The organism is Alkalihalophilus pseudofirmus, assembly GCF_029094545.1.
Lineage (GTDB): Bacteria > Bacillota > Bacilli > Bacillales > Bacillaceae_D > Alkalihalophilus > Alkalihalophilus pseudofirmus.
In genome coordinates, this window is record NZ_CP117835.1 from 3,622,480 (window position 1) to 3,853,165 (window position 230,686).

At 40.9% G+C, this 230,686-nt stretch carries 204 protein-coding genes and 1 pseudogene (1 of these 205 cut by a window edge); 57 read left to right on the plus strand and 148 right to left on the minus strand.

From position 1 onward, the window contains the following. The 12 genes from pcp to PQ478_RS19120 form a co-directional block, all read right to left on the minus strand. Nucleotides 1-348, minus strand: partial view of a pyroglutamyl-peptidase I gene (pcp, locus tag PQ478_RS19065; RefSeq protein WP_289235194.1) — the 5' portion only. The gene continues 252 nt to the left of window position 1, outside the view; only the first 348 of its 600 coding nucleotides appear in the window; it begins with the start codon at nt 346-348; the stop codon falls past the left edge of the window. A 62-nt stretch (nt 349-410) separates the two neighbouring features. Continuing rightward, a complete protein-coding gene (locus PQ478_RS19070) occupies nt 411-863 on the minus strand; it encodes an Lrp/AsnC family transcriptional regulator (RefSeq protein ID WP_075682118.1) in 453 nt (150 codons plus the stop codon). Between the two features lie 97 nt (nt 864-960). Further along, a complete protein-coding gene (gene opp4C / locus PQ478_RS19075; protein WP_022629159.1) occupies nt 961-1,896 on the minus strand; it encodes an oligopeptide ABC transporter permease in 936 nt (311 codons plus the stop codon). A 14-nt stretch (nt 1,897-1,910) separates the two neighbouring features. Beyond that, entirely contained in the window at nt 1,911-2,858 is a 948-nt protein-coding gene (locus PQ478_RS19080; RefSeq protein WP_289235195.1) for an ABC transporter permease, read from the minus strand. 83 nt (nt 2,859-2,941) lie between these two features. Further along, nucleotides 2,942-4,618 (minus strand): peptide-binding protein, encoded by a 1,677-nt coding sequence (locus PQ478_RS19085; RefSeq protein WP_289235196.1) that lies wholly within the window; start codon nt 4,616-4,618, stop codon nt 2,942-2,944. A gap of 177 nt (nt 4,619-4,795) precedes the next feature. After that, entirely contained in the window at nt 4,796-5,812 is a 1,017-nt protein-coding gene (locus PQ478_RS19090; RefSeq protein WP_289235197.1) for an ABC transporter ATP-binding protein, read from the minus strand. Further along, nucleotides 5,793-6,800: an ABC transporter ATP-binding protein gene (locus tag PQ478_RS19095; protein ID WP_022629163.1), complete on the minus strand. Its 1,008-nt coding sequence runs from the start codon at nt 6,798-6,800 to the stop codon at nt 5,793-5,795. Before PQ478_RS19095 ends, PQ478_RS19090 begins: the two co-directional genes overlap by 20 nt. A 928-nt stretch (nt 6,801-7,728) precedes the next feature. Next, the gene (gene nikC, locus PQ478_RS19100) at nt 7,729-8,643 is read right to left on the minus strand and encodes a nickel transporter permease (RefSeq protein WP_022629165.1); all 915 of its coding nucleotides are present in this window, start codon (nt 8,641-8,643) and stop codon (nt 7,729-7,731) included. 12 nt (nt 8,644-8,655) lie between these two features. Further along, entirely contained in the window at nt 8,656-9,657 is a 1,002-nt protein-coding gene (locus tag PQ478_RS19105) for an ABC transporter permease (RefSeq protein WP_022629166.1), read from the minus strand. 70 nt (nt 9,658-9,727) lie between these two features. Continuing rightward, nucleotides 9,728-11,395, minus strand: coding sequence for an ABC transporter substrate-binding protein (locus tag PQ478_RS19110; RefSeq protein ID WP_289235198.1), 1,668 nt, complete (start codon nt 11,393-11,395; stop codon nt 9,728-9,730). 53 nt (nt 11,396-11,448) lie between these two features. Next, nucleotides 11,449-12,417, minus strand: a complete 969-nt coding sequence (locus PQ478_RS19115; protein WP_289235199.1) for an ABC transporter ATP-binding protein — start codon at nt 12,415-12,417, stop codon at nt 11,449-11,451. Continuing rightward, complete coding sequence (locus tag PQ478_RS19120; RefSeq protein ID WP_022629169.1) at nt 12,410-13,402, minus strand: ABC transporter ATP-binding protein; 993 nt, start codon at nt 13,400-13,402, stop codon at nt 12,410-12,412. Before PQ478_RS19120 ends, PQ478_RS19115 begins: the two co-directional genes overlap by 8 nt. 382 nt (nt 13,403-13,784) lie before the next feature. On the opposite strand from PQ478_RS19120, the gene PQ478_RS19125 reads away from it, so the two are divergent. Beyond that, complete coding sequence (locus PQ478_RS19125) at nt 13,785-14,801, plus strand: LCP family protein (protein ID WP_289235200.1); 1,017 nt, start codon at nt 13,785-13,787, stop codon at nt 14,799-14,801. 231 nt (nt 14,802-15,032) lie between these two features. On the opposite strand, the gene PQ478_RS19130 is transcribed toward PQ478_RS19125, so the two are convergent. The 5 genes from PQ478_RS19130 to PQ478_RS19150 form a co-directional block, all read right to left on the minus strand. After that, nucleotides 15,033-16,097 (minus strand): glycosyltransferase family 4 protein, encoded by a 1,065-nt coding sequence (locus PQ478_RS19130; protein ID WP_075682111.1) that lies wholly within the window; start codon nt 16,095-16,097, stop codon nt 15,033-15,035. Between the two features lie 269 nt (nt 16,098-16,366). Beyond that, entirely contained in the window at nt 16,367-17,425 is a 1,059-nt protein-coding gene (gene csaB, locus PQ478_RS19135; RefSeq protein WP_289235201.1) for a polysaccharide pyruvyl transferase CsaB, read from the minus strand. Beyond that, nucleotides 17,422-19,389, minus strand: a complete 1,968-nt coding sequence (locus PQ478_RS19140; RefSeq protein WP_289235202.1) for a DUF5693 family protein — start codon at nt 19,387-19,389, stop codon at nt 17,422-17,424. Before PQ478_RS19140 ends, csaB begins: the two co-directional genes overlap by 4 nt. A gap of 21 nt (nt 19,390-19,410) precedes the next feature. Beyond that, complete coding sequence (locus tag PQ478_RS19145) at nt 19,411-20,973, minus strand: putative polysaccharide biosynthesis protein (protein ID WP_289235203.1); 1,563 nt, start codon at nt 20,971-20,973, stop codon at nt 19,411-19,413. Continuing rightward, entirely contained in the window at nt 20,970-21,707 is a 738-nt protein-coding gene (locus PQ478_RS19150; RefSeq protein WP_289235204.1) for a WecB/TagA/CpsF family glycosyltransferase, read from the minus strand. The genes PQ478_RS19145 and PQ478_RS19150 overlap by 4 nt, the downstream gene beginning before the upstream one ends. Before the next feature lie 239 nt (nt 21,708-21,946). Here PQ478_RS19150 and secA2 point away from each other — a divergent pair, with 239 nt between their 5' ends. Further along, complete coding sequence (secA2, locus tag PQ478_RS19155; RefSeq protein ID WP_075682106.1) at nt 21,947-24,313, plus strand: accessory Sec system translocase SecA2; 2,367 nt, start codon at nt 21,947-21,949, stop codon at nt 24,311-24,313. Between the two features lie 6 nt (nt 24,314-24,319). Further along, nucleotides 24,320-25,228 (plus strand): accessory Sec system S-layer assembly protein, encoded by a 909-nt coding sequence (locus tag PQ478_RS19160; RefSeq protein WP_289235205.1) that lies wholly within the window; start codon nt 24,320-24,322, stop codon nt 25,226-25,228. A 312-nt stretch (nt 25,229-25,540) separates the two neighbouring features. Here PQ478_RS19160 and PQ478_RS19165 read toward each other — a convergent pair whose 3' ends face one another. The 3 genes from PQ478_RS19165 to PQ478_RS19175 form a co-directional block, all read right to left on the minus strand. Continuing rightward, nucleotides 25,541-27,265 (minus strand): N-acetylmuramoyl-L-alanine amidase, encoded by a 1,725-nt coding sequence (locus PQ478_RS19165; protein ID WP_289235206.1) that lies wholly within the window; start codon nt 27,263-27,265, stop codon nt 25,541-25,543. Between the two features lie 80 nt (nt 27,266-27,345). Beyond that, nucleotides 27,346-29,256, minus strand: coding sequence for an S-layer homology domain-containing protein (locus PQ478_RS19170; protein ID WP_289235207.1), 1,911 nt, complete (start codon nt 29,254-29,256; stop codon nt 27,346-27,348). Nucleotides 29,257-29,292: 36 nt separating this feature from the next. Beyond that, nucleotides 29,293-31,548, minus strand: a complete 2,256-nt coding sequence (locus PQ478_RS19175) for a phosphodiester glycosidase family protein (RefSeq protein ID WP_289235208.1) — start codon at nt 31,546-31,548, stop codon at nt 29,293-29,295. A 255-nt stretch (nt 31,549-31,803) separates the two neighbouring features. Here PQ478_RS19175 and PQ478_RS19180 point away from each other — a divergent pair, with 255 nt between their 5' ends. After that, nucleotides 31,804-32,463 (plus strand): S-layer homology domain-containing protein, encoded by a 660-nt coding sequence (locus PQ478_RS19180; RefSeq protein WP_289235209.1) that lies wholly within the window; start codon nt 31,804-31,806, stop codon nt 32,461-32,463. A gap of 44 nt (nt 32,464-32,507) precedes the next feature. On the opposite strand, the gene PQ478_RS19185 is transcribed toward PQ478_RS19180, so the two are convergent. The 13 genes from PQ478_RS19185 to PQ478_RS19245 form a co-directional block, all read right to left on the minus strand. Next, nucleotides 32,508-36,008: a S8 family peptidase gene (locus PQ478_RS19185; RefSeq protein ID WP_289235210.1), complete on the minus strand. Its 3,501-nt coding sequence runs from the start codon at nt 36,006-36,008 to the stop codon at nt 32,508-32,510. Between the two features lie 150 nt (nt 36,009-36,158). After that, nucleotides 36,159-37,226 (minus strand): S-layer homology domain-containing protein, encoded by a 1,068-nt coding sequence (locus PQ478_RS19190; RefSeq protein WP_289235211.1) that lies wholly within the window; start codon nt 37,224-37,226, stop codon nt 36,159-36,161. A gap of 166 nt (nt 37,227-37,392) precedes the next feature. Beyond that, the gene (locus PQ478_RS19195) at nt 37,393-38,433 is read right to left on the minus strand and encodes a hypothetical protein (RefSeq protein ID WP_289235212.1); all 1,041 of its coding nucleotides are present in this window, start codon (nt 38,431-38,433) and stop codon (nt 37,393-37,395) included. A 15-nt stretch (nt 38,434-38,448) separates the two neighbouring features. Beyond that, entirely contained in the window at nt 38,449-39,891 is a 1,443-nt protein-coding gene (locus PQ478_RS19200) for an MBOAT family O-acyltransferase (RefSeq protein WP_289235213.1), read from the minus strand. Nucleotides 39,892-40,027: 136 nt separating this feature from the next. Next, entirely contained in the window at nt 40,028-40,969 is a 942-nt protein-coding gene (locus PQ478_RS19205) for an agmatinase family protein (protein WP_289235214.1), read from the minus strand. A gap of 65 nt (nt 40,970-41,034) precedes the next feature. Beyond that, nucleotides 41,035-42,954 (minus strand): endonuclease MutS2, encoded by a 1,920-nt coding sequence (locus tag PQ478_RS19210; protein ID WP_289235215.1) that lies wholly within the window; start codon nt 42,952-42,954, stop codon nt 41,035-41,037. Between the two features lie 379 nt (nt 42,955-43,333). Next, on the minus strand, nt 43,334-43,513 hold the full coding sequence (locus tag PQ478_RS19215; RefSeq protein WP_411809989.1) for a PLDc N-terminal domain-containing protein: 180 nt from the start codon (nt 43,511-43,513) through the stop codon (nt 43,334-43,336). Between the two features lie 159 nt (nt 43,514-43,672). Then, a complete protein-coding gene (locus PQ478_RS19220; protein ID WP_289235216.1) occupies nt 43,673-45,655 on the minus strand; it encodes a methyl-accepting chemotaxis protein in 1,983 nt (660 codons plus the stop codon). Between the two features lie 282 nt (nt 45,656-45,937). Then, nucleotides 45,938-47,131 carry an ABC transporter permease gene (locus tag PQ478_RS19225; protein WP_289235217.1) on the minus strand — a complete coding sequence of 398 codons (1,194 nt, stop codon included), beginning with the start codon at nt 47,129-47,131 and terminating at the stop codon, nt 45,938-45,940. Nucleotides 47,132-47,136: 5 nt separating this feature from the next. After that, nucleotides 47,137-47,820, minus strand: coding sequence for an ABC transporter ATP-binding protein (locus PQ478_RS19230; RefSeq protein ID WP_289235218.1), 684 nt, complete (start codon nt 47,818-47,820; stop codon nt 47,137-47,139). After that, nucleotides 47,813-48,901: an efflux RND transporter periplasmic adaptor subunit gene (locus tag PQ478_RS19235; protein WP_289235219.1), complete on the minus strand. Its 1,089-nt coding sequence runs from the start codon at nt 48,899-48,901 to the stop codon at nt 47,813-47,815. The genes PQ478_RS19230 and PQ478_RS19235 overlap by 8 nt, the downstream gene beginning before the upstream one ends. Nucleotides 48,902-48,910: 9 nt before the next feature. Continuing rightward, entirely contained in the window at nt 48,911-49,588 is a 678-nt protein-coding gene (gene yknW, locus PQ478_RS19240) for a YknW family membrane protein (RefSeq protein WP_289235220.1), read from the minus strand. Between the two features lie 401 nt (nt 49,589-49,989). Beyond that, nucleotides 49,990-51,372, minus strand: coding sequence for a S8 family serine peptidase (locus PQ478_RS19245; RefSeq protein ID WP_289235221.1), 1,383 nt, complete (start codon nt 51,370-51,372; stop codon nt 49,990-49,992). 514 nt (nt 51,373-51,886) lie between these two features. Here PQ478_RS19245 and PQ478_RS19250 point away from each other — a divergent pair. Beyond that, entirely contained in the window at nt 51,887-52,525 is a 639-nt protein-coding gene (locus PQ478_RS19250; RefSeq protein ID WP_289235222.1) for a glycosyltransferase, read from the plus strand. A 322-nt stretch (nt 52,526-52,847) separates the two neighbouring features. Here PQ478_RS19250 and PQ478_RS19255 read toward each other — a convergent pair whose 3' ends face one another. Together PQ478_RS19255 and PQ478_RS19260 are read right to left on the minus strand one after the other, a co-directional pair. Further along, entirely contained in the window at nt 52,848-55,931 is a 3,084-nt protein-coding gene (locus PQ478_RS19255; RefSeq protein WP_289235223.1) for an efflux RND transporter permease subunit, read from the minus strand. 165 nt (nt 55,932-56,096) lie between these two features. Then, nucleotides 56,097-57,389 carry a stalk domain-containing protein gene (locus PQ478_RS19260; protein ID WP_289235224.1) on the minus strand — a complete coding sequence of 431 codons (1,293 nt, stop codon included), beginning with the start codon at nt 57,387-57,389 and terminating at the stop codon, nt 56,097-56,099. Between the two features lie 192 nt (nt 57,390-57,581). Between PQ478_RS19260 and PQ478_RS19265 the strand changes: the two genes are divergently transcribed. From PQ478_RS19265 to PQ478_RS19275, 3 genes are all read left to right on the plus strand, one after another. Further along, nucleotides 57,582-59,168, plus strand: coding sequence for a M14 family zinc carboxypeptidase (locus tag PQ478_RS19265; protein WP_289235225.1), 1,587 nt, complete (start codon nt 57,582-57,584; stop codon nt 59,166-59,168). A gap of 125 nt (nt 59,169-59,293) precedes the next feature. Then, nucleotides 59,294-60,928 carry a stalk domain-containing protein gene (locus tag PQ478_RS19270; RefSeq protein WP_289235226.1) on the plus strand — a complete coding sequence of 545 codons (1,635 nt, stop codon included), beginning with the start codon at nt 59,294-59,296 and terminating at the stop codon, nt 60,926-60,928. Between the two features lie 192 nt (nt 60,929-61,120). Further along, complete coding sequence (locus tag PQ478_RS19275) at nt 61,121-62,275, plus strand: acyltransferase (RefSeq protein ID WP_289235227.1); 1,155 nt, start codon at nt 61,121-61,123, stop codon at nt 62,273-62,275. Nucleotides 62,276-62,824: 549 nt separating this feature from the next. Here the strand turns inward: PQ478_RS19275 and PQ478_RS19280 are convergent. After that, nucleotides 62,825-64,036 carry an S-layer homology domain-containing protein gene (locus PQ478_RS19280; protein ID WP_289235228.1) on the minus strand — a complete coding sequence of 404 codons (1,212 nt, stop codon included), beginning with the start codon at nt 64,034-64,036 and terminating at the stop codon, nt 62,825-62,827. Between the two features lie 325 nt (nt 64,037-64,361). Between PQ478_RS19280 and PQ478_RS19285 the strand changes: the two genes are divergently transcribed. Further along, nucleotides 64,362-66,788 (plus strand): bifunctional 2',3'-cyclic-nucleotide 2'-phosphodiesterase/3'-nucleotidase, encoded by a 2,427-nt coding sequence (locus PQ478_RS19285; RefSeq protein ID WP_289235229.1) that lies wholly within the window; start codon nt 64,362-64,364, stop codon nt 66,786-66,788. A gap of 31 nt (nt 66,789-66,819) precedes the next feature. Here the strand turns inward: PQ478_RS19285 and PQ478_RS19290 are convergent, their stop codons facing one another. Both PQ478_RS19290 and galU read right to left on the minus strand, forming a co-directional pair. Beyond that, on the minus strand, nt 66,820-68,139 hold the full coding sequence (locus PQ478_RS19290) for a UDP-glucose dehydrogenase family protein (RefSeq protein ID WP_289235230.1): 1,320 nt from the start codon (nt 68,137-68,139) through the stop codon (nt 66,820-66,822). Then, nucleotides 68,136-69,020, minus strand: coding sequence for a UTP--glucose-1-phosphate uridylyltransferase GalU (galU, locus tag PQ478_RS19295; protein WP_289235231.1), 885 nt, complete (start codon nt 69,018-69,020; stop codon nt 68,136-68,138). Before galU ends, PQ478_RS19290 begins: the two co-directional genes overlap by 4 nt. Before the next feature lie 459 nt (nt 69,021-69,479). Here galU and PQ478_RS19300 point away from each other — a divergent pair, with 459 nt between their 5' ends. The 3 genes from PQ478_RS19300 to PQ478_RS19310 all read left to right on the plus strand — a co-directional run bounded on the left by PQ478_RS19300 (nt 69,480) and on the right by PQ478_RS19310 (nt 74,951). Then, complete coding sequence (locus PQ478_RS19300) at nt 69,480-71,555, plus strand: 5'-nucleotidase C-terminal domain-containing protein (protein WP_289235232.1); 2,076 nt, start codon at nt 69,480-69,482, stop codon at nt 71,553-71,555. A 339-nt stretch (nt 71,556-71,894) separates the two neighbouring features. Then, the gene (locus PQ478_RS19305) at nt 71,895-73,793 is read left to right on the plus strand and encodes a copper amine oxidase N-terminal domain-containing protein (RefSeq protein ID WP_289235233.1); all 1,899 of its coding nucleotides are present in this window, start codon (nt 71,895-71,897) and stop codon (nt 73,791-73,793) included. Nucleotides 73,794-73,907: 114 nt separating this feature from the next. Continuing rightward, nucleotides 73,908-74,951 (plus strand): S-layer homology domain-containing protein, encoded by a 1,044-nt coding sequence (locus PQ478_RS19310; protein WP_289235234.1) that lies wholly within the window; start codon nt 73,908-73,910, stop codon nt 74,949-74,951. A 372-nt stretch (nt 74,952-75,323) separates the two neighbouring features. On the opposite strand, the gene PQ478_RS19315 is transcribed toward PQ478_RS19310, so the two are convergent. The 4 genes from PQ478_RS19315 to PQ478_RS19330 form a co-directional block, all read right to left on the minus strand. Then, nucleotides 75,324-76,505 carry a C40 family peptidase gene (locus PQ478_RS19315; protein ID WP_289235235.1) on the minus strand — a complete coding sequence of 394 codons (1,182 nt, stop codon included), beginning with the start codon at nt 76,503-76,505 and terminating at the stop codon, nt 75,324-75,326. A 259-nt stretch (nt 76,506-76,764) separates the two neighbouring features. Further along, on the minus strand, nt 76,765-78,117 hold the full coding sequence (locus PQ478_RS19320) for a serine hydrolase domain-containing protein (RefSeq protein ID WP_289235236.1): 1,353 nt from the start codon (nt 78,115-78,117) through the stop codon (nt 76,765-76,767). Between the two features lie 190 nt (nt 78,118-78,307). Further along, nucleotides 78,308-79,516, minus strand: coding sequence for a copper amine oxidase N-terminal domain-containing protein (locus tag PQ478_RS19325; protein ID WP_289235237.1), 1,209 nt, complete (start codon nt 79,514-79,516; stop codon nt 78,308-78,310). Nucleotides 79,517-79,652: 136 nt separating this feature from the next. Further along, on the minus strand, nt 79,653-80,036 hold the full coding sequence (locus PQ478_RS19330) for a CotH kinase family protein (RefSeq protein WP_289235238.1): 384 nt from the start codon (nt 80,034-80,036) through the stop codon (nt 79,653-79,655). A gap of 360 nt (nt 80,037-80,396) precedes the next feature. On the opposite strand from PQ478_RS19330, the gene PQ478_RS19335 reads away from it, so the two are divergent. Continuing rightward, entirely contained in the window at nt 80,397-81,272 is an 876-nt protein-coding gene (locus tag PQ478_RS19335) for a copper amine oxidase N-terminal domain-containing protein (RefSeq protein ID WP_289235239.1), read from the plus strand. Between the two features lie 48 nt (nt 81,273-81,320). Here the strand turns inward: PQ478_RS19335 and PQ478_RS19340 are convergent, their stop codons facing one another. The 4 genes from PQ478_RS19340 to PQ478_RS19355 all read right to left on the minus strand — a co-directional run bounded on the left by PQ478_RS19340 (nt 81,321) and on the right by PQ478_RS19355 (nt 84,899). Beyond that, entirely contained in the window at nt 81,321-82,157 is an 837-nt protein-coding gene (locus tag PQ478_RS19340; protein WP_289235240.1) for a copper amine oxidase N-terminal domain-containing protein, read from the minus strand. A gap of 210 nt (nt 82,158-82,367) precedes the next feature. Next, on the minus strand, nt 82,368-83,255 hold the full coding sequence (locus PQ478_RS19345; protein WP_289235241.1) for a helix-turn-helix domain-containing protein: 888 nt from the start codon (nt 83,253-83,255) through the stop codon (nt 82,368-82,370). Between the two features lie 216 nt (nt 83,256-83,471). Next, the gene (locus PQ478_RS19350) at nt 83,472-83,816 is read right to left on the minus strand and encodes a 4'-phosphopantetheinyl transferase superfamily protein (protein WP_289235242.1); all 345 of its coding nucleotides are present in this window, start codon (nt 83,814-83,816) and stop codon (nt 83,472-83,474) included. Between the two features lie 201 nt (nt 83,817-84,017). Further along, nucleotides 84,018-84,899: a helix-turn-helix domain-containing protein gene (locus PQ478_RS19355; protein WP_289235243.1), complete on the minus strand. Its 882-nt coding sequence runs from the start codon at nt 84,897-84,899 to the stop codon at nt 84,018-84,020. A 187-nt stretch (nt 84,900-85,086) separates the two neighbouring features. Here PQ478_RS19355 and PQ478_RS19360 point away from each other — a divergent pair, with 187 nt between their 5' ends. Beyond that, nucleotides 85,087-85,203 (plus strand): lipoprotein, encoded by a 117-nt coding sequence (locus PQ478_RS19360; protein WP_289235244.1) that lies wholly within the window; start codon nt 85,087-85,089, stop codon nt 85,201-85,203. A 178-nt stretch (nt 85,204-85,381) separates the two neighbouring features. Here the strand turns inward: PQ478_RS19360 and PQ478_RS19365 are convergent, their stop codons facing one another. After that, complete coding sequence (locus tag PQ478_RS19365; RefSeq protein WP_289235245.1) at nt 85,382-85,873, minus strand: VanZ family protein; 492 nt, start codon at nt 85,871-85,873, stop codon at nt 85,382-85,384. A 308-nt stretch (nt 85,874-86,181) separates the two neighbouring features. Between PQ478_RS19365 and PQ478_RS19370 the strand changes: the two genes are divergently transcribed. Further along, entirely contained in the window at nt 86,182-86,676 is a 495-nt protein-coding gene (locus PQ478_RS19370) for a sigma-70 family RNA polymerase sigma factor (protein ID WP_289235246.1), read from the plus strand. Between the two features lie 166 nt (nt 86,677-86,842). Here the strand turns inward: PQ478_RS19370 and PQ478_RS19375 are convergent, their stop codons facing one another. The 6 genes from PQ478_RS19375 to PQ478_RS19400 all read right to left on the minus strand — a co-directional run bounded on the left by PQ478_RS19375 (nt 86,843) and on the right by PQ478_RS19400 (nt 90,759). Continuing rightward, entirely contained in the window at nt 86,843-87,052 is a 210-nt protein-coding gene (locus tag PQ478_RS19375; RefSeq protein WP_289235247.1) for a cation transporter, read from the minus strand. Between the two features lie 67 nt (nt 87,053-87,119). Then, a complete protein-coding gene (locus PQ478_RS19380) occupies nt 87,120-87,284 on the minus strand; it encodes a YwzD family small protein (protein WP_289235248.1) in 165 nt (54 codons plus the stop codon). Nucleotides 87,285-87,540: 256 nt separating this feature from the next. Next, entirely contained in the window at nt 87,541-88,242 is a 702-nt protein-coding gene (locus PQ478_RS19385) for a nuclease-related domain-containing protein (protein WP_289235249.1), read from the minus strand. 5 nt (nt 88,243-88,247) lie between these two features. After that, nucleotides 88,248-89,516, minus strand: a complete 1,269-nt coding sequence (locus PQ478_RS19390) for a restriction endonuclease (protein WP_289235250.1) — start codon at nt 89,514-89,516, stop codon at nt 88,248-88,250. Continuing rightward, on the minus strand, nt 89,509-89,667 hold the full coding sequence (locus PQ478_RS19395; RefSeq protein WP_289235251.1) for a YgiT-type zinc finger protein: 159 nt from the start codon (nt 89,665-89,667) through the stop codon (nt 89,509-89,511). The genes PQ478_RS19390 and PQ478_RS19395 overlap by 8 nt, the downstream gene beginning before the upstream one ends. 177 nt (nt 89,668-89,844) lie before the next feature. After that, nucleotides 89,845-90,759, minus strand: a complete 915-nt coding sequence (locus PQ478_RS19400) for a copper amine oxidase N-terminal domain-containing protein (protein ID WP_289235252.1) — start codon at nt 90,757-90,759, stop codon at nt 89,845-89,847. Nucleotides 90,760-90,942: 183 nt separating this feature from the next. Here PQ478_RS19400 and PQ478_RS19405 point away from each other — a divergent pair, with 183 nt between their 5' ends. Then, nucleotides 90,943-91,812 carry an SDR family oxidoreductase gene (locus PQ478_RS19405; RefSeq protein ID WP_289235253.1) on the plus strand — a complete coding sequence of 290 codons (870 nt, stop codon included), beginning with the start codon at nt 90,943-90,945 and terminating at the stop codon, nt 91,810-91,812. A gap of 575 nt (nt 91,813-92,387) precedes the next feature. Then, the gene (locus PQ478_RS19410; protein ID WP_289235254.1) at nt 92,388-92,708 is read left to right on the plus strand and encodes a hypothetical protein; all 321 of its coding nucleotides are present in this window, start codon (nt 92,388-92,390) and stop codon (nt 92,706-92,708) included. 45 nt (nt 92,709-92,753) lie between these two features. Here PQ478_RS19410 and rpsN read toward each other — a convergent pair whose 3' ends face one another. Then, a complete protein-coding gene (gene rpsN / locus PQ478_RS19415; protein WP_012960579.1) occupies nt 92,754-93,023 on the minus strand; it encodes a 30S ribosomal protein S14 in 270 nt (89 codons plus the stop codon). A 193-nt stretch (nt 93,024-93,216) separates the two neighbouring features. Here rpsN and PQ478_RS19420 point away from each other — a divergent pair, with 193 nt between their 5' ends. After that, nucleotides 93,217-93,579 carry a hypothetical protein gene (locus PQ478_RS19420; RefSeq protein ID WP_289235255.1) on the plus strand — a complete coding sequence of 121 codons (363 nt, stop codon included), beginning with the start codon at nt 93,217-93,219 and terminating at the stop codon, nt 93,577-93,579. A 132-nt stretch (nt 93,580-93,711) separates the two neighbouring features. Here PQ478_RS19420 and PQ478_RS19425 read toward each other — a convergent pair whose 3' ends face one another. The 7 genes from PQ478_RS19425 to PQ478_RS19455 form a co-directional block, all read right to left on the minus strand. Beyond that, nucleotides 93,712-94,050, minus strand: a complete 339-nt coding sequence (locus PQ478_RS19425) for a DUF3221 domain-containing protein (RefSeq protein WP_289235256.1) — start codon at nt 94,048-94,050, stop codon at nt 93,712-93,714. A 158-nt stretch (nt 94,051-94,208) separates the two neighbouring features. Then, complete coding sequence (locus PQ478_RS19430) at nt 94,209-94,559, minus strand: hypothetical protein (RefSeq protein WP_289235257.1); 351 nt, start codon at nt 94,557-94,559, stop codon at nt 94,209-94,211. A gap of 384 nt (nt 94,560-94,943) precedes the next feature. Continuing rightward, the gene (locus PQ478_RS19435; protein ID WP_289235258.1) at nt 94,944-95,414 is read right to left on the minus strand and encodes a hypothetical protein; all 471 of its coding nucleotides are present in this window, start codon (nt 95,412-95,414) and stop codon (nt 94,944-94,946) included. A gap of 449 nt (nt 95,415-95,863) precedes the next feature. Next, complete coding sequence (locus PQ478_RS19440) at nt 95,864-96,361, minus strand: hypothetical protein (protein ID WP_289235259.1); 498 nt, start codon at nt 96,359-96,361, stop codon at nt 95,864-95,866. A gap of 13 nt (nt 96,362-96,374) precedes the next feature. Further along, a complete protein-coding gene (locus PQ478_RS19445) occupies nt 96,375-96,899 on the minus strand; it encodes a hypothetical protein (protein WP_289235260.1) in 525 nt (174 codons plus the stop codon). A gap of 83 nt (nt 96,900-96,982) precedes the next feature. Next, nucleotides 96,983-97,546 (minus strand): hypothetical protein, encoded by a 564-nt coding sequence (locus tag PQ478_RS19450; protein WP_289235261.1) that lies wholly within the window; start codon nt 97,544-97,546, stop codon nt 96,983-96,985. A gap of 22 nt (nt 97,547-97,568) precedes the next feature. Then, the gene (locus tag PQ478_RS19455) at nt 97,569-98,303 is read right to left on the minus strand and encodes a copper amine oxidase N-terminal domain-containing protein (protein WP_289235262.1); all 735 of its coding nucleotides are present in this window, start codon (nt 98,301-98,303) and stop codon (nt 97,569-97,571) included. A 145-nt stretch (nt 98,304-98,448) separates the two neighbouring features. On the opposite strand from PQ478_RS19455, the gene PQ478_RS19460 reads away from it, so the two are divergent. Beyond that, the gene (locus PQ478_RS19460; RefSeq protein WP_289235263.1) at nt 98,449-98,751 is read left to right on the plus strand and encodes a hypothetical protein; all 303 of its coding nucleotides are present in this window, start codon (nt 98,449-98,451) and stop codon (nt 98,749-98,751) included. A 215-nt stretch (nt 98,752-98,966) separates the two neighbouring features. Here the strand turns inward: PQ478_RS19460 and PQ478_RS19465 are convergent, their stop codons facing one another. Then, the gene (locus tag PQ478_RS19465; protein WP_289235264.1) at nt 98,967-99,560 is read right to left on the minus strand and encodes a uracil-DNA glycosylase family protein; all 594 of its coding nucleotides are present in this window, start codon (nt 99,558-99,560) and stop codon (nt 98,967-98,969) included. 233 nt (nt 99,561-99,793) lie between these two features. Between PQ478_RS19465 and PQ478_RS19470 the strand changes: the two genes are divergently transcribed. After that, nucleotides 99,794-99,988 carry an aspartyl-phosphate phosphatase Spo0E family protein gene (locus PQ478_RS19470; RefSeq protein WP_289235265.1) on the plus strand — a complete coding sequence of 65 codons (195 nt, stop codon included), beginning with the start codon at nt 99,794-99,796 and terminating at the stop codon, nt 99,986-99,988. A gap of 101 nt (nt 99,989-100,089) precedes the next feature. Here the strand turns inward: PQ478_RS19470 and PQ478_RS19475 are convergent, their stop codons facing one another. Next, a complete protein-coding gene (locus tag PQ478_RS19475; protein WP_289235266.1) occupies nt 100,090-100,797 on the minus strand; it encodes a hypothetical protein in 708 nt (235 codons plus the stop codon). Nucleotides 100,798-100,927: 130 nt separating this feature from the next. Here PQ478_RS19475 and PQ478_RS19480 point away from each other — a divergent pair, with 130 nt between their 5' ends. Beyond that, complete coding sequence (locus tag PQ478_RS19480; RefSeq protein WP_289235267.1) at nt 100,928-101,143, plus strand: hypothetical protein; 216 nt, start codon at nt 100,928-100,930, stop codon at nt 101,141-101,143. Between the two features lie 281 nt (nt 101,144-101,424). Then, the gene (locus tag PQ478_RS19485) at nt 101,425-102,654 is read left to right on the plus strand and encodes a Fic family protein (protein WP_289235268.1); all 1,230 of its coding nucleotides are present in this window, start codon (nt 101,425-101,427) and stop codon (nt 102,652-102,654) included. 222 nt (nt 102,655-102,876) lie between these two features. Here PQ478_RS19485 and PQ478_RS19490 read toward each other — a convergent pair whose 3' ends face one another. Continuing rightward, entirely contained in the window at nt 102,877-104,274 is a 1,398-nt protein-coding gene (locus PQ478_RS19490) for an APC family permease (RefSeq protein WP_289235269.1), read from the minus strand. A 236-nt stretch (nt 104,275-104,510) separates the two neighbouring features. On the opposite strand from PQ478_RS19490, the gene PQ478_RS19495 reads away from it, so the two are divergent. Then, on the plus strand, nt 104,511-105,908 hold the full coding sequence (locus PQ478_RS19495; RefSeq protein ID WP_289235270.1) for a sigma-54 interaction domain-containing protein: 1,398 nt from the start codon (nt 104,511-104,513) through the stop codon (nt 105,906-105,908). Between the two features lie 82 nt (nt 105,909-105,990). Here the strand turns inward: PQ478_RS19495 and PQ478_RS19500 are convergent, their stop codons facing one another. From PQ478_RS19500 to PQ478_RS19530, 7 genes are all read right to left on the minus strand, one after another. Then, nucleotides 105,991-106,812 carry a MerR family transcriptional regulator gene (locus tag PQ478_RS19500; RefSeq protein ID WP_289235271.1) on the minus strand — a complete coding sequence of 274 codons (822 nt, stop codon included), beginning with the start codon at nt 106,810-106,812 and terminating at the stop codon, nt 105,991-105,993. Between the two features lie 18 nt (nt 106,813-106,830). Beyond that, nucleotides 106,831-108,174 (minus strand): MATE family efflux transporter, encoded by a 1,344-nt coding sequence (locus tag PQ478_RS19505; RefSeq protein ID WP_289235272.1) that lies wholly within the window; start codon nt 108,172-108,174, stop codon nt 106,831-106,833. 378 nt (nt 108,175-108,552) lie between these two features. Continuing rightward, a complete protein-coding gene (locus PQ478_RS19510) occupies nt 108,553-110,007 on the minus strand; it encodes a PTS mannitol transporter subunit IIBC (protein ID WP_289235273.1) in 1,455 nt (484 codons plus the stop codon). Between the two features lie 46 nt (nt 110,008-110,053). Then, nucleotides 110,054-110,491, minus strand: coding sequence for a PTS sugar transporter subunit IIA (locus PQ478_RS19515; protein ID WP_289235274.1), 438 nt, complete (start codon nt 110,489-110,491; stop codon nt 110,054-110,056). Then, a complete protein-coding gene (locus tag PQ478_RS19520) occupies nt 110,485-111,648 on the minus strand; it encodes a mannitol-1-phosphate 5-dehydrogenase (protein ID WP_289235275.1) in 1,164 nt (387 codons plus the stop codon). The genes PQ478_RS19515 and PQ478_RS19520 overlap by 7 nt, the downstream gene beginning before the upstream one ends. A gap of 31 nt (nt 111,649-111,679) precedes the next feature. Beyond that, nucleotides 111,680-112,240 carry a 6-phospho-3-hexuloisomerase gene (hxlB, locus tag PQ478_RS19525; protein WP_289235276.1) on the minus strand — a complete coding sequence of 187 codons (561 nt, stop codon included), beginning with the start codon at nt 112,238-112,240 and terminating at the stop codon, nt 111,680-111,682. After that, nucleotides 112,237-112,944 carry a ribulose-phosphate 3-epimerase gene (locus tag PQ478_RS19530; protein WP_289235277.1) on the minus strand — a complete coding sequence of 236 codons (708 nt, stop codon included), beginning with the start codon at nt 112,942-112,944 and terminating at the stop codon, nt 112,237-112,239. Before PQ478_RS19530 ends, hxlB (PQ478_RS19525) begins: the two co-directional genes overlap by 4 nt. A gap of 165 nt (nt 112,945-113,109) precedes the next feature. Between PQ478_RS19530 and PQ478_RS19535 the strand changes: the two genes are divergently transcribed. Then, nucleotides 113,110-113,859, plus strand: coding sequence for a DeoR/GlpR family DNA-binding transcription regulator (locus PQ478_RS19535; protein ID WP_289235278.1), 750 nt, complete (start codon nt 113,110-113,112; stop codon nt 113,857-113,859). A gap of 515 nt (nt 113,860-114,374) precedes the next feature. Here the strand turns inward: PQ478_RS19535 and PQ478_RS19540 are convergent. Continuing rightward, a complete protein-coding gene (locus PQ478_RS19540; RefSeq protein ID WP_289235279.1) occupies nt 114,375-115,061 on the minus strand; it encodes a coiled-coil domain-containing protein in 687 nt (228 codons plus the stop codon). 167 nt (nt 115,062-115,228) lie between these two features. On the opposite strand from PQ478_RS19540, the gene PQ478_RS19545 reads away from it, so the two are divergent. Continuing rightward, nucleotides 115,229-116,272: a hypothetical protein gene (locus tag PQ478_RS19545; protein ID WP_289235280.1), complete on the plus strand. Its 1,044-nt coding sequence runs from the start codon at nt 115,229-115,231 to the stop codon at nt 116,270-116,272. 36 nt (nt 116,273-116,308) lie between these two features. Here the strand turns inward: PQ478_RS19545 and PQ478_RS19550 are convergent, their stop codons facing one another. Beyond that, nucleotides 116,309-117,208: a stalk domain-containing protein gene (locus PQ478_RS19550; protein ID WP_289235281.1), complete on the minus strand. Its 900-nt coding sequence runs from the start codon at nt 117,206-117,208 to the stop codon at nt 116,309-116,311. A gap of 835 nt (nt 117,209-118,043) precedes the next feature. Here PQ478_RS19550 and PQ478_RS19555 point away from each other — a divergent pair. After that, nucleotides 118,044-119,099 (plus strand): metal-independent carbonic anhydrase family protein, encoded by a 1,056-nt coding sequence (locus tag PQ478_RS19555; RefSeq protein WP_289235282.1) that lies wholly within the window; start codon nt 118,044-118,046, stop codon nt 119,097-119,099. Nucleotides 119,100-119,295: 196 nt separating this feature from the next. On the opposite strand, the gene PQ478_RS19560 is transcribed toward PQ478_RS19555, so the two are convergent. Continuing rightward, nucleotides 119,296-119,526 carry a hypothetical protein gene (locus PQ478_RS19560; RefSeq protein WP_289235283.1) on the minus strand — a complete coding sequence of 77 codons (231 nt, stop codon included), beginning with the start codon at nt 119,524-119,526 and terminating at the stop codon, nt 119,296-119,298. A gap of 50 nt (nt 119,527-119,576) precedes the next feature. Beyond that, entirely contained in the window at nt 119,577-120,095 is a 519-nt protein-coding gene (locus PQ478_RS19565) for a hypothetical protein (protein WP_289235284.1), read from the minus strand. 483 nt (nt 120,096-120,578) lie between these two features. Between PQ478_RS19565 and PQ478_RS19570 the strand changes: the two genes are divergently transcribed. The 3 genes from PQ478_RS19570 (at nt 120,579) to PQ478_RS19580 (ending at nt 122,366) form a co-directional block, all read left to right on the plus strand. Further along, nucleotides 120,579-121,409, plus strand: coding sequence for a hypothetical protein (locus PQ478_RS19570; protein ID WP_289235285.1), 831 nt, complete (start codon nt 120,579-120,581; stop codon nt 121,407-121,409). A gap of 105 nt (nt 121,410-121,514) precedes the next feature. Continuing rightward, on the plus strand, nt 121,515-121,799 hold the full coding sequence (locus tag PQ478_RS19575) for a helix-turn-helix domain-containing protein (protein ID WP_289235286.1): 285 nt from the start codon (nt 121,515-121,517) through the stop codon (nt 121,797-121,799). A gap of 72 nt (nt 121,800-121,871) precedes the next feature. Beyond that, nucleotides 121,872-122,366 carry a competence protein ComK gene (locus PQ478_RS19580; protein WP_289235287.1) on the plus strand — a complete coding sequence of 165 codons (495 nt, stop codon included), beginning with the start codon at nt 121,872-121,874 and terminating at the stop codon, nt 122,364-122,366. Between the two features lie 255 nt (nt 122,367-122,621). Here the strand turns inward: PQ478_RS19580 and PQ478_RS19585 are convergent, their stop codons facing one another. From PQ478_RS19585 to PQ478_RS19630, 10 genes are all read right to left on the minus strand, one after another. Next, nucleotides 122,622-123,119, minus strand: coding sequence for a GNAT family N-acetyltransferase (locus tag PQ478_RS19585; protein WP_289235288.1), 498 nt, complete (start codon nt 123,117-123,119; stop codon nt 122,622-122,624). 16 nt (nt 123,120-123,135) lie between these two features. Further along, a complete protein-coding gene (locus tag PQ478_RS19590; RefSeq protein ID WP_289235289.1) occupies nt 123,136-124,356 on the minus strand; it encodes an MFS transporter in 1,221 nt (406 codons plus the stop codon). Beyond that, complete coding sequence (tsaA, locus tag PQ478_RS19595) at nt 124,353-124,829, minus strand: tRNA (N6-threonylcarbamoyladenosine(37)-N6)-methyltransferase TrmO (RefSeq protein ID WP_435521058.1); 477 nt, start codon at nt 124,827-124,829, stop codon at nt 124,353-124,355. Before tsaA ends, PQ478_RS19590 begins: the two co-directional genes overlap by 4 nt. 1 nt (nt 124,830) lies before the next feature. Next, on the minus strand, nt 124,831-125,187 hold the full coding sequence (locus tag PQ478_RS19600; RefSeq protein ID WP_289235290.1) for a hypothetical protein: 357 nt from the start codon (nt 125,185-125,187) through the stop codon (nt 124,831-124,833). A gap of 3 nt (nt 125,188-125,190) precedes the next feature. Then, on the minus strand, nt 125,191-125,952 hold the full coding sequence (locus PQ478_RS19605; protein WP_289235291.1) for a class I SAM-dependent methyltransferase: 762 nt from the start codon (nt 125,950-125,952) through the stop codon (nt 125,191-125,193). Next, nucleotides 125,927-126,472 carry a hypothetical protein gene (locus PQ478_RS19610; protein ID WP_289235292.1) on the minus strand — a complete coding sequence of 182 codons (546 nt, stop codon included), beginning with the start codon at nt 126,470-126,472 and terminating at the stop codon, nt 125,927-125,929. Before PQ478_RS19610 ends, PQ478_RS19605 begins: the two co-directional genes overlap by 26 nt. A gap of 153 nt (nt 126,473-126,625) precedes the next feature. Continuing rightward, nucleotides 126,626-128,062, minus strand: coding sequence for a radical SAM protein (locus tag PQ478_RS19615; RefSeq protein ID WP_289235293.1), 1,437 nt, complete (start codon nt 128,060-128,062; stop codon nt 126,626-126,628). Between the two features lie 11 nt (nt 128,063-128,073). Then, a complete protein-coding gene (locus PQ478_RS19620; protein WP_289235294.1) occupies nt 128,074-129,369 on the minus strand; it encodes a radical SAM/SPASM domain-containing protein in 1,296 nt (431 codons plus the stop codon). Nucleotides 129,370-129,428: 59 nt separating this feature from the next. Continuing rightward, nucleotides 129,429-129,551 carry a hypothetical protein gene (locus PQ478_RS19625; RefSeq protein ID WP_269799279.1) on the minus strand — a complete coding sequence of 41 codons (123 nt, stop codon included), beginning with the start codon at nt 129,549-129,551 and terminating at the stop codon, nt 129,429-129,431. Nucleotides 129,552-129,784: 233 nt separating this feature from the next. Then, the gene (locus PQ478_RS19630) at nt 129,785-129,919 is read right to left on the minus strand and encodes a hypothetical protein (protein ID WP_289235295.1); all 135 of its coding nucleotides are present in this window, start codon (nt 129,917-129,919) and stop codon (nt 129,785-129,787) included. Between the two features lie 102 nt (nt 129,920-130,021). Here PQ478_RS19630 and PQ478_RS19635 point away from each other — a divergent pair, with 102 nt between their 5' ends. Continuing rightward, nucleotides 130,022-131,305, plus strand: a complete 1,284-nt coding sequence (locus PQ478_RS19635; RefSeq protein WP_289235296.1) for a helix-turn-helix domain-containing protein — start codon at nt 130,022-130,024, stop codon at nt 131,303-131,305. A gap of 97 nt (nt 131,306-131,402) precedes the next feature. Here the strand turns inward: PQ478_RS19635 and PQ478_RS21950 are convergent. The 4 genes and pseudogenes from PQ478_RS21950 to PQ478_RS19650 form a co-directional block, all read right to left on the minus strand. Next, nucleotides 131,403-131,665, minus strand: a pseudogene (locus PQ478_RS21950) (hypothetical protein). Nucleotides 131,666-131,753: 88 nt separating this feature from the next. Further along, complete coding sequence (locus tag PQ478_RS19640; protein WP_289235297.1) at nt 131,754-132,248, minus strand: hypothetical protein; 495 nt, start codon at nt 132,246-132,248, stop codon at nt 131,754-131,756. A gap of 137 nt (nt 132,249-132,385) precedes the next feature. Further along, complete coding sequence (locus PQ478_RS19645) at nt 132,386-132,820, minus strand: SMI1/KNR4 family protein (RefSeq protein WP_289235298.1); 435 nt, start codon at nt 132,818-132,820, stop codon at nt 132,386-132,388. 15 nt (nt 132,821-132,835) lie between these two features. Further along, nucleotides 132,836-134,311, minus strand: coding sequence for a T7SS effector LXG polymorphic toxin (locus PQ478_RS19650; protein WP_289235299.1), 1,476 nt, complete (start codon nt 134,309-134,311; stop codon nt 132,836-132,838). Between the two features lie 213 nt (nt 134,312-134,524). Here PQ478_RS19650 and PQ478_RS19655 point away from each other — a divergent pair, with 213 nt between their 5' ends. Next, complete coding sequence (locus PQ478_RS19655; RefSeq protein WP_289235300.1) at nt 134,525-134,683, plus strand: hypothetical protein; 159 nt, start codon at nt 134,525-134,527, stop codon at nt 134,681-134,683. 629 nt (nt 134,684-135,312) lie between these two features. On the opposite strand, the gene PQ478_RS19660 is transcribed toward PQ478_RS19655, so the two are convergent. After that, nucleotides 135,313-136,212, minus strand: a complete 900-nt coding sequence (locus PQ478_RS19660; protein WP_289235301.1) for a helix-turn-helix domain-containing protein — start codon at nt 136,210-136,212, stop codon at nt 135,313-135,315. Between the two features lie 518 nt (nt 136,213-136,730). Here PQ478_RS19660 and PQ478_RS19665 point away from each other — a divergent pair. The 7 genes from PQ478_RS19665 (at nt 136,731) to PQ478_RS19695 (ending at nt 142,962) form a co-directional block, all read left to right on the plus strand. Next, the gene (locus tag PQ478_RS19665; protein ID WP_289235302.1) at nt 136,731-138,209 is read left to right on the plus strand and encodes a coproporphyrinogen-III oxidase family protein; all 1,479 of its coding nucleotides are present in this window, start codon (nt 136,731-136,733) and stop codon (nt 138,207-138,209) included. Nucleotides 138,210-138,281: 72 nt separating this feature from the next. Continuing rightward, on the plus strand, nt 138,282-138,671 hold the full coding sequence (locus PQ478_RS19670; protein WP_289235303.1) for a hypothetical protein: 390 nt from the start codon (nt 138,282-138,284) through the stop codon (nt 138,669-138,671). Continuing rightward, a complete protein-coding gene (locus PQ478_RS19675) occupies nt 138,672-139,883 on the plus strand; it encodes an MFS transporter (protein WP_289235304.1) in 1,212 nt (403 codons plus the stop codon). It abuts the gene before it with no gap. 511 nt (nt 139,884-140,394) lie between these two features. Continuing rightward, nucleotides 140,395-140,925, plus strand: coding sequence for an SdpA family antimicrobial peptide system protein (locus PQ478_RS19680; protein WP_289235305.1), 531 nt, complete (start codon nt 140,395-140,397; stop codon nt 140,923-140,925). Further along, nucleotides 140,910-141,869: a sporulation-delaying protein SdpB family protein gene (locus PQ478_RS19685; protein ID WP_289235306.1), complete on the plus strand. Its 960-nt coding sequence runs from the start codon at nt 140,910-140,912 to the stop codon at nt 141,867-141,869. Before PQ478_RS19680 ends, PQ478_RS19685 begins: the two co-directional genes overlap by 16 nt. Continuing rightward, entirely contained in the window at nt 141,856-142,464 is a 609-nt protein-coding gene (locus PQ478_RS19690; RefSeq protein ID WP_289235307.1) for a sporulation delaying protein family toxin, read from the plus strand. Before PQ478_RS19685 ends, PQ478_RS19690 begins: the two co-directional genes overlap by 14 nt. A gap of 84 nt (nt 142,465-142,548) precedes the next feature. Further along, on the plus strand, nt 142,549-142,962 hold the full coding sequence (locus tag PQ478_RS19695) for a PH domain-containing protein (protein WP_289235308.1): 414 nt from the start codon (nt 142,549-142,551) through the stop codon (nt 142,960-142,962). A gap of 319 nt (nt 142,963-143,281) precedes the next feature. Here the strand turns inward: PQ478_RS19695 and PQ478_RS19700 are convergent, their stop codons facing one another. Then, on the minus strand, nt 143,282-145,033 hold the full coding sequence (locus tag PQ478_RS19700; RefSeq protein WP_289235309.1) for a methyl-accepting chemotaxis protein: 1,752 nt from the start codon (nt 145,031-145,033) through the stop codon (nt 143,282-143,284). 414 nt (nt 145,034-145,447) lie between these two features. Here PQ478_RS19700 and PQ478_RS19705 point away from each other — a divergent pair, with 414 nt between their 5' ends. Next, nucleotides 145,448-146,299, plus strand: a complete 852-nt coding sequence (locus tag PQ478_RS19705) for a hypothetical protein (RefSeq protein ID WP_289235310.1) — start codon at nt 145,448-145,450, stop codon at nt 146,297-146,299. A gap of 620 nt (nt 146,300-146,919) precedes the next feature. Here PQ478_RS19705 and PQ478_RS19710 read toward each other — a convergent pair. The 7 genes from PQ478_RS19710 to PQ478_RS19740 form a co-directional block, all read right to left on the minus strand. Then, the gene (locus tag PQ478_RS19710; RefSeq protein WP_289235311.1) at nt 146,920-147,759 is read right to left on the minus strand and encodes a nuclease-related domain-containing protein; all 840 of its coding nucleotides are present in this window, start codon (nt 147,757-147,759) and stop codon (nt 146,920-146,922) included. Nucleotides 147,760-148,397: 638 nt separating this feature from the next. Beyond that, nucleotides 148,398-150,731, minus strand: coding sequence for a hypothetical protein (locus tag PQ478_RS19715; protein ID WP_289235312.1), 2,334 nt, complete (start codon nt 150,729-150,731; stop codon nt 148,398-148,400). Between the two features lie 127 nt (nt 150,732-150,858). Continuing rightward, nucleotides 150,859-151,701 carry a tyrosine-type recombinase/integrase gene (locus PQ478_RS19720; protein ID WP_289235313.1) on the minus strand — a complete coding sequence of 281 codons (843 nt, stop codon included), beginning with the start codon at nt 151,699-151,701 and terminating at the stop codon, nt 150,859-150,861. 7 nt (nt 151,702-151,708) lie between these two features. Continuing rightward, entirely contained in the window at nt 151,709-152,605 is an 897-nt protein-coding gene (locus PQ478_RS19725; RefSeq protein ID WP_289235314.1) for a tyrosine-type recombinase/integrase, read from the minus strand. 6 nt (nt 152,606-152,611) lie between these two features. Further along, entirely contained in the window at nt 152,612-153,448 is an 837-nt protein-coding gene (gene xerA, locus PQ478_RS19730) for a site-specific tyrosine recombinase/integron integrase (RefSeq protein ID WP_289235315.1), read from the minus strand. A 6-nt stretch (nt 153,449-153,454) separates the two neighbouring features. Next, entirely contained in the window at nt 153,455-154,348 is an 894-nt protein-coding gene (locus tag PQ478_RS19735; RefSeq protein WP_289235316.1) for a tyrosine-type recombinase/integrase, read from the minus strand. A gap of 769 nt (nt 154,349-155,117) precedes the next feature. Next, entirely contained in the window at nt 155,118-158,324 is a 3,207-nt protein-coding gene (locus PQ478_RS19740; protein WP_289235317.1) for an S-layer homology domain-containing protein, read from the minus strand. Nucleotides 158,325-159,042: 718 nt separating this feature from the next. Here PQ478_RS19740 and PQ478_RS19745 point away from each other — a divergent pair. Then, nucleotides 159,043-160,071, plus strand: coding sequence for a C40 family peptidase (locus PQ478_RS19745; RefSeq protein WP_289235318.1), 1,029 nt, complete (start codon nt 159,043-159,045; stop codon nt 160,069-160,071). Nucleotides 160,072-160,426: 355 nt separating this feature from the next. Here the strand turns inward: PQ478_RS19745 and PQ478_RS19750 are convergent, their stop codons facing one another. From PQ478_RS19750 to PQ478_RS19775, 6 genes are all read right to left on the minus strand, one after another. Further along, nucleotides 160,427-162,394 (minus strand): S8 family peptidase, encoded by a 1,968-nt coding sequence (locus PQ478_RS19750; protein ID WP_289235319.1) that lies wholly within the window; start codon nt 162,392-162,394, stop codon nt 160,427-160,429. Between the two features lie 140 nt (nt 162,395-162,534). Then, on the minus strand, nt 162,535-163,344 hold the full coding sequence (locus PQ478_RS19755; RefSeq protein ID WP_289235320.1) for a polysaccharide deacetylase family protein: 810 nt from the start codon (nt 163,342-163,344) through the stop codon (nt 162,535-162,537). Nucleotides 163,345-163,431: 87 nt separating this feature from the next. Continuing rightward, complete coding sequence (locus PQ478_RS19760) at nt 163,432-164,235, minus strand: hypothetical protein (protein WP_289235321.1); 804 nt, start codon at nt 164,233-164,235, stop codon at nt 163,432-163,434. A gap of 23 nt (nt 164,236-164,258) precedes the next feature. Further along, on the minus strand, nt 164,259-165,047 hold the full coding sequence (locus tag PQ478_RS19765; RefSeq protein WP_289235322.1) for a hypothetical protein: 789 nt from the start codon (nt 165,045-165,047) through the stop codon (nt 164,259-164,261). 182 nt (nt 165,048-165,229) lie between these two features. Continuing rightward, a complete protein-coding gene (locus PQ478_RS19770; protein WP_289235323.1) occupies nt 165,230-166,639 on the minus strand; it encodes an N-acetylmuramoyl-L-alanine amidase in 1,410 nt (469 codons plus the stop codon). A gap of 309 nt (nt 166,640-166,948) precedes the next feature. Beyond that, on the minus strand, nt 166,949-168,526 hold the full coding sequence (locus PQ478_RS19775) for a C40 family peptidase (protein WP_289235324.1): 1,578 nt from the start codon (nt 168,524-168,526) through the stop codon (nt 166,949-166,951). Nucleotides 168,527-168,843: 317 nt separating this feature from the next. On the opposite strand from PQ478_RS19775, the gene PQ478_RS19780 reads away from it, so the two are divergent. The 5 genes from PQ478_RS19780 (at nt 168,844) to PQ478_RS19800 (ending at nt 173,102) form a co-directional block, all read left to right on the plus strand. After that, the gene (locus tag PQ478_RS19780) at nt 168,844-169,320 is read left to right on the plus strand and encodes a hypothetical protein (RefSeq protein ID WP_289235325.1); all 477 of its coding nucleotides are present in this window, start codon (nt 168,844-168,846) and stop codon (nt 169,318-169,320) included. Between the two features lie 178 nt (nt 169,321-169,498). Continuing rightward, the gene (locus PQ478_RS19785; RefSeq protein WP_289235326.1) at nt 169,499-170,269 is read left to right on the plus strand and encodes a hypothetical protein; all 771 of its coding nucleotides are present in this window, start codon (nt 169,499-169,501) and stop codon (nt 170,267-170,269) included. A gap of 1 nt (nt 170,270) precedes the next feature. After that, nucleotides 170,271-171,503, plus strand: coding sequence for a glycosyltransferase family 2 protein (locus tag PQ478_RS19790; RefSeq protein WP_289235327.1), 1,233 nt, complete (start codon nt 170,271-170,273; stop codon nt 171,501-171,503). 2 nt (nt 171,504-171,505) lie between these two features. Further along, nucleotides 171,506-172,468 carry a hypothetical protein gene (locus tag PQ478_RS19795; protein ID WP_289235328.1) on the plus strand — a complete coding sequence of 321 codons (963 nt, stop codon included), beginning with the start codon at nt 171,506-171,508 and terminating at the stop codon, nt 172,466-172,468. A gap of 148 nt (nt 172,469-172,616) precedes the next feature. Further along, the gene (locus tag PQ478_RS19800; protein ID WP_289235329.1) at nt 172,617-173,102 is read left to right on the plus strand and encodes an STAS domain-containing protein; all 486 of its coding nucleotides are present in this window, start codon (nt 172,617-172,619) and stop codon (nt 173,100-173,102) included. Between the two features lie 80 nt (nt 173,103-173,182). Here PQ478_RS19800 and PQ478_RS19805 read toward each other — a convergent pair whose 3' ends face one another. The 3 genes from PQ478_RS19805 to ggt all read right to left on the minus strand — a co-directional run bounded on the left by PQ478_RS19805 (nt 173,183) and on the right by ggt (nt 176,222). Further along, nucleotides 173,183-173,320, minus strand: a complete 138-nt coding sequence (locus tag PQ478_RS19805; RefSeq protein WP_289235330.1) for a hypothetical protein — start codon at nt 173,318-173,320, stop codon at nt 173,183-173,185. A 440-nt stretch (nt 173,321-173,760) separates the two neighbouring features. Further along, nucleotides 173,761-174,591, minus strand: coding sequence for an SGNH/GDSL hydrolase family protein (locus PQ478_RS19810; protein ID WP_289235331.1), 831 nt, complete (start codon nt 174,589-174,591; stop codon nt 173,761-173,763). Nucleotides 174,592-174,623: 32 nt separating this feature from the next. Further along, nucleotides 174,624-176,222 (minus strand): gamma-glutamyltransferase, encoded by a 1,599-nt coding sequence (ggt, locus tag PQ478_RS19815; RefSeq protein ID WP_289235332.1) that lies wholly within the window; start codon nt 176,220-176,222, stop codon nt 174,624-174,626. 171 nt (nt 176,223-176,393) lie between these two features. On the opposite strand from ggt, the gene PQ478_RS19820 reads away from it, so the two are divergent. After that, nucleotides 176,394-177,842 carry a C40 family peptidase gene (locus PQ478_RS19820; RefSeq protein WP_289235333.1) on the plus strand — a complete coding sequence of 483 codons (1,449 nt, stop codon included), beginning with the start codon at nt 176,394-176,396 and terminating at the stop codon, nt 177,840-177,842. A 40-nt stretch (nt 177,843-177,882) separates the two neighbouring features. Here the strand turns inward: PQ478_RS19820 and PQ478_RS19825 are convergent, their stop codons facing one another. From PQ478_RS19825 to PQ478_RS19845, 5 genes are all read right to left on the minus strand, one after another. Next, nucleotides 177,883-179,043 (minus strand): CapA family protein, encoded by a 1,161-nt coding sequence (locus tag PQ478_RS19825; RefSeq protein ID WP_075681973.1) that lies wholly within the window; start codon nt 179,041-179,043, stop codon nt 177,883-177,885. Between the two features lie 12 nt (nt 179,044-179,055). Then, nucleotides 179,056-179,505, minus strand: a complete 450-nt coding sequence (pgsC, locus tag PQ478_RS19830; RefSeq protein WP_022629318.1) for a poly-gamma-glutamate biosynthesis protein PgsC — start codon at nt 179,503-179,505, stop codon at nt 179,056-179,058. A 16-nt stretch (nt 179,506-179,521) separates the two neighbouring features. Continuing rightward, on the minus strand, nt 179,522-180,712 hold the full coding sequence (pgsB, locus tag PQ478_RS19835; RefSeq protein WP_289235334.1) for a poly-gamma-glutamate synthase PgsB: 1,191 nt from the start codon (nt 180,710-180,712) through the stop codon (nt 179,522-179,524). Nucleotides 180,713-181,470: 758 nt separating this feature from the next. Then, complete coding sequence (locus PQ478_RS19840; RefSeq protein WP_289235335.1) at nt 181,471-184,146, minus strand: alpha-amylase family glycosyl hydrolase; 2,676 nt, start codon at nt 184,144-184,146, stop codon at nt 181,471-181,473. A 189-nt stretch (nt 184,147-184,335) separates the two neighbouring features. Then, nucleotides 184,336-185,037: a Crp/Fnr family transcriptional regulator gene (locus tag PQ478_RS19845; RefSeq protein WP_289235336.1), complete on the minus strand. Its 702-nt coding sequence runs from the start codon at nt 185,035-185,037 to the stop codon at nt 184,336-184,338. 133 nt (nt 185,038-185,170) lie between these two features. Here PQ478_RS19845 and hmpA point away from each other — a divergent pair, with 133 nt between their 5' ends. The 3 genes from hmpA (at nt 185,171) to PQ478_RS19860 (ending at nt 188,950) form a co-directional block, all read left to right on the plus strand. Further along, complete coding sequence (gene hmpA / locus PQ478_RS19850; protein WP_289235337.1) at nt 185,171-186,394, plus strand: NO-inducible flavohemoprotein; 1,224 nt, start codon at nt 185,171-185,173, stop codon at nt 186,392-186,394. 264 nt (nt 186,395-186,658) lie between these two features. Continuing rightward, the gene (locus PQ478_RS19855) at nt 186,659-188,170 is read left to right on the plus strand and encodes a zinc ribbon domain-containing protein (RefSeq protein ID WP_289235338.1); all 1,512 of its coding nucleotides are present in this window, start codon (nt 186,659-186,661) and stop codon (nt 188,168-188,170) included. 21 nt (nt 188,171-188,191) lie between these two features. Then, nucleotides 188,192-188,950 carry a zinc ribbon domain-containing protein gene (locus PQ478_RS19860; protein ID WP_289235339.1) on the plus strand — a complete coding sequence of 253 codons (759 nt, stop codon included), beginning with the start codon at nt 188,192-188,194 and terminating at the stop codon, nt 188,948-188,950. Nucleotides 188,951-189,279: 329 nt separating this feature from the next. Here the strand turns inward: PQ478_RS19860 and PQ478_RS19865 are convergent, their stop codons facing one another. The 14 genes from PQ478_RS19865 to PQ478_RS19930 form a co-directional block, all read right to left on the minus strand. Beyond that, the gene (locus PQ478_RS19865) at nt 189,280-190,278 is read right to left on the minus strand and encodes a nuclease-related domain-containing protein (RefSeq protein WP_289235340.1); all 999 of its coding nucleotides are present in this window, start codon (nt 190,276-190,278) and stop codon (nt 189,280-189,282) included. A 252-nt stretch (nt 190,279-190,530) separates the two neighbouring features. Continuing rightward, nucleotides 190,531-191,379: an SDR family oxidoreductase gene (locus tag PQ478_RS19870; protein WP_289235341.1), complete on the minus strand. Its 849-nt coding sequence runs from the start codon at nt 191,377-191,379 to the stop codon at nt 190,531-190,533. After that, nucleotides 191,363-192,472 (minus strand): mannonate dehydratase, encoded by a 1,110-nt coding sequence (uxuA, locus tag PQ478_RS19875; protein WP_289235342.1) that lies wholly within the window; start codon nt 192,470-192,472, stop codon nt 191,363-191,365. The genes PQ478_RS19870 and uxuA overlap by 17 nt, the downstream gene beginning before the upstream one ends. 19 nt (nt 192,473-192,491) lie before the next feature. Then, complete coding sequence (locus tag PQ478_RS19880; protein WP_354004542.1) at nt 192,492-193,124, minus strand: bifunctional 2-keto-4-hydroxyglutarate aldolase/2-keto-3-deoxy-6-phosphogluconate aldolase; 633 nt, start codon at nt 193,122-193,124, stop codon at nt 192,492-192,494. Between the two features lie 70 nt (nt 193,125-193,194). Further along, on the minus strand, nt 193,195-194,211 hold the full coding sequence (locus PQ478_RS19885) for a zinc-binding alcohol dehydrogenase family protein (RefSeq protein ID WP_289235343.1): 1,017 nt from the start codon (nt 194,209-194,211) through the stop codon (nt 193,195-193,197). 17 nt (nt 194,212-194,228) lie between these two features. Beyond that, nucleotides 194,229-195,503, minus strand: coding sequence for a TRAP transporter large permease (locus tag PQ478_RS19890; protein WP_022629329.1), 1,275 nt, complete (start codon nt 195,501-195,503; stop codon nt 194,229-194,231). Beyond that, nucleotides 195,500-195,976 carry a TRAP transporter small permease gene (locus tag PQ478_RS19895; protein ID WP_435521059.1) on the minus strand — a complete coding sequence of 159 codons (477 nt, stop codon included), beginning with the start codon at nt 195,974-195,976 and terminating at the stop codon, nt 195,500-195,502. The genes PQ478_RS19890 and PQ478_RS19895 overlap by 4 nt, the downstream gene beginning before the upstream one ends. A 67-nt stretch (nt 195,977-196,043) precedes the next feature. Further along, the gene (locus tag PQ478_RS19900; RefSeq protein ID WP_289235345.1) at nt 196,044-197,066 is read right to left on the minus strand and encodes a TRAP transporter substrate-binding protein; all 1,023 of its coding nucleotides are present in this window, start codon (nt 197,064-197,066) and stop codon (nt 196,044-196,046) included. A gap of 61 nt (nt 197,067-197,127) precedes the next feature. Beyond that, entirely contained in the window at nt 197,128-198,138 is a 1,011-nt protein-coding gene (gene allD / locus PQ478_RS19905) for an ureidoglycolate dehydrogenase (RefSeq protein ID WP_289235346.1), read from the minus strand. Nucleotides 198,139-198,153: 15 nt separating this feature from the next. Beyond that, on the minus strand, nt 198,154-198,702 hold the full coding sequence (gene hxlB / locus PQ478_RS19910) for a 6-phospho-3-hexuloisomerase (protein ID WP_289235347.1): 549 nt from the start codon (nt 198,700-198,702) through the stop codon (nt 198,154-198,156). Then, nucleotides 198,699-199,328, minus strand: a complete 630-nt coding sequence (gene hxlA, locus PQ478_RS19915; RefSeq protein WP_289235348.1) for a 3-hexulose-6-phosphate synthase — start codon at nt 199,326-199,328, stop codon at nt 198,699-198,701. The genes hxlB (PQ478_RS19910) and hxlA overlap by 4 nt, the downstream gene beginning before the upstream one ends. Nucleotides 199,329-199,337: 9 nt before the next feature. Next, nucleotides 199,338-200,294, minus strand: coding sequence for a sugar kinase (locus PQ478_RS19920; protein ID WP_289235349.1), 957 nt, complete (start codon nt 200,292-200,294; stop codon nt 199,338-199,340). 25 nt (nt 200,295-200,319) lie between these two features. After that, complete coding sequence (locus PQ478_RS19925; protein ID WP_075681945.1) at nt 200,320-201,321, minus strand: substrate-binding domain-containing protein; 1,002 nt, start codon at nt 201,319-201,321, stop codon at nt 200,320-200,322. 159 nt (nt 201,322-201,480) lie between these two features. Continuing rightward, on the minus strand, nt 201,481-201,906 hold the full coding sequence (locus PQ478_RS19930; RefSeq protein WP_289235350.1) for a hypothetical protein: 426 nt from the start codon (nt 201,904-201,906) through the stop codon (nt 201,481-201,483). Nucleotides 201,907-202,271: 365 nt separating this feature from the next. On the opposite strand from PQ478_RS19930, the gene PQ478_RS19935 reads away from it, so the two are divergent. The 6 genes from PQ478_RS19935 to PQ478_RS19960 all read left to right on the plus strand — a co-directional run bounded on the left by PQ478_RS19935 (nt 202,272) and on the right by PQ478_RS19960 (nt 208,505). Continuing rightward, on the plus strand, nt 202,272-204,053 hold the full coding sequence (locus PQ478_RS19935) for a zinc-ribbon domain-containing protein (protein WP_289235351.1): 1,782 nt from the start codon (nt 202,272-202,274) through the stop codon (nt 204,051-204,053). Nucleotides 204,054-204,062: 9 nt separating this feature from the next. After that, complete coding sequence (locus PQ478_RS19940; protein ID WP_289235352.1) at nt 204,063-205,262, plus strand: ABC transporter permease; 1,200 nt, start codon at nt 204,063-204,065, stop codon at nt 205,260-205,262. A gap of 2 nt (nt 205,263-205,264) precedes the next feature. Continuing rightward, nucleotides 205,265-206,428: an ABC transporter permease gene (locus PQ478_RS19945; protein ID WP_289235353.1), complete on the plus strand. Its 1,164-nt coding sequence runs from the start codon at nt 205,265-205,267 to the stop codon at nt 206,426-206,428. Then, nucleotides 206,416-207,165, plus strand: coding sequence for an ABC transporter ATP-binding protein (locus PQ478_RS19950; protein ID WP_289235354.1), 750 nt, complete (start codon nt 206,416-206,418; stop codon nt 207,163-207,165). The genes PQ478_RS19945 and PQ478_RS19950 overlap by 13 nt, the downstream gene beginning before the upstream one ends. A 76-nt stretch (nt 207,166-207,241) precedes the next feature. Next, complete coding sequence (locus tag PQ478_RS19955) at nt 207,242-208,162, plus strand: LCP family glycopolymer transferase (RefSeq protein WP_289237013.1); 921 nt, start codon at nt 207,242-207,244, stop codon at nt 208,160-208,162. Nucleotides 208,163-208,346: 184 nt separating this feature from the next. After that, the gene (locus PQ478_RS19960) at nt 208,347-208,505 is read left to right on the plus strand and encodes an aspartyl-phosphate phosphatase Spo0E family protein (RefSeq protein WP_081457703.1); all 159 of its coding nucleotides are present in this window, start codon (nt 208,347-208,349) and stop codon (nt 208,503-208,505) included. A gap of 56 nt (nt 208,506-208,561) precedes the next feature. Here PQ478_RS19960 and PQ478_RS19965 read toward each other — a convergent pair whose 3' ends face one another. The 15 genes from PQ478_RS19965 to spoIIQ all read right to left on the minus strand — a co-directional run bounded on the left by PQ478_RS19965 (nt 208,562) and on the right by spoIIQ (nt 221,805). Beyond that, complete coding sequence (locus tag PQ478_RS19965) at nt 208,562-208,816, minus strand: hypothetical protein (RefSeq protein ID WP_022629345.1); 255 nt, start codon at nt 208,814-208,816, stop codon at nt 208,562-208,564. 347 nt (nt 208,817-209,163) lie between these two features. Further along, nucleotides 209,164-209,598 (minus strand): 3-hydroxyacyl-ACP dehydratase FabZ, encoded by a 435-nt coding sequence (gene fabZ, locus PQ478_RS19970; protein WP_012960679.1) that lies wholly within the window; start codon nt 209,596-209,598, stop codon nt 209,164-209,166. A gap of 302 nt (nt 209,599-209,900) precedes the next feature. Then, on the minus strand, nt 209,901-210,875 hold the full coding sequence (locus tag PQ478_RS19975; protein ID WP_289235355.1) for a nuclease-related domain-containing protein: 975 nt from the start codon (nt 210,873-210,875) through the stop codon (nt 209,901-209,903). A 375-nt stretch (nt 210,876-211,250) separates the two neighbouring features. Then, nucleotides 211,251-211,568, minus strand: coding sequence for a DNA-directed RNA polymerase subunit beta (locus PQ478_RS19980; protein ID WP_075681929.1), 318 nt, complete (start codon nt 211,566-211,568; stop codon nt 211,251-211,253). A 35-nt stretch (nt 211,569-211,603) separates the two neighbouring features. Further along, nucleotides 211,604-212,446 (minus strand): flagellar hook-basal body protein, encoded by an 843-nt coding sequence (locus tag PQ478_RS19985; RefSeq protein WP_289235356.1) that lies wholly within the window; start codon nt 212,444-212,446, stop codon nt 211,604-211,606. A 28-nt stretch (nt 212,447-212,474) separates the two neighbouring features. Next, nucleotides 212,475-213,293, minus strand: a complete 819-nt coding sequence (locus PQ478_RS19990; RefSeq protein WP_289235357.1) for a flagellar hook-basal body protein — start codon at nt 213,291-213,293, stop codon at nt 212,475-212,477. A 99-nt stretch (nt 213,294-213,392) separates the two neighbouring features. Then, nucleotides 213,393-214,394 (minus strand): rod shape-determining protein, encoded by a 1,002-nt coding sequence (locus PQ478_RS19995; protein WP_289235358.1) that lies wholly within the window; start codon nt 214,392-214,394, stop codon nt 213,393-213,395. 111 nt (nt 214,395-214,505) lie between these two features. Then, nucleotides 214,506-214,793 carry a sporulation transcriptional regulator SpoIIID gene (gene spoIIID / locus PQ478_RS20000; RefSeq protein ID WP_012960686.1) on the minus strand — a complete coding sequence of 96 codons (288 nt, stop codon included), beginning with the start codon at nt 214,791-214,793 and terminating at the stop codon, nt 214,506-214,508. A gap of 441 nt (nt 214,794-215,234) precedes the next feature. Then, the gene (locus PQ478_RS20005; RefSeq protein ID WP_289235359.1) at nt 215,235-215,897 is read right to left on the minus strand and encodes a 3'-5' exonuclease; all 663 of its coding nucleotides are present in this window, start codon (nt 215,895-215,897) and stop codon (nt 215,235-215,237) included. A 34-nt stretch (nt 215,898-215,931) separates the two neighbouring features. Continuing rightward, on the minus strand, nt 215,932-217,860 hold the full coding sequence (locus PQ478_RS20010; RefSeq protein ID WP_289235360.1) for a DUF294 nucleotidyltransferase-like domain-containing protein: 1,929 nt from the start codon (nt 217,858-217,860) through the stop codon (nt 215,932-215,934). Next, nucleotides 217,841-219,502: a sodium:solute symporter family protein gene (locus PQ478_RS20015; RefSeq protein WP_289235361.1), complete on the minus strand. Its 1,662-nt coding sequence runs from the start codon at nt 219,500-219,502 to the stop codon at nt 217,841-217,843. The genes PQ478_RS20010 and PQ478_RS20015 overlap by 20 nt, the downstream gene beginning before the upstream one ends. A gap of 31 nt (nt 219,503-219,533) precedes the next feature. After that, entirely contained in the window at nt 219,534-219,836 is a 303-nt protein-coding gene (locus PQ478_RS20020; protein ID WP_075681917.1) for a DUF4212 domain-containing protein, read from the minus strand. 197 nt (nt 219,837-220,033) lie between these two features. Further along, entirely contained in the window at nt 220,034-220,324 is a 291-nt protein-coding gene (locus PQ478_RS20025; protein WP_289235362.1) for a hypothetical protein, read from the minus strand. A gap of 10 nt (nt 220,325-220,334) precedes the next feature. Continuing rightward, nucleotides 220,335-220,511, minus strand: coding sequence for a hypothetical protein (locus tag PQ478_RS20030; RefSeq protein WP_175585115.1), 177 nt, complete (start codon nt 220,509-220,511; stop codon nt 220,335-220,337). A gap of 388 nt (nt 220,512-220,899) precedes the next feature. After that, the gene (gene spoIIQ / locus PQ478_RS20035) at nt 220,900-221,805 is read right to left on the minus strand and encodes a stage II sporulation protein SpoIIQ (RefSeq protein ID WP_289235363.1); all 906 of its coding nucleotides are present in this window, start codon (nt 221,803-221,805) and stop codon (nt 220,900-220,902) included. Between the two features lie 186 nt (nt 221,806-221,991). Between spoIIQ and PQ478_RS20040 the strand changes: the two genes are divergently transcribed. Next, entirely contained in the window at nt 221,992-222,651 is a 660-nt protein-coding gene (locus PQ478_RS20040) for a hypothetical protein (protein WP_289235364.1), read from the plus strand. 23 nt (nt 222,652-222,674) lie between these two features. Here the strand turns inward: PQ478_RS20040 and spoIID are convergent, their stop codons facing one another. Next, nucleotides 222,675-223,697 (minus strand): stage II sporulation protein D, encoded by a 1,023-nt coding sequence (spoIID, locus tag PQ478_RS20045; protein ID WP_289235365.1) that lies wholly within the window; start codon nt 223,695-223,697, stop codon nt 222,675-222,677. 138 nt (nt 223,698-223,835) lie between these two features. Between spoIID and PQ478_RS20050 the strand changes: the two genes are divergently transcribed. Beyond that, the gene (locus PQ478_RS20050; RefSeq protein WP_289235366.1) at nt 223,836-224,300 is read left to right on the plus strand and encodes a hypothetical protein; all 465 of its coding nucleotides are present in this window, start codon (nt 223,836-223,838) and stop codon (nt 224,298-224,300) included. A gap of 462 nt (nt 224,301-224,762) precedes the next feature. Here PQ478_RS20050 and murA read toward each other — a convergent pair whose 3' ends face one another. The 6 genes from murA to PQ478_RS20080 form a co-directional block, all read right to left on the minus strand. Beyond that, a complete protein-coding gene (murA, locus tag PQ478_RS20055; protein WP_289235367.1) occupies nt 224,763-226,079 on the minus strand; it encodes a UDP-N-acetylglucosamine 1-carboxyvinyltransferase in 1,317 nt (438 codons plus the stop codon). A 44-nt stretch (nt 226,080-226,123) separates the two neighbouring features. Then, a complete protein-coding gene (locus PQ478_RS20060) occupies nt 226,124-226,894 on the minus strand; it encodes a YwmB family TATA-box binding protein (protein WP_075681905.1) in 771 nt (256 codons plus the stop codon). Nucleotides 226,895-226,992: 98 nt separating this feature from the next. Further along, on the minus strand, nt 226,993-227,226 hold the full coding sequence (locus tag PQ478_RS20065; RefSeq protein ID WP_012960699.1) for a DUF1146 family protein: 234 nt from the start codon (nt 227,224-227,226) through the stop codon (nt 226,993-226,995). A gap of 505 nt (nt 227,227-227,731) precedes the next feature. Further along, nucleotides 227,732-228,133 (minus strand): F0F1 ATP synthase subunit epsilon, encoded by a 402-nt coding sequence (locus PQ478_RS20070; RefSeq protein WP_075681903.1) that lies wholly within the window; start codon nt 228,131-228,133, stop codon nt 227,732-227,734. 100 nt (nt 228,134-228,233) lie between these two features. Next, complete coding sequence (gene atpD / locus PQ478_RS20075) at nt 228,234-229,646, minus strand: F0F1 ATP synthase subunit beta (RefSeq protein ID WP_289235368.1); 1,413 nt, start codon at nt 229,644-229,646, stop codon at nt 228,234-228,236. 68 nt (nt 229,647-229,714) lie between these two features. Next, nucleotides 229,715-230,584 (minus strand): F0F1 ATP synthase subunit gamma, encoded by an 870-nt coding sequence (locus PQ478_RS20080; RefSeq protein ID WP_289235369.1) that lies wholly within the window; start codon nt 230,582-230,584, stop codon nt 229,715-229,717. Nucleotides 230,585-230,686 lie beyond the last annotated feature (102 nt).

Below are 230,686 nucleotides of genomic sequence, written 5' to 3' on the forward strand. Positions count from 1 at the left end.
AGGCAGCGTCGAGAAATATGCTGCTGGACCGCCTTCGACAATTTCCTCATCTTGTTTTTTTACACCATCATTATCAACTTCGCCATCGTTGCAATTGATCGCTACTCGCTCTGGCGTAATGCGGTTGCGACCTGCGGCTAGACCGAGCATAATCACTGCATCCAGATTGGTTTCTTCTATCTTTTCTCGCACTTTGCCAGCTGCCTCACTAAATGTCACCGGCAATACTGCGACCTTCACTTCATATTCTCCAATGACTTCCCCATCAATAGCTGCTGCTATTTTGCGGGTTGGGTTGTCTTCATGATCTAAAAAGGGTTCAAATCCGGTTACTAGAATTTTCTTCATTTATCTTCTCTCCTAATTAAACAAATAAAAGAGGCAGAAACGAATGTCTCTCCCTCACAAAATCATTTTGTAATATAAGAAAATGAATCTTTATATTGCTTCAGCTCAATATTTACATCGGCTGAAATAATGCCTTCTATTTTCGCTAATTCCTTATTTACAAAGTGAACGAGATCATCATTATTTTTGAAATAGGCCTGCATAATCAAGTCATGCTGTCCGGAGAATGCACCGACAAAGCGGACTTCCGAGAAGCGGTTCAGCTCACGGGCTATGCTCTCTTGGTAACCGAGTTTGGTTGAGATGCCGATAATCACTTGGACGTTTAAGCCAATTTTATTTGGGTTCATATGGATAATGAATTCAAAGACATTATCTTTTAGCATCCGGTTAATCCTTGTACGGACGGTTCCTTCACTTACCTTTAATTCTTTTGCTATTTCGGTATAAGACTTCTTCCCGTCTTCTTGCAGAAAGCTTAGAATGGTGTAATCCATTTCATCGATCTTAGACATGTTCATCACTCATTTCATTTAAGTCTTACTCACGTTAATAAATGAGCAACAGGTTTAATAAAAGGACAGAGAATTGCTCTCTCTGTCCTTTCCGTTTTTATTTTTCAATTACTCGTGGGTCAAGCGCATCACGAAGGCCGTCCCCAATGAAGTTAAAGCATAATACGGTAATCAAGATTAACAGACCTGGGAATGTTGGGTACCACCAAGCGTTACGGAAAATCGTAATACTTTGAGAGTCCGTTAACATATTCCCCCACGAGGCATTTGGCGGCTGCACTCCTAAACCGAAGAAACTTAACGCTGATTCGGCAAGGATGAAACTACCTACAGCAAGAGTCGCTGCAACAATAACTGGACCAAGTGCATTCGGTAAAATTTGCGTGAAGATAATACGAGCATTAGACATCCCAATCGTACGAGATGCGAGAACGAACTCACGCTTCTTCAACGTTAAGAACTCTCCTCGTACCACACGCGCAGTTGACGTCCAGCTCAACAGCGCAAACACAAGAATAAGAATATTGATGCTTGGCTGCAAGATTGCAACAAGCGTAATCAATAAGAAGATATTCGGGAATGCAAGGATGACGTCTACTAAACGCATTAAGAACGCATCAATCAATCCGCCGAAATATCCAGCTACGGCACCAATAACCGAGCCAATCGCAACGGCTCCAAGCATGGATGCAAAACCAACATACAATGAAACTTGTCCACCGTAAAGCATACGGCTGAATAAGTCACGCCCTAAATGATCCGTTCCAAGCCAGAAGTCAGAGCTAGGCGGAGCCAGACGATTTCTTAAGTCTTGAAAAGCCGGATCATGCGGTGCAATATAAGGTGCTAATAGACATGCCAACGTAATAATTGTAAGCGTAATTAAGCCAAATACAGCGAGCTTATTTTGAAAAAATTTCGCGATAATAATAGATAGGAGTGAGCGACGTTCTCCAATTAACTGCTTGTCCTCAACCGGAGGCTTCCCTTCAGGTGTGTTCGGTTGAAATACTTGTTGTGCATTAGATTCCATGAAGTCTCCCCTCCTTAATACTCAATCCGCGGATCAAGGACTGCATATAAAATATCCGCAATTAAGTTACCGATTACTGTTAATAGTGCACCAAACATTGTGATAGCCATAATGACAGGATAATCACGCTGGAATGTCGCATCGATAAATAATTTACCGATTCCAGGCCAGCCAAATACTGATTCAACGATCGCAGAACCGCCGATCATTGTCGGAAGCATTAAACCAAACATTGTGATAACAGGAATTAATCCATTACGAAGTCCGTGTTTATAAATAACGCGGCGCTCTCTGAAACCTTTTGCACGAGCGGTACGTATATAATCTTGATTAACGACTTCAAGCATACTTGAACGTGTATAACGAGTGAGTCCCGCCATATCAGCTGTTGCAAGAACGAGTGCCGGAAGCAGTAAGTGTTTAAGACGGTCGATAATACTGAAATCTGCGCCAATGGTGGCAACACCGCCGACCGGTGTCCAGCCGAGCTGAACAGAAAATACCATAATTAACATAATTCCTAGCCAAAAGTTCGGGGTGGCAAGCCCAATAAACGACCCAAAGGTCACTCCATAATCCGTTAAAGAATACTGCCTAGTAGCTGAAATAACCCCAAATGGTATCGCTATTATGGCTGCTAAAAACAGCGAGGACGCCATTAGTAGCAAAGTATTTGGAAGACGATCTAAAATCATTTCCGTTACAGGCATCTTACGTGAATAGGACGTTCCAAAATCACCTTGAGCAACGTTTCCTAACCAACGTACATATTGCACAGGAATCGGATCATTTAACCCTAGTCGTTCAATCTGAGCCTCACGTACTTCTGGTGAAATTTCTGGATCAAGATTCATGATTGCAGGTTTACCTGGTGCAGCATACATAATTGCAAATGATATGATGGAAATACCAATTAGAATTGGGATCATCATGATCAGCCGTCTAATGATGTAACTAGTCATAATTTCATTCCTCACAATCCCTCAAGATAGTTTAATAGAGTAGGAAGGGGAGGGAAAATCCCCTTCCCCCACTACTTGAAGGCTTATTCTGTAATGTACCACTCGTTAACTTTGTACATGTTAACACGTGGGTGATGTGTGAAGCCTTCCACACGGTTGCTTAGAAGAACATGTTGCTCTGGGTAGTATAAGAACGTGTAAGGCTGGTCATTTGCGATCTCTTCATAGATTTCAGCGATGACAGCAGCACGCTCATCTTGGTCAATGATCTTTTTGTTTTGATCAGAAAGCTCATCAACACGGTCGTTTTTGTAAGAAATGTTGTTTAAGCCATTTTCAATTTCACGAGAATGCCAGATTGCAGTTGGATCTGGATCTGTTGCAAGACCCCAAGCAAGTACTACAGCGTCAAAGTCGTAGTTAGGAGGGTTGATTTGATCTAAGAACGCGCCCCACTCCATTTGACGAGCTTCAACTTCAATACCGATTTCACCAAGCATTTGTTGAACAATTACACCAATGTCACGACGAACAACGTTACCATCGTTAGAAAGGATTTCAAAAGAGAAACGCTCTCCATCTTTTTCAAGAACGCCGTCAGCACCAGGCTCCCAGCCAGCTTCAGCTAAAAGCTCTTTTGCACCTTCAGGATCATAGTTGAACTCAGGAGCAGACTCAGGGTATGCCCAGCTAAGCGGTGATGCAGGAACGTGTGCTACTTCACCTTTACCATCCATGATTTCATCAACGATAAGTTGACGATCAATTGCCATTGTTAAAGCTTGACGTACTTTAGGATCTTGGAATAACGGACGATCGTTGTTCCAGCCAATGTAGTCATAACGTAATGCTAGAGTCGAAGAAATACGACCGTGGTCATATGTTTCAGCTGTTGCATACTCAGTTGCAGGAAGAATCATGTAATCTGTGTCACCAGTTTCAAACATTAATAGCTCAGCATTAGAGTCAGAAGCTACACGGAACGTTAATTTATCAAGGTTTGGACGACCTTCAAAATACTCTTCGTGAGCAACTAGCTCGATGTATTGTCCATCTACATACTCAACGAATTCAAATGGACCTGCACCAATTGGAGCGTTACGGTTGTACTCCATGTGCTCTTCAAGATCTGCTACAGGAACATCTTCTAAGATGTGCTTTGGAAGGATTCCGTAACCAGAACGTGTGTCAAAACTTGCATCTACTTCAGAAAGAATGAATTTAACAGTGTACTCATCTACTACTTCAACACTCTCAAGAGTATCAAAGTCACCAGCACGAGGGCCTGTGTAATCAGGGTTGATGAAAATGTCATGAGTGAACTTTACATCTTCAGCTGTAAGCTCTTCGCCATCATGGAAAAGAACGCCTTCGTTTAGAGTGTAAGTGTACTCTAATCCATCTTCAGAAATCTCAGGAAGATCTGTTGCTACATAAGGAATGAGATTTAACTCTTCATCTGTTTGAAGAAGGCTTGCATGAACTAAATCAATAACATCAGCACTAGCTGAATCTTGCGAGTAAAGCGGGTTGAATGTTACCGGCTCACCCGATGTACTTAAAACGATACTTCCACCTTGTTGAGGCTCGCCGCTAGCAGCTTCCTCACCGTCACCATCTTCGCCTTCACCTTCTGCTGGATCTTCAACATCTGGATCTTCATCTGTTGATGCAGGCTCATCTGAACCGCCGCATGCTGCAAGTACAAGCATAAGCGCCATGACCATGCCTAACAGCACTAACAAACTTTTCTTTGTCATCGTCTTTCCCCCTAAACCTTTTAGTAAGTATTTTTTCTTGCAGTCTTGCTAACATCCTACTGCCGCATTTTTAAGCCTTAGTATGTAGGCAACACCTCCCTTAAAGATAAACTATTATGAATATTCAAGAGAGAATCATCTCTCGTCTTACCTATTTAAGTCTTACTAATTTAAATCTTACTTATATAAGTGGCAGGCTACGAAATGATCTTTTTTTACTTCTCTATAAGCCGGTGTCACTTGCTTACACTCATCCATTGCCATTGGACAGCGTGTATGGAACACACATCCTGTCGGCGGGTTAGATGGACTTGGGATTTCCCCTGTTAAAATGATGCGCTCACGTTTCACCTCTGTCGGATGCGAACGCGGTACCGCTGATAATAACGCCTGTGTGTAAGGATGAAGTGGATCAGCATATAAATCCTTCTTACTTGCTACTTCCATCATTTTCCCAAGGTACATTACACCTATTCGATCAGAAATATGTTTAACAACCCCTAGATCGTGGGCAATAAATAAGTAAGTGAGTCCAAACTCATCTTGAAGATCTTTAAATAGATTCAAAACTTGAGATTGAACGGATACATCAAGTGCTGATACCGGCTCATCACCAATAATCAATTTAGGATTTAATGTTAATGCTCTTGCAATCCCGATACGCTGACGCTGACCGCCTGAGAATTCATGCGGGTATCGGTTTGCATAAGCCGGGTTAAGCCCAACTTTTTCCATCAATTCTTCTACATATTCTTGGCGCGCTTTTCCTTTATACATCCCGTGAACATTTAATGGTTCACGCAGGATCGTTTGCACCGTTTTTCGCGGGTTAAGAGAGGAGAATGGATCCTGGAATACCATTTGGATATCCTTACGAAACGGATGCAGCTCTCTTTCTTTCATGTTGGAAATGTCTTTACCATCAAAAATGATCTGACCAGCTGTCGGCTCATATAAACGCATTAACGTTCGGCCCGTTGTGGACTTTCCGCAGCCAGACTCTCCTACAAGACCGAATGTTTCTCCTTTTCGAACGAAGAAGCTGATGTCATCTACTGCTTTGACATGACCGACGGTTCTTTGAAACATTCCTTTTTTGATTGGGAAATGTTTTTTCAGGCCATTTACTTCAAGCAATATTTCTTTCTCTTTAGCTGCGCCTGTATTTGGGCGGTCAGTTAGTTGTGTGCTCATTGTTGCTCGCTCCTTCCTCAAACAAGAAACATCTCACCTTACGTCCCGGCTCTACTTCACGAAGCTCAGGCTGCTCACCTACACAGCGCGCCATCGCATGCGGACATCGTGTTACAAAGCGGCATCCAGTGGGGAAGTTGTCCGGTGTAGGTACGTTTCCGGCAATTGATGTAAGACGATCTTTTTCATCATCAACATGCGGTACAGATTCCATTAATCCTTTCGTGTAAGGATGAAGCGGCTTATCAAATAGCGGAACAACATTCGCTTCTTCAACCACCTGACCGGCATACATTACGACAACTCGGTCGGCAAGCTCAGCTACCACACCCAAATCATGAGTAATAAGAATAATAGATGAGTTGAACTTATCACTTAATCCGCGCATTAAATCAAGAATCTGCGCTTGAACCGTTACATCAAGTGCTGTTGTTGGCTCATCGGCAATTAATAGTTTCGGATCACAGCTCATCGCCATCGCAATCATGACACGCTGCCTCATCCCGCCAGATAAACGGTGCGGATAATCACGAAGGATTTCATCTACGCGAGAGAATCCAACGAGCTGCAGCATTTCGCGCGCACGCTCATAGGCTTGTTTCTTCGAGAGCTTCTTGTGGTAGATGAGCGTTTCCATCAACTGATCTCCAACTGTAAATACAGGGTTTAATGAGGTCATCGGCTCTTGGAATATCATTCCGATATCATTACCACGAACCTTGTACATTTTGTCTTCCCCTTGTTTGAGAAGATCCTCACCATTAAATACAATTTCCCCGCCAACGGTTTTCCCGCCCGGAGAAGGCACAAGCCGCATAAGAGATAAAGTGGTCATACTCTTACCGGACCCTGATTCTCCCACTATCGCTAATGTTTCCCCTTGGTTCACTTCAAAGGACACATCATCTACAACAGGAAGCTCTTTTCCTTTTTTAAAGAAATAGGTTTTTAGATTTCTAACCTCTAGCAATGGCTTGTTTTCCACCATAACATCTACACCTCTTTATCCTAGAAGACTACATTCCAATTATGAATTAACGAGAAAGAACTTGAATCTATTTCCCAGGTAAGTAAGAACAAGAAAATTCAGAATTATCAAGAGAAATGAACACTCATTCATACCTGGCGTTAACTAAAACAATCGCTTGTCTGCCATTGTCTCAGCTGTCATTATCAATTTTTCTCATAGTTTTCTGCAAATTTAGTAAATTGGACTAACGTCATTATATGTCAATGTCACAAAGAAAGCAATATTCAATCTTTTTAAAATAATTTTTCTTTGTGATAAATTCTTACAGACTTCGTAATCAAAATGTAATGAAACATTGTCCTTATGCGATTTATCAGGCTTCCAATTCGAATTGTGTAAATAAAAAAGCCATTCCTTACGAATTTATAAATAAGCTTATAGACCCATAATTGGGAGAATTAAGCATAATATTATATTAATATAACGGTAAGCGTTTACATTTAATGGATGAAGAGGTGTGATGTCGGACGAGTGTATACCGCATAAATATATTTAGGTTACTGGGCAGGAGTGATGCAGGTGGTGATGGCTTCAGGTGCTCGGCCAAGGGCTTCTGTTGAGGCTAAAGCTGATTGCGTCGGTTGCAGCCTTTATTGCGTCCCTCTTCTCCCCTTATGCGCCGCTCTCTTCCATAATTGCGTCGCTCCCACCCACTATTGCGCCTCTCTCCTCTTATTGCGTCAGTCTTCGCCGCTATTTGATCGATTTCATGCTTATATGTAATATTTCCTGGCATGATTGCGCCGGTTGCTCTGGCCAAGCCGCTTTCAGTACCCAAAAATCTTCCGCAACCCGAAACAAAATACCGAGTTTCTTCTATATTATAACGCGTTACATAAATAAAGCTCCTCCGGCCTCATCGCCTAAAGGAGCTATACTATCTAATCTAGCTTTTCATTTTCGGATCGAGCGCATCACGCAGTCCGTCTCCGATCATATTAAATCCTAATACAACAAGCATTATCGAGAACCCTGGGAACAGCACTGTCCATGGGGCGGACTGGATGAATTGTCTTGAATCTGATAGCATCTTGCCCCATTCTGGCATGGGTGCTTGAGCTCCTAAGCCGAGGAATCCAAGTGCTGCTGCTTCGAGAATCGCTGTACCGAAGCCAAGCGTTGCTTGAACGATAATCGGTGCGAGACTGTTTGGCAGGATGTGATGGAAGATGATCCGGCCATTTTTCATCCCCTGCGCCTTGGCTGCCATAATAAACTCTTCTTCCCGCAAACTGATGACCTTTGACCGGACTAGCCGTCCAAAAATAGGCACGTTGACAATCGCAATCGCAATTAACGCATTTTGAAGTGACGGCCCTAAGATCGCAACAATGGCAATCGCTAATAGAATGCTTGGGAAAGCGAGCATAATATCGAAAATACGCGAGATCAGCATGTCAATCCAGCGGCCGTAGTAGCCAGCGATTAAGCCAAGCGTCGTCCCGAAAATCAGAGCCCCTGTTACTGCAAAGAAACCAACTTGGAGTGAAAGCCTTGCACCGTACACAATCCTTGTAAAAATATCCCGTCCGAAGTCATCCGTTCCAAACCAATGCTCCATAGATGGCCCTTGCAGACGGTTAGCTGGATTTGTTTCTGAATAGGAACTGCTCGTCAAAAGCGGAGCAAAAATAGCGATTAATATAAAGCTTGTAATAATGATCAACCCGACAATCGCAAGCTTATTTTTCTTCAATTGCTTAAATGCTTCCCTCCAAGGAGAAACCACTGTATATTGATCCTCTGGAGGGGGCGAATTAGGCTCTGGTGTCATCAATGGCTTAGCATGTTCTGTTTTCATCCGAGTCCCTCCTTAATATTTAATCCGTGGATCAATGTAGGAATACAGCAGATCGACAAATAAATTAATTAAAACGAATATGGTCGCAACAACGAGAATTCCAGATTGAATGACCGGATAGTCACGGTAATTGATTGCCTCAAAAATATAACGCCCGATTCCCGGCCAGCTGAAAATGGTCTCTGTTAAGATCGCTCCACCTAACAGGTTACCTGTTTGCAGACCAACGACCGTCAGTACAGGAATTAATGCATTTTTCAATGCATGCTTGTAAATAACTACACCTTGTCCTGAACCTTTTGCATTGACTGTTCGAATATAATCCGAGCGAAGCACTTCAAGCATACTCGAACGGGTCATTCTTGCAATAATTGCCATCGGAATCGTGCCAAGTGCAATTCCCGGAAGAATTAAATGTTTGATCGACTCCCATGTCTTATCAAATTGCCCGCTAATGATCGTATCGAATACGTAGAGTCCGGTCGTTGAAATAATCGGATCACGCGGATTATCTCGTCCGAAAGCCGGGAGCCACCCAAGCTCTTGAGCAAAGATCCACTGCTCCATCAACGCGAGCCAAAAGATTGGCATCGATACCCCGACGAGCGCAATGAACATACTCAAATAGTCAAACCAAGAATTTTGCTTCCACGCACTGACAATACCAGCGTTGACACCAATAATAATGGCAAAAATCATTGCAAAAATCGTCAACTCAATAGTGGCTGCTAAATATGGCCAAATTTCTTCTATGATCGGTTTATTTGTTCTAAGAGATGTTCCTAAATCACCTGTTGCCAAGTCTTTCATGTATAACCCGTATTGCACCCAGTACGGCTCATTTAATCCAAGACGCTCTTCAAGGTCAGCAATCGCTTGAGGAGAGGCTTGTTCACCAAGAATCGTTTGTGCGGGGTTTCCAGGTATTAAGTGAATGATTGAAAACGTCACGATTGTCATCCCGATTAAAACAGGAATCAACAATAATAAACGTCGCATCGCATAAGCCAGCATGATGTCACCTCGCTACTATTTAATCCTAAAAAAAAGGGGGAGTAGAGACGTCTCTACTCCCCTCTTGTGCTTAGTTCTCTAGTTCAACTTCATCTAATGTTTCACTTGTAGATGGGTGTGGTACATAGTTCTTCACGTTCGAGCTTCCCGCTAGTGTCGGGATCGAGTGAACAAGCGGAACCATTGGAGCATCTTCATGAATCAGCTCTTGTACTTGCTCGTAAAGCTCAGCACGCACATCAAAGTCCACTTCTGTTTTTGCTTGAACAAGCAGGTCATTCACTTCTTCATTGCTGTAGAATGAACGGTTACCACCAGGGATCGCATCACCGTGTAATAGGTTTGAGAAGAAGTAATCCGGGTCACCGTTTACACCAGACCAGCCAAGCATGAACACGTCATGTTTACCTTGCTCTGTTTCTTCAAGATACGTTGCCCACTCTTTTGTAACGATGTTTGCCGTAATGCCGACATCAGCTAAGTTTGCTTGGATCGCTTCTGCTGCACGCTGCGGATCTGGCATGTATGGACGAGCAACAGGCATTGTCCATAGATCAAATGTAAAGCCATCTTCAATTCCAGCTTCAGCTAAAAGTTCTTTTGCAAGCTCAGGATCATAGCTGTACTCATCAATTCCATCATTGTAGCCAAGGTATCCTGGCGGTATTGTATTTTTCGCTGTTTCTGCTAGACCGCCGTAAAGAATTGCAATTAAGCCATCTTTATCAATCGCATGGTTAAAGGCACGACGAACAACAGGATCATTAAACGGTTCTTTTTCTACATGGAAACCTAAGTATCCGATATTATTTGTTGCACGTTCGAACACTTGCAGGCTGTCATCGCCTTCAATTTGAGCGACATCATCAGGGTTTAGACCATCCATAATATCAATTTGACCAGAACGTAACGCTGTCAGACGAGCCGAGTTATCAGGAATCACCTGGAAAATAACGCGGTCAAGCTTCGGCAGTCCTTCTTTCCAATAGTCTTCGTTTTTCTCTAAAATAATTGAATCATCACGAGACCAGCTGACAAATTTAAATGGTCCTGTTCCTACAGGATTTTCATTGATTGCACTTCCATGCTCTTCAAATGCTTGAGGAGATGTAATCGCAAAGTAGCTCATCCCCATGTTTTGCAGGAATGATCCTAACGGTTGGTTTAATACAAACTCAATTTCATAATCACCAAGCACGTTGATTTCTTCAATCACGTGGCCTTCGTCACCTTTATAGCCGCCAAACTGCGTGCCATACACGCTGTATGTGTAGCCTTCATCAAGGAATGCATACTCATGCTCTGGGTCAGCCCAGCGCTCAAAGTTTAGTTTTACAGCTTCTGCATTAAAGTCTGTTCCATCGTGGAATGTCACGCCTTCTTCAAGGTGGAACACAAAACGCAGACCAGAATCATCTACTTCCCAGTCATGAGCAAGACCAGGTCCGATTTCAAATGAATCGCGGTCAAACTCGATCAATGTCTCGTAAATGTTCTTTGTAACACGAGACGATTCACCATCTGTTACACTTGCATAATCTAAGCTGACAGAATCTCCACCACGGGCAAATACTAATGTTTGATCTCCAGCAGGTTCAGCTGGCTCTGTTCCCTCTACTTCCTCTTCTGCCTCACCATCAGTAGACTCTGGCGCCGACGTATCATCACTGCTGCATGCAGCAAGGAATAATACGAACGCAAGCAAGAGCACCATCAAAAACGACAATCGATGTTTCATGCATCATTTCCCCCTGTCTCTTCTTTGTTTTCTCTATCATTCATGCAGCACTGCTAATTATAAAGGTGGCAGGCTACAAAATGATCATCTCCTACATCCTGCAGTGCAGGGCGTTCGGTTTTGCAAATGTCCATGCATTCCGGACACCGCGTGTGAAACGTGCAGCCACTCGGCGGATTAGACGGGCTTGGTACATCGCCCTCTAAAATCATCCGGTCCGCCTTCGCATCAGGGTCCGGCACAGGTACGGCTGAGAGCAGTGCTTTTGTATAAGGATGCTTCGGCTCCTCATAAAGCGCATTCTTCCCTGCCAGCTCAACCATCCGGCCAAGGTACATCACCCCGACGCGGTCACTTATATGCTTAACGACACTAAGGTCATGAGCAATAAACACATACGTTAACTTAAACTCATCCTTCAAATCTTCCATCAAATTAAGAATCTGCGACTGCACTGAAACATCCAGCGCTGATACCGGCTCATCACATATGACAAGCTTCGGGTTCACCGCCAGCGCTCTTGCAATTCCGATCCGTTGCCGCTGCCCTCCGCTGAATTGATGCGGATAGCGGTTCGCGTGATAGGAACTGAGTCCGACAACCTCAAGAAGCTCGGCTACTTTTTTACGCCGCTCTTCCTTTGTCCCAATCCCATGCACAAGAAGCGGCTCACTGATAATCCGCTCAATGTTATGACGTGGATTAAGCGATGCGTACGGGTCTTGGAAAATAATCTGCATGTCTCGTCTGAGCTTTCTCATCTCTTCATCCGAGAGCTTTGTGACATCTCGTCCTTCAAATTTCACTTCACCTTCCGTCGGCTCAATCAACCGTAAAATCGATTTACCTGTCGTTGACTTCCCGCAGCCAGACTCCCCGACAATCCCTAAAATCTCGCCTTCATAGACAGTGAAGCTGACATCATCAACTGCTTTGACCTCGCCTACCTTTTTGCTAAGGAAGCCTCCGTGCACATCAAAATATTTTTTCAATCCGTTTACTTCTAAAAGTGGTTTAGCCAACGTTCTCGCTCCCTTCTGTGTCATAAAGGAAGCAGCGCACCTGATGCCCGGCAGAATCCGTTAAGAGCTCAGGATCTTCTGAGATGCAGCGGCCAAACGCTGATTCACAACGAGCAGCAAAACGACAGCCTTGCCTGATGCTCCCAGGCTTTGGCACACTCCCCGGAATCGAATACAACCGCTGCTCTTTCTCATGAATCTTCGGCAGGGATTTAATCAATCCTTTTGTATAAGGATGCTTCGGCTCTTTTAGAATTGCACGAACCGTCCCTTCCTCCACCACTTTTCCTGCATACATCACAATCACTCGGTCACAGATTTCGGCAACGACACCCAGGTCATGGGTTATCATCATAATTGCTGTCCCTTGCTCCTTATTTAACTTCCTCATTAAATCAAGAATTTGCGCTTGGATCGTTACATCGAGGGCTGTTGTCGGTTCATCCGCAATCAGCACCTCCGGATCACAGCTCATCGCCATCGCAATCATGACACGCTGACGCATTCCGCCGGATAATTGATGCGGATACTCATCGACAATTTCATCGGCACGCGGAATCCCGACAATCTTCAGCATATCGACTGCTTTTGCTTTCGCTTCTTTTTTAGACAGCTTTTGATGGTTGCGGATCGCCTCCATCAATTGATTGCCGATTGTAAAGAGAGGATTTAATGATGTCATCGGTTCTTGGAAAATCATCGCGATCTCATTGCCGCGAATTTTTTTCATCCGACGTTTTGAAACGGCTGCGAGATTCTCTTCTTTAAACAAAATTTCACCGCCAACAATTTTACCAGGGGGGTTCGGCACAAGATTCATCACAGATAAGGACGTTACACTTTTCCCGCAGCCGGACTCTCCCACAATGCCGACGACTTCCCCTTTATGTATTTTCATGCTCACATCATCTACAGCCGGAATTTCACCATTGTCTGTAAAAAAATGCGTCCGCACATTTTTAAGCTCAAGAACAACTTCAGACATTTAAATGCCTCCTTCACACGTCCGTATAGAAATGTCATTTGACTTTATCGTAGAAAGATATTTATCGATAACATTATGTACACACCAAAAACACATACAAGAATAATAGATTTGTTAATTTTCAGAATTTTGCTGATATATTCTAAAATATATAATATTCTGAACATAATCAAGTACTTTTTTTCTAAATTAGGCTAATTTCGTTCGCTCATTTACGACAAAATACCTATATGATATGTGTTTCACACGCATACAAATAAACTCACTGCCATAATTTATTCATTTAATATGAATACTTTCGTACAAATTTTTCTTTACGCCCTAGCGATTATTCGCTATGATATGATAGATATGGACAAATTATTTAAAGTGAGGTATTGCCATGGCGCAATCGAGAGTGAGACGACGTAAAAGTCGTGTAAAAAGAACATTAAAGATCTTTGTATTTATAGGTCTTTTCTCCTTCTTACTAGCTGGAGCAGCCGTTACCTATTTTGCTTTTCAATTAGCAAATGCAACGACATCATCTGAAGTAGAGCTAGAACGAGGGGAGAAATCAGAGCTTCGAACTGAACCTGTAAATCCAAGTAAAGATAATATATCGATTTTATTTTTAGGATTAGATGACCGTGAAGGAAATTTAGAGGGACGCACAGATGCAATGCTGCTTGCTACCTTCAATAAAGAACTAGGATCCATCAAATTATTAAATATTCCTCGTGATTCACTTGTGGACATACCCGGCCGTAAAAACCGTGATAAAATTAATCACGCACACGCGTACGGCGGACTTGATACAACAATCGATACAGTTGAGCATTTATTTGATATCCCGGTTGATTATTATGTAACATTAAATTTTGTTGCCTTTGTTGAAATTGTTGATGCATTAGGCGGCGTTGAAGTTGAGGTTCCATTCACGTTTACAGAAATGGACAGCAATGATACGCACGGTGCCATTACATTAGAAGAAGGCACACAATTGTTAAACGGTGAAGAAGCTCTTGCTTTCTCGCGTATGAGAAAAAGTGATCCACGCGGAGACTTCGGCCGCGGCGAACGCCAGCAAGAAGTCATTAAAGCAGTTATTCGTAAGGGTGCATCTTTTTCTTCCATCTCAAGCTACAATGAAGTATTGCAAAGCATTGAAGATCATATCTCAACAAACTTAAGCTTTGGAAACATAGTCGCTCTTCACTCTTATGCAAGTGAGCTGAACAATATGGATTCGATCCACATTGAAGGAGACGACCGCCGAATTAATGGCGGGTACTACTTTGAACCGAGACAAGATTCTATTGATGAGTTATCAGCAACCTTTCGCGTTCACTTAGGTTTAGTTGAACCAGAAGAGCGTGATTATGACGAATTTGACTCTACGGAAGAAGAAACCGAATAATACAAGCGAAGGTTCATCCACCAATATGGTGAGATGAACCTTTTTTGATGTGGATTCTAGCAAATTATTAGGGAATTATAGCATATTCGTCGTTGATTTTAGCAAGCCCCAGCTTAATCCAGCGAAAACAGCTTTTATTTTAGCAAACGCTTCAAATAAATGGAACTTCACACTATTTGGCGCAAAAAAAAGCCTGAGTAATCATCTCGATCACTCAGACTGTAACGTTCATTATGAAATTCGTCTTGCACTATTTTTGTTCTGAATGCGACGAACTAAATTCATAACTGGACGGTACTCATCACTTACTAAGCCGACACGCTCTGCAATCAGCTCAATAACAACCAAGCTGATCGTAATAACTAGTAATGAGATCCATAGCGTTGACATTGTAAGAACAACGGCTGCTAAACCAAAGAATGCTGTCATAGCATAAATAACTAGTACGGTTTGTTTATGAGATAAACCGATACGAAGCAAACAGTGGTGTAAATGTGATTTATCTGGTGCTGATAATGGTTTCTTCTGTACCACACGACGCACGATCGCAAACAGTGTATCTGAAATGGGAACAGCTAAGATAATAACAGGAATCACCAGCGAGAATGCCGTAACATTTTTAAATCCTAATAATGAAATAACAGCAATCATATATCCTAAGAATAAGGCCCCTGTATCACCCATAAAGATTTTTGCCGGATTAAAGTTATGAACTAAAAATCCGAGCGTACTTCCTAAAAGAATCACACCAAGAGATGCGACAAACATATTGCCGTCTAAGATCGCAAGACCTGAAATGGTAATTAAAACAATTGATGAAACACCAGCAGCCAGACCGTCTAAGCCATCAATTAAGTTAATCGCATTCGTGATCCCGATAATCCATAAAAGCGTAATTGGAATCGCTAACCATCCTAAGTGCAATTCCCCGCCGAAAGGCAAGTTAATAAAATCTAAGCGAACTCCGTAAAATATAACGACACCTGCTGCTAACAACTGGCCAAACAATTTCCATTTAGCGGACAGCTCAATCATATCATCTAAAAATCCGGTTAAAATGATAATAAAACTTCCGATTAGAATCGGTATCATGTACGGACTAGCCGGCTGTAAGATGACAAAACCAATAAGAAATCCAATATATATTGCCAAACCACCTAACCTGGCCATCACTTTCTGATGGACTTTACGATGATTCGGTTGATCTGTAGCGCCAATCTTAATCGCAAATTGTTTTACGACCGGTGTAATTAAAACCGCGACGATAAAACATATCAATAATGTCCAAGCGATCATGGTTGAACCTCCTTGTTTATACGTTCTCCAAATATCTTGTTTTTATTTCATGCTTCTGCCTTATATATTCTGTTTTGACAAAATCTATAATACTCCTAATCTACTACCTAACGGATTATAGCACATTGTCCTAATCAAGAGAAGCGCTTTTGAAACAAAACAGTTTTCGTTACATAATTTCACAAACAAATGAGATGAAACGTTGGTATTTTTTAAGTTCTAATTAAAAAGACCAAGACATCAAATCGTCTTGGTCCTTTATATACCCTTTATCTAATGAAATCAACCACTAATTTAGCCGTATGACGCGCTTCTTCTTTTGCATGATCTGTGTATTGCTTCATTTTTTCTAAGGCTGAACTTAAATCTTCGAGCTGCTTATTCATTGCTTCAACAAGCTCAATTGCTTCCCATTTTTCATTGACATGGGCCGCTACAGGCTGCTTGCAAAGCGAGGCAAATGAATCAATTTTAGGATCATATGACAACGCAACAAACGGCGTATCTACCACTGCAGCAAAGATTAATGCATGAAGCCTCATTCCAACTAGAAGATCACAATCCTCAATCCATTGTATTTTCTCTTGGATCTCCCCGTCATGCGGCATAATCTCTGCCTCATGCCTCATCAGATCTGCCACATCCTTTGATGCGTTGTGATCATGTTCACCATGCATCGGGATGAAACGGATCATATAACCGCGGTCTGCCGCTTGATCAAGGGCTTTTGCGATCTCTTCTTTAAACGAGTAGTCACTTGGCCAATCACGCACCGACACAGCGATCCGCTTGATCTCACCTTCCGCTTGCCGACTGCCATTCGGACGCGTGATGCCAAGTACCGGATCTGGCACAAGCTTAATTTCTTTTGTGACACCAAACTGCTTAAGCAGCTCTTCTGACTCGTGATCTCGGACAGTGAGGAGCGAGCTCTTTGACACAGTGCTTTTAACAATCTTTTGATTAAACCCTTTTGAAACGGGCCCAATTCCTTGCGCATACACGAAAAATGGCTTTTTGTGCAGCTTCGCAAGCCACATAATTCCTGAGTAGTAAACCACGCTTCGATTCCCTGTCTTATCTTGAAGGAGGCTCCCTCCCCCGCTGATCACTCCGTCTGCGCGTTTTATGGCTGCAGAAACGTCTTTAAGCTTCCAGCGGTCCACCGCATCCACCTGGTACGTTTCTGCGGTTTTCTCAGGCTGGTTAGACAGCACGGTTAGTTTGATGTCAGGCTGTTGTTCACGAAGCGCTGAGATAATGGAGAACAGAATTGCCTCATCCCCCACATTATCAAAGCCATAATAACCAGATAACACTAGTCTCATCTATTCATCCACCTCTTTTCAACCTGAGGGTACACATAATCTGTGATAACTCGGAAAATCACAATATATAAGAGACCAAATCCAAGTCCAAATAACAAGCCGTACAAACTGCGCAGGCCAGATACTAACAGAGGTGTGTGCAGGTGCGTGAAGGTCCCTACAATTGAAGCGAAACCAAGCATTCCAATTGTTATAAAGATCGGCGCAAGCTTATTTTTCACCATCATCATGTACAAGCCTAGAATAAACAGCGGGAATCCGATTAAGAATTCGGTTGTTCTCGGTCTGACGTAAAGTAAGTTCTCCAGCCACTGTCTGAATTCAAGCTCATATGGAAGAGCTGTTGCAGCGTTCCCTGTACGTGTAACATAGAAAGCTAAAATGGCTCCTACAATCCCAATTACCATCAAGTGCCAGTAACGTACGGGCTCATTAAGCGTCTTTCTTATAAAGGTGTAGAAAAGCAAGAGTCCAACAATTGCCGCAGGAGCTGCTGATAATACCTTAACCCCTCTAAATTCATCCACTTTAACGAGGAATTCTGTACCGTATAACATTCCGACAACAAGCCATGCACCTATTAATGCAATACCTGCTGAGATCGCATAAGTTGCCAACAGATGCTTCCAATTTTTAATCGTCTTAAAATGAAGACCTGCATAAGCTGCAGCCGCAATTGCTGTAAGAAGCGCTAATGCCTTCAAAGCAATATCCATGTTCAGCACGACGCCTGCTGCCATAAGAGCGAGTCCGCCTAGTGCTGCTGGCCACGCTAGAATCGGCCATACCTGATAAGCTGTTAATGTGATAAGAGCGACCGCACCAAGGGTAACGAATAAAGTCACAATTGCGGATTGTGAAAGAGGAGCGTATGTGCTTGCTCCTGCGTTTCGTTCTTCCCCTAATTGCTTAGTAAATCCTTCAACCATCTCTAATGTATAGTCAAATCCTTCCTGCGCTTGTCCAGGGTGATCATAAGTTTGCACAGCACCTGTTGAAAGTCTTGCTAGCGGATTGACAAACAACATACGAATATTACGTTCTTTGTACCCTCTGACCCCTTTTTCTAATTCAACTTGATAGTCGGGTTCATTTCCTTTACCAAGGGTCATACTAAATAAACGAATAACATCATTTTCTTTGTCAGCTATGCGAAGCAGCGAGTTCATTCCGCGCTGATTCACAAAGTCAATGGTTACGATATCGAAGTTTAAGTCATTTAAAAATTCAGTAAATGTTTTTAATTGAGCAGGCTCGCCCGCCCCTACCACATCTTCGCCCGAGAATAACATTTTATTTGAACCATATTCTACGGCTAAACGTTCTAATTGTTCGTATAAATAATGATTTTCATGCTGTATCGTTCTAAATCGATTTGGAAGACGAGGAATAATATCCAGACCCGCATTATGAACAGTTTCAATTGCCTCAAAATCAAAGCTGATTGGCATAGAGGCCAAACTTACTTCATAAGGAAGAAATAAAATACGATCCTCACCGTACTCAAACTCTTCAACTTGGTACTGAGTAATAAAAATTTCATCTTCAAACATGAGCTGATAATGATTGTTGTAAACATCCTTAATTAATTCAATATAAGGACTTTCATCATCTAAAATCCTAATATACTGTCCATTATGTTCAGGGAGCTCATCTCTGGCTTCAGGATGTTGATGAACAATTTCAGGCTTGCTCATTCTCTCAAACAGCCCTTCATTTACTAAGTCCCAGATCGTCAGCGGCTCAAAGCTCATAGAGGAAACTCCGCTGTCTTTCAACTGTGCAAGTATCTCCCTATCAGACATCATTTCATTTAACATAACCGGCCATTGCTCGTATTGATCATAGGCCATGGTGATTTCGTACTCCAAATTATCTTGTTCTACACTGACTCGATCAACAATTGACGGAATTGATACGAGCAGCGCAATCACAATCAGCGCCCACGCTATTTTCTTAACCAACGGTAACACCCTTCCTTTTCCTTATTTACGTCTATTCAGTTTAGAAAGAAGCGGGAGCGATGATGCGATATCATCGTCAATTGCTTTCGTTCCAATTAAAATAACAACATATATGATGGCACCTATAACTACCCCGGCTGCCACAAACAACATCGCATTCAAACGAGTCCATAGCTCCACCTGTAAATAATCCACTGCAAATAACAGCACTGCCCCCATGACGACACTCGCTAAGGCATATAACGCATGCGACCGGCGTACAACGGGGAATGGCAAAGTACGATATAAGATATACACATTTAACACAGTGATCGCTACATACACGATTAATGTTGATATTGCAGCCCCGATCATTCCGTACTGAGCAACTAAAATAATATTTAGAACAAATTTAGCAGCAGAACACACAAGTACAATAATTGCAGCGGCAAATTCGCGGTTAGCCCCTTGAAGCATCCCCGTTGTTAAGACAGAGAATGAAGTGAATAATGCACTTACGGATAAAATGAAAATAACATCACTGCCGAGCACGTCTCCAAATAACGCATAGTTAATCGGGACAGTCAGCGCGGCAAGCCCCATCGCTGCAGGCCAGGCTGTTAAATGAGTAATCGTATTTCCTCGATCAACAATCATAGAAGCTCTATCTTTATCATTTGTCGCAAGCGCTTTTGTAATCGCAGGAATCAATGGTAAAATCAGGGCACTCGCAAAGACGACAGCCATCTGCACCAAGGCTTGTCCGCGTCCAAAAGTGGTTCCGTAAATGTGGGCTACTTCTGATTCAGTATTTCCTAGAGCACTTAACTGCCTAGGAATTGTTAGTGAATCAACGACATTTAATAACGCCATCGTTAACGCACCGAAACAAATCGGCAAGGCCACGATCAATATTCGTTTAGCCCAATGTGAGAATGTTTCCTTGTTCATCTTGCTCGCCGTTTTAAGCGGCTTGCGTCGCGCAAAAATCACTTTTAAATAAACAAGTGAGGCAAGGACCCCGACAACGGATCCAATCATGACACCTGCAGACACAACCTCAGGTGCAAATGCTTGAATTGTTAAGTAATAAGCTGCCACTATAATGACCAAGACTCGTACAAACTGCTCTAATACTTGAGAAACAGCAGTAGGCACCATATCCTCATACCCTTGGAAAAAACCGCGGTAGACAGCCATATAAGGTGCAAAGATGAGCGTCACTGATACAGCTAGGATTGAATACGTCATCAACGACCCGCCTAGGAAGCCTGCGATCCATTCGGCCAGCACAAACATTAAGATGAAACTGATCACGCCGAATACCATTCCTAGAATGGTCGCCGTCCGGTAGATGAAATACACATCGTCATCCCGGCCCTTCGCTCTCGCTTCAGAAATCAGCTTCGAGATCGCAAGCGGAATCCCAGCTACTGTGATAATTAAAATCGACATATACACAGGGTAGACAACACTGAAAATACCAAGCACTTCATCCCCTGCAATGTTTTGCAGAGGAATCCGAAACACGCTTCCTAATAGTTTCGATAAAAAGGTTGCAACCGTAAGCAGAATCGCCCCTTTTAACAAGCTGGATTTACTCATTTTTTCGCCCTTCTCTTCTCACGCAGCACTTTGCCTGCAAAGATAGGCAGCGCAAGCATTCGTCTCCACCTTGAAGGCTGTTTCACTAAGCGGTAAAACCATTCAAGGTGAACTTTCTGCCAAAACTCAGGAGCTCGCTGTACCTCACCTGCCAGCACATCAAAGCTTCCGCCAATTCCCATGAAAAGTCCCTTATCAAATTGGTCAATCCGCTCTGCAACCCATTTTTCCTGACGCGGGAATCCTAATGCAAGAAAGACCATATCCGGTTTCTTTTCTTTAATCTCATCTTCAATCTTCGTCTCTGACCAATCAAAGAATCCGTGATGAGAACCCGCAATAACTACATTTGGGAACTGACGATTAATTTCCGCAATCGTCTTTTGCAGGACTTCATCTTTTGCCCCTAATAAATAGATAGAATACGATTTCTCATTTGCAAGTTCGAGCAGGTCCATAAAAGTATCAAAGCCCGTCACACGTTCTGGCAGCGGATGACCTAGCATGCCTGCTGCTTTCACGACACCGATTCCGTCTGCTGTAATATAGGTCGCACGATCAAGATACTCCCTGTACGTCTTATCTTCATATGCATGAAGCACAATTTCAGGATTAGCTGTTACGACAAATGTTTTATCTTCCTTATTAAGATGCTCACCGAGGCGAGCCACAAATTGATCTTTAGTCGTGTTAATAAAAGGAACGCCAAGAACTTCAACAAATCGTTCTGACAAAATCAATCACCAACTTCTGTATTTTTATGGAACATAGATGTTTCTACATAATACTCCTAGCAAATCATATCAAAAAACGACAAAGGATGGAATTACCTTTTCAAATCATTCATGATTTCACCAAATCCCCCAAATTAATTTCCTTATATTTCTACATACTTCTATTATCTTCTACTCTATTAAACATTCGGCGCATCATGTTATACTAGGAAATGATGACAAATTAAGGAGAGAACGTTATGTTACGCTCAATTAAAAAGCTGATTGGTGACTCTCAGCAGCGAAAAATAAAGTCATATGAAAAAGTGGTAGCGAAGATCAATGAACTCGAGCCACATATGGAAAAGCTGTCAGATGAAGAATTACGTCAAAAAACTTCCCTATTTAAGGAACAAATACAAAACGGTTCATCGATTAATGAATTAAAAGCAGAAGCTTTCGCGGTGGTCCGTGAAGCCTCAAAACGTGTCCTTGGGCTGCGCCATTATGATTCTCAATTAATCGGCGGCCTGGCATTAAGTGAAGGAAATATCTCAGAAATGCCGACAGGAGAAGGTAAAACACTCGTTGCCTCTCTTCCAAGTTACTTACGTGCCCTTGAAGGAAAAGGTGTTCATGTTATCACTGTAAATGAATACCTTGCAAGTCGTGACCGTGAAATTATCGGACCGGTTCATGAGTTCCTTGGCTTAAATGTTGGGTTAAACGTTCCAATGATCTCACCAGAAGAGAAGAAACTGGCTTATGATGCTGATATTACATATGGTGTCGGAAATGAGTTCGGTTTCGACTATTTAAGAGGAAATATGGTCTATGCAACAAGCCAGCGTGTACAGCGCCCTTATCATTTCGCCATTATTGATGAGATTGATTCGGTTTTAATTGATGAAGCAAAGACTCCGCTTATCATTGCTGCGAAAACGCAAGTAAGTCCTAACCTTTATCATATTTGCGCAAAAGTAGCGCGCAGCTTCAAAGAAAATGATGACTATATGTACGACCCTCTTCTTAAAGCCGCAAGCTTAACCGATAACGGGATTACGAAGATTGAACGTGCTTTTGGAGTCGATAATCTATACGACCTTGAGCACCACACGCTTTATCACTTTATGATCCAAGCCTTACGTGCACGGGTAATGTTTAAGCTAGATGTAGACTACATTGTAAAAGAAGGCGAAATTCAGCTCGTTGATATGTTCACAGGCCGTATTATGGAGGGCAGAACATTCAGCGATGGTCTGCACCAGGCTCTTGAAGCCAAAGAAGGCCTTGAAATTACTGAAGAAAACAAAACTCAAGCTTCTATCACGATTCAAAACTACTTCCGTATGTACCCTAACCTTTGCGGGATGACAGGTACAGCTAAAACGGAAGAACGAGAATTTAGAATCGTTTATGGCATGGATGTTATTCAAGTTCCAACCAATAAGCCGCGCATCCGTGAAGACCGCGATGACCTTGTATTTGCGACAAGTGATGATAAATATAACGCAGTTGCAGCTGAAGTGGAAGAACGCCATAAAACAGGACAGCCAGTCTTAATTGGAACAACATCAATTATTCAATCAGAAACAATGGCGAGCTACCTTGATGACAAAAAGATCCCTTATGAACTTCTTAACGCGAAGAGTGTGGAAAAAGAAGTCCAGTTGATCTCTCTTGCTGGTCAAAAAAATCAAGTGACGATTGCAACAAACATGGCAGGACGCGGGACAGATATTATGCTTGGCGAGGGTGTCCATGAGCTAGGCGGGCTGTATGTAATCGGGACTGAGCGTCATGAGAGCAAGCGAATCGATAACCAATTAAGAGGCCGCTCCGGACGACAAGGTGACCCAGGTGAGTCTCAATTCTTCATCTCCATTGAAGACGAACTTTTACTGCGTTTTGGCGGAGAAATGATTGAAGCATTTAAAGAAGAGATTAAAACAGACGGCAACGGATTGGTTCAGAATGAAAACATCAATAAATTAGTTGATAAAATTCAGAAGATGTCTGAAGACCATAACTACTCTGCCCGTGAATATACGTTAAAGCTTGATGACATTATTAATGAACAACGTGAAGTTATTTACAAGCTTCGAAATAAGCTGCTGGAGTCTGAAAATAATTTTGATACGGTACGCGAAATGATCGACACGACTTGGAAGGACTACGTAGATCATTATTGTGCAGACGAACTTCTTCCTGAAGAATGGAATCTTGAGGAATTAACGCAGCGCATTCAATTAATCCTGCCTACGTTTAAAGGATTTACTCAACATCCTGAAGAGAAAAAAGAAGTACAAGCTTATATTACTGCGACATACGAGCAGTTCATGGGTGACGTTGAACCGTTGCATGCTCAGGAAAAAATCCGTATCCAAACCGATCGAATATTACTATCTAACCTAGACACGCACTGGACGCAGCATCTTGAAGAAATGAACCGTTTAAAAGAAGGAATTGGTCTGCGCAGCTACGGTCAAGAAGATCCGATGCGCATCTACACACGTGAAGGATTCGAGCTTTTCACCATGATGTACAAGACCTTACAGCGTAATTCAAGCATCCAGTACTCAAAAATGACTACTCGTTATTTAAGTGTAACCACCAAGGAGGACTAATCTAGCATGCTACCATTTTTCAACAAAAATAAAGACAACAAGCCTCAACTAGAAGGAAAAGAAAGTGCTGTTTCAACAGAAGAATTATTAAATGAAACAAGCGAAGAATCTGCTGATGAATCAATCTCAACTGCTTTATCGATTCATCCAGCTTGGAACTTAGCGAAAGAAGATCAATATGCGTTTCAATTCCTTAACATGGAGCTTGAAGACTTAAAGCCGAATCAATTATCTCTATCCGGCATCAGCTTAATGCAAGTGGAAGAAGATCAATTCCGTGCTTCTGCTTTTATTAGAAGCAGTCTTGACAAAGCGATTCAGCTGCAAGAAGTAACTCTCGTTCTTCTAGATGAAAAGGATCAAGTATTAGGACGTAAGGCGTTTGATTTAAGTGAAGTAGGAGAAATCCCTGCAAGAAGCAGCCGCCCTTGGCATTTTATCTTCACAACTAAGGATTTATTTACTACTGACCTACCGGCTTCTGGCTGGAAGCTTGCGTTCCAACTTAATCCATCAGCACGCAAGCATTCACTAGAGCTAGCAGACTCATGGAAAAAATCTTTAGCGAAAGAAAGCAAACAGAAGCTAGAAGAAATGGTTGAAAACCTAGAGCCTCCTAAAAAAGGTGAGGTTAATTTCATGGGACTTCAAGCAAAGAAACAAGAAACAGGCGACTTGCATATTACTATGCTTATCCGTAACGGCAGTGAAAAAACAATTAACCTTGAGCAGATTCCTTTAAATGTAGAAGATGCATCAGGTGAAGTTGTTGCGACCGGCGGATTTAAGCTAGAGGACTTTAAGGTGAGCGCTAATACTAGTAAGCCTTGGACCTTCATTTTCCCTAAATCAATGGTCAAAAAAGATACACCAGACCTTAGTAAGTGGAAAGCCTATCCACCAAATCAGAAATAATGAAGAAACTCCCCGCAGCTGCGGGGAGTTTTTGTTTTGGACCAGGGGGCTGAGGGGTAGCCTCTATGTTGATTGCGCCTATTCAGCTTACTTATGCGCCTGTCTCAGCTTTAATTGCGCGGCTCTCTCGCTTTATTGTGTCCGTTCGCCAGCTAATTGCATCACTCTGGCGTTTATGCGTCATTTCAATTGGTTATTGCGTTGCTCGTCTCTGCTTATGCGCCGGTTCAAGCCGTAATTGCGCCGGTTGACCCTCACTCCCTCCACTCCCCAGCACAAAAAACCGCCGACTCCCATCGGCGGTTCACATCCTTACTTATAATAATCTACAACACCTTCTAAAATCGCTTCAGCTGATCCTTGACGGAATGAATTTGTTTTCAGCTTGGCTGCATCTTGTGAGTTTGAGATAAACGCAAGTTCTAGCAAGACGCTCGGCATTCTAGCTTGCTTAATCACTTGGAACCCAGCTGTCTTCACACCGCGGTCACGTGTTCCTAATTTATCAATGAGATGGCCATGAATCGCGTGAGCAAGCTTCTCGCTTCCGGCTGAGGCATAGGTCGCATCCCAGTACGTTTCTGTCCCATTTGCCGATGTGGCTGTAGCGGAATTGGCATGGATACTAATAAACAAATCCGCATTCGCATCATTTGCAACCTTCACGCGGTCAGATAAGGTCGGGTACACATCTGTATCCCTCGTCATGATCACGTGGGCACCAGCAGCAAGCAAAAGCTTCTCTGCGCGCTGTGCGACATCTAGAGCTATTTCTTTTTCTTGCAATCCATTTCCTACTGCACCGGGGTCACTGCCGCCATGGCCAGGATCAATGACAATCTTCTTTCCTGACAATGAACCACCTTGACGAACAGGACTAACTGTGACAATCAGTTCAGCTGTCGTATGAGAGATGGATGCTTGATAGCCATCTGCTACCCTGAATGACATTCCTTTTCCGGCTGATTGATTAACAGCCGAAATTTGGCTCATTCCGTTGACGGACGATGCTACGATCGGCATCTCAGCAGCATTGGTTGTAATCGTTCGCAGCGTTCCGTTTTGTTGATGCGATGTATTGACGACACCGCCGATTTTCGGCCATGATAAAGTTGTTACATCGCTCACTCTAGTAACCTTAGGTTGACCTAACAGACGCTTTTGAACTCCATTTTGATACAGATCTAAATAGTAGGAATGAACATAAGCATCTCTTCCATTAAACGTGATTTTAGCCCAACGGTCATCAAAGCTATGAACCTCTACTGTTTGTCCGCTTGTTAAACGCCCTAAGGAAGCATGACTAGTATCAGGTCCCGAGCGCACATTTAAGGTATCAGCTCGTGCAACCGTTCCACTATAAGCACTAGTTGAACCGGCACTTTGTGTCTCTCTTGTAATTCTCACTTCTTGAGCTTGCTGATTCCATTTTACATCAGCTCCAAATGTTTCAGAGAAGAAGCGAAGGGGGATAACAGTACTATGTTCAAATATACGCGGTGCAGGAGAAACCGAAACATTGCGGTTATTTACTATCGTATTAGTTTGATCAATTGTAAAGAGAATTTCAGTTCCCTGATCCTCACCCCAAACCTGTCTTGTCGCCCCGCGCCATTTGACGTCTATTCCAAGCGCATCACCTATCACTCGGAATGGGACGAGAAGATGATTATCCACTCTTGGAGGATTTGAAATCGGCAGGTCGAGCAATTCACCATTAACATAAATCTTCACTTGCTGATTAGAAGGCGGCGTAGAGGGCGTTGATGATTTGATTGATATGTATTGATTACTAACATAGCCGTTTTGACTGCCATAACGAATTTCATACCACGTTCCCACTGTACGTTGGATTTGTACTGTCTGCCCTTGAGTGAGGGAACCAATTCTTGTGGCTTGAGTAGAAGGCTCGGCCCTTACATTTAGAGAGGTTGCTGTAACAGTGCCTTCTTTTGAAGAAGCATCCACTGCGTCAAGAGGGCTGAATACGGAAACGAGAATAAACATAAGTAAAAAGACTAGACTGCGTTTAGTCATAGGAATATATACCCCCTAAATATTTTTAAAAAAGAGAGGTAACGCAATGCTACCTCCTCTATTTTATTTAGTGCTTTGATTTAGCGTTTCATAATGTTAATTGGTTCAAGATAACTTCCGTGTACGTAGCCATACTGGTGATCTTTATGATCTGAGAAGATCTGATACCAAGTTGCCCCCGCTTGATTTCTGCCAGGTACGTAAGCAACATAATGGCCCGCTTGCGGAAATTGGAATTGCGCGGCTGAACTAGTTGATGCATCAGAGCGAACATTTAAGCCAGCTGTCGTTGTTTTCGCAATTGTATAGTAGCCATAATCTTTCTTGCCTAAAAAGTTATCAGCGCGGTACATATGACTAGCAATTTTCTGACCCCAAAGTGGATCAGAGGCATAATTCACGTTCATACCATGCCCTTTCAAACCAAGCACAGCACCGCGGTACTGATCCCCGCCTGGAGTTAAGTAGCGGTTGTTCATTGAGTTTGCGACATGGTGAATGGATTCTTCAAAACTATTAAATGGCTTCGCATTTCCGAGCGGATCACTATCATAGGCTCCGTAACCGAATAGATTTTTACGTTGCTCGGCAATCACACTTAATCCATACTGACTTTCGTGAATCGCTTTTCCATATAGGTATAGGGCATTGATTCCGTACTTTTCTTGAGCTTCAATAAAGACGTGCCCAAGATTTAGAAGCGGGCTGTCTTTCGCTACATTTTTACCGTTTACCGTTTGGTTAACGGACGCAATGTAGCGGTTCAAATCTTCTGCCGTATAATTAGTCTTCGTACGAAGCGGCAGGAAGTTAAAGTATTGATATGCAGTGCCAACTTTTTGCCCTGACGCGTTAAAGAAATCATATCCGTTTAAACTGTAATACACTTGTCCATTTTGCATAAAGGCAGGAGCATCTGAATATGGACGTGCCCATTCATATTCTCCTTTTAGATGATCAAATCCTCTGTAATGAAGAACTCCGTTCGTTACCGTATATTGAGCGCGGCCTTTTTGAAGTTCAGTTGGAATCAGCCAAGCCTCAGATTGACGAATATACCCTTCCCCGTCAGCATAGCGGACGTGCACCCAATTTTCATCTGCATTAATATATTGAAGTTCTGTCCCTTTAACAACATAGGTTAGCTGCCTCGACTTAGTTTCATCCATGATTCTAACAATCTCTTGTCGTGCAGGCGGATTCGCAACCACTAACCCATTTTTCATCTTCAAAAGAGTTTGTCCTTGATAAACTAAGTCTTTACCGGCGTTCGCTGCTTGCTGGTACGTAAGATAAGCTTGTGAATCCATTCTTACTTGCCCATTGACAATTGTTCCTGTTTTATATAAGTCATTTAAACTATCGCCTGTTTCTAAGACTTGAAGCATACGTACAATAAATGCTGCAGCTTGTGCACGGGTTGCATCGTCTTTTGGAGCAAACCGGAAGCGCTGATCACTTGTCGGCATACCAGCAATAATGCCTAAATACGTGTTTTTTGAGACGGCGTCGACAAAATTTGGATGGATTTGAGCACTGTCTGTAAATGTTAAGGCTTGAGGTGCCACTTTCATCCCTTTGTACTCCAATGCGCGGCTGATCATGGCCGCCATTTGTTCGCGTGTAATGTTTTGTTCTGGTTTAAACGTGTTCCCTGGATAACCTGCTACAATATTAGCTCCAGCTGCACTTCCGATACCAGCAGCAAGCGGATAGGTAGAAGGTACATCACTAAATGTAGATTGTGCAGCCGGAAGCTTTAATGCACGAGTTAAGAATGTCGCAAACTGTGCACGAGTCACTTTATCATTAGGCCCGTAACGTCCTGGACCATACCCACCTAAAATACCTAACTCAACCGCTTTTCTCATTTCCCCTTCAAGGACATGCCCCGTGATATCATCATTATTGGCAGAACTCATAGGAGCATAGCCGAATGCTGCTGTGGAGAAAACGAGCAGCATGACAAGCATCGTAATTACCTTCTTCATAACTAGCAACCTCCTCATTTAAAAACTAGATAGCCTTTATTTCACACGTTCTAAAAACACTGAGAACTCTGCACGTGTTGTCGGACGATTCAACCCATATGTTCCATCAGGCATCCCAGAAGCAACACCTTTCGCTTTAAGGGCATCAATCGCACTGTAAGCCCAGTGATGACTAGGGACATCAGGGAATGGTGAGCTGCTCACTCCTTGAATGTTGTATGCTCTTTGTAAAATCGAAGCCATTTCAGCTCGTGTTAACGTAGCGTTCGGTTCAAAGGTTGAAGCAGTCTTCCCGATCATAATTCCAGCCTTCTCGACTGCTGCAATCGAATCATAATAAACAGAATTAGGGTCAACATCTCGTAAACTAGTTTTTCCGCCGCTTGTTGGCAGGTTCAACGCACGTGCAATCATTGTCGCCGTTTGAGCACGAGTAATAGACTGCCCCGGTCTAAATGTACCGTCATCGAATCCACTGATAATTCCATCACGATTAAGAGTGAGAATCGCTTGTCTTGCCCAGAAAGTATCACTCACATCTCTAAATCGTTGAACCTCATAACTAGAGTCATAGATTGCTTTTAATTGATCAAAGTAAACATGTCCTTTGCCTTGCTTTGTTGTATTAGCTTGAGCGATATAAACCTGCTGCAGGCGAATCGGCCCTTTGATGTTTGCAGGAATGGCTGCACGAACGTATTGCCACCCGCGAGTGTTAAATCCATTTTCATTGGTGAAGTTAATGGTGTGTGCTGCCCCGTTTCCATCAAGAATGGTTGCGCGCAGCCAGTGTTCACGACCATCTCCATATGCCCACATGCCAAGCTCCAGCGGATTTCCTCTTAAAGGAAGGACCGGATTCATTCTGACATATGCTGCTGACGTTCCTGTTTCTCCTTGAGTGTAATCATAGGTCAGTTTCAATGCCCCGTCTCCGCGATTAGGTTCCTGGACTGAAGCGGTTGAGATAGAAGCGGTGGCTCTTGCCGCAGTTGCTTGTATTCCATTAAGAGAATTAAAATCATGCACAGAAAGGAATGGCTTTGTAATCTGCATAGGCGGCTCTGTTGTCACAACTTGAAGCGTAGTTGGCACTGATCTCTCACGCCCTCCGCTGTCAGATGGACGATTCACAACTGAAACCGTATCGGCGAATGGTAATCTAGCTACCATTGTTGTCGACCCGCCGCCATCTAAATTGATGGCATGTTGTGCACCAAGCGATCTCATATATTCAGCTAGTTGTGGAATCGTTGCCCCTTCACTAAAACCTGGCTGCCTTCCATCTATTGTGACTAAGAAAAGCTTAGATCCGTCACTTGAAACACCAATCGCTGTACGCGGCGCACGCTCAAGTGCGTGGGAGCTTGATGTATTCATTGAGATATTGACTTTTCCGTCTCTTACTAACGTCGGGCCGGTTGCCATCACAAACTCGGCATCTCTCCACGCATCATTGATTGTTGCTTCTGCTGTGATTGTATCCCCTACTTTTACGTTAGCGAGCTTATCTCTAAGGGCACCGCCATTAGCAGAAATGACAAATCCATTTTTCGGGATGACTGCATTTCCACCCTCTCCTAGACGGCGAATTTCTGAAACAGTTCCCGTAATTTTATCTCCAAAAGAAAATCCTGAGTTTGTTTGATTTGTATTTGTGACGACTAGCTCGGTTACAAATTGACTTGCTCCTGTTGTTGCTTCACGATGCGAACCTGTATAGATGACCGAGCTCCCATTCACACGATCTGCATTGACTGCAGATAGTTCAAGCTTCTGACCGCCTACTGTGTAAGTCATGCTCGTATTAAACTCAGTCATTGTTAAAGCGCCATTACGATTCACCCCAACTGCAAACGGGTAATGAACGGGACGATTAGCATCCGCAGATAAAATTCCGTAGTTTAGGATCTCATTGCCTTTGACCAATAAATTAACCGGCATACCCGTCTGCATATTGTAAAAAGATGCATTAACCGCACCAACTACATAATGACCTTGGTATGTATTATTAATCGCTTGCTGAGAGGTAGAAAGGATTCTTCCATACGGATTAGGATGATAGAGTTCTAGATCAACATTGGAGTTCCTATACTGAACATCCATAATATTGACTGCTCTTTGTTGAGTGCCGCTAGTATAATGCTCTTTTATGAGCGTCACCCCTTTAGCGATCTCCTCCTTATTAGAAGAACTTTTCGTCCCAAATCCGTTATAACTATACGCTTCAACCGGCACCACTAATGAGGCCGCCAAAGCGACTAGAACTATTTTACTAATAAAACGTTTCACTTGCTTCACTCCATCACATTTTCTCAAAATATAACTCTTCTTTATATCTTTCGTCATATTTCATCTATGATTTTACAAGATTACCATCTTGTTTGAAAGATTTATTGGAAAACTTTGTGATTAAATAGGTAAAACCATACTTTATGCTCATAATTTGTGTAATTTTGTTTTTTTCTACTATAATTACAACCTGTTTTCATATATAGTAGAGTTAATAACACATTGTCAAATTTTACATATTGGAGGCCTGCTTACATGAAGCAAAAAACAATGCCAGCAATCTTAGCTACTTCTTTCCTCGCAGCAACTCTATTTACTCCTGCTGCTCTTGCAGAACATACGGTTAAACTACCAGCAGCAGAGAATCAAGCTGCAATACTAGTAGACTCTTTTACAGACGTACCGAATGATCACTTCGCTTATAAGGCGATCCACTACCTTCATAATCTTGGCTACATTTCTGGTAAAGGTAATCATCAATTTGCGCCGCAAGCTAGCATTACCCGTGCTGAAGCCGCATTAATGATTGTTAATGTTACAGGATTAAAAGCAACTGATTCCTATTCATTACAAGTATCGGATGTTTCTGCTAACCATTTTGCCTATGATGCTCTTCGTGCTCTTGAGCAAAAGAAAATTATGCAAGGCTATGAAAAGAAAATGCGCCCCAATGACCCTATTACGAGAGCAGAGGTAAGTGTTCTTCTAAGCAAGAGCTTTAACTATGCTGAGCCGGCCCGCTTCCACCATTTTACAGATGTAAACCGCAGTGCTTGGTCGTATGAATATATCAACAAGCTTGCAGAAAACGGGATCACCTCACAGCAAGGGGCAAACTTCATGCCTAATAAGCAGACGACTCGCGCAGAATTTTCTATGTTTGTCGCCCGTTCCCTTAACGATCGTTTTAAATAAAACAAAGAAATCCCTCAAGCCAATAAGCTTGAGGGATTTTTCTCTTACTTTTTATCAATATTGATATAGTACGGATGCAGGCTTGTGTCACCGTTTGTATCCTGCACGACAATGCTGTACGTACCTTTTGCTAAGTTAGCTCGTACAAATTCACGATCACCTTTACCGTAATGATCTGCGCTTGCTAGAGTTTGTCCGGCAGCATCAATAATTTTTATCATCCCATCTAAATCAGAAGGAATGTCTAATGTTGCTGTATAATAACCTGGCTCATTCACAGTGAATGAGTGCGTTTGGTGTACCCTTCCGCTGTGATGTTCTACCGGCAGGAAGCCCGTAGTTCTCCAGCTGTTCACTCCAACAGCACGGAATGCTTGCGGTTGTGCACGTGTGTGATCAATTTCTGAGACTTGCAGACGATAAGGCGTCAAGAGCGTATCTTCTCCAGAGAAGAAAGAATCATTGGCTACCGCAATAAAGTAACCGGCTCCCGATTTAACACGGAACGAACCTCGCAGTTCAGCCTCATCAATATACATTGGCATAAACGGCATGATACGCTGCTCTTCATTCCCAGTGATCTCACCATCACCATTTGTATCTTCAATAACTAACATCAACGGCAGGATATCTTCAAAAAGATTTTCCGGTAAACCGCTCTTAATTGCCTGTGAAGCTGGGAGGTTTTCAAAATGGAAACCAGCAACGCCATCTTCTTTAGCTTTGTAATAGAATACATCTTGACGACCTGTCATAGAAAGATTGGCATTGATTGCGTAGTTTGGCAGCTTTGCAGCATTAGTCAAGTCATCATTTTTCCAGTAAGCATCTTCAATATTTTCACGAAGCATAGATAGTGAAAGCTCGTATGCTTCAAGCGATGGCTGACCGTAGCCTACGTTATTCCCCATTGCCACCAAATACGTTTCACCCTCCTCGAGTCCTAGGTGGAGCACAGGTTCCCCGTCTAATTCTTCACCCGTAAAAAGGTTATAGCCGCCTGACTGAGTAAGGTACGTCAAATACGTTTCGCCTTCTTCTGTTTCATTCAGCTTAAATACTTCTAATAACGGTTTTAATGACTTCGCCTTGTTCCAATTCAATTGGTATAAGCCATTTGCCTCAGGCGTAATCTTAAAGAAATCAAAGTCACCGTACCTTTGGAAATAACCGTCTAGATTGTTGTTTAGGTCAAGCTCTCTTGCTGTATCAACAATGCTCTCGAGCTCTTCTTCTTCAAGGTACAGATTAAATCCTAATTGGAAGTAATCAAGCACCTGCTTTTCAAAGCTTTGACGTGCTGACCTGTAATCCTCGAACTCTTCTTCTGTCCACTCTTCATCATATGGCGGCATATCATAATAATTCGGATAGCCGTCTTCATCTTCAGGGAGGACTTTTGCCCGGATATTCATTTGGTAAGGAAGATGAGAGGAATCTCCGTGCATTGGACCAAATTCAAACATATCAAAAAACATGAACATGAATGGATCTAAATCAAATGCTGAACGCGTTGTTACTTCTACGACATATTCCATACCAGGAATCGTCTCAAACGTAAGCTGTGTATCTACTCCAACACCATAGGATTGATCCTGATACATTGGGTATGGACCATATTCGTCATAATAAACATCTTCCATATCCATATATTCTTCTAACTCTTCACGCTCGCCGTAGAACATATCAAATTCTTCAGCAAAATAAACATTGATCGCCGTATCAATTCCAGGTACTCCAGGAATCGTGATTTCCACTACTTCACCCTCATCTGATGTGAAGCGGAAATAATCTTGATCTCCCTCAGGACCAGCTAAATAAAGCGGCCCTGCGACATCTTTTGCTGTAGCAAACGGGAAACGATTAATCTCAATTGGTGAAGCTACAGTAAGACCATCCTCTAAATATTCATCCGCACGCTCTACCTCAAGTGTAAACGTGTGCGTCGAGTCTTTACGGTAATGTTCATTTGTGTCATAAACAGCAGCAACAATTGTTCCATCCATCAGCGCCTCATGAAGAACTGCTTCTATTTCGCCTTCACGCACTTTATCGATTACAATTGGTGCCTCATCGCTTCCTTCATACGTCAGCTCAATCGCTAAATCATATAAAGCAGAACCTTCTAATTTAAACTGAAGCAGTTCGCCTTCGCGGACATCAATGCGGTACAGATACTTGTCAGCCATGTTTCTAAACGAACCTTCAGCTTTCGCTTTGCCATTTGTAAAAGATAACGTCGATGTTGACTCACCGCCAGCACTTGGCAGTTTTGAAACGTCAAATGATAAAGCTGCTTTTGGATTGACCATACCAAAACCAAACTCTGTATCATACCCTTTTGCGCCAAGATCTGTTGCTGTCTGCTGCAGGATATACATCACCTCATACGAAGTAAGGTCAGGATGCTTCGATTTCAACATGGCGGCAACCCCTGCAACAATCGGAGAAGCCATTGATGTACCTGACATCTCTTCAAATGTAGAGTGCTTATCCACATCAAACATCGGTGCGTACACTTGGTTTCCTGGTGCTACCACATCAAGAGCAGGGCCATAGCTTGAGAACCATGCAAGCTCATTTGCTTGATCAGTCGCCCCAACATTAATAACCCCAGCATACGCCCCGGGATAGCTTTTAATGGTAGAGCCATTATTTCCTGCAGCCGCTACTAATACAATTCCTGCTTCAACAGCAACATCAATCGCATCTTGGATAATGGATGACGGCATCGTCGAACCGATACTCATATTAATGACGTCAACATCTTTCTCAACTGCATGAAGAATCCCTTCGGCAATTGTGAAGTCTGTTGTAAAAAAGCTGCGGTTAAATACATCAATGGAATAAATGTCTGCGTCTGGATAAACTCCATAACCGCCTACTTCATTTCCTTTTTCACCCGCAATAATTCCGGCAACATGCGTGCCGTGTGAATCAATCTGCGGACGCTTCAATGGGTCAAGGACATTGTATTCACCAACTAGAGCATGTTTTAACTCAGGGTGATTACGATCTAAGCCGCTGTCAATTACCCCGACCGTTACCGCATGATCACCTGTCAGCTTAAGTGCTTCCTCGATCCCAAGCTCATTTAAATGATACATAGTTGAAGCTTTCGGATCGGTGACAGCCAGCTGTTGAAAAGGTACGCTCGCCTGCACGCTGATCACTGAATCAAGGGCTGCGTATTTCTTCGCCACTTGCTCAAGCTTCATTCCGCCACGGATCTTTACAACATCATATCCAAGCGTCGGAATACGCTTTTGAAGAGTCGCTCCCGCCTTTTGGTGATCGGCATTAGAAATCGCCTCCGAATACTTAATGACTAACGTATCCTCACTCGGTCTTAACTCTTCATTCTTTACTCGATTCGAGGAAACAAGTTCATCTGATTCTATTCCTAAATCACCTAGTAATTTCTCAAGTCTTTCTTGATTCGAGTCACCTGTCGTTACAGCCGCTGAGACTGGCTGTGCGATTAAGGAGCTCACTAATAAGACAATCATAAATAGTAGAAACGTTTTGTTGCTGCGTCTGAACATGTTTACCCTCCTACAGTGTACTAGTTTAAATAGTCTATCTACCCTAGTTTACAGGAAAATAGTAGAAATATATAGAATTATTTTCAAGTAGTAGAACAAAAAGAAAAGCTGTGTAGAAGATTGGTATAACCTTCTACACAGCTTTCGTTCTTAATATAAATAGTCTTCTTCAAAATCAAATGAAAAATCTTCTACATAATAGATTTTCCAGCTTGAACCGATTTTCTTCATGTAGAATGTCGGCTCATAATCCACTGTTTCTACCACATTACGTCTTTTATCTGGATCGTAGTATTCAAACGTCATCGTTGCCCCTGTTCCTTTAACTTGAGCAAAGCGGGTATGGTTGCTCTTCACAGTGAAAGTCAGCTGACCTGTAATATTCATATCAGCTAAATAACCATATTCATAGATTTCTGTCGCAAACGCTTTTTGGAATCCTGTATAGTACGTGTTGATATGGTTTGTAAGCTGTGCTTTAGTTGCATTATCTAAAGAAAACAAGCTTGTTTGGTACGAATTCGCAAGTGAAAGAAGAGTATTTGCACTTGTAAGATTTTTCGTTTCACGGTTTAATGCACGGTGCAGAAGCACTCCTGCCTCACCGCGTGTAGCAGCACGGCCCATACCGAAAGTTGTTTGACTTACACCGCTCACAAGTCCAATCGAGCTTGCTTTTTTGATATCTGCTGCAGCCCAGTGGCTAGCCGGAACATCTGTGAAGTTCTTTGCGGTACCGCCTGTAAAGCTGATAGTATCCGAGAAAGCACGTACAATCATAGATGCGATTTGTTCGCGAGTTACATTTTGGTTTGGACCAAATTTGCCCCCGCCAAGACCAGCAATAATTCCGTGATCACTAGCAATCGCAATCTCATTACGCAGGGCATGGTTCGCTGGTACATCTGTAAAAGGGTAGCTTGTGCTTGTACTTTTTCTAGTTAACTGCAGGGAACGAACGATAATCGCTGCAAACTCAGCACGCGTAATCGTACGATTTGGTCTAAATTCATAATCACCTTGGCTCGTTTTATAGCCGCCAAATATATCAGCGTTCACTAAATCATCTAGCTGTTCAGCACCCCAGTGATCCCACACATCAAATAAAAAGTAGCTGTCAAAATCACGAGTCTGTGCAGAGGCAGACATAGGCATGATCGCAGTCAATGCCAGTAATACAGCTAATAAAAGCATATATACTTTTTTCAATTTTTTCATCCTTCTTCCTTTTTGTATAATCATTTCTAACGTAGTTTACTCCCTTGAGGCAGACTTTGTATACAGGAGGAAAGATGTGGTTTTTTACTAAAATTCTACTGACTAGAGACACTTTACAAATTGGTGAAAAAACCTTAAACTATTTGATCAAAAAAAGCAGAACCCCTTACTGGGCCTCTGCTTCGAGCGACTGACGTACCTCTTCAATATGCTCTTCGAATGTTTCTTCTGTTACCCACTCGCCAAAATCAGCTTCTTCAACCTCTTCATCTTGAAGACGTGCTGCTATCACATCTCCAACTTCGGCATAAAAATGATGAGCATCATAAAAACGGTCCACATTCGTCGTCACTTCATTTATCGTCATAAAGTTATATACTCCGCCAAATACGTCGATGATCTCACCTATCCAATGCGTGTAATCTGGAAGCCGTTCTTGTTCATACAATAAACGAAGCAGCGGCTCTGTTACCGGTGTTACGTACACGATAAAGTCAGTATTCGGATTTTCATCGACCATTTGCTGCAATTGATTCTTGTATCCAGTATGGTATTGATAACTCGGAGCATAATGAATTCCTTTATATCGTCTTAAGTCACCTTCAACCAGCTCGTCCTTATCTTCTTGACTGATCTGCTGAAACTCAGCCGTGTGGTGCCTGTCATAACGCCTCACAAATTGTTCGGTATCCATTAATGATGACCATGCATTCTTGTAGGAATATTCAAATGTATCCATTGATAATAACGTCTTAAAGCGATGAAGCGGATCTTCCACCGTTTCAAAATACTCACTAGGAAATTCTGTCTGCTTCCTTGTTTCATTCGTTGTAAAGAAATCAAGCCCCAGCACGATCAGTTCTGGTTCATGCCCATGTTTTTTAGCAAAATGAATATACTCATTGAACTCTTCAATGGAAACGGCAGGAACCGAATAATTAAACATTTTCACGCCTTCAAACTGATACTGATCCACAACGGTAGAGCGGCTGCTTCCAAGCAGGAGGGCATTGTAATCTTGAGCAGTATAGGCAAGGTGAAGCGATTTTTGCTCCCTCTCATTTATACTGTCTTGCCTCTCATTAAATGGGTTGGCATGATCAAACGCCCATAATGGATCCACCATATAATTAAATCCTCCAACAAGCATCACCAGCACTACACATACTGCTGCAAGCTTTATGAGCCAAGCCTTATAGACACCCATCCATAACCACCACACTTAGAAATTGAAATATAAAAACTCACTCACTTCAGATAAGCTTAAAATACTGTAGATTAATGCCGCTGCACAAATGAACACATGATAAAAATTCGGCTTAAAAGCTTCCATTCTCTCAATTGAGTTCCGCCAAGTTAATACAATGATAAATGCCATAGCTGTTAAGCCCAGCCCCCAATAAAAGTCCGTCTCAGCCATTTGAAATTCAGCCGCAAAAGTCAGCCAAGCCACCTGCTCCGCTGCCCATTCCGGAAGCGCAAATCCTGAGAGCCCGGCCATTCCTTTTAATACTTTCAACGCATCCTCAAAGCTCTCTGCTCTAAAGAACACCCAGGCAAAATTTACAAATTGAAAGGTAATAAACCAAGCTAACACCTTATTCATCTTAAACCCGAGCTGCTGCCACAGGCGATTGATCATCATCGCCACACCGTGAAGTACTCCCCACAAGACAAACGTCCAGCCAGCCCCATGCCAAATTCCGCTCACAAAAAAGACAATGAACAAATTTACGTACGTTCTTATTTTACCCCGCCTATTTCCACCAAGCGGGATATAAAGGTAATGGGTAAGAAAACGGCCAAGGGTCATATGCCACCTTCTCCAAAACTCTTGAATACTAAGAGACTTATAAGGAGATAAGAAGTTTACAGGCAAGCTGATATTAAATAGGAGTGCAAGGCCAATCGCCATATCAGCATAGCCGCTAAAATCAAAATACAATTGAAATGTGTACGAATAAGATACGAGCCACGCTTCTAGAAAGGTTAACGACTCACGTACATCAAAACCGTTTGTCGCTGTCTGGGCAAACGTATCTGCAATCGCCACTTTTTTAAACAGTCCAATCGAGAAAATAAAAATCCCCATTGCCATATGCTTTGGATTGATCCGTCGATTTTGGACGTCTTCAAATTGAGGCATCATCTCTTTATGATGAACAATCGGACCCGCGATCAACTGAGGGAAAAACGTGACAAACAGTGCATAATCAAGCAAGCGGTAATCCTTTGTCTCACCCCGGTAAGCATCAACCAAAAAGGCTATCTGTTGAAACGTAAAAAAGCTGATCGCAAGAGGAAGTGTTAACTCCAGCAAGGCCCAATTCGCACCCAGCAGCGTATTGACCGTTCCGATAAAGAAATCCGAGTATTTGAAGTAGCCAAGTAAAGCTACATTTCCAATGATCCCTAGTGTAACAAGAGCTTTTCGTATGGCGGGTTTTCGATCAGATACAAGAGCACGTCCAATTAAAAAGTTCATTGCCATTGAGGCTAAAATCAAGGGCAAATATAAAACATTCCACCAACTATAAAAAAAGAGTGAACTAACAACGAGCCACCCTTTGCTAAATGTAATCCATCCACATCGATTAAAAACGAAATAGAAGAGAAAGACGATTGGCAGAAACACAAACAAAAATTCATATGAATTAAATAACAACCGAATCCCCCACTTTATGTCACTCTCTCTTTTTACAAAATTCAACAAACTACCAACCGATTATATCAAGCTTTCCCCGTCTCGACAATCAAAGGAAAAACCCCTCTTCATTAAGAAGAAGGGTTCAGCATACTATTTATTTCTTCTGGTGCTCCACCACACCTGCTAATGCATAAAGAGCAATCATTGACGCAAAGTGACTGGACACATTCGTTGGGTCTTGCTGCGGATACACCTCAACAAAGTCCATCCCGACAATGCCGCGTTTTGTAAATTCATAAATTAACGTCAGCAGCTCATAAGATGTGAGGCCGTTGCCATCAACTGGCCCGCCTGGATTAAAAGCAAAATCCAGAACATCACTGCAAACGGAAAGATAGACAACATCCACGCCTTCGCTTGCTTGGTCATACAAGTCTGCTGCAAGCTTGCGAATATCCTTTGCTTCGCGAATATCATTGATCGTAACCGTCTTCGCACCGGCCTCGCGTGCAAACTTGCCGCTCTCCGGCTTGTTGCGCGGTCCGTGGATACCAGCATGAATTAAGCTTTCATTTCTCACACCATCAAGCTCATATAACCTTGCAAACGGGGTGGATCGCGCATATTTATCACCATCGTGATGCGGCATATTATCATAGTGAGCATCTAAGTGAAGAATACCGACTTTCTTTCCTGTCCGCTCGGTTAATGCTTTAACAATCGGGTAGGTAATCCCGTGGTCGCCGCCAAGGGCAAGCGGGAACTTCCCGGAATCCCACATATCGCCTGCAAACGACTCAATCCGGTTCATCGTCTCGATCACATCCGCTGGTACCACATCGACATCACCCATATCAGCAAGCTTCAGATGCTCGAAGACATCAATATGATCAAGCTCAGGCAAGTATCCTGAGTAGCGTCCTGAGCATAAGCGCATCACTTTCGGCCCTAATTCACAGCCTGTGTAATCACCCCATGTCACAGCCCCTTCCCAAGGGACACCGTAAATTAATACATCAGCCTCATCCGTAGATTCTGTCGTTCCGTTAATCGCTCCTAAAAATGGAGGTGTATTTCCGTAAATGTTCTCTGTCATCTTTATCCGCTCCTCTACTCAATAGTCACCCTCTTTATATACCCGGTTTTTGAGCAAAATAATCATCATTCTTCTTCATCGATCGTTAAGCCCTCTACATGCTTCCTTCCCATTTGGTGCTTCTTTTTACGATATTCCTTTGATTTGAAGATAATGTCGAAATCATAGTCTTCCGGATAGAGTTCATTTGCCGAAACGTGCAGGGTCAGCCTCTTATGGTTAACTGTCTTCTTCTCTCCTTTTACTTGAACAACATAATTCCCTGATTCATCCGGCCCTTTATAGACAATCCCTAATTCATCGGTTGTTGACAGACGAACCGTATCGCCTTGATCATAGCTCTTGATAGCTTGCTGATCTATACTCTTTTTTACTGGCTTTTTCCTCGCATACTTGTTGATGATCATTTGTTTTTCGTAGCTTTTTTGCTTCGTGTCTATGGTGTGATACAGCGTTTTGTTGTAAGTCGATTGATACGCACGCTGCACTAATTCTGGATGCATCCCTAATTTCAAGGCAATTTCAAATGCCTGACTTCTTCCTGTTTCACCCAGTAACAGCTTATAGGTCGGCTTTAATGTCTCAAGATCAAATTCCATCGAGCCATTGATAAACCCATCTCTTGTGTCGGCCAAACGTTTCAGCTCACTGTAATGAGTTGTTGCAAGAAGCGTGGCTCCTTTTTCATAGAGATGTTCCATGATTACTTGAGCAAGGTTCATTCCCTCATTAGGATCTGTTCCGGAACCGAGTTCATCAAGCAACACCAAAGTATGCTCATTCGTTTCCTCAAGGATCCCAATGATGTTTTTCAGCCTAGAGCTAAAGGTACTTAAGTTCTCATCAATACTCTGCCCATCGCCCATATCTACAAAAATGTGATGAAAAAGATGAAGATTACTTCCTTCCTTTGCTGGGATCATTAGGCCGGTAGCTGCCATCATTGATAGTAGACCTACCGTTTTCAGGGTCACTGTTTTTCCGCCTGTATTAGGTCCTGTGATCACTAACGCACGGTCATTGCTATCAAGCTGAATCGTGAGCGGGATCGCGCCGCTTCCTAACATCGGGTGTCTTGCCTCGTGCAAATCAATACGATACTCCCCGTTCACTTGTGGAATGGTGCCATCTATCTCAAGACCATACTTCGCCTTAGCAAACAGGATGTCATACTGGTGCATGGCATCGATGGCGATTTGAATCTCTTGCTCTTTTTCCATAATCATTCCTGTCAGGGTATACAACACTTGCTGAACTTCGTGATCTTCAGCTATCTTTAGGGCATCCACCAGTTCTTGAATCGTCCCTAGCTCACTCGGTTCTATAAATACGGTTGCTCCTGATGCAGACGTATCGATCACAATGCCGCTTACTTTTGAGCGGTACTCTCGCTTAATCGGCAGGGTATAATGTCCATTTTTCTCAATCATCATTTTTTCTTGTAAATAGATTTGATACTTTTTACTGCCTGCAAGCTTTTCTGCTCTTGCTTTGAGCTCCTCTTTTGCCTGCCTTAACTGTTTTCGAACACCAGCAAGCTCAGAGGTTGCATGATCATCTATTTGTCCGTGTTTTAAACAGCGCACAATCTCCTGTTCAAGCTCGCCTAAATCATCAATCGACCACGCATACGTTGTAATAAGCGGAGCTGTAAATTCTTTGTCCTGCATAAACTGTTTTAATTTCCGGCAATGATCTAAAAAGGACAGCACAATCGTCAGCTGATCAGGACGCAAGAACAGTCCTTTATTGACCTGCTCTAAGTAGCCGCTCATCTCATCAAGAGAATGGATCGGCACACTTGATGAGATGTTGAGAATTTGAACCGCTTCACGCACTTCCTCTAAAAGATGTCCGATCCTTTTTTTATTGGTTAAAGGCCGGCTCGCTATAATCTTAGCCTTCGCTCTTTCTGTAATGGCTTTATCTGCCACTTTAGTTAATATACGATGATAATCAAGTTGTTCCATTGCTTTATCATTCATGGATGATGCCTCCTAGTAAATAATTGAAAACAAAAAAAGCCGCCTCAAGCATACGCTTAAGACGGCAAATGAGGACCCTTCACTAAAAGTGAATTTTTTGCAGGCAAAACGACTGTTGAATGATCACAGTCTTCTCCCGCAAAATCAAGCTATGACCCCAGCCACAGCTTCTAGGCTTCCCTATTATTCCGCTAGATGCTTGTTCTTAACGAAGTCGTTGAATGGCATCCCAAATAAACCAGCACTCCGCTGATTTTTTACCATTTCAAGACCATATCCAGTTACGGATTAGTTAAGAACAACCACACTCATAAAAATTCTCCTTTATTGTGAAGGGCATTTGTTTTCCTCTATATCGTAGCCCCTCACTTATAAATTGTCAATTTCTTATAAATAAATAGATGATAAACCCTACCACTGGGAAAAACAGCGTTGCTACTAATACAAGTAAGCTGTATTCTTTACTGTTGCCTTTACGCATTGAATCGCGGTAACACCAGATGCTTGTGATAACGTTTAAAATAAAACCGCCGAATATAAGTAAGAAAACGGTCAGCATAAAAATGGCTTCCATGTTGGTCCCTCCGTTCTTATAGGATAGTTTACGTTAGTTGGTGGGAGAAGTTTCATTGTTTTATTCGAACCACACAAAAATATAACCCCATCCTTTTATATCATAAGAAGGACAGGGTTATATGATAATAAATAGCAATTCTTTTTACACTTTAAATTTAGAGAGCAGCACTTTTAATTCCTCAGCCATTTCAGAAAGGGATTTTGCTGAGCTCGCTACCTCTTCCATTGCCGCTAACTGTTCCTCGGTCGTCGCAGCCACTTCTTCAGATGTTGCCGCGTTATTATTGGCAATGCCCGCTAATTCACTGGTTGTTGCATTCACTTCTTGTATTCCTGCAGACATCTGCTCAGCTGTAGCAGAGACTTCTTGCATTTGTGGGGTAATGGTTTTCATACTGGATAATATTTCTTTAAATTTATCCATTGCTTCCTGAGAAATAGTCATCCCATCTTTTACATTATGTGTTACTTTTGACATTACTTCTACGGAGCTTTCTGTATCTTTTTGTATCCCTTGAATTAACTCAAAGATTTGCTTCGCTGAGTCTTGGGATTGCTCTGCCAGCTTCCGAACTTCACCAGCTACAACTGCAAATCCTTTTCCGTGTTCACCTGCTCTCGCCGCTTCAATCGCAGCATTTAAAGCAAGTAAATTGGTTTGCTCTGCTATTCCTGTTATAACATCTAATATAGATGTTATTTCTTTTGACCGAGTATATAATGATCGAATCATTGTATTTGATTCTATTACAGATGTCTCTATTGAATTCATTTGATTAATCGTATTTTGAATCGCTTCATTTCCTTCTTCAGCCTGCATTGTCGCTTGTTGAGTTAATTCAGCTACACTCATTGAACTCTCTGCAATTCTCCCAACACCTACCGTTAGTTCGTCTATGGATTGTGAGTTCTTATCGATACCATTTGTTTGGCTTTCCGCACTGCTGGCCACTAATTGAATAGAACTAGCCACTTGTGAAGTAGCAGCACTTGTTTCTTCTGAACTGGCTGTTAATTGTTCTGCTGAAGCTGCCACTAGATCCGTTCTTGAGTCCACCTCATTTATTAATTCTTTAAGACTCAATTGCATGTGATTAAATGCTGTCCCTAATTGCCCTATTTCATCTTTTGATTGAATATTAATTTCTTGAGTAAGATCTCCCTTACTTACTATTTCTGCAGTATCTGTTAACTTTCTGATTGGCTGTACAATAGAACGAATGATAAAGTAAACCGCTACAGCCCCTATAAGTATTGAAAAAGCAATGACTGCGAGCGTTGTCAAGAAGATAGGCAACGCTGCTTGATCGACTTCTTCTGCAAACATTGTGCCTGCAACCTTCCACCCTGTCGCGTCATTTGTTACATAAACCATGTACTTAGAGTCACCATTTAAAACATACGAGAATTCACCAATATCTTGAGTGTATAAATCACCATAGTAAGAGTGAGCTGCTTGTGAACCTCCTTCTTCAAAAGGATGAGCAATATACATTTGGTTTGTATCTAATAGAATGGCATATCCTTCATTTCCAATTTGTACAGAATTAGCTATACCTTGAAGGTGTGTCAATTCTACACTTACAGCCACGACCCCTGACCCATCTTGCAGGGCTTTAGAAACCGTAATGACCATGTCATCGGTTCCTGCTGCAATATACGGGGCTGATATAATGATGTCTCCACTATTAGACATAGCATCCTCATACCACCCTCTCTCCCTTGGATCATAATCTGGATCCATCGAAACGGCAGGCTCTTGTATAAACAACCCGTCCTCCTCTGTCCCGACAAAAATACTTGTCGCTTCAGGATGTAAGGCTGCATATTGGGCAAATCGTTCCCTTAACTCAGGACTCTCCATTCCCTCGTACAGCCCTGATGTGACTAATTCAGAGAACACATTCATGTCATTGATTTTAGGTTCAATTATTTCAGTAATAAATGAATTTAATAAGTCAATATTCTCACTTGCTGCAGATATAATCTCATCTTCTATAGCATGTTTAGCAGAATTATAAGCTAACACGCCTATAATAATAGACGGTACGATTAAAATAATCGCAAAAGAAATAAGTAACTTCATTCTTAATGATGCTTTAAATACATTCAAACTACGTTTCATCGTTCATTTCCTCTCATTCCCATTTATTATCTTCCTGCAGATTCTAATAAGTGAATACAAAATAAACACTTATATATTCCTAGTCAATAGTAACTATATAACAAGAAAAAATAGAAAGGAACGGATTAGGAAGTATTTGAAGTTTTCTGTTAATGTCATTTGCCAGTTCAGGTCTCTTATGGCGATTTAAAGGTGGATTGCTGCGCCGTTCGTCCCCCTGCACTCGGCTAATCATGCGAAAATACAATAAGAGGCATTGACGAGTCAATGCCCCCTAACTACTTATTCATATCTCAATGACTCAATCGGATTCAGTCTCGCCGCTTTGTTGGCTGGAAGTAAGCCAAATACAATGCCTAGTATCATCGAGAATAACAGTGCTCCAATGATGACTGGCCATGATAGAAGCGACGGCCATCCAGCAAAGAAGGAGATCAGTGTAGAGACCCCTCCGCCTAGAAGGATGCCGATGATCCCACCAATCAACGTGAGGATGATTGACTCAATGAGGAATTGAATCAGAATTTGCTGGCGGGTGGCACCGAGTGACTTACGAATCCCGATCTCTCGCGTTCTCTCTGTTACAGATACGAGCATAATATTCATCACACCAATTCCTCCGACAAACAGGGAAATACCTGCTATGCCGCCAATGATCATCGTCATAATACGGGTGATCTGACCGATCCCTTCTGCAATCTCTTCCATGTTCATTACTTGATAGGCCTCTTCTGTATTCTTTCTTGCATTCAACAGTTGTACAGCTTCTTCTCCTGCTGCCTGCAGCTCTTCAAGCGATTCCGCTTGAATCGTCACTTGATTGAATTCACTCTTACTATAGACCGTACGCCATGTCTCCCATGGCATATAGACTTCCTGCATACCAAAGGCAAACAGTCCAGTCGGTGCTTCAAGGACTCCGATAACCTCCACCGGCTGATTGGCAACACGTATCACTTCGCCTACGGCCGACTGCTCGGGAAACAGCTCTTCATTAAGAGAATCTGAGATTAAAGCTACTCGTCGCCCGCCGAGAAAATCCGCTGGCTGCAACGAAAGACCTTCTGCCACCTTGAGCTGGTGTACATCCAGATATGTTTCGCTAATGCCATTTACGGATGCATCGCTTGTTTCCGTTTGATAACGGATAGAACTATGTTCATAGCTTGTCGCGACCACATTTGCAATGCCCTCAACGGTCTCCATTTCGCGGATATCTTCTAGGGTAAACGCAGGTTCATTCCAGATATTCGGATTCGTCTGTATCTCCTCATCCGAAGGCATATAGAAGATTTCGGATGTATTCCCCTCGCCTGCAATTGAGGTCTTTAACATTTCTTCTCCGCCCTGACCGATCGCCACAACGATAATGACCGCTGCTACCCCAATAATGATCCCAAGCATCGTAAGCACAGAGCGCATCTTATGAGCTTTTATCGAGTTGATCGCCATGAGAATATTTTCTTTTACACTCATAATGGCTACCCCCTCTCGCGGCCCATATGCGACGTTAACTCACCGTCCCGCACATAGATGGTTCGCTTTGTGTACTCAGAAATCTCCGGCTCATGAGTGACAAGCGCAATCGTAGTCCCGCCTTCGTTTAACTCTGTCAACAAATCCATAATCGTTTCACTCGTCTTTGTATCAAGTGCACCTGTTGGCTCATCCGCTAAAATAATCGACGGTTCATTAACGAGTGATCTCGCAATCGCGACACGCTGCTTTTGCCCTCCAGAAAGAGAGTTAGGGAGATAATCCATCCGATCCTTCAGCCCAACCAGACTAAGTGCCTCCTCAGCCCGTTCTTCCCTCTCTTTTTTGGAGAGGCCAGCATAAATCATCGGAAGCTCGACATTTTTCTTCGCAGTTAATCTCGGCAGGAGGTGGAACTGCTGAAACACAAAGCCGATTTGTTGATTACGGACCTTCGCGAGTCCTTGTTCATCATAATTCGAGATGTCTTCTCCATTTAAAAAGTAGTGCCCGGTGCTCGGAGGATCGAGGCAGCCAATAATATTCATTAGCGTTGATTTCCCAGATCCAGACGGCCCCATAATCGCGAGAAAATCTCCTCGCTCAATGTCAAGGTCAATCCCTTTTAAAATCGTCGTATCCTCAGTCCCCACACGATAGCTTTTCGTAATTCCTTCCAGCTTAATCAAGGACAATCACTTCCGATCCATCCCCAAGCCCTTCTGGAATGTCACTGATGATTTGATCAGACTCACTAAGGCCAGACCGAATTTCATAACGGCTATCAGAAGTCATACCAAGCTCCACTTCCTGCTCCACTGCTATCCCTTCCACAATGGTGTACACGTAAGCCGTATCATCAAGCTGCCGCACCGCTGAAATCGGCACCGTTAACGCTTCTCTCTCATCTGACACGACATGTAAAATCACCTGGTACCCAGGACGCAGAGAGCTTGTGTCCCCTTCTTCTACTTTTACGGTGAACGGATACTTAATTCCCGTTCCATCTAGTTCATTTTGCGAAGGGAGAAAATCAATCTGATCAATGACACCCGTCCACGTTTGGTCAAGAATTGCATCGGATGTAATGTCCACCTTCTGACCTTCCTTAATTTCAAGGGAATCATATTCAGAAAGATCTCCGCTAGCGATAAACGAATCTGTCGAAGCGATCGTCAACTGCGCTTCTGTCCCTTCCTCAATCTTTAGGACGACACCCGCAATCGGACTTTCTTCTGTTAGATTTTTTGTACGATTATCAAGCTGTTCTTTTTGCTTTAACAGCTGCCTAAGATCAAGATTTGCTGCGCGTTTCTCATAGTCAAGCTGCTCACGCTCAGAGCGAAAATGATCTCTCGCCTCTTCTCGGCCGACATCATCTGCAAGCTTATTTTGTTCATCTGAAAGACGGTCTTCTTGCTTTCCGACTTGGTTAATCCGTAAGTAACCTGCTTCAATTTGAATGGCGAGCTGTTCTGATTCAAACTGAAGATCTTCACTTGTGTATTCAATCAATGGCGTTCCAGCCTCAACTGTGTCACCTTCCTCGACCAGCAACGTATAGTCTTCTTCTGCTCGTATTCGAATGTGCTCCATTTCTGCTAATTCCATCTCACCCGGCACCATGATTTCATGCTTCACCGTTTGGGTTTCTGGGTTAGCCGCCTCTACTTCAAATGTGTCACTACCTTGTGACTGCACAACAGCGATCGCAGTAAAAAGAATGACAGACAGGACAATAGCCGACCCAATCCATACTTTCTTTTTCATCAACTTCACCTACACTCCAGCTGCTAAAAACCCGATTAATGCAGCACCTACCGTAATAATCAGCGTCACAACCCAAGCAGTAGCTGGTTTCATCGAAGCAACAATACGCAGCCCCATCGCCATCAAAATAATGCTCCAAATCGAAAACACTTCAAACAAGCTGACAAGAGAGTACATCGGATCATATGGATCAAAAAATACAGTCAACCCCGTAATCATTTGAGCAGGATTTAAATTCAGCGCTAACGTCAGAATACCGTTTAACACTAATCCAATTCCTCCAATAAACATAATAAATACATTTAATGAAAATAACTGTTTAAATGTCGCATCACCCGCAGTCAGCTTCACCACAATCCACATAATAAAAGCACCGATCACCCCGCCAAGTACAGGCATTAAGAGTGAAGTGACGAAAGTGGAGACGCGAATAGCCGTTTCTGCTCCTTCAAAAATGGCCATATCTTCTGCTGAGATATCCCCCATCATCATTTGGAAATCAGCTAAAAACGAAAACAAGGCGGCCCACAAGGCATACACCGCTGTTACGATTAAAAGCGGGACAAGGACCTTTGGATTCTCGCGCATACGGCCGAGCTGCTCCTTAGGTTCCGTAATAAATTTAAAGATCGATGGCTTTTCGCCCTTTGGCAACTCTGGTTTGTTCTCAAATGCAGTTTCAGACATGCTGCACTCCCCCTATATCATTAGTCAGTTTATAAACACCTCTCCTATTTACTCATAAATTAGAAATTAGTTTCAACAAAAGTCCTAATATTTTAGAAATTCTTTATAAATGAGTGATTAGATAGTCCAAGTTAAGGAGTAAACCAGCGAGGTACGGGGTCTGATTGCGCAGGTTGCCGCTATTATTGCGTCGGTACCGAACTTAATCGCGCCTCTTTGGCCGCGATATGCGTGGGTTCACAGTCTAATTGCGTCACTCTCCTCTTATTGCATCAGTTCACGCCTCTTATGCGTCGGGTCAGCAACGGATTGTATTCACTTCGGCCATAATTGCGCCTCTTCACTCAGCTCAAAAGCAACAAAAAGAAGCTGACCCTCTGAAAAGGATCAGCCTCATACAATTATTGAGCAAAAGCTGCTTCTACTGCATCATATGCATTCACATATCCAGCTCCGACTTCCCATGACTCATACCCTGGCATCGGTGTCGCCGTCTCTTGTAAAATCTCTTTCACCTCACTTGGAGTAAGCGAAGGATTTGCCTCTAGCAGCAGCGCAGCAATACCTGCTACATGCGGCGTTGCCATCGATGTGCCGCTCATCGTTGTGTAGAACGGTAGGTATCTTGCTTCAATCAATTGAATATCTTTTGGCGCAGAGATGACCGATAAAGGTGAAAGTACTCGTGTTGAGATGATATCAACACCCGGTGCTACAACAGCCGGCTCATCCTTCCATGTCCACTGTTCACCATCCATTTCGAACGTTCCCCCCTGATCAGAGCCTCTTGATGAAAAGTCAGCAAGGCTGCCATCCTTCTCACCAGCACCAACCGAGATCACCCAAGGTGCTTTTGCATATGGGTTATGCGTATCTTCTTCTGGCCCTTCATTTCCAGCTGCAAATAATACCGTAATCCCCGCATCATAAGCTTTCTTGCTTGCTACATTAATTGGATGATGAGGATCAAAGTCCCCAGAGCCGCCCCATGAGTTTGTGATGATTTGAATATTATATTTATCTTGATGTTCAAGGGCATAATCAAATCCGCCAATTCCGTCAAGGACGAGCAGCACAGCGCCTGAGCCGTATCCGATTAGATCAGCACCAGGTGCCGCCCCTGCATACTTCCCGCCAGACATCACTCCCGTACCGCCGACTGTCCCAGCGACATGAGTCCCGTGTCCTGAATTCGTATCTGTGTTAATGATATTCTCAATATAAGAAATCGGGATAATACCTGTGCTTGATAAATAAGAAGTTCCTAACACATTTTGCACGAGATTCTTTTTAAACGTGTGGTCACCATGTGTACCATCGACACCGCTATCGTTAACTAGAACACCTACCCCTTCTCCAGTAACAGGAAGACCTCCGTTATGTTCAGTAAAACTCTCATCCGTCCTCACTTTGTTTACACCCGTTATCTCATTTGCATCAGCGTTAAAATACTCAAGCCGCTCATTTAAGTAGATCGACTTCACATCTTCATTCTCCGCTAATCTTTCTACTTGCCCTTTGGTCATAAGGGCACCGACTATCGGCAAATTATTAAGCGATACTGCCGATGTGATATCAAGACGTTCCAGCAAAGACAAATGAGCAGCAGTCGGCTTGTCCTCTCCTTCAAATGTAACAATGACCTCTGCTAATGAATGACGATCAAGAGCAGCCCACACGTTTTCATCGACAACAGCAGACGTTGCCTCCGCTGATTGACCAGCAAATATAAATCCTTGTCCCAGCAAGAATACGATAAGCATAATAACTAAAAGCCTCTTCATAACAACACCCCTTTTATTTTTTAGAATAGTAAGAAAACTCACTATTCTAGCTTCCCACAAGAAGGTTATTTTCCACTATTAGACAAATGGACGATTTTTTAGTTAATATTTATCAATCGTTAACACTAAAGGTAGATGAAGATGACATTTTGAAGGTAGGTAGTTTTTATAAAGAGACCATTCGAGTTGCTGGAGAGCTTGTTGCGGCGGCGATTGCGCCGGTTGGCGTGGTTATTGCGTCGGTGCTGAAAATAATTGCGCCCCTCCGGCCGGGATATGCGTGGATTCAAAGACTTATTGCGTCACTCTCCTCTGATTGCGTCTGTTCACCCCTCTTATGCGCCGTTTATTCAGCGGATTGTGTTCATTCCATCCATAATTGCGCCGTTCTCATACTTATTAACTAACTGCCCACAGATAACTCCATCCATCACTCACACAAAAAAGATGAATGAAATACATCACATGATCAATAATAGGATAGAAACTTTTACTTTCAAAAGGAGCATCAGAAATGAAAAAACTACTATTGTTAGGATTTATATTCATCGTATTATCTAATGCATTGGCAAGTTCAGTAAGTGCAAACGCTAACTCAGAGAAACCATGCATTAGTCAGTCAGAGGTAACATTCGAAAATGATTTTAGAAGACTGTGGATTGATCATGTTTTATGGACAAGTAATTATATTACAAGTGCGACCACAGCCGGCGCGGAGGATCAAGAGCAGGTGCTGGCTAGACTCTTGAAAAATCAGGAGGATATCGGAAATGCAGTCAAACCAATATACGGCGAAGATGCGGGAAACAAACTTACCGAGTTGCTTAAGGAGCATATTGTGATTGCCGGCAAAATTGTAGATGCAGCTAAAGAGGGACAGGCAGACACGGTCGATCAACTCAACAAAGAATGGTTTGAAAATGCGGATGAGATCGCATCATTCCTTAGCGAAGCCAATCCAAACTTAAATGTTGAAGACGTAAAAAACCTGTTGTATGCCCATTTGGAATTGGTTGCAAATGATCTTACAGCAAGCTTATCAAAAGACTGGGATGCAAGAATCGTCGCAATTGATGAGGGCGTAAACCATATCATTTTAATGGCAGATGCTATCTCAAAGGCAGTTATAAAGCAATTTCCGGAGAAGTTTTAAAAAAGATATTTTAGAAGCTTCAGGCTTGGGTCCCGAAGCTTCTATTTATTGTCGGGCACTAGCAAGGTGACAATTGAGCCGTTTGCCAGCGTTATTGCGTCGATCGGAAACGGAATTGCGCCTCTCCGGCCGCTATATGCGTGGGTTCAAGCCCTTATTGCGTAATTCTCCTCTTATTGCGTCAGTTTACGCCTCTTATGCGTCGGTTCAGCGGCGAATTGTATTCACCTCAGCGATAATTGCGCCAATGCTCTCCGCTCAGCACCTGGCCAACGCTCCCCACAACACAAAAACCCGCGCCCTCAAAAGGCGCGGGTTCCTCCTATACTGCTCTCCGCTCACGTTTAGCGCGGATTCGCTGGCGTGCATTCGACTGCAGCAAGTACAGTGCAGGCACGATAAACAGTGTGAGCAATGTGGAGAAGATCAATCCTGAGACGATCGCTATACCGAGCGGCTTAAATAATGTGCTGTTGCCTAGGGCAATCGGTAATAAGCCGGCAATCGATGTGAGCGAGGTTAAGACGATCGGGCGGAAGCGCTGCTCGGCCGCCATCATGACAGCTTCGCGGACATCCATACCATCTTTTCTTCGCTTCTCAATAAATTCAATCAAGACAATTCCATTCCGGACGACAATCCCGGCTAGACTGACGGCTCCCATCATCGACATAAAGCCGAGTCCGGTCTGGGTAAGGAATAAGCCTATCAATGCTCCGGCAATTGCTAAATACACCGTACTTAGAATCAGAATTGGCAATGTCAGCGAGTAGAATTGAATGGCAATAACAATTAAGATCAAGAATACAACGACGATAAAGATTTTGCCGATATCAATAAACACATCGGTACGGGCGGATGTTTCTCCGCCGATCGATAACGAGTATGCAGCGTTGTCTGCAGTGACTGCATCGAGCTCTGCACGGGCATCAGCTAAGATATCATCACTTGAACGATCACTTGGATACGCACGTACTGTAATGGTCGGAACCGTGTTTGCATGCGGGATGCGCGGCTCTGTCGTGACCTCATCGACTGTTACCAGTTCGCTGACAGCAAGTCGTTCACCAGTGATGCCTTCCACTGTAATCTCATCTAACACATCAACTGATAGAGCTCCTGCATTCGCATAGACCATGCGCATATCAATCAGCTCACCCGGCTGCTGCAGCTGACCAAGCGGCAGTCCTTCACCGACTAAACGCAGTGCTGTTGCTAGATCATCACTTGCGACTCCATTCTCTTCAAGTGCGTCGCGGTCTGGTGTGACTTGAATCGTTTCCACGTCTTCACCGACGTCATCATCAACGCTTGCAACCCCTTCTGTTGAAGCAAGGATTTCTTTCACTTCATCGGCCATCTCACGGAGTGTGTCGAACTCTTCTCCGCTCACTTCTATCACAATCGGTGCGCCGACTGGCGGACCGGATTCGATCATCGATACATTAATATTAGAGGCTTCAGGGAATGCGTCTGACATCGTTTCGTTCCACTCATTCATTGTCTCACGCGTCGAGAATTGCTCGCGGTCAATGAACACAAGGAAGTTCGCTGCATTTTCACCAGCTGCTCCGCCCCCTCCTGCTCCAAATAGGCGAGGGATATCTGTTCCGACATAGGTTGAAACCGAGCGGACATGATCAACATCATACAGCCAAGCTTCAATTTCTCTTGCTTGCTCTTCGGTAGCAGAAAGTCCTGTCCCCTCAGGCAATGTTACTTCAACAAACACTTCCTCGCGGTCCGTGTCTGGGAAGAACTCAAGCGGGATAAACGGAATCAACGCATATGCAGCTGTTCCAAGCAGGAACCCGGTGATTACAACTAAGAGCGGGCGCTTAGTGACGCCTCTCATCATTCGTCTTCCATAGAAGCCAGCAGCCTTATCAAATGTACCGCCTAAAAATCCGGCCGGCTTCCTCTCGCTTCTTGTAGTAGGCGAAGCCGTTTTTTCACGGATGGTTCGGTAAATCGGTATTAAGAATAATGCCACGAATGTCGAGGCAATCATCGTCGCGATTAACACGGCTGGCAGCGGGCGGATAAATCCACCGGCGCCTCCTGGAAGAAGCAGGAGCGGCATGAATGTGAACACCACGGTTAAGGTTGATGTCAGAACAGAGACCGCTACTTCCTTTGTTCCGTTAATTGCGGCTTCCATCGGCTTATCACCCATACGTAAGCGGCGTTCGATGTTCTCGTTAACCACAATTCCATCATCGACCAATATTCCCAAGGCAATAATAAAGGCAATCAAAGAGATTTGGTTTAAGTCAACGCCGATAAATGGCAGAACGATTGCCCCTAAGCTTAAGGAGACAGGAATCGCTAGAGCCACACTTAGCGCTGTTGAGACATTAAGCCCGAGTGAACAAACAATTAATACGGAGACAACGGCGATCGCAAATGAAATCGCAAGGTCACGGAAGAGTTCATTTACTAGGTCTGCCTGGGTGTACAATAAGGTCATTTCTACACCGCCTGGCAGCTCCGCCTCCATCCGTTCTACAAAGCTATCAAGTTCCGTTTGAGCACTTGTTACACTCGCTCCTGATTTCAAGTAAAACGTAAGCGAAATCGCTTCTTCCCCTTCAAACGCGACTTGCTCTGTCAACGGTTTGAACGTTTCATTAATAGTGGCGACATCACCAAATTGGATCACGTCCCCTTCGGCATTAGCGCCTACAGGAAGCGTTTCAAGGTCAGAGAGATTGGTAAATGTCTCAAGTTCTACGCGGTAATTATAGTCATCAGTCTTCCACTCACCTGGCGGGACGGCACTGACCTCACCGTTTAAAACACCAATAAGCTGGTCGGTTGAAATATTCTCATCCGCGAGCGCCTCTGGGTCGACTTCTATTAGGATTTCTTTTTCAAGAGTCCCTTGTGTCTGCATTGAGACGATATCCGGAAGCTCATTTAATCTCGTATTCCAGCGGTCAAGCATCGCATCGACTTCCGGCACAAGATCAGGGTCATCGAATGTCAGCTGATAGGTTGCGAGTCCTTGGGTGGAAAGCTCATTATTGAACATCGGCGCATTCGCATCATCAGGAAACTCTGCAGAGGCATCGTTCACGCGCTGTCTTACTTCGTTCCACACTTGGTCAACATCAAGGCCTTCTTCAAGCTCTACTGTGACAAAGGAGAGCCCAGGACTTGAAACAGAGGTGAGTGAGGCAATCTCTTGCATTTGCGAGAGGTTCTCCTCAAGCAGGTCAGTCACATTTTGCTCCACCTGCTCACTAGAAGCACCTGGATATACCGTCATCACTTGGGCAATTGGCGGATTGAATTCTGGGATTTCACGCTTAGGCAGCTGCAGGAAGCTCAGCACCCCGACTAGTGTAAACATTAGAAAGAATAAGATCGTTATTTTGCGTTTTCGTATCAGCCAAGAGATCATCGGCTTTTCTCCTCTCACATTTCAAAGATCGTTATATTTTTGGACGAACATTGTACATTTGTTATACAAGATTGATTATACAAAGGGAATGTAAAAAGCACAAATGATATCCTCTGACAAAATATACAAAAAGAAGGTTCGAACAGTCGAACCTTCTTTCTTATCTTATGGATTCAAGAAATTAATTGTGTAATAAGGGGTCTCACCATTCCATGCAACCCCTACACCCGCTTGCTTAAATGTTGAACCTAATGTATTCGACCTGTGACCAGCAGAATTCCAAAGTGCTTCGTGTGCATAAATCGCATCACTATGAGAAAAAGCAAGGTTTTCTCCTGCTTGCGTATACTTTATTCCAGCACGGTCTAACCGGTCAAATGGGGTTTCATTTGCTTGATTAAAGTGGTTAAAGTATCTGTTTTTTGCCATATCCTCGCTATGAGCGCGTGCCACATTTGAAACGGAGTCATTCCAACTAAGTGCCCTCTCACCTTCTCGAACACGGACGGCATTTGTCAGCAAAAATAATTGACGTTCGTAATCGCTGCTTTTAGCTGCTGGATCAGCACCTACATAGCCTGCCTTCTCAAGCTCTGCTTCTTTTCTTACAATCTGTATAGCGGTTGCTTGATCACTGTGTTGTTTGTCGTAAAAGACGGTGACATAAGCGCCTTTGTGATCAAAGGTATCACGATTTGATCCGTCTATACGATAAACTTTCTCTCCTTTATTAATCGTTTGAAGAGGGGTCCCAAGCAGATTGCGTACTTGTTCTCTCGTATACGTTGACTGTTCGTTGTTACTGCCGATCATTGAGATATGATTAGTATAAAGTGCTGTCACTTCATTTTTATCAATTCCAATTTGCATATAGCGGTCATATTCATTGTGATACACATGCCATATAAATGAATAGCTGCTTTTAAGCTGCTCTAAAGCTCTGCCGTGCAGTGCTTCGACTTGATCTCTGGTATCCCCGAGCTGAACATTCCCGACCTCGAGCTTAATCTCTTGTGCTGATGGGGTAAGTTCATAGTTTGATTCAATATATACCGTTCTTGTCTCCTGATCCCACCTAACCATGGCACCTAGCGATTCTGACACAAATCGAAGCGGGACATAAGTGCGTTGCTGATGGACATACGGAGCGATAGCTAGAGTCTTATTTTCCCCATTAACAAGGGCTGTCTGTGATCCGATTGTTAGAAGGATTTCTGTGTCGTCTCTTGTGGCAGTCACGGTTCTTGTCGCTTGATCCCACGTAATTTCTGCTCCTAACTCTTCAAAAATAATCCGCATCGGAAGCATGGTTGTTCCTTTTTGCAGCTGTACCGGGGCATTCATATCTAATTGATGATCATTCATCATCACTTTAATTGGCTCATAAGCACCTGCAGTTGGATTATGTACCAGAAACACCATCACAATAAACAATAAAAACATAAGGACTCTCTTCATCACACACACTCCTTTCTCACTAATACGCACCAGCTAGTAATATATGATATCTATATTTCATGGTTTCCCATATTCGAAAAACATAAACTCAAATCTATGACAATCTCAAAAAGTTTAAAAAATAAATTGACGAATTTTTCCACTAGCTATACGCTACTATTATAGTAAACCGTTAAGAAGGGTGTGGATTCAATGTCCAAAAGGTCTATCTTTTTGTCCTTATTTTTAAGTTTGATAGTAGTTGTCTTAATTCCTTTTTCAAATGAAGTGAATGCCTCAAATATTGTGAACCCAAAGCAGGTTTATTCATTTGAACAAATGGAGAGAGACATTGTTCGATTAGCCGAAACCTACCCAGAAATCATTGAATATAAGGTGATTGGGGAAAGTGAGTACGGGAGGCCGATTTATGCGGTGAAGCTTGGGAACGGGGTCTCAACCTCATACATAAACGCATCTAACCATGCCAGAGAGTGGATTTCAACGAATCTCACAATGAGCATGATCGATCAATATGCCCAGGCCTATAGAGGGAATCGAAACATAGGTGCCTATCATGTTAAAGGAATTCTTGATCAGCATAGCTTTTGGTTTGTCCCGATGATGAATCCTGACGGAGTAACCCTTCAGCAGCGTGGATTATCAGCATTTCCTTCAAGTACTCATACTGCATTGATTACGATGAATAACGGAAGTCTTTCTTTTCAACGTTGGAAAGCTAATGCTCGCGGAATTGACCTAAACAGACAATTTAATGCGAATTGGAATAACTTAGCGAATGACCCAGGCCGGCCTAGCTGGTCTAACCATCGCGGAAGTGCTCCGCATACGGCAAAAGAAGTAAAAGCTGTGCTTTCCTTAACAGAAGAGATAAATCCAGAAATGGCTGTATCCTACCATAGCAGCGGAGAAATTCTATTCTGGAATTTCCATCAGTCAGGCGCTCAGCTTACTCGCGACCGCCAGCATGCTAGAGCGATTAGCAATATGACGGGCTACACCATGATGGGGGTCCCTTCTCGAACAGGCGGAGGCGGTTATACAGACTGGTTTATCCAAGAATATAAGCGTCCAGCCTTCACACCAGAGCTAGCACCTTATGTCGGCAACACCCATGTTCCTCTTTCGTATTTTGACCGCATTTGGAACCAAAACCGACAAGTTGGATTATATGTTGGTCTTAACAGCCACCGTGCATTTATGTCTAGATTTAATGCTAGTAAAGTTCCTGTAAGCCTTGAAGTAAACGGGAAAAACTTCGGTACCTCAGCAGGTGCCTTCACAGTACAAGGCAGAACATTAGTGCCTGTTCGAAGCATCTTCCAAGAACTTGGTGCAACCTTGCAGTGGGATCATGTGGAGCGCGTCGTGCGAGTCTACTCTGGGGATACGACCATTGTCATTCCTATTCACAAAAATGAAGCGATAGTAAATGGTCAAACAGTCTCCTTAGATGCTCCTGCTATGCTGCTTGACGGTCATACGTATGTGCCGCTTCGCTTTATTAGTGAAGCGATCGGAGCAACCGTTGAATGGAATCAGCAAACAAGACATATCCGTATTATCTCTGCAGAGGCCGTTCGAGCTCAGGCTGTGGAAGAGGAAGATTTAGAGATAATTGAAGAAAAGGAAATTGCCGAAGAACCACTTTCTGAAGAAGCAGAAGTAGAAACAGATGAAGAAATAGAAGAGGAGGAAACACACGAAGAACCTTCTGAAGATCAAGAAGAAGACATAGAAACACCAGAAGAAAAACAATCAGAAAAAGAGGAAGAATAATCACGGATCTCGAGACTCATAATCTTATAGTCTCGGGATTTTCTTTTTATAACCCTACAATTTCTACCTTTTTATGGTATAATTTAGTAGGTTTTTATACACATAGAATGTAGGAGGATATATCTGTGAACAGAATAAAATCAATGTTTCTCTTCTTGGCGCTCCTTGTTTTCCTGTTTCCAAGTCTAGAAGTTTCAGCCATAACCAACGCTAAAACGGTTTATATAACAGAGGAATCTTACGTTGTAGAACATCAAGATCAAGCCATGTTATTAAACGGCCCCCTCTTAACCTATCAACAAGTAAGCTACCTTCCGCTTCGCGGTGCGGCCAATCTTTTTAATCTCACATTAACGAATCAAGCAAATGGTATTCATTTAAACGGGGAGAATACTACCCCTGTCATTCAATCAATCCTAAGCAGTCCGCTTCCTAAAGAAACCGTGCGATCAAATGACCATATTCAATTCTCTCTTGCAATCGGCGGTCATTCCGGTGCTGTATTAGAGGGCGGTCACACGACACCAAGCTTTATGAAAAATGCTAATACTCCTCTTTACCCTGCAAGTACAGTCAAAGTAATGACAGCTTTATTGGCATTGGAAAAAGGAAATTTGAATGACCTTGTCATCGTCGGACCTGGTGCTGCGACGGTTCCATCAGACAGCTCAAAAGCTGGAGTCAACCCGGGGGACGTGATGACACTTGAGCAGCTGCTGCATGGATTGATGCTGCCATCTGGAAATGATGCAGCGGTTGCAATTGCTGAACATATTGCAGGCACCCACTGGCAGTTTGTTCAAATGATGAATCAGCGCGCACGTGAGATCGGTGCTCTTAACACTACATTTATGAATGCTCACGGCTACGATCACACCTCTCAAAAAACAACAGCTTCTGACCTTGCTAAGATTGGAGCGGAAGCCGCAAAGCATCCATTCTTCATGAAATTAGTAAGCACACCAACCTATGCTACGACGTACCGGAGCAGATCCGGAAGTCCGGTACACAAAGTGTGGAGAAATACAAACGATATGGTTCACCCCGCTTCCTCCTATAGACATCCGTTAGTAACAGGAGGAAAGACAGGATATACGAGTATTTCCAGGCATAATTTAATCTCTTTTGCTGAGTTTGAAGGTTCTACGTTTACGACCGTTATTCTTCGCGGTGATCGCACGCAAAGATATAGAGATACAGCTGGTCTTGTTAACCGTGCTACACAGTTAAGAGGTCAGTTCGATCGGGCAAACAAGAAACAAGCCTATATCCAGCCAGTCACACAGCCTATTTTTGTAAATGGTCAAGAAATAGCAGCGAAACACACTCTGCTGCATAATGGCACAACTTATATTTCTGTAGATGATATGCGCACCATTTCAAGAGCCATATCGACTGTTCACCTTACAGCTGAGCAACGTATTCAAGCTGCTGTGAGCGGAAATTTGCTAACTTTTGACCGGGTAGACCCTACGATTACATCTGGGAGAATGCTAGTCCCAATCCGTCCAATCTTTGAACACCTTGGTCTCGAGCTCGATTGGAATCAAGCAACAAGAACAGCAGTCGGTAAGAGCGGTGACACAACAATCGCCCTTCGCATAAACGAAAAGACCGCACAAGTGAATGGAGTAAATCATACCCTAGATGTTCCAGCAACTGTTGTAAACGGCCGTACTGTCGTTCCTGTCCGCTTTGTTACAGAAGCTACCGGCCAAACCATCGACTGGGGACGCGCCCGTGTGATTACTTTAGATTAATAGGAACTTCACCAGAAGCCTTGCGTCATGATACGCAGGGCTTCTCTTTTATATAGTGAGCCCCGCCTATTCCTCCTCTAAAACTTGTTGAATGTTAATAAATTTTGTCAAAGTTCCGCTGATAGCACAGTAAAGTGGACATACATATGGTATGGTATGATAGACATTGAATTTATAAATGGAAGTGAGAATATGGCTATTCAGAAGAAAGCACCCATTTTCGAATTAAACGTTGTTCGAGGACTTGCTATTCTTGCTGTACTCATCGTACACTCAACGTCTGTTACAGTGGGTACACTAGATACATCAAGCACATCTTTTTTTGCTTATAATGCAGCCAACACGTTTTTTAGAATTGGTACAACCACCTTTATTTTACTAAGCAGTTTTGTTTTATTTTATAGTTATTATCATCGTGAATTAACAGGGAACCTGGTTAAGAACTTCTATAAGCGGAGGCTTCTCTATATTTTAGTCCCTTATTTCGTTTTTTCCCTGATTTATGTAACCGTGACTTCTCAATTTTTCGAGACGTACGGCGGGTTTAATGAGTTCATTTCAGACTTCGGAAATAAACTAATGATGGGCAGTGCCTACCCACATCTATATTTTGTGTTTATCAGCATTCAATTTTATTTGCTGTTTCCAATCTTTTTATGGCTTCTAAAACGCTACCCAGGATTAGTGAAGCACCTGATTTGGATTGGATTTGTCATTCAATTTTCGTATTCATTATATAATCATTTTGTTATTAAATATCCGAATGTCGGCAGCATTTCCCTATCGTATATGTCACACTACCTAGCTGGGGCATTTATTGGAATTTATTACGAATCTATTAAAGCCTGGTTTGCTAAAGCAAAGTCAGTCTTCAGCAGACAGAGTATGGTAATCGCAGGGATTTTCGGCATATGGGCATTAGCTGTGAGCGGGCATATTTATCTCTATTACTCACTTCGTGCATACGGAGTCTCTTATGATTCGAAACTATTCCATCTTTTTTGGAGCTTCCATACCTTCTTCAGTGCCCTGATTTTAATTTTGATTGGTCACTGGATCTATAAGCACGGGAAGCCTTGGCTGATTAACACGTTAACTCAGCTAGGAATCTATTCATTTGGAATTTATTTAATTCATCCGCTCTTCCTCTTGTTCTATAGAAAATATGTTTATTTTGGCAATGAAATGATGCAGTATCATTTATGGATACTAAGCTGCTTCCTCGTTGCATTGCTAGGATCGCTGCTTGTTGTCTACCCTGTCTTAAACTGGGTCAAAAGCGGCTGGATTCTATTTGGAGCAAGACCAAAAGGTGTACAAGCTAAACCACGTGAGAAGAGTCATTAATACGTAATCGAAGCGCTAATCTAACGGAGGTAATATGCAATACTTCAAGCGGTATTAAAGAAGTTACTAAAAAAAGTCCCTCCCTACACTAGTTGTTGATTTCCGCTGCAGGCACACGCTTTCCGCGGGCGGTCCGGAAGCCTCCTCGTCGTTGCACTTCTTCGGGGTCTTCCCTGGCCACGCACACCCCGCAGGAGTCGGTGCCTTCCGCTCCAATCAACGGAGCGTGAATAAGGTTGAGTTCTTCCATACTAAAAAGGCCCTTATCAAGCACTTTTCTTAATTGAAGAGTACATGATAAGGGCCATATTTATTTGAACTGAGCCAAACATAAAATAACTCGTCTATATAATTTCTATACAAAACATACCTTAGCGGATGAAATATGCGAAGACTCCTATGGGAACTAAAGCAAAGCTGAGACCCCACAGGGCACAAGCCCGAGGAGGCTCAGCAGCTTCCCATGGAAAGCGAAGTATATTTCAGGAGCGGCAACTTTCCTCTAACATATGTTATTTTCAAGCTGTTTTCGTATTTTCTTTTTTGATACTAGTATGTTATAAATCCATTCCTTGTATCTACTGCCACATAGTGCGTTTCACCGTTGTTTAACGTCACTTGGTAGTCATGCATTTCATAGTTATAAGGTTCAGGCGTAGTGATATTAACCAGCTGTGTATGAATGGCAGGAGAAGTGTAATAGCTCGCTGCAAATTCCCGCACCACAGCTCTTGTTTCCACTTGAGTTAATGCAAACCCTGCCCCCTCTACTGCTGTTAGATTAGATTGATGGATTCTATACTTACCATCATCAGGTCTCAAATCAACCGTGAAAAATTTCGGGTCATGAAGTTCATTACCAATAATGATCGTTTCCACCCGCACACTATTTACACTAAAGGCTTCCGCTTTGGCACGTACATTAAATCCGTTTGTATCGCCGTATAACATTTCATCACAGTTCGAACACATCTCCTGATAGTGTCGATACAAATGACCAAATGCATAGCTTGTGGTAGCATAATCAGCAATTACAGGGCGAACCACAGAGTACTGAGCACGAGGCGGCCCATGTAACTCAGGACTGCGGAAAATCTCTTCAAGCTTCTCTACATTTGTTTTTGCCACGCGAATAATGGATTCCTCAATAATAGAATCTGCATCAATTTTATAATCCTCATTAATCGCTCTTGCAAGAGATGCTGAGAATTCCGCTCTTGTCATCGGCTGGCTTGGTAAGAATTGAGCCTCTGTATTACCTGCCATCACACCGTTTTTGGCAATAGCCCTTACAGAAGGTGCTGCCCAGTGATTTCGCTCTACATCTGCAAATTGGAATTCATTTTGTCCAGTTAATTTGAATGCACCAGCAATCACCCGTGCCATCTCTGCTCTCGTGATCGATCTCGTTGGATGAAAAGCTTCACCATCAGCAAACACACCGCGGTCAGTAAGAACACTGATTGCATGGTAACCAAAAGTAGTTTCATCAACATCATTGTAGGATGGCTGCGTGGCTGCTTCTCCTCCCAAATTCAACGCACGGACAAGCATGACCGCTACTTGAGCTCTGGTTACTGGGGCTTGTGGGGAGAAATTCCCGCCGCCAGTCCCGGCAACAATTCCTTCTTCAGCTAAAAAACCAATTTCTTCTATTCCCCAATGGTGTTCGGGAACATCATTAAACGGTGATTGAGCTTGTACGGTGAATGGCACCAGCAATAAAATGAATAGTACAACAAAGCCTGTTTTTACTTTCACATCATTTCCTCCTTATGTATCCTATACTTCCATTATTAGATAACAAGCTCAAACCTTCAATTACTTTCCTTCCATTTCCCTCCCAATCGTTATAAACAGTACCTTTTCACTAGTTTTCTAGATCTAGTAAATCTATCTAGTTTGATGTTAAATTAGTATTTTCCTACAAAATAGACTGATTTTGATAAAATCTCAAAAAATATGTATCTTGTCCGAACATCTTGTGATAACCTTTTTAGTGTATGCGTTACCTTACTTCGACTTTATTTGAGAATATCGTTCTACTATTCTTCAAATAAGGATCACTAATCAAGGGGGAATCACTTTGACTCATTCGAAAACACGTGCAAGTCGCTTAATGATGCTAACGCTTTCATTATTGCTTGCTCTATCAACTGTCCTTCCTTTTATCGGGACGAAAACTGTTGCAGCTGAGAGTAACACTCATAAGCTGGCAATTATGGGTACAACAGATATCCATGCCCACATGATGCCTTATGATTACATGGCAGATGCGGTAAATGAAACGATTGGTTTATCGAAAGTGTACAGTGCAGTAGAAGAAATGAGAGCAAAATACCCGAACTCAATCTTAGTTGATAATGGAGATATTGTTCAGGGTAGTATTTTAGGAGATCTTGAAGCAACAGTAGATCCGCAAGAAAATAATATTATTGTAGACGTTATGAACTATATGGAATATGATGCTGCGGCAGTTGGAAACCACGAGTATAACTTTGGCTTGGAATTCCTTGATGATATAGCTGCTCAATCAGACTTCCCTTGGTTAAGCGCCAATACGTATAACAAGAATGATGATACACACCGTTATGAGCCATATACAATGGTCGAGCAAACGATTGACGGCAATGACATCACGATCGGTATCATCGGATTTGTTCCTCCTCAAGTCATGACTTGGGATCGCGTTCACCTTGATGGGAACGTTTATGTAAATGAGATTGTAGATTCGGCAAAGAAATACATTCCGCAAATGAAAGAAGAAGGTGCGGATGTGATCGTTGTTGCAGCTCACTCTGGTTTTGATACAAACGAAACTGCTAGTGAGAATGCTTCATACCAGCTTAGTAAAGTTGAAGGTGTTGATGCGTTAATCACAGGGCATCAGCATTATGTATTCCCAAATGACAAAGACCGTTATGCAAATCTTCCTGGTGCTGACCTTGAAAATGGAACATTAAACGGTACTCCAACGGTTATGCCTGGAGCTTGGGGTTCACACCTTGGATTAATTGAGCTTGACCTTTCGTTTGATAACGGCGAATGGACAGTAGAAAACGGGACGGCAACAGCTGTAGCTACTGCTGACTATGAGTCTTCAAAAGCAATCGAAGACATCGTTATGGAGCGTCATGAACAAACAATTGAGTATGTAAACAGTCCAGTAGGTTCTACTGACAGAGAATTAAACACATTCTTTGCTCGTATTTTTGATAATGAGGTTGTTCAATTAGTAAATGATGCTCAGCTAGAGTTTGCTGAAGATCACTTTGCTGGTACTGAATTTGCAGACCTTCCGCTATTATCTGCAGCAGCGCCATTCCGTGCAGGACGCGGCGGACTAGATTATTACACAGATGTTCGTGAAAATATCGCGATTAAAGATGTAGCTGATATTTACATTTACCCGAACACAGTACACGTTGTAAAAGTTGACGGTACTGACCTTGAGGCTTGGTTAGAAGAATCAGCTCGTGCTTTCTTCCAAATTGACCCTTCTAAACCAGAAGCACAAGAATTAACAGATCTTGACTTCCGTGAATACAACTTCGATACAATCGAGGGCGTGGAGTACATGATTGATGTAACAAAACCTGAAGGCGAGCGTATTGTTGATTTAACATACAACGGCGAGCCTGTTGATCCAGACCAAGATTACCTAGTTATTACTAACAACTACCGTGCTGGCGGCGGCGGTGACCACGTTGATGGTGCCGAGATCGTTTATGCTGGTACTGAAGAAAACCGTGAGATTATCATTGATTACATCCGTGAACGTGGTGAGATCTCTGTTGAAGTAACAAACAACTGGTCAATTGCTCCATTTGAAGCAGAAGGCCCAATTACAATCCGCACAGCAGCTGAAGCACCTGCTTATGCTGAGCGTTCAGAAGTACAAGGCGTTACTTTCTTAGAAACAAATGCTCAAGGCTGGTCAGTATTTGAATTCCACCCAGCAGCACCTGAAGAAACAGAACCTCCAGCTGAGCCTGTATTTACAGATATCAATGAGGAAACTCGTGGATACGAGGAAATGATGGCTCTTTATGAGGCTGGTATTATCTCTGGTTATCCAAATAACACATTTGGTCCTAATCTTCCGATCACTCGTGCTGAAGCAGCTTCTATGCTGACTCGTGCGAAAGAACTTGATGTAGCAAACGCTCCTTCTGCAGGCTATCGTGATGTTCGCACAGAATCTGTATTCTATCCGTTCATTAACGCTGCAACAGAAGCAGGTATTTTCAGCGGAATCGGTAACTCTCAATTCTTACCGAATAACCTAATTACTCGCGGTGAAACAGCAGCAGTACTTGTTCGTGCATTCGAGCTAACTGGTTCAGTAGATCCGAAAGTAACTGACATTGAAGATTCGATCTTCAAAAACGACATCAAGACTCTTTATGCAAATGAAATTACATCTGGTACAAGTGCTACAACGTTCGGTACGACACAAAATGTGACACGCCGTGACTTTGCGATTCTTGTTTATAACTCTATGAATAAGTAAACTAAAAGCCCCCAGCAATTGGGGGCTTTTCTTAATGGATAAATTGTTCGTTATGGATGCGCGGTCTTCCTACCGAATAATACGTCACACCAGCCCGCTTCGCATCTTCAAGCGAATAACAATTCCTGCCGTCAAATACAACCGCCTGCTCCATTAAAAAACTGTACACTTCAATCGGTGTTTCTTTTATTTCATTCCATTCTGTCACAATCAAACAACCATCCGCCTTCTCAATCGCTTCTTCAACTGAGTACGCATAACAGATTCTCTCACCCAGCACTTTCTTTGCATTTGAAATAGCTGCTGGGTCATATGCAACGATGTCTGCCCCGCACTCAATTAATACTTCAATCAGTTTAAGAGAAGGGGCTTCACGAATGTCATCAGTGTTTGGTTTAAAGGAAAGTCCTAATACGGCAATTCTTAACCCTCTCATATCTGGGTAATGATCCTTCATCCACTTCAAAATGCGATGTCTTTGAAGATCATTGATATCAATGACAGCCTTCATTAATTGAAAATCATGCTCTACTTCCTTCGCTATCTGAACAAGGGCTTTTGTATCTTTCGGAAAACATGATCCACCGTATCCTGCACCTGCTTTTAGAAAGGAATGACCAATTCGTGTGTCCACTCCCATTCCCCAAGCCACATCCTCCACATTTGCACCTAGTTCATCACAAAGAGCGGCCATCTCATTAATAAAGCTTATTTTTGTTGCAAGAAACGCATTTGAGGCATATTTGATTAGCTCTGCACTGCGGCGGTCGGTGTGAAATACAGGTCTTGCTAAAGGGGCATACACCTCTTGAAGGAGCTCACCCGCTGTCTTATCCTCTGAGCCGATGACGATTCGTTCTGCTTGAAAAGTATCATACAGTGCCTGCCCCTCCCTCAAAAATTCAGGATTAGAGACGACCGAAATTGGATAGAGGGTATGTTCAGTGATCAAGTGTTCCATCAGATCATTTGTCCCTACAGGCACCGTACTTTTGATCACAATAGTTGCCGGTCCGCTTAGATATTCAGCAACAGTTAAGCATGCTTCTCTTAAATAACTGAGATCTGCTGAACCATCCGCAAGCTCAGGCGTTCCTACGGCAATAAACACAAGCTCTGCCCCGCTTAAAGCGGCCGCAGGATCTGTAGTAAATTCAAGACTTTCTGTTCTCAAGTGATGAGCAAGATACCCTTCTAACCCCGCCTCATAAATAGGAGAAATCCCAGAGCACATCAGCTCAACTTTCTCAGCATCCTTATCTAAACAGACGACATGATGACCGATCTCTGCTAATGCTACACCCGTCACAAGCCCGACATAACCCGTTCCAACCACGGTGATCTTTTTCATTTTGGAAGGCCCTCCCTAATAATCGATTCCATATAGGCTAGTAACTCTTCACGCAACTCCTCACGCTCTAAGGCAAAATCAATCGTTGCTTTTAAATAACCGGCCTTATCCCCGACATCATAACGCTTGCCGCTGAACTCATAGGCGAGGACGGTCTGTTCCTTATTCATTTGTCTTATCGCATCTGTCAGCTGAATCTCCCCGCCAGCACCAGGTGTAACCCGCTCTAAAATCGGGAAAATTTCAGGACGTAAAATGTAGCGGCCTTGAATCGCATAACGCGAAGGCGCCTCCTCGACAGTTGGCTTCTCAATCAAATCATGAAGAGCCATCAGCCTCGGCTCAAGAGCTGTGCCGGTCGGCTCAATGATCCCGTATTTCGATACCTCTTCGTAAGCCACCTTCTGCACCCCGACAATCGAGCAAGGATGCCGCTCGTAAATGTCCATTAATTGACTAAGACACGGAGGTTCGCCGCGCACGACATCATCACCGAGCAAGACAGCAAATGGTTCGTCTCCAATAAAGCGGCTCGCACACAGGATCGCATGCCCCAGCCCAAGTGGTTCTTTTTGTCGTATGTAATGGATGTTTGCAAGATTCGAGATAGAACTCATTTCTTCCAGCACATCCCACTTTTCCCGCTTCGCTAATGTTTCTTCTAATTCATAGGACTTATCAAAGTGATCTTCAATCGCCCGCTTTCCCCGTCCGCTTACAATGATAATATCCTCAATTCCTGAAGCGACTGCCTCTTCGACAATAAATTGGATCGTCGGCTTATCAACAATGGGAAGCATTTCTTTTGGCTGCGCTTTTGTCGCTGGCAAAAATCGTGTACCTAGACCTGCTGCTGGAATAATAGCTTTACGAACATTCATTGGTACGCCCCCTGATCAAGATGAGTTAGTGAAACAAGTCCTTACCCTTTGATTATAGCAACTAAGACTTGTGACATTCATTGAGATTTTGTAAAGGGGGTCAGACATCTGATGCCACAGCAAGTCACTTGGCTGAATCGGCGCAATTATCAGCTTAACAAATACAATTAACTGTACCTTTGACGCATATCCGGTTTGAATAGACGCAATTAGATGAGAGGGGCGCAATTGTGCTCTCAATAGACGCAATTCCGCATAACAGGAGCGCAATTATCTTCTGAACCGACGCATAAACTTCTCGAAATCATACAATTAATATCCAGTAAAAACCTTGAATCTACTAGAAAATAATGGATTAGCAGAATCTCTGACATATTTCTATACTTTCTCTACTTATTTCTATATAATTTTACATGTATCCGCTTTCTACCAAGTGGAAAATAGATTTCTAGGAGGAATATGATGAACGGAAAATGGTTGAAAAGCATGCTGGCAACTCTATTAATATTAGCTTCTTGCTTCTCTTTCAGCGGACTTGCTCTTGCTGATGATTCTGACTCAGTGACGCTTGACATTGTGCATACAAATGATATGCATGCAAAGATTGCTAACTTCGGTAAGATTAGCGCGTACATAGACGAGAAGCGCGCTGAGTCTAGTAATTTCTTATACTTAGATGCAGGTGATATTTTCAGCGGCAACCCTGTTGTTGACCTGCAAGACGGTGAGCCGATTATTGCTCTCTTAAATGAAATGGGCCTTGATGCGATGGCTATCGGAAACCACGAATTTGATTACGGTCAAGAGGCGTTTCAAGAGCGTGTAGAACAATCAAACTTCCCTTGGTTAAGTGCCAACACAGAAGTGGTTGATGAAACAATTGCAATTGAGCAGCCTGAGCCTTATGAAATTTTCGAACTTGAAGATGTGACAGTAGGTGTTCTAGGTTTAACTCAGACACCTCCAGCAACTGCACCTGCAGGGATTGTCGGACTTGATTTCCATGATCCAGTAGCAACAGCCCTACAATATGAGTATGTTGCAGATGAAGTTGACGTATTTGTAGCTTTAACACATATCGGCTATAACGAAGATCAACGCTTAGCTAAAGAAGTTGACTTTTTCGATGTCATTATCGGCGGCCACTCTCATACAACACTTGAAGAGCCGGTTGTTGTTAATGGAACGTCGATCGCTCAAACAGGCGGCGACGCAAATAATATTGGAAACCTAGAGATTACGTATAACAAACAAACAGATGAAGTAACAGTAACTGGCGGATTGCAAAAAGTATCAGAGCTTGAAGCAGTAAACGCTGAAGTTGATGCAATGGTTAAAGCGTATGAAGCGGAAGCAGAAGAACTTCTAGGTGAAGTCATCGGTCACACAACAACTGGTTTAACACGTGATGGTCGTTACCAAGGCGATGCACCTCTAGGTAACTTCTGGATGGATTCAATCCTGCACAGCGTTCCTAGTGCTGACATCTCTTTAACTAACGGCGGGGGCATCCGTGCAAGCATTGAACCAGGTGATATTACTGCTGGTGACATCTACACAGTTGAGCCGTTTGGCAACATTATTACGATAAAAGAAATGACCGGAGCAGCTCTAAAAGATGTCATTGAATACTCTTACAGCTGGCGAGACACAAATCAAATTGACCTCCAGACTGCAGGTCTTAACTACACGATTTATGTAGATGAAGATAATGAATTTGTTGATGCAGAACTATTCGTTGACGGCGAGCCAATTGACCCCGCTGCAACATATACTGTAGCTTTAAATAACTTCATCGCAACAGGCGGTGACGGTTATAACTTTGAAGGTGAAATGATCCAAGAGGACGCTGGATATGTGACAAATGCGATGATCGCTTACGCTCGTCACTTAATGGAGACAGAAGGCGTTATTGATTATGAGGTAGAAGGACGTATTCAAGTGAAATCAGCTGACGAGCTTCCTGGTACACCTGAAGAGCCAGCTCCATCATTCTCTGATGTTCCAGAGAGCCATTGGGCATTTGATTATATCGAGAGCCTAACTGCTAAAGAAGTGATCTTCGGCTACCCAGATGGAACATTCAAGCCAAGCAGCAATATTACACGTGCACACTTTACGGCACTTCTTGTTCGTGCACTTGATCTAGACGCTGGTGAGGCGGCTGAAAATCCATTTACAGATGTAACAGAAGCTCAATCAGCTGATGTGCTGGCTGCTTATGAAGCTGGAATTGTAAGTGGTATTACGGAAACAACATTTGCTCCGAACGCTTTAATTACCCGTGAGCAAATGGTTACAATGTTAATGCGTGCTTATGAGTATGAGACGGATACAACAATTGATGTAGAAGCAGACTTAAGCTTTGAAGATGCTTCATCAATCAGCCCATACGCTCAAGCTTATGTTCAATATGCAACCGATCTTGGTATCATCTCTGGTACTGCAGATGGAAAACTATTCGAACCTAAAGGTGCAGCAACTCGTGCACAAGCAGCAACTGTTCTTTACTTCTATGGTGAGCTGAACGAATAATTATAAAACGACTCCTCAATTGTGAACTATACCCCGAATAAGGGCACTTTTTAATCAGTGTCCATTATTCTTGGTATTGTTCATTCAATTGACAGGAGTCGTTTTCTTTATGATCAATCATTTCCCCGGAAATCGAATTTTGTCACATCCTCCCCCCCAGGGCTTGTACATCAATTTATCTCACAATGGTTATCCTAGAATGTAACTATCTGTCCACCATCTAAAAATAGGACCTTATCATTATTAGCATCACCCAAAACATCTACTTTTTTCCTATATTAATACCAAGTTTTATGGTAGTATAGACATTGACATAATATACCATGATAGGAGATTAGTATGCCGAACTTTAAGCGCGTTTTTATTATTACTTTGTTAATGTCCCTGCTTTCTACGACCTTTCTGCCTTATATGAATCAAAATGCATCTGCTGCAAATCTGATTCCTACAGGCCTTTATAGTAAAGATTTATCCATTATTATTGATGGAGAATCATTCGCAACCACTGATCCTGTTTTAATATCAAACGGGATGACCTTACTTCCGATGCGTGCCATTTTTGAAGCATTAGATGCCCAAGTGCTGTGGAATAAAGAACATCAACGGGCGACAGCGATACGTGAAGGGAAAACGATTGAACTCATCATTAATCAAGAGACAGCTACAGTGAATAATGAGAGGTTTCCGCTCGTAGCCCCATCAATCATGCACAAAAACCGTACCTATGTACCGCTGCGCTTTGTCAGTGAACAATTTGGTGGTCTCGTATCGTACAGTCACGAGGCTCAAACGGTAACCATCCGTACACCTAAAGAAAAGGAGAAAGAGAATGTCGTAACAAAGCCTTTTACTCTTCATCTTAACAATCAACGCTTGAATATGGATCAGCCGCCAATCATCCGAAATGGCCGTACCTATATTCCAGCAAAGTATTTTACAAACCACATCGAGCAGTCGATGGAACAATGGATCAGCCCGACTGTAATGGATTTACAAATTCAAGGGCTCGTTTTCACTTTTGAAAGCGGTAAACCTAATATCCTTGTCAATCAAGAGCCGACAGATTCAACCGATACTCCATTTATGATCGGAAATGATATGTATGTGCCCGTTCATTTTATTGTTAATGCTTTAGGAGGCAGCTTACGTTTCCGTTCTGAAACAAATGAGATTTACATTTACTTAAACCAATTCATGTTTTTCAGTGACTTCCTGCCAAAGCAAGAAGGACCTCTAGGGGTCCCAGCTCTTATACCTGAGGCAGCAGCAACCGGAAACCGGCAATTGTTGATTAGCGACAACCCAGAAACATTACGTCCTAATGTCGTTCCAAAATCCTCGGTTACACTATCAGAGCATGTGGTTACTTCAGAACAAGCTCGAACAGATCACCGCGTCTTTGGATGGCATGTAAATGAGTTAGGGAAAATTGTACACTTAGGAATTACAATTGAAAATACAGGCCAGTCTGCGATCACCCTTCCAGCTTCAACTGGTTACACTAAAAAGAGTAATAATACATGGGTCAACTACGATGTCGGTCTTCCTATTGCCGATGCTGTGTTGCATAACAGACTTCAGCAAAAGACAAGCCAAGGCACGACCGTTAATCCAGGTAAGACAGCCTTAATCGATTCATTCACCCTGCACCCAGACTATATTATCGGCTTCTTAAATGATCTAACAGTAGAAGGGACGAATGCTTCCTATACAATTCGTACCGTGTTAAGCGAGGAAGCTGGTGCATTAACAGCTATTCATGACCAGCCGCTTCCTATTAACGAGAGAGCTGCTCATCCGAGAGGAGCTTGGCCTCATTCAACGATTGAAGCGACATTCCCTGTTTATTCTGCCGGCTCTGCTAAAACAGGCTACAGTATCTCTAATCGCCAAACAGATCATTTATTGACGGCCGACAATTCTTTTTCAAAAACGAACGGATCAGTAGGCAACCCTGGTCACTTCGGGATGACTTATAAAGTAAATGTACCGATCGTAAACGATACTGGCACTGCTCAAGTGGTACGCATGAAAGCGACTGGGCGAGGTGGCTTATACAGCGGAGCAATTAAAATCAATGGAGACATCCATCTTATCCCTACTATTAAAGCAGCTCAAGAATATGTAGATTTAATTGATTATGTTGTGATGCCTGGTGAAGATTTAATTGAAATTGAAGTAATGCATGCAGGCGGAGCTTCCTTGCCTCTTGCCCTTTATATCGAAACAATCCAATAGTAGTAAGAAAGACGAATGAAGGAAGTATGCCTTTGTTCGTCTTTTTTGACATTTTCCAATATTGGTAGATAGTCTACTTGATTTCCTGTAGTATACAACGTGGAGGGGATTCACATGAAAAAACAATTGATATCAATCGCTGCAGCAGCAATGCTTTTTAGCCTCGTACCTATGACACAAGCCGCCGAGCCAGCCTTTTCAGATATTGAACAATCATATTCTAAAAAAGAGATCCAAGCATTAGTTGAGGCTGATATAATTGCTGGATATCCAGACGGAACATTCGGACCGAAAAAAGAAATTACACGGGCAGAGTTTGCAAGAATGCTTGCTCATGTACTTGACTTGCCTGCAAATGAACCTGCCTCAAACACTTTTAATGACGTTCCTGTATGGGCTGCCCCAGAAATTGGCGCACTCGTTGAAGCGGGTGTCGTTTATGGTCTGTCGGAGAAGACATTTGGCTCAAATGAACATATTACACGCGAAGATATGATGACGATGATTATTCGTGGTATAGGATATGATGACTTTGCAACATTCTTAAGCCAGCATTCGGGGTTTAAGGACTTCAATCAAATTTCTGAATATGCCTATAATCAAGTTGGACTTGCCTCAAGCATCCGCTTAGCAAGAGGAACAGAAAAAGGCTACTTCCTTCCAGACGAATCAGCTGAGCGGCAAGCAGCCGTTCGTTGGATCTATGAAATCATGTTTGAAGCCAAACAATATGAACGAAACTTAGTTGAGCTATTAATCCCACGCGTTTATGGCGGAGGAAATATAGTAGATATTATTTGGCACGAGAACGATAAAGTAGAAATACAGTTGTTTGAACAGCCAACCCGCGTTGTAGAACTCGATGAGCTATTAGAAGAGCTTCACGGAACATTGCAGTACTTCTATTTATCAAGACAATACGGCCACGATTGGATTGAATATTCCAGTGAAGAAAAGAAGGAATATGTAGGTAAGATGGTCGCATTTTGGGAAGCGGATTACAGCTTCTTCCGTGTAACAGATAATAACGAAGTTCTGGTACCCCCATTAGTGACTCATCTTAACTCCTTCTTTAATGAAGATAATCTTTACTATTCAATCGGCGAAAAGCTTGAGAACTATGCATTAGAGAACGGATATATTGTACGAACAGAATAAGTTTATGTGATAGAGCTGTCCTGAAGTTGGGCAGCTTTTTGTTGTAGCTCATTGGTGAATGGGCTTGAGGAGTGGCGCAATTATCGGCTGAAGTTATACAATTCCTCTGAACATTGACGCATATCTTATATGAACCGGCGCATTAACAGGAGATAGGCGCAATTTCGGCCCCAACTGACGCAATTGCAAACTTGATGTGCGCAATCCTTCCTATGACAGACGCATATACGTTCTGAACTGACGCAATTCCCAGGCCCACGTTGCTTCGCCCGATTATGCATCCAATTCCCCCCGATCCCACTCATTCTCATCCGCCACCAAACAAAAAAAGGCAACGATTTCCACAGATCGTTGCCTTTTCTTTCTATTATATTAATGAATACGCTTTGCGCCTAAGTAACGTGAGCTCCAGTAGCTGTTGCTCATGCTTGTAACTGTTACCCCAGTAGATGAACCACTGTGGATGAACTGGTTGTTTCCAATGTAGATTCCGTTGTGAGATGGGCCGCTGTTCACTGTTGCGAAGAAGACAATATCTCCAACACTTGGTGCTGCCACTGTTGTGCCTGAGTTCCATTGCTGTAAGGCTGTACGTGGTACAGATATGCCTACATCACTGAATACACGTTGGATAAACCCACTGCAATCAAATCCAGCTGTTGTTGTACCGCCGTAACGATAAGGGGTTCCAATGTAGCGATTTGCACTTGAGATAATACTTGAACCGATTGAGCTGTTGCTTGAAGACGCGCTTACTGTCTCAGATGCAGTACTTGCTGCTGCTGCGTTTGATCCGTGTAGTCTTGATAATGTTTGCGGGCCGGCTACACCATCTACTTGAAGCTTGTTCACCGCTTGGAAACGACGTACTGACTCAGTCGTTACTGTGCCGTAATAGCCTGTTGAGTTTGAGTTAAAGTAACCTAGCTGACGAAGGCGGTCTTGTAATCTAGTAACCTCTGCACTGCGTGTTCCTTGACGTAAAGTAGTAGATGTTGCCGCTTGTGTCGTTGAACCTGATACTGCTTGTCCTAAAGCTGAGAATGTCTGTGGACCAGCGATCCCGTCTACGCTTAATCCTCTCGCACTTTGGAAGCTGCGAACCGCACGCTCTGTTAATGGACCGAATACCCCGTCTACTGCTGAGCTGAAGTGTCCGTGATTACGAAGCTGCTGCTGAAGGTTTGTTACAGCTGCCCCTCTTGCACCAGTACGTAAAGTAGCTGAACTTGTATTTGAACTAGATGCTGCCACCACTGTGCTCCCGTTTGCTTTAAGTGCTGCAAATGTTTGCGGGCCAGCAATTCCGTCTACTTTTAATCCGTTTGATGCTTGGAATTTTCGAACAGCATCCGCTGTAATAGAACCGTAGTAACCTGTTGCACGGTCGAATGTGAAATAGCCTTTAGATTTTAGTGCTTCTTGAAGCTCTGTTACGTCCGTGTGATTCATGCCAACACGTAAAGTTTGATCTCCGAGTGCTGCATCTGCCATTTGCGGGGCAGCAAAAAATAATCCTGCAGCCACTACCGATGTCACTAATACTTTTTTCATCTTTCCCGTTCCTCCTAAATATGTAGATCGTTATATTTACTTTCATTTACAGTCATTTTTACATACTCATTGCACATCTCTATAGATTAATAGAGTCTATTTGAGATTTCGCTTTCTTATAGTACCAAAAAACTTCGCGATTCGACGAAATGTTACACAACTGTAATGAAAGATAGGACCAGAATCATAGAATATAGGTGAAAATAACTAGATGTGTACATAAAAAAAGAGCAGCATTAAGCTGCTCTCGTTTCATACATTATCTAATAATCGTTTCAATAGTAGATCCAATCACATGAATATCCGGATCTGCATGGTTACTAAGAAGAACAATAACGTATTTGCGTCCTTCATTTCGTTTGATATGACTAGTAAATCCAACCGTTGACCCTGTCAGCTGTGTTACTCTTCCTGTATTGAGAGGATAAACCTGCCAGCCATATCCCCAGTTCCCAGAGTGAGCAGTCAACATGGAGTGCATCGTAGACCGCTCCATCAGCTCATTGTTGTACAACGCTTGATCTAATCGATATAAGTCTTTAGCGGAAGAATACAACGAACCCGATGCCCCACGTAACGTGAAATCACGATTTACTGGAACAAGTCTTCCGTTTTCATAGCTGTATCCTTTTGCTCTTATGCCAGCCGAACTTGAATTAATATCATAACCTGAGTTATCCATCCCAAGTTTGTTGAAAACTCTTTGGTTCATGTAATCTGCAAACGTTAAACCAGACGCTTTCTCAATAAGTTCACCTAATAATAGGTATCCAACATTACTGTATCGTTGGTTGGTTCCTGGTGTATAAATTAACTCAATCTGGGCAAAATCACGATCCTTCTCCCAAGGCAGCCCTGCAGTATGCGTGAGAAGCTGGTGGATTGTGATCTTATCAGCATACGGCAGATGCGGGAAGTGTTGGCTTAATTTGTCCGTTACTTTAAGCTTTCCTTCCTCTTGAAGCTGCATGATTGCTGTTCCTGTAAACCCTTTTGTTATTGAAGCAATCGCAAATTTCGTGTCCGTTGTATTTGCGACCCCACCCTCAATATCTGCTTTTCCATATCCGTTTTCGGTGATAATCTGGTTCTGCTTAGCAACTAAAGCCGCGCCGTTAAATTGATTGTTTGCATGCAGTCTTTTTAAGAAATCATCAGCCATTCTTCCTCTTACTTCATCTGAAACATGAGGACGCATAAGAAGAATTTCTTTTGAAAATTGCAGCCAAGTTACATTATAAGAAAACACCTGAGACACTTCACGTAAAGAAATCATTGTACGTCCGTTAATGATCGTTGGGCGGTTAGTGAAAGCTGTTCGTGTTCCATTATATGTATAGAACGCATCATTGATTGAAAATGAGAAATTCTTGCCAGACGTAGAACATGATGCTGTACGAGAGCCTTGATTCCAGCCCAAATTATAAGAAAGCGCATTACATAACCCGCGTAATTCGATGAAAGTCACACCACTGATAATCGTAGGCTGAACATCAAAAGATAACTTCTTCTCCTCTAAGAAAACCCCAGGATGCACATTCGCTTTCGCTTCGTCTTGAAACACTAGGAAAAATGCCAATAAAACAGATAAAGCCGTAATATATTTTCTCAAAGCCATTCCCTCTTTTTACTTATTAATTTGTATTAGTTTGTACAATACAAGTAGATATTACCAAAACATGATGTCAAAGCCTAGCATTTTCTTGTGTAAATACATAGTAGTATATACCCTATTTTGGAAGATAGAAACACATTTCCACGAAAAAAGCCCACCCTCACAGGTGGACTTTGTACGCATTCCATTAACTTGCTTCATCATACACTTCTTCTTCTAAATCCCACTGCCCGATATAATCATCAAAGGAAATTGCTGAGTCAATGACTTCTTGCGGAATTGTAATTTTCTCAATTTCGTTAAAGTTTGAGTAAGTGCCATCGACTTTTTGAGTTAAATGCATCGTTTCGCCTTCGATTGATACTTCTAGTTCAGACGTCATTTGCTGTGAAAGCGGGAAGAGAGTTTCTTTATCAAATGTCGTACTGATAGAAATATCGAAGTTCTCAAACAGAAGACCAATCATTTCTAATTCTTCTTCCGGAATACCAAGATCTATACCGCCCAGCAATTCATTTAATAATTCATTAAACCCTGAACCTGTAATCGAGAAGCTCATCATATACGTATCTTTATTTTCAATCACACTCACGTTCTCTGCATAATCAAGCAGGAGCTCGTATTGATACATTGGGTCCATCTGCATTTGGCTAAGCTGTAAGATTTCTTCTACCATGTCATCATCGTATTTAATCCACTGGCCCATTTCAGATACATAATAGCCTTCTTCGGTTAAATAAGCCTCAGATACAATAGATTCTCCGCCAAGCTCTTCCATCGTCATAGCCATGTATTGATAAAATCCAATGGGATCCATTACAACGTCCATTTTCATCTCCATGTCCATGACGAACTCTTCCCCATCTACATTCATAACCTGCCAAAGCTTCATATCGGCTGAGTAGCTGTTCAGATCCGCTTCAAGTGCTGCCTTAAGAAATTCTTCTACATCCTGAACAACAACTCCGGGTGCTGAGGTCACGTGAACCGTGCGTGATGCTTGATTCCAATCCACGCCGTATTCAAATTGCTCTGCAACAAAGCGCAATGGAATAAGCAAACGGTTATCAACCATGCTGACCGGCACATCCAGCTGAGCAGTTTGCCCGTTTACGACAGCTGTTTGATTACCTAATGTTAATTTGACCAAATTGTTATCACCTGTTATTTCAGCTGTACGCTGTTGTTGATTCCAAGCTACATCTAATCCTAGCAGCTCAAACACTCCACGCACAGGCACAAGTGTACGTCCCTCTTTAATCGTAGCTGGTACATCCAGCTCCACCACATGTCCATCAACCATTACTTTCACATTGGACTTCGCAGCTGCTTGCAATGGAGAAAAGATCATTGCTAAGCACGCAACCAGCATTGTCCAAATGACCAAACGTTTCACCGAACCACTCCTTCATCTGTTATCCAAAATTTGGCGTGCTTTTCTAGACTTCTAGACTAAGGAGAAAAGTCCTGCTTGTTTTTCCACAAAAAATAACACCTTATGAATAATTCATAAGGTGTTCACAAAATAACTTTTATGCTTGTTTGCTTAAGCGTTCAATATGATAATCAGCTTCAGCCTGGCAGCTGTAATCCACATCTTCAATTCCCAGCTTTTGAACGAGCTCATCAATTTTATTCATCTGATCTTCAGTCGGAGCCGTTTCAAAGATCTTTTTGATGATCTCATTGACCTTCTTCGTTAGATCCTCTTGAAACTCAGAGTTTTCAAGCAAAGTTTGGTCTACTTCATTTGTCCATTGTGCGCTCTCATCTGAATACTGGCGCCAGAACCTTAGAAACTCATCACTGTTATACGCATCTTCATCCCACTCGATGCTCTCCATATAAAGGATGAATGCTTTTTTAACCGAATATGTAATACTTAATTTAGTGCCGCGTGGCAGATCTTTGTACATTTGAATAACCTCACATACAATTTTATTAGATGGTTCTCACCCATACCATCATTCTTCTCTTGCCTCTATTATACTTCAGAATTCTTACTTATACGTCTAAAAAGCAAGATTGGTTGAATTTAACTATAACCAATCCTTTTTGCGGAATGACAAGAAAATCTTTACTATTTTACATTTACATTTAAATAGAATTTTAAACCTCATTTCCTCACATACGTAATATTTCCTCATGTTAAATACCATTTAATCCTTTCATTCGCCCTAAAAACCTTGCTTTTCATACTAAAACTTATTGAAATCTCTTCCAGTTCCCCTTGCAATCTATTATAATCATAACATACTACAAAAGGAGTGGTTTATTTGACCTATAACAAGTTTGTTAAATGGGTACTTTTACTTTCGATAGTCAGTGTATTTCTATTGTTGCCGCCTCAAGCAGATGCAGCAAGCTCTGTAACGATTAAAGGGGGGCAGATTACAGAAGGAAGGACGCTCGTCCCTCTTAGAGCAATCTTTGAAGAAATTGGAGCAACCGTTCATTATGAAAACAAAACAAAAAAAATTACAGCAACAAAGGATGGTCGTACCATACTTTTAACAGTAGGCTCAAGACACACATACATTAACGGCCAGCACAATCTGATTGATGTTCCAGCAAAAGTGGTAAATGGCCAAACGCTCGTACCACTTCGTTTTATCAGCGAGAGCTTTGGAGGCAGTGTACGCTGGGATCAACAGCAGTACAAAGCGTTTATCTCCCTGCCTGATAAAACGATTACAGTGGAGGTTACAAGACCCTTTGTCCAGCCCTCAAAGAGTGAGCTAAGAAATTTTCTGAAGAAGGCTGCTAATGCACAGTTTAATCTTGGGGATCAGCAGTATTATACGAGAGCTCAAATTGATGCCCGGCTATCACCTTACTTTACGAAGAGTTTCATCGATAATTTTCTTCATTACAGATGGGAATATGACGTGATCAACGGGGAAAGGTATTATTATTTTTACGGTAGTGATGACTTGTATCTTTATGTTGAGAGTGAGTTCTTTTTTAACTGGGATTATCGCACGAAAGTAAATTATACTCAAAATCAATCAAACTATATCATTACTCTTTCTGAAAACGTTCCTGCAGGTGATATCGGTATATATTACTGGGAGCCTTTCACATATCGAATACAATTAGTAAAAGGTATATATAGCACCGACGGTTACAAAATTAATGCTATTAGTTATTAAATAAGAAGCTAGCATCCTTTTAGGGTGCTAGCTTCTTTCATTTATTGTTTATTGTAATGTAGCAATAATAGCGTGCTTCAAATGATAGTGAACTCTCATGTACTCTCGTTCACTGCCGACAGGATATCTTCCGAACATATACGGATCTTCACCCGGCATGTTTAATGCATACACCCAGCCATCACTAGATGTGCCGATTTTCTGCATCATGCCATAACTCCAAAAATCATCCCAGTCTCTCTGCTGTACTTTAAAGACAGCTAACGACCACACATCATCTTGAATATATGTAGTATCGCGGTAGTAAAAATCAACTGCGTATGCAGTCATCCCGCTTTCTGTGACAACACGTGCGCTGGATCTCAAATCATTCTCAAGTATCGTCGGCAGAGAGAATTGAGCTTTTTTATTTCCAAATGCGAGCTCAAACGGTCTTTTTGGTACAGTTGGGTCCAGCAAGTAAATTTCACGAGCGGGATTCTGCACCCACTTTACTTGAATGCCTGCAGATTCACTCACAAATCGCAGCGGGACAAACGTCCTTCCCCCTATAATTTGTGCTGCGACATCCAGCGTCTGAGGTTGGCCATTTACAAACGCTTGCTTACTACCTACCTTTAATTCAATAACAAGACCTTTTTTGATCCCTTTAACAGCTTTCGTTTTTGCATCATAGGAAACGTCAAACCCAAGCTCTTCAAAAATAGCCCTGAACTCAACAAGAGTACGGCCATCTTGAATATAGACGCCATTATCAAAATAAAGCTCTGTCCCTTCTAAATACACATTAATTTGCTCCATCTTAGCCGCATCCGCTTGAGCTGGAAGGCATACTAGTAAAAGCATCATGGCGACACTAAACAGAATGACTCGAATCATTTTCATCTTAATTTCCCCTTCTTTAATAGAAATTTGTAAACGTAAAATCCATATGAATAATTCTTTATAACTAGGTATTTAGTTATATTAACTTTACTTCATTATAAATGAAAAACTCAAAAATCTGGTCTTTATCCCTCCTAAATTTTTCGACAAGATTCGAGTCGTATAAATAAAAAGTCAGCTCTCTCACATAGGAGCGAACTGACTTAGTTTCTATTCTTCTTTTAAAAAGAGAACTCGCTTCCTCACCAGCTCATAATTCCTCTCGTCATCTGTTTGTTGGAATGCCATTACAGCTTTGTTATATATCACATCAGCTTGTTCTGTTAATGCTTGGTCAATCGCATACTGACTTTCCGCCATTTGATAATATAAGTAGCCCATTAGATAGAGTGTTTTCTCTTTTTTACATACTTTGATTCCTTCTTCAGCTAAGTGGAGAGCTCGTTCATAATTCCCCAATTTATAAGCCGTTCTTGAAGCATTGTAGTAGATATTTAAGATCGTTGATTTATCCTTTTGCCATGGGATTTTCTTCACATACTTTAAAATCTCTGTATAAAGCTCATCAGCCCGCTGCCAGCCTTCCATCTCTCCTAAAATGATTGCCTTGCTAGTCAATATATCTAATTCTTCTAGAGAGTAATTTTTGACGCTTGTTTCAGCATACGTTAATGCTTCATCTAGGAGCCGGACAGCTTCATCTTTTTCCCCATGCAAATAGTTCACACAAATTGCCTCTCGCCATAAGAGAAACCGCTTAAGATGCGGCTTATTTGAAAAGGTGGGGTTCTTTTTTTCAAACTTGACGATCTCATAAGCTTCTTCAAACTGTTTAGACCGAATAAGCTCTGTCAGTTGATCACAAACATCATTGACATAACTAATATGAGGAAGATCATCATCTGAGAAGAAATATTCAATCGATACACCTAATCTCTGGCTGATTTGGTAGAGAAGCTGCGCTGACGGATAGACATCATTGCCTTTTTCCATTTTACTAACCATCGCCTGTGTACAGATACCTTTAGCTAATTCCCCTTGTGTTAAATGTAAGTAGGTACGCAGCTCTTTCATTTTCTTGCCTATTCGATAATCCATAACGTTCTCTCCCGTAATATGAAAATAATTATATCAATAAGTGTATGGGTTACCTTACGTATGAATGGAATAAGTAAACTTCCCCATTCGGCTGAATTTGAGGTATGCATCTTTTCTAGAAACCCCTCATGATAAGAGTATCAAAGAATTAACTCTTGAATATAAATTTCTTATAAAAAAAGACGCTTGCCCCAACTTAAGCAAACGTCTTCTCAATTACGCTGTCACAATGGTTACCGAGGCAATCGTATAGTCTGGGAATACATTGGCAGTAATCCAGCATTGTTTATTTTTCATAAAGTCATTTTCATCATATGAAATGAAATAGTTATTATCGATAGGTTTTACACTTACCTTCTTTAAGTCACTAAAGCTAACGTGACCGGAAGCTGCTTTAATGAAAGCTTCCTTTACAGCAAATAAAACGGACGAATCTTTCACTTTATCAATGGAGGTTTCTAAATATCTTTGCTCATCTGTCGTAAATGATTGTTCTATTACATGAGGCTGTTGTACACGATTCATATCAACAATATCAACACCTAACCCAAATATTTTCATATATTGTCCTCCCTTTAAGATATTATTAAACTTAGTATAATTAAAAACTTACCTGTGTGAATGTGGCATGATTCAGGATTAAGAAGAACTTTTTTAGAAATACAGAGTACATTAACTTTTAGAGACCAAAAATATTAAATTTGTTATAAGTGTTTCCCCCACACAAAAAAAGACCTACCATTTTGGAGGCCTTTTTATGATTTACATTACATTGCTCATTTCATCTCGCTCTTTTTTTACATAGTGGTAGAATGCTTCATTTTTAATTTGTTTAAATATCCATAAAGATTGGTCTAAACACTTAAGTGCCAGCTCTACCTCCTTTTTATGATACAAGCTCTCCCCTTTTTGATAATAAAGCTCTCCAAGCAGATACATGCTTTCTTCTTTTAAACATAAGAAAATCCCTTTTGTAGCTGTTTCAATTGAACGTATATACTGTTTATTTAGGTGGTACGCCCTGCTCATATTGTATAGAATACGGACTTCAAGCTTCGAAGACTGGGTATGTGGAATGGCTTTAAGTAAGGTTAAACTTTCATTGAATATATCAATGGCTTCTATATATAGATTGAGATCACATAAAATAATAGCTTTGCTCGTAAGAATTTCTATTTCATTCTCTGCTAAGTGATCTTTTGCGGTATTCTTTAAGCATAAGGCCTCTTCAAGCAGTGAAAAGCACCTTTCTTTATCTTTTGTTTTATAAAAATAACAAATTCCCTCTTGCCACAATAAAAATTGTTGGAATTGACCTTTTTGAAAGAGTGGGTTTCGTTTTTCTAAATGAATCATCTCCATTGCTTCTTTGTATTTCGTGTGCCTGACAAGCCTCCTGATTTGCAAGCAAACTTCTTGCGCATAATCCAGTCGCGGTGTCTCACTTACATTAAAGAAATAGTTGATATCTACTCCTAACTTTTCTGCAATTTGATAAAGAAGAGGGGCAGATGGATAAAGGTCATCATTTTCAATTCTAGAAATCATTGCTTGTGTGCAAATCCCCTCAGCTAGCTCTTGCTGCGATATCTTGTAAAACCTTCTAAGATCTTTAATCGTATGACCAATTCTAAAAGGCTCCATTCTATCACCTACTAATCGTAATATAACTATTTTAATATTCTTACATGGTATCCAAAGTAAAGATTAAAATAAAAAGACCTATTCACCTTAAATAAACCTATTAAAGACTTACACTAAATCATTTTTTGTGTAATTATAGTACTAGTCAGAAAGTTACAAATACATCATATCAAAGGAGTGAACAAATATGAAGAAAATCCTCTTCGTTTTAGTTGCAATTGCTGTGTTATCTACCGTTGGAGCAGGTGCAGTTGGAGCAGAGCCAGCAGCTGTAATTCAAACGCTTCCTGGAATTCACACTTAATAACATTAAACACCGTGCCGTATTACTCCAGAAACCTATTACTTTTCTTAAATGTTAAAAGTAAATTTTTTCTTTTAATATTGTAGCGGAAGTGCTTTTAAAAATTAGGGCATCAACTATGGGCAGAATTCATAGTAAGTTACTTAACAGAGAAGCTGAATTAAAAAAGATCGAGTGATTAATCACTCGATCTTTTTTTATATCTTCGTACGATCAAATAGCTCAATACTCCAATTACACCACCAATGGTGTCAAGGATGACATCTGCAAAGAGTCCTGTACGATCTGGATGTAATAAATGTCGATATTCATCAATACAAGCAAAAGGAAATATAATCATTAGTGTAAGCATTATTGCTGTGGGTACTTTGTAATTTAAAGCAAGAAATATTCTCGTAAGCAAGAATCCTAATATACTAAATACTAATAGATGCGCCCCTTTGCGTATAAAGAATTCGATGAATGCAGCAGGTCCTCGAGCTATTACACTAATTTCCGAGCCCCCATAAGTAAATGATATAGAACCTAAAAGAGAATACACCCACTCTAAGTTCCAATTTTGGAGGAGAGGTTGAATATCCTGATCTGAGTATGGTTGAGAAGAAGAATAAATTATGACACCTAACCAAATACTTAACAGAATGAGAGTAACAATTACTTTTTTATTCAAATGATCACCTTATCTCCACTATATAACTTCCACTTTTCCTATTTTCCAACTTTATCTTTCATCGTTGTAAAAGACAAGGCGTAAAATATTTTTACGACTTTAATCTTGTAGTAAAAATACTCATTTCTTCATCTTCTAACTCCCCCAACCTTTCATTTTCATAAAATGGCCTAGAGCAAAAAGACGAAATGACAGCTCTATGTACTGACGTTTTGGCTTTTCATCAACATGCACCCCTCACCTTTTCCCGGTAAGCTGTGTCTACCGCGGAATATAACAGAAGCGCTTCTGTCTAAGGAAGATTAACGATGCAAGCTCAACCGTTTGAAGAGATCCTCACACAATATGAACCTCTAATTAAAGGACAGCTGAAGAAATTAAACCTTTACCGGAACCATGATCATTTTTATCAAGTCGGAGTATGCGCCCTGTGGGAGGCTTACCGCAAATTTGAAGAGGGGAAAGGGTCCTTTTCAGCTTTTGCCCTTCATACGGTGCGCGGGCATATGCTAATGGAATTAAGGCGTGAACGTGTGTATGACGAGCGTTTTGTGCTGAAAGATCAGCAGGTGAGTTCTGATTTTGCGGTACCTGCTCCTTTAGTTGAATATTGTGATGACCCATTAGAAGAGCTCGAATCATACATTGGACAGCTTTCTCCGCGCGAGCGTTTATGGGTTCAGGAGGCATTTGTGTATGAGAAGAAGTTAGGGCAGATTGCTCTTGAGCAGCACGTGTCAAAAAACACTGTTGCGACGTGGCGGAAGACGGCATTGAAGAAGCTGCGTGCGGCGGCTAGATAAGGATGATTTCCAAATATTTGGGCGCATTTGTTCATAAAATGATGAATTTCGTTTATAAATGTATTTTTCTGTTCATAAAAAGAGCTTTTCGTTTATAAATCAAGAAGAATGTAAATAAAAAGCACTTTTTTATAAATACAAAAAAAGAGCCCATCCTCTGATCGGCTCACGGTACTATCATATATCCTTTTTCTTCGACGGCTTCGGCCATTTGCTTGGTGTTAACGCGCGAGGCATCGTAGTCTACACGTGCCGTCTTGTCTTCTAGGTGAACATAGGCACGGTCGACGCCATCGAGTCCTTCAAGCGCTGATTTTACAGTTTCCAAGCAATTTCCGCAGCTCATTTTCTCAATTTGTAAGGTAACTCGTTGCATAGGATCCCTCCGTTATCAAACTAATTAATGGTTAGTATGTGATGACCTGGGGCAGCTTATACAATTATTATGCTTCTTCTTGTTTTACAAATGGTTTTAACACCGCAGCAATCTCTTCGACAAGCTGAGATGACGTAAGGTCAGCTTGATCCGTCCCTTTTTGCTGGATTTGCTGTATAAGATCTTTTAATTGTTGTTCTGTAAACTTTGTCGCATCTTTAAGAGTAGACATCGCATCGATTCTCCTTAATTAGTTGTTTAATAGATAATAACCGCTCTAGCTAAAATGTAAACCCCTATCCATAGAGTTATATGATTATTCATACAATACAATATTCTGAGGATTGATGATGTCTAATGATGTCGAGGGTAAGGTTGTTCACATATTCGTCACAATCAACACCCAGAAAAGTGATTTTTTTTGGTATGCCAGTAATAAAATCTCTGTACTAAAAATATAGCCTCTCCTGCAACTAACTTTATTTATCTCACCATCTTACTCGCTTCTTCACACTCTCGATATGAGCTATTTTCACTGACTCATCTGCATTTGCATATGTCTTCAACATGTAGTAGATCTTGTTCATTTCGAAATCGGTTAATATTGATGGAGCGACCTTAATTTGATTAGCCAGCATCGATTTCAGCTTATTTCGTTTCATGACAGCAACATTTAAAGAGTCGCATGTCACTTCTTTTAACGTGCATCGCTCACTGAATACGATGAGCGAGTTAAAAAGGTCACCGTCGTCCCGTTGCAATGCATATTTTAACGCTTTAATATGAATTTCATTTTGCCAGATTGGGTTATAGAAACGATTTTTCTTCTTACTTTCTAACGTCTGCACCCAATATTTTTGGTTCTCATGGCCGTAGATCCAGCCACTGTAGTTTTTCGATTCAACGACATAAATTCCTGTTTTATGAATCATCATCAGATCAATTTCAGTGGTTGTCCCGTTCTTTCGTGGGATGTAGAGGTTTGATAGTAATTTATAGCTGCCCTCTATTTTCTCAAGCGTGTAGTATGTCATAAACTCACCGTACACTCCTTGGTTAGCAACAGTTTCTCTAAATGTGTTGCCGCTTGCCTTTCCGTAAGTAGAGGAGTGATAGCGGATATAAGTTGGTCCGACAACAATAAGAGCTCCTAATGCAACTAATATAAGAAAAGTTAATGCTAACTCCATTCAAATCACTCCCCGCTCTTCACATACATCTCAGCAAATGTCATTCCGTCAATCAGCAGCACTTCACTTTCATCAGCGAGCTTTTTACACTCATCGCTAAAATCATCTGCAAGCGAGAGTAAAATTTTCTGAACATGCTTCCCGTTTTCAAGAGGCAGGTGATCGACCATTTGATTTAGCTGCTTCACGCCTGCAGCATCAGTTGTGCCTTTGTGCTTTTTCACTTGGATATAGTACATTACTTCCATAGTAGAAGGCTCAAATGGAGTATAGAGCGGTACTTCCTTTGTACATTTGAGGTCAATATCACCGCCAAGACGGTCGTATTGGTTTGCACGTTTAATCGTAAATCCGTTAGTTTCCATAAAGCTTTTGACTACTTTTTCAAAGTCACTTGGCGTGAGGTTTCTTGCCTCCTCCACCCACTCTTGATACAGCCTTTTCTCGACCTCTTTCATTTTTGCTTGTAGTGGGTGAGCTTGTCTGAGTTCTGTCTTTTCAGCCTCTGTCATAAGAGTGTGAATAGCCTCTTTAAAGCCTTTTTTTCTTACCATATTGACGGGGCTTGAATAAGCTCTTGATTTCAGGAGGCGTTTAATCACAGCTGGATAGATCGCTTCGTAATGTATAACTTGGATATTTTCAGTATCAATATGTATAACGTGGCGGTAATCATTTGTCCCTTTTAATGGTTCGATAAAGTCATAACAGCTGAGCTCCGCTTCTCTCGGCTTAGCTTGCATAATCGTAAAATGCTTCGCGTCTGGCTGCTTAGGTACCACGATGTAGTCTCCTGACTTAATGTTGAGCATTCGGCTCAATGTTCCCCATTGTTTTACTGGATCCCACTGTGCAGTTGCTTGCTCAAACGCTTGAATAAATTGGTCTTTTCCATTAAGCAGCGACAACCCTTCTGCAAAACTCCAACCCTGTCTTAAACGACCTTTTTCAATCTCATTAAATAACGTTTTTTGATCGTTTGCAGACTGCCTGAAAACAAAACATTGCGGAGCGGTATTGGGCTTATTAATTGCTACAAGCTCTCCTGATTCCGTTTCAAGTCGTAATGTTGGAATGACCGCTTCTAGATCGACTCCGCCCGTATAATCCTCCCAGTATCCCATCTTCAAAAAGGCATCCGGATGCATCGGTGCACTTAGCACTCTCGCTTCTAAATAGAGAATGCTCGCTTGATTATTTCCGTAGCTGAACAAATAGGTGACTTCGTCTCTTTTAGCAATGAGTTCACCTTTTACAAGCTGATCTTTAATCATTTTTATCATCCTCCATTATTTCCTCAATATATGTACAGCCTCGACACATCCAGGCAGAGAAGGCGTCTAGTATCACTTCATCTTCACCTAAACCGAGCTCTTCTGAGGCATCTTCATACATCTCGCTCTTGCAAATAGGGCAAGTTTTCATTTTTTCCACCCCGTTCATAGAAAGAGAGAACCTCGCTCCCTGGTTCTCTCTGTTGGTCTCATTTATAATGATATAGGACTAGGAATATAATACTAAATAATGTCATTTTTTGAAAGTGTTTTATTACACAAGAAAGAAGCTCATTACCTTAACCTAAGATAATGAGCTTTCTCACCTTTACCTTACTTCCCTCAAAACCGCACACTGCTCTCCGCACTCTCCGTTCACATTAAGAGCCCCAACAAGTCCGACTCCTGCTTTATAGTAGGCTATATAACTGTATCCAGTGCTTGAGACCACTTTTACTTCGACTGTATTTGTATACGTTTCTCCTAAAATGCGGAAGGTCTTATCTGTGGAAGTGATCGTAGACCTCGTGTAGCCGTAACCTCCTGGGTTGTAGTTAACCCATGAGCTTCCAACCGCAAGCGGGTATTTTAGCTCCAGATTCTCATTGTAGTTTCCATCATTCCATTTTGTACCCATGTACAACCCGTTTGCCGTTTCGCGGTAATAAATCATCCCTGTTTCGGTCTCATCATACGTAAAAGCTGTCTGCCAGTAATCGCGGTTATTCTTCGTTTCAAAAAACGTCAATACACTAATTCCTTCATAATGAGAGAACCGGTACGTTTTTGCTGTATCCCTTAGAAACGAGCGATACGTCTTGATGTGAAGCTCTTTTCCGTTATAAATGACGATGGCCGTCTTACTTGCTGGCTCCCATTTCACCACAGCCCCGATTGTTTCACTGATAAAGCGCAGCGGTACATAGGTCCGGCCTCCGATTATCGCCGGTGCAACATCAATTGTTTGCGGCTGACCATTCACATTGACTTGATTCGAATCGATTTTCAGCATGATTTTCTTTGCGCCATGTGTGATCGTGACTGTCTTTTGCTGCTGATTCCATATAACGTTTGCACCCAATTCTTCAAACACACTCCTCAATGGCACGAGCGTTCTTCCATTTACGACCTCTGCCCCGTCCATCTTCACGACAGTACTTGCAGCTTTTGTTTCATTAGCTGTTCCTAGAATAAGAACGAACCCGAGCACGAGCATCACCACACACATCATTAGCCTTTTCATATGGACCCCCTTTATTGAGATCAACCATCTATGTTCTAATCTATTCCGTTGAAAATGGAAATATCCACTTCCCTTATATTTCATGCTTCAAATGTCCCTATTTCCTGTTATTGGTTTAAAATCCGCTTTAGCAGGTTACTGAAAGAGAGAGGATAATGCTTCAATTAATAGGAGGAGATTAGAATGGATTTACGAAATCATCAAACCGATGGACAGCCAAAACAATCACAAAGTCGTCAGCCTGGTATTGAGAGTGAGATGAATCCTCTCCCTATTTATGAAGACGATAACTATATTGGCACCGGAAAGCTGAAAGGAAAAATCGCTTTGATCACAGGCGGTGACAGCGGGATCGGCCGCGCGGTAGCCGTGGCGTATGCGAAGGAAGGTGCAGACCTTGCGATTGTATACCTAGATGAACACCAAGATGCCGAGGATACGAAAGCCCGTGTTGAAAAGGAAGGGGTGAAATGCCTCTTAATTTCAGGAGATGTCGGTGAGGAGTCATTCTGTAATGAAGCCGTGGAAAAAACGGTAGAGGAGCTCGGAGGATTAGATATTCTAGTGAATAACGCAGCCGAGCAGCATCCAAAACAAAGCATTAAAGAGATTACGAGCGAGCAGCTTGAGAAGACGTTCCGTACGAACTTTTACTCGTACTTCTACTTTACGAAAAAGGCAATAGATTACTTGAAGCCGGGAAGTACGATTATTAATACGACTTCTATTAACCCGTACCGCGGCAACCCGCAGCTGATTGACTACACTGCTACAAAAGGTGCGATCAACGGCTTTACCCGTTCAATGGCTCAAGCTCTTGTCAAAGACGGCATCCGCGTTAATGCTGTTGCTCCTGGTCCAATCTGGACGCCGCTGATTCCAGCAACCTTCCCTGAGGATGCAGTTGCTGAGTTCGGGACTGACACACCGATGGGACGACCAGGCCAGCCGGTTGAACATGTCGGCTGTTATGTGCTGCTAGCAAGCAATGACTCGTCGTATATGACAGGTCAGACGCTGCATGTAAACGGCGGAGATTTTATTTCAACTTAATAGAAGATATGTGGAACCTTCGTCCGTTTGGGCGGAGGTTTTTTCGTGGTGCGACGGTGGGTTTTCCAGATATTTGATGCGTTTGTTTATAAAAATAGTGATTTCGTTTATAAATTGGGTTTTTCGTTTATATCAAGCTCAGTTTCGTTTATAAGTCAGCCAGTTTTGTTTATTAATGATGAGACGCAACATTCCTCAGTAATTTTCTGGTAAACTTAACCTACTATTATCCAGAGGTGTCCTTATGCGTTTTCTTATTGCGATGATTATTTTATTTAACTATATGTTCACATGGGCTGCTATTGTAATATCCGGTCTGTTGCTGACGGTAGGACACATCCCTGCCGATTTAGATGGGAGGTGGTTGATATTTCTTTCTCATACCGGTTTGATGCTCCTTATCCAGACAGGTGCTTGCTGCCTTCTGTTTATACTATTAAAAAGGCTAGAAGCCCGCTCAATATGGTACATTCTTGTTTTGAGTACGCCTTTTATTCTGTTTGGGTGGTTTTCTTACGAAGTGTACAGCCATATTCTTTAACTATTTTCTATTAAACTGACATTCGAGGTGCCCTATGTTCATATTAACTATTGTACTTGCGCTGCTCAATTTCCCCCTCACATGGGCAGCAATTTTCATTTCAGATGTATTGTTCAGCTTGTCTATGTCAAGTCCGCCGTACTACTTAACAGAGGAGGAGAGATGGGATTTGTTTTTATCTCATTCCATCATGATGTCATTTGCTCAACTGATCATTGCTGTGCTGCTCTTTTTTATTCTTTATAAAATACGTGCAAAGCGCAAATGGTTTGTGATCCTTTTGAGCTCTCCTCTCCTAATGTTAGGAGCATTTATTTACGCCGCCTACCAGAATATTATGCTTTGGCCTTATTAACGAATAACTCCCGCAGAGCTGTATGCTTTGCGGGAGTTATGTGTGTTACCAGCTTGATTTCTTCACACCTGGGACCTGTCCTTTGTGAGCAAGTTCACGGAATTTAATGCGAGATAATTTGAACTTTCTCAGATATCCGCGCGGACGTCCTGTTACCTCGCAGCGGTTGTTTAATCTTGTAGGAGATGAGTTACGCGGCAATTTAGCAAGTGCTGCATAATCCCCTTTTTCTTTTAATTCACGGCGCTTTTCAGCATATTGGGCAACGAGTCGCTCACGCTTTTTCTGACGGGCAACCATTGATTTCTTAGCCATCTTCATCTCTCCTTTTCTTACGATTCACATTAATACAAATCGTAATTATTTCGATTTAAGTCTAACTATAACGAATTCCACATACTCTGTCAAACACCAGAATCCCTCTTTACAATGAATGCTTCTTATGGTTAAATAAACACAAATCGAAATCGTTACGTTTTATAATTTGGATATGTGGAGGGTTATGACAATGAGTGAAGCCCGTGACCAATTTGCCCGTACGCTTTATATTCAAAGCCTGCCAGAACCTGATCGCAATGTATATCAATATATTGACCGTATCGAAGCCGAGCTTGAAGAATTAGCTTTAACCCAAACTCATTACTTGCAGCTGCTGAGACGCCAGTCCCCCATCAAACAAGCAGCCAAACATTTTAATATGAATGAGAAAATGATCTATGAGACTGTGCAAAGGATCGAATCGGAGTTAGCCGACTGTGTACCTGAGTTATCAGAACGACTAGAGCTGGTCGAATTTACGGATGTGCTGAAGCTAAAGGGATTGTGTGATGCAGAGGATGAGAAGAAGTATTTTGTGTTGAACAGGTTTTAAGTTTTAAAAACATCCATAGCTAATTAACTAGTTAAACAGCAAAATAAAAATGCTCAGAAATCTGAGCATTTTTATCCTTGATTAGCCTTCTTCACCTACAGTCACACTATAGTTGAGCAACGCTAACCAAAACTACCTTAATTTCTTTACCTTTATGGCATCCATTCGAGGTGGAAGTGATGTTTCAACATAATCCCCAGAACTCACCTTTACTTTATCTCCTACTTTAACATTTGCTATTTGATCTTCTGATGTAGAAAACCAAATCGAATCATTCATATAAGATTGAACCTCATCCTCCGAAGGTTTACCTTCTATTTGAATTTTAGTGTCTGCTGCGACCAACATGTTATTTCCGTCTATTTGGACCACCGTCCCTTTGTAAGGCGGATTTATAACCTTATCATAGAGGGTATAAGATACAATTGTTAATATAAAAGCAGCTAATAGCCAATATATCGTTCTTTTCACTATGATCATCTCCTAATGGTGTTAAACCCTGTCCTTATTGAACACTCGCTCCCATTAGTACAGTATCTATTCTAAAACCACAACCCTCTCTGCAGTTCCACTTCTAGGTTCAGCATCGAGAAATTCATCTGATGCCCAAACTACTACTTTATCTCCTTCTACTCAATATCAAATTCATTTTCATTCGTTTCATACATAACAGCTGTCAGTTCTGATCGATTCATAACCATTGAGACATTAAGTGCTAAAAATCCGCCAGCTACTAGTAGTACTGTAATAAACAGCAGAAAGCCTCCAAGTTCTGAAGCAACTTCCATAAGATTCATGCCAATCAATAGAGTAAGCACTAGCACTAGCAGAAAGTACAGACCTGAGTAAACCGTATAAAGAAAATTTTTTAACCCTTTATAGGTGATGTATTTATTCCTACCGATCCGCGTGGGATAATCAATACTCATTAACAAATAAAGTATAATAATAGGAACAATAAGAACTTGAAGATAATACATTTGACACCCTCCCAAACAACTTCTCCTACTATTGTAAATGATATACTCGTATAAAGGAATGAATTGGAAGTATATTTGTTCAAAATTGTTATAGTTGGAGGCTTTTGTATGAGAACAAGGTTGACCGCACTCCTGTTTCTACTATTTTTTCTAGCTGGCTGCGGCGGGGAATACGTAGAAGAAAAAAGAGCGCTTACAAGTTTATATGAGCAATACATTATAAATAATAACCAAGCAAATCTCAATTTACTCTACCCCGAATCTACTGCATATGAAAAGTTAAAATCAATGATTGATAATATGAATGTTGACCATCAAAATGCACGCCCTAGCAGTTATAGGGCGTACTTGTGCCTTCTCATACATCAGCAATTTAATGTCCCTTTAGTAGTCAACTCTCCACCAATACGAGTCAATTTTTCCCCTTAACTCTCTATCTTCTGCATAGACCCTTTCTCTCACTTCAACTAAGCGTTCCTCTAATCTAATTAAATCAGCTAATTGCTGCTCAGAAGGTTCTTCATCCAATATACTTCTATATTGCCTCCAAAAGTCTTCTATATCTTGATAATTTATTGAGGTTCTTCCATTCAAGGTGAAGTAATGGTTAAACAGTGTATCAAATGAATTATCTAGATAATTTTTGCCGAAATGCACTGTCTCTTCAGCTAACTCCCCGTTAATGTATCGTTCCATAATGACATTCGTCAAATGAATTTGACTAGCAAATCTACTCACAGCAACCCTCTCTGCAAATTTATCGTCCAAATCTTTGCTGTCTACTCTCTCTATTCGATATAGACTCCCTATAAAAACTACTAAAAATACGCCGCCTAAGATCCAAAACTTTTTCATAGATCCTCCCTCTTTATCATTAACAAAAATTGTACTCCCTTATTACTTATTCTCTACGCTTAATCATTTCGATAGTTTTTTCATACATCTTCCCCCAGTTAAGCTAGTAAGTACTTAAAAATTAATATCTATCGTAATTGTTCACGCTGGAAACTTATTTTACTTTTCTGTATAAAGAATGACCTGGAATAACAAAAAACATATAAAGGAGATAAGATGAAGGAAAATAATCGCTATAAAGAAAGACATATTATGTCCCATATATAAATTGAAACCTACAAAGGAAACAATAAAACCCATAAGACAGGCAGCACTAATACTAAAGAAAAACTTAATAGTAGAATTTGTTGAATGCTTACATATAAGGAAGAAAATAATCGAGATTGTTACATACGTAAAAATCACATAAAAAATCATTTGATTTAAATCCAAACTTAATAATATCTCCCTTAATCCCCTAATCTGTGAACACGTTGGTACTCAACCAGCTCCTGGTTAAACTCATTCATCGCTTCTTCAAGCTGCTCACTTTTTATACCCTCGGAGAAGATCGCCTCATTAATATTTAATTGAAATTGATCAACCAACTCATATAGCGCCTCTCTTTTTTCTGTCGTATCATTCTCTTGCAGGTCCTGGTCTATCCTTTGCAGATTGGTCCTAATATCTAACTCTTCTTCTCTTAAAAGTTCACTTGATGTGGTTGTAAGAAAGTTAGTGAATTGAAAGAAATAGGATAGATCCTCAGTATCCGCACCACTTTCTAGTTGGGAGATCAGACCGGCTAGTGAATGATGATACATGAAATAAATATTAAAAAGATGATGTTCTTCCATCGTCTCCATTCTTTCTTCTAATTGCTTACTTTGTGAATAAGAATTAACTAATAGCACACCTAACAAAATAATAATGAGAGTCAATATCCCATATAGAAGTTTGTGTTTCATTCTTTCATCTCCCTTACCACTGGTGCCATTCAACATCTGACAGTGATTTCATCAGTACCTGTCTAAATTCGTCAGTTAGTTCATAATATGTATTTTCATCAATATAAAAGTAGTCTCTGTCTTCATAAAAGCGAAATTGCAGCAAGACCCTTCCGTTTGCCACATGACCATCGCCTCTCCATTCTTCCACTTGGCGAACAATAATCTCATATCTAGCTAATCCTTGCTCATAGGCTAAGTTTCTTTGCTCATTTGAAATCTCTAAAGCACTTGCATCATTATAATAATTAAGGATATTTCTGACTACATGTTCATCTGTAATATAGCTGGAAAACCATCGCGTATGATCTGCTTCATCTCTAATTCCTTGTATAAATACAGGTGATTTAAAATCAGTGAAAGAGAGCTGCTGCTCGTTAATTAATCCATTCGTATAGGTGAATGGCGGATATAGGTACCTGTAGTGAATCCAGCTAGTTGAAAGGATAATGATCAGCACCCCTGCTATTACGATCCGGATCATTTTTTTATTTTCCACATTATCACCTCTTATTTAAGTGCGAATCAAGAAGAAAAGCCACCCTAAAAAGGCAGCTATTCGACTAGGATCGTATTTGTTTGCTACATTACAGTTAACTTCCCGCTTTGTTTATATAACTCCACCAGCTCATCCATATGGTCGTCAATCCTCTGATCCATGATTTCAAGGTCTTCTAGGTCCATAAGATCGAGGTCTTCTTCTAATTCCGAAATAAAAATAACTTTATTTATGTACGCCTGGATATAGGCACTATGGGTATGATGGACATCAAGCCAGATTTCATAATATTCCTCTGGTGTCACATTGAGTACTTCCGCTTGCTCTTCATAAAAGGCTTTCCCCTCTTCTGGCAGCGACTCATAGATTTCTTGTGCTTCTAGACCTTGATAAAGTGACGTTTTGTTGCTTTCTATCTCTTCTTCTGAAATGAAAATGCCCATATTTTTAGACTCTTGTACGAGGACCTCGCCTAACACATAATTTCTGATCCCTTCATCATCTAAAGGATATAATGTTAAGACGTATTTCGCTTGAATCTCTTCTCCCTCTAACACAGCAACCACTTCATCAAGATCATAGTCTGCATTAGAACAGCCGGCTACGATTAGTAAACTTAGTAACAGGCCAAAAGTTATTGCCTTCATAGATTACCTCCGACTTTCCGAATTACTTTCTAGTAAAAAACGGATTAAAGAGTGCGGCTTCATAACTTGATGCAGACTGATCTCCTTCTCCCGCTAGTTTAAAATGAAATGATATTTTCTCTGCTCCATTTAATTCTAGCTTGATCGTTTCAGGGGCATCCTCTGCTGTTATGCTGTATTCCGCAGCCTTATGATCATCAAGGTAAATTTCAACCACTTTTTGTGTATTCATTGGGTTAGAATGGTTCTCTAAATTACCAAATGAAGCATGGAAATACTCGTAATTATCTCCTAAAGGAAACTCAATAAAATGAGAGTTTGTCTCACCTGGTGCCCCTCCGAGCGTTGATAATAGAAAATGCCGCTGCATTTCCCCGGTGCTATCGTTTATCGGGACATGCCTCTCGTTAAATACATAACGAAGCTCTCCGCCCTCTGCCACTTCTCTGTTGATCGAATCGACCTCTCTTCCAAAGTATGCAGGAGTCGGGTTCTCCATTTCACCAATATGAATAACTCGATTTTCCCCGTCCCATCTCACCTCAGCTCCAAGTTCTTCGCTCACAAACCGTAAAGGTACATACGCTGTAGACATGTAGATAAAGGGATCTTGATGAGGCATATTCGACACCTTATCGATCTTAATATCGTTAATATTATAGAATACCTCAATGTTCTTCCCTCCTCCTGCAGCATATGCAGCAGCCGTGCCAAAAATAGAAGCTCCTAAGACAAATCCAATAATTGCTTGTTTCATAGTATCAAATCCTATCTCCATATTTTTACCAACTACCATTGTACACGAATTATGAAAAAATGTACAAAACTTATAAAATTATTCCAATTGATTAGGTCGGATACTAGAATAGTAAAGAACATTACAGGAGGAAGGAGAGAGCTCTATGAATGATGGAGTGCTGGCCGTTAAAATAAAGTGCCAAGAAATATTAGAGGATCTCAAAACCTATTACCCAGATCAATTAAAGTACAATGGGACGATGAAAATGATCTATAAACAATTTGAACTGGCTTTAGTAAAGGTCGATCAAAGAAAAACACTAGATGTTCAATTCGTGAGTAGCTGCGTCAGGATGTTTGTTGATGATACGGCTGATTACATGCATCCGCTTGTAGGTAAAATGGAAAAAACAGCGGAGCTAATAGAGCTCTATAATAAGAGGGTTAGAGGAGGTAATAATGAATAGATTTCTAAATTATTTATGGTATGTGTTTCTTATTCTGGGTATTCTCTCTCTTATTTTAAATAGTGCTTTCCTTTTTCACATAGGTGCTATTCATATGATTATATTCTGTGTCATCGTCATCTATTATGAAAAGAGGAAGGCTAAGAGATGGGGTTATGCATTGTATTTAGTTTTTTTAATTTGTATATCTTTTATATTCATGACCTAATCCCCGCCTATTGCTCGTGAAACATGAAAGCTTTTCCGATCTCAGCTGCCACCACTTCTAATCTCTTCATTGTATTTTCCCTCCCGGCTTGCGGGCTGGAAAGTGAATGGTCTTTAGCTAGCTGATCGGCAACCGATAAGATAGGTTCACCTCTTACGTCCACCTTTATTTGATTAAGTGCTCTCAGTCCTAAGTGGCGGATGTGAAGAACTTTCACTTCATTATGAATTCTTTCAGCAGATTTTAAAGCATTAACAACAAGCGCCGCTCTACCTCCGCTTGTGATAACCAGCCCTTCAACAGCCCGCAACTCTGCTTCCATGCGAGTTAAGTTCTCTTCGGTCAACACCTCTCGCACCGTTGCTTCCGTTCGGCCTGTCAGCTTGCGATACTCCACTGGACTCCACGCATTTGTGATCGTAATCGCTTCTCTTGACCATTCTATATTATCTCCGTATTTCTGAGACAAGATGTTTAACAGCTGCTCTAGATTGGTCCCTGTTCTTCCTGCAGCAGGCTTATTCGCAGCTTCCTCCGCCGCCCCCGGACATGAGAAGACGAAAGCCACTTCATTTTTCGTTCCTTTTTGAAAATGACACATGCTGCCAAGCCTCCTTTTAAGTCTCCCTTTCTACTTTACCCTTATTTTGTCTACGTATTAGTTATAATGAGGATCTGGCTTACGGTCCTTTTTTCCTAATTTTGATAATTATTTACTATTTTTGTCGAAGGTGGTTACACTGCTTGATTCATACTATATAATAGTTAATTGTAATTATATACTTTGTACCTACTCATTTGTTATTTATTTCATAATGAAGGAAGGAATCGCTCATGGTTGAACAACACCAACTTTCTAGAAAAGAAATTGAAGTAAGGATAGAAATGATTAGAGACATTATGGTCTACTGCGGAACTGTAAATGGACTCGCTCACCCAGAGACGATTAAATATAGTCAAGAATTAGATCATATGTTAAATAAACTGGAAGAACGCTGTGACTCTAGAGTAACTAACACTCAATACTAATCAACATCTACTAATTTCATTTCTAATTCGACAGCAATAACGGCTTTTCAAAATAAAACCCCAAGCTGTCCGTGTTTACGGATGCTTGGGGTTCATATAATTTAATATGAGTCATCTCTTAATTCAACTAACTCCTGCTCGGTGACTTTGAAGCGAGCAGATTCATACTGGCGCAAACTTTTATTATTGATAAACATTCCAATTGGTCCGCCTTCGACCATATAGGTTTGTTCTCCACCAGCTTGCATATTCGTGTTTACCAGGAATAATAAATACTCCCCTCCCACCTCCATTAAAGTAACGTTACTAGCTTGTTCTATTTCATTCCCATCTTGAAAAACAACGAATGTTTCACCTTTGCTACTCTTACTTTCGCCTTTAAATACTTCTTCTACCTCAAATACATAGCCAGTTAAGGGCACCTTAAAATCCTCTATACCTACATAATAAAATTCTTCTTTTTCTAATGGCTTCCCTTTCACCACAAGCTCTGATTTTGAATACAAGGCTTCAAAATTCTCGAAATATGCATAATCTGTTTCAATTTGAAATGTTTTCTTAGAAGGTTCTGCTTTTATTAAAGGGTAATCGGGGTCCTCCATAACTTTTTCTAAAGAACTTTTACTTGCAACATCATCCGAGCTAGTCTGGGCTCGTTCATCGTTTACCATTCCTACCTGGCTATCATTTTTATTAATTACACTTAAAATGAGTACAGGCACTAGCAAAATAACTAAAATACTTGCTGAATACACAAGTCTGCTGTTATACCTTCTTTTACTTCCATGGAGTTCTCGATTGTTAAACATGATTTCTCCTCCCATTTAAATTATTAGACGTTGTTAAGATTAATAAGGAAGCATAATTTTCAATAATAGTTAAAATTATAAATTATTACTAATTATAGTATAATATCAATAAATGAAGGAGAGTGATAGTATGCCTGTTGGTTTAATTGTATTATTCAGCCTTGCCTTGTTCATTATCCTGGCGATGACCCTCAGTTATGCTTCTAAACGTGTGCAAGTCAAGCATGCGCAGAAACATCATGTATCTTCTGATGTTCCTGTTCACGGCAGCAGTTATAAAGACAATGCCTCTTGCAGCTATTCCGGAGATTCCAGCAGTTCATCTGGCGGAGGCAGCTGCGATTAGAACTTTTGAGAAATATCATCATAAACCAAGCCGACAGCTTATTGTCAGCTTGGTTATTTAAATTTAGCCGGCATTCTACATTTAATGAAATCAAAGGAGTACCACCAAGGATATAAGTAATCTACTGCTTCCAACGAGAGTTTTTTCATTTTTGTTGAAAAATTGGTTTAAATAGTTCTAGCTATCTTTAAATAAGTGCATAATTCTGCTTTGATTTCACAGCTGAAAGGTATATAATTTTAAAAAAGCGCTATAATTTAAAATAAGGCAGGTGATTAACGATGAAATACGAGAAGCTTTCTAAGGTTTTTTATAAAGATGGGGAGCAGTTTTTTGAAAAGGAAATTGAAAGAAGAAAAAATTGTTATGGAAGCTACTTAACCTCTCTTTCCATACAAGGCTTTCGTAAAGGACGTCTTTTAAATGAAACGTACAAATTATTTTACGTGAACACGCATAAATTAATGGCATTAAACAATCAAGTATTATTAAACAGCTCTAAAATTACTACACTTGTCAGTAAGCTGCCTCCATATGTCATCGAACCTTATTTTCAGAAATTAATTGTCAACGAAGCGCAAAGTAACAATGAAATCGAAGGAATTAGAAGTACGAAAAAGCAATTAAAAGAGGTTTTAAATGATTTAAGTAAACCAGATTCAAAGCACAAACGTTTCAGAGGGTTAATGAAAACCTACTTCTTTATATCACAAATTAAGCCCTTTAAAGATATTACAGACTTTAGAAAACTTTATGACCAGCTTGTCTCTGATGAAATTAATCAAGAAGATGAACCTGACGGTAAATTATTTCGTAAAGGTTATGTAGAAGTTAACGACGGAACCTCAACTACACATATTGGACTAGAATCTGAAACTAAAATTATTGAGGCACTGCATTCTCTCATCCGTTTTCTAGACAATGAAGACCACTTAGAGTTATACAGATATATGGTTGCTCACTACTATTATGAATACATCCACCCATTTTATGACGGAAACGGGAGAACAGGACGCTTGTTAGTTTGTAGTTATTTGTCCAGGTATTTAGATAGATATTCAGCTATCACTTTCTCCTACGCAGTTAATAAAGATAAATCGAAATATTACAAAGCGCTCGAAGAAATCCCTTCGCCTTTAAATAAAGGTGAGACTACTTTTTATTTAATTGACATGCTAGAGCTGCTTAAAACAGGACAAGAAGGAATCATTGAGGACTTGGAACTTAATCTAGCAAAATTAGAACGGATTCAAACCTACTTCCAAAGCGAGAAATGGGCAGAAAAAGGAGAAGCAAGATATCTATTGCAATTAATGACCAGTTTACATGCTTTCGTAGACGATGATACATCAATGTCTGTCACAGAGTTAATGGAAATGTCAAAAAGCACTAGATATAAAATAAATAAAATTATGCTGCATTTAGAGGAAGAAGACTATGTTGAATTAGTGACCCAACGCCCTAAAACGTATAAAATACGGGAAGAGTTTTTAGAGTCTGTTTTACTTTAATAAATTAGAATAGGGCTTCATAATCTCTTCCGTTTCCAATATCTTGCTGCGTTTGTGCGAAATAACGCTGCGTTTGTTCGAAATAACTAAAATGTTATTCGAAATAACTGTGACTTTGTTCATATAATCGAGAAATTTGTTCGAATTAACGAACCGTACTTAAGAAAATCACTAAAAAACCAAGCTGGCACCTCTCTCCCAGCTTGGTTTCATCGTTTTCAGCTACCCTATCTTATCTTTCTTCAACATTTCTTCGTTCTTATCATACTTTCCTTGTAACATTTGGCTGAAGAAGTAGCCTCCGATCACAAACCAGCCGATGAGGATTGCCCACTCTGGACCGATTAACGCTGCTGGCATTCCCGGCAGATAAATAATAATAAATCCGACACTCAACACCGCAGCAATCCAGCCGATAACCGGCGTTCTTCCTGATTTATAAGGACGCTCCATTTCTGGCTCTCTCTTACGCAGAATAATAAAGGCAATCGCCACCATTAAATAGGCAATGACAATAGCCGGGCCGCCGCTGTTTACAAACCAGACTAAAGCAGGCCTTCCGAGCAACGGACTGACAACCGCTAATGCTCCGATAAACAGGATCGCATTAGATGGTGTTTTGTATTTCGGGTGCAGCTTGCCGAACCACTTTGGCAGCATATTTGACTGAGCCATCGCATACACCACGCGGCTTCCCCCGATAATAAACGCATTCCAGCTTGTTAAAATCCCGGCTACCCCGCCGATGATCAGTAAATTTCCAAAGAGTGCAGAGCCAAATAATGTCGCCATCGCATCCGCTGTTGCTAACTGCGTAGTTGCGAGTGCTTGTCCATCTAGTGCGGATGCAACGCCAATCGCAATAAGAATATAAAATCCAATCGCACATACAACCGAGAAAATTAACAGCTTGCCGATATCTCTTGGCGGGACATTGGCTTCCTCTGCAGTTTGCGGAATGACATCAAATCCTATAAATAGAAACGGCACCATAATTAAGACAGCCATGATTCCTGCTGGTCCATTTAAGAATAGAGGCTCAAAGTTCGCACGCTCGCCGCCTATCGCTGATCCAAAGATCAGCATAAGTCCCATCAAAATCACGCTTGCTGTTAAAATAACTTGGATCTTCGCTGCCGGCTTCAGACCGAAATAGTTAATCGCCATAACGAAGATCGACCCGCCAACCCCAACTAATACCCACGAAGCATAGACATCCCAGCCGGCGATCGTCCACATATAGCCGACTTGATAATTCGGAAACAGATATTCAATGACTGTCGGCAAGGCTACCGCTTCGAAAGCTACGACTGAGACATACCCCAACGTGATCGCCCATGATGCAAGAAACGCTGCCTTGTCTCCCATTGCTCTATGTACATAAACATGTTCCCCGCCGACTTTCGGCATGGCTGAGGCGAGCTCGGCATAAGTCAGACCGACAAATGTTACGAGTGTTCCTCCAATTATAAAAGCTACTACCGTTCCAAGTGATCCTGCTGAAGTGAGCCAGCTTTCTGATAATACAACCCAGCCCCAGCCAAGCATCGCACCGACAGATAACACAAATACATCCAATCGAGATAGTACCTTATTTAACTCTGGTTTCTGATTAAACAAATATACCCACACCCTTCCTTCTTATGCTCCCGATATTCTCTTTCTCTCCTAACCATCTCTCTATGTACTAGACTAATAAGTGCAAGAAATGTGCCAAATTTCCGACAAATAAGATCAAGGCTGCACAGCATCAATCAATTAATTTTTAAATCATCATCCGCATATCATGATTTAATTATTGATTATTCTGATGATTTAATCAATAATTAAATTAATAAAAGCTGGAGGTACTCATTATGGATCAAGATTTATCCCTCATCCTCGCTAAAATTATTGAGACATCAAACAACAATATTACGATTACGGACCATAAAGGAATCATTCTTTTCTCAAACCCAAACCATTGGACGATGTATGGGCTTGAAGCAGACGCCTATATCGGCAAATCCGTTTACGAGCTAGAGGAAAATGGGGTGCTCTCTCCCTCGATTAATGCACTCGTGTTAAAGGAAAAAAAGGAAGTCCGCGTGCTTCAGCAGACAACGTCAGGCCGGGTCGTTATGTCCACCGGCTACCCCATTTTCAACAAAGAAGGATCACTGCAGTATGTGGTCAGCTACAGTCAGGATCAAACGGAAATTGTTAAACTTCAAGAACAGTACGATCAGCTTCAAGTAAAAATTGAGGGCTTCCAAACCGAGGTAGAAGAACTCCGTGAAAAAGAAGCTAGCCATCATCCGCTGTTGTTTCGCAGCGAGTCGATGCAGCATATTTTCTCAACTCTCCATCGAATTGCCGCAACTGATGCGAGCATATTATTCCTTGGAGAGTCCGGGGTCGGGAAAAGTACGCTCGCTCGCCATATTCATAATCAAAGCGAGAGACATAAGCAGCCGTTTATTGAAGTGAACTGCAGCACGATACCAGAGACATTATTTGAATCAGAGATGTTTGGATATGAGCCGGGTTCTTTTACCGGCGCGCATAAGAACGGAAAGAAAGGCTTAATTGAACAAGCAGACCAAGGCACCTTATTCCTCGATGAAATAGGCGAGCTGCCGCTAGCAATTCAAGTGAAATTGCTGAAGGTCTTGCAGGAGAAGAAGTTTATGAGGGTAGGCGGGAAAGAGGAGAAACAGGTCGACTTCCGCTTAATTACGGCCACCAATCAACCGTTAAAAGAAATGGTGGATCAAGGGACCTTTCGTTTTGACCTCTATTACCGGTTAAACGTGATTCCGATCAAGATCCCGCCGTTAAAGGAACGTCAGGATGATATCACGATCCTCTTGCAGCATTACTTGCAATTGATGAACGAAAAATATAAGACGGCAAAAAAGCTTGCCCCAACTACTTATGATCTGCTTCATCACTATGAGTGGCCTGGGAACGTACGGGAAATGGAGAATGTGATTGAAAGGCTCGTCCTCACCATTGAAGAGCCAACGATCCTCCCCCATCACCTGCCAAGTGAGATCAATAACGCCACTCATGAATACGTGGCACAGCCAGTAACAAACCTCTTGCCCCAAATGGAGATAAGAGATATGAAAGAAGCTGTGGAGCATGTGGAGATTCAACTACTAAGCCGCGCGCAAAGCGAATGTAAAACGACGTATGAGATGGCGAAGTATCTCGGCATCAGCCAGCCATCGGTTATTTATAAGATGAAGAAGTATAAGGATAGGATATAACGTAGGTAAGCAGAAAAAACCGAGCTGTCAATCCACGACAGCTCGGTTCTTCATTTAATTTCCTCTGACCAACATATTCAACCTAATAAACCCTAACCGAAACCTTCACCAAATAATGATCCATCCCTTTAACAGATAGCTCATCTAACAGGATATCCTCATAGAAATAACCTCTCAATTTGAGTTGATGCTCCTTGGCATAGCTGACTAAGCGGTTGTAGGTTTCGTTCATACTTGAATACCCTTTATTGTGATAGGCCACCAGGTACTTCCCTTTTTCCATCGTGTGGTTCGCAAAAGTTGGTTCATCCACTTTGGTGTAAAGATAGTCATAGTTGCCTGTTTCTCCTTTTAGGATATGATCGACACTCGTCATCCAGCCTTCAGAAGCGGACGGAGCAATCTCATGTTCTTCTAAATAATTATAATGAAGCTGCATCGAGTCATAGATGTTTTTGATATCGTTTGTAGAGGGTGTCGTATCCGTCACGACAACGAACTGATCCTTTTCTTTATACTCCATCAACACTTCTTCTGTATTTACTTCTAAGGCTTCCTTTGTGTCACTTATTTTATCAACGACCAGTTTTCTCATGGTTTCGAGTTCATTAATTTTCTTCGTAAGAACCTTTTCCTTTTCCTCAAGTAAAGAAATCAATTGATCTGGTGACCTGTGATCTAGAAATTGTTTGATCTCTTTTAACGGCATATCTAATTCTTTTAGCATAAGAATGACATAAAAAACATCGGCTTGATAGATGGAATAATACCGATAATTATTAGATGCCACATATTCCGGTGAGAATATGCCAGCTTTATCGTAATAAAACAACGTATCTTTATTGACGTTCAGTAATTTTGCAAATTGACCAGTCGTCAAATGAATGTTGGGATTAATGCTCATAACCCGTTCGCCTCTCTTCTAAAAATACTGATAGACTTTTCTCTTCTTGAATAAAAAGAAGGCACAAACCATAATCGATAGAAATTCTGCTAATGGAACAGCTATCCATATTCCATTGACTCCTATGATAAATGGCAATGTCCAAAGTGCCGTTAAAACAAACACCAGCGTTCTGAGTAAGGAGATGATTGCTGAGATCTTCCCATTTGATAGAGCTGTAAACATCATAGACGTAAAAGTGTTTACCCCTAAAAACAAAAAGCCGATAGAAAAAATCCAAAATCCACTTTTCGCTATTTCGTATACCTCAGTTCCTTTCCCTGCCATGAGTTGAATGATATAGGGTCCAAGTAAAAGGGAAGATACGAACACCACAAGGGAGCTCACACCAATAAAGATCATACTGTGCTTAAAAATTCGTTTTAATTGCACGATATTTTGACTTCCATAATTATAACTTATGATCGGAGCGACCCCTACAGAGTACCCCATAAAGAAAGGAGTTAAAACAAGCATGACATAAAGCATGATCGTCACAGCGGCTACTCCTTCAACTCCTATAAACTCAAGCATTAACAGGTTAAATGCCAAGGTGACGACCGAGGTAGAAAGATTTGTAACCATTTCAGAAGAACCGTTGATACAGCTTCTTAAAAGGATGTTCCATTCAACCTTACATTTAGTAAAGTAAAGATGGCTGTTCCTGCTTACAAAAAAGTAGAGGATGCCGAGGACTGCCGGGATGATGATTCCTATTGCAGTCGCTAAAGCCGCCCCTTTAATCCCCATCTCCATGACCACAATAAATAGATAGTCGAGTACGATGTTTGTACTGCCCCCAATTAAGGTGATCACTAAGCTCAACTTAGGCTTCCCTGCTGTTACAAATAGCATTTCAAACATCACTTGGACGATTAACAGCGGACTAACCAATAAAATGATTTTCGCGTAAGTCAACGTGTAATCGAACAATGAAGCACTTGCTCCAGCTCCAAACAATTCTAATAATGGACGAATAAATAGTGACCCTGCTAGCATGATGATCAAGCCCAGCACAAACCCGCTTAATACGATAAACGTAAAATGACTTCTAGCTTCCTGATACTTATTTTCACCCATCTTTTTTGCAATCAGAGCACTGCTTCCAGTGCCAAGCATTAAGGCAATGGCAAAGATCAGGGCATAGATCGGCATAAATATATTAACCGCAGCCAGTGCAGTCGAGTTCACAAAACGCGCTACAAAGATCCCATCAACGATCGTATAAATGGATACAAAAATCATGACGCTGATCGTTGGCGCAGCATAAGCAAGCAGCGATTTCATTGTATGTTCTTTTTCAATTCCTGTTGTGTTATTCATCTGACCCTCTCCTATAAATCGCAAATTCCAATACTCGTATCTTAGAGTATAGAGTTACTCCATAGTCAAGGGTCATAGCGTAAGTTTATTCCTATATGCAGATAAGCGCAGCACTCGGCCATGTGGATGCCGGGTGCTGTGCTTTTTTAGGGCGACAGAGCGGCTGTTTTTTCCAGTTTCTTGCTCCATTTGTTCGAAATAATGGTATTCTTGTTCGAAATAATGAGGAGGTTGCTCGAAATAACTTGAAATGTGTTCGAAATACCGAGGAACATGTTCGAATTATCCCTCCTCACACTCTCCAAATGCGGCGTTTTCACCCGATCCGCAAAAAAAGATCCGAGCTTTGCATAATACTCTGCAAAGCTCGGATAGAAGTTAATCATTTTTGCTGTTATTCTCCTCTAATTTATCAAGTAATTCTACTAAATTAGGGTCATTAATATAATTTTCGATCATTATGATTCTTGAACTGTCAATTCTAATTCTTGCACGTTCTGCGAGGTCTTTGTGTACGACAACGAGGTCTGAATCTGTCGGTACATCCTCAATTCTGAAGTGCTTGACTTCAATATCAGTTATATCCTTCTTTTGCAGTTTCTTTCGGAACGTAGTCGCACCTAATGCACTGCTTCCAGCCCCGGCATCACATGCAAATGAAATTTTATTAATCTTTTTGTTAGTCTCTGTAGTTTGGTTAGCAGAAAGAACGCCTTTACCTTCTTGTTTCATCGATTTAGATTTAGTGATGGATTGGTCTAATGCCTGCTCGTCGTCATCGTTTTTGCCCAATTTCAAAATAATAGATGTTACAACGAAGGAGACGACTGTCGCAACCAGCACCCCTAAAATGATTCCTAAAAAGCTTCCTCTTGGCGTCAATGCGAGATAGGCAAAGATTGAACCAGGACTCGGCCCTGCTACTAAACCAGCATCAAATAAACTAAACACAGCTATACCAGACATCGCACCTGCAATCATCCCAATAATTGTAAGTGGTTTCATTAATACGTATGGGAAATACAGTTCGTGAATCCCACCAAAGAAATGAATAATGATGGCACCTGGAGCTGTTCGTTTCGCAATCTTTCCTCCGAAGAATGTGAACGCTAACAATAATCCTAGACCCGGTCCTGGATTCGATGCAACAGTGAAGAAGATCGATTTCCCAGCGTCTAGAGTAGCCTGCATTCCCAATGGATAATAGATCCCTTGGTCAATGACGTTATTTAAAAACAACACCTTAGCCGGCTCATTAATGATTGATAATAACGGCAGAAAACCTGTAGCTACAAGTGCTTGGATGGCTGTTGTAACACCTGTGTTCGCTGCTTCAATTACCGGTCCGATAAAGAGATAGGATATAATCATTAAGAAAAATCCAAGGATCCCTATCGAGAAATTGTTAACGATCATTTCAAATCCAGCTGGAATTTTATTATTAATCGCAGCATCAAACTTCTTAATGATCCAGCCGCCTAAAGGTCCTACAATCATAGCCCCTAGAAACATCGGAATTTCTGATCCGACAATTAACCCGATGGTCCCTAGAGTTCCCATTACAGCCCCTCTATGACCGGCGACCATCATCCCACCTGTAAAGGCTAGAAGGATTGGCAATACATAATTAATGATTGGTCCAACCATTTCAGCAAGATGTTCATTAGGAAGCCAGCCTGTTGGAATGAATAGAGCGGTTAAAAAACCCCATGCGATAAAAGCACCTATGTTAGGAAGGACCATATTTGTTAAAAAGCCGCCAAATGCTTGTACTCGAGCTCTTACAGATGGTTGCTTTTTAGTGTTTGCCACTTCTACTTCTGTGTTGGCCATTCTCAACACCCCCATAATATATAAAACATGTTTAACCCCGTGCTGATTACTCAGCTTGATCGATTAATTCGATTACTTCTTCTTCACTCGATGCATTGAGAAATTGCTCCATAATGTCATCATCCACAAGCAGCGAAGATAAATCAGAGATTAAGTCTAGGTGACCTTCGCTGTCTTCTGCAGCAAGAACCATCAGGATGCTAACTTCCTTTTCCTCTGGAAATTTCACCGGTTGTTCTAACTTCAACATAGAGATTCCTGTCTTGATGACGCCGCCCTCATTTTTAGCATGAGGAAGAGCAAATCCTAGAACAATCACGATATATGGTCCATTTTCATTGACGTTATTAATCATGTCGTCAATATATTGAGGGTTGATATTGCCCCCTTCTAATAGAGGGAGAGCAGCTTGCTTGATCGAATCTTCCCAAGAGTCAACCTGTTCCTTAAATTGGATCTTTCCTTTTAAATATGAACTTAACATGATGTATTCTCCTTTTTACCTTTTTTAAATTCTGCATAGCAGTCACAAATGGATTGTACCACTGATTCATTTTCTATCTTGGTGTAGTGAGAAACGGCGCTTTTTATCCCATTCTTTTCAACGAATTCTTGTAGTTCTTTTGCTTCGTTATCAACAGGCGAATTGAATAAGAAAGCAGCAGCTATCACCTTTTTCAGTCCTTCTATCGACTTTCCAGAATGATTCAGCTCAATCGCCGGTCTCACGATTCGTTCATCCTGACCGACCTTTCTGATAGGCGACCTGCCGACTCGTAAAACCTCATCACGTACATTTTTATTTTTAAATCGTGCGAGAGTTTCTTCTATAAATACAGCCATCTCTTCTCGATCGACGCCGAATCTGTCGCTGATATACTCTGCAGATTCTGCCATCGCAGCTTTTACCGCCGCCTCAATGCTTGGATGATCCAGGGCATCTTGTATAGTTGTTTCGCCTTCGATAAAGCCTAGATACGCGGTGGCTGCATGCGCCATATTCACAACATATAGCTTTCGTTCAATAAATAGAGTTAAATCTTCCACATAAGTTGCCCCGTTAATCTCCGGAAGCTCGTGATTCATCATTTCAGTTTGGTTAATAATCCAATCATAGTAGGGTTCCACTTGCGCATTATCAGCGTCGTCACTAAGTGCGAGTCGATCAATCACTGAATTAGGAAAACCGACAAAAGAACGAATGTCTTCAAATTCCGATTCAGTAAGCCTTTTCTTAATTTCTTCTTTTAACAGAGAAGAGGCATTTAACGTATTTTCATTGCTGATCAGATCTACTTTTGTTTTGTTCCGTTTCGAACGCTGTACAAGAGCTTTGCTCAGCACATGAGAGATTTTCGATAAATTGTCCACCCCTACTGACGTTGTGATGATATCCGCATCAATAAGTGCCTCAATCACTAAGTCCTCTTGCTCTATTGAGTTTAGTGCCTCTACTGGAGAAACTGTATACTGTGTACGGGTCTCATCCAATATGCCTATTGTGTACGATTTATTATCATTTAAACGATCAATCATCGGCCGGTTAACATCGACAAAACAAATGTGATAGCCCGTTTGATGAAGCAGATATCCTATTAATCCTCTTCCAATATTACCAGCACCGAAATGTACTGCATTCATGGTACACGCCCCCTTGTTTACAGTGTTTTCTCTATTCAAGATTGGCATGGTATTGCCATAATGCTTTCATGTCTACGTCCCGGTCTCGTACGATAGTTAGAGCGACCGCATCTCCGAGGAGCAATAAGCTTTGTTCAAATAAACTCGTCATCGGCTGCACTGACTCAACTTCTCCCGGAAGATGCAGCTTCGTTTGTACAGGAATTCTTACAAATAGATCTGAATATTCACTCATAGAACTTTCAGGATTGGCCCCTATATGCGCTACAGTCGCATTATATTTCTTTGCTTTTTGCGCGATGATTAAAGGAAATGCTGTTTCTCCGCTTCCTGATCCTACGATGAGTAAGTCCTTGTCTGTAATTGCCGGCTCAGTAATCTGCCCGACAACGTATGTTTTCACCCCGAGGTGTGCAAGTCTTTTAGCGATTGACTTTAAAGACAATAGCACTCTGCCTACCCCGACAAAGAACACTTGATCAGCCTTGTTGATTTCCTCGACTAAGCGTTCCACCTCATCGCTCTTGATGTTCTCAAATGTAGTAGTTAATTCTGCGATAATATCCTTTGTGCTGCCGCTGAATTGGCTCATGATCTAATCGCCTCCTCGTTTAATCCTTCTGCTATCCGCATTTCCATAATCGCTTTGTTTTCTTTTAAGCTATTGTTTTTATCGTAGAAACTAGTGCTTCCGGCAACTAACATATCTGCCCCTGCTCTCACTAGATTCGGTATCGTATCAAACGAAACTCGGCCATCTACTTCAATTTTGGTTGATAAGCCTCGCTCTTTGATCATTCGTGCCATATCTTCTACCTTCTTCGCAGCATAAGAAACCTGTTGTTCCCCTTTGTCTGTTGCAAATCCAGGATTAATCAGCATAAGCAAAACCGTATCACATTCTGGCAGTACATAATCTAGCACAGAGATTGGCGTGGCAGGATTAAGCGCGATGCCGACTTTAATATTATTTTTTTTAATTAATTTAATGTAGCGGTCTACATGGCTTTCCTTTTCAATATGGAAGGTAATTTGCTCCACTCCCAGGTCAATCATTTCTTCTATAAAAAATTGATTATTCGTTGACATGATATGAACATCAAATTTTAAGTTCGTTACTTTTCGTAATTGTTTAATCGTATCAAGGCCGAGTGGCATGCTTGGACTGAAATGACCGTCTAGGATATCGATATGAAGGGTATCAATCCCCTCATTTTCTACTTTCTTAATGCTCTGTTCTAAGTTACATAGATCAGCACACATAATAGATGGATAGATCTCAACATTCCTTTGCATGTATATGCCCCTTTCTTCTTACTTTTAATCGTTACCCCCATTATATAAGTTTTAATGACAAAGTAAAGCGTTTTCTTGCATCTTTTTAATTTTTATTGCGTTTTCTTGCGCGTTTTCAGAAAGTTGTATATGGTATAATAAAGGAGAATGAAAGGGGTTATCATTATGTTAAAAGAGGAACGCCAACATAAAATTTTGCAAATACTAAATGACGAACATAAAGTGATTGCACGTGACCTTAGTAAAAGATTGCAAGTTTCAGAGGATACCGTCAGGAGAGATCTTAAGGATCTAGATAATCAAGGATTAATTAAACGAGTGCACAGCGGCGCCCTGCGAATTGGCCCGCCCGTTGTAGATTTCTCCACTAGACAAGGAATATCCAGCGAAGCAAAAAGTAAGTTAGCCGTTAAAGCGCTAGACTTTATTAAAGATAATATGGTTATTTTAATAGATGGGGGTACGACCAATCTTCAGTTAGTCAATCAACTCCCAAAATCCCTAAAAGCGACGATTATCACAAACAGCCCTCCCATTGCTATGGCACTCAATCAACACGACTCACTTGAAGTGATCATGATCGGAGGCACTTTGTTTAAAGAGTCGATGGTGAATTTAGGTATTGATACAGTAGAAGCTTTAAATTCAATCAGAGCAGATCTATATATTATGGGAATCTATAAAATTGATCCTCAAATAGGCATCAGCGTCCCAAGCTTATCCGAGTCTTTGGTTAAACGGAAAATGTGCGAGGTTTCAGCAGAAATTATCGGGTTAGTCACCCCAGATAAGTTGATGACGATGTCAAACCACATTATCTGTCCAGCAAACAGCTTAACGTATCTCATCACGGAAAATGTAAAATACGACATTAAACAGATGTATCAGCAGCAAGGGATTAGTGTAATTGATTGAGGTTGTTAGAGAGCAGGAAAGGAAGAGCGCAGCGAGGTTTCGCTGCTCTTTTTTAATTGACGCTGCTTTTTACAATTAATTACAGCCTTTATTCGAATTAATTGGATTGTTGTTCGAATTATTCAGCAGGTTATTCGAATAATCTGCGAAGCCGTTTGAATAATGAAGAAAGCTGTTCGAATTAATCTAAAAACACCTTAAAAGAGCACTAAAAAAGGCACCACCCCACTACTAGGTGATGCCCCAACCAAAATCTTACCATTACACTATTAAAGTTAATGGAGTTATAACTATATCATACCCATTATTCATTAATATAGAACATAAAATCACAATAAAATAGTCCCTGAACCTCACTAATAAATGCCAGTGAAATAAGCCTGTGAACCTAGTAAACCCTAATAGTGATATCAAAACAGTCACTTTCTCTACACTAAAATACATATAATAGATTTACAATTGAATAAGAAAAAGCAGCAACCATGTATTGGCTGCTGCTTTTCAACTTTACCAAACTACTCAATCCCTGTATATTTCACTGGAAGAGTCGCTTGGATTTGGTCTCCTGCTGATAGGTTAATGATGTATTCTGATAGATAGAAACTATCATCTCTGCCTAGGATGATGTTTGCTTTCCTGCCATCGTTAACAAAATAGTTGCCTGATCCGCTGCTTGGCTCGACCTTGTAGCGTCCTTCTTCAAGATCCTCTCCGACCGTGAAGTAGCCTGCTGGTAATGTACGAGGTTGCTCTTGCTTCTCCAAAATCCCTTCGTTCAACTGATCAAGCTTCGACTCACTATCAGAAATCTTTTGCATAACGCCAGCTAACGACGCTTCTTGTTGACCAATTTCTTTAGCCAGATCATTCTTCTCGTTTTCAATATTTTCTTTATCAGAAACTAGAGCTAGTATCTCTTCATGCTCTTGGTTTAATTTATCCAGCTTTCCTTTTTCGCCAGCTAGCTGTTTATTCACCTGCTCTAGTTCCTCATTTGCTTCCTTAATCTGTATTCGAACGGAAAGTAATTCGCCATCCATTTCCTCGTATTTCACTTTCTTATCACTCAGCTCCACTGCAGCATTTCCATGTCCTACGCCATAACTTAACAACGCTATTACAAGTAACAACACTACAGCTGAACCGCCTATGATGCGTTCTTTCTTACTTAATGATTGAAATCTTTCTTTTAATTGATTCATAGTTCTCCTCTAAATATGTAAAAGTATGTATAGATTTACACCGAACTAGTAGTATATATGATATGAATGACTAAATATATAGGCTAAAAGTCGTTAGATTAATCTCAATACGAGTGGTGATAGATACCATTCCTTGGTATGATTAACTGCGTATTGGAGGTTAGAGAATGTTACGTTGGTCTAAAAAGAAAAAAGTAATTGTGAGCCTCATTGCTGCTGCAGCTCTTGTCTTTAGTTTTCTTTTCTTTATCAGGTATGTGCCTACTGGATTTGTAAATGCCTATACGATTGCTGAACACAGGGAAGTAGTGAAAATTGATAGGGTTTCAACTAGTGGATGGGGATCACCTGCAACCTACAGAGTTCAGTCTCTTAGAAATCCCAAGCTTTGGTTTACCGTTAAGGTGGCGAGGTCATCTATTTTAGAACTGCCGCAAAGTGTTATAGAGGATACATACGAGGACGGCCAAACAACCTATCATGAGCAAATGAAGCTTGATACGGTTACCGGAGATATTGAGGAATTAGGTTTTCATGGGATCGATGAAGAAGATATCATTTTAGATTTTCTCCCCACTCACCGGAATGAAGACGGAGTAAGTCTTAAAACGCTCAGCTTAATGAGTGAAGATAAACTGAACTTTAGACAGTTTAAAGAGGAAGAACTTCCGAGAATCTACCAGTTGCTGGCTCTCATCCACAACAGTGGTGCAGCTGTTTCTCGGATCTATATTGATGACGAACAAACACTATCGCGCCTTCGTTTTGACGGTTATGTATCCACCACACCGCTTTCCCAGGAAGAACTGTATGATTATCTTAGAAAAACAAATCGGGAAATAAGCAACTATGAATCGCAGGTGAAATGGGAAAGTGAGTTTGAGAAAGTAGAAAATGAGCGGTTCACATTTGGGTTTGATTCTACAGACCTTATCTATCAATGTACCGATTTTACTGATGAGAGCATTTGTAACGAAATTTATTTAACTATTCGATATGAGCATAACGGTCTCACTTCGGAAAATGAGCACCTAGTAGCAGATGTGTCTGTCATCCTCAACTTAGTCGAGGATACGATGACGGAGCTAGAATCATATGAACTCTTTTTTGTAGAAGAGCTTGATAACAATTGGTATAAGGAAGTCCGTTTCACGAATGAAGAGCGCGAGCAGTTTGAGTCGGTGGAGCAGTTAGTTGAGGAATTGTTTTAGAGCAGCAAGAGGGTTGCTGCTCTTTTTTGTACTAGCTTAATTCCCCGCAAACATCTGCGTATAATATCTGCTATAACCTTTCGTACCGCTATGATAACCGATCCCTATTCGGTGAAAACGGTCGTTAATCATATTACGGTGGTGTCCGGGGCTGTTGATCCAGCCGTTTGTCACTTGCTCGGCGTCTGTATAGCCGGCTGCAATATTTTCTCCCGCTGTGCGGTATGAAATATTGAACCTATCCATCATCTCAAAAGGGGTTCCGTAAGTCGGTGAGTTGTGGGCAAAGTACCCTACATCATGCATGTCTTTTGACTTTATCCGAGCGACATTACTCAATTCTACATCTAGGGCGAGCGGCGATCTGTTATGCTTTTGGCGTTCCTCATTTGTTAAGATAAAGATTTCAAGCTCAGTATTTGAGATTTGATTTACGTCACCAATTACTTGATAAGGAGCCAGCCTTTGCAGCAGCGCTTGTCTCGTCGGATCTACTGGCTTCGCTGATGAACCACTCGATATATAAACTGTTTTACTTATATTATCCCACCTGACATTGGCACCAAGAGCTTCTCCAACAAAACGAAGAGGCACAATCGTTCTTCCATTCACGGCTTTGGCTGCGACGTCCAATTGATGAGACTGTCCATTTATGAAAGCTTGCCTAGAACCAAGCGTCAGCTCGACTGTTTGAGTTCCTCTTGTAGCGGTAATTTTCTTTGTCGTGTTGTTGTATGCTACATTCGCTCCGAGAGATTCAAAGATTCCCCGCATCGGAACGAGTACTCTACCATTTTCTACTACAGGCTGCTGGTCATAGACTTGTACATTTCCATTCAGAACAACTGATACAGGCTGTGCGCTCGTACTGTTTGCACCAATAAGAAATAGAACCATCACTAAACTCATCACAAACATCAGCTTAACTCTACCCATAAAATTCCTCCTAATAAATGATTTACCTGATTACTAGTATACTATATTGGGAGGGGACTACACGGTGCTTTTGCCCCATGCCAAGGTGTCAATCGAATCGTTAATTAATCCTAAAGAAGTTTTCAAGCCAAGATTTCGGTTTTAAAACTTCTATCCAGGACCTGATTTAGGAGTATTTGCAGTATCAATTAATTTTTTAGTTAACTGTAGCAGCTAGATTAGACAATTTGATTCTGCAATAAATGCACAAGTTTCTACCCTGATTATTACACAACCTACTTCCTAACCTTCTACCCTGCGCAGTTCCCCATTATTTAAAGAAGATATATATAATAAAAATTAATAATAAACACTCACCCCCAAGCAGCCAGCCACCATATTCGCTTAAAGAATTGTAAAAATAACCATTTCTATAAAATGAACTCATTGACCCCTCTCATTTTTCTGTTTTCACCTACTTGTTTTGCCAAAAACCCACACTGGAATATCCTTATATTGAGATTTTGGCAATATGACTCATCTATTAAAAGGCTGTATGCTTAACATCTAAACAAAGCTTCCACCGATTCACAATACAACCTCTTCTGCTCTTCCGCTGCACCCGCGTAATACTTCGCACACTATTCGTCTCTAAATAGACCAGCGCAGCTTTATTGTATTTATAAAAATAATAACTGCTCCATTGGTAGTGTTCGGGGCGTTTTCTGGTGGTGACAGACACCAGAACTCCTCAATCATTCTAGCAGACAACCATCAACAAACATAATATTGAAAATAAACTATCATTTTACTATACTAGTCTATGTTTACAAAATGTATAAAGGGGTGGAAAGATTTGAAAAAATTTAAAGGAATTTCATCCATTTTAGGGGCGGCTTTTTTAGCACTGTCTTTGGCAGCCTGCTCGGACTCTACTTCTAGTGAGCCGGCAGAAGTAGAGCCTGCAGAATCGACGCATCATATTACAGAGGAGGAAGTTCTGGAATTCCAACAAAGCTGGGGAGAAGGAATTGTTCATATCGGAGAAGTTTACAGTGAGGGCGGCGACTATGAAGCCGCTGCTACTGAACATATCGAACGTTTCTATGGTTACGACATCGGCAATGTTCTTTTCAAACCAACCTTAGCTAAAGAAGAGCGTTTCCGCGATACCTTTGAAGGCGCTTTGTCCTATTTCATAGGAGGAAATGAAGCGTATCCTGAAGATAATGGATTTGCTATTGTACCTTGGAGAGATGTTCAATGGGAAAATGAAGGGGTTATTATTGAGGGAAATAAAGCTGTAAGTATGGGTGTGTATTACTTTACACCAGCTGACGGAGGAGAACCGGTCGAAGTGGAATACAATTTCGCTTATACAAAAAATAATAATGGCGACCTAAAAATCGTCCTTCACGGCTCTCATTATCCATATAGTCCTACTCAGGAAATCACAGAGGAAGAAGTTCTGGAATTCCAGCAAAGCTGGGGAGAAGGAATTGTTCATATCGGAGAAGTTTACAGCGAGGGCGGCGACTATGAAGCTGCCGCTACTGAACATATCGATCAATTCTATGGTTACGACATCGGCAACGTTCTTTTTAAACCAACCTTAGCCAAAGAAGAGCGTTACCGCGATACCTTTGAAGGCGCCTTGTCTTATTTCATAGGAGGAAATGAAGCGTATCCTGAAGATAAGGGTTTTGCTATTACACCTTGGACAGATGTCCAATGGGAAAATGAAGGGGTTATCATTGAGGGAAATAAGGCTGTAAGTATGGGTGTGTATTATTTTACACCAGCTGATGGAGGAGAACCTGTCGAAGTAGAATACACTTTCTCATATACAAGAAATACCGATGGCGAACTGAAAATGATCCTTCACAGCTCTCATCTTCCGTATAGTGATTAAGTAGACAGATTATCCTGACACTAAATCACTTAAAAACCTTCCAATAAAATTGTCATGCGTGTATGCTTCTCAATTATACAGAAAGGATGTTATTTATATAGCCTAAGCGGCTCATTCTGTCTGCAATATCACTCAATTTATCGATTTAACTTGATAGATCAATGATTACTAAACAGCCATCCTCTAGCACAAGGTGCTAGAGGATGGCTCTCTTCAAATCAATCTCTCTTCTAAGCATGGACATCGCCTCTGGCATATATCTTTCTATTAAAGGAAATCCAATAAACTTTTGTCGTACCCTACCCTTCTCTATTAAAACAGCTTCAGTTAATTCGATTACTTTCCCCATGTCTAACTCAAGCACAATTACGCATGAACCAACTTCAATGACTTTCACTACAGCTTGGTCTTTGGATGGTGACAGCACGAGCGCCCAGTTGGTGTTAACACAGTTAGAAGACGTATTACCATTATTAATTAACTATTTAAGTTATTTGTAGGATCTCCATCAGGGTTACTTCTTTCGTAGCCACCACCATCCTCTTTACTTAAATTTACAGATGTATCTCCATCCCCGTCTCTCCAGTATCCTTCAACAACCGTTCCATCTGCACGTTCATAACCATTTACATAATGAGGATCAACATTGTGAGTACCAGGCTCTACGCTTTCAGCAGTCGTGCTTACACTCTCTTCAGCAGAAACAATCCCATCTCCATCAATTGCCTGAGTGTCTCCTGTGGCTTTGCCTAGGTCGTTAAATCCTTGGTCCATACGATTCGAATCTTGAGTAACAATACTAGCCCCTATATCCCAAGCTCCACTCGCAGCTTCACCTAGTTTATCACCTGCAAATTGAGAAGCATTTTTTACTCCATCACCAATTTCTCCTATGAATTTACTACCTGACACTTCACCAACAACTTTTATAGCGCCTCCTGCAACGCTGCCAGTTACAGTACCAACAAATGAACCTAATTCCTTCAAAAATCCCATTTTGATCACTCCTATTAAATTTTCAAATCACAAAAAGCCCACCAAAAAAAAGGTAGACTACTAGCACAAATCTATCTTATCTGGTAACAAAGCTAACTTAGCAATTGCAATAGGCCCGTAACTTCGCTTCCCTACCTTTCGTAAAAATCACCTTTTTCAGAATGATTATTCGACAAGTAGGTATCTTGAACCATAATTGAATTATAAACAATAGTTCTAAAGTATCAATACTTTCGACATAATAAGACAAGATTTGTTAGGGATTTTTAACTCTACACAGTATCTTCGGGTGGTGACAGCCCCACCAAAAAAAAACCTCATTTCCTCAAAACACCTCTTTCCCTCCGTCAAATCATGTCGTTTTCACCGTTCAAAACTGCTGTAACCCGCATTCCACCGTTTTCATTTTCACATTTTACCTATGTGCGTGTATCGTTTTTTTGGTTTATGCTAGCCCTATAAAAACGTAAGGGGGCAGCATCTATGCAGTCAGGTCATATTTATCAATTCACTCACTTAAGCAACTTCGATTCTACGGAGGAATTTAACGAGGCGATAACGGTTCATTTCAAAAGGCACCTCCAGCAATTTACGAAAGCAGAAACCATTGCTCTTAACCGCTTGATTCGCTATAGCGTGAAGTATCACGGAGTATGTAATGCGAGGGCATCCAAAATAGTACAAGCAACCCATACCAATCAGCCAGGTATTTCCCGTTCAACGTTTGAGAGAATGCTGGTGAAGGCTAAAACGTTGGGCATCATTAAGATCCATCACACGTTCCGCAAAGGCGGCGGCTACTCTCATTGCGTCTATGTCTTTCAGCCTCCAGAAGAACCGGAAACGAAACAATTGAAGGAGCGCCCACATACTGAAAAGCCTGATGCACCAATGCCTCAAGCTACGAAAATTTCTCCTAAAGCTTTTATAAAACATAAAGCTATAAAACAAAATCAAGATCATAGTCATACTAGTACGACCGCTCCTTCAATTGAGCAATCACTCAATTCAACCATTCCAAAACGCTTCGTGAATCTCACCGAACCATTTACCACCCTCGCCCCGCAATTTACCGAACGACTTTGGTACAGTGCCTTATCTGCTTATAAACAAACCGGCCACACTGAACCGGTTGAAGACTCTCTCCCTCTGATCATTCAAGCATTCAAAGTAACAATCGCTAAATATAAAGATAACCACATTGAAACGACGATCTTTCAATACTTTTACGGAACGTTTCTTGCGCTGCTTGCTGTCGAAGGAAGAAGAAAAAGCGCAGAAAAGCACGGAATTCCAGCATGGCTTGTGAATTAGAAAAATAAATTCTGAATATATTCCATTTATATCCAAACCTTTAACTATAGGTTATGTTCTTATAATTCTAGCCATTGAATAATTTGGGGTAAAGGAGCTAGAACCATGCAAAAATCCCCCGAATTAAACAGAAGACTAGGCAGAATGATTCGTCTTATCCGCCAAGAAAAAGGGATGACACTAGAGAAGCTTGCAGAAAAATCCCTTATCACTCCGAAACACCTCAGCTCAATAGAACGAGGAAAAACATCCCTTTCTGTTGTGAACTTACTCTTGATTGAAAAAGGGCTGGGAATGAAAAAGCCCGGTGGCATTTATACAGGTGACCTCATAGAGCTGTACGAACATTTATATGAGTATGTACATGACCTTGATCAAGCAGATAAATAAGACATCCCCTCTCCCTCTACTACCATTCACAGCACACACCCCACCACTAATCCCACTAAGGAGCGATCCCCTATGAGACGACCCTCAATTCTGAAAAGCTATGACATCAACCGAGACACTGTGGCCATTGTGCCAGCCTACTCACCCGACTATGACACGATCGTCTATGAAACCGACCATACCTATTATGTCAAGGAGCTAAGTCACAGCATGATTGAGCGGGCGTGTATAGAGGGAGGCGCTACGTGCGAGGGGAGGCGTGATGCAGTTAGTAAATTAATCAATGTCTCAAGCAAGATCCCGATCCCAATTGACCCGCTGAATCATATCTACGCCTTCCCCACTAACTCTCCATCCAAATTCGAATGCGTCTGGATCTTCTACCACCACATCCACACCTTCAAAAAACTCTCCAACCAAACACTGATCACCTTCATGAACCACCACCAGCTCACCGTTGATATCACTCATTCGACCTTTGAAAAACAAGTCCAGCGTACGTCGTTTTGTATTGTCAGGCTGACGCAAAGGCCGGTGGAGAGGAAGCGGCGGTTGGAGTATGTATGAGGAAAGATAAAAAGAGACTACGAAGGTAACGAATATTTTATACCTAAGTTGTTTGGTCCTTATAAACAGCTTAAAATCTAACATAGCTACGTACGCAAAAATACAGCCAGGTCAAGCACCTCTGCTCAACCTGACTGTTCATTTGTGAAACTCAAGCAAATATCAATACAGATTTCACTTTAATAAGACAAGATTTCGATGGCAATTTAAGCTACCCAATACTCTAATTAGTAAACTCATTCTATAATAGGGATCTTAAATGACTTTCCCATACACATGGGCATCAATATGTTCACTCTTTTTGAAGATAGCCTCTTTACGAGTTCCTTCTCTATTGTAGTTTTGATTTTCTAGTAATTTCATAATGGCTAGATTATTCTCAAGCACGTCTGCTTCTATGCGTCGTAAACCAATATGATCATAACAAATCTCTTCTAAAGCATGAAGGATATGTGTAGCGTACCCTTTTGCCCAAAAGTCAGGCTTCACAATAATGCCTATTTTACAAGAACGGTTTACATTGTGTATATCAAATATTTGCGCGAGACCAATTTCTTCCTTTTGGTCATTTACTACTTTAAAATGTTTTTGTTTTCCATTTTTAATCCATGACTCTAATTTACTTTTTAATGAAGGTTTATTTTGAGGATAATTGTACCCTAAAATGGCAGTATCGAAAACTTGTGAATCGTTATATAACTCGTAAACTAACCCTAAATCTTCTATTTCAAGCGGTAACAACTTAATGTTCATATCAGTCTCTCCATTTCTACATAGCTTTTTCTTGAGAATAGTTTTCTTGATTATTAAATGGGTGAAACCAGTACCTAGTAATTATTAATAATGTGAGAATACTCAACACTCCAAAGATTATTTTCAAATCAAAAAACTCTGCTAAAATACCTCCTAGTAATCCTGCTAATGGCAAAGTAGATTTGCTTAACATCAAAAACAATCCATTAACACGACCTAAGAGATTCTCAGGAGCAATTTGCATTCGTAATGTTTTATTCATAACATTAAAAATAATGATAGGAGCAGTGTGTACAACCATTGCTATGCTTAAGGTAATCCACTCCACACTTAAAGCAACCATGCCAATGCCAATACAGCTAATAAATAAACAAATGAGTAACATACGATTAATATGCTTAAATCGCCTTATAATAGATGGGATCAAGAGCGTTAATAGAATTTGAAATACTGCTGTTATGGTATATATCAAACCTAATTGCTCTGCACTTATGCCAAGGACATCTCTTGAATAAAATACCAACATAGCTACAATTACTGCATTGGAAATGTTCACTAACATCATAATAGTAATTAAAGGACCTAATGTATTGTGTTTAAAGACATATTTGGCACCTTGCAAAAGATGATTAAACGACTGACCCTTCGTTACCTTCAGTTTGTTGGATTTACTCACTTTGTAAAATAATACTATTACAGCTATTAAGAGAAAGGATACTGCATCAATAAGCAAAACTAGAGGTGCGCCTACGAGACTTATCAATATACCAGCTAAAGCACTTCCGAATAATAGTGACGTGGAATCAATAAATTGAAAAGAAGAATTAACATTAACTATCCTATCTTTAGAGAACATTGATGGAATAATACTGTTTAAAACCACACTAAAGATCGCACCCCCACAAGCAATGAGGAAACCAAAAATAAAAATTGGTATGATGCTGTCATACCTCGATAAATGAAACACTACTATAGCGAGTAGACATAAACCTTGAGATAGAGCTGCTGTGAAAAGTAAAAGCTTATGGGAAAATCGGTCTGCTAATAACCCTGCTATTGGTGAAATAAATAAGAATGGGATTGTTTCTAAAAAGAACATGACCCCCATATAAAAAGAAGAGCCTGTTAACTCATAAATAAGCCAGGGCATAGCTAAAAGATATAGCTTGTCACCTATTTTAGAAACTAAAGTCCCAATAAAAAAGAGAGCAAAGTTTCTAGATTTCAGGAAATTCATTCCTCTAGATCCTTATAATAATTTTTCATTAACTCACTAGCCCACTCCGGCTGCCTAACTTCCCCTATAGGTGCAAATTCACTCATATAAGGTTTTATATCTAATACAGGCGTACCATCAATGGCATCTAATGCTTGAACTGTTAGCTCTCTTCCGTTTATCTCTAAAAGCCGACACCTAGATACACCCAATGCATTTGGCCTAGCCTTCGCTCTCTGCCCAAATATTCCAACGCTTGGCCACTCTTTATTATTCCTTGGGTGCCTCGCACCTAGAACAACTTTTTCAGGCTTTACCTGGTTCATATGAAAAATAATCTCTAAATGCGAAAAAGACTCTAACCCTTTAAGAGAATCCTCAGGCAAGTCAGAATTCAACTCGATTTTACTAATCACTCCTCCCCAGTTATCATCTTCCATTTCTTTCCTTGGAGAGCTGACAACTCCCAGGTAACTCCCTTGATACATATCCATATTATCCACCCCAGATCTCGTCTCTGACTAAGATATTTCCCTTTTCTAATTTCTGAATACTTATATAGATGTCCTTTATATCACAGGCCTCACTCTCTGCAATCAGCTCTTGTATGGCTCTCAATAGTTTGTGAACCTTAGCCAATTTATGTGATTCCTTACAAAGAATATGAACAATAGGTGCTGGATTATCAGTTGATTCCCAGTCTTTTTTATAAAACACTTTAGTTTCCATCCATGTGATCCAACAGTGCTCAGAAGATATCTCTAATAACCGTGTTACCTCTACTGAAATGTCCTTTAATAAATTCTCATCTTTAGGGAGAGACAACGGACTCTTTATTGTTATAATTGGCATATATCATCGCTTCTTTGCTACAAGCATGACTGTTCGCACAGGAATAAAAAAATCAATTTCTTTATATTCTATTCCTAAGCTTTCAATCAATGTCGCAGGAGCTTCTTTTAATTTCCTTCTAATGGCTGCCTCTGCTTCTGGACCTGATGAAGCAATCTCACACCAACGTTTCACACCAACGCCACCAGTTTTCTCACTAAGGTTTTCTCTGGTCTCTTCAATTAAAAAACCTTCATCTTCAAGTAAATTCACCCAATCGTTTAAAGAATAACTTTTTACATGAGTCTCATCATGCAAAACTTCTATCTCGTGGTTAAATTGATCTATTAACTCGTCATCATAACCTTGAAGATCAATTATACAAACCTGGCCCTCTGGCTTCAGTACCCTATACATCTCTTGTATTGATTTCTTAATATCATCAAAATGATGCGCAGCCAGCCTTGTCATCACAACATCAAAAGCCTCTGAAGGGAATGGTAGTTCCTCCGCATAAGCATTCACAGTCTGCAGCTTTTTATTTTTAGATTCAGCTAACTTAGCAACATTCTTTAACATAGAGGTTGAAGGATCTACACTGATTAATTCTTTATAATCAAACGATAATCCTAAGTGCCCAGCACCACATGCGACATCACACATACGACTATCCGATTGATCCCCCAACAACTCTTTTAAAATTTCAATGCTTGGGCTAGACTTATGAACTTCACTATTCAGAAAATTATTAGCTATCTCATCAAATCTCTTTGCACTTTGATTCACGCAATTCCCTCCTTAATATCAGGTCACTTAAAGCCTTTACAGGATCATCATATTCCAGCTGGTTCACATCTAAAGAATGACCTAACCCTTTTAAAATGACGAGCGCTGGATCTTTTCCCCACTCAATATTATTCAAGCTATCGACACCATATGTTTCAGGTTTGATTAAAGATTCCATGGTTACTTCTTCTTCTAAAGAAATGTAGTCTTCACTCCCATAGATTAATGAAACAGATTCTATAAAGGCAGGGATGTGAATTTCCTCAAAAATAACAGACCCTATTAAAATAATAGATACCTTGTAAGACAAAGTATTTATAAGATCCATAATTAGATCTGCCCCTAATGACATACCCATTAAAGTAATAGACTGATTATCATCTACCTTCTCTTTAACAATAGATAGGACTCTCTGCAGCCGGTCCAGCCTTTTACCGTATTCTTCATCAAGTACTGGACTGGACAAGTCTTTTCTTTCAGGAAAATCAAATCTAAATACTCCAACCTTTTCTCTCTTCAAACTTTCCTCCAAATGGTTATATAACTCTAATTCTTGAAAAGCCCCCCCTTCATCATACCGGCTCATCTGACCAGACTGCACAATGAGTAGACAATGCTCATAGTCACCAGAAGGGAGGCTTTCATGTATTCTTAGATTCTTAATCATAGGCCACTATTTGTTACAAATTTCCGTTGTGAAGTTTCCAATCTTATTGTGAAAGTATATAGAAATAATTTCTTCATGTAAGGCTTCACCATCTAAAGTAGGGATAAGAGTATTCTCATCGACTTTAAGTAATAACCTATTTTCAATTAACGAAGAAATCACCTCTGCATAAGGTGTGTCGGTTAACAAATTGACACCGAATTGTTTCTGATACCTCTCCACTTTAATTGGCTGGTTAGCTTTATAGTTAAACCCAAGAGCTGTCGAGATCGCTTGATTCCCTTCTAATAACCTTCCAAATGATAAAGGATTTTCATTGCTTTCCATTGCTTCTACATACTTTCCTATATCGCTGATATTATGTGTTTGAAGTACTGTATCTTGGCCACCTGTCAACCATCCATATACACCAGGTCCATAGGCAATCATAGAATCATAACGTTCCCACTTGTTTTTTGAAATTTGTGGGATGTTACCTTCTGCATAGGTGTCAGGACGGCTCCACCAACCACATGGGCTTGGCTGATAACCATATTCTAGAAAGACCTTCAATATTTCTTCACGCATCGTATAAGTCATCTCTAAACTAGGAAATAAGTTCGCATTTTCCATCTTTTCTCTAACACGTTTATTATTCCATAAGGAGCTATTACCAATACCCATCTTCTGTCTATCAGCATTCCTTAACCTATATATGGTAATAGTCGGCACTCCTTTTTCACATAATATTCTTACATCTTCAGCGATACTCATGGGTGTTTGATATGGTAAGCCGAAGATCACGTCCACATTAAAAGGCTTTTCTGTAACTAATAGTTTATCGATTGCGCTAAGTGACATGGCTCGATCGTGTTTGCGTCCCACTGCATTTATAACCTGATCATCAAGAGACTGCACACCTATACTAAAGCGATTGAAGCCCATTTCAATTGCTTCGGCTAACTCATTTCCTTGATAGTTGTCGGGATTACCTTCTAAAGAAACTTCACATCCATCCGCTATATAATAATTTTCTTTGATATGAGTCATTAGTTTCCTCAGATGATGAGGCTTCAAAAGAGAGGCTGTTCCACCGCCAATATAAATAGATTCAATTCTCGCTTTACTTACCCAGTTATTCCTATGTAAATTCTCGGTAGATTCTTTAATCAGAAGGTTCACCCAATTTTCTAAAACTTCTTCTTCATTACCATCTTCCGGGAGGTATTTCTTAACGTAATTACAAAAGTGGCATATATAAGAGCACAGAGGTACGTGAAAATACAAAGTGGAAGGTTTACCCGCACCATCGAAGTCTTGATACATTTTCTCAGCGTCACCACTGCTTAGTTTCGTTCCAAAATTTGCTGTTACATTTATATTATAATCAGTATGAGAGATTTGTAATTCTGGATGTCTTTTGAGTAATTCTCCAAGGTTTAATTCAGTATAGCTAGTAGACATGGTCATCCCCCTTATTTGTGCATTTCAAGTTTAAGAGTATATCCTTCTTGCTTACGTTGCTCCCAATAGCGGTTTGCTTCAATCATAAAAATTTGCAAATACTCTGTTGCTCCGCAACCTAACTTATCTTTGGATACATTCTTAGCAAGTGGCGGACATCGAAATTGACACCAAATATCTTCCTGATAAACAGCACAAGACTGACAGCTCTTAAAATCCTCAAAAGTAATGTTTCTAAATTCATCAAAACCGCCTGACCAAATATCAGCAAATGAATGTTCTCTTAGGTTCCCAGCCATAAAATCTTCATTACTCATACAATTACTACAGGGATATACATCACCGGCGCTATTTATATACGCAATAGAACGACCACATTTTTCTTGGTTAGTTGCTCGTTCTAGCTTCTGACAAAATTTAATCGTCTCTAAACTAAACATTCTACTAGCTTCTTTAGACTCATCTTTTGGAGGAGCTTCGTATTCAGGCTTACTAAACTTGTCCATACATCGTTTATAAATGTCAATTGATTTTGAGATGTGTTCTGGCTGCAATAAAATATCTGGATGTAGTAGAGCACGCCCAATAGGGTGTGTTTCTAGCCATTGCGGACGCGGATATCCGTTATTTACACACCATTCAAATATTTCTTCTGCATCGTCTAGATTGTATCGATGAACTGAAATAGCTGTACGGAAAGCATGTCCATACTTCTTCATTAATTCAAATTTCTCTCTTAGCTTAGGGAAATCCATTCCCCCTCGAATTGTTCTTTCTGGGTCAGCCGTATCAAAGCTAATAAAAAAAGAAGTATTCGGTGTGAGGGCTTTTAACTTTTCTTCTGTTATTAACATTCCATTTGTGAATATTTGAGTGTAAAACGGTTTTGTTCTCGCATAATTTATTATCTCTACCGCATCTTTGTGAGCAAAAATTTCTCCCCCACTTAAAAAAAGCTGTAAGACTCCTACTTCAGCTAGTTGGTCAATGGTGTCTTTAATCAAATCAGTAGACATTTCATTTGGCCTCTTTAGAGCTGAGTTAGCATAACAATGTTTGCACCTTAAATTACATAAATTTGTCGTTTCAATAAAAGCTATAGCCGGAGCACTCAAATGAAATTTATCCAGATCCACTAGCGGTTCATCAATCATATATTCCTGATAATTAATAGAAGAGGCCCTCCGAGTCCCATTATTAACTTCATCTAACAATGGTTGTATTGTTTCTTCAAAAAAATGGACTTTTCCGGTTGGAATTAACCCCACCAGTCCTCCATCATTTATTTGATATGGTATTTTTACCATTCATCACACCACCTAACTTGCTTAAGAGGCGCCTAGGCGCCTCTTAAGAAAAGTATTAATTAATCAATTTCATCAAGTTTTACGCTTCCGGTACCTGCCCCAACAACAGCTAATGTGATTCCATCTTTCGGCTGCTCCTTTTCAAGGCGGATACGTTTTAATGTACCTGAATTTTTCTTCATACACTTCACCCCCATAATAAATTGTTTGAACAACAGCACCTTCTGGCTTGTTCACTTTACAAATTAGATAAAAATCTCAATTTGCCTATCAGTATAAAAAATAAAATAAATATTCAAAAATTTCATAAAAAAAGAAACCCATCCTGCATGTTGAATACACAGAATGGGTTATGTTGTTATTTCATTTTACTCCCAAAAAGATAAATAGTTTTATATAATCATAGTATCAAGTTTTAAGGTTGATTGGTTTCAGAAAGTGGCAAGGTCTCTTTAAAGGCACCCACATCATCAGAAGCATTTACAATCATCGTAGAAGCTGTAAATAGGAAACATATACCGATCAAAAAGCAAATTGTTATTTTTTTCATTTTATTCACTCCTTATTTTATAGTTATAAATAATCATACATCACTCTTTCCATTTGAAAACAATAAAATTTCGACATAAAAATTTTAAGGAGGTTCTCATTTATGGAACATTTTGGTGAGATTATCAGGAGAGAAAGGAAACGCCAAAAGAAGACTCAAACCATGGTTGCTGGTGATATAATTTCAGTCAGCACATTAAGTAATATCGAGACTGGTAAGATAACTGAAATTCACCCAACAGTTTTTAATCATCTTGTAAGCGCTCTAAATTTAAGCAATGAAGTATTTACTGATAAAAAGGTAATCGATAAAATCAAAAGCTTATTAACTCAAGCTTCTACTTTCGAAGCTCTTCAACATGAGAAATCCGAGAAGATCTATCTCACTATATTAGAACTAGCTTCAGAATCACATTTGTATTCTTTTAAAGCTGAAGCTCATAGAAAATTAGGCAATCACTATTTTAATTTGCGAAGGTTTGAGGAGGCAGAAAAGCAATTAAAAGAGGCGATGTCTACCTTCTCTAGTTTATCTAGTGAAAGTAAAGGGGAGTTTAAGTGCAAGATTAAACTCGCAGCAATCAAATTCGCTAAAGAAAAGTATAAAATGGCATTAACCGAATTTGAAGAATTATACGATCAGGCATCAGGTAACCAAACACTTAAAATCTATAAAGGCATTCTTCAATATAATATTGCTTCAACGTATTACCGATTAAATAACTTTAATAAGGCTAGTTATTTTTGTGAAGAATCCATTGAGAATTTATTACCGGATGACAAAGAGTATCTGATAAGTACTTTAATCCTCTCATCGATATTGTTGACTAGGAATGGGTACTACTTACTAGCCCGTGCTAAATTAACAAAAGCCCAAGAATATGCTAACAACTTTAATAAACCTATTCTTCTAACAAAAATCCTTCATAATATTGGAGAAATAGATAATCAGAGTGGGAATTTAGGTAGTGCAAAAGACTATTTTAGCTCAAGCTTGGAATTAAATATGAACCTGAATAATGACCTTGGAGTGGCAAGGAATAAGATGGGCTTAGCTCATATCTATTTAAAAAATAAAGAGTTTTCACTCTCTAAAGAATTAGCTGAAGAAAGCTTGATGCTTTTTAGAAAGACACACTCTAAATTTGATGAACTAGAATGTCTTATCCTTCTAAGTGGTGTATACAAACAGCTAGCTCATACTTCTTTGGAATTAGATTCCTTATTAAAAGCTTATAGCATAGCCCAGCTTCTAAATAGAAAAGAAACATTGTTTCATATTTCACTCAAACTAGCATGGTTTCATAAAAGTCAAAATAACCTAGAAAAATGTAACGACTATCTACATAAAGCTCTTACTTTAAAAACAGAAGACTTCCTATTATAAAATAGCCTTGCACGAATTAACCTTGTGTAAGGTCCCCAAATCCCGAAACACCACAAACAAAAAAAGCCCGCTAAAGCACAGCGGGCACATCTCCTAATTATAATTCTGCCTTTACCAAATCCCATAATCGATCATCTTTTATTATACTCGTTACATTATTAAAATCACCTGTAAATACGATAGAATCATTGAATGTTATACTATTTACCGCTTGTTTATATACATCTAAAGTTAATGTCAGCTTAAAATTTTGTTCATCTTTGTAAGTATAAATTAATTATCCATCATCTATATTGCCAGACTCACTGGGTAACTTTGAAAAAGTTCTAATAAATCATATTCATCATATTTTATAAACATTTATTTCCATATTTTTTTTATTTCGAGGGTACAGAAACTGCCACTAACACCGGCCGCACTATCTATCGAGTAGAGACCGGCACCCAAACTAATTTGCTAGGTACTTTTGATTGATGGTATTAACAAGATTGGTCATATTATTTATCAATTCATTATTGTCTCTAACTGTTCCGTCTTCTTGTTTAATTAGTTGAATTATGGAGTTTAATTCATCACTTATATCAGTATTTTTAATCTGTTCAAGGTCCATCTCCCTCAGATTATATTGTAAATCAAATAATGTTTCTGGCAGGTTCTCGGTATTATTATCAAGATCGTAATGGTTGGTGAATTGTCTGATTGATGAAGCGGTATGATTAATATTAAATTCCACATAATTCAGTATGTCTTCATTTATATTATTAGAGTTTAGTATATACAAGTGACCATGTAACTCAGCAATATCATAAATTAAGGAAGTTTCCAAATTCTCGGTAAGTACTTGCACTTGAGATTTTAAATTGTTTGATTGAATCAATAAAACAATAATTAAAACCACTAACAATAAAAATGAACTTGCTATGACAGATATTTTATTTTTCATTTAGTTCTTCCTCTTTTTGTATGTCCGATATCATGGGTTTTCTGCGGTTGATGACAGGCACTCAAATCTAAGTCCAATCTACTTCTCCTTATTGCTAAAACCTCGAATGACATGTAGCCAATCAAGGTTTTTATTTATTAACTCAAAAAAGTAGGCAACTGTTTTAACCATTCTTCAAAGTTATTAGCTTCTTTATCTATATTAGTATCTTCATGGGAATAATAGTAAACCCCTGTGTTTGGACACTCACTGGAAAGAAGGCAGAAGTAGTCACCATTACCTATACTATAAAACGGGATTAATTCTTCTTTCCACCCCCCCTGTTTCATTTCATAGTCATAGGTAAATTCAATAGTGTCATTTCCATTTGTATTACCATCGGAAACATTTAAGATATCTCCTGGAAACGAATATTTTGACATTAATTCAATAAAAAATTTAAATTCTGATGGAAATTGACATCCAAACTTTTTTTCGATATTTTCCCAATCACTTGCCAAAGGAATATCTAAATTCCCTAATTCTTTATCTAATATACCATCTAATAAATTTGCAATTTCATCTCTTGTCACTTACTATTCCTCCTTTTAAATTCCTTCTCCTGGTAGTATATATTCTTTTCCTCTTTCTTTATAGTGTTCTCTAATTTCCTTAGCTCTTTGAGAAGGAGTTAACTGGGAAGGTTTATCATGACGTGTATGATTTCCTCCACCTCTATGAGTTCTTTGTTCTAATTCATCTAATATCCCACCATTTTTAACAGGGACTTGTTGTCTATGGTGTGCTTCTATATTTTTATCACCATGCAACATTTTAGTTGTTGGTCCTTTTCCTTGACGCATTCTTATGACTTCTTCAATTGTTTTTGGTTCATATCTTACAGGTGGTATAGTCATAGGTGGGTCTGGATTTGGATAATTTGATGGACTTAGCTTAACATTATCTATACCCTTTCGATCAACACCCTTAACTCCTTTAACTGCTTTAGAGCCTAGCTTAGAAAGACCTCCTGTGAGAATACCAGCTGCTGCAAAATATTTTTCCCAATCCTCTAACTCTCTTTTTGTTATAGGGTCTACTCCACTTTTAGCCTCTACGCCCGCTTTAATATTTCCAGCGATTGGAGTGAAGTCCAAAACGGTAGAACCAATTTCTCTGGAATGATCTTTTGCCGCTTTACCTACTGTTTTCGCACCACTTACTATCTGATCTCCAGCCTCCTGAAACCAGTTACGTTCCGGCTCTCCAGCTACTGCCTTATTTACATGATCAGGCCTCGGGCAGCTTGGGTTTGTCCATTTATCAAAGGTTACTGCCTGTGTCATCGTTGTATTAATTGCATAAGCTGGGGAATACATCTGTTTAAATAATTGTGTGTTTTGTGTTTGCTTTCCTGCTAGCTTTGAATTCAACATAAGATAGAAAGAATTGTACGTCAATTGATTTGTCAGATGCGTGGATACATTGCTTCCTTTTCCTTGGAACATTGCTTGAAGCTCCTGTACATATCGCTCCAACAGGTTGACATCTGCTTCTACCGATTCTAGTGAGGAAACTTGCTCATAATCAAATTGATGCAAGTGTTCGATCGTTTGGTCTTTTTCTCGCTTCGCTTTTTGGACATAGTGCTTTACTTCATCATCCCGAAGAGGAGGAAGCGCGACAATGTCAGACACTTTGTTCATGACAGCATTTGTTTGACTAGTGAGATTAGCAGTCACTAGCTCTACTTGGCGCAAGCTCTGTTCCAAATCACCCTCAAGAAAGCTTTCTAGAATTCGGCCATTGGCTGCCGGTTCTAAAGCCTGTAAGGAGGCTTTCATTTGAGATAGAACCTTATTGTATTGTGTTAGTGACAGCTTGAGGAATGCAAGCAATGGAATATGCCCTTCTTGAAAGAAACCACGAATAGCCGTTCCTCCCTCTCCCTTTAATGAATCACTCAAGCCAACAATGGCTGTAACACTTTTTTCTATTTTAGATAGTTGTTCTATATGTACTTCTATTTTAGCTTGGATCTCTTCTATACCACTATGTAAATCCGTCACATCCAATGCTTTCATCCTATCACCTCTGCTTCGAACAAAGAAATCTTAGGAAATTATAGATTATCTTTTCTTTTACCACTAGAATAATATAGATACTAATTGGATGAAATAGGAATAAATATGGATAATTATTACTCGCGGGAGGTTATTGCTATTTAAATCATTGTACGTCAAATCGAAATTATATAGTTGCTGTATACTATGAATAGCTTAAGGAAGGAGAAGGTGATGGGAGAATTTATCCGGCTCTTTATTATTGCTGCAGGGATTATTTTGCTTTTTTATTATTTTGATAGAGATAAAATGTCGAAAAAAGAAATCATCCCTTCAATTTTAGTGTTATTTGTATTAATCGTTCTTGTGAATTACATAAAAGATTTATTGTAACAACTCCAGCATGCTAAAGTATGCTTTGTTTTGACCAATATCTTCATAAATGTATAAGGTGGTGGTTCTATGAGGGATTTCTTTAAACTTTTTTTCGCGCTAATGATTGGAGCGGCATATGTTAGTGGTTTATTTTACTTATCCAATATTTTTATAAGTTTTATGAGGTTATCGGCAGCTTCTGAGTCTCCAGGAGATATTACTATAGAAGGCCTAATCGTCTATTTACTAGTTATTTCAAGTGTAGCCGGAATAACTTTGTTCTCTATCTTTCAGAAACTAATTTTAAACAACTTAAAAAACAGCAAATTGTTATTACTTTCAATCGCTTTAAGTGTAAGTTTGTTTATTACTCTATTTATCCAGTACTACGAAGACATGAGTCTTTTACCTAGGTTATTGTAAGTCAAACTCTTAATGCTGCAAGAAGTATATCCCGGGTTCAATGGTTAAAGCCGCTCTACCAAAGTAGAGCGGCTTTTTCAAGCGATTAGTTAATTTCTATTTCCAGGCTAAACAACATTTGTTATCTTACTTTCAACATATTTAAACCCCCTTGCTCTTATGCAACTATTTCAATTAATTTAAATGAGTGTTTACCCACAGCCCCTTACATTAATTTGATTAAGCTATACCTCGATTGAATTTACTTGAGGATCCAGACTTTTATAATAATTATATTTTTCATTAATATATTCCACATGAGAACTTGCCTTTTTCTTTAATAACCAGAGACTTGACTCTATTAGAGAAAGATAATCTTTTCCTCCTGTTTTGAATGAAGAAATGCCCGCTTGATAGTAGAGCTCTCCAAGCAAGTATAAGGAATCGTTTTCTAAACACAACTTTATCCCCTGATTAGCACGTTCATAAGAGTTAATGAAATCATTATCTCGATAGAAGTTTATAGAACTGTTATATAAGATTCTAATTGGAATTTTGATATTGCCATAATTGGAGTGAGGATGTTTTTTAAACTTTTTAATTGCTGTATTGTATTTTAAAGTAGCTTGCTTATATTGACCTATATCTGTAAGCATTATTGCACTGCTTGTGAAAAGTTCAATATCTAGCATGGAAAGAGCCCTGCTATGACCAATTTTGATATCAATAGCAACATCTAAAAGATCTATGGCTTCCTCCTTGCTAAATAAGTGAAAATGGCAAACGCTTTTTTGCCATAGCAAGAATTTTGTTAGGTCGGCCCGTCGAAATAAAGGGTTCTTTAGTTCCGTATTAATAATTGAATACGCCCGTTCATACTCATGTTTATGTAGATAGTGTCTGATCATTTCACACGTGTCCTCAATGTAATTATTGCGAGGTGTCTCATAGTCTTCAAAGAAATATTGAACACCCACTCCTAACTTCTTAGCGACTTGAAATAGAATATCTGAATTAGGAAGCTGATTTCCTTTTTCAATGTGAGAGATATTACCTTGTGTGCAAATTCCTTCTGCTAATTCCTTCTGCCCTATTCCGTAATAACTTCGAAGCTCATAAATCCTACTGCCTATATGTTCACCCACACACATACCCCCTGCCCTATATTAAAATTCTAATATTTACCTATATATTACCTAGAAAAAGATAATTATAGAAGCACTCACCTTAAATTATCTTATAAAATCAAAAATTCATAAACTTTTATTCTGTGTAATTATATATTCAAGCACTTAATACCTAGGAGGTTTTTATATGTTGAAAAAAGCTAGTACATTGTTACTTTTATCATCAATAATCACTATTTTATCTACGCTTCCAACCGTCCATACATAAACATTATCTAAATTTTCTAAAAATAAAGTTGACATTAACCTTATTTCAATATAACATTAAATTAATTCCACATATTGGAAGGTTGGTTGCTGGGGGATTGAAGTTCACACATTATTTTGTGAAGGAGGTGATAACATGAATGACGTAGTTTGGAGTGATGTAGTATGGGATATCGTTTGGTAGTATGTGATCTCTTATCACATAAAAAGTAGTGTGTATAGCTTGTACACACTACTTTTTTAAATTCTAATTTTGGAGGGTTTTATTAATGAAACTTATTGATGATGGTTTTATGACATTTGATTATAGATTACCTATATACAATTGGTTTTTCCCAATTAATTATAATGAAATAAGTGAAAGTACTCGTGAAAAAATAGGTGTGAATAACTTTAATATCTTTAACTACGCGGGCAGCGACCCAAAATTTAGAGCGCTATATTTCCATATCCCTTTCTGTGAAGCAATCTGTACTTTCTGTCCTTTTTCAAGAGAAATCACTACGGATTCCCAGATGTATGAGGACTATACTAATGCTTTAATTCGAGAGATCGAGATTAAGAGTCAATATTCTAATGTTAGTTCGTATCCAATCAGTTCTATTTTCTTTGGCGGGGGTACTCCTTCTATATTAAAACCAGAGCAAATCAAAAGAATTGGTGAGGCTATACATAAGCATTTTGATTTGTCTCAAATTAAGGAGTTCAATTATGAGTGTCATTTAACTACAGTGACTGAAGACCGCTTGAAAGTCCTTAAAGAAATTGGGGTTACACATGCAAGAATGGGCGTACAAACTTTCCATCCTGAATATAGAAAGTTCTTCAACTTAGTTGAAGATACGAATATCATTTACGAAAAAGTAGGCCTTCTAAAAGAATATTTTGATTATGTTTCTGTTGATATGCTTTATGGTATGCATGGCCAGACAATTGATGACTTTATCAGGGATCTGCACCATGTAGTAAGTTTAGGTACTCCTACTATTGATGTGTATCCTATCAATAATGTAGTGACTCAAGTAAAACTCAGCAAAGAATTAAGAGAGAAAAATATGGAAGCTACTACAGGCTTCTCAAAGTCTCAGTTCAATGTATTGCTTAGAAATTATATGAAAGAAAATGGATATCATCCTCATAATGGCCATGGTTATGTAAAGGTAGGAAAAGATATCTTAAAAGAAAACCCAGTTGTTAACGACACTTATCGATTCCAGTATCATGAAGCCCATTATGGTTATAAAGGTCATGAAATTATTGGATTTGGCAGTGGTGCCTATTCCGTTATGGATGGTTATATTATCGGAAACACAAACGTAACTAAAAAGTACGTGAAGGGCCTATTAGAGGATGATCACATAGATATGAAGCTGAATGAATTTGATGAATCTATTTGCGAAAGTAAAGGGATTTCATTCCATCTTCCTTATCATGGTGAAGCTGAGAAAGCTAAAATAAACTTTGATAAAGTCCGTCCAGAAGTGTTAACTCGTCTGCAAGAAGTCATAGATAAAGGTTTAGTAGAAGAAGATGAGACTCATTACAGACTCACTGAGCTAGGTTGGAATTGGTATGGAAACTTACTTTATTATTTATCTCCAAATTCCGAACAAGAAGCGTTAGATAATTATATTGATAGGGGTTCTAAACAGAAAAATAGGTTTATGGAAGATTCAAATATAAACTTAAATTATGAACTGCAGCAAGAGGAAGAGGAAGAGGAAGAGGAAGAGTTGGAATTAGTTTAGTTGGATTTATAAAGCGAAGTACTTTAGCAGCAGCTTCCTAAAGTACTTCCTTACTATATGGAGGGATCTCAAATGCGAGCTAAACTTCGAGCTAATAGTTTTCAAACGGTACTAGATCAACCTTTAAAAATGTATGAATCTCTCATAACATTTACCGGAGTCTCATCTGAAAAAGTCCAAAATATTGATTACACTCACAATGTCATATCATTTGTTTTGAGCAAATTAAATATAACAATAAATCATACTACTATGAGCAAGTATGAAAACATATGGAAATTGGACTTCTTTTTAAACTCTAGCAGGATTTCTGTTGAATTATATCAAGATTACCATTTAGTATTAATCAATATCTTAGACATCGATCAAAAATTAAATGCCGACTTGCTTTCTGGGCAATTAGGCGAATTGTATATGCCAGATCATATTGATATCAGAAGCGTTTCCCGAGGGACAAATTAAATGAAAAAGCGAATGAATAAAGAAGTCATTATCTTAGCTGCCTTAAACCTTCTTTTTTGTTTTGGGGTGTATGTGTCTTTACCTGTCCTTGCCTTGTATTTTAATATTCAATTGGATATCCCCATTGCACAAGTTGGAATTCTTCTTGGAATCCCTCCCCTAATTACAGCGCTCTTTGGCTCTTTAGGGGCAGCAGCAGCAAATAAATTCGGGGAAGTTAAGAGTTTACTTATAGGCATAACTCTCATTATTACCCCCTATATATTTTATCTATTCACTGAAAGTTACTTTGTATTAATTGCTCTAAGTGTGATCTCAGGCATTGGAGGGATCTGTTGGAAACCCGTCATTAGAGCCTTATTTGCCCACCATTCAAAAGAATTAAGAAATCAAAATGTGGTTTTTAGAATTAATTATATCGTAATATGTTTAGGGGCAATTGCAGGTCCTGGATTGGGACTGCTTTTAAGGGATTCTCAAATGCAATTAAATTTGTATATTTCTATTTTCACTTTCCTGTGTATCATAATTATTATCTTGTTAGTTAATTCAATAATCAAACCAACAAACTTACAATTAGAAGTAAAGAAAAAGCCATCTCTGCAAAATTTCAAAGAGGTGGACCCAAGATTGTTTATGTACGTAACCGCGGGTGCTTTAGTTTTTATAGTCTTTTCTCAATTTGAAGGTGTATTTCCACTGGCATTTACTGAAATTAGTGAGAATCCTGCAGAACTTTTTGCTTTGCTATTGATAATTAACTCGATTGCAGGTATTGTATTTCAGTTTTTGGTTATGTATATTGAAGATCGCTTTATAAAATTAGGTAATTTAACTTCTATTTTAATAGGAAATTTTGCGTTTGGAGCAGCTTTTGTAATATTTGCACTTTCAGAAGGGCAACTCCTCTTTTTAATCATTGCTACCTTAGTATTTGCTTTAGGTGAAGTCTATGCGGTTCCTGGGAGTGATATTATGATCAATAATATTGCACCTGACCATAAAAAAAGTCTATACTTTGGAATTGCTGAATTTAGAACGATTGGTTTTTCGATTGGACCCATCATGGGAGCAGCATTGATTGATATGTGGGGAGCAACTATTTTATATTGGGTGTGTATCAGTATTATAGTACTGACGAGCCTGATTTATATAGTCCCTAGCTTGCCATTATATAGTCGAGCTAAAAATCATACTAATGAAGTAATATAAAGTTCAATTCATAATCATCAAAATGTAGGGAAACAGCCTACTACATCCCCCACAACCAATTCGGGTGGTAAAGGCACGGAAACTAGTACTCGTCAGGGCATTGATTGGCTGTCATGTGGTCTCCTTGACTGGCAATCAGTGCTCTCGGTCAGTTTCGTTTGCTTCTTTTACAATCTTTTGTAACTGGGGACGGCTCTCTGCTTTTATTACTCGTTCAACTCGCTTAGGGATATATGCTCTCCTCTAAGCTAAGAGTTTTCGTATATCCTAGTTTGTTAGATTTGTCAGGCACCCAAATTCTTACCTAACATATAAATTCAATAAGACCTCCTATGTCAATTATCCTGAATCCCACTGCATTTTCATTTAAAGTATTATTTTTTACCTCTATTTTCAATTTTAGTAATAATCAGTAAAAAAGAACGATAGATATTTCCAAGTTGTTAATTGTAAAATATAGTTAATTATGTTCTCTTTTCTCAAATCCAAGAAACAGTTATAGGTGATAGTTTTGAGTAAATATAGTTTTGTTTTCATTATTTATATAAGTAGTGTCGTTTTCCTTTTATTTCTTTCAATCATTGTAGCCATTCCTAAAACTCCTATCAGTGTAGCTCCCAACCTGTCAGCAATTATTGGCCAGGTTATACCACAAGGGTGGGGATTTTTTAGCAGAGATCCCCGAGAGCCTATGCTATATGCCTATAGTGTAGATGATAATGAAAAATTAGTTTGGCCAAATAGTTCACCAGATAATTATTTTGGATTAAAAAGGTATGGAAGAGCTCAAGGCATTGAACTTGGAAGTATAAGCTCGCAAGTTTCTATTGATAATTACATACCTTGTGAGAATCTATCAGGAAAGTGTAAAGATTTAACTGAGTTTATTCCTACAATTAATGAACAAAAAAATCCATCTATTTGTGGGAGATGGGTCATCACAAATATAGAACCAGTACCTTGGGCGTGGGGTTCAGATTATAAAAATATTAATATGAATGCAGAAGCTGTGGGGGTTGAAGTCGATTGTTCAAGAAATTAGATAGATGGGTAGCTCATTGGGCAAGTTCGCAAAACCCTTTCACAAATGTATATGGTTTAGCAAGGTCTTTATTAGCGTTAGCTACTTTAATTACTCTCTTATTTAATCATTCAAGTGTTTTTTTTAGACCTTCAGCAGGCTCATCTGAGTTTCCAAATTGTTCTAACAGTCTCTTTAGCATTTTTTGTCTAGTACCAAATGATTACTTCTACTTAGAAATTGTGAGATGGATCTCGATAGTAGTTTTAATTATCGTTATTTCTGGATGGAGACCTCGATATACAGGAATTATACATTGGTGGATAACGTTTAGTTTTTGGCAATCAGCTGCGACAGTAGATGGCGGAGATCAGGTAGCTGCTGTTTTCACTTTATTGTTAATTCCAATCACTTTATGTGATCCCCGTAAAAATCACTGGATAAAGTGGAATTACAGGAGTGATGAATTTCTAACAAGAAAAATTGTTTCATTAATTACTATAATGATAATAAAGATTCAGGCTGTTATCATTTATTTTCATTCCACTGTAGCGAAGTTAGCCTCAGAAGAATGGATTAATGGAACTGCCGTCTGGTATTATGTGCAATTTCCAATGCTAGGAACACCACTTTTCTTAGAAGGACCAATAATGTGGCTTCTATCAACACCATTTGTAGTAATCCCTACTTGGGGAACTCTTATTATGCAAACTGTACTCGTAGCCGCACTTTTTTCAGCTAAAAAGTATAGGGCATTTATATTGTTACTAGCAGTCTTAATGCACGAAGTCTTCGCCTTGTTTTTAGGGTTGATTTCCTTTTCTATTGCGATGTTAGGAGTATTAATATTTTTATTAAGACCTCTCGATTATGAGTTTAAATTTCTGTTCTTAAAAAAAGTATTACATTCTCTTAATTATACATTCCAAAAATTTAAAGGAGGTAAGTACAATGAAGTTAATTAATAAGAAGGACTTCTTTATGAAGAAAAGTTTCATAATGATTACTAGTTTTCTACTAATCATCAGCACCTTTGGTTTTTCCGGGTCAAGTTCAAACGCAGAGCAATTATCAAAGAATTTTAGTGGGGAAGAATTATTTAGAGGAATTACAATTGGTCAAGGAGAAGTGGGGCAATTTTTTGTAAATGATTGGACCACCGAAGAATATAAAATTAATAACAGTGAGGAACAAATAAAGTTTGTTGATGAAGTTTTAAAAGTTATGCACGAAATGGATAGTAATTATTTTAATGACCTTAAAGAAGCTGTGGAAGCCGGAGATTATGTAAAAACAAAAGATCTATTAAATTTAGGAGGAGATTTATTCTCCAATGCTGCATCATATGATATTAAAATTCAAGAAGTAGAGCCGAATGCTGCCCTTTTTGCTGGCGTATATGCGGTTGCCGGAGTAACAACTGCAGTGGCAGCTTCACATGCAGTATGGCTTACATTTTATATTTGGCAATACGGCGCAGGACCAGGTATTAGTAGTGATGGATCGGAACTTTCTACTGATATGGCTGTATATAAGTTAATCAAAGAAGTAAATGAGTAAGTTACTAGGAACACCTTCTAAATTTTATATTAAAAGATTTGGAAGGTGTTTTAATTAATTATATGTCAAATAAGGTGTGATTATATGAGCATACCATCTAAAAAAGATTTTATTATCGGCAGTTTAATTTGGGCTGTACTCCTTATCTTTATTTGGATTCTTTATCGTTCTCTATTTGTTGATTTTAGTCTATTAGGGATTATAGGAATGGTTATTTGCATAAGCTTATTTTGTGCTAAATGGTTTAACACACGCTATATAATTACCCATAGTACATTGAAAATAATCTCAGGCCTTTCAAACAATTTAATAGATATTGAAGATATTAACTCGATTTCTCATACCAAAAATATCTTAATAGCCCCAGCTCTATCAATCGAACGAATTGAAATTAAATATAAACAATATGAAACAGTATATATTTCACCAAAACACACTGAAAGTTTTATTCAAGAATTGGTAAAGGTAAATCCCTCTATTAAAGTAGATATACATTAAATGTAGATTAGGTTCGATATTTCTAATTGAAGCAACTTGGATGCCATTATTATCGGCAATTGATTTAACTATACATGATTAACTTTTGTATAAGGATATGCTTTAATGAAAGTGTGATAGATTGGATGTAAGGAGCACTCTTTTAAACGTTAAATACAAAATAACACACCCTCACTTGGTTTCCCAATAAGATTTAACATCTTTGACCGCGTTACACGGTACAGCTAATCCATAAAAAAGAGAAGGTGAAGCCTATCATCACCTTCTCTAACTATTCTCAAGTAAATATGTTGTGTAACAAGATAGGAAACCTCTATACTTATTTCAGTGTATATCTCTTCACTAATTCGCTTAATTCTTGGTTCAATTCCGTTAGTTGTTCTGCTGATTTCGCTACATTTGCAATGGCATTAATTTGTTCATCTATAGATGAAGTAATTTCTTCCACGGTTGCAGCAGTCTGTTCTGATACACTTGAGGCATTTTCGATTCCTGCGCTCATCTGTTGATTAAATGAAGTGATAGCTAGCATTTCTGTGTTTACAGCGTGTAATGACTCTGCAATTTGTTGTACGGAACGGGTCATCTGATTAAATTTACTCTCAGTTTGAAGTACGTCCTCATTTAAGCCTTCAGCGGTTTTCACTGTTCCCTCGACTGTCTTAACTGTTTTGGTAGATTCAGAAACAATAGCTAGGACTACACCTTGCACCTCGTGGGCAGCACGCTTTGATTGTTCAGCTAATTTCCTAATCTCATCTGCTACAACTGAAAAACCTTTACCGTATTCACCTGCTCTAGCGGCTTCAATACTAGCATTAAGGGCTAATAAGTTTGTCGCTTCAGCAATCGTTTCAATTGTTTCCATTACTTTTGTAATTTGTGTTGTTTTATTATTAAGGTTCGTAATTTCTTCATGTATTTCTTGTGAGGCTGCTAACGAACTAGCATTTGACTTCTGTAACTGCTTAACAATTTCAATCCCTTCCTTTGATATTTCTTCGGTTTGCTCCGTTATAACCTTCATCTTTTTGCTTTGCTGTTCCATAGATTCAATAGAACATGTAAGCTCTTCTACCTTTTGATTTATTGATTCCAAATCAAGAGCTTGATCTTGGGTGCCTGTTGCAATTTCCGTCATTGCAACCCCAATTTCCTCACTGCTAGCAGAAGTTTCTTCTGAAACAGCTGATAAGCTATTTGCTGAATCAAGTAAGTATTCACTTGTGTTCTTAACATTTTCAACTAGGACACGTAACTGCTGAGACATCTTATTAAAAGCAGTAGCTAGTTGGCCAATTTCATCGTTTGATTCCGCTAGCTTAGTTACATGAATGTGTCCATTTGCAATTTGTGTTGAAACTTCAGTCACTTCTTTTAACATTTTTATCTTATTTCGAGTCACTAAGTAAAATACAAGAGAACTAATAATAATTATCACAATCGTCGCAGACAGAATGATGTATTGAAGCATGTTTAATTCCTCATAAAATTCATCTTGAAAGACAGCAATTCCAACCGTCCAACCCCAAGGCTCAAAATATTCGGCATAAGCTGTTTTATCTTTAAAGGACCCATCCGCTTGCTGGTCATTATATACTACATAGCGGTCTGCTTCATTATTTGATTTACTTCCTTCTACAATCCGCTCTCGATTATTTCTATTGAGCTCATCGGCCGGAGCCCCTCCTATTTTTGAAGGGTGAATTTGCAACATTAATTCATCATCATACGCAAGAATATATCCATTTTCTTTATAAGTGAATCTAGATTGTTGATAATCATATTCATCATTTTCATTTAATGGTCCGTTTAGTAACAGCCGTGCTAATTCTTTTCCTTCTTCAAGTGTTAGTTCACCATTTTCGACTCTGTCATTGATTGATTCTAAGGCGATATAAGCACCGTTAACAATATTTTTGAGAGTAGTCTCCCCCGCTTCTAATAGCTGATTTTTAGCAACATAATAACTGGTCGAGCCAATAACTCCACCAGTTGCAATAATAATTGCTGTAATAAGAAGCATTAATTTAGTCGATATACTATTTAATTGCAACTTTCTCTGTCTCATTAATACCCTCCGAAAGGATTTATTTATTATTTATATCGACAATATCATCTAAAAATTTATACCTAATTACACAACACTTTAGTCCTTATTTTAATTTAATCGCTCTAGAAAGAAACTGCGTGCTAATCATTACTTAGCACGCAGATTCTTATTTGACACCTATGATATATTAACTCTCTCATCAAGCAGCGTTTATTTCTTCTTTATCTTCAACTTTAACAGCATCTATCATTAAGATGATTGCTGTAATGATATGCAAAACCATTCCTTATTATTTTCGTAAGGCCCCACCTATTAAACCCCATGATATGTGTTAATTATAAAGTTTTTATAAACAATATGGGATTTTTGTATTTATATGTATATAATGATCTTCGTTGCTTTATATATATAAAATAGAATAGGGGAATTTTTGTGAATCAAAAAAATGTTTTATCAAGAGTATTTATTTTCACTTTAGCATTTTTGCTTGTATTTTCGACGTTAGCACCACCTAACATTATCTTGGCCAATTCTAATGAATATGATGTTTATGATGAAATTTCTAATGAAGAAATGTTATTGGCTTATTGGGGAGAGGAAGCTGATATTAAGGTCATATCTGAAAAGAATGGAGGATTTATTTATACACTAGTAGAAAATGGTGTTACATATGAATACCATGAATATAACGAAGGTGCTGCCAATGAAATGAAAACTAGATCCGTAATCTACAAATATAAAGACGATGAGAAGATTTTAATAGATGATTATATTGAAGAGCTTTTAGTTACTGATGAATCTATTATCATTGAAACTGAAGATATGAATGGGCAAATTGAACATTTCGAAGTTGAATTAAGCAATAATTTAACAGAAGAAAAGGGATTAGAAGATAATTTCACCGTCGGTATTATGTCTTCAAGTATAATAGAACGAGGAGGCAGTTCTCTCTCTAACGTCCGATATGAAAGATTTTCCGATGGTAGAGCTAGAGCTTGGTTTCAAACTGGTACTAATGCAAAGTGGACCAGGTCATCAAACAATAACTTTAAAGATTTTCGAGACCATGCCCGTGATCTAGGTAGCCAAGATAAGGACTTACTTTCTGCTGGCCTTACTAAAGTTGTTACTGATATATTAAATATAGCTAAAACAAGAACAGTTACTTTAAGCACGTTTAAGAATATCGCTAAAAGACTTTTTATTCCGTTATCAGCAGTCACAACAGCATATAAATATTACAATACCGCGAAAAAAGCATGGAGTGCCTTTAGAAAAATATAGGGAGCATGTAAGAAGTAAGGAGGATATTTTTTGAATTTTTTTATGATTATACTTACTCTAATTACTATAATAGCCTTATTTTATGCCACTCACTCCATTGGTCTAATTATTGTGAAATTACTTAAAAGCAAGAACTTTGGCAAGGAAGTGAGATGGCTTCCATATGGGTTTGTTTATATTCTGGCATTTATCTTATTTAGAATTATAAACTCATATTGGAGTATACCAGGTAATTATTTCACTGACATAATTGGTTTAATGGGAATTGTAATTATACTCTATTTGTTTTTGTTGTTAGGTTTAAAAGATTTGAATGCTAATTGGTACAGAAAAATTAGTAGAGAATTAGACAGGTATGACAATAACCTGTAATTATATAACCCACTAGAAATAAAACCAAACAGAAGGACATTGCTATAGTCAGCAATGTCCTTCATGTGATGATAACATTAATCTTCCCGTTCGTTTTGCCTAACTAATCAAGATTAGTTGCTTCTCGTGTTCAATAGTCTTCTGTTTAGCCGGTGCCTTTAGCCAAACGGAATCATCATTCTATCAATTTTGTAATATATGCTTATTTTCTATTATATTCCGAGTCGTTTTATAGTGATTTTCATGCTTTACTTGAATATTTTTTGGTGTTCATAGCAATAGACTTTACCTTCAAACTTTTTATTGTTTAAACAAAAGGACTTTACTTTCTCAGAAACAACTTTTTTACAAGTCACACATTGAGACTGTTTTCCTAAATCCTTTTCTATTTTCTGGTCTTTTAATGATTGCTCATGATGTTGCCTAAGCTTAGGATCGGTAATATTCGCATTGGAAAATGCATCATAAATCGTTCCAATATCCGATTCACTAAGTAATGGTTCTCTATGTTCCAACTTCAAGACTGATACTTTTCTATGTATAAATTCAGACAATTCAATATCATACACAATGAGCTCATGAGATGCTATTTTACGATACTCCAAATCAACCTTAAACGTGCATCGCTTTGTAAAAGACACCATAGATACAAAATGTTCATGATACTTTTTGTCAATGGTAGTTTTAAGCGCTTGGATATGTCCGTAATTCTGTATAAAAGGGTTCATCATTTTAAACTTCCCGTTAACTAACCATGTTTTTCTCCCTTTGCCACCGTAGATCGTTCCTTGATAGTTTTTGGTTTCAATGACGATCATTCCGTAGGGTGTGATAACTACATGGTCCACCTGGGAGTACCCTGATTTTGCTTTGGGATTTTCGACAAGTAGATCACTAAGAAACCGACAATCCTTTGGCAACTGATCCAGTTGAATATCAATCTTGTACTCTCCTAATTCTCCTTTTCTTTTTGATATTTGTTCATTATTTCTCTTTGGTTTAGAAGCTGGCGCTTCCTTTTTTGAATGCTTTTCTTTGGTTTGTATTGGATCTTTACTCCTCTTTAACAAACTAAAAAATCTAAACATAGTTATCCCCTTTAAGCATTAGCATAATTTGTCTATAATTGTATCTAACATTCTAATAACTTACCATTATTAGTTATGAATTCAACAATATTCAAATGATAGAGTGGAGAAAAACCATCAGTCAGTTACTTGGGCTACCGACTTTTTTACAATCCCTACTTTAACTTTTAATGTGCTATATGTTTTAGTAATTATCGACCATCAAACACGTAAAATCATACATTTCGAAGTAACTACGAACCCTACTGCTGAATGGACTCTACCATACAGATAAACGGATTGCTTAACCTCACATTCATAGAATAAAGGCCAGCTTTTTTTAATAGCGGATTGAAAAGGCTTTTTTGTCTTGGTCAATTTTAATCGTTCTTTCTGTACATGAAGATAATCAGCTCTAATTCTATATCTTTATCATTTATTCATTAAAAAAATGCAAAAATGAAGCCCCTCCAAGGAAATTTCGGCTGAAATCTCCTCGGAAGGACTTTTGTAAGCCGCTATCACAACTTTCACCTTATCTATTTGACAAAATAGTTAAAGAAAAACCCCTTGAGAAATACTTCGTAAAGTAATCCCAAGGGGTCTAACTTCTCCTTCTTTCACTAGCAAACTAGCCTATGAAGAAACATTTCATTTAATTATTCAGCAGATACACTTACGTTTAATTGAGCAGGTGCAGCAAGTAGGTTATGAGCAGCTTTTTGAGCTGTAGTAGGAGCTCCACCTTCAATATTTACTACTGAATCTTTTGTATAAATACCAGTTACAACCAAAGTAAATGTTGTAGCTTTTCCAGTAACTGGTTTAACCTCACTTGATAGGTCAACAGCACTTAAGTTAGCTAAAGGATTTGTACCATCAGTAATAGTAGAACTATCATTAACATTAGCAACCATGAATTCTACTTCAAATTCGTCAGTTGTAAATGTCGCTGGAGTATCTAATCCTTTCAGCTCATTAACAACAGCATTGTTCCAAGTGTTAGCAGTGAATTCAGTAACTGCTCCACCGTAAACATTAATACCAGTTGCAAGTGATTTACCGTCAGTTCCTAAAATTGAAACTAATGGTTTATTGTATTTATATCCGCCATTTTTAGCATTCTTAAGGGTACCAATGATATGTGATTCAGTATCACTTGCAGCATCAAGAGCATTATCTAAGATTAGTTGCTCAAAGTCAGCTTGACCAAAGATAAGATCTTCAAAAGAAATACTGTCAACAGTATTTGCTAATTTAATTGACGTTGCAGTAGTTGAAACTGTAGCTTTATTAGGCACTACCGCTGAGTTTTTGTAAGTTATTGGTAACACTTTTTTAACTCCATCAGCTACTACTTCTACATTCACAGTATTAGCACTACGTAAATATGTTAAAGCATGATTAACATTTTTAAATCCTACTGTATCATCCGTTACAGCTACAAACTTATCACTTGCATTCTCTGTTGCAATTGTAGCAGTTGGCGCCTTACCTGCTACTGTAGCATCTGTTAGTAATTCTAAACGATTTCCTTTACTGTCCAAAGCATAAACTTCAGTTGCAGAGAAGTCAAATTCAGATTCAACACCTTTTACGTTTTGAGCATTAGCATCAATTTCAGATACTGTCACTACATCAATTGCAGAAGTAGATACAGTTGGGTCAACATCTGCAACGTTTACAGTAATAGTCTTAGTAGCAGTTGGTTGAGTATCAGTAGTTTTAGCGAAATAATTTACAGTTACTCTAGCATTTCTTACAGGAGTATCTTTACTAGCCACTACATGAACTTCAGCTTCTGAACCATCAAATTCGATTGTATTATCACCAGCAACAAGCTGATCGCCTTGAGTAACAGTTGTTAAATTATCTGCTGTAACTCCATCTTGATACAATTTAATTCCATCTGTACTTGAAGAAACAGTAACTTTTCCAGTTGTACCAAAACCAATTTCTTTATTGAATTGGTCTAACGCAGTAACTTTAAATGTCGCACCATCTACGCCCTCATGGAAAGTAAGGTTAGAAGAATCACTACGGTTTTCATCTGATAATGAAATAGTTGTAGCATCAACACCAATAGTTTTCAGCTCAGGTTGTGCTGTTACAGTAATAGGGAACGTCTTACGTGATCCATCTTTCATAGTTACCGTAATAGTAGTAGAACCTTGACGAAGTGGTGTTACATCAATATCCGAATCATTCAATACAGCAGTAGCAACAACTGGATTAGATGAAACTACACGAGTAACTTCCTCAAAATCAATGTTTGCAGTATCAGGGTTACCATTTGTTTCTCCAAACGCGATTAATTGAACAGTTGATGACCCTTCTACAAGTGAAGTTTTAGCAGAACCGAATTCCTTAAATGCAACAGTGTTAGCTTCTGCTAAACCTAAAGCACTAGCAGCTTTTAGAGTATACCCTGCATTCGAAATTGTTGTAACAGCTTCTTTAACCGTTACTTTAAATGTATTACTTAATACAGATCCATCTGGCAATGTTGTTTTAACTACTACATCAGCCGTACCAGCTAAATTTTTAGCAGTAACCTTTACGTTAGATGGGGCACTTCCTGAACCTGAAACACCTACAATGTTAGTATTATAGGATTCAATTTCAACAACTGCATCTTTAACATCTTTTCCTGCTTCATCTTTAACTGTTAAACCAACAGTTTGTCCTTGATCTAATGTAGATGCTTCTAAAGCAACAGTAACTCCTTCAGCAACTTCCCATGTGAATGCACCAGTTACTTCTGGATATTCGTTACCTTCAGCATCTTTAACCCCAAATACACTTACTTTGTATTCTTGGTTACGTGTGAAATCTGAACTTGATGTGATAGTTGCCGTTTTACGATCAGAAGAGAATTCAACATTAGTGATTGTTAATCCTCCGTCAATATCAAAGTTAGTAAAATCAACTCCACTTGGAACTGCTTTATTGAAAGTAACTCGTGCAGTAGTAGCGTTAATCGCACTTTCCATTTCAATCTGATATAATAAAAAAACGTCTCATCCCTTTTATATCAAGGGGTTAGACGATATATGAAAAACGTATTTAGTATGGGTAAATTGTATTATACGCATAGTTCCTATTCCTACAATGAGTGGATTACATCCACTCATCATACATTTGTTTTCGGGCATGGTCGTATAACCGGGCATATTGTTGAGTTTGATGCGGACTGTCATGACCTAAGAGGTCTTGAATACACTTTAGCGGCATCCCCTTTTGGGCAAGATGTGCCGCAAAGGTATGACGCATTGTATGAGGAGTTACATGGAGGTCCAGTACCTTTGCATAGACCATAAATTTTTTTTGAATAGTACGAACACATATCGGTCCTGTCGCGGTTGTATTGACAAAAACAAAAGGAAGTTCATCATATCTCTCATCTAAGTAGGTCTGTACATATTCAGTACAAGTTCGAGTAAACAAAACAATTCTGCCTTTCTTACGTTTCCCTTTCGGGATTTGAATTATTCGTTCTGACCAATTAATATCCACTTTTTTCATAGCCGCCAATTCACTTATCCGCATACCCGTTGCGTATAACAATTCTATGATTGCCCTTTCTTTTCGACTCCCCTCTGCCAACTTTCGTAATTCTATCAACTGATTCATTTCTAAATAACAAGGAAGTGCGTCTTCTACGTCCGGAAAAGGAACTGATTTTACAGGATCACGAGATATTATCCCTTCCTCTAAACAATATCGATAGAAAAGCTTTATACCGGCTAATTTGCTCTTTATAGAGGTAGGTTTATAATTGCTTGTATTTAATTTAGACAACCAGTCTCGAACATCGTTGCTGGTAATCTCATGAACAGATTTGTCTAAATGCTTCACTAATTGACGAACTGCAAATGTATAATAGTTTATCGTACTCTCATCTAACCTAAAACCATAGTCGTTTTTAAATTTCACTATCCATTGTTCTGATGTCTTCATCATATATCTCCTATCCCATATACTTTCGGTACAAAGCTACAATCTCACTTTTCGGAAGTCTAGCGTAAATTTGTGTAGTACCTATATCACGATGACCCAACTCCTCGCCAATAAATGAGATATCTGCGCCTTTAGCTAACAACTCTGTCGCAAATGTATGACGCAGTCGATGGGGATACAATCGCGAATGAAGGCCTGCCTCTTCTCCAATTCCGTTGACAATTTTTTGAATCATTCGTATTCCTAACCTTCTTCCTGTTGAGTTAACAAACAGTGCAGAGCAGGTTTTGGGAATGGTAATTAAATAACGTTCTAGAAGAACGGCACATCGGTCCGTAAAATGAACGTATCTGATCTTTTTCCCCTTTCCCATGACACGAGCGGTTCGATTTTTCATATCGAGGTCTTCTCGGTTTAGGGAGTGTACTTCCCCCACTCTACATCCAGTTGAAAGCATAAATTCAATTAATAATTGATCGCGTAGGGATAATTTTTCACTTTGGAATCGAGTTTTGGCAATGTCATCTTTTTCTAAGTATTTAGGAACAGGTTTTGAGAGGCGGGGAAACCAACGACTTTTGATGGGAGAACGGTCAAGGTACTCTTCTTGGATACAGAAAGTATAAAAAGAAGAGAGAACACTTAACCGAAGTCTGAGTGTTGTTTCTTTTCCTTTTCCTTCATGTTTTATAAACCATTGATGAATGGTATCAGAAGTTAGAGAGGAAAAGGGTTCTTCAATTTGTCCAAAAAATTTTTCTAAGAAGCGACGATAGAGAGTAATGGTAATTTTACTACGATTTGCTAATTTTAAACTTAACAAAAATTCTGTGACCACCCCATGAGTTTCATTATTAGGCAGTCGCTTGGTCAGTTCCCAATATCTATCCATATCGATAAACTCCACCTTCTCCTATTGATAACGGTCATACTGCTTCTTACGGGCATCTTCCATTAATCGAGTGTAAATACGTGTGCTATTGATATTCGCATGACCTAGCAATTCTTGAATATAGCTTTGAGGCATATGTTTCTCAGCCAAATGTGCAGCAAACGTATGCCGCATTGTATGAGGGGTGACTCGAAAACCAAGTTCTTGAGAGAAATATTGGAAACGCTTTTCTACAAAACAACGGCTTAGTTGACCACCTCGTTGATTACAGAATAAATACGTACTCTCTTTCTTCCTCAGATTCACATAGGTTTTCAACCGTTCTGAACAATCATGGGTAAATAGGACATATCGTTCTTTGTTTCCTTTACCTTTTCGAATCCAGATTTGTCTTGTTTCCCATCGTACATCTTCAAGTGTTATTCCAAGTAGTTCACTCACTCGAACCCCTGTTGCATATAGCGTCTCTATAATGGCTCGATCTCTATAGTCATCTCGAGTTAATTCCTTTAGTTCAGCTATTTGTCTTTTAGTCAGATAATATGGCAGAGAATCATCCTTTTTTGGTGTATGAACAGTAGCCGTAGGATTTCTCTTAATCATATTTTCTTCCATACAATAATGATAGAAAGATTTCACTGCTGATAATTTGAGGTGAATAGATCTTGGTTTAAGCCCTCTATCCTCTAAAGAAGCTAACCAAGAGCGAATATGAGTGGCTTTTATGACATCATAATCGATCTCACATGTCGAAAAGAACTGGGAGAGTGCCATTCGATAACTCCGAATAGTCTCTTTACTAAATCTTACTTGATGATCAGCAAAAAAAACTTCTTGAGCTTTCTCATTCTTTGTCATTTATTTCTACCCCATTTTATTTTGATAGGCTTGCATCATATCTTCTGTAGGAATTCTGGCATATACTCGAGTTGTATTGAGGTTGTTGTGTCCCATCTCATCGGCAATAAACTCTAAATCTGCCCCTTTTGATAACATATTTGTTGCAAAGGTATGGCGGCAGCAATGTGGGAAAAGAGATTGTGATAAACCAGCTTTCTTTCCTAGATTACTAACTACTAGATAGATACCCGATTGCTTCAAAGCTCCTCCAAACTTATTAAGGAAGAGGGGATCACTTGGTTGATAGGATCTCGTTTGAAGATATTCCTTCAAAATCAAGGCACACTCCTCAGAGAAATGTACTTGACGGATCTTAGAACCTTTTCCTCTCACTTCAGCGGTTCGTTTTGTTAGTTGAACATCTTTAATAAATAGATTAGCCACCTCAGTTTTTCGACACCCCGATGATAACAAGAACAAAACTAAGGCTCGATTTCGAAGAGACAATGTCTCAGCGGCTAATTTCACTCTTGCTAATTCTTGTTCCGTTAAGTAGTGAGGCATTGCTTGAGGGATTTTCGGCCGCCATCTCTTTTTGATCACCATGTTATCAATGTACTCTTCGGCTAAACAGAATTGAAAGAAGGAAGAGAGCGTAGATAGAACAAGATCAATCGATTTAGGCTTCTTATCTACTGAATAGGATGTCAACCAAGTCAATACATCATCTGAATTTATCTTTTTCAGGGGGACATCACATTCAGTAAAGAACCTTTCTAGTATCGCTCGATACTTAGTGATGGTTGCTTCTGCTTTGTTAGCGAGCTTCAAGCTTAATAAGTATTCATTTAAAACTGCTTTCGTTGATTCAGATATTGCTTCAACCTCGGTACACCAATACTTGTCAGTTTGGTTCATGCATTGTACCTCCTTTTTCTTAGAATGGTTGGTAATCTAGTAATATTGTTAACAATATTACTTGTTTTAAACCTACATCAGTAAATAAAATGCAAGTGTACAAAAAAGCCTCCTAAAAGAAACGTAGGAGACTTTCAATAACTAATATTTACTTCATGTAGCGTTATGAGAACCTTTTGACTTGACTTCACTTTCATAAATGCTTCATCAGTAGATTTATGATAAGAATAACAGGAATTAAACTCATCACAGATTAGAAGGGCAAACACCAATTCCTACTCCTAAGTACCTACCTGCAAAAGCTTAAGATATAAAGATAAAAGCAATATTATGAATGGACTCTACCATACAGATAAACGGATTGCTTAACCTCACATTCATAGAATAAAGGCCAGCCTTTTTTTAATAACGGATTGAAAAGGCTTTTTTGTCTTGGTCAATTTTAATCCTTCTTTCTGTCCATGAAGATAACCAGCTTTAATTCTATTTTTTTATCATTTATTCATTGACAAAATGCAAAAAAGAAGCCTCTCCAAGGAAATTTCGGCTAAAATCTCCTCGGATGGACTTTTTGAAGCGGACAGTCAATTTTCTGGCCGTTCTTGCCTTGTTTTGTTTTACTGTTGTTTAGCCAAACGTTCCAGTAGATAGCTCTTTATCATTCTATTTAATACGGTTTCTAGCAAAAGAAAAGCCCTGTAGAGATTTCTCTCCACAGAGCTTAACTTTATAATACTGAGTATGGACTCAATATTGCTCAATCTGCTAATTAAGGAGCAGGAGTTTCTTCAACAATTACCCATTCGCCATCAACGAATGATAATGTATAATCAACTTCAACTTCATCTAATTCAACAGATACAGTTACTTCATAATCCTCATCTACTTCAGAAGTAAAAGTTAAAGTTAGAACAGTATTGTCTCCGTCTTCTACTGCTGAAGCTGTAACACCTTCTAGACCGTTAAAAGCATCTACTAATGCATCAACTAAATCAGCATCCTCAGCAGTTGAATATGTGAATGTCAGCTCATCAAATGTCGCTGGCTCTTCAGGAGCAGGAGCTTCTGGCTCAGGAGTTACTTCAGCAGCTTCAACAATTACAACTGGAATAGACTTAGTAATACCATTTGATGTTACTGCAAACGTAAGAGTGTAACCTTCTGTAAGAGCAGTTCCAGCAAATGCAGCATTAACTGTTCCGTTACCAGTCACAAAGTTAGAAGTAACTTTTGCAGCACCATTTGCATCTTTAACGCTTGATACGAATACTGTTGGTGATGATAAAGCTAAATCATTGCCAAACTGATCCTCTCCTTCGAACAATGCAAGAAGATTTTCAACAGAAGCAAAGTTAACTGGAGCTTCAGCTACACCATTTTTAATTTCAATTAAATCAGTAGAATCAAGATTAATTGCAGTTAGCTTAGATTCTTCATTAACAATAGTTACTTTCTTAGTTTGAGTTACTAAACCAGCAGAAGAATCAAACTGAACTGTAACCGTAGCTTCTTTTTTACCATCTGTTCCGAAATTAGTATCAGCAAGTTTAGAGTCTAGTTTTAACTTACCATTCTCATAAACTAAACCATCAGTAGCAGTAACAGCGTACATATCAGAAGTTAAACCTACTTTAGAACCGTTTAATAATCCGTGAACATCAAAGTCTACTTCATAATTATCTGCATTTTGGATATTAGCAACTTCACCAATACCGAATTCAGTTACAGCAGATTTTGCAACAGTACGTACTGAGAATTCAAATGCACTAGCATCAACACCATCAACACTTACTACAATACGCTTAGTACCAGTACCTTCTCCTGTAATAGTTAAAGTATCAGTCGCACTAGTTAAAGTTGATTTACTTAGACTTACTACATTAGAAGTATTATCCTTTACAGTAACATTCAATTGGTTTCCGGCACCGAAGAACGCTGCCAATGGGAATGTTCTACCATGTTGGTCTTGTACAGTAATGTCTCTTGCACGTAGAGTAGTAGTTCCATCTACAACTACAGTAGAAGCAAGTGCAGAAGCATTAGAAACAACAGCAGCAGTTCTACCTTCTTCAACTTTAACTGTAATTTGTGATACTTTACCAGTAGATGTGAATGCAGTTAAGATTACATCACCTTTTGTAGCAGGAGCAGTGAATTCCAATACTGCTTTACGGTTAACAAAGTCATTTTTCCATTGAACAGATCCACCAGTAGATTGAACTGTAAGGTCTTTTAATGACGCAAAGTTTGTTACTGCATCTCCAAATTGATCAAAAGCTTCAAATGGAATTTGAACAGTTTCATCTGTTGCTACAACAGCAGTAGGTTGTGCCAAAGTTAGTGTATCAACTTTAGAAGTTTCAGCTACAGTTACAGCAAATGTAGTGATCTTACCAGTTGACTTAGAGATAACACGAATGTTAGCTGTACCAGCCATAGGATTTGCAGGTGCTTTTAATTCAATAGCAAATTTATTTCCATCTTCTCCTTGTCCAGATACGAATGGTGTTGAAGTTACAGCACCATCTTCACCAAATGTAGTTGCTTTAACATCAACTACTGATGGGTTTGAAGAAGTTACAATTAAGTCGTTAGTCAATTTATCAACTGAAGTAATTGTGTTACCGTATTGATCTTTAGCATCTAAAAGGATGTTAAATTCATCAAAAGTTGAACCAGTGTTTAATTCTTTATTGTCAGCATGGTATAAGCTACTTAAAGTTACTTCATCTACTACAGCAGCAGATCCAATTTTGATAGCTTTTGTTAAAACAGTACCTGAAGTTGAATCAACAGCAGTTACTGTAACGTTTTGATCTAAACTGTAAGCACCAGCAAGTGTTAAAGTACCGTTATTGTTATCAGTAGCAGTACCTGCACTTGGAGTCCAAGACAAGTTAGAAGCTAGAGATTGGTCTGTAACATCTTCACCGTATTGGTTTTTAACTTGGTATGCAATAGTAGCACCATTAATTGTAGAACCTGAATACGTAGCTGCGGCAGTGTCACCAGGGATTTCAATTGAAGAAACTTTTTCAGCTTCTGTAGAGAATTCTTTAACGATAGCTTCTTCTGTTAAACCAGAGATTGTTACAGCATAGTCAGCTTTAACAAATTTAGTAGAAAGTTCAACTACAGCAGTTTTGTTATCTTCTTTGAAAGTAATATCAGCAACGTTTACAGAAGCAGCTCCACGCTTAACAGCGAACTTAGCTTTTTCTGGATCAACAGCTTGGTTGAATGTTACTTCTAAGCTTTTTGCAGTAATCGCACTTACGCTCTCAACAGCTAACTCTGTATCATCTACAGGAAGATCTGGCACTTCAATACGCTCTTCTTCAACCTCTGCACGGTGAACAAATGCTGCAGTTTGAGCACGTTGTACTTCGCCACGAGGTACGAATGTAGTTGTAGTCATACCAGCTGCTACGCCGTTAGAAGCAAGGATGTTGATGTAGTCAGTACTCCAAAGACCGTCAACATCAGTGAATGGTAGGTCTTTACCTTCAACTAACTCAAGGTCATAAGCTTCTACTACCATTTTCGCCATTTCTTGACGAGTTACTGTGTTACTTGGACGGAAAGTACCGTTTTCGTAACCATCAATAACGCCTTCAGTTTGATCAACGATTGCAGCGATGTATGGGTTAGCCCAGTGTGTAGCTGGAACATCACTGAATTTGTCAGTTGTCACTTCAGGATCTACATCTAGATCTAGAGTTTTAGCAAGAACAACTGCGATCTCTGCACGAGTGATAGAGTTTCCAGGTTTGAAAGTACCATCAGGGTAACCTTGGATAGCACCTTTCTCTACTAGATAGTTGATGTCCTTGATAGCCCAGTGAGAAGATGAAACATCAGAGAACTTTGCATCAGCTGGTGCTGCTAGTGCTGCTGGTGCTGCTGCAGTTACAACTACTGCTGCTGCTACAGATGTAGCTAAAAACTTACGGTAAGACTTTGGTTGATAAGCCATATGGATAAATCCTCCTTTAAATTTGCGTACATTTTGATATGTACATATTTCTACTCCGTCCTTTTGGTCTAATACTATCAATTGTAGTGTTCGATCCGTAGTGAATGAAAGTTCTTGATAGTATATTATCTATCCTTAGCGAGCCTTTTTAACCAGGCTCCTGGATAGGTCCGACACAAAAGTCGTAGTAAATGACTAAGAAATAAGACTTGCAAGATTAGTATAGTTACCATACTTTGTAATGTCAACCACTATGTAAAACTTCTTGGTTTTTTACCAAATTGTTTCAGGAGTTTCCACAAAGTAGGTTACCAATCTACTATTATTCTACATCCAGCACCAAAAAATGCAAATGTTTTTCTAGTTTTTTTACTAATTTTACATAGAAATGCGCTAAATTACCCACTCCCCTTATTTGTAAATATAAAGTAAATCATAATTCATTAGACCTTATTTCTGAAATTTTATATTAATCAACCAAACATGACTATATTCACTACGAGACTTTCTATATGTACATGAATTCCTATTAATATGACTTTTTACATCAAATCATGCTATGTTACAGCACCTATCATCAATTTGTTACCTTCTTGTAACATTAGTTTGAGTTCTTTTGTGGTAGACTGAATCTCGTACTTACCCAATCGTTAGAGAATTAAACATAATTTTCATAGATTGTGAGAAAAGTAACTACATAGAATTTAGGAGTGTTCGTATGATTAGGAAGATCGTGCCGTTTCTAGCGGTTCTACTTGTAATGTCGACATTGTTTAATGTTGCACCAGCCGAAGCTAGCACTAAGCAAGATCAACTCGTCACTGAAGCCAGGAAATACTTAGGAGTACCATATAGATACGGTGGAACAACACCAAGCGGTTTTGATTGTTCTGGTTATATCCAATATGTATTCAGAGAAATTGGAGTAAGCTTACCTCGTACTACGAGCCAGATGTACAACACAGGTACTTCTGTTGCGAAATCTAATTTACAAGTTGGAGATCTAGTATTCTTCAATACATCAGGTTCTGGTGTATCACATGCAGGAATCTATATTGGAAGTAACCAATTTATCCACTCAGCATCATCTAGAGGCGTATCGATTGCTTCTATTAATGACCCTCACTATTGGGGTTCACGTTACATCGGTGCGAAACGCGTAATGTCAAACACACCAGCACAGCCTGCACAACCAGCTGAGCCGCCTCGCGTATTAGGACCAGGTGAGTTCCGTGATGTGGCAACAAATCACTGGGCATTTAATCAAATTCGACAGTTAAGCAACAACAGTATTATTGGCGGTTATGGAAACGACATTTTTGCTCCAAATGACAAATTAACTCGTGCTCAAGTTGCTGCACTTCTAGTACGCGCAACAGGCACACCAACACCAACTGCAGAGAATGCGTTCAGCGATGTTCCACAATCTCACTGGGCAGCAGCAGATATCTCAGCAGCGGATCGCGCAGGATTCTTTGATTATTTAAACGGTTCAACATTCAGCCCGAACCAACCAGTAACACGTGATGAAATTGCTGTATTATTCTCAAATGCTTTTGATATCAGCGGCGTATCTGCTTCATCAAGCTCTTTCTCAGATGTTGATTCATCTAACTGGGCTTACAATGAAATCGCAGCATTACAAGCAAGCGGATGGATTCAAGGTTTCGAAGATGGTACTTACCGTCCAAACGGAAACTTAACTCGTGCAGAGTTCTCGATCATGCTTCACAACTCATTATATTAATCAGACAAGCGCCTCCCAAGCGGAGGCGCTTTTTTAGTGCTCTTTCTCATTCTCTCGCTTCGGTCTTAACGTGGCGGGCCGGGACGATTGCGCGGGTTCGAGAGCTTTATGCGACTGTTAAAAGATTTATTGCGTGGGTGCAGATAATAAATGTATTGTTTGAGAACGTTTTTGCACCCTTATCTTCTTATTGCGTCACTTTCCAATTTAATTGCGGCCTTTCACCCTGCTTATGTATCAACACTCTCCATAATTGCGCCGCTCTCTCCCCCCTCTTCTCCTTCTATCTAGCCACCCATCAACACAACAAAAAACAGACACCCGATAATCGTATGCGGGTGCCTGTTCGTATAGACTATAATTTTTCTTCTGATTCGATCGCTCTTGATAAAAAGCTTGCAAATTCTGCTCGTGTAACTTGGTTATGCGGGCGGAAAGTTCCGTCCTTGTAGCCTACTGCCACATTTGCTCGAGCCACTTGAATTACAGCATAATAGGCAAAGTAGTTTGTCGATAGATCAGAGAATGTTACTTGCTGCTGAGGCTTTAATGTGAACCCTCTTGTTAAAATAGCAGCTACTTCTCCTCTAGCAATCGCAATATGCGGGCGGAAGGACTGGTTGCTGTAGCCGGCAAAGATGCGTTGGTCAATCATTGTTTGAATGTAATCTGCTTGGAAGCTTTGAGCACGAACATCAATAAATCCATGTTGATAAGGTGTCGCCTCATACCCTAATGCCTTTGTCATTAAAACCGCTGCTTCACCGCGAGTAATAACTTGATTTGGACGCGCCGTCCCATCAGGATATCCTTCTAAAATGCCTCGCTGACGCAGATCGTAAAGGCTGTCTGCAAACCATTCATCCCCTCTGACATCAGTGAACGAAGGCACAGATGGTTTATCATTATTCTTTTCTACTTGAAGAGTAATCGTTTGAGAGCGGTCAGATTGCTCGCCTGCCTCGCCTACCGTTGCGACACTATATGTGTATGTTCCTTTAGCAACATTGTCGGTATAGGAAAGGGTACCAGCAGGAACTTGAGTGATCTGTTGATTGTTTCTGTAAATATTATAATGTGTCGGAGTATCGCCTTGGGTTGGTTTCTGCCAAGTGACCGTGATATTTGCGCGTTCACCTTCCCAGTTCTCTACTTTGGCTTGAACACCTGTCGGCGGCAGCGGCCGAGGTACTTGTATTCTTAATGTTGACGGAATCGCAATACGCCCAAATCCAAAGTGAGTATCACGGCCAGGGTTTCCTAAATCAACTGTCTGCTGTCTAAGCAGCTGACGGAGTTGAGTATGCGTTCTGTCTGGATACACTTGTTTTAACAGTGCTAAGTGACCTGCCACATGCGGCGCAGCCATGGATGTTCCGCTTTGTACATTGTACTGACGATTTAAGTAGGTACTGCGGATATTAAGTCCTGGAGCAGCAACTTCAACCGTTGGACCTGCCGCGGAAGATCCTTGAGCGAAAACAGCACGGCGATCTTGCTGATCAACAGCAGAGACGGCAATGACTTGATCAAAAGCTGCAGGGAAATCAACTGTATTATCCAGTCCCCTTGTTGAACCTTCATTACCAGCTGCTGCAACAAATAGTACGCCCTGCGAATACGCATGCTGAATCGCTTGCTGAAGACTCGTAGACTGGTTTTTCCCGCCAAGACTTAGATTGATAATATCGACGCCTTCTTTTAATGACCAGTTAATGGCGCTTACTACATAGGAAGTTAATCCATTTCCTTTATCATCTAATACTTTTAAGGCATATAGCTGAGCATCTGGTGCTACTCCTGTTACTCCGATGTCATTTTTCTGAGCTGCAATAATACCTGCCACGTGCGTTCCGTGGCCATTATCATCGTTATAAGATGTCGTATACGGGACAAATGATGCTCCTTTTTGGATCTTCAGGTCAGGATGATTCGTGCTGATCCCTGTATCCATCACAGCGACCTTGACTCCTTCTCCTGTCACACCATGCTCCCAAACCTTTGGTGCACCAATGCGGTTTACCCCCCAGTCTATTGTTGGTATAGACTGAACTTTTATTTCAGCATCCTCTTCAATAAAAGCCACCGAATCATGCGATTGAAGCTCAGCTGCTTCTGCACTCGTTAACCTAGCAGCGACGGCTTGGATATTTTCCATTGTTTCATAGATTCGATGTTCCATAGTGGAAGTGACTTCTTCGTCAATCGTTTCATTGAAACCGATAATATAGGACCCCATTTGGTGACTAGATTCAGCTAGCACATCCGAACAGGTAATAAAACTAAAAAGTATTGCTAATGTGATGATGATACGATTGCGCATAGAAGCCCACCCCGATCTATTATGTTTCTTTTGTTATGCTTCTCTCTATTATCCTTATTTTGCAAATGATATACAACTAAATCTCTATAAAATCTTTCTAAAGAAAAAGAAGAGAGCAGTTATGACTACCCTCTTCCTTATTACGGCAAACTTTTTACCGCTTTTAATAGTTCTTCTCCACTATATTCTCCACTCGCATTTAAACGCTTAATCGTGTGGGGATTTTGGTAGGAGAATGTGCGACCTGGCTTTACTGTATACATAAGCTCATACCCTATCTCTTCGGCGAACCTTACTACATCTTTGTTGTATAGCCCGAAAGGAAAGGCGAACGAGTAGAATTCGTTGTCTATTTCTTTTTCAAGCACTTGTTTGGCTTCTGTTAGGTCCTTATATATTCTTTCCTGATACACCTCTTTTGTTTCCTCAGCAGCAATGGTCACCAGAAAAGGACCATTCTTTCTGCCAGCCGCAATATCCCCATGCCCGTTATGAGTATGCCCTTGGATCTCAATCCAGCCGGACTCTTTCATTTCACGCGCCTGCTCCCAAGAGAAATGCTCGTTCCAGCCTGGCTTTTCCCCGCGGTAGCTCGTTACGACATATATGGTTGCATACATTTCTAGTTCTTTTAATATAGGATAAGCAATTTCATAATTACTCAAGTACCCGTCATCAATCGTGATCACAAGAGGTAATGCAGGCAGCTCTTTACCGTAGTAAAGATGGTCGTAGAAATCTCTTTCAGGAATGGATGTATAACCCGCTTCTTTAAGAGTGATCAGCTGTTCACGAAACGTTTCAGGATGAATGACTGCTGAAGATGACTTCGTTGGATCTTCATCGAAATGATGATACATAAGGACCGTTACAGGATTTTTATCGAGCCCGTAGCTTGATGATGTAAGCATCAAGACTAATAAAGTAAGTACAGCAAGACGCACGTTCATTCGCGGTTCTCCCTTAATCATTAGATACTTCTAGTATACCTCTAGCTGGAACTATTTAGTTAATTTTATCAAGCAAATTAATAAACATCACTCTAATTTATCTAAGTAAGCTAACAACTCTTCCAAATTGTCTGTCGCATATAGTGGGCCTTGATGACCAAATACCACAAACTGAGGCAGAGAATCTAACTCAAGTTCCGCTTGAAGATCCCTTCTATCAGGCGCATTATCCTCTTGCCTTATGCCATGGAAGCCTTGTATGTTCGGATAATCCAATAATAAGATGTCCATTTTATCCCATGCAGGATCTATTACTTGACCGGCTCCTTCTATATAAATCATCGCCACATGGTATTCATTCGGACTAATCGGAAAATACTCTTCTATTATTTCTTCAGCAGTGACAAGATCTGCTATAAGGAGGTCACTCTCTATCTCATCATCTACCGTAGAATTAAACTGACTCATATCGTAATCTAAGTAAAGGTAATCATCTAGAAATAATTGTTCTTCTGTTACTTGGTGACCATTAGCATCTATTAATATGAGATTCTCTTTAGAGATCACACCGTCAACAGCCATACTCTCAAAATGCACTTCCGTATGCGGGGTTAATGATTGCAAGTGGTGCCAGAGCGCTTCTGTTACATCTATATAAATAAATTCTTCATCTACACCTCTAAAGTAGGCGACAATCGGGTGCTTCATCGCATGTTTAGCAGTAATCTCATCAGGTACTTTCTTGGCTGGATACTCGTATGTAGCTTCAGCGATAAGTTCCTCCCCTGCTACACTCTCCTTCACTACTTCTTGTTCAGAAGTAATGGAGGCATCGCTGCACCCAGCAACCAGCAACATTGTAGCAATGACCTTCATCCCTCTTTGAAACATAATGGATAAGCCCCTTTCTCATTCTACAATTCTTCTAAATAATGAAGCAGCTCTTCTATGTTGTCTGTATGAAAGACGACGCCTTGGTGATCAAATACAACTAATTGCGGTAATGATTTGAGGCCAAGAGCTGATTGAAGGTCTCTTCTAGACGGTGCATCTTGTTCTTGACTAATGTTTCTATACCCTTGGACCTTCGGGTGACCCAGGATTAAGTCTAATTCATCCCAGCTAGGATCTATCACTTGACCTCCTGCTCCATCATTAAGCGTTGATACTCTGTACCGTCCTTCTTCACTTGCATAATAGTTTTCAACGATATCCTCAGCCGTAACAGGGTTTACAACCATCACATCAATCTCTATTTCTTCATTCAATGAATGATATTGGCTTAGATCATAATCTAGGTAAAGTTCATCACCAGGCAAGAGTTCATCTTCTTTTATATGTTCACCAGCTCGATTAATTAATGTTAAATTCTCCTTAGAGATCACACCACTGCTGGCCATATCTACAAAGTCCAACTCTGTATGTGGGTTTAATGATTGCTGATGATGCCTTAATGCTTTAGTTATGTCTACAAAGATATTTTCTTCGTCACGACTGCCAAAGTAAACGACGATTGAATGCTCCATCTCAAATTCAGCTGTAATGTCTTCAGGTACTTGAGGTGCTGAATATTCATAGGCTGCTACATCTATTTCATCCACCTCTTCATTTTCATCCTCTGACGTACTGGCTGTATTTATATCGGCACCACAACCGGATACTAGTAAAAAAGCCACAAAAATAGGCATACCTTTTTTTAACATAACTGTAATCTCCTTTTACTTTATTTGACGTTTCGGAGTTGGTTTAGGTTTCATTAATATGGGTATAGTGGTTCTCTTGCTCATAGGGGTATTTGCTCAACCAACTAACAGAGCGCTTAATCCATAACAATAGAATAAAAAAACTGCCAAACCTAAGTCTGGCAGTCTCTTATCTACTATTGTTAACGGAAAAACTTCACTGTTCCTTGGAAGATCGCTTCTGCAGCGTCTTCTTGGAAGGAGTTTGATGCTAGTTTACGAGCTTCTTCTGCATTAGAGAGGAAACCAACTTCAACTAGTACACTCGCCATTCTTGATGTTTGAATGACGGTGAAGTTTCCTTCTTTTACGCCGCGGTTGCGCGTGTTAAGCTTAGCAATCATTTCGCTTTGAATGCTTTCTGCTAGACGCTTACTGTCTGCGCTTGCATGGTTTCTGTTCCAGTAGGTCTCAGACCCATGAGCTGATGAAGGGCCTGCATTCGCATGGATACTAATGAAAGCATCAGCACTGTTGCGGTTTGCGATATTTGCACGTTCTGTCAGTGTTAAAAATACATCTGTCGTACGTGTCATAATTACTCTTGCACCTGCTGCCTCTAAGCGGCGTTGTAATTTCAACGCGACGGCTAAGTTAAAGTCTTTTTCACGAAGTCCATTTGATGCGGCTACTGCACCTGGGTCATGCCCGCCGTGTCCTGCATCGACAACGATCGTTTTCCCTGCAAGTGATCCAGAACCACCTGTTGACGGTGTGCGTAAATACGATAATGAAACATAAGCAATGTCACCATTATATGTAAATGCTGCCCAGTTCCCAATTACATTATAGTAGTTTACTTCCGCCCCATTTGCTAAACGTCCGATTGATGCATGTTCTGTTCCGGGACCGGAACGCACATTTAAACCTGATGGTGCATTGAAGACAACTGCTTTTGTTGCAAATTGATCAAGTACATCAGGGTTTGGCTTATACTCAGGCAGCTTCATATCTGCGTATAACGCACGGCCTAAGAATAAGATGTACTCTAAACGAGTTGTACCGCTGTTTGGTTTAAATGATCCATCTGGATAACCAACTGAAATTCCAGCTGTTGTGATTGCATTAATTGCGTTTGCTCCAAAAGTAGATGGATTCACATCACGATAGATTACGTCTTGGCGCGTTTCGTTGAGGTTAAAAGCACGCTGCAAGAATACCGCCATTTGAGCGCGGGTTACTGGGTTTCTTGGCGAGAATGTCGTCGCACTCGTCCCTGCTATTAATCCCATATCTGTTCCTGTCGCGATATAGCCTGAAGCATAATGGTTAGCTGGTACATCTGAGAACTTAGTAGCTCTTTGTGTTCCATTTAACTTTAGAGCACGTCCAATCATTGTTACTGCTTCTGCTCTTGTTACTTGCTCGTGAGGTCTAAGCGTCCCATCAGGGTTCCCCACTAAAATTCCGTCTTTTACTAACCGTTCGATCGTAGCTTGTCCAGTATTCGGCATATCCGAAAATGGAGCACTTGCCTCCGCCACCCTAGTGTCAAGCAGGAAGGAAGATGCGATCATGGAAACGATTAGCAGCATAAGTGTAACCTTACGCATTTGATCACTCCTCTTTCTATTATGTTTTTAGTCTATTGAGGCCGCAAAGCAACCAATAAATCGATAACACTATCGATTGTTGATTTTCGTCAAAACAAGTAGTTGTAAAATGTTAGATTGTGAGGAATAATGTAGCTTTGTTGGCTCAATTTCAACTCTACTGGAAATTCTATCATATTATAGTGTCATCTTAATGGTTATATTGTCATGTTTTATATTTCATTTTGATTACATTACATTTTTATAGAGAAATTTTTGTAATTAAATACACAAAAAGAAAACTGCCTCCTTATAGAAGGCAGCGCATGATTAATGCATTCGTTTAGCACCTATATAACGGTCATTCCAATACTTAGTATCTGTTCTTGCAATTGTCACTCCAGTGGAAGATCCGCTATGAATAAATTGGTTGCTCCCAATATAGATTCCCGCATGAGACGCGCCTGTTCCGTTAATATCAAAGAATACGAGATCTCCAACACTTGGCAGGCTTACTGACTTTCCTTGTGACCACATCTGCGCCACTGTACGTGGTGTCTGAACCCCATTTTTCGAGAAGACAAATTGGATAAACCCGCTGCAGTCAAATCCCGAAGCCGTTGTCCCGCCCCAGACGTAAGGTGTCCCAATCTGCTCAGACGCATCTGCAATCAAATTCATCATGTTAAAACCACCCACACTACTTCCCCCGCCGTTACTCGGTGTAGAGGAAGGAGTTCCAGCTAGTTGTTGCAATTTGCCTAATGTAGCAGGTCCAGCGATACCGTCTACCGTTAATCCCTGTTGACGCTGAAACGCACGCACAGCTTGCTCGGTTACGGTTCCATAATAGCCAGTTGGAGCTTGTCCGAATAAGCCAATTGTGCGTAACTGTGCCTGCATATTAGTAACGGCCGCACTAGTGGTGCCTATACGAAGGATGCTTGAGCTCGCACTTGTTTGCTGCGATGAATCAGGTGCGGCTGCTTGTGGCGGTGTGGATGGCGCTTGAGCTTTAGGCCTTGCATTTTCCAATGCACGATATGTATTCGCTCCTACAATGCCGTCTGCTGCTAAATTATGTGCGCGTTGGAAATCCCTTACGGCAGAATCGGTTTGAGGTCCAAACGTACCGGTTATAGAAGTAGTATAGTACCCTAAATCTTTTAATTTTTGCTGCAAAGAAGATACGGCATCCCCTTGGTTATTCAATCTCAAAGTAGGTTGAGAAGATACTGCCTGGGTTGGTGCACTTGCCGCTGGTTGAGATGGTGCTGCAGCCGAACCGCGCCCATTCACGTTTTGAAGCGTTGTAATCGTCTGCGGTCCAGCGATTCCATCCACAGATAAGTTATGCTGTCTTTGGAACGCTCTGACCGCTTCTGTTGTTACCCGGCCGTAATAGCCTGTAGCGTTAGAATTGAAGTGACCTGTGCGCGCAAGCAGCTGCTGTAATTCTTGAACCGCTCCGCTTGTTGTTCCTTGTCTAAGTACTTGATTTGACTGCAATGTCCCGCTTGCAGCTGATGAAGATACACTTGCTTGACTTACACTCACCTGAGTATCCTCTGTAAGCTGCGCAAGAGTGGCCAGATCAGCATTACCTGTAGCCGGAAGGCCATTCGCTTTTTGGAAGGCTTTCACCGCTTCTGTTGTAATAGAGCCATAATAACCTGTTGCCGTGTGGTAATTAAAATGGCCGCGATCTTTTAATGCTTTTTGCAAGTCTTTTACATCAGGGTCGTTCATTCCTTCTGAGAGCGCTTGATCTCCAAGGGCCGCTTCACTTAAGAGCGGCGAAGTGAAAAAGAGTCCCGTGGCAAAAGAAGATGATAAGACGATGCGTTTCATGTTTGATGCTGATGAATTTTGTACGTGTGGCTTGTCCACATATAACGGTTTCGTCAAAAGATACCCCTCCGATACCCTAATATAGTAATTCTATTGTACTCTATATTAGGATATAATGTGTGGGTTTTTTGTCTTATTTTAAGTTTTTAATTTTCTGTTTTATTGATTGTTTTTGACTACTAAGGTAGGTAAATCTCACTTTTTATAACTTTTTGTCGAACTAATAACTTATATAAGTACATTAATTTTCCTATTATACCCCTTTCTCCCGCGTAACTGCTTATGTCATTTTTTGTAACCGGAATGTAACATAATAGTTCATTTACATATGTTAAATTTAGGGAAATGAATAGCGGCATAGCAGGAGGTACAGAATGTATAAACAACCTTTCTTCTTATTATTTCTCACTGCTTTATTCATATCTGGCTGCAGCCTGGTAAACGGTGAGATAAACTCAAATAAATTAGCAGTTCTGCACCAAGAAGATCAATTACCTGAAGAAATGTTTACAGAACATATTCAATTCAGCGCGTATAAAGCATTCAACGAACATCATCTAAATGAGTATTGGAGCCTCTTTCAATTAGAAGGTGACATTCCTGATGTGAATTTTGACACATCAGCCGTGGTGATCCTCGGAACATTTGAACCAAGCAGCTGTCCTCATTACATAGAAGGATTTGAACAAAAGGATTCAGATCATACCGTCGTCTTTCAACTAAAACCTTATGATAGCTGTACATTTGATGCTAACCCTATGTCGTTCGTTCTGAAAATGGACCGCGATGTGGTAGAGAAAATGCATTGGGTGGAATTTGATAGGGAGATTGTAGAGGTTAGAGGGGTATAGCATTAACTCAATATTATTAATAAAGACCAAGCAGTTTCCGGCTTGGCTTTTCTTATGTTGAAAATCTAGACACTCATACTTTTTTTATTTATCTCTTGGTATTAATGTACTAATATTAAATGAGCATTGCATATATTTGTAGTAATTTCTTACCAATCACTTATTAGGAGGATACAATATGAAGGATTATAAACTTTATTTTTTGCTTGTAATGTTCTGTGGTGTTTTGTTATTACATTTTTTGCTCCCGCCAATACTCATCATTCTTCAATTTACTGTAATATTTATTGCTATTACTATAATGGTATTTTTACGTACGGGCATAAATTTTTTATTAGTCTTAACTTTAATTTTGACATATGGGTTTAGCCTTACTGGTTACTCTATGATTAATCAAATATTTGATAAAGGTCAATATGAACTTATCCTTGCTCACATAATGTTTACTTCATCTTTGCTTATAATATGGCTAATTGTTCATGAGGTTAAATCTTTACTTATTGAAAATAAAGAACTCCTTATGAGATTAAAACTCTTGGAAAAATATGACTTACAAACAAGTGCATTATCTTTTCCCGAGTTTAAGGAAAGAGGTCTTTTAATAGAGACAGGTATGAAACGAAGAAATGAAACAGGTCAACTATTGTATTTTCAAATGGAAGAATTTGTACCAATTACAGTGAGACAATCTCTTCATCAAGAATTCATTAGGAAGTGTTTAACTACTGTTAGAGCAGAATATGATTTAGTGACTTCCCCTTCTAACCTTGAAGTGTTGATTTTACTTCAAGGTACAGATGCAGCAGGTAAGGAAATAGTATTAAAACGGTTAATGCATAGCATGAAAGAGAATGTAAACTACATTGAAGTGCCCTTTTTACTAAAGTCAATAGAGGTAGGTAGTCTTGAAGATGGTTTAAATAAATTATTACCTTCAAAGGGGGCGTAAAATGAATAGTATACTAATAGCTATTATGATCTTTTTTTGGGTCTTACTTCTGTTTTATTCGTTACTAACAATTGCTGGTGTCTACTTTCGTATAAAGAAGGAAACTCATAATGAATTAAACTTCTACCCTTCTGTATCGATCTTAATACCTGCATTTAATGAAGAGATTGTTATAGAAGAAACTTTGTGTGCAATGAGCAAGCTCTCTTATCCAGGCGAATTAAATATTTATCTATTAGATGATAGTTCAACTGATAACACCGCAAAAATTGCTCAGGATTTCCAACAAACTTTTAGCCGCCTTCATTATATAAAGGTCCCACCCGGTGAGCCAAGAGGTAAGTCGCGCGTTTTAAATCATGGATTGTCCCTTATTAATTCTAAATATTTTCTAGTGTATGATGCTGATAATCAGCCAGAAATTGATGCTGTAAGACTTTTAGTAGAAAAAGCAGAAACTGTTGAGGGAGCTGTAGGATCAGTTGGTTATGTCAAAACTAAAAATGCAGACAAGAATCTATTGACCCGTATGATAGCATTAGAATTTCAAGTCTTTCAGCTCCTAATGCAATGTGGTAGATGGCAACTACTTAAACTAGGTTCACTTGCGGGTACTAATATGTTGCTAAATAAGGCTATTATCACTGAATTAGGTGGATATGATGAATATGCTTTAGCGGAGGATGCTGAATTGACTATTAGGTTAACCGCTAAAGGTTATCTGCTACCCGTAGTCCCGTTATCAAGAACCTGGGAGCAAGAGCCAGAAACAGTTAAGGCATTTATTAAGCAACGAACTAGATGGTTAATTGGAAATATATATTTACTCGAGAAGGTATTTTTATCTAAGGATTTTTGGAAGAACAAAGCCTTTCATCACGCTATACAACACCTAGTAGTATATCTATTTTTTGCTATTCTCTTAATCTTCTCTCACGTATTCTTGATAGGAAGTATATTTAATGTTTTTGAACCGAACTATGCAGCACCTGTATTAATGCTTTGGTTCATGAGCTATATAGTCTACACTTCTCAATTGGTAGGAGCTATAGTGATAGATCGTAACATAGGTCCTATAAACGTTATTGTAGCAATGATTATGTATTTTACTTATGCCCAACTATTTGTCATACTACTTGGTCGTAGTGCAGTAATGTATTTTTGGAAAAGGTTTATTAGAAAAGAAACGATTCAATGGGACAAAACAAATCGCTTTAAGAACAGAGCTGCTTGATCATGAAAAAAATGATATTAATTTTGATCACTATTTTTTTATTTCTAGTTTTTTTTGTATTATTACTGACATTTAATGCATCTAATAAGACCGGGTGGGGTAAAGACTATTTCTTAGATATTTTGACTGACCACTATCTTGAAGAGTCAGGTAAGATTCGATCTTATGGCACTAAAAAGAATACGGAATATTTATTAGAGTCAAATGGGTTATATATGAATTGGCTAAAATCACAAGAGCTTACAGAAGAAATATACAAACAAAAACAAACTATTTATCAATATTTTCTGGTAGAAAAAGGTGATGATGCTTTTTTAGCATGGAAGTTGGATGGGAATAAAGAAGCTAACGTTAATGCATGGATTGACGATAGGAGAATTATAGAAGTGTTAGGCCCAGATGATAATTTAACTCAGAAAATAAAAAGAAGTATTTTTAAACACCAAATTAAGGACAGCTATATTTCAGACTTTTATGATTGGGAGTTAAAGGTTAAAAGCTCCCGAGTTATTCTCAGTTATGGAACTAATATAGATATCTTCCCTCAATTGGACATGAAAGAACTGTATTATGAAATTTCCCACAATGACGAGGTTTTCTATCCTGAGCTTTATGATCTGTCTTCTCAATCATTCAGTGAAAATAAAGAGGTGCATATGGTTGATCAACTTTTAATCGCTATAGAGCTAGAGCAACTTCAACTTAATACTGACCCTTTTTGGAATTGGCTCGTTGCTGAGTGGAAGGAGCACAATATGATTTCTGGAAGGTACAACCGGAACACTTTAGTTGGTAATAAAATTGAATCAGGTGCTGTTTACGGTATCGCGAGTCTTTATGCAACTATAAGAAACGAAGCTTTTTATTCGCAACACTGGAAGCATAGAGGGGTTGACATTGTCTGGAAACCTGATGGAAATTATGAGGATGTTCACTTCTTCGATTTAATATGGAATGCTCCGTGAGAATTTAATCTAACCTGTGTAGAATATTTTTTCATCATCTTAGCTATTCTACATAGAAGACGTATAATAATACTATATATAGTATTGTTTTTTAATATATAATATTCTTAGAAGGCATTCACATCGTGAAAGGAGATACTGAATAGCAATGAACGACGAAACATACATGAATAAAGAAGTCGAGGAATTTAAGAGTATGTTAATAGAAAAAGAAGAATTAATAAAAGATCTCTCAGCACCTATTATCCCGTCAATCATTCCTAAAACAATCCTCGTTCCGCTAACAGGAGCTCTCACATATGAACGTTTTGCCACTATCCAGGAAATAATATTAACCCGCATTCCACACGAGAAGGCGGATTCGGTGATTATAGATTTTACGGCGATAAGTTATCGCGAAGTTGGGGATCTTGGAATGGAGCAGCTTGGCGAACGAATTACCCAGCTGAGAAATTCGATGCGTTTAATGGGCGTAGAGACGATCTTTACTGGATTTTCTTCTGCATTTGTTCAAGAGATCATCCGCTCAGGTATAGATACGAGCCAATTAGTTGTACATTCGACTTTCCGGACGGGTCTACAGTATTTGATGAAAAAGAAAGGTTTGGCGTTAGTAGAGGTTGGAGACAAATAAAATAGGATTAAAACAAATGGATCAATCCCTAGTACAGCCTCTTTAGTGAGAGGCTGCTTTTTTCTGTTAAATGGTTTCTGTTATTTAATTTCTTCTTCAAGTATAGAGACACCCAATTTCTCAAGAAGCGTAACTACTGCGGCATAACTCGTAATGTCACCTCGTGAGTATTCGCCTAAATGGTCGAGCAGCTCTTGGACAGAAATGTTTGTTTTCATAATCGGGTGCCTCCTCTTGGTGTAATTATCTTATTATAGTTCTATACCCTGGTATGGGTATTTTTACACCTAGTTTGGAGGGATTGCATCGAGGTATTTTCCAGTATTTGTTTATGTTTGCTAGAATAATTGAGGACTTCGCTGGAATCTATATGCGTTTACTAAGATTAGAGGTTAGTTTGCTAAGATTAGCTGGGAAGTTGCTAGAATAGCGAGCTGTCATGAGGTACTGCCGAGAAGATTTCCCAGTATTTTAATGCATTTGTTCGAATTATCCGGAATGTTGTTCGAATTATTAGCTGAGATGTTCGAAATAAATTGGGGTTTGTTCGAATTATGGATGATGTCATTCGAATTACCTCATTTTCATTCAGTCAATAACCTTTCACCATATAAATGAAGAGGTATCGACACGAGTCGATACCTTTTCTTATTAATGTTTATTCATTTCCCGCGAAATAATCGACAATTTTTTCGCTCCAGACAGTGTGTCCTTTTTTATTTGGGCGGAATTTTCCGTCTGGGAGTTCAACTAGATATTGACCAATTTCTTGGTCATTTGTTAATGGCCACGTATCCCAGTGATTAAGATACGGGAGGTCTTCTTCTTGTGCAAATCTCTCTAATGCGTCAACCTGCTCTTGATAGAATTCTGGTTTGTAGAGCGGGTGCGATGGCTGCAAGATCACATAAGAGCCGATTTGTGCATCGATGGCGCTCACGATCGATGATAGATTCATCATCGTTTTATCGAGCGGCACAGTTGAGTGGTCATTTAGTAAAAACGGCTCGAATACAATGATATCTGGGTTCATCGCTTCAATTTGCTGCAGGGCTTCACCTGCGTAGAACTCGCTTGTTGTCAGGTCTTTATAGCCTGAGAGATATTGAATATCAAATGTTTCCTCGCCGTATAATTCATTCAACTCTTCTTCAGCTAAGTCTGGCCATGATGGAATTTGAATCGTTTGACCATTTTCAAAGATTTCACCTTGTGCGTGGGCATCGGAGCCGATGACCGCGATTGAGATTGTTTGGTTGTTTTTATATTTTGCGATGATCTGGTCTTTTTTCTCTGCATATCTTGGATGATCAAGGGCTTCACCTAGTGATTCAGCCAACATCTCTTGCTGCTCAAGCTCTGTGTAGAAATAATCGATTGCGCCTGCTTCTACTTCTGTCAGCATATCATCGTGTTTGAACATATAGAGGGCCACAAGCAGCACACCTACTGCTGCGAGCGGCACGATTGATTTTAATAAATTCAACATATCCTCTCCACCTGCTTTCTTCTATCTATCTGTTATTCCGTGCTTCTTGCTTTCCATACGCCTGAGCGTCTTTTATCCGCGGCTCCGGTCACTTCTCCGTCTTCTCCAAATTTCGATAACACCTGTACGCCGCCATAGAACATATCTGAGTTATTAATTTTGACAAGATAGCCTTTATTGCGAAGATCTGAGACGATGGAATCCGGCATGTCTTCTTCGATAAAGATCTCATCATCTTCTACAATAAAGCGCGGCTGATCGAGCGCCTCCTGAATTGAGATGTCATCAAACATCGCGCTGATCATCACTTGTGTTAATATTTGCGGGATCCGTCTGCCGCCAGGGGTGCCGATTCCCATTACATCGTCACCGTCTTCACTTCTAACAATAGTCGGTGTGATAAAGCTTCTTGGGCTTTTTTGCGGCTCGTAGGCATTCGGTGACTTATCATTTGAGCTGAAATTGGCTAATTGATTATTTAAAAAGAAGCCTTCCACCATGTTGCCTGAACCGAAAAAGTTACTTAATGTATTTGTCGCTGAAACGACCATGCCGTCCTGGTCCATCACTACAAAATGAGTCGTGTTATTATGATTATTTTCATCAGCCGGTGTGTCGTTTACATCAAATGAAGCTGATAGCTCATCTGTTGAGATCTCTGATGCCATCTTGCTTGAATACTTCTCGCTTGCCAGTTTTTCAGTATCAACTTCCGTAAATTTCGGGTCGCTGATATTAGACAAGCGGTCATTGTATGCTTGCTTAGCCATCTCACCGAGCAGGTGAATATAGTCCGCTGATGTTTTATCAATCCGGTCGAGCTTGTACGCTTCGGCCATCTGCAGCATTTGAATCAGGGTGATCCCAGCTGTCGGCGGTCCTGCCGTGTACACGTCATAGCCGTAGAAGCTGCCTTTGGCGGCTTTCGTTTTCACAACTTCGTATTCTTCTAAGTCACGCTTTGAAACATCAGAGTAGTTATTTGCAATCTCCTCGGCAATATCGCCTTCATAAAAATCATTTAACCCGTATTCCTGCAGTCGTTTCAACGTTTCAGCCAGGTCCTCCTGCCTTAACGTCTCTCCTCCCTTAATTGCTTCATCATCAGGAAAAAAGTGACTCGCAGCATCCTGGTCAATTCGGTGCCTTGCGCCGTGAATTCTCTGGCTTAAATACGTATCGACTACAAACCCGCCTTCAGCAATGTCGATTGACGGTTCGAGCAAATCATATAAACTTTTCACCCCGTAATCGTGATGTACCTCATGCATTCCTTTTACAAGACCAGGTACACCGGTGCTGTTTTTCCTCCCATCTCTCGGGGCTGTTTCTCGGTAATCATAGACGACAGGCTCTGCGTCTGGTTTCGGCAGAACTAGCATCGTCCCGCCTCCGCCAAGTCCGGATCCATATGGCTCGGCAACGCCAAGCGCAAAGGATACAGCGACCGCAGCATCAACTGCATTGCCGCCTTGCTCAAGCACGCGCATCCCGACTTCGACGGCAACCGGATTGGATGAGCTCACGCCGTAGCCTTCTTTATGTTTCACTTGTTCCACCTCTTCATCAGGCAAGGATAAGTCGCCTGTTTCTTGTTCGCCGCCTCGGTCTCCTACAATTAAAAAAATCAAGATGATTAGGAGCAGCAGAATGAATAGAGTCGTTCATTTAATCTTCAAACAACCCCTCCTCTCTAGGGTGTAATTCGAACTATTTTTATCATCTTCTCTCAATTTATCTTGGTTTATACCGATCTTATTAGTACGTATAGACCACACAAATACTCATAGAAGGTGAACCTCTTGAAAGTACTTTTTTTCATTTTTATATATATCGCAAGTGTCAGTTTCGCTGCAGACACGCATGCCAGTTCAGGCACAAAGATTGATGCAGCAGGGATTCAGGTTGGTGATATTCTTTATTTTAAGCACACCGAAGCCACCTATATGGGCAACGGGCGCTTCATTAGTAAGAAAGGCCTTGTTGAAATTGATCTGGCTGATCCATTTTGGGCCGCTTCCTACATTGGAAGAAAACATCGTAGTTCTACAAGTACTGTTGCTGCGAATACAAAAACGACCGGTTCTACTCTTGCAAGCCGTGCCACTTCCTTAATCGGCACACCATATAATCAGCGCGGCGAGACACCGCGTGACGGGTTTTCTACCGGCAGCTTTGTTCATTACGTGTATAAAGATGTCACAGGCAGCCTGCTTTCTAAAATTCCGTTACGGCAAAAAGAAGCCGGCACTCCGATGAAGCGGTCTGAGCTTGCACCTGGCGACCTTGTTTTCTTTCAAGGGTCAAGCAGCGTGATAAGCGGCATCTATGTCGGCAACCAAGAATTTGTGATTGCTGCTTCTAACGGTGTCGCTAAACGTCATCTTGACCGTGACTCTTATTACGCCAACTCGTATGTTGGTGCTGTTCGCTACTCTCGTGATGAGCTTCGTCTCAGCCACCCGAGAAGGTATGAGAATCACGAGCATCCGGCAGTACGTGAGGCGATGAGGTATATCCATACCCCGTATGTGTTAACCGGCAATACACTCGCTGGTTTTGACTGCTCCTACTTAATTCAAATGGCCTTTGCCGACGGACTTGATGTCCACCTCCCAAGGATTACGTATAATCAGTGGGAAGTAGGCCCGACCGTCTTAGATGGCAAAATTGATTTTAAACGTCAGTCCCTTGATGATTTGATTCGTCCGGGTGATGCGATTTATTTCTCAAATACTTGGCAGCCCGGCATCTCTCATGTCGGCATTTATCTCGGCCAGAACTACATGGTTCACGCCTCAGGTGACGAGGGTGAGACGACAATCAGCTATATTGCCTCGTACTGGCAGGAGCGGATGACGGGTGTGAAGCGTTTTGATGATTTAACCCTTCGTCTTGATCATCCAGTCGTGCAAAAAGCGAGCGCTCTGCTTGGCACACCGTATGCTCTTAATGGCATGGATCCTGAAACTGGCTTTGATACAGGCAATCTCGTGCAGTACATTTACAAAGAAAGTGTCGGACTTGACCTGCCGCGCTTCGGTTCTCAGCAAATCCTCACTGGTGTTGAGGTGACTGAGCCTGAACGGGGAGACCTCCTCTTCTTCCAAGGAAGCTCGATCATTCCTGCTGTGTATGTTGGCAACGGACAAATGGTTGTGATGACTCAGCTGCAAGGTGCCACAATTATTGATTATAAGAAAAGCGACTACTGGGCGCCTCGTTATATCGGCGCAAGACGCGTTCTATAGTAATGTGACTCCGGCCAAATATGCGCCGGAGTCCTTTTTCTTATCTTGCATCATCCATACGGGCCAGCACATGACTGTGATCGACTTCAAAAATCAGGCGATCATCCTGTTGTTTGATGCTCTCTGTATTTTCCGTATCCTTTGTCAGCTGTCTGAAAATCTTGCCGCGGTGATAGAAGCTGAGCGCTCCTTCCACCGGCTTCGGCTGCGCTTCGTAAATACGGAATGGAACGAGCTCGACTTCAGCTGTCCCATCTTCTTTTAGGTTGTACTGCGCAATAGCCGTATCACGTGTGCGCGTCCAGCCTTGGTCAAAGACGAAGTTTCCGATTGAATACAAGATTAACGTGTCATTGTACACATCCACTGATTGCAGCACATGCGGATAGTGCCCGATCACAATATCAGCACCGGCATCAGCGAAAGCTTTCATTAACGTTTCCTGACGTGTTGTCGGTGAGCTGTCATACTCCTGTCCGGCATGAACATGCACAACCACTAGATCAGCTTGGCTTCGTGCCTCGCGAATTAACGGCAGTGCCTCGTTTGGGTCCGTTGTTAAGACAGCTGCTGCATTTGACGGCGCGACAACATCGGTTACCCCGACTGTTGCGACTTCAAGCCCGTTATGTTTTGTATATGACACGCCTTGGGCCGCGTCATAATCCGTTGCGACTCCAACTGCTTCCACATCAGATTCATCGATTGCTTCTAATGTTTCTTTCGTTTGCGGCGAATCAATTTCAAATGAATGATTGTTTGCTAGATTGACGACAGAAAAGTCCGCGTCTTCTAGCGTTTTGATTGCCTCTTTATCAGCCACTAAGCTTGAAATCTCTTCTTCACTTAACGGCTTTGAGCTTTCTTCATCGAGCACTGGACTTGTTAAGTTCCCTGTCACATAGTCGGCTGCTTCAAAGTATGGCTTTGTATAAGCAAACATATGATCATAGCCATGTCGTTCGGCTACTTTTTCAACATGCCGGCCAAACATAATGTCACCCACAAGCGAGGCCGTAAAGACTGAATCGTCTTCTTTGGCCACAGTCGGCACGTCAGCCTGGCGAATGAAGCTGGTACTCGCTAAAATGATAAAACATATGATGAATGCGATGATGGAATGTTTTTTAGCATGCACTTTATGCTTCTTCGTGCTCATTAACACTTTTTCCGGGAAGGTCAGTTTACGTTTTTGACTCATGGTTATCCCTCCCTACAGTAAGTAAAACAGCGAAATAATCGCAAATGTGATCCCGCTTAGTGCGAGTGTACTTAATACAGTCGGCGTCACACCTTGTTTTTGAATAGTGTTTGCAATTAATCCGGGCACGATGACGCCGAGACCCCTAAACTCATGGATCTCAAAGGGCATGACCGGATAGAAGAAGTCGAAGACGAGTTTCAACACAATCCCCGTCGTAAGCATTGCCGCGAACTTTCTGCGGCCATATAAAATCGTTATTTTTGAAATTCCGTACACAACAATTAAGTAGGTTAAAAAACTAATTGCAAAAATCATGATTAAAAATACTGGCTGGTCAAATACAAGCGCCAAATACCCAGGCACAATCAGCCCTGCCGGCATGATGCCGGTTTTCTCGGCATAGACCAAGCTCAGTACGACACCAATTACGAGTGCCACATATAAATCAGTACCAAACACCTTAGCTCCTCCTCGTCTAACTCGCTAATCTCTTCACTTTATATTGATTTAATTTCTCGATTAATGGCTCGGCTGCCCCGTGAATGTTTCCTACGCCATAAATCGTCGTTGATGCCATTACATCGTATAAGTAGTCGGCAATCTCATCAGTAGATGCCCCTTCGAAATTAACAATCTCATTTGCTGGAATCAATCCATCTTCAAATGCATCGACAATCGGCGATACACTCTCCCCGATTACAACGAGCTTGTCCATCTCTATATGAGGCAGTACGTCCCGGGCAAACTGTTCAGTCCGCTCAACGCGGTCCTCACGGCAGTTCATAATAATGACCGGCTGCTTTGTCGGATAGCCTAACAGCTCCACACGCTTCCAAATGTTTATTGTCGATGCCGCATCGTTTGCTGCGAATCCATTTACAAAATACGATGTCTGATTTGAATGGTCATCCATCGGAATAATCCGCATCGCACCAGGGTCTGGGTGGGCATTTAACATGCCGCGGAAAGCTGTTTCTTCATCTATGCCAAGCGCTTCTGCAACAGCAAGAGCAAGTGAGGCATTTTCCGGGAACACCATGTATTCAAACTGCTTTAAAAAAGCCTCTGAAATTCTTGAGTTGTCTGCGACGATGACTTTCGTATTACGTTTTTCCGCAATTTCCTTATAGTAGTCCGTGTACGGGCTCTCCGTAATAATGAGATGTCCGTTATAAGGAATCGTTGCAACAAAGGCTTGCGCCACTTCATCTAGTGTCGGTCCCATCACATCCATGTGATCTTCAAGCACATTAACAATGACACCGATGTTTGCTTGTACCATTTCTTCTTGGAACGTGATCTGATAGTCCGGGTTAACGGCCATGCATTCACTAACAAGAACTTCGGCATCAAGATCTGCTGCTTCTTTTACTACGATCCGCTGCTCGCGGATATTCGGCCCCTCAAGACGACGCTTGATCGGCTTCTCTTCTTTCTTGTTCCAGTAAATCATTCGTGCTGATGTACCGGTTGTCTTTCCAATTGTTCTTTTGCCCGTCTCTGTGATCACTCCTGTTACTAGGCGCGTGACGGTTGATTTTCCTCTGATTCCATTAATGTTGACGCGTACGGGAATGGAGTCGATGTTTCGTTTGTGAATAATCTTCTCTCTAATTCCAAGCACCAAAATAAAAATGACAAAAATGGAGATCGGTATAAAAGCCATTTCATATACCTCTTTTCTGTTTTTTTTAACCATCGCAGGACATTTAGTGGTGCAATAGGCACCGCGTCCCCGAAAGCTCACAAATTTGAAATATTCATGAACAATGGCTTGCCATAGCACATTATAATCAAACGACTGCCCTTTTGGCTGTACGTCGTTCGAGCTGAATAAAAGTAGAACATCCGGCTTATAAATCAGGCTGCCACTTTCGTACATTAAAGCGATATATGAGAAGATGGTTACATATTTACTTAGCGAGTTAGTAGGACATAGATACCCTTTCCACATTAAAGACTGTAGGTATGCGGTTTATTCGCGGTCAAGTCAGATTTGTTGACATTTTTTCATATTCACGTACTATGCGACCAATGCGGGACCTATAGTTTTTGAGGTTGGGAGAATGTGGAGAATTAAAGCGGATTCGATAAGGATGGAATGGTGTTTTTCCAAAATATTACTGTTCCTTTAGGTGTAAGCGGGGCATTTGGAGGAGGGAGCGGGTGCGGATGGCGGGTGTATTTCCAATATTTTGCTGCATTTGTTCGAAATAAGTGGAAAGTTGTTTGAATTAATGATGGGTTTGTTCAAATTATCGGGATGCTTATTCGAATAATTGGGATTTTTGGTCGAATTATGGCTTGAGCAGATGACTTTTTCCAATATTTTGCTGCATTTGCTAGAATGACTCCTCCATTTGCTAAGATAATCTCCTACAATGCTGAAACCCAACAAAAAAAGTGCGCCGCAGCGCACTTTTCTTATTTCTGACCTCGCTTATCACTCGGATGGAGCACTCTTACTTGCTCTGGCTCCGCCGGATCAAAGACAAATTCAAATTTTCCGCCTCGATCTGGCGTAAATGTTAACTCACCTGTCGATTCTCTTCCGTTTATTACATATTCAAACGTCACAGTCTGCTTATTTTTTAAATGGATGCCTGACGAGCGCCACACACCTGCTGCTTCGTCATAAGATAAGGCGATGTCCTCTGCATGTACGCCACGCAGCGCAACATGCTCAATGACCTCTTCTTCCTTAACCACTTGATAGACAGCAAATGAATTCGCTCCTATTGTCAGCTCATCCGCTAACACTCTCTCACCTGTTACTAGATTCTCCAATTCAAGTTCTTCATCCAACGCTAGCACAGCTTCTGCTCCTTTATTGACAGCAACAATCAAACGCTCGTCCTCATTGCTGCGCTCAAATAGAAGAGCATCGCGTGTTGCAGCATGCGCATGAAAGTCCCCTGTGCGAAGGGCTGAGTGGGTTTGACGGAGCTCGATTATTTCTTGGTAATGACTGAGCAGTTCCTGGTCCTGTTTTTCTTCATCCCAAATCATGAACTCGCGATACCAGCGGTCTTTCCAGTCATTAAATTCATTATGGTTCGCACTTTGCGAGAGACCGACTTCTGTTCCGTAATAAATAACTGGTGAGCCCGGCAGCATAAATTGCGTAAATGATGCCAGCTTCAGCTTGTCTGTGTTATTGCCTGCTTCATATAAGAAGCGCGGTAAGTCATGATTATCTAGGAATGTCGTCATAATATATTCCGGGTGATACACAGCTTCATTTTCCTCGACATAGTTCACGACAGACTGCATTGAACCGTCAAAAGCAAATGTTCCTTTAAACGTATCGTGGAAGCCGAAGTCCAGTGAACCGTCAAGTTTTCCAGCATAGCTCGAAATTTTCTCGCGGCTGTCCCATACCTCGCCGAACACATACATGTCAGGATCAATTGATTTTACTTTATCGCGGAAATCGACCCAGAAGCTGTAGCTCGGACCTTTTGCATAATCAAGGCGCAAGCCGTCAAATTCAAGCTCTTCTAACCAAAATGGAACGACCTCATTTAACATATAATCACGTGCTTCCGGATGGTCGTTATTAAATTGCGGCAGCTCTTCAATCCCGTAAAATGTCTCATAAGTGCCGTCCTCATAGAACGTATACCAATCGTAATACGGGCTGTCCTCCCCATTTTTAAGCGCATCTTGGAAAAATGGATGCTTGCTTGATGTGTGATTCGGAACAAAATCATAGATCACTTTCATATCACGATCATGCGCCTCATCAATTAATTCTTTTAATACCTTAAGTGTGCCGAAATTCGGATCAACGCCCATAAAGTCTGTCGGGTGATAGCCGTGCGAATACGGACCTTCAAATACCGGCGACAGCCAAATCGTATCCACACCAAGCTCTTCAATGTAATCAAGCTTTGCAAGTACGCCTTCAAGGTCACCGCCCATCCAGTCTTTTAATGCTTCTTCCAGCGGCAGACTTGGATCTACCCCGAAATTATTATCTGTATTGCCATCAAAAAAGCGATCGACAAAAATATGATAAATGACGGCATCCTTCGCCCAGTCTGGTGAACTGTAATTCTCAACATAGTAAGCAAACTCGGTTGCTTCCACGCTTGTTAAGCTGTTTGTATCGGCAAATTGAGATCCAATGCCCTCAGCTGCCCACACATCGACAACATATTTTACCGGCGTGCCGTCTGCTTGCTTAGGGATCACCCCTTTTAAAGTCGAACGCTGCAAGTGATCGTCTGATTTTGTTTCGAATACCTCTAATGGAGAGAACTCGCCAGAACTTGCTTCCCCGCGTGCGCCAGCTGGAGTGCTTCCGTCTGTAGTAAAGTAGATTCCGCCCTCATCAATCGGGCCGTAATGCTCCACCTTTATTGTAATCTCAACATCATTACTAGGAGATGGGATGAACGGGTTGTGGTTAAAATTATGCGAGACATTTTTAGCGACAGGAAGGCCTGTCCATTCTGTTACCGTGTCGAATACAATCGTTCCTTCTTCCGTAAACGTTGCGGTGCGGTTGGCATCAATAACTTCACGGTACTTCGAATCACCTAGCCCGTAGCGGTATTCGATCTCCTCGCCCGCATGGCCGTTTAACGTAACAGTGAACACCTCACCTTCCCGCTCTAGTGAAGTCACGCTGTAATTGAAGCTGTTATTGCTCGTTGCGACTGTTGGTACGGCCCAACCGGGTGTATCTTCTGGCACCGTTAAATGAAGCGTAATCGCCCCGTCATACTCAGTTGCCGGCCTTACGTCAACTTTACGCTGATCGCCAGGGTCAAAATAAAATTCATATTCGCCTGTCTGCGGCACCTGGAATCGTAAATTGTCACCAGGGAGCCACTCGTTATTCATGACAAATTTATACTCAAACTGAATTCCGCCGGAAAGTGTGACAGGTTCACTCTTCCATAAGCCTTCGGACTCATCAAATGTGAGCGGGTTGTTCTCCCCGTCCCAGCGCAGCGGTGATTCCCCGCGCAGAACGACTTTATCGTATACTTGGTCGCCTGCAGCCTCCGCTTTGTTCGTTTGTGCAAACGGTTGCACAAACAGAGATAATAAAAGGCTTAATACCATTATTAAGACTAAACTCTTTTTCATCTTATTCTCCCCTCTTTTTCTCGGATTTTAGCATTTCTGAAAACGCTTACTAGTTTTCATTGTAGTATGGTTTTATTTATTAATGCAATAATTTTCCGAAAAATAGGCAATCGGTTGCACAAGAGGAGATAAGGAGTTGTCGAAGAATAGGAGCGGAATAGGTCTTTTTTATTTACAGAAGAGGAAACACTACTCGCCGTAGAGCTTCCCCTCCATTTCCGCGCGAACAAAACAGAGCCTGCTTTCTTCGCTTTCTTTTAACAAGCCTTCTTTACGGAGCTTGGTTAACGTACGATTGACGGTCTCCCTTGTCGTGCCGATCATTTTGGCTAGCTGCTGGTTAGTGTAATCGGATTTGATCACTGTTGTATCGTCTTTTGCAACCTCACCATTGGTATCTCCGAGGCGGATAATCAATTTAATAATTTGCTCGTATGTATTGTTGACGATTTGCGCTTCAAGACGGTCTTGCAAGTCAACAATCTTCTCACCTAGCACATGGAACACTTGGATGCACAGTTCTGGATTTTTACGGAGAATGTCTTCAAAATCATTTATCGGAATCACGACAAGCTGGGCACGGTCGATCACCTGAGCATAGGCAGGATAACCGCCTTTTCTAAAGAAACCGACATGAGGAAACATCTCGCCTTCTCGTAAGATCGCTACAATTTGCTCGCGGCCGCGGTTATCGGCCTTATATATTTTGATGCGGCCGCTGTAAATGAAATACACATTTTCAATCTGTTCATCCTGCATAAAAATATGGCTGCCCCGTCCCCACTCGCGATATATTGATATATTAACAATCTGATCGAGCGCCGTATCGTCGAGTCGTTTAAACAGCGGAAAATGAGTTAATAACTCTTTAATCGTATCCGTATTTAGCATGAAGGTCCCTCCTATTACCTGTTAGATTTCACCAGTTAGTCACATCTATTGTGATGTATATCACACCCCTGCCAACTGCTGCGAGCTATACTCATAAGTGTAGAAAACAGAAGACGAGAAGGGGCGAGTGCATATGTTATCTAAAGAAACTATTTCTATTATAAAGTCTACGGTTCCTGTATTGGAAGTCCACGGAACAAAGATTACGACTCGTTTTTACCAACTATTATTCGAGCGTCACCCTGAACTATTAAATATATTTAATCATGCAAATCAAAAACAAGGACGCCAGCAAACAGCATTGGCAAACTCAGTGTATGCGGCAGCTGTTCATATCGACCGCTTAGAAGAGATCATTCCGGTTGTAAAACAAATCGGACATAAGCATAGAAGTCTTGGCGTGAAGGCTGAGCATTATCCAATTGTCGGCGAAACATTACTAGATGCTATGGTAGATGTGTTAGGCGATGCGGCTACCGATGAAATTCTCGCTGCATGGGGCGAGGCGTACGGCGTGATTGCTGATGCCTTTATCGGTGTAGAAAAAGAAATGTATGAGGAAGCTGAAAATCAAGATGGCGGCTGGGCTGATTTCCGTGAATTTGTCGTCGCTAAAAAAGTAGTCGAGAGCGATGTGATTACCTCCTTCTACTTACAGCCATATGACGGCGGTAAGATTGCTGAATTTAAAGCCGGCCAATATGTGACGATTAAAGTGAAGCCTGAAGACAGCGAGTATACTCATCTTCGTCAATACAGCTTATCTGATGCTTCAGGAAAAGATTATTACCGAATCAGCGTGAAGCATGAAAATGACGGCGTCGTATCAAGCTATTTGCATGAAAAAGTGGTTGAAGGCGATAAAGTAGAGCTAACAGCACCAGCCGGAGATTTCGTTTTAAATACAGATTCTGATAAGCCAGTGGTTCTAATTGGCGGCGGGGTCGGCGTGACTCCGATGATGAGCATGCTGAACACATTGGTTGAAGAGCAGCCAGAGCGTGAAGTCATCTTCATCCACGCAGCTGAAAATGGTGCGGTGCAAGCATTTGGCAAGCATGTAGAAGAGCTGGCTAGTGCGAATCATCAAGTGAAGAATTATACTGTGTATGCTAATCCGACAACAGCTGATGTTGAACTCGGTGCGTTCGATCTTAAAGGCTTGATTGAGCTGAAATGGCTGAAATGTGCAGTCAGTGATGTAGCAGCTGAGGCTGACTTCTACTTCTGCGGACCGGTTCCGTTTATGAGAGTAATGAAGCAGTATTTAGCTGAGGTAGGCGTGAGCGAGGAGCGCGTACATTATGAGTTCTTTGGACCAGCGGCGAGCTTGGATGCAGCGGTTGAGCAAATTTAATGATAGTCTCAACTTTTTTAAAAGTACTGTTATCTTATAGCAGTACTTTTTTTTATTAGTAAACAAGTTGTTAAAAATTATTTTTTGACTTATTTTGTCGAATATATAGATATAAAGTATTGTTTGGGTTAGTATTATTAGTGCTTTTGATTCAGTTAAGAGGTATACAGGAGTGACTTTTTTATTATTATTTTTCAAATTATTAATATATCCTTGGCTGTATTTTATTAAGTATAGAATAACTAATATACTAGGAGGTTACGAATGAAATTTTGTAAAGAGTGCGGAAGTCCGTTAAAAGCTGGTGCTGTTTTTTGTGCAGAGTGTGGCACGCCTACACAAAATAATGTAAAAAACCCCAATCAGCAAATAGCAGCAACCACATCATCAGTTGCAGAAAAATCCCCACCCCAAAAAAGCTTCTCATTCAATGATCTTACAAAGAAGCAGAAATTATTTGGCTTAAGTGCTGTACTTGCATTTATTTTACTCATTTCATTTCACCAAATAATGTCTTCAATAACGAGCAAGGAAAGAGTAATTGAATCTTTCAAAACAGCTATTTTGGAGCAAGACTCTGATAAATTATTAACCCTCCTTCATTCAAGTGACCCAAGATTAGAAATTCATGAAGAAGGTACAGCAAGTATTATCCATTATGTATTAGATAACCCCTCTTATTATGAAAGCTTAATGAGTGACCTTAACCAGCAAGCAGCTATGTTAGATATTAATAATGATTTAGTGCCAGCAGAAGAAGAGTATTATGACTATGATTATAACTCTGACTTCCCTTCCGTTTTCCATTTACAAAAAGAGGGAAAAACGGCACTGTTTTATGACCAATATCGCATTAATGTAACTCCTTTTTACTTATATGTATCTACTAATTACGAGGATTCTGTCATTAAAGTAAACGGTGAGCCAGTCACTACAGCTACAAGTTACGATTTCACTCAAGAGTTAGGACCTTTTATGCCTGGCTATTACGAACTAAAATCTGAGTATTCCAATGAATATTCACTATTAGAGGAAACCCAATTTGTTGAATTGTTTTATCAACACAATAATTATTCTAATGTCCAATTAAATCTTTATGGAGATTATGTCACTATTTATGCTGATTATGAGGATCATGTAGAAGATTCCAAGATTTTTATTAATAATGAAGAGACACCCTACACTTTACAAACTTCAGCAGATATTGGCCCTCTGTCCCTTGATGAAACAATCAGTGTGTATGCTGAATTGTCATTCCCTTGGGGTACTGTAAAGACAGGGGAGAAATTGATTGATTCTTCGCACGTAGATTTAAATGTGGAAAATATTGTTAACGAGACAGATAAAGAACATATTATTAACTTAGGCCATCAATTTGGTGAACAATTAATGAATGCATACGAGACAGATGATGTTCATTCAATTACGATCGTCACTTCTGATTACCATGATCGTATTGCGAATGATTTTGATAGCGAGACATATGAGAGTTTCGTATATAAAGAGGGTTATTTTAATCCTCAAAATATGAGACTCGATACTTCAAACGAAGAGCTGGAAATTTCTATGCCAATAAGGTATACCTTTGAAACTCAATATTATGAATCAGAGAGTACGGATGAAAGGCAAGAAGAGTATTGGGTTACCTTCCATTATGACCAAGAGAACCAGGCTTGGTTAATAGACAGCCATGATCAATTTGGCTATTTTGATTATTTTGAAGAAACTTCAGAAACGGTTCAAAAAACATACAATGCTGAAGAGCTAGAACTATAAATTTAAGGGAGACTACAAATTATGAGCTGTCCAAACTGTAATACCACATTAGACCAAGGGGCAAAATTTTGCACGAGCTGCGGCCATAGACTCGCAGCTGCAGAAGAGGTATCGGCAACTAGTGATTCAGCTGCCACTACTACAATTAATCATCAACAATATCTTGATCAAGGGAAGAAAATTAGTAAACAATATGTAACCTTTGCTAAGCAATCATTAAGGAATCCTTTTTCATCTGCAACATCTTTAAATAGCACCAATATGATTAATGCGATCATTTCAATCGTATTGTACGCTTTTCTGCTCCCTCTTTTTCTTTATAATGCACTTAGTAAAATGAGTATGGGGTTTTATTCTCCTTCTTTTGGAGAAATAGTTATTGTGCCAATGTTTGTTTCAATGATTATTTTAATTGGGATTACCGGAATTATTTTTGCAGTTTCTAAGTTAATGAAGGTACAAATTGGATTTCTAGATGTTTTAACAAGGTTTGGATCTCTTTTGACCATTCCCGCTGCTGTACTTATTTTAGCAAATGTCTTTGCGGTACTTTCTGTAATGAGTTTTGGCGTCATGCTCCTTGTAGTAAGTTTAATTTCTTACTTTGTTGCTATTGCAGCAACCATCATGTCTCTGCCTTCACAGCCGGGTATAGGTATTGACAAGTTTTACGGCATTCTTATTACTTATCTTGTCATGCTAATTGTTACTTATATGTTCGGTGAGAGTATCGTAAGTGATTTCATCGCTGAACTTACTAGCTTCGGAAGTTTATTTTAATGCTTAAAAGAAAAGGCATCGGCTAAGCTGATGCCTTTTCTTTCATTTGATGGAATGTAGATATAATTCAAAAACTTCTTCCAGTGAGTATGTACCACATATGGTCGGAAGAAGTTTTTTCATTTCCACATCCTCCTAAATGTAAATTGTTAAGATGAATGCGAGGAAGAGAGTTGCTTAGGGCGAGGTAGATTGGGTTGGACCGAGGTGAATTTTACATTTATGTAAAGGTTTGTTCGAATTATGATCTAGTTTGTTCGAAATATCGTTAATCTTGTTCGAAAAATCTCCTAACCTATTCGAATTAACTCAGAAACAAGGCGTCGATCTTACTCGATGCCTTGTTTTTTTATGAAATCTGCTAATACAGTCACATCTAATTGATACCTCCTAGCCTTTGTTACTCCTTTTCTTTCAATCGGCAGGGAAGTCAACAGTCTTTTTGATATAGAAGGATTAATTTTTAGAAATTCAGCAGCTTCTCTATTAGTAATGTTTCCTTCAAATAAATAGGAATAATCAATTAGGCTATTAATATGCGCATTATTTGAGCGGAACCAGCAATGCTGGCAATTCCACTTTCCGTTTGCTCTTAACATGGGAAGCGCGGAGCATTTGAGGCAGTGCACTCCTTTTATGAGGTCACTTCGTTGTAATTGATAAGCCAGCAGCGGCTCAAAAACAGAGGATGTGTGAGATTTAATTAATAGCTTTACAACTTTCTTTACTGTTTTAGGTTCACAAATTAACGTTTGATATTGCACGCTAAGCTTCTCTATCCGCTTCACTAAAACCGTATCGCGTATTACATGTTTTCTTGTATAGGACGTAGAGTCAGAAAGGGATATTCTGCTTTGCGAATTCGTTATAACTACTAGCGTTTCAACCGGTATATCCGGCACCTTATGTTTCTTTAAAAATTGACGCAGTTGACTAGCTTGCTTTTGGACTTGAATGATGGGGTCTGGAAATGTGTCTTCTGCATCAGGAGTTGTGCGGATGAGCTGTTGAAATTCTGGTTCAAATGAGAGGGTTCCATAGAGATGCTTCACTTCGATGATAAGGATGTAGGTGGGAGTGAGGATGAGTGTATCGATTTGAAAGAAATATTCGCCTCTCTGTAGGCGAAGGTCGTGGAAGATGATGTACTCTTTTGGAGGCAGGAAGCTGAGGTGATAATCGAGGGCGGACTCTCCTTTATATCCGGCTTTTCGTTTTGCAAGATCGGCTTCAATGTGAGGTTTTTTAGGATGATGAGCAGGGATTCTGCGGAGGAGAGCTTCTAATTTGTCAATATGAACGGGGATTTTGCGAGGTTTGGCAATCATATAGGGCTCCTTTGCGGTTTGGTAGAGGTTTAGCAGATGAAGAACTTCGACAAATTGAATGGTTTGTCCTTTATTTTGAGACGTTATTAGGGTGTGTGGCTAATAATTCGAACATGATTTGATGTAATTCGAACAGAGTTACTCATCATTCGTTCATCTTCTCCATTATTTCGAACAACATCCCGATTAATTCGAACAAACGCAGCAAATATATGGAAAAACACAACCGCCCCAGCGGTTGTGCCCTCATCCTTACACTCCTGAATACGCCATAAACCCGCCGTCAACTGGCACGGTGATGCCTGTAACGAATCCGGACATATTCTCATCTGCCAGCCACAGTAATGTGCCGAGCAGATCTTCCGGATCGCCGAAGCGGCGCATTGGTGTGTGCGTAATAATCTTCTCCGAACGCTCTGTTAAGCTGCCGTCTTCATTTTTCAACAGCTTATGATTCTGTTCTGTTAAAAAGAATCCTGGTGCGATCGCGTTGACACGTACGCCTGACTGAGCCATGTGAACGGCGAGCCATTGCGTGAAATTATCAATAGCTGCCTTTGCAGCGCTGTATGCAGGCACCTTTGTCATTGGAGATGGTGCGCTCATTGACGAAATATTGATAACAACGGCGCCTTCTTTATCGACCATGCGCTTCAAGAATACTTGCGTGGTATTAATCGTCCCTTGAATATTCAAGTTAAATACATGCTGGAAGCCTTCGCTGCTCATATCAAAGAATGTATTTACCGAGTCATCCGTTAAATCTTCTTTTCGGAAGATTTCATTTGTTGTCGTTCCTTTTGGATGATTGCCGCCTGCCCCGTTAATCAAAATGTCGCATACGCCAAGCGTTTCTGTAATCACTTTATCCGCTTCTACGATACTGTTTAAATCAAGGACATCGCATGCGATCGCCAACGCCTCGCCGCCCGCCTCGATAATATCCTGCTCCACTTGCTTTCCTTTTTCAGCGGTACGATTTAAGATTGCTACTTTCACGCCTTGGCGTCCTAGCTCTCTTGCCATCGCACTGCACAGCACGCCGCTTCCGCCTGTAATGACCGCTACTTTACCTTTTAAATTTTCATTGATTGCTAGCATCGTTTAGGCCTCCTGCTTTGCTTTGGCTTTGATTTTGCTCCCTGCTTAATGCATCCCATATCCCCCAGATGTACATAATCCCAAGGGCACGATCATACAGCCCGTAGCCCGGACGGCATTTTTCATCCCAAATATGACGGCCGTGATCGGGGCGGGCATAGCCTGTGAATCCATTTTCGTGATAGGCCGTTACAATGTCTGTAATATCTAGAGAGCCGTCCTGCGTTCTGTGTGATGTTTCGATGAAATCACCGTTTTCATAAATACGGACATTACGAATATGGGCAAAAGGAATTCGATCGGCAAATTCTCGTACCATATCAGCCACATCATTATCAGGGTTCGATCCCAATGATCCGCTGCATAGAGTTAGACCATTTGAAGGACTATCTACAAGATTTAAGATACGCTGCAAATTCTCTTTATTTCTAACGATGCGTGGGAGACCGAATATAGACCATGGTGGATCATCTGGATGGATCGCCATTTTGATATCATGCTGCTCGGCAACTGGAATGATATTTTCTAGGAAATAATGAAGATTGCTCATTAAGTCTTCTTCTGTCACATCTTTATAGGCAGCAAACAGCTTTGTTAAATCAGCAAGACGCTCAGGTTCCCAGCCGGGCATGGTCAGCTCTGAATTCTCATTAATCTTTTTGACCAAATCCATTGGATCGATATCATGGATTTTTGATCCTTCGTAAAACAGCGCAGTGGAACCGTCTTCTAGTTCCTTCGCAAGATCTGTCCGAAGCCAATCAAAAATAGGCATGAAGTTGTAGCAGATCACTTTGACGCCGACACTTGCTAATTTCTCAATTGTTTTCTTGTACGCTTCAATGTAGTGATCTCTTGTTGGAAGGCCGAGTTTAATATCTTCGTGAATATTTACGCTTTCTACCACTTCGATATGTAAACCATGTTCTTCGGCTTGTTCTTTCACCGCATGAATCTTCTCAATCGGCCACTCTTCACCTGCAGGAACATCATGCAAAGACCAGACAATCCCTTCGACACCTGGGATTTGTTTAACTTCTTTTAACGCCACATGATCATTGCCGTCTCCAAACCATCTAAATACCATTCTCATGATCTTATTCCCTCCCTTTTTAGTTAGTTAATAGCTCCACATACACTTTCGCTGCTTCCACTACACCTTCTACACCGGAGTTTTTTAAAGCTTTATTCCAGTCACTTCCGACTCCAACTGCAGCTGCCCCGTTTTTAATCCATTCCTTGGCATTCGAAGCATTTACTCCGCCAGTCGGCATGATTGCTACATGCGGGAGAGGTCCTTTAACCGATTTGATAAAGGATGGCTCAAATTGGTTTCCTGGAAATAGTTTAATTAACGCAACGCCGTATTCTGTCGCTTCCTTCATTTCACGGATTGTCATACAGCCTGGTACATAAGGGACTTGGTATCGATTACAGAGCTTAGCCGCGCCGGCATCAAAGCACGGGGAAACGACATACTCCGCTCCATTTAAGATCGCGATTCTAGCTGTTTCTGAATCTAAGACACTTCCTGCACCTACTGTAATATCAGGGTATTGTGAGCTTAATTGCTTAATTAAACGCATTGCATCTGGTGTTGTGAACGTTACTTCAATGGATGTCACGCCGCCTTCAATACAGCCTTTGGCAATTGTGGCTGCCTCTTCAAATGTATCCCCGCGAACGACAGCTGTGATTCCGGCATCGATCATCTTCTGTAAAATTTGATAGCTTTTCATCATCATTCTCCTTTTATCAAGTTAGTCCCGAATCAACACATCATGCCCACCCGTTAATTGGGCGGGCAGATCGTGCTTACATGGAGATTACTGCTTTTCGTACTTCATTTGGATTATTTTCAATGAAAGACATCGCTTCTTTAATTTCATCAATGGAGAAGGTATGTGTGACCATTTCATCTACATTCAGCTCTTTTTCTTCCATCCACTTAATTACTTTTTCAAATTGATTCGTTTGCAGGCGTGATCCGACAATTGTTAATTCTTTTTTTGTTATTGGAAGCTGAGAGATTGTTGATGGACGCTCATCAAACCCTAGTACCACAACACGTCCGGCAATGGAGGCTGCATGGATGCCTAGTTCAAATGTTTGCGGAAGACATACCGCATCAATCACGACATTAGCTCCTTCACCAGCTGTGGCTTTCATCACCGTCTCCACTACATCCTCTTTACCAGCATGAATCACTTTATCTGCTCCGCACTTAAGGGCAAAGTCTAATCGTTCTTCACTTAGATCGGTGATAAAACATGTGGCTCCAAGCAGTTTTGCTACTTTTAGACAGCAGATTCCAATCGGACCTGCTCCTTGAATCAAAACGGTATCCCCTTTTTGAACATTTCCGCGCCAGTTGGCTTGTGCCCCGATCGTAAATGGCTCGACTAATACCGAATCTTCAAATGGAATGGATGCATTCACTTTATGAAGGTGAGCTTCGTTTACGACCATATATTCCTGCATCCCGCCGTCTCGGTGGACACCATACACTTCAAGCTTTTCGCACACATTTGCTCGACCATTACGGCATGCATAACACTCGCCGCATGTATCAATTGGCTCTAGTACCACCTTATCGCCTTCTTTTAAACGGGAAACACTCTCCCCCGCTTTGACGACTTCACCTGTCACCTCATGTCCGATGATCCGCGGATACGTAGCTAATGGATTGGTCCCGTGGTAGATATGCATATCTGACCCGCAAATTCCTACCATACGGACACGCATCAGCACTTCATTTGCCGCTTTAATGTCTGGTACTTCTTTTTCAATAACTGCAATTGAACCAGCTTCCTCAACATTTACAACTTTCATGATCTAGACGCCTCCTATTAATCAAACAAACTTGGTAAGAACAACGTAATTTCAGGGATAAAGGCAACTAAAAGTAAAACTACTAAACTTACAAATAGGAACGGAACAAGTGCTTTGGTCGTATCCCAGATCGACACTTTACCGATGCTTGATGCAACGAATAAACAAACTCCTACAGGCGGTGTTGTCAGCCCGATGATTAATGCAAGCACCATAACGATCCCAAAATGTACTGGGTCCATGCCGACTTGAGCCGCTACCGGAAGCAGTACCGGGAATAAGATAACAAGAGCTGCGATTGTTTCCATAAACGTTCCAACAAATAGCAATAATAAGATAATTAACAGAATAACGAGGATTGGATTTTCTGTAATCCCTAAGATGGTGTCTGCTACTAAAATTGGAATTTGTTCACTTACTAAAATGTAGCCAAAAAGGTTAGCAAACCCTACTAGAATTAAGATCGATGCTGTACTGATCATTGAATCTAGGATAATTTTTGGAACTTGTTTGATCTTTAAGTCTTTATATACGAACAACCCGATCACTAATGCGTAAAGGACAGCAACAATAGAAGCCTCTGTCGGTGTAAAGTAACCGCCAAGGATTCCGTATAAAATGATGACTGTCATCAAAAGCGCCCAGAATGCGCCGAAGAACGATTTTGTAATTTCACCGATTGGCTTACGGTCTTGCTTTGGGTAGCCTCTTTTCACGGATAGGAAGTAAGCCATGGCCATTAATCCCAAACCAAGAAGCACACCAGGAATTGCACCTGCTAAAAATAAATCTCCGATCGATACACTTGCGAGCGTACCGACAATAATTAACGGCAGAGATGGCGGGATAATCGGTCCAATTGTAGAGGATGATGAAGTTACAGCCGCTGCATAAGGTGCGTCATAGCCTTGCTTTTTCATCGCGGGTATCATGACCGAACCAATACTCGCTGTATCAGCTAAAGCTGTACCAGAAATTCCGGCAAACCCCATAGAAGACCCGATATTCGCAAGACCTAGTCCCCCTCTGATATGACCGACGATATCATTGGCAAATTTAATAATTCGCTCAGTGATCCCGCCTGCATTCATTAAGTTCCCAGCAAGAATAAAACCCGGGATACATAGAAGAACGAATGAGTTAATTCCAGAGAACATTCGCTGCGGAATAATCGTCAGAGGAACATCAACGATAATTAAATAAAGTAAACTTGAAAGCCCTAAACTAAAGGCAATGGGTACTCCTAAAAACATGAGAACAAGGAAGGATAGGAATAAAAGTAATGCCATCATGCTTGTTCGCCTCGCTTCCTTCTAACAAATAGATCAATGATGCTGATCATCGCATACACTCCGACAAGCAGCATGGATAAACCGATGCTTGCATGAATCCACGACATTTCAATTGCCATCGTAGCTGAACGCTGCCCTTGACCAAGCAGCATGAAGTAGTAGCCGTAATAGGCAATGTAGGAACACATCACAATGACTAGCAGTTGAGTAAACGCTGTATAATAATTCCGGAACCTCTCCGGTATTGCATTCAAAATGAAATCGATACTAATAAATTCTTGACGTTTCATCGCAAGCGGTGCTCCAAAAGATACCGCGAATATAAATAAATAACGTGTTAATTCTTCTGTCCAAACAGCTGAAAAAGGTAGGAATCTAGTAGATATCTGCATAGTTACAACGACAATAATACCGATAAAACATAGGGCAGTTAAGACTTCTAGCGTTCGATCTAAAAGTTTTAGCGGTCTCACATTTCTCATCGCCTTTCTTAGAAATAAGACGTACCAACGCCTAGTTGATACGTCTTATTAAAATCCCTTATTGAACTTCTAAAATTTGCTGATAAAGCTCAAATTGCTCTTCTGTTAATGCACTTTCGATCGCTGGCTCCATTGCCTCACGGAACGCATCTTGGTCAACATCACTATTAAATGTCATGCCTTCAGCTTCAAGAGTGTCACGGTAATTTTGAATTTCTTCAACAAACAGCTCATCACCATACACTTTAGCTTCCTCAGCTGCTTCCATTACCGCTTGCTGTAAGTCTTCACTTAACGCTTCGAATTGAGAGTTCCCAACTACTACATAAATCCAAGAGTACACGTGCTCTGTTTCGTTTACATATTGTTGTACTTCATAAAGACCGCCGCTGTGAATAAGGTCAACCGGGTTTTCTTGACCGTGAATCACACCTTGCTGTAGTCCAGTAAATACTTCGTTAAAGTCCATTACCTGCGGGCTCGCACCAGCTGCACTCCAAGAATCCATGAATAAAGGAACATTAGGTACACGCATTCTGAAACCGCTTAAATCTTCAGGCGTGCTGATCGGCTCTTTTGATGTTAAGTTACGTGGTGCACGCTCCATGTGGAATAAAGGTGTAACGCCGACTTTTTCTACGATTTCTTCTTCAATTTCTCGTCCGATTTCGCCTTCAACAACTGCTTTTAAGTGATCTGAATCACGGAATGCATATGGTACAGCTAAAAGCGCCGCTTTTGGAGCCCAGTTTTGCATCGTTTCACCAGTGATAAGAAGATCAACGTTTCCGCCCTTCACACTGTTTAATACTTCTGTTTCCCCGCCAAGCTGGTTGTTCGGATAGATGGAAATATCAATTTGTCCTTCTGTTTTCTCACTAACAAGCTCTGCAAATTTCTCAGCAGTTTGGTGCCAAATGTGATCTTCAGCAGCTAAGTGACCCATTCTCCAGTTAATTGTTTCACCAGATGCAGTATTTTCTTCTACACCGTCCGCTGTTGTTTCCGTATCTCCGCCGCCACAAGCAGCAAGCATCATAAGTAATGCAGATCCAATCACTAACCCTTTAAGCTTTTTCATGTGTATATCCCCCTAAATGTGTATTTGTGTACGGTTATCGTAACCGTTTAAAACCGATAAATTAGTTAGCTAAATATTCATAAACCGATTTAGTAACAGGCACGCCTTCAGTTAAAGCAACCTCTTCTTTTAACTGTTCTGGTTCTCCTGGAACTAACACTTTATCAAACCCTTCAGCCGGTTCTACTTGATGAATTTCATCAATCATTTGGTCCATTGAATCTAAGAAGTCATCAATATTGGTGAACATCGCAGGATTGATCGTAAAGATAAAGTGGCCAAGCTTACGTTTTTTATCATAGTCGCCGTACATTTTGGCAATATTAGGACCGAAGCTTGATCCTGTCATAATTCCAGACATAATATCGACAACCATGCCAAGTCCATATCCTTTAGGTCCCGCAAATGGCAATAAGGATGAAACGTCATGAGGGTTTGTCGTTGGCTGCCCTTTTTCATCTACGCCCCAGTCACTTGGAATCTCTCCACCTGCTTCACGAGCATGCAGTACCTTTCCAAATGCTACGTTGCTTGTTGCCATATCAAGGATGACTGGCTTATTTTTACGAGCTGGGAAACCATAAGCAATCGGGTTTGTACCGTAGTAAGGCTTTGCCCCGCCAAAAGGAACGACGATACTATCTGTATGAGTGAGTGCCATACCTACCAGGTTGTGTTCCGCTGCTTGCTGCACAAAGTATGAAAGAGCTCCGCAGTGGCTGCTGTTCGTGATTCCAACCATTCCAATTCCATTCTTTTTAGCCATTTTAATTGCAACATCCATCGCTTCTTTTGTTACCACATGCCCCATGCCGTCATCCCCATCGAAGATCGCTGAACATGGACCTGTTTCTGTTACTTTAAATTCAGGGTTCGGGTTCATTCCGCCTTCATTTAAGCGCTTAACATAATGCTCTGTACGAAGAACTCCGTGTGAACTAACGCCGCGCATATCGGCATGTATTAAAACGTCTGCTACAATTTCAGCATGTTCCCTTACAAGTGATGCATCCGTCAATTTATTTACAACTAACTCTTTAAGCTTTTCTTGTGATACTTTAATATCGGTCATTTATGATTCTCTCCCCTACTCTAAGTTGGCATGCCTGTTTTTCATCTCTTCATGGCTGCTTGTTTCTTTCACGGTGTAGATGATGATGGCATCTAGAAGTAAATGTAGACTTTGATCAAATTGATTGCCGAGCGGCTGGATCGTATCCGGCTCTGTTTCTCTTCTGTATTTCGTTGCTGCTGGGATGATCAGCACATTGCTGCTCACTTCTGCTAATGGAGAAGTGGCATCTGTTGTTACTCCTGCAACCTCAGCCCCTGCCTCTTTGGCTTTTTTTGCAAATTGAACGATCGATCCAGTTGTTCCTGAGCCAGAGATGGCCACTAGCAGATCATCTTGCTGAATGCTTGGTGTGATCGTCTCTCCTACTGCATACACCTGAAACCCTGCATGCATCAGCCTCATCGCAAAGGCCTTACCCATTAGTCCAGAACGTCCTTCTCCTAAAACGAAAATGCGTTTAGCCTGCAGCAGCGCTTTTGAGAGGTCAATCGCTTGATCTTCTTTAACCTGTTGAAGGACTTCATTTACTTCTTTCGCTACTGTATTCAGTGTCGTTTTCAAGTTAAAATCATCTCCTTCATTTTCTGTGCAACAGAGGCTTTATCATCTGCCTTAGTGATCGCACTGCCGACAATTAAGATATCTGGTGAGTGCTGAAGGAATTGCGGCAGCAATTCTTCATTAATTCCACCTGCCACTGACACTTCCATCTCCGCTCTTACCTCTTCAAGTAAGCTGAAAAGCCCTGCTGTAGCAGCCTTTCCATCCCCTTGCATATCTTTGCCGATGTGGAGACTAACTAAATCAACACCTAATTCTTTAAGCTCATGTATTCTCTCTTTGCTATCGACCCCTAAGAGGTCAACCATTACTCGTTTCTGATAACTCTTCGCTACCTCGACCATGTCTCGGATCGTCGCATCATGGGCAAATGCCATAACCGTTGTGATATCAGCACCTGCTTCAAATGCCTGCACTGCTTCAGCCTTCCCTGCATCACATGTTTTCATATCTGCTACAATGATGTGTTCTGGGTATGACTGCTTCATTTCTTTTATAATTGAGGTGCCGTATTCTTTAATGACGCCCGTTCCAATTTCTATAAGATCAATCGCTTCGTGCGTTTCTTTAAGAATGTCTGAGCATTCCTCTTTTGTTAAACGATCTAGGGCAAGCTGCAGCTTCATGTTACCCGCCTACCTTTCCACTTCTTCTTTCTTACCGAGCCTTACCATCACATCATCAAGATAAGGCAGCCCTTCATTGTCTCCTTGTACACTTACAACCATCGAACCGATTAAGTTAGCAAATGCGAGGGACTCATCGAGAGCGCTTCCATTTAAGTAAGAATAAATGTAGCCTGCGTTAAATCCGTCTCCTGCGCCTACTGTATCGACGACCACTTTAGGTTTTACAGGATCAGCATAAATCAGCTCGCCATCGCGGTAGCCGACCGAACCTTCTGCTCCGCGTTTCAGGATAATGTCTCTAATCCCGTATCCTTTGAAAATATCAATATACTCGTCTATGGATTTCTCGCCGTAAAGCAGTTCTGCTTCTTCAACTCCAGATAAGATAATATCGACATAAGGAAGAATAGAATGAAAAGCAGCTTTCGCTTCTTCAATCGTCCACAGCTTCAAGCGTAAGTTTGGATCAAACGAAACCGTAACCCCGTGCTTTTTTGCAAGCTTCACTGCTTCAAGCAAGATGCCTGGATTTTTTTTATCAATAGCTGCGAACACCCCGGTGACATGAAGGACTTTACTGTTTTTAATATAGTCTTCATTTAACGTGTCTTCTGTCAGGACTTGGGTTGGAGAATTATACCGGTAATAATGGGTCGTTCCTGTGCCATCTTCTCTAATCTCTTTAAAATTAAGTGATGTCGGGCACCCTTCCACCAGCTCTACTTCCGATATATCAATCCCTTCACCTCGTACAAAATTGATAATAAATCTGCCAAACTCATCAGCACCGAGCCTTGAGATCCAGCCCGTCTGTAAGCCTAGACGAGCACAGCCAAGAGCAAAGTTCAGCTCTGCTCCGCCAACCTTTCGCTCAAAGCTTTGGACAAACCTCATTGGGCCAGTCGTTGCTGGATTAAATGTAATCATGGCATCGCCAATTGTAATAACATCTTTTCTCATCATCGCTCTCCCATCTACTTATTTTGTTTTAACTAGATTGTCTCTTGCGTAGAACGGGTTCATAGTACGTTACACAGCTGTGCTCTACAGGAGAACCTTTAATTCTGTTCAATAATCGTTCCGCTGCGTCTGTACCCATTTCAAAAGCAGGTTGTGCAATCGTTGTCAGCGAAGGATTGAAAAGGCTTGCAAAAGAAACATCATCAACACCTACGATTGCTAGCTTACTAGGAACTTCGAGACCTTCTTCCTTCACTAATTTCAAGACTTCCATCAACGCTAAATCATTCCCTGCTAATAGTGCATCAGGAGGCTCAGGAAGTTCTAACATCTCTTTTACTGTATCTTTCATAAGAGGAACATCTACACTTTTCATGTATTGTTCATTTAGTTCTAATCCGTGTTTTTCTAAGGCATCCTTATAGCCTTGAATCCGTTCGATACGAGGTGTAATCTTACGAATTAAGGAAGGAGTAATAATGCCAATCCGTTTATAGTTCCTCTCAAGCAAATGTTCTACTGCAAGAGTTATTGCTTTTTTGTTGTCGAGTAAAATACTAGGAACGTCTAAGCCTTCAATTCTTCTATCTACAAACACAAGCGGGAAATTCTGCTCGACCATCTGTTGGAACAATTCGACGTTGCCTCCAGTTGGGAAAACAATTAACCCGTCTACTTGCTTAGCTTGCAGCATCTCGACATACTTCTTTTCCTTTTCAGGATCATCATCAGCATTACAAACAATGACATGGAAATCATGTTCATGGCAGTAATCTTCAACGGCTCGTATGACTTGAGTAGAAAAAGAATGAAGAATATTTGCGACAATCACACCGATTGTTGATGTCTTCTTCTGCTTGAGGCTTTTAGCTATGTAATTCGGCTGATACCCAAGCTTTTCAATCGCTTCTTTAATTCGCTTTTTCGTCTCTACACTCATATAGTCATAACGTTTGTTAATGTACTGAGAGACTGTGCTTTTGGATACATTCGCTTCTTTGGCGACATCCATCATCGTAACTTTTTTCATGAAAACTCCTTTATAAAGCTACCTTCTAAATCGATTTACTAAACCGGTTTACTAAATCGATTTATCTGTATTATAAATGTAAGCGTAAACAATTTCAATAATAAATTTTCAAATAATAAAAAAAGAAATGCGACAAGCCTTTGCTCATCGCATTCCACCTTATTCAATCGTAATATCTGCTACGATTTCATTATTCTGTACAACTTGCACATTAGCTGCTTTGTCTTCGTGCGCCGCCTTAATTTCTTCGGCAAAGCTCTCAGCAAGAGCTTCGACTCGCTCTTCTTCGACACCCTCATCTAGCATAAGAGAGCCGACTGCTGTGTCTCCATCTACAAATACTTGCGCGCCGAGTACTCCTGCCTCCTGCTCAATATTTGCTGTAATCGGCGCTCCGTCTTCAATGTAGTCCGCGCTGTCTACCGGCTCCCCTTCAGCAAAATCTTCTCCTGCTTCTGTTTCTTCTATCTCTTGTTCCTCGTTTGTTTCTTCAGTTTCTTCCGTTACATCCGTTTGCTCTTCGCCTTCAGAACAGCCTGCTAAAAGCATTGCGCCCGCTGTTGCTGCGATTAAAAATTTCTTCATATGATGTGTACCTCCTATGACAAGCTGTTTCTATTTTACTATAAAAGGTTGCTCGTATGTAAGACTAATAGGAAGAATACGAAACCATCTCTCATCCCCAAACTGTAGCTCAGTCTGCATAAAAATTGGATGAAAGCTGGTGTGTACGGGACGCTTGATCAGGCCATTAATCATAGATAATAGACAGATTTAGACAAGTCTTTAGTCTCATTTCTCTGGGATATTTGTCTTTTATTGTCGAAATCATGGAAAGAGCAGTAATTACGGCTTATGATTAGATGTGTTTGTTACCAGTTTCATGGAAAAATAGAGATATAATGAAGCTCGGTTTTCACTTTATTTCATTATAAAAGGAGAGATTGCCAGTGGTATGTAAAAATTGCGGAGCTGCTCTAAAGCAAGATGCAACGGTATGTCCATCATGCGGCACGGAGGTGGATGAGACAGCAGCAGCTGTAGCACTAGAATATGAGGAACCGGAACACCGCACCCCTAGTGAAAATGCACCGCCTAAGAAATCCAAAAAGAAAGCCATTATCATTACTTCTGCTGTAGCCGTACTATTAATGGGATTTGCTGCGCTTGCGTTTGGAATGGGCTTATTTATGAGTGATAAGCAGCGTTTCTTGTATGCTGAATACAAAACGTTTGAACAGCTTTCAGAAGAATTCCAGAATAAATACGGAGAGGATTTAGCGTTTAACGAATTAACTGTATCGAACCCTTCACGTTCTGAAGTAACTCTTAGCGGAATGCTGAATATGGATGCAGCTACATATGACCCCGATCTTGATATGATCCAAACCATTCTAAATTCCTCATCTATTACGATGACCCAAGAAATGGACCCTGCTGTGAACCAGGCGTTTTATGAACTTGGTTTAAACATTCAACAAACAGATGCGCTTACAATAGAAATGATTCAATCGAATGAACAAATGGGATTAAAGGTTCCCTTCCTTTATGATGAGTACTTCTATATCAACCTTGACCAATACGGCGATTTCATGCGTATGTTTGACCCATTTTATGATGGTATAGAAAGCCTGGAATCTGCGCAGTACAGCTTAGAAGACTATAAGCTCTCAGAAGCAGAACAAGAGGCTCTTCAATCTAGATACTCAACCTTCTTTATGGATTCATTGAAAGATGAGTACTTTACTGATAACGGCAAGGTCGATTACGAGCACAGCGATACAACGCTGAGCTTACGTGAATTGGTCTTGGAGCTGTCTCCTGAAGAAGCTTCAGCATTTTCAAATGAATTTTTCGAGTTTGTTGCAGCTGATGATGAACTTCACCAGTTAATTGCAGAACGAATTGTCATGACTGGTGATGCCGAAGCATTTGACCAGGTTATGGACCTAGAAGAATTTAATGTTGAAACCATTCAAGCAGAGATAAGAGACGTATTTGAAGATTTAAAAGCAGATGCAGCGGATCTTCAGTTCCCGAATGGCTTCACATCGACGATCCTTGTTGATAACAGCAATATTGTTGTGAACCGTCAAATCAATACAGCCATTTCAACGGAAAACACAAATGAAGCTGGCAGCCTTATCGTTGAAACGAGAAATGTTGAGCTTGATACGAACGAAATCGACCGTGCAGCCGTCATTACATTTGCACCTGAAGGACAGCAAGATTCTGAGCTTAATTTGGCGTATACCAACTTAATTGGTGCAGGCGACGGCTCTAGAACAGAAGATATGAACCTCAATGTTTCGATACAGGAATTCGGCACAACATCTGAGCCTTTCAGCCTGTCAATGCAGTCTGAGTTCTTTGGGCTCGGGACAGGAGAACAGCAAGTTGAACGTACATTTGCTGTTATGTCAAACGACATCTCAAGTATGGAGCCGCTTCTAACAGGAACGTTGAATCAAGAGAAAGATGTTAATTTAAAAGATGAAACAGCTTCTTATAAATACGATTTTACCATTGACCTTAACGACCAGTTTGAGAATGGCTCGCTTTCTGTCGTAGTTGAGTCAAATTCTACGACCATTGAAGAGGTTTCACTCCCAACCCTTGATGGGGATGAAGGAATTAACATAGTGGAATTAACGCAAATGGATATGATGCAGATTACTCAAGATATTGAAATGCGCCTTGGTCAGCTGATGTATGAGCTTGGCTTGTTCTAGGAGAGCAGCATGAACCATATTGCCGCTTTACTCACTATTCAATTTCATATGTGGATTAAGCAGTGGAAGCTTGGAGTAACAGTTATTGTTACTCCTCTTCTTCTTTTTACAGCGATTGGACTCATCGTCACTCACCAGCTCACACCAAGTGATACGATTGATAAAATGTCAGTCGGCGTGGTTGATTTAGATCAGACCTTTGAAACGAAACAAGCAATCGGCCAAATGTTTGATAACGAGGATGTTGAACAGGTCATCGAGGCGATTGATACAACTGAAGCACTAGGGGCAGAAATGCTAGCCTCAGGTGAGCTTGATGCGTTGGTGGTCATTCCTGAAGGCTTTAGCGAGGATCTTCGCTACGGAATAAACTCCCCTATCACCGTTATTGGCCAAAGCAGTCAGCCGCTGCAATCAGCACTGATCCTTCAGCTCCTAACCGCCGCCAGTCATTATGTCTCAGCTGCACAAAGCGGTGTGAATGCCGTGCATCATTTTTTGGCGGAACAAGATGTCTCGGCAGATGTACGGCAAGCTGAGCTGCAGAGAAATATCGTGACATTTTCGCTGGATGCCTTAGGTAGACTTGATATATTTGAAGAGGTGTTAGTCAGCGGGCTATTTCAAGAAAATCTCGTTCTGTACTATATCGCATCTTTTCTTGTTTTAGCTGTGATGACGTGGAGCTTTTTTATCGTTCATATCCTGCGCCAAGCATTCGATGCAGCAACCTTTGATCGTTTACGTACACGCGGGATCAATGATTGGCATTTTGCCGGAGCCACCTTGATTAATGCCTCAGCAATCGTTTTTTTAACCGGGTCCGTAGTTGGTTTGCCAGCTATTTATGCAGCAGAAGGTAATGCCTCCCTATTTTTAATAGCAGTGGGAATGATTCTTCTCGCGCTTTTATTTAGCAGCTTATTTTATGGAATTTCTTTATGGATAAAATCCGAGCAAGGTGTGCAGATCGTAAGCTGGCTGTTCATTTTAACTGGAGCAGCAGCAGGCGGGCATTTTGTTCCTGCCCTTTACTTTCCCGATTGGCTGCAAACTTTAAGTGATTGGACGATAAACAAGTGGGCTCTTGATGCGGCTATCGGCCTTCTTCAAGGAACGGCTGCAAGCCTCCAGCCATTAGCCTTGTTCGTTATCGGGTCCATGATGTTCGCTGCAGCCGGCATATGGGTTCAGAAAGGAGCAAGATAGTCATGAAGCTTTTGCGTATGGTTCTTTCCAGACTTTTTTATAAGCCGGCTGTCTTGCTGCTCCTTTTCTTGGTACCTATAGGCGGGATGCTGCTGTTTGGCACTCTCCTTGAAAAAGGTCAACAAGAAATCGCTATTCCCATTGCTGTTGTAGATGAGGACAACGAGGTCTTTTCACGATTGGTTGTTACACACCTTTCCAGCCAAGACCGGATCTCTGTGATTACAACCACCAGGGAAGATGCCCGGGAAATGCTTTTGAGACATGAAGTCGATTCAGTTTATGTGATTAAGGAGAACTTTGAAGCCGCGTTAAAACAGGGAAACAGGCAAGAGATGATTGAGGTGTGGACCTCACCTCAGTCTTTAACGACCGGGATTATAAATGAGGTCATCGCTAGTATGGCAGTGAGACTGTCAAGCAGTGTGAATGCTGCTGACCGCGTCCTCGTTTTATCTGCTTTATTAGAGCTTCCGCTTGATGCGGAAGAAAATGTGGTGTGGCAGAGGACATTTGAATACAGCGAAAGCCAATGGGATCCTGAACCTCTGCTTACGATCGAGTATAAAGATGTTTCAAGTGACGATGCGGTCAGTGACGTTCAGAGGCAGTGGTTAAACCCGTATTTAGGGATGTGGACCTTTTTCACACTGTTGATTGGCGTTGTTCTATCAGATTGGGTGCTTCGGGAAAAACAGGTGATCTTTCCGCGGATTCGCTCTACGTCTGCTGGATTACGAAACTATTTATTCGTTCAGTTTATTGTATATGTCAGTTTCTTTATTCTGCAGTGTTTAGCTTCGTATTTTATTTTACTATCGTTACACAAAGCTGCGCCTAGTCTGAGCTTATTCTTTAGCATGATGCTGTTTGTATGTGTAAGTATGGCCCTTTCTTTTATGCTCGCTGCCTGGAGCAAGAACCTTGTTAGTTATTATACCCTTGGCATGATGGTGGTCGTCGGCTTAAGCCTTTTAGGGGGAAGTTTCATACCTGTCCATGAACTAGCTGAGGTCCTGCGAGCGGTCTCAACGTATCTTCCACATTATGCGGTGATGCATGTGGATTCCGTTTCACTCTTATCCTTGACTGTGAATGGTATTGCCGCTTGTGTCATGCTTACGTTAGCGATTAAACGATTGGAGGGAATTGATTGGGTGAAGTAAATCAAATCATTGAAGTAAGAGATGTTTCGAAATTGTACGGGAAAAAGATATCCCTCGACCGCCTATCATTATCCGTAAAAAGAGGCCAAGTCTACGGTCTTCTTGGCGCAAATGGGTCTGGGAAATCAACCCTCCTTAAATTGTTAGCGACGGTCATGGAGCCTTCTAGAGGAGACATCACCATCGCGGGTTATGATATAAAAAAGCAAACAAAGCCAATTCGTGAGCTGATCGGCTATGTACCTCAAGAGTTATCGATTTGGGAGGAAGCAACCGTGCTTGAGAATGCTCAGTACTGGAGTGCATTTTCCAATAAAAAGCTCACTAAGTCAGCATTGATTAACCATTTAGAGAGGATTGGGCTTGGCGATCGTGCTCATGATAAAGTCAAAACGTTATCTGGTGGAATGAAGCGAAAGTTAAACATTGTGATCGCCCTCCTCCATGACCCAGAAATCCTCTTAATGGATGAGCCAACTGTCGGGATTGACTTCCAATCAAGATTTGAAATCAATCAATTGATCAAACAGCTAGCACAAGATGGCAAGACCATTTTATATACGACACATGATGTAGTTGAAGTTCTTTTCTTATGTGATGAAATAGGTGTGTTAAAAGCAGGACAGCTGTACTTCTCTGGCACGCTTCAGAAGGCACGAGAAAAGGCCGGAACCGCAGCAAGTACGTTGACGGATGAGGAAGTATTGTACCGTTTAGTGAATGGAGAGTTGTTTTAACAGGCGACGTCCATTTCCATCACCAGCCGTTTTCCTATATAATGAAGAACAACCTATACGGAGGGCAGGAATGTCGATGAAACGAGTCTTACTAGTAATTGCAGCTGTCGTTCTTCTTTCAATAACAGGATATGGGGTCTATTTGTGGGCTTCGGTAAATGAGACCGCTCAGGATATGTATGAGCCGATCGAGCGTGAGGAAGAGAAATCAGAAAAACGCGAGGTCAAAGTTGATGTTGAAAACCAAGAGCCCCTCTCCTTTTTAATCTCTGGCGTGGATTCATCGGGAGAAGAGCTTAAAGGGCGTTCGGATACGATGATTGTGCTCACCGTCAACCCGCAAAAGGAATCGATTAAAATGCTCAGCATTCCGCGTGATACCAGAACAGAAATCATCGGGCGCGGAACCGTTGAAAAGATTAATCACGCCTACGCATGGGGCGGGGTTGAAATGGCGATTGACACCGTTGAGAACTTCTTAGATATTCCGATTGACCATTATGTGAGCATTAATATGGAAGGCTTCGTTGGTATTGTCGATGCTCTTGGCGGGGTGACGGTTGATAATGACTTTGAGTTCAGCCAAAGCGGCTACCGGTTCCCAGTTGGTGAGCAGAAGCTTAGCGGCGAGGAAGCTCTTGCCTATTCGCGTATGAGAAAAGAAGATTCGCGGGGAGATTTTGGCCGGAATGACCGGCAGCGTGAAATTGTTGAAGCGGTGATTCTAGAAGCTGCAGATATCTCATCCATTGCACGAGCTGGAGACATACTAGATGCTGTTGGTAAATCAGTACGGACGGATTTAACGTTAAGTGAAATGTGGACGATCCAATCAAACTACCGCGGGGCAAGACATCAGGTAGAGCAGCTAGCGCTAGAAGGCGAAAACGAACGGATTGACGGACTTTATTATGTGATTGTTTCGGATGAAGACCGTAAAGAAATTTCTAATGAGCTAAGAGAGCATCTCGAACTGCCAATTGGATCAAACGATTAAAAGGTGATGACAGCAACTAGTCATCACCTTTTTTGTTTGTCTTAAATGGACAAAAACATGAAATCTGTTCAAATAATAGTGGTATTCCCATGGAAAATCCAGTAGAATAGGAAATAACTACTAATAAGTATACTTATATTTTTGAAGAGAACGGCTAAAAAATCAACCATAACGGGTGAATACTATGAATAAAGAGAGCTTGCTTTTAGTGATCGAATCCAAACGTGAAGAGCTGCATGTCTCAGCACTCAGGTTCGGGATGAACTCAAAAGAAGTATTGCAGATAAGTGAGGAGTTAGATAAGCTGATTTTCACCTACCAGACCCTGAAACCATGTTCGTAACCACAGAAAAAAACCCCGCCTAAGCGGGGTTTTTGTATTGTAGAATCAGACTAGAATTAGTTAGTAGCTTCTTCGTCTTCTTCTTCGATATCCATTTCTTCATCTTCAGCTGGCTCTTCATCTAGAGCTGGCTCTTCTTCCATTGGCTCTTCGTCAGCTGGCTCATCCATAGCAGGCTCTTCAGCAGGCTCATCCATTGCTGGATCTTCTACTGGCTCGTCTACTGCCGGCTCATCTGCTGGCTCTCCACATGCTGCTAATACACTTAAAGATAATACAGCTGCTGCTGTTGTCATCATAAATTTTTTCATTGATAATACCCCCTGATTATTTATCTGACTAACGTATTGGGTTTATGAGTGCGTGACTCATTTGCCTTGCTGTTAGTCTGTGTACATCCTACCAAGCTTATGCGCAATCGTCTATAGGTTGCAGGTTTTTTTGGTAAGATCTAGGCATCTTCCCAAGGTGTCACACAGTTTATCACAAACTAGGATTATGTCGAATCCTATTCAAATGCTTATGTACCAAGGGTTACAGGACTGTTTTTGTTTTGCCGGCTTCATCCCGGTTATTTATGCGGCAAGCAAGCCGTTCGGCCGATTGGAGATTGTGTGCGTTGCTATGTATGTGTTCGGCCGGCCTTTACAGAAGAGGTTTAGGCATTTTTGATGGCAAACATTATGTCTGTTTCAACTGCAACCTCGCCGTTTACTGTGGCAATTGCGTGTCCTTTGCCGATTGGTCCTTTAAGGCGTGTGATTTCTACTTCTAGTTTCAATTGATCGCCTGGTACGACTTGACGCTTAAAGCGGCAGTTATCAATACCTGCGAAAAATGCGAGTTTGCCGCGATTTTCTTCTTTTTTAAGCATGGCTACTGCACCGACTTGTGCAAGAGCTTCAATAATGAGAACACCAGGCATAACCGGGTAGTCAGGGAAATGTCCGTTAAAGTATTCTTCGTTCGCTGTAACGTTCTTGAGTCCTACTGCTCGTTCGCCTTCAGTGATTTCAAGAATACGGTCGATCAGCAAAAATGGATAGCGGTGCGGAATAATCTCTTTGATTTCTTCAATTGTTAATTCGCTCATGGTTAGACTTCCTTTCAGTGGTGGGATTTGGATGAGTTTATTATAGCATATGAGAGGTTCGTGGGCATGAGGCGGATAGGTGGGCTGGGGAGGAATTGCGTCGGTTAGAGTGGTTATTTGACTAGTTGCTTGGGTAATTGTGCGGGTTCAGACTGTAATTGCGTCGGCCCGCGGTGGTATTGCGCCTATTGCTGCTAATAGCGTCAGTCTCATGCTCGATTGCGCCGGTTGACCAGACTATTGTATTGACTCCTGCTATAATTGCGCCGATTCTCCTGCCCTCATGCCATCCCCTCTACCGTTTACTTCAATCCAATTCTCTCTAAGCTGTAAGAGGTCCCTTTTGTCATACCGTTTCGTTTTAGCGTAAGCTGTCTTAAGATTTTGTTTGCAATGTTTCGTGTCGGCACGCCGAGAAATCGCCTGAGCTCTTTATTTGTGATGGATTCATTAATGAGCAGACGGTAGTCGGTGAGTGCATCGACAAACGGCGTACGCGAGTGATAATTGCAGTATGCGCATAACCAGCCTCCATATACCTTTCGCATCGGAAGCGCGTTGCAGTGAGCGCAGTGAATGCCTGTTAAAAGCTCGTTCGGATGAAGTTTAAAGTAGCTTAAAATATTTGGTGTGTAGGAAGTGTGCTGACTCATCAGCTGGTTAATGAGGTGTTCACAGTGCTTATCGGATAATTTTGATGGCGAGCCTTTTTGAAGAAGTTCGGAGAGGACATACGGCACTTTGGCTAGGTGGAGTATCTTTAAGCGTTGCTCACGCGTTCCGCCGCTTACTTCGATTTTAGAATTTGGATTGGCTACAAGGATGAGTGAATAGATAGGAATATCAGGGAAAGCTTGCTGCTTCAGCCATTCTGTGAGGAACTGCTCTTGCCTTGCTACTTGCAGGATGGGGTCTGGAAATACTTCTTCTTTTCCTTGAATGGAACGGAGCAGCTGGTTGTATTCGAGGTCAAAATGCAGCGTGCCGGATAGATTTTTCACCTCAAGAATGAGAATAAATGTTGGAGCAATGATTATAGAATCCATTTGAAAATGTTGGCCGTTCAAAGGAAGCCTTATGTCATGCAGCACGGAATATTGATCGCTGTTAAACGGGTCGAGGAAGTAATCGAGGGATTGTTCACCTTTTAAACCGGCTTGGTACTTGTACAGCTCTTCTTCTATTGCGTTCTTTTTGGAATGGTGAGGGGCTAGTCTTCTATGAAGGGCTTCAATTTGGAGCAGATGAATCGGGGTTTCGCGCTGTTTTCGGATCATATGCCAGGCCTCCTGATTATTAGTAAAGTTAGTTATTCGACTAAGGTCGGGAAAACCCTTTATTTTGTGACAAATTTTTTTTGAGGCGGTTTGTGCGGAGGAACGGCCGGGTTGATACGAGGAATAGGTGCAGGGAGAATTGCGCAGGTTCAGAGGCTTATTGCGCGGGTGTATTAGGCTATTGCGCCTGTCTATCGGGTTATTGCGTGGGTATGATTGGTAATTGCGTCAGTCGGCTGTTTATGCGTCGGTTGGAGACGGTAATGCGTCGGTATTAGATGGAATTGTATCTAGTTGAGGGATAATTGCGCCTGTTGACCTCACTCTAACATCAGTCCAAACAAAAAAACCACCTCAAAAGGTGGTTTTCACTCACTAATTCCCTTGCATCATATCAAGAATATGGTACCAGGTTTCTGGCTTTAGGGCGTCAGATACGTCGCCGTCGCCAATCACCCCGTAGCCAATGATGATTCCAAGAAGAAGACTGCCGCCGACAAGAACGGTTACGATAATAAGACGGAGCCAAATTGGAATCAGACGGATGCGCTCTTTTTTTGGTCCTTTTTTGCGCATACCGAAGCGTCTCTTTTTCGGTTCTTCCTCCTCACCTGCTGCAACAGGAGTTTCTTCCGCTTCTGCCTTAGCAGCTTCTTGTTCAGTTGTCGTTGGGTGTCTCTCTTGTTCAGTCATCTTCTTCTCCTCATTTGCACAAACGCTGATTTCAATTAACGGCGGATCCCGTTAATTAAACCGTTCATTTCATCTGCCATTGAAAGGGCACGTGCATTGAATTGATAGTGTCGCTGGGTATTAACTAACTCGGTCATCTCTTGGCCGATATTTACATTTGATGTTTCTAGTGAAGATTGAATTAATCTCCCCTCATCACCTGCAACTTGCTCAAACACATCAGCTTCAGCAAATCCTAGTCCAGCAAGGTCAGGGATTTTAAACCCTGAGTCTCCTGCTGCTTCAAGTAAATGCGGCTTTAACACACGAATCAGCTGTAACTGACCTAGATCTTGGGTTGTGCCGTCATTTAATATCGCTTCAAGCTCACCAGTTGCTGAGAGTTTAATTTCTGAGAAGTTCATCGGGAGGGTAAACCGGTTGCCTCCCCCGTCTAGTAAAAAGTCTCCTTTTGCATTCACAATTGTTAACGCATTAGGATTTTGTGGATCTTCACTTAAGTAAAAAGACCCATCGCGTGTTAGATACGAGGTAGCTTGTCCATTTTCCACAGACTCTACTTCAAAAAAGTGATCACGTTCAGCAATCGCAAAATCAAGCTCTCGTCCTGTTTGCATAATCGCTCCCTGCTCCATCCGAAGAGCGGTCTGGGCAATCTTTGCTCCTGCACCGACGCGGATTCCGTTTGGCGTCAGCCTGCCGGTTTCATAGCGTGTGTCCGTGTTGTTATTAACCTGCTGAAATAACAGGTCTGAAAACGTTGCTTCACGGCGCTTGAAGCCTGTTGTGTTGCTGTTGGCCATGTTATGTGAGAGGGTGTCCATTTTACGCTGCAGCTGCCCCATGGTTACAGAAGCTGATATCATTGAAAGATTCATCGTTTCATCCTCACTCTCTGCTCAGCCATTAGCCTAACCGCCCGACTTCATTTACGGCTTTATCCAAGCTTTGATCATAAGCTTGAAGAATACGCTGGTTCGCTTCAAAGGATCGGTATGCACTCATCATTTCCGTCATTGTCTGTGAGGCGTCAACGTTTGAACGTTCAATAAAACCTTGCTGGAGCTGATAGTTGATCTCGGCATTTCCAATTGCAGTCGGCAGCTCACCTTCTTCTGTATAACGAAGCAGGCCGTCTCCTTCTTTCACAAGCAACATTGGGTCTTCTGCGTAAGCCAAGTTAATTTGGCCAATCACTGCACCATCTGATGACGTTATTGTACCATTTGGGTCAAGCGTGAAATTCTCATCACCGACTTGAAGCGGCTCGCCGTTCGTGCCAAGAACATACTGCCCTTCCGTCGTTGTCAGAAATCCAGCCCCGTCTATTGTAAAGTTTCCGTTACGGCTGTATAGGATCTCATCATTAGATTGAATCGTATAAAATAAAGCACCCGGACGCCCTGACTCGCCTTCAGGCAGTACACCTTGAAGCAGTGCAATATCGGTTGAATTGCCTGTTTCATTGATGTCTCCTTGACGAAAGTTCGGCATGCGTTCTTGCAAATAGACACCCGTTGTCAGCTCTCCGATAATCGGTGCTTGAGCGCCTTTTGGTCCTTGCGTGTCCATTGCTTTGATCAGCATGTTTGGAAACGCACGCAGTGATGCTTGGTCGGCTTTGTATCCTGGAGTATTCGCATTGGCTAGGTTGTTGGTCAGCATTTCTTGGCGCTGTTGCTGGGCAATCATCCCTGCTGCTGCGCCGTACAATCCTCTAAGCATCGTGTTCCTCCTTGGTTCACTGTTTATATTATTAAGCACGAAAACATGCGGCATGGATTCGTCCCTATGCCACATGTATCGGTATGTTTTAGGTTCTTGTTAAATTTTAACTTTCTTTGACATGCGGTCTAGGTTCTCAAGCATGATGCCTGTTCCTTTTGCCACACAATGCATTGGATCTTCTGCAACAAGCACTGGAAGCTTCAATTCTTCTGCTAGAAGCTGATCGATACCGTGGAGAAGTGCTCCGCCGCCTGTTAAGATAACCCCGCGGTCAATAATGTCTGCTGACAGCTCTGGAGGCGTTTGCTCAAGGACTTGCTTAGCAGCTTGTACAATATATGAAACTGATTCAAGCAACGCTTCCTCTATTTCCTTTGAGTGTACCGTAATTGTCTTAGGAAGTCCACTTACCATATCGCGTCCGCGAATCTCCATTTCCTCTTCACGCGCACCCGGAAATACTGTTGCGACTTGCATCTTAATGTTCTCAGCTGTACGTTCTCCGATAAGAAGTTTATACCTCTTTTTGATGTAAGTTAAGATGTCAGAATCGAATCTGTCACCAGCTACTTTGATGGAAGAGGCGGTGACGATATCACCCATTGAAAGAACAGCAACATCTGTTGTCCCACCGCCTATGTCGACTACCATGTTACCGCTTGGCTGGAAAATATCCATTCCGGCTCCGATTGCAGCAACTTTCGGTTCCTCTTCCAAATACACGTTCTTCCCGCCGCTCTTCTCAGCTGCTTCGCGAATCGCTTTTTGCTCAACGGATGTAATATTTGTCGGGCAGCAAATTAAAATGCGCGGCTTTGAAAACATGCTTTTGACATTGATCTTGCCAAGAAAATGCTTCAGCATCGATTCTGTCATTTCAAAGTTTGCGATGACGCCGTCCTTCATTGGGCGCATGGCAACAATATTTCCTGGTGTGCGTCCAACCATGCGGAACGCTTCTTCTCCGACAGCTAGAACTCTCTTTGACTGTGTATCGACTGCAACTACTGAGGGCTCATCTAAGACAATACCGCTACCTTTTACATAGACTAGGACGTTCGCAGTACCTAAATCAATTCCAATATCTCTACCAAACATGATTCTTTTTCCTCCCTGTTTTACCGAACATGATCGTATCTACTGATTACGATATACCTAATTGTAAATTTTATCACAGATTGTTCAGACAGGGATAATAATTTCTGCAAATTATTGTCGACTTTTTACAATTTGCTGTACAGGCTCTTCTTGTGTCTTCTTGTATTTCACTTTCGTCGCTTCGCCGCCCCGAAGATGACGAATAGATTTGTGATATTCAAGAATTTCTTTTACTTCATTTGCGAGCTCTGGGTTGATCTCTGGCAAGCGTTCTGTTAAGTCTTTATGAACGGTACTTTTGGATACCCCAAACTCCTTTGCAATGGTCCGCACCGTTTTTCTCGTCTCGACGATATACTTGCCAATCTTGATCGTTCGCTCTTTGATGTAATCGTGCACACGTCTCGCCTCCCTAATTCTGTGTTGGTGATTGGTACAGTTTATTAGGGAGATTAAGCAGATATACCACATTTTAAAGAGGACGAGGGCTATTTTCAGACTTTTTTTACATATTTGGGTGATCGGAGAGTATTTTTCGGGGTTGCAGAGTAGTGCGGGAAGTTTTTGGCGAGGGGGATTGCGCCGGTTCAGGCTCTTTATGCGTTGCTCTCGGCCGAGATTGCGCGGCTTGATGAAGTATATGCGTCGGTGTGTGCTGTTATTGCGCCGATCGGTCCTTATTGCGCCTGTCTCCTGGCTTATTGCGCCCCTCCGGCCGGCTTATGCATCGATTGAGGCTGGAATTGCGTCACTCTCCTCGCCGCATCACCACTGCTACAGCCGCCTAAACACCGCATCAAACAAAGAAACGCGGCCTCGGCCGCGTTTCTCCTCCTCTTATTAAAACACTACACCCTTTGTTGTGGAGCTGCCGATCTCCATAAGATCAGCAAGCGTCGTCTTGCCTCGGTCTTCTAGATGACGCATCAGCTCACAGAATAGATGGGCGGTGGTCATCGCATCTCCTAGCGCTTGATGGCGCTCATAGACGAGGGTGCCGAATTGCAGCGCGTATACCTCAAGGTCGCGCATGTCACGTGACGGGTTGAGATAGCCGATTAAATCGAGCGTATCGACGACTAGCGGGGTGTCGTATGTGTATTTATGTCGCTGCAGCTCTTTTTTGACGACCATCATATCAAAGCTGACATAATGACCGACCCAAAGATTGCTGTCAATGTCTTCATTGAATTGAAAGAACCGCTCAAGAGCTTCGAGTGAGGACGGGGCATCTTTCACCTTTTCCCCGGAAATACCGGTCAGGCTCGTAATCTTTTCTGGGATTTCTCGATCTGGATTGACGAACGTTTGGAAGGTCTGCTCCTGAACCTCCAAACCAGCCACCCGGACCCCGGCAATTTCAATCATCCGATCAGCCCCGTTAATGGCGAATCCTGTCGTTTCTGTATCAAATATTGTAAAGGTTAAATCACGAATATGCGTGTTTAACGGGACTTCTGATTGTAACTGGTAATTAAGCTTTTGCTTTTTCCAAAACATCATGACACACACCTCCTAGTCGTCGCGTAATGCTCATTTAATACATGCCAAATGCGCCCAATGTTTGATTTTGCAAACTGCGAATCGTTCTTAAAGCAATCATCAGCTCTTCTTTGTCTTTTGTACGCAAATGGGCAAAATGAATTTTGCTCGTTCTCTCTGTGTCAGATTGATAGCTTTGCCATGCTTGATCAACACGGATTGATAGAACAACCTCATAGGCAAAGCGGATTTCATCAGCTGTTTTCTCGTCAAATACATCAATCTCTACTAAACGATCGAGCCGCTCTAGCGGTGTTCCTTCAAATATACCGTGATGAGCTGATAACAGCTGCAAACAATGATGGAGCGGGAAGAGGGCGTGCATCTTAATATCAATTGATTCCCGCTTCATACGGAACAACGCGCGAATCGGGTGATCCAGCGTTGGTACTGGGTGCTCTTTCTCCTGCTCTGCCATCCGATATAAGAAGATTTTCGACTTCGTTAAAATCTCTTCTACGACACCGACAAATTGATCATGGAGCTCAGGGTCACCGTAAAGAAGACGATAGGACAAGAAATTATGGCCGAGCAGAATATTGTCATTCGTCGAGCGCAGACTCCAGCCCCGCAGACGCTCTTCCCATTTCTTCATTGACCCGCGCCATTGTGACTCGCTTGCCATCATGAGCCCCTTACAGCGTTTATACCCTGCTTGCTCAAGATGACGCACAATTTCTGTGCCGAGTTCCGCAAAATAGGTCTCTACTTGCTCGCGTTTTTCATCTCCGACATCTTCATAGACGAGGAAGTGATCCTGATCCGTTAACATAAACTGCTCCGCTCGCCCCCCGCTCCCCATCATGTACCAGTTGAACCTGACAGGCGGAGCTCCGAATCCACGGTCTTCTACCGCACGAACAGCGAGCCAAACCGCATGCTTCACGAGGCGGTCGTACAGCTTCGTAATGACATTTAACAGATGAGTCGTTGGAATGCGGTCTTGAATTAAATTACTGAGCACATCATAGATTGCTGGTTTCATTGCATCAATTGTCTTAAAATCAGATTCTTCTATTGTATGAAGAATCTCCATCGTGCCGCGGTTTTTCTTTCTAAGCAGGTCAGATAACGTACACATACCGACGACACGTCCGCGCCTCATCACGGGCAGATGCTTAATCCCGTTCATAAGAAAGCTCGACATTGCTTCATAATAGAAGGCATCATCAGCGATTATAAATGGATTAGCGGTCATCACTTCTTTAGCCACAATCCCCGGTCCGCCTCCATTTGCAACCACTCGGGCGACCAGATCTTTTTCAGTGATAATTCCGATTAGTTGATCCCCGTCATTTAACACGACGACCGAGCTTGTGCCGCGCTCTACCATTGTGGCTGCGACATCTTGCACATCATCATCCTGATCGACAACAATCACCGGTTCGGTCATCACGTCATGAATTCGGCGGATAAACGGTTCACTTTCGCCAAAATGACTCGCTTGTTTCATTTGTTCTGCGAGAGATTGATAGATATCACGCAATCTGATCGATGCTTGGCGAAGCATAAAGTCACGAACAGTGTCATCATGCCAACGCGCTTCAATGACTGGGTACGGGATATGCAGGCAAATGGCCTCCTCTACTGCCCGGACCTCGACTGCATATTGATCGGGATTCTCGCTCTTTTCGCCGAGAAAATCAGCAAGACTTGAGAAGCCGATCATATCGCCTTTTTGCAGCACCTCTAATACCTCTTCTGAATTTGAGTCCCTGCCACTGACAAAAACTTCTGCCACCCCTTTTAGGATAAGCAGAAGTCCTTCGCGCGGTGTCTTGGAGTAAAGTACTTTTTGAGATTTTCCGTAGTGTTTGAGTTCACATGTTTCTAAGAGATCCCGCAATTCGTCGGCTGTAGTGCCGACAAATAGCGGGTGAGTGTGTATGTCTTGAATAATTTGATTATCTGCCTGAGGATTCATCCATCCATACCTCTCCGTCTTTATACGTCATTTGTTCAGGATAACGTAAATCTACGACTTCATCTTGAAGTTTTTGAGATGGCGCTGCCGTCATTTTCGATACAAGAATTGTAACGATGAAGTTAATCGGCACCCCAATCAGACCGGCTCCAGTATCTTGAATACCGAAGAGCGTAATGCCGCTGCGTGCTAGTAAAATATATGTGAGTGTAACGGATAATCCTACGAGCATCCCTGCAATCGCACCTTTTGCGTTGGCACGTTTCCACCATACCCCGAGTAGGAGAACAGGGAAGAAGGTACCGCCGGCAAGCGCGAAGGCCCAGGCAACGATTTGCGTGATAACCCCTGGCGGATTAAGCGCAACAACTCCAGCTACAATCGTTGCAAGCACGATCGCCCAACGACCTGCAGCAAGACGCTTCTTATCACTTGCATTTGGATTCACAAGACGATAATAAATATCATGAGCAAATGATGATGAAATGGTGATTAATAGACCACCAGCAGTCGATAAGGCTGCGGCCATCGCACCGGCTGCGACTAGTCCGATAACAAAGACGCCAAGGTTTGCGATCTCTGGTGTCGCCATTACGACGATATCATTTGAAATGACAATCTCTTCCCATTGCAGGATTCCATCACCGTTTTGGTCGGCTACTTGTAAGAGTCCTGTGTTAACCCATGTTGTTGTCCAAGCTGGCAGCTCATCAATCGGCTGGCCTGCAACACGCGTCATTAAGATGAAACGAGAGAAGGCAGCGTATGCTGGTGCTGATAAGTAAAGTAATGCGATAAAAACAAGCGCCCACGCACCACTCCAACGTGCTGCTTTCATCGTTGTTACCGTATAGAAACGTACGATAACGTGAGGAAGCGCTGCTGTACCAACCATTAAGGTAAACATCAGGGCAATAAACTGTGATTTTTCACTTTCAGCAAACGGAGCAAAGTACTCCGAGATCCCGAGCTCTCGGTCAAGCTCACCTAGCTGCGTGACAATGTTTCCATATGTAAGCCATGGTAATGGATTACTTGTAATTTGAAGTGACATAAAGACGATCGGAATAATGTAGGCAATGATTAAGATAATATACTGCGCTACCTGTGTCCAAGTGATCCCTTTCATCCCGCCAAGAGTCGCATAGATCGCAATAACAACGACCCCGATCATCGTTCCATACATTGCCGGGATATTTAAAATACGTCCAATAACAACCCCGGAACCAGACAATTGTCCGATAATGTAGGTAAAACTGATGATAATCGTTGCAATCGCTGCGATTAAGCGTGCTGTGTTACTGCCAAAACGGTCACCGATAAATTCTGGCACAGTGTAACGGCCGTATTTACGAAGCTGTGGTGCTAGTAAGAAGGTTAAGAATAAATAACCGCCAGTCCAACCCATGATGTAGGCAAGACCGTCATACCCAAGGATCATAACCGTACCGGCCATCCCGATAAAGGATGCAGCACTCATCCAGTCCCCGCCAATCGCCATACCATTCCAGAATGGCGGTACGCCGCGGCTTGCTACATAGAAGTCAGAAGTTGCTTTTGCTCGATTATACACGGAAATCCCGATATAAAGTCCAAACGTTGCCATAATCATTAATAACGATACTAACGTCTGTTGGTCCACAATGATGTCCCCCTTTTACTCTTCTCTTTTTTTAGTGATCTAGTGCTTTCCCTGCACTTGCTCTAACATTTTCTTCTTCATTGATTCCAAATTTCTTATCAATCCGATCACTTATGATAGCGTTTCCAAAAAGTAAGAGTACGAAGGTTACGACAGCTCCCTGTGCCCCCATAAAGTAGTTAGCAGGCATTCCCATGATGTTAAAAGTAACAAAGAACTCGGCAAAGGCAACAACGCCAAATGAGACAAGGCCTCCAATAATTAAACAGACAATGACAAGAGTCGTTCTCGCGCGAAAATAGGCATCGGCTACTTTCTTATCAATCTTCTTCAAGTGTTAACGCCTCCTTGGTTTTGGTTTTTTGGGTGGTTGAGTGATTGGCTGGTTAGGTGGCTGGGTGGTTAGTATTTAGTTGGTTAGGAAAGACTTTAATCTTTTCCTAATACCTAACCAACTTCCCAACCTTTTTCCTTTCCAACTAACTAACTGACTGCTTATTTCATCGCCTCCTTATTAGAGTAAAATGTTCATTAGGCTTGGTGTGTGAGCTGTTGTGGGGTCATGATGTGGTGGCAGTTTGTGCAGCGTCTAAGAGGTGTTTTCTTTTTAGCAGATTTGAAATTCATCCAAGCTATAATTGGAATAAACGCTAGAAAAATTGGATGAACCACAAAAGTTAAGACAATAGCCACAATAAAAGGCAGGATACTGAGCATGAAAAAGTATTGCCCAGTCTGGATATAGGTGAGTGAGTCTTGATGACATTTCGTACAGTGTTCAGCATTTAGCTGTGTCACTTGCGTTTTCTTTCGTTTCGGCATAGCTTCCTCCCTATCTTAGATCAAAGATAAACCGGACGGTCTCAAAAAAGCCCAGCGGCACCATGGCGATTTGAACGACAAAGTACACGAGAATCGCTGCAAATGGAACAGATAACATCAGCGGCTTTTTCATTTTAAAAGCAAAGAAGATCGATAAGGCCGTGATGAGCAAGAATACATATAACATGCGTGCCCTCCTTTTAGGTAGTATATTTTTGATGTCGTTTGCTCAGACCGGATAGTCAGTCTCGAGTAGTACTAATACAGATAATACGAGCCATATGTAAGCGTTATCATTATTTTGTTAAATATAGTGGAACATCCAAGCAGATTTTCTTGCGGTGTTCCATAACAGTCTTTTCATAAGCATTATTATTTCAAATATTCTGAAATATGTCAAGAGAGAGGACAAATGTCTTTTTATTTTTTGTAGACAAACTACGACTATCGGGAATGTGCGGACGACCGGGCGGCTTTGCAGATTATCGGGCAACCCTGTGGAGAATAAGGCGAATGAGCTCCCAACCCACCAAAAAAACGACCCACGCTTGATGCGTGAGCCGTTTACTTAAACATTATCCAATATTATTTTCTTCTTCATCAGACTCTTCGGCACCGTCTTCGTCTTCAGCTGGTGCTTCTGTTTCATCTTCATCACCAAGCGCATCTGCATTTTCATCAGCTGGCTTGTCTTCTTTTTCACCTTCTGCAGGCTCAGTGCCTTCTGCTGGTGCTTCCTTTTCTGCATTAGCCGTTTCTTGCTGCTTTTTCACAGCATCGCCAATTGAATCAATCGGCTGCTCAAATACATCAGATGGATTGACAGCAACTCCGTCTTGACGGATCGCAAAGTGAACATGTACGCCTGCTTCTTGATTATATAAGTTGCGCGCTGCTTGTCCGATAACGTCACCTTGTCTTACTACTTGACCTTCTTCAAGCTCCACACCATCTAAGCTGTGGTAATGCGTAACGATTCCATTATCGTGACTAACTTCTACAACATATCCAAGAAGTGCATCTTTCTCTGACTTTACAACCGTTCCACTTAGAGCGGCAGCTACATCAAAGCTTTCGTTTTCAACGTGACCAAAATCAATTCCTTTATTTTGACGATATTCATTATTGTAGTATACCAAAGCGAGTTCTTTTTCTTCAGCAGATGCTGACTCATCAAAATAATGGACAACCACTTCAATTCCTTCTTCTTCTGCAACTGGCTTTTTGATGACTTCATTTGCAGCAGTAACTTCTACTGCTTCTTCACCATACATACCTTCTTGCGACGGATCTTCCACTTCGACTCCTTCGCCCGGTAGAGCTGATTCGTCTCCACCTTGCATAAAGAACACGGCACTCAATACACCAGCGGCTGCGACTAAATAGACTGCGGGAACTACCCAGCGCTTCTTTAAGAAGCTTTGTAGATCAAATGAATTTTCCTCATTTTTAGAAGAGCGTTTATTTTCTTCTTCTCTCATTTCTCATCACCTCAGCAACCAGTTTGAGCCGATTCCTGGAAATATATACATTCAACCGAAAAAATTTTTTAGATTAGTTTTCGACAAAGGTATGCGTATTATGCGTAATTTGTAAAAAAAGATTTCACCTTCTTCCATTTAATGTTAGGCTAAAACTCTATGAGAAATGATGTAAGGAGTTATTGTATGAAATTATTTAATGCTTTTATTTTATGTGTACTAACCTTTTTCGCCATTCTATATGCCAGCTTTACGATAATTGATTATGGGTCCCTGCTCGCTCAACACGTTAGTTTATTTGAACCGTTAGCTGACTTTTTTTCAAAAGCATTATTTGTACTGGGATTTTTGATGTTTCCTCTCTTATTAATACCTGTTTTTCCGCTAATCGGATTGTTTATTTTATTCCTGTGCTCTGTTGTCATAGCTGCTTATTCAAAAGACTGGTCACGGCTCGGGGGGTTATTGGTTGGGGCGTTAATTGGAATTTTCGTCTTAAAGCTTGTGGACATTGTTCTTATGATAGGGAGACATAGTTTGGAGGTTGCTTATTTCCTTCCCTACGTTTACAGTTCATATATTGGTATCATCCCCCTTTTCTTCATGATAGCCGGCTTGATCTGGTTTAAGCACATAATGAAATGGATTCACCTTGGCGGGATAACCCTAGGTGCTACGATCAGCTTCTTTGCAGGATTCTTAACGTTAATGGTATTCGGCGAGTTTCTTCAGCCAAGCGCAGTTCATGCTCTCCTTCTACTCGTTTTTGTTGCATCAGGGATGATCCTCGGAAACTGGTTAGGGCTCAAAAAAGAAGCACGCTCGAAAGAAGACCCTTCCAATTGAGGGTCTTCTTATTTGTGTTGATATTACTCCGCTCTCGCCGTCAGCTTTGCTTCATACGATTCCATCGACTGGATACTCACCCCTTGATAGTAGTGATGAACAATCTCCTCGTAGTTCTTTCCTTCTTTGGCCATACCGTCCGCTCCGTACTGACTCATGCCAACCCCATGACCCCATCCTCTTGTTTTTATGACCACTTGATCCCCTTGACGCTGCCAGTCAAAGTCTGATGAATTAAGCTCTAATTTATCACGAATTTCACGTCCGCTGAATTCTTTTCCTCCCACACTAACTGTCGCTACACGTCCTCCATCGGTACGTGCTGTAATAGAGCCGACTGTCCCATCGCCCGGAAGGCTTACTCCAAGCTTTTGCTCGACCTCAGCTTTTGTGAGTACTTTTTCTGATGTGAATTCTGGAGAGCGTTCGTCCCATGGGCTTTCTACACTTCTTAAGTATGGAATGGGATTTGGCCAGTAATCTTCGGAGTTCTCTGTAAAGCCGTTGCTTGTTGAGAAAAAGGCAGCTGTGATCGGCTCCCCTTCATATGTTAGTACTTGTCCTTGCGTTTGTAAGACAGCCTCTTTAATTCGTGCATAGTTTTGCTCAAAGTCGCCCCCCCAGCGAGACTTTAACTCCTCTTTTCCTTGATACACTTGATGCATCACCGTATCTGTAACCATTGCGTCACCAGGCAGCTCGACATCTCCCGGTTCAAGCATCTGTCTTAAAATGTACGTTCGCGCCGTTAGTGCTTGTGCTTTTAATGCTTCCATTTCAAATGTAGCAGGCATTTCAGAAGCGACGACCCCAACTACATACTCTTCTAAGGGAACTTCCTCCACTTGCTCTGTGCTGCTCCTAAACACTTGGATCGATACATCTGCTTGTGGCTCATAGGTGACTTGATTCGAGACGGCCGGCTTTTGATTCGTCGGTTCTAACGTCGTAGTCTGCGTAGATCGATCCCCGATTAGCACCATCATTGTAGGAATGATCAGTACAACTGTACACAGGATTGTTGCGATAATGAGTAACCGTTTCATATTCAAGCCTCCATTATGTCTTTGATCTCTCTATCATTTTATGTGGGAAGCCCCTCTAATAGAACAAGTTCTTCTTACTGTGATAAATGCGTACATGCCGGAATAGGATCAATTGAGGAATCTTAAGGAGGGTCGTCTATGCTGCGTAGAAGAAATCCACTTCAACCGCTTATGTTGCCAACCATCGTCATTATTGGACTCTTCTTTCTCATCGTTTTTTTCTTCATTCCGTCTGAGGCAAGACAAGTGAAAAAGGTAGTTGATGACTTTTACTCTCTTGAGCAGGAAGCCAAGTTCTCTTCTTCATGGGAGCTGTTTCACTCATCTATGCAAAGCCACTTCTCACGGGATCGCTATATAAGTGATCGGCCTCATACATTTATGAATCATTTTGGCGTAGATACGTTTGAGTTTGAAATGAGCCGTCCGAAAAAATTAAAGAATTGGAAGCTCTATGAAGACTCAGAAAAAATGGAAGCTTATGAAGTAGTCGTGACCAAAACATACCGCGGAACATATGGCCACTTTCAATTTATTCAATATGTATATGTTGCAAATGAAGAAGGAGACTGGCGGCTGCTTTGGGATTATAAAGAGAAGTAAGAAGCTTCTCTTTTTAACAGTTGTGGACAAGTTGTTGATAACTTATTTGTATAGAACCTTTATAGAAAATATGACTTATTTTTAAAAAAGAGGCATAAAGGCGGTAATATTCAGAATATAAGAATAAAAAGAGTGTATGTTGGATAGAGTGAATGGTACAGAACACTTGTGTACAATGCTGTGGATAAGTTGTGGAATAGATATGCGTCGTTTGGAGCCGTTTATGTGTGGATCTCAGGCGCGATTGCGCGGGTTGCTTGAGGAATTGCGCTGCTTGAGAGAACTTATGCGTCCATTGAAAATAATTGCGCGGATTCAGCTGGTTATTGCGTGTATTGATGTAGGAATTGCGTCGAACTAAATGTTAATTGCGCCAGTTCCACCCGCACTGCGCCTAAGCTGCACCTGAACTCTATTTCCAAAAACCGCAAAATAAAAAAGCCCTTCGAAAAGGGCTCTTGATTAAAGGTTTGTGTTTACACGTAATGGAGCGTCTTCAGTTGTCGTTTCTTCTTCAACTTGCTCTTTTACGCGTTCAACGTCAGCGCCTAGTGCTTGTAGCTTGCCAGCAAGATCTACATAGCCGCGGTCGATGTGCTTAAGTTCAGTTACACGTGTCATACCATCTGCTACAAGGCCAGCTATTACAAGAGCTGCACCAGCACGAAGATCTGTTGATGCTACTTCTGCACCTTGAAGGTTGTTAGGACCTGAGATAATCGCTGAACGTCCTTCGATTTTAATGTTAGAGTTCATGCGGCGGAATTCTTCCACATGCATGAAGCGGTTTTCAAATACAGTCTCAGTGATCACACTTGTGCCTTTTGCTTTTAAAAGAAGTGCCATCATTTGAGCCTGCATATCCGTCGGGAATCCTGGATGAGGCATTGTTTTAATGTCAATCGCCTTTAGTGTTTCAGGCCCAATGACACGTAAACCATTTTCCTCTTCTTTGATTTCAACTCCCATTTCACGCATTTTCGCGATTAATGGACGAAGATGCTCTGCTACTGCTCCTTCAACTAACACATTTCCGCCAGTAATAGCAGCCGCCACCATAAACGTACCAGCTTCAATACGATCGCCGATCACTGTGTGTTGAGCGCCGTTAAGCTCTTCTACACCTTCGATACGAATGATACCAGTACCAGCTCCGCGAACTTTTGCACCCATACCATTTAAATAATTCGCAAGACAAACGATTTCAGGCTCTTCTGCTACGTTTTCGATGATTGTTGTTCCTTCAGCAAGGACCGCAGCCATCATAATGTTTTCAGTAGCACCTACACTTGGGAAGTCAAGGTAGATTTTTGTTCCTTGAAGCTTGCCGTCAATGCGCGCTTCGATGAAACCATTTCCGATCTCAACTGTCGCACCCATTGCTTCAAACCCTTTTAAATGCTGATCAATTGGACGTGATCCGATTGCACAGCCTCCAGGAAGAGCGATACGAGCTTTACCTACGCGCGCAAGTAATGGCCCCATCACTAAGAAAGACGCTCTCATCTTGCGAACATATTCAAATGGTGCCTCTGTTTTTAATGTTTTCTCGGCATTTACAGTAAATGTGTTGTTTGCATACTCCACATCAATATTTAAATTACGTAATACTTCTCTCATTGTGTATACATCAGCAAGCTCTGGCACATCATAAAGTTTGCTTGTGCCCTTTCCAGCTAAAATCGATGCAGCAATTACGGGTAGCACAGCATTTTTAGCACCTTCTACTTTAACAGTGCCTTCTAGCTTATTGCCACCACGGACAATAATTTTTTCCAACGTATTCCCCTCCGCGTCTAGAAATTATAGTCTCTTCTATATCATCAATATTCAGTCGTAATAATAGGCGTTCCTATTGTCACGGTTGTACCGGAGCCCATTGTCTCTCCGCTTCTTAAGGCAACTTGCAGGTTCATCTTGTGACCATTTGTAACGATGGCATCTGTCCATACATCATTGTATGCAGAAACCGAGACAAACGTTTCTTCATTCAGTGATTCAATCTCTGTTGCACCGAGCTTTTCTACGAAATCTCTTGCTTGGTCTCCCAGAGAAGGTTGCACATATTCAGAATCTTCCGGTCGTACTGCTCTTACTTGAGAGTAAACAGGCGAGTCTTGCAGGGAAAATGATTCTTTTCTCTCTTCAAGTAATTCGTGTAATTCTCTCTCACCAAGCGCTTTGGTTGATGTTCCATTCAGTTCATAAGTGTGGATGATTTCATAGGATCCATGTTGTTCGTATGCATAGATACTCAGTCTTTCTTGGCTGTCTCCCAAAACGCTGGGACGAGTTGCCTCGATCGACCAATCTGTCTCAGACATGTGTACGTCGCTCACATTCCAACCTGTGAATTGGCTGTTCAAATTATGTACATACTGCTTAAACGACTCAAGATCGCTAACTTGACCTTGTCCTGCTCTCATACGCAGCTGCCACCCTTGAACATGTAATTCTTCTTGTTGTGCTAAGTCTAAAATGGATTCAATTTCACGTAAATTGTTGTTATGTGCGTGACTTGTTGTTGCCTGCATATAACTGTACCCTGCTAATAGAAATATGAAACCAAAAAATAGTATTCGTACCATGCCCATAAGACTCACTCCCCCAAATAAAGCTGATTAGTACCATTTTTACCTTGAGGAGTAAAAGCATACATGGAAGTTGTAGTCATTACTCGACAACAGCCACCTTACCACAAATACCGTAACATCGTTGAAGCATTGTAATAATCAAGAAAAAAGCTACTTACTAACTGGGCTACGGCGATGGTGACAAGAATCATCAGCGCTTTTGCCTTAGGGCTATTCGGTTCTTTGACAAATAGATCAAACTTAAAAGCTTGCAGTGCCCACCAAGTGATTGCTAAAAACATCACATTCACAAATACGTGGATCAAAGCTTGCTGGCCTATGCCTTCAAACAACGTTTTAACCCCCAGTCCCAATCCTTCTCTCGTGTTACTGTAAGTAGAAATTTGTCGATTGACTTCGAAAAATAAAAGTCAAGGACAAAGCAATCCATTTTTCATCTTAACGGATTTTAACAAAAAAATCTATAGCGAATTACCATCATTTTTATAGTTGTACGGACCTATCTTTTGTCATGTTTGTCATCTAATCCATGACTTATGACACAGCTTTATCTATACCTCCTAATCATACGATACATAGCATGGATAATATTCACATGAAATCGTGAAATAAAGTCAAATTGGTGACGGTTTGAAGAGAAGCAAAGCTAAGAAGCTAGTGTGACATCAGTAATACGCTCAAAAAATGAACTATATAAACGAAATGAACTACTTAATAAACGAAGCAACAATTTTATAAACGAAATTTCAATTTTATTAAACAACCGGAGCAAATAATTGGAAACAAAGCACTTCACCCACAAAAAAACAGGATGAGCTGAGTGCTCATCCCGCTTTCTTATTTACCAGTGACATCTAGACGGTTGATCGCTCTCTTCAGAGCAAGCTCAGCACGTTTGAAGTCTACTGCATCTTGTTTTGTAGAGTTGAGACGACTTTCTGCACGTTCTTTAGCAGCGCGCGCACGGTCGACATCAATTGCTGATGGTAATTCAGCAGCCTCAGCTAAGATCGTTACTTGATCAGGGCGAACTTCTACGAAACCGCCACTAACCGCAACTTGTTCTTCAGAGTTGCCTTTTTTCAAGCGTACTGCTCCAACTGTAAGCGGAGCAACTAACGGAATATGTTTTGGCAAGATACCTAGTTCGCCTTCAATCGTGCGAACTACTACCATATCCACATCACCATCATACACTTTGCCATCAGGAGTTACTACATTTACACGAATCGTCGACATGTGAGAAACCCTCCTCGAGTAGCATCACGGGGTTAGTTTGCATAAACAGGTGCGCAACAAGCTTAGCTGCGCCCCCGCTTTAGTTTATGCGATGCGTGAATTACGCCATTTGTTTTCCTTTTTCGATAACCTCTTCAATGCGGCCGACAAGACGGAATGCATCTTCAGGAAGATCATCATATTTACCATCAAGGATTTCTTTGAATCCTTTGATTGTCTCTTTAACTGGCACGTAAGAACCTTTCTGACCAGTGAACTGCTCAGCTACGTGGAAGTTTTGAGATAAGAAGAACTGGATACGACGCGCACGGTGTACAACAAGCTTATCTTCCTCAGAAAGCTCATCCATACCTAGGATTGCGATGATATCTTGAAGTTCTTTATACTTTTGAAGCGTTTGTTGAACTTGACGAGCAACACTGTAGTGCTCTTCTCCAACGATTTCAGGAGAAAGTGCACGAGATGTTGATGCAAGTGGATCAACGGCAGGGTAGATACCCATCTCAGATAATTTACGCTCTAAGTTTGTTGTTGCATCCAAGTGAGCGAACGTTGTCGCTGGCGCTGGATCTGTATAGTCATCGGCTGGTACATAGATCGCTTGGATTGATGTAACCGAACCAACTTTAGTCGATGTGATACGCTCTTGAAGCTGACCCATCTCTGTAGCAAGTGTCGGCTGGTAACCAACGGCTGAAGGCATACGGCCTAGTAGGGCTGATACCTCAGAACCTGCTTGTGTGAAACGGAAGATGTTATCAACGAAAAGAAGTACGTCCTGACCATCGCGGTCACGGAAGTGCTCTGCCATTGTAAGTCCAGAAAGAGCAACACGCATACGCGCACCAGGCGGCTCATTCATTTGACCGAATACCATGGCAGTCTTTTTGATAACGCCAGAGTCAGTCATCTCGTGGTAAAGGTCATTCCCTTCACGAGTACGCTCACCTACACCAGCGAATACAGAGATACCGCCGTGCTCTTGAGCGATGTTATTGATAAGTTCTTGGATAAGAACCGTTTTACCTACACCGGCACCACCAAATAGACCGATTTTACCACCTTTAATGTAAGGTGCTAGAAGATCTACTACTTTAATTCCTGTCTCAAGAATTTCAGTAGTTGTTGAAAGCTCTTCAAACTTAGGAGCTTCACGGTGGATTGGGTCACGCTTTACATCAACTGCAACCGGCTCGCCTAAGTCGATTGCTTCTCCTAGTACGTTGAATACACGACCAAGAGTCGCTTCTCCAACTGGAACGCTGATTGGAGCGCCTGTATCAAGTGCCTCTGTACCACGTACAAGGCCGTCTGTTGAACCCATTGCAACGGTACGAACTGAATCATCACCTAAGTGCAATGCAACTTCAAGTGTAACTGTAACATCAACCGCATTTTTGTCTGCACCTACTTGTACGACTTTTAATGCGTTATTGATTTCAGGTAATTGTCCGCTCTTGAACTTTACGTCAACAACCGGACCCATTACTTGAGTAATGTGACCTGTATTCATAGTATTCCGTCCCTCCTAATGGCTCCTAGCCAATTTTTTCAGGGTATTTGTAGTAGTTAAAATAATATCTATTCTAGTGCTGCTGCACCGCCGACGATCTCTGTAATTTCTTGAGTGATCGCCGCTTGACGCGCACGGTTAAACTTAAGCGTAAGCTCTTCAATTAGAGCAGATGCGTTATCAGTTGCCGCACTCATCGCTGTCATACGCGCACCGAATTCACTCGCTTTCGCATCAAGCAGTGATCCATAGATAAGGCTCTCCGCATATTGTGGAAGAAGTTTTTCTAGGATAGCTTGCTCATTTGGCTCGTACTCGTAAGAAGCACTAGCTGAAGCAGCTTTTTCATCACTACCGATATCTGTAAGCGGTAAGAGCTTCATTTCTGTTACATCTTGAGTGATTGGACTTACGAAGTGGTTGTACCAAACATACAACTCATCGAAGATCCCATCAGCAAACATTTCAACAGATGTACGCGCAATGTTTTTAATATCATTAAATTCCGGTTGATCCGGTAAGCCGATTACCTCTTGAATGATAGGCAATCCGCGTTTTTTAAATAAATCACGTCCAATACGTCCCATGATGATAATTCCGTACTCATCAGGAGAGTTGTGACGCTCTTTAATCGTGTTTAATAGAGAACGAATTAAGCTAGAGTTGTATCCGCCAGCTAACCCTTTATCAGACGTAACCACAATGTATCCTGTCTTTTTAACAGGACGCTCCTCAAGCATTGGATGCGTTATCTCAGTGCCTGATGATGCGATCGCAGCTACAACTTCACGAATCTTCTCCGTGTAAGGAGTAAAAGACTGTGCGTTGTGCTGTGCACGGTTCAGCTTTGCCGCTGATACCATTTGCATCGCTTTTGTAATTTGTTTTGTCTTTTTAGTCGAGGTAATTCGTCCCTGTATATCACGTAATGAAGCCATTCGATTCACCACCTTTTCGCAAAAACTGGTTCGTGTTTTGCTTGGCAGATAGCAAGCGGCAAACAGCAAGCATACTCTCTAGAAAAGTACGCAGCCGCCCCC

Bases quoted from the DNA above. Each gene is read 5' to 3' on its own strand.
- PQ478_RS19720 (WP_289235313.1), bottom strand. From the start codon at position 151,701: ATGATGAAGACATCAGAACAATGGATAGTGAAATTTAAAAACGACTAT.
- fabZ (WP_012960679.1), bottom strand. From the start codon at position 209,598: ATGAGCGAATTAACAATTGAAGAAATCAAAGAGATTATTCCGCACCGC.
- PQ478_RS19245 (WP_289235221.1), bottom strand. From the start codon at position 51,372: ATGAAGAGGCTTTTAGTTATTATGCTTATCGTATTCTTGCTGGGACAA.
- PQ478_RS19620 (WP_289235294.1), bottom strand. From the start codon at position 129,369: ATGGTAAAAATACCATATCAAATAAATGATGGAGGACTGGTGGGGTTA.
- PQ478_RS19455 (WP_289235262.1), bottom strand. From the start codon at position 98,303: ATGAAACAAGCAATTATTGGATTTGTCTTAGGAGCTTCTATTTTTGGC.
- PQ478_RS19745 (WP_289235318.1), top strand. From the start codon at position 159,043: ATGATTAGGAAGATCGTGCCGTTTCTAGCGGTTCTACTTGTAATGTCG.
- PQ478_RS19515 (WP_289235274.1), bottom strand. From the start codon at position 110,491: ATGTTAAGTTCATATTTAAAAGGAAAGATCCAATTTAAGGAACAGGTT.
- PQ478_RS20010 (WP_289235360.1), bottom strand. From the start codon at position 217,860: ATGAATCCTCAGGCAGATAATCAAATTATTCAAGACATACACACTCAC.
- PQ478_RS19975 (WP_289235355.1), bottom strand. From the start codon at position 210,875: ATGATCCGAAAACAGCGCGAAACCCCGATTCATCTGCTCCAAATTGAA.
- PQ478_RS19575 (WP_289235286.1), top strand. From the start codon at position 121,515: ATGCAAAAATCCCCCGAATTAAACAGAAGACTAGGCAGAATGATTCGT.
- PQ478_RS19345 (WP_289235241.1), bottom strand. From the start codon at position 83,255: ATGGATTATCGAATAGGCAAGAAAATGAAAGAGCTGCGTACCTACTTA.
- PQ478_RS20060 (WP_075681905.1), bottom strand. From the start codon at position 226,894: ATGGGCATGGTACGAATACTATTTTTTGGTTTCATATTTCTATTAGCA.
- PQ478_RS19120 (WP_022629169.1), bottom strand. From the start codon at position 13,402: ATGTCTGAAGTTGTTCTTGAGCTTAAAAATGTGCGGACGCATTTTTTT.
- PQ478_RS19810 (WP_289235331.1), bottom strand. From the start codon at position 174,591: ATGTTGAATTTATTAAAATCAATCGTGCCGCTCGCAGCAGTAGGTGTG.
- PQ478_RS19760 (WP_289235321.1), bottom strand. From the start codon at position 164,235: ATGTTTCAAAGAGGGATGAAGGTCATTGCTACAATGTTGCTGGTTGCT.
- PQ478_RS19860 (WP_289235339.1), top strand. From the start codon at position 188,192: ATGAGCTGTCCAAACTGTAATACCACATTAGACCAAGGGGCAAAATTT.
- PQ478_RS19795 (WP_289235328.1), top strand. From the start codon at position 171,506: ATGAAAAAAATGATATTAATTTTGATCACTATTTTTTTATTTCTAGTT.
- yknW (WP_289235220.1), bottom strand. From the start codon at position 49,588: ATGTCTGAAACTGCATTTGAGAACAAACCAGAGTTGCCAAAGGGCGAA.
- nikC (WP_022629165.1), bottom strand. From the start codon at position 8,643: ATGAAAACAGAACATGCTAAGCCATTGATGACACCAGAGCCTAATTCG.
- PQ478_RS19995 (WP_289235358.1), bottom strand. From the start codon at position 214,394: ATGTTTGGTAGAGATATTGGAATTGATTTAGGTACTGCGAACGTCCTA.
- PQ478_RS19675 (WP_289235304.1), top strand. From the start codon at position 138,672: ATGAAAAAGCGAATGAATAAAGAAGTCATTATCTTAGCTGCCTTAAAC.
- PQ478_RS19845 (WP_289235336.1), bottom strand. From the start codon at position 185,037: ATGCTAAATACGGATACGATTAAAGAGTTATTAACTCATTTTCCGCTG.
- PQ478_RS19630 (WP_289235295.1), bottom strand. From the start codon at position 129,919: ATGAAAAAAATAACAATTTGCTTTTTGATCGGTATATGTTTCCTATTT.
- allD (WP_289235346.1), bottom strand. From the start codon at position 198,138: ATGACCGATATTAAAGTATCACAAGAAAAGCTTAAAGAGTTAGTTGTA.
- hmpA (WP_289235337.1), top strand. From the start codon at position 185,171: ATGTTATCTAAAGAAACTATTTCTATTATAAAGTCTACGGTTCCTGTA.
- PQ478_RS19545 (WP_289235280.1), top strand. From the start codon at position 115,229: ATGTTACGTTGGTCTAAAAAGAAAAAAGTAATTGTGAGCCTCATTGCT.
- PQ478_RS20050 (WP_289235366.1), top strand. From the start codon at position 223,836: ATGCTGCGTAGAAGAAATCCACTTCAACCGCTTATGTTGCCAACCATC.
- PQ478_RS19225 (WP_289235217.1), bottom strand. From the start codon at position 47,131: ATGAGTGTAAAAGAAAATATTCTCATGGCGATCAACTCGATAAAAGCT.
- PQ478_RS19470 (WP_289235265.1), top strand. From the start codon at position 99,794: ATGGTTGAACAACACCAACTTTCTAGAAAAGAAATTGAAGTAAGGATA.
- PQ478_RS19920 (WP_289235349.1), bottom strand. From the start codon at position 200,294: ATGATGAGAAAAGATGTTATTACAATTGGCGATGCCATGATTACATTT.
- hxlB (WP_289235276.1), bottom strand. From the start codon at position 112,240: ATGAGCCAATTCAGCGGCAGCACAAAGGATATTATCGCAGAATTAACT.
- PQ478_RS19750 (WP_289235319.1), bottom strand. From the start codon at position 162,394: ATGCGCAATCGTATCATCATCACATTAGCAATACTTTTTAGTTTTATT.
- PQ478_RS19735 (WP_289235316.1), bottom strand. From the start codon at position 154,348: ATGAACCAAACTGACAAGTATTGGTGTACCGAGGTTGAAGCAATATCT.
- PQ478_RS19840 (WP_289235335.1), bottom strand. From the start codon at position 184,146: ATGAAAAAGAGTTTAGTCTTAATAATGGTATTAAGCCTTTTATTATCT.
- PQ478_RS19530 (WP_289235277.1), bottom strand. From the start codon at position 112,944: ATGCAAAGGAATGTTGAGATCTATCCATCTATTATGTGTGCTGATCTA.
- PQ478_RS19300 (WP_289235232.1), top strand. From the start codon at position 69,480: ATGATGAACGGAAAATGGTTGAAAAGCATGCTGGCAACTCTATTAATA.
- PQ478_RS19635 (WP_289235296.1), top strand. From the start codon at position 130,022: ATGGAACATTTTGGTGAGATTATCAGGAGAGAAAGGAAACGCCAAAAG.
- PQ478_RS19780 (WP_289235325.1), top strand. From the start codon at position 168,844: ATGTATAAACAACCTTTCTTCTTATTATTTCTCACTGCTTTATTCATA.
- PQ478_RS19715 (WP_289235312.1), bottom strand. From the start codon at position 150,731: ATGGAAAGTGCGATTAACGCTACTACTGCACGAGTTACTTTCAATAAA.
- PQ478_RS19985 (WP_289235356.1), bottom strand. From the start codon at position 212,446: ATGAATCTTTCAATGATATCAGCTTCTGTAACCATGGGGCAGCTGCAG.
- PQ478_RS19085 (WP_289235196.1), bottom strand. From the start codon at position 4,618: ATGACAAAGAAAAGTTTGTTAGTGCTGTTAGGCATGGTCATGGCGCTT.
- PQ478_RS19565 (WP_289235284.1), bottom strand. From the start codon at position 120,095: ATGGGATTTTTGAAGGAATTAGGTTCATTTGTTGGTACTGTAACTGGC.
- PQ478_RS19410 (WP_289235254.1), top strand. From the start codon at position 92,388: ATGTTCATATTAACTATTGTACTTGCGCTGCTCAATTTCCCCCTCACA.
- PQ478_RS19570 (WP_289235285.1), top strand. From the start codon at position 120,579: ATGCAGTCAGGTCATATTTATCAATTCACTCACTTAAGCAACTTCGAT.
- PQ478_RS19805 (WP_289235330.1), bottom strand. From the start codon at position 173,320: ATGAAAACAAACATTTCTGTCCAAGAGCTGCTCGACCATTTAGGCGAA.
- PQ478_RS19510 (WP_289235273.1), bottom strand. From the start codon at position 110,007: ATGGCCAACACAGAAGTAGAAGTGGCAAACACTAAAAAGCAACCATCT.
- PQ478_RS19370 (WP_289235246.1), top strand. From the start codon at position 86,182: ATGCAAGCTCAACCGTTTGAAGAGATCCTCACACAATATGAACCTCTA.
- PQ478_RS19505 (WP_289235272.1), bottom strand. From the start codon at position 108,174: ATGAATAACACAACAGGAATTGAAAAAGAACATACAATGAAATCGCTG.
- PQ478_RS19210 (WP_289235215.1), bottom strand. From the start codon at position 42,954: ATGAATGATAAAGCAATGGAACAACTTGATTATCATCGTATATTAACT.
- PQ478_RS19480 (WP_289235267.1), top strand. From the start codon at position 100,928: ATGCCTGTTGGTTTAATTGTATTATTCAGCCTTGCCTTGTTCATTATC.
- PQ478_RS19600 (WP_289235290.1), bottom strand. From the start codon at position 125,187: ATGCCAATTATAACAATAAAGAGTCCGTTGTCTCTCCCTAAAGATGAG.
- PQ478_RS19500 (WP_289235271.1), bottom strand. From the start codon at position 106,812: ATGAGCATTAATCCCAACATTCATTTGACGACTGGTCAATTTGCAAAA.
- PQ478_RS19955 (WP_289237013.1), top strand. From the start codon at position 207,242: ATGAAACGAGTCTTACTAGTAATTGCAGCTGTCGTTCTTCTTTCAATA.
- PQ478_RS19315 (WP_289235235.1), bottom strand. From the start codon at position 76,505: ATGAAAAAAGTATTAGTGACATCGGTAGTGGCTGCAGGATTATTTTTT.
- PQ478_RS19625 (WP_269799279.1), bottom strand. From the start codon at position 129,551: ATGAAGAAAAATTCAGGTACATTAAAACGTATCCGCCTTGAAAAGGAG.
- PQ478_RS19695 (WP_289235308.1), top strand. From the start codon at position 142,549: ATGAGCATACCATCTAAAAAAGATTTTATTATCGGCAGTTTAATTTGG.
- PQ478_RS19550 (WP_289235281.1), bottom strand. From the start codon at position 117,208: ATGGGTAGAGTTAAGCTGATGTTTGTGATGAGTTTAGTGATGGTTCTA.
- PQ478_RS20040 (WP_289235364.1), top strand. From the start codon at position 221,992: ATGAAATTATTTAATGCTTTTATTTTATGTGTACTAACCTTTTTCGCC.
- PQ478_RS19220 (WP_289235216.1), bottom strand. From the start codon at position 45,655: ATGAAACGTAGTTTGAATGTATTTAAAGCATCATTAAGAATGAAGTTA.
- PQ478_RS19800 (WP_289235329.1), top strand. From the start codon at position 172,617: ATGAACGACGAAACATACATGAATAAAGAAGTCGAGGAATTTAAGAGT.
- PQ478_RS19925 (WP_075681945.1), bottom strand. From the start codon at position 201,321: ATGAAAAAAGTTACGATGATGGATGTCGCCAAAGAAGCGAATGTATCC.
- PQ478_RS19360 (WP_289235244.1), top strand. From the start codon at position 85,087: ATGAAGAAAATCCTCTTCGTTTTAGTTGCAATTGCTGTGTTATCTACC.
- PQ478_RS19960 (WP_081457703.1), top strand. From the start codon at position 208,347: ATGAATAAAGAGAGCTTGCTTTTAGTGATCGAATCCAAACGTGAAGAG.
- PQ478_RS19190 (WP_289235211.1), bottom strand. From the start codon at position 37,226: ATGAAAAAATTGAAAAAAGTATATATGCTTTTATTAGCTGTATTACTG.
- uxuA (WP_289235342.1), bottom strand. From the start codon at position 192,472: ATGAGAATGGTATTTAGATGGTTTGGAGACGGCAATGATCATGTGGCG.
- pgsB (WP_289235334.1), bottom strand. From the start codon at position 180,712: ATGGCTTTTATACCGATCTCCATTTTTGTCATTTTTATTTTGGTGCTT.
- PQ478_RS19965 (WP_022629345.1), bottom strand. From the start codon at position 208,816: ATGAAAAAATTTATGATGACAACAGCAGCAGCTGTATTATCTTTAAGT.
- opp4C (WP_022629159.1), bottom strand. From the start codon at position 1,896: ATGGAATCTAATGCACAACAAGTATTTCAACCGAACACACCTGAAGGG.
- PQ478_RS19900 (WP_289235345.1), bottom strand. From the start codon at position 197,066: ATGAAAAAGCTTAAAGGGTTAGTGATTGGATCTGCATTACTTATGATG.
- PQ478_RS20025 (WP_289235362.1), bottom strand. From the start codon at position 220,324: ATGCCGAAACGAAAGAAAACGCAAGTGACACAGCTAAATGCTGAACAC.
- rpsN (WP_012960579.1), bottom strand. From the start codon at position 93,023: ATGGCTAAGAAATCAATGGTTGCCCGTCAGAAAAAGCGTGAGCGACTC.
- PQ478_RS20005 (WP_289235359.1), bottom strand. From the start codon at position 215,897: ATGATGTTTTGGAAAAAGCAAAAGCTTAATTACCAGTTACAATCAGAA.
- PQ478_RS19125 (WP_289235200.1), top strand. From the start codon at position 13,785: ATGGCGCAATCGAGAGTGAGACGACGTAAAAGTCGTGTAAAAAGAACA.
- PQ478_RS19205 (WP_289235214.1), bottom strand. From the start codon at position 40,969: ATGACAGAGAACATTTACGGAAATACACCTCCATTTTTAGGAGCGATT.
- PQ478_RS19130 (WP_075682111.1), bottom strand. From the start codon at position 16,097: ATGATCGCTTGGACATTATTGATATGTTTTATCGTCGCGGTTTTAATT.
- PQ478_RS19305 (WP_289235233.1), top strand. From the start codon at position 71,895: ATGCCGAACTTTAAGCGCGTTTTTATTATTACTTTGTTAATGTCCCTG.
- PQ478_RS19535 (WP_289235278.1), top strand. From the start codon at position 113,110: ATGTTAAAAGAGGAACGCCAACATAAAATTTTGCAAATACTAAATGAC.
- PQ478_RS19890 (WP_022629329.1), bottom strand. From the start codon at position 195,503: ATGATGGCATTACTTTTATTCCTATCCTTCCTTGTTCTCATGTTTTTA.
- PQ478_RS19275 (WP_289235227.1), top strand. From the start codon at position 61,121: ATGGCTATTCAGAAGAAAGCACCCATTTTCGAATTAAACGTTGTTCGA.
- PQ478_RS20080 (WP_289235369.1), bottom strand. From the start codon at position 230,584: ATGGCTTCATTACGTGATATACAGGGACGAATTACCTCGACTAAAAAG.
- PQ478_RS19650 (WP_289235299.1), bottom strand. From the start codon at position 134,311: ATGAAAGCATTGGATGTGACGGATTTACATAGTGGTATAGAAGAGATC.
- PQ478_RS19310 (WP_289235234.1), top strand. From the start codon at position 73,908: ATGAAAAAACAATTGATATCAATCGCTGCAGCAGCAATGCTTTTTAGC.
- PQ478_RS19395 (WP_289235251.1), bottom strand. From the start codon at position 89,667: ATGAAAACTTGCCCTATTTGCAAGAGCGAGATGTATGAAGATGCCTCA.
- atpD (WP_289235368.1), bottom strand. From the start codon at position 229,646: ATGAATACAGGTCACATTACTCAAGTAATGGGTCCGGTTGTTGACGTA.
- csaB (WP_289235201.1), bottom strand. From the start codon at position 17,425: ATGAGACTAGTGTTATCTGGTTATTATGGCTTTGATAATGTGGGGGAT.
- PQ478_RS19440 (WP_289235259.1), bottom strand. From the start codon at position 96,361: ATGAAACACAAACTTCTATATGGGATATTGACTCTCATTATTATTTTG.
- PQ478_RS19665 (WP_289235302.1), top strand. From the start codon at position 136,731: ATGAAACTTATTGATGATGGTTTTATGACATTTGATTATAGATTACCT.
- hxlA (WP_289235348.1), bottom strand. From the start codon at position 199,328: ATGAAGCTGCAGCTTGCCCTAGATCGTTTAACAAAAGAGGAATGCTCA.
- PQ478_RS19940 (WP_289235352.1), top strand. From the start codon at position 204,063: ATGAACCATATTGCCGCTTTACTCACTATTCAATTTCATATGTGGATT.
- PQ478_RS19885 (WP_289235343.1), bottom strand. From the start codon at position 194,211: ATGAAAGTTGTAAATGTTGAGGAAGCTGGTTCAATTGCAGTTATTGAA.
- PQ478_RS19700 (WP_289235309.1), bottom strand. From the start codon at position 145,033: ATGAGACAGAGAAAGTTGCAATTAAATAGTATATCGACTAAATTAATG.
- PQ478_RS19330 (WP_289235238.1), bottom strand. From the start codon at position 80,036: ATGTACAAAGATCTGCCACGCGGCACTAAATTAAGTATTACATATTCG.
- PQ478_RS19690 (WP_289235307.1), top strand. From the start codon at position 141,856: ATGAAGTTAATTAATAAGAAGGACTTCTTTATGAAGAAAAGTTTCATA.
- PQ478_RS19290 (WP_289235230.1), bottom strand. From the start codon at position 68,139: ATGAAAAAGATCACCGTGGTTGGAACGGGTTATGTCGGGCTTGTGACG.
- spoIID (WP_289235365.1), bottom strand. From the start codon at position 223,697: ATGAAACGGTTACTCATTATCGCAACAATCCTGTGTACAGTTGTACTG.
- PQ478_RS19450 (WP_289235261.1), bottom strand. From the start codon at position 97,546: ATGAAGGCAATAACTTTTGGCCTGTTACTAAGTTTACTAATCGTAGCC.
- PQ478_RS19420 (WP_289235255.1), top strand. From the start codon at position 93,217: ATGAGTGAAGCCCGTGACCAATTTGCCCGTACGCTTTATATTCAAAGC.
- PQ478_RS19590 (WP_289235289.1), bottom strand. From the start codon at position 124,356: ATGAATTTCCTGAAATCTAGAAACTTTGCTCTCTTTTTTATTGGGACT.
- PQ478_RS19185 (WP_289235210.1), bottom strand. From the start codon at position 36,008: ATGTTCAGACGCAGCAACAAAACGTTTCTACTATTTATGATTGTCTTA.
- PQ478_RS19080 (WP_289235195.1), bottom strand. From the start codon at position 2,858: ATGACTAGTTACATCATTAGACGGCTGATCATGATGATCCCAATTCTA.
- PQ478_RS19350 (WP_289235242.1), bottom strand. From the start codon at position 83,816: ATGAAAATATTTGGGTTAGGTGTTGATATTGTTGATATGAATCGTGTA.
- PQ478_RS19255 (WP_289235223.1), bottom strand. From the start codon at position 55,931: ATGATCTCTTGGCTGATACGAAAACGCAAAATAACGATCTTATTCTTT.
- PQ478_RS19870 (WP_289235341.1), bottom strand. From the start codon at position 191,379: ATGCTAGCAATCAATGAAAATTTAAAAGGTAAAGTAGCGGTCATTACA.
- PQ478_RS19095 (WP_022629163.1), bottom strand. From the start codon at position 6,800: ATGGTGGAAAACAAGCCATTGCTAGAGGTTAGAAATCTAAAAACCTAT.
- PQ478_RS19580 (WP_289235287.1), top strand. From the start codon at position 121,872: ATGAGACGACCCTCAATTCTGAAAAGCTATGACATCAACCGAGACACT.
- PQ478_RS19930 (WP_289235350.1), bottom strand. From the start codon at position 201,906: ATGAAGAAATTTTTAATCGCAGCAACAGCGGGCGCAATGCTTTTAGCA.
- PQ478_RS19160 (WP_289235205.1), top strand. From the start codon at position 24,320: ATGCTACCATTTTTCAACAAAAATAAAGACAACAAGCCTCAACTAGAA.
- PQ478_RS19145 (WP_289235203.1), bottom strand. From the start codon at position 20,973: ATGAGTAAATCCAGCTTGTTAAAAGGGGCGATTCTGCTTACGGTTGCA.
- PQ478_RS19855 (WP_289235338.1), top strand. From the start codon at position 186,659: ATGAAATTTTGTAAAGAGTGCGGAAGTCCGTTAAAAGCTGGTGCTGTT.
- PQ478_RS19070 (WP_075682118.1), bottom strand. From the start codon at position 863: ATGTCTAAGATCGATGAAATGGATTACACCATTCTAAGCTTTCTGCAA.
- PQ478_RS19435 (WP_289235258.1), bottom strand. From the start codon at position 95,414: ATGAAAAAGTTTTGGATCTTAGGCGGCGTATTTTTAGTAGTTTTTATA.
- PQ478_RS19825 (WP_075681973.1), bottom strand. From the start codon at position 179,043: ATGAGTCAAAAACGTAAACTGACCTTCCCGGAAAAAGTGTTAATGAGC.
- PQ478_RS19770 (WP_289235323.1), bottom strand. From the start codon at position 166,639: ATGCGTAAGGTTACACTTATGCTGCTAATCGTTTCCATGATCGCATCT.
- PQ478_RS19385 (WP_289235249.1), bottom strand. From the start codon at position 88,242: ATGGAGTTAGCATTAACTTTTCTTATATTAGTTGCATTAGGAGCTCTT.
- PQ478_RS19260 (WP_289235224.1), bottom strand. From the start codon at position 57,389: ATGAAGAGAGTCCTTATGTTTTTATTGTTTATTGTGATGGTGTTTCTG.
- PQ478_RS19400 (WP_289235252.1), bottom strand. From the start codon at position 90,759: ATGAAAAGGCTAATGATGTGTGTGGTGATGCTCGTGCTCGGGTTCGTT.
- PQ478_RS19765 (WP_289235322.1), bottom strand. From the start codon at position 165,047: ATGTTAAAAAAAGGTATGCCTATTTTTGTGGCTTTTTTACTAGTATCC.
- PQ478_RS19165 (WP_289235206.1), bottom strand. From the start codon at position 27,265: ATGACTAAACGCAGTCTAGTCTTTTTACTTATGTTTATTCTCGTTTCC.
- PQ478_RS19355 (WP_289235243.1), bottom strand. From the start codon at position 84,899: ATGGAGCCTTTTAGAATTGGTCATACGATTAAAGATCTTAGAAGGTTT.
- PQ478_RS19195 (WP_289235212.1), bottom strand. From the start codon at position 38,433: ATGGGTGTCTATAAGGCTTGGCTCATAAAGCTTGCAGCAGTATGTGTA.
- PQ478_RS19615 (WP_289235293.1), bottom strand. From the start codon at position 128,062: ATGTCTACTAGCTATACTGAATTAAACCTTGGAGAATTACTCAAAAGA.
- secA2 (WP_075682106.1), top strand. From the start codon at position 21,947: ATGTTACGCTCAATTAAAAAGCTGATTGGTGACTCTCAGCAGCGAAAA.
- spoIIQ (WP_289235363.1), bottom strand. From the start codon at position 221,805: ATGAGAGAAGAAGAAAATAAACGCTCTTCTAAAAATGAGGAAAATTCA.
- PQ478_RS19880 (WP_354004542.1), bottom strand. From the start codon at position 193,124: ATGATGATGAAAAGCTATCAAATTTTACAGAAGATGATCGATGCCGGA.
- PQ478_RS19380 (WP_289235248.1), bottom strand. From the start codon at position 87,284: ATGTCTACTCTTAAAGATGCGACAAAGTTTACAGAACAACAATTAAAA.
- galU (WP_289235231.1), bottom strand. From the start codon at position 69,020: ATGAATGTTCGTAAAGCTATTATTCCAGCAGCAGGTCTAGGTACACGA.
- PQ478_RS19215 (WP_411809989.1), bottom strand. From the start codon at position 43,513: ATGCTGACCGTTTTCTTACTTATATTCGGCGGTTTTATTTTAAACGTT.
- PQ478_RS19485 (WP_289235268.1), top strand. From the start codon at position 101,425: ATGAAATACGAGAAGCTTTCTAAGGTTTTTTATAAAGATGGGGAGCAG.
- PQ478_RS19430 (WP_289235257.1), bottom strand. From the start codon at position 94,559: ATGTATTATCTTCAAGTTCTTATTGTTCCTATTATTATACTTTATTTG.
- PQ478_RS19980 (WP_075681929.1), bottom strand. From the start codon at position 211,568: ATGACTGAACAAGAGAGACACCCAACGACAACTGAACAAGAAGCTGCT.
- PQ478_RS19090 (WP_289235197.1), bottom strand. From the start codon at position 5,812: ATGAGCACACAACTAACTGACCGCCCAAATACAGGCGCAGCTAAAGAG.
- PQ478_RS19110 (WP_289235198.1), bottom strand. From the start codon at position 11,395: ATGAAACATCGATTGTCGTTTTTGATGGTGCTCTTGCTTGCGTTCGTA.
- PQ478_RS19105 (WP_022629166.1), bottom strand. From the start codon at position 9,657: ATGCTGGCTTATGCGATGCGACGTTTATTATTGTTGATTCCTGTTTTA.
- PQ478_RS19710 (WP_289235311.1), bottom strand. From the start codon at position 147,759: ATGTTTAGATTTTTTAGTTTGTTAAAGAGGAGTAAAGATCCAATACAA.
- PQ478_RS19945 (WP_289235353.1), top strand. From the start codon at position 205,265: ATGAAGCTTTTGCGTATGGTTCTTTCCAGACTTTTTTATAAGCCGGCT.
- PQ478_RS19640 (WP_289235297.1), bottom strand. From the start codon at position 132,248: ATGAAAAATAAAATATCTGTCATAGCAAGTTCATTTTTATTGTTAGTG.
- PQ478_RS19520 (WP_289235275.1), bottom strand. From the start codon at position 111,648: ATGAATGCAGTACATTTCGGTGCTGGTAATATTGGAAGAGGATTAATA.
- PQ478_RS19235 (WP_289235219.1), bottom strand. From the start codon at position 48,901: ATGAAAAAGAAAGTATGGATTGGGTCGGCTATTGTCCTGTCTGTCATT.
- PQ478_RS19390 (WP_289235250.1), bottom strand. From the start codon at position 89,516: ATGATTAAAGATCAGCTTGTAAAAGGTGAACTCATTGCTAAAAGAGAC.
- PQ478_RS19990 (WP_289235357.1), bottom strand. From the start codon at position 213,293: ATGCTTAGAGGATTGTACGGCGCAGCAGCAGGGATGATTGCCCAGCAA.
- PQ478_RS19585 (WP_289235288.1), bottom strand. From the start codon at position 123,119: ATGAACATTAAGTTGTTACCGCTTGAAATAGAAGATTTAGGGTTAGTT.
- PQ478_RS19655 (WP_289235300.1), top strand. From the start codon at position 134,525: ATGGGAGAATTTATCCGGCTCTTTATTATTGCTGCAGGGATTATTTTG.
- PQ478_RS19755 (WP_289235320.1), bottom strand. From the start codon at position 163,344: ATGAACGTGCGTCTTGCTGTACTTACTTTATTAGTCTTGATGCTTACA.
- tsaA (WP_435521058.1), bottom strand. From the start codon at position 124,829: ATGGATATGTATCAAGGGAGTTACCTGGGAGTTGTCAGCTCTCCAAGG.
- PQ478_RS19785 (WP_289235326.1), top strand. From the start codon at position 169,499: ATGAAGGATTATAAACTTTATTTTTTGCTTGTAATGTTCTGTGGTGTT.
- PQ478_RS19265 (WP_289235225.1), top strand. From the start codon at position 57,582: ATGTCCAAAAGGTCTATCTTTTTGTCCTTATTTTTAAGTTTGATAGTA.
- PQ478_RS19495 (WP_289235270.1), top strand. From the start codon at position 104,511: ATGGATCAAGATTTATCCCTCATCCTCGCTAAAATTATTGAGACATCA.
- PQ478_RS20070 (WP_075681903.1), bottom strand. From the start codon at position 228,133: ATGTCGACGATTCGTGTAAATGTAGTAACTCCTGATGGCAAAGTGTAT.
- PQ478_RS19670 (WP_289235303.1), top strand. From the start codon at position 138,282: ATGCGAGCTAAACTTCGAGCTAATAGTTTTCAAACGGTACTAGATCAA.
- PQ478_RS19475 (WP_289235266.1), bottom strand. From the start codon at position 100,797: ATGTTTAACAATCGAGAACTCCATGGAAGTAAAAGAAGGTATAACAGC.
- PQ478_RS19865 (WP_289235340.1), bottom strand. From the start codon at position 190,278: ATGATTGCCAAACCTCGCAAAATCCCCGTTCATATTGACAAATTAGAA.
- PQ478_RS19250 (WP_289235222.1), top strand. From the start codon at position 51,887: ATGAAAAAACTACTATTGTTAGGATTTATATTCATCGTATTATCTAAT.
- PQ478_RS19540 (WP_289235279.1), bottom strand. From the start codon at position 115,061: ATGAATCAATTAAAAGAAAGATTTCAATCATTAAGTAAGAAAGAACGC.
- PQ478_RS19340 (WP_289235240.1), bottom strand. From the start codon at position 82,157: ATGAAAATGATTCGAGTCATTCTGTTTAGTGTCGCCATGATGCTTTTA.
- PQ478_RS19465 (WP_289235264.1), bottom strand. From the start codon at position 99,560: ATGTGTCATTTTCAAAAAGGAACGAAAAATGAAGTGGCTTTCGTCTTC.
- PQ478_RS19170 (WP_289235207.1), bottom strand. From the start codon at position 29,256: ATGAAGAAGGTAATTACGATGCTTGTCATGCTGCTCGTTTTCTCCACA.
- PQ478_RS19375 (WP_289235247.1), bottom strand. From the start codon at position 87,052: ATGCAACGAGTTACCTTACAAATTGAGAAAATGAGCTGCGGAAATTGC.
- PQ478_RS20030 (WP_175585115.1), bottom strand. From the start codon at position 220,511: ATGTTATATGTATTCTTGCTCATCACGGCCTTATCGATCTTCTTTGCT.
- PQ478_RS19405 (WP_289235253.1), top strand. From the start codon at position 90,943: ATGGATTTACGAAATCATCAAACCGATGGACAGCCAAAACAATCACAA.
- PQ478_RS19790 (WP_289235327.1), top strand. From the start codon at position 170,271: ATGAATAGTATACTAATAGCTATTATGATCTTTTTTTGGGTCTTACTT.
- PQ478_RS19180 (WP_289235209.1), top strand. From the start codon at position 31,804: ATGAAGCAAAAAACAATGCCAGCAATCTTAGCTACTTCTTTCCTCGCA.
- xerA (WP_289235315.1), bottom strand. From the start codon at position 153,448: ATGACAAAGAATGAGAAAGCTCAAGAAGTTTTTTTTGCTGATCATCAA.
- PQ478_RS19460 (WP_289235263.1), top strand. From the start codon at position 98,449: ATGAATGATGGAGTGCTGGCCGTTAAAATAAAGTGCCAAGAAATATTA.
- PQ478_RS19740 (WP_289235317.1), bottom strand. From the start codon at position 158,324: ATGGCTTATCAACCAAAGTCTTACCGTAAGTTTTTAGCTACATCTGTA.